The 223,654-nt window shown below is 64.1% G+C and carries 212 protein-coding genes and 10 pseudogenes (1 of these 222 only partly in view); 111 read left to right on the top strand and 111 right to left on the bottom strand.

Features of this window, described 5'->3' with window-relative positions:
* From ACWV14_RS33815 to ACWV14_RS33825, 3 genes are all read left to right on the top strand, one after another.
* Positions 1-294, top strand: partial view of an FMN-dependent NADH-azoreductase gene (locus tag ACWV14_RS33815; protein ID WP_454908181.1) — the 3' portion only. It extends 315 nt beyond the left edge of the window; the window shows 294 of its 609 coding nt (coding positions 316-609); its start codon lies off the left edge, out of view; it ends in the stop codon at positions 292-294.
* 34 nt (positions 295-328) lie between these two features.
* Positions 329-913: an NADPH-dependent F420 reductase gene (locus ACWV14_RS33820; protein ID WP_454908182.1), complete on the top strand. Its 585-nt coding sequence runs from the start codon at positions 329-331 to the stop codon at positions 911-913.
* An 83-nt stretch (positions 914-996) separates the two neighbouring features.
* Entirely contained in the window at positions 997-1,341 is a 345-nt protein-coding gene (locus ACWV14_RS33825; RefSeq protein ID WP_454908183.1) for a hypothetical protein, read from the top strand.
* Between the two features lie 6 nt (positions 1,342-1,347).
* Here the strand turns inward: ACWV14_RS33825 and ACWV14_RS33830 are convergent, their stop codons facing one another.
* The gene (locus ACWV14_RS33830; protein WP_454908184.1) at positions 1,348-2,208 is read right to left on the bottom strand and encodes a phosphosulfolactate synthase; all 861 of its coding nucleotides are present in this window, start codon (positions 2,206-2,208) and stop codon (positions 1,348-1,350) included.
* 5 nt (positions 2,209-2,213) lie between these two features.
* Positions 2,214-3,218 carry a tripartite tricarboxylate transporter substrate-binding protein gene (locus tag ACWV14_RS33835; RefSeq protein ID WP_454908185.1) on the bottom strand — a complete coding sequence of 335 codons (1,005 nt, stop codon included), beginning with the start codon at positions 3,216-3,218 and terminating at the stop codon, positions 2,214-2,216.
* Between the two features lie 147 nt (positions 3,219-3,365).
* Between ACWV14_RS33835 and ACWV14_RS33840 the strand changes: the two genes are divergently transcribed.
* The 5 genes from ACWV14_RS33840 (at position 3,366) to ACWV14_RS33860 (ending at position 9,278) form a co-directional block, all read left to right on the top strand.
* Positions 3,366-4,262 carry a LysR family transcriptional regulator gene (locus tag ACWV14_RS33840; protein WP_454908186.1) on the top strand — a complete coding sequence of 299 codons (897 nt, stop codon included), beginning with the start codon at positions 3,366-3,368 and terminating at the stop codon, positions 4,260-4,262.
* Between the two features lie 102 nt (positions 4,263-4,364).
* Positions 4,365-5,687, top strand: coding sequence for an arylsulfatase (locus ACWV14_RS33845; RefSeq protein WP_454908187.1), 1,323 nt, complete (start codon positions 4,365-4,367; stop codon positions 5,685-5,687).
* Positions 5,688-5,726: 39 nt separating this feature from the next.
* The gene (locus ACWV14_RS33850; RefSeq protein WP_454908188.1) at positions 5,727-6,677 is read left to right on the top strand and encodes a LysR family transcriptional regulator; all 951 of its coding nucleotides are present in this window, start codon (positions 5,727-5,729) and stop codon (positions 6,675-6,677) included.
* A 97-nt stretch (positions 6,678-6,774) separates the two neighbouring features.
* A complete protein-coding gene (locus ACWV14_RS33855; RefSeq protein WP_454908189.1) occupies positions 6,775-8,223 on the top strand; it encodes a sulfatase-like hydrolase/transferase in 1,449 nt (482 codons plus the stop codon).
* A 77-nt stretch (positions 8,224-8,300) separates the two neighbouring features.
* The gene (locus ACWV14_RS33860) at positions 8,301-9,278 is read left to right on the top strand and encodes a Bug family tripartite tricarboxylate transporter substrate binding protein (RefSeq protein WP_454908190.1); all 978 of its coding nucleotides are present in this window, start codon (positions 8,301-8,303) and stop codon (positions 9,276-9,278) included.
* Between the two features lie 106 nt (positions 9,279-9,384).
* Here the strand turns inward: ACWV14_RS33860 and ACWV14_RS33865 are convergent, their stop codons facing one another.
* The 10 genes from ACWV14_RS33865 to ACWV14_RS33910 all read right to left on the bottom strand — a co-directional run bounded on the left by ACWV14_RS33865 (position 9,385) and on the right by ACWV14_RS33910 (position 20,302).
* On the bottom strand, positions 9,385-9,852 hold the full coding sequence (locus ACWV14_RS33865) for an N-acetyltransferase family protein (RefSeq protein ID WP_454908191.1): 468 nt from the start codon (positions 9,850-9,852) through the stop codon (positions 9,385-9,387).
* 61 nt (positions 9,853-9,913) lie between these two features.
* Entirely contained in the window at positions 9,914-10,888 is a 975-nt protein-coding gene (locus ACWV14_RS33870; protein WP_454908192.1) for a CobW family GTP-binding protein, read from the bottom strand.
* A 7-nt stretch (positions 10,889-10,895) separates the two neighbouring features.
* On the bottom strand, positions 10,896-12,575 hold the full coding sequence (locus ACWV14_RS33875) for an amidohydrolase (RefSeq protein ID WP_454908193.1): 1,680 nt from the start codon (positions 12,573-12,575) through the stop codon (positions 10,896-10,898).
* Positions 12,572-13,609 carry an ABC transporter ATP-binding protein gene (locus tag ACWV14_RS33880; RefSeq protein WP_454908194.1) on the bottom strand — a complete coding sequence of 346 codons (1,038 nt, stop codon included), beginning with the start codon at positions 13,607-13,609 and terminating at the stop codon, positions 12,572-12,574. Before ACWV14_RS33880 ends, ACWV14_RS33875 begins: the two co-directional genes overlap by 4 nt.
* Entirely contained in the window at positions 13,606-14,655 is a 1,050-nt protein-coding gene (locus tag ACWV14_RS33885; RefSeq protein WP_454908195.1) for an ABC transporter ATP-binding protein, read from the bottom strand. Before ACWV14_RS33885 ends, ACWV14_RS33880 begins: the two co-directional genes overlap by 4 nt.
* On the bottom strand, positions 14,655-15,548 hold the full coding sequence (locus tag ACWV14_RS33890; RefSeq protein WP_454908817.1) for an ABC transporter permease: 894 nt from the start codon (positions 15,546-15,548) through the stop codon (positions 14,655-14,657). The genes ACWV14_RS33885 and ACWV14_RS33890 overlap by 1 nt, the downstream gene beginning before the upstream one ends.
* 14 nt (positions 15,549-15,562) lie before the next feature.
* The gene (locus ACWV14_RS33895) at positions 15,563-16,549 is read right to left on the bottom strand and encodes an ABC transporter permease (protein WP_454908196.1); all 987 of its coding nucleotides are present in this window, start codon (positions 16,547-16,549) and stop codon (positions 15,563-15,565) included.
* Positions 16,550-16,560: 11 nt separating this feature from the next.
* On the bottom strand, positions 16,561-18,174 hold the full coding sequence (locus ACWV14_RS33900; RefSeq protein WP_454908197.1) for an ABC transporter substrate-binding protein: 1,614 nt from the start codon (positions 18,172-18,174) through the stop codon (positions 16,561-16,563).
* A gap of 198 nt (positions 18,175-18,372) precedes the next feature.
* Complete coding sequence (locus tag ACWV14_RS33905) at positions 18,373-19,851, bottom strand: FAD-dependent oxidoreductase (RefSeq protein ID WP_454908198.1); 1,479 nt, start codon at positions 19,849-19,851, stop codon at positions 18,373-18,375.
* A gap of 34 nt (positions 19,852-19,885) precedes the next feature.
* A complete protein-coding gene (locus tag ACWV14_RS33910; protein WP_454908199.1) occupies positions 19,886-20,302 on the bottom strand; it encodes a nuclear transport factor 2 family protein in 417 nt (138 codons plus the stop codon).
* A gap of 139 nt (positions 20,303-20,441) precedes the next feature.
* On the opposite strand from ACWV14_RS33910, the gene pdxR reads away from it, so the two are divergent.
* The 4 genes from pdxR to ACWV14_RS33930 all read left to right on the top strand — a co-directional run bounded on the left by pdxR (position 20,442) and on the right by ACWV14_RS33930 (position 24,997).
* Entirely contained in the window at positions 20,442-21,977 is a 1,536-nt protein-coding gene (gene pdxR / locus ACWV14_RS33915) for a MocR-like pyridoxine biosynthesis transcription factor PdxR (protein WP_454908200.1), read from the top strand.
* Positions 21,978-22,145: 168 nt separating this feature from the next.
* Positions 22,146-23,156, top strand: a complete 1,011-nt coding sequence (gene tauA, locus ACWV14_RS33920; RefSeq protein WP_454908201.1) for a taurine ABC transporter substrate-binding protein — start codon at positions 22,146-22,148, stop codon at positions 23,154-23,156.
* 166 nt (positions 23,157-23,322) lie between these two features.
* Positions 23,323-24,111 (top strand): taurine ABC transporter ATP-binding protein, encoded by a 789-nt coding sequence (locus ACWV14_RS33925; protein WP_454908202.1) that lies wholly within the window; start codon positions 23,323-23,325, stop codon positions 24,109-24,111.
* A gap of 31 nt (positions 24,112-24,142) precedes the next feature.
* Positions 24,143-24,997 (top strand): ABC transporter permease subunit, encoded by an 855-nt coding sequence (locus ACWV14_RS33930; RefSeq protein WP_454908818.1) that lies wholly within the window; start codon positions 24,143-24,145, stop codon positions 24,995-24,997.
* On the opposite strand, the gene ACWV14_RS33935 is transcribed toward ACWV14_RS33930, so the two are convergent.
* Complete coding sequence (locus tag ACWV14_RS33935) at positions 24,915-25,931, bottom strand: LysR family transcriptional regulator (RefSeq protein ID WP_454908203.1); 1,017 nt, start codon at positions 25,929-25,931, stop codon at positions 24,915-24,917. The genes ACWV14_RS33930 and ACWV14_RS33935 overlap by 83 nt on opposite strands.
* Before the next feature lie 342 nt (positions 25,932-26,273).
* Here ACWV14_RS33935 and ACWV14_RS33940 point away from each other — a divergent pair, with 342 nt between their 5' ends.
* Together ACWV14_RS33940 and ACWV14_RS33945 are read left to right on the top strand one after the other, a co-directional pair.
* Positions 26,274-26,579: a hypothetical protein gene (locus ACWV14_RS33940; RefSeq protein WP_454908204.1), complete on the top strand. Its 306-nt coding sequence runs from the start codon at positions 26,274-26,276 to the stop codon at positions 26,577-26,579.
* Positions 26,580-26,700: 121 nt separating this feature from the next.
* The gene (locus ACWV14_RS33945; protein ID WP_454901848.1) at positions 26,701-27,861 is read left to right on the top strand and encodes an IS30 family transposase; all 1,161 of its coding nucleotides are present in this window, start codon (positions 26,701-26,703) and stop codon (positions 27,859-27,861) included.
* A gap of 111 nt (positions 27,862-27,972) precedes the next feature.
* On the opposite strand, the gene ACWV14_RS33950 is transcribed toward ACWV14_RS33945, so the two are convergent.
* The 3 genes from ACWV14_RS33950 to ACWV14_RS33960 form a co-directional block, all read right to left on the bottom strand.
* A complete protein-coding gene (locus ACWV14_RS33950; RefSeq protein WP_455240229.1) occupies positions 27,973-28,368 on the bottom strand; it encodes a hypothetical protein in 396 nt (131 codons plus the stop codon).
* A gap of 64 nt (positions 28,369-28,432) precedes the next feature.
* Positions 28,433-28,711, bottom strand: coding sequence for a hypothetical protein (locus ACWV14_RS33955; RefSeq protein ID WP_454908206.1), 279 nt, complete (start codon positions 28,709-28,711; stop codon positions 28,433-28,435).
* Between the two features lie 112 nt (positions 28,712-28,823).
* The gene (locus ACWV14_RS33960; RefSeq protein WP_454908207.1) at positions 28,824-29,201 is read right to left on the bottom strand and encodes a hypothetical protein; all 378 of its coding nucleotides are present in this window, start codon (positions 29,199-29,201) and stop codon (positions 28,824-28,826) included.
* Between the two features lie 92 nt (positions 29,202-29,293).
* Here ACWV14_RS33960 and istA (ACWV14_RS33965) point away from each other — a divergent pair, with 92 nt between their 5' ends.
* Both istA (ACWV14_RS33965) and istB (ACWV14_RS33970) read left to right on the top strand, forming a co-directional pair.
* The gene (gene istA / locus ACWV14_RS33965; protein WP_454901620.1) at positions 29,294-30,883 is read left to right on the top strand and encodes an IS21 family transposase; all 1,590 of its coding nucleotides are present in this window, start codon (positions 29,294-29,296) and stop codon (positions 30,881-30,883) included.
* Positions 30,873-31,676, top strand: a complete 804-nt coding sequence (gene istB, locus ACWV14_RS33970) for an IS21-like element helper ATPase IstB (protein ID WP_454901618.1) — start codon at positions 30,873-30,875, stop codon at positions 31,674-31,676. The genes istA (ACWV14_RS33965) and istB (ACWV14_RS33970) overlap by 11 nt, the downstream gene beginning before the upstream one ends.
* Positions 31,677-32,034: 358 nt before the next feature.
* On the opposite strand, the gene ACWV14_RS33975 is transcribed toward istB (ACWV14_RS33970), so the two are convergent.
* From ACWV14_RS33975 to ACWV14_RS34000, 6 genes are all read right to left on the bottom strand, one after another.
* Positions 32,035-32,439 carry a DUF5071 domain-containing protein gene (locus tag ACWV14_RS33975; RefSeq protein WP_454908208.1) on the bottom strand — a complete coding sequence of 135 codons (405 nt, stop codon included), beginning with the start codon at positions 32,437-32,439 and terminating at the stop codon, positions 32,035-32,037.
* 311 nt (positions 32,440-32,750) lie between these two features.
* Positions 32,751-33,074 (bottom strand): hypothetical protein, encoded by a 324-nt coding sequence (locus ACWV14_RS33980; RefSeq protein WP_454908209.1) that lies wholly within the window; start codon positions 33,072-33,074, stop codon positions 32,751-32,753.
* Between the two features lie 130 nt (positions 33,075-33,204).
* Positions 33,205-33,360 (bottom strand): hypothetical protein, encoded by a 156-nt coding sequence (locus tag ACWV14_RS33985; protein WP_454908210.1) that lies wholly within the window; start codon positions 33,358-33,360, stop codon positions 33,205-33,207.
* Between the two features lie 122 nt (positions 33,361-33,482).
* Positions 33,483-34,124, bottom strand: a complete 642-nt coding sequence (locus ACWV14_RS33990; RefSeq protein WP_454908211.1) for a hypothetical protein — start codon at positions 34,122-34,124, stop codon at positions 33,483-33,485.
* A gap of 103 nt (positions 34,125-34,227) precedes the next feature.
* A complete protein-coding gene (locus ACWV14_RS33995; protein ID WP_454908212.1) occupies positions 34,228-34,581 on the bottom strand; it encodes a hypothetical protein in 354 nt (117 codons plus the stop codon).
* A gap of 39 nt (positions 34,582-34,620) precedes the next feature.
* A complete protein-coding gene (locus tag ACWV14_RS34000) occupies positions 34,621-35,004 on the bottom strand; it encodes a DUF2267 domain-containing protein (RefSeq protein WP_455342526.1) in 384 nt (127 codons plus the stop codon).
* 156 nt (positions 35,005-35,160) lie between these two features.
* On the opposite strand from ACWV14_RS34000, the gene ACWV14_RS34005 reads away from it, so the two are divergent.
* A complete protein-coding gene (locus ACWV14_RS34005) occupies positions 35,161-35,388 on the top strand; it encodes a hypothetical protein (RefSeq protein ID WP_455342527.1) in 228 nt (75 codons plus the stop codon).
* Between the two features lie 113 nt (positions 35,389-35,501).
* Here the strand turns inward: ACWV14_RS34005 and ACWV14_RS34010 are convergent.
* Positions 35,502-35,705, bottom strand: a pseudogene (locus ACWV14_RS34010) (integrase); the annotation flags it as partial.
* Between the two features lie 73 nt (positions 35,706-35,778).
* On the opposite strand from ACWV14_RS34010, the gene ACWV14_RS34015 reads away from it, so the two are divergent.
* Positions 35,779-36,408, top strand: a complete 630-nt coding sequence (locus tag ACWV14_RS34015) for a carbonic anhydrase (protein WP_455342528.1) — start codon at positions 35,779-35,781, stop codon at positions 36,406-36,408.
* Positions 36,409-36,740: 332 nt separating this feature from the next.
* On the opposite strand, the gene ACWV14_RS34020 is transcribed toward ACWV14_RS34015, so the two are convergent.
* The gene (locus tag ACWV14_RS34020) at positions 36,741-36,977 is read right to left on the bottom strand and encodes a hypothetical protein (RefSeq protein WP_454914344.1); all 237 of its coding nucleotides are present in this window, start codon (positions 36,975-36,977) and stop codon (positions 36,741-36,743) included.
* Positions 36,978-37,304: 327 nt separating this feature from the next.
* Between ACWV14_RS34020 and ACWV14_RS34025 the strand changes: the two genes are divergently transcribed.
* On the top strand, positions 37,305-38,771 hold the full coding sequence (locus ACWV14_RS34025) for an aminotransferase-like domain-containing protein (protein WP_455342529.1): 1,467 nt from the start codon (positions 37,305-37,307) through the stop codon (positions 38,769-38,771).
* Positions 38,772-39,017: 246 nt separating this feature from the next.
* Here the strand turns inward: ACWV14_RS34025 and ACWV14_RS34030 are convergent, their stop codons facing one another.
* Complete coding sequence (locus tag ACWV14_RS34030) at positions 39,018-39,341, bottom strand: winged helix-turn-helix transcriptional regulator (protein ID WP_455240231.1); 324 nt, start codon at positions 39,339-39,341, stop codon at positions 39,018-39,020.
* A gap of 58 nt (positions 39,342-39,399) precedes the next feature.
* Here ACWV14_RS34030 and ACWV14_RS34035 point away from each other — a divergent pair, with 58 nt between their 5' ends.
* Positions 39,400-39,942, top strand: a complete 543-nt coding sequence (locus ACWV14_RS34035; protein ID WP_454908215.1) for a carboxymuconolactone decarboxylase family protein — start codon at positions 39,400-39,402, stop codon at positions 39,940-39,942.
* Positions 39,943-40,002: 60 nt separating this feature from the next.
* Positions 40,003-40,329, top strand: a complete 327-nt coding sequence (locus ACWV14_RS34040; RefSeq protein WP_454908216.1) for an EthD family reductase — start codon at positions 40,003-40,005, stop codon at positions 40,327-40,329.
* Positions 40,330-40,362: 33 nt separating this feature from the next.
* Here the strand turns inward: ACWV14_RS34040 and ACWV14_RS34045 are convergent.
* Positions 40,363-40,923: pseudogene (locus tag ACWV14_RS34045) on the bottom strand (substrate binding domain-containing protein); the annotation flags it as partial.
* Between the two features lie 927 nt (positions 40,924-41,850).
* Between ACWV14_RS34045 and istA (ACWV14_RS34050) the strand changes: the two are divergent.
* The 3 genes from istA (ACWV14_RS34050) to ACWV14_RS34060 are packed head-to-tail and all read left to right on the top strand — an operon-like array spanning position 41,851 to position 44,346.
* Positions 41,851-43,368, top strand: a complete 1,518-nt coding sequence (gene istA, locus ACWV14_RS34050; RefSeq protein ID WP_301505348.1) for an IS21 family transposase — start codon at positions 41,851-41,853, stop codon at positions 43,366-43,368.
* Positions 43,361-44,152 carry an IS21-like element helper ATPase IstB gene (gene istB, locus ACWV14_RS34055; RefSeq protein WP_301505346.1) on the top strand — a complete coding sequence of 264 codons (792 nt, stop codon included), beginning with the start codon at positions 43,361-43,363 and terminating at the stop codon, positions 44,150-44,152. Before istA (ACWV14_RS34050) ends, istB (ACWV14_RS34055) begins: the two co-directional genes overlap by 8 nt.
* Positions 44,149-44,346, top strand: coding sequence for a hypothetical protein (locus ACWV14_RS34060; protein ID WP_301512338.1), 198 nt, complete (start codon positions 44,149-44,151; stop codon positions 44,344-44,346). The genes istB (ACWV14_RS34055) and ACWV14_RS34060 overlap by 4 nt, the downstream gene beginning before the upstream one ends.
* A gap of 112 nt (positions 44,347-44,458) precedes the next feature.
* On the opposite strand, the pseudogene ACWV14_RS34065 reads toward ACWV14_RS34060, so the two are convergent.
* A pseudogene (locus ACWV14_RS34065) lies at positions 44,459-44,854 on the bottom strand (LysR family transcriptional regulator); the annotation flags it as partial.
* A gap of 120 nt (positions 44,855-44,974) precedes the next feature.
* On the opposite strand from ACWV14_RS34065, the gene ACWV14_RS34070 reads away from it, so the two are divergent.
* The 3 genes from ACWV14_RS34070 to ACWV14_RS34080 all read left to right on the top strand — a co-directional run bounded on the left by ACWV14_RS34070 (position 44,975) and on the right by ACWV14_RS34080 (position 47,206).
* Positions 44,975-45,922, top strand: coding sequence for an alpha/beta fold hydrolase (locus ACWV14_RS34070; protein ID WP_454908217.1), 948 nt, complete (start codon positions 44,975-44,977; stop codon positions 45,920-45,922).
* A 103-nt stretch (positions 45,923-46,025) separates the two neighbouring features.
* The gene (locus ACWV14_RS34075; protein WP_454908218.1) at positions 46,026-46,817 is read left to right on the top strand and encodes an SDR family NAD(P)-dependent oxidoreductase; all 792 of its coding nucleotides are present in this window, start codon (positions 46,026-46,028) and stop codon (positions 46,815-46,817) included.
* 32 nt (positions 46,818-46,849) lie between these two features.
* Positions 46,850-47,206, top strand: a complete 357-nt coding sequence (locus tag ACWV14_RS34080; protein WP_454908219.1) for a hypothetical protein — start codon at positions 46,850-46,852, stop codon at positions 47,204-47,206.
* A 10-nt stretch (positions 47,207-47,216) separates the two neighbouring features.
* Here ACWV14_RS34080 and ACWV14_RS34085 read toward each other — a convergent pair whose 3' ends face one another.
* Positions 47,217-47,792 (bottom strand): dihydrofolate reductase family protein, encoded by a 576-nt coding sequence (locus ACWV14_RS34085; RefSeq protein ID WP_454908220.1) that lies wholly within the window; start codon positions 47,790-47,792, stop codon positions 47,217-47,219.
* A gap of 62 nt (positions 47,793-47,854) precedes the next feature.
* Complete coding sequence (locus ACWV14_RS34090) at positions 47,855-48,745, bottom strand: LysR family transcriptional regulator (protein ID WP_454908221.1); 891 nt, start codon at positions 48,743-48,745, stop codon at positions 47,855-47,857.
* 82 nt (positions 48,746-48,827) lie between these two features.
* On the opposite strand from ACWV14_RS34090, the gene argC reads away from it, so the two are divergent.
* On the top strand, positions 48,828-49,754 hold the full coding sequence (gene argC / locus ACWV14_RS34095) for an N-acetyl-gamma-glutamyl-phosphate reductase (protein ID WP_454908222.1): 927 nt from the start codon (positions 48,828-48,830) through the stop codon (positions 49,752-49,754).
* Here the strand turns inward: argC and ACWV14_RS34100 are convergent.
* The 3 genes from ACWV14_RS34100 to ACWV14_RS34110 form a co-directional block, all read right to left on the bottom strand.
* A complete protein-coding gene (locus tag ACWV14_RS34100; protein WP_454908223.1) occupies positions 49,738-50,028 on the bottom strand; it encodes a DUF1330 domain-containing protein in 291 nt (96 codons plus the stop codon). The genes argC and ACWV14_RS34100 overlap by 17 nt on opposite strands.
* Before the next feature lie 71 nt (positions 50,029-50,099).
* Positions 50,100-51,104 carry a DUF2891 domain-containing protein gene (locus tag ACWV14_RS34105; protein WP_454908224.1) on the bottom strand — a complete coding sequence of 335 codons (1,005 nt, stop codon included), beginning with the start codon at positions 51,102-51,104 and terminating at the stop codon, positions 50,100-50,102.
* A 98-nt stretch (positions 51,105-51,202) separates the two neighbouring features.
* A complete protein-coding gene (locus ACWV14_RS34110) occupies positions 51,203-51,544 on the bottom strand; it encodes an HAD family hydrolase (RefSeq protein WP_454908225.1) in 342 nt (113 codons plus the stop codon).
* Between the two features lie 242 nt (positions 51,545-51,786).
* Here ACWV14_RS34110 and ACWV14_RS34115 point away from each other — a divergent pair, with 242 nt between their 5' ends.
* Together ACWV14_RS34115 and ACWV14_RS34120 are read left to right on the top strand one after the other, a co-directional pair.
* On the top strand, positions 51,787-52,953 hold the full coding sequence (locus tag ACWV14_RS34115) for an acyl-CoA dehydrogenase family protein (RefSeq protein WP_454908226.1): 1,167 nt from the start codon (positions 51,787-51,789) through the stop codon (positions 52,951-52,953).
* Between the two features lie 54 nt (positions 52,954-53,007).
* On the top strand, positions 53,008-54,201 hold the full coding sequence (locus tag ACWV14_RS34120; RefSeq protein WP_454908227.1) for a CaiB/BaiF CoA transferase family protein: 1,194 nt from the start codon (positions 53,008-53,010) through the stop codon (positions 54,199-54,201).
* Between the two features lie 27 nt (positions 54,202-54,228).
* Here the strand turns inward: ACWV14_RS34120 and ACWV14_RS34125 are convergent, their stop codons facing one another.
* Positions 54,229-55,191, bottom strand: a complete 963-nt coding sequence (locus ACWV14_RS34125; RefSeq protein ID WP_454908228.1) for a Bug family tripartite tricarboxylate transporter substrate binding protein — start codon at positions 55,189-55,191, stop codon at positions 54,229-54,231.
* A 138-nt stretch (positions 55,192-55,329) separates the two neighbouring features.
* Here ACWV14_RS34125 and ACWV14_RS34130 point away from each other — a divergent pair, with 138 nt between their 5' ends.
* Positions 55,330-56,211: an SMP-30/gluconolactonase/LRE family protein gene (locus ACWV14_RS34130; RefSeq protein WP_454908229.1), complete on the top strand. Its 882-nt coding sequence runs from the start codon at positions 55,330-55,332 to the stop codon at positions 56,209-56,211.
* On the opposite strand, the gene ACWV14_RS34135 is transcribed toward ACWV14_RS34130, so the two are convergent.
* Complete coding sequence (locus ACWV14_RS34135; RefSeq protein WP_454908230.1) at positions 56,208-57,116, bottom strand: LysR family transcriptional regulator; 909 nt, start codon at positions 57,114-57,116, stop codon at positions 56,208-56,210. The two genes, ACWV14_RS34130 and ACWV14_RS34135, sit on opposite strands and share 4 nt — an antisense overlap.
* A gap of 102 nt (positions 57,117-57,218) precedes the next feature.
* Here ACWV14_RS34135 and ACWV14_RS34140 point away from each other — a divergent pair, with 102 nt between their 5' ends.
* Genes ACWV14_RS34140 through ACWV14_RS34190 form a run of 11 tightly spaced genes read left to right on the top strand, consistent with a single transcriptional unit; the run spans position 57,219 to position 68,392 of the window.
* Positions 57,219-58,310, top strand: a complete 1,092-nt coding sequence (locus tag ACWV14_RS34140; RefSeq protein WP_454908231.1) for an LLM class flavin-dependent oxidoreductase — start codon at positions 57,219-57,221, stop codon at positions 58,308-58,310.
* Between the two features lie 21 nt (positions 58,311-58,331).
* Positions 58,332-59,267: a flavin reductase family protein gene (locus tag ACWV14_RS34145; protein ID WP_454908232.1), complete on the top strand. Its 936-nt coding sequence runs from the start codon at positions 58,332-58,334 to the stop codon at positions 59,265-59,267.
* 28 nt (positions 59,268-59,295) lie between these two features.
* Positions 59,296-60,456 (top strand): acyl-CoA dehydrogenase family protein, encoded by a 1,161-nt coding sequence (locus ACWV14_RS34150; protein WP_454908233.1) that lies wholly within the window; start codon positions 59,296-59,298, stop codon positions 60,454-60,456.
* Between the two features lie 3 nt (positions 60,457-60,459).
* Positions 60,460-61,572, top strand: a complete 1,113-nt coding sequence (locus tag ACWV14_RS34155; RefSeq protein WP_454908234.1) for an acyl-CoA dehydrogenase family protein — start codon at positions 60,460-60,462, stop codon at positions 61,570-61,572.
* Entirely contained in the window at positions 61,569-62,330 is a 762-nt protein-coding gene (locus ACWV14_RS34160) for an enoyl-CoA hydratase/isomerase family protein (RefSeq protein WP_454908235.1), read from the top strand. The genes ACWV14_RS34155 and ACWV14_RS34160 overlap by 4 nt, the downstream gene beginning before the upstream one ends.
* A 1-nt stretch (position 62,331) precedes the next feature.
* Positions 62,332-64,464, top strand: coding sequence for an acetate--CoA ligase family protein (locus ACWV14_RS34165; RefSeq protein ID WP_454908236.1), 2,133 nt, complete (start codon positions 62,332-62,334; stop codon positions 64,462-64,464).
* On the top strand, positions 64,461-65,219 hold the full coding sequence (locus tag ACWV14_RS34170) for an SDR family NAD(P)-dependent oxidoreductase (protein WP_454908237.1): 759 nt from the start codon (positions 64,461-64,463) through the stop codon (positions 65,217-65,219). Before ACWV14_RS34165 ends, ACWV14_RS34170 begins: the two co-directional genes overlap by 4 nt.
* On the top strand, positions 65,216-65,596 hold the full coding sequence (locus ACWV14_RS34175; protein WP_454908238.1) for a VOC family protein: 381 nt from the start codon (positions 65,216-65,218) through the stop codon (positions 65,594-65,596). The genes ACWV14_RS34170 and ACWV14_RS34175 overlap by 4 nt, the downstream gene beginning before the upstream one ends.
* Positions 65,593-66,138 (top strand): nuclear transport factor 2 family protein, encoded by a 546-nt coding sequence (locus tag ACWV14_RS34180; RefSeq protein ID WP_454908239.1) that lies wholly within the window; start codon positions 65,593-65,595, stop codon positions 66,136-66,138. Before ACWV14_RS34175 ends, ACWV14_RS34180 begins: the two co-directional genes overlap by 4 nt.
* Positions 66,138-67,406, top strand: coding sequence for an SDR family oxidoreductase (locus ACWV14_RS34185; protein ID WP_454908240.1), 1,269 nt, complete (start codon positions 66,138-66,140; stop codon positions 67,404-67,406). Before ACWV14_RS34180 ends, ACWV14_RS34185 begins: the two co-directional genes overlap by 1 nt.
* Positions 67,403-68,392 (top strand): Bug family tripartite tricarboxylate transporter substrate binding protein, encoded by a 990-nt coding sequence (locus tag ACWV14_RS34190; protein WP_454908241.1) that lies wholly within the window; start codon positions 67,403-67,405, stop codon positions 68,390-68,392. Before ACWV14_RS34185 ends, ACWV14_RS34190 begins: the two co-directional genes overlap by 4 nt.
* Before the next feature lie 11 nt (positions 68,393-68,403).
* Here the strand turns inward: ACWV14_RS34190 and ACWV14_RS34195 are convergent, their stop codons facing one another.
* The gene (locus ACWV14_RS34195) at positions 68,404-69,375 is read right to left on the bottom strand and encodes a LysR family transcriptional regulator (protein ID WP_454908242.1); all 972 of its coding nucleotides are present in this window, start codon (positions 69,373-69,375) and stop codon (positions 68,404-68,406) included.
* A gap of 75 nt (positions 69,376-69,450) precedes the next feature.
* On the opposite strand from ACWV14_RS34195, the gene ACWV14_RS34200 reads away from it, so the two are divergent.
* From ACWV14_RS34200 to ACWV14_RS34255, 12 genes are all read left to right on the top strand, one after another.
* Positions 69,451-70,008, top strand: a complete 558-nt coding sequence (locus ACWV14_RS34200; RefSeq protein ID WP_454908243.1) for a GAF domain-containing protein — start codon at positions 69,451-69,453, stop codon at positions 70,006-70,008.
* On the top strand, positions 69,999-70,424 hold the full coding sequence (locus tag ACWV14_RS34205; protein WP_454908244.1) for a VOC family protein: 426 nt from the start codon (positions 69,999-70,001) through the stop codon (positions 70,422-70,424). Before ACWV14_RS34200 ends, ACWV14_RS34205 begins: the two co-directional genes overlap by 10 nt.
* On the top strand, positions 70,421-71,212 hold the full coding sequence (locus ACWV14_RS34210) for an alpha/beta fold hydrolase (protein ID WP_454908245.1): 792 nt from the start codon (positions 70,421-70,423) through the stop codon (positions 71,210-71,212). The genes ACWV14_RS34205 and ACWV14_RS34210 overlap by 4 nt, the downstream gene beginning before the upstream one ends.
* Complete coding sequence (locus ACWV14_RS34215) at positions 71,209-72,018, top strand: ABC transporter ATP-binding protein (protein WP_454908246.1); 810 nt, start codon at positions 71,209-71,211, stop codon at positions 72,016-72,018. Before ACWV14_RS34210 ends, ACWV14_RS34215 begins: the two co-directional genes overlap by 4 nt.
* A 13-nt stretch (positions 72,019-72,031) precedes the next feature.
* Entirely contained in the window at positions 72,032-72,934 is a 903-nt protein-coding gene (locus ACWV14_RS34220) for an ABC transporter permease (protein ID WP_454908247.1), read from the top strand.
* A 43-nt stretch (positions 72,935-72,977) separates the two neighbouring features.
* Positions 72,978-74,075 (top strand): ABC transporter substrate-binding protein, encoded by a 1,098-nt coding sequence (locus tag ACWV14_RS34225; RefSeq protein WP_454908248.1) that lies wholly within the window; start codon positions 72,978-72,980, stop codon positions 74,073-74,075.
* Positions 74,076-74,094: 19 nt separating this feature from the next.
* Positions 74,095-75,249, top strand: a complete 1,155-nt coding sequence (locus ACWV14_RS34230) for an FAD-dependent monooxygenase (RefSeq protein ID WP_454908249.1) — start codon at positions 74,095-74,097, stop codon at positions 75,247-75,249.
* Positions 75,250-76,399: 1,150 nt separating this feature from the next.
* Positions 76,400-78,844, top strand: a complete 2,445-nt coding sequence (locus tag ACWV14_RS34235) for a phosphoesterase (protein WP_454908250.1) — start codon at positions 76,400-76,402, stop codon at positions 78,842-78,844.
* 103 nt (positions 78,845-78,947) lie between these two features.
* Positions 78,948-80,357 (top strand): cytochrome-c peroxidase, encoded by a 1,410-nt coding sequence (locus tag ACWV14_RS34240; RefSeq protein ID WP_454908819.1) that lies wholly within the window; start codon positions 78,948-78,950, stop codon positions 80,355-80,357.
* A gap of 18 nt (positions 80,358-80,375) precedes the next feature.
* Positions 80,376-81,026: a hypothetical protein gene (locus ACWV14_RS34245; protein ID WP_454908251.1), complete on the top strand. Its 651-nt coding sequence runs from the start codon at positions 80,376-80,378 to the stop codon at positions 81,024-81,026.
* Positions 81,027-81,067: 41 nt separating this feature from the next.
* Complete coding sequence (locus ACWV14_RS34250; protein WP_454908252.1) at positions 81,068-81,739, top strand: hypothetical protein; 672 nt, start codon at positions 81,068-81,070, stop codon at positions 81,737-81,739.
* A gap of 4 nt (positions 81,740-81,743) precedes the next feature.
* Positions 81,744-82,652, top strand: a complete 909-nt coding sequence (locus ACWV14_RS34255; RefSeq protein ID WP_454908253.1) for a 2OG-Fe(II) oxygenase — start codon at positions 81,744-81,746, stop codon at positions 82,650-82,652.
* On the opposite strand, the gene ACWV14_RS34260 is transcribed toward ACWV14_RS34255, so the two are convergent.
* From ACWV14_RS34260 to ACWV14_RS34270, 3 genes are read right to left on the bottom strand one after another with little or no spacing between them, the layout of a single operon-like run.
* Positions 82,645-84,369 carry an OPT/YSL family transporter gene (locus ACWV14_RS34260; protein ID WP_454908254.1) on the bottom strand — a complete coding sequence of 575 codons (1,725 nt, stop codon included), beginning with the start codon at positions 84,367-84,369 and terminating at the stop codon, positions 82,645-82,647. The two genes, ACWV14_RS34255 and ACWV14_RS34260, sit on opposite strands and share 8 nt — an antisense overlap.
* Positions 84,369-87,395 (bottom strand): bifunctional diguanylate cyclase/phosphodiesterase, encoded by a 3,027-nt coding sequence (locus ACWV14_RS34265; RefSeq protein WP_454908255.1) that lies wholly within the window; start codon positions 87,393-87,395, stop codon positions 84,369-84,371. Before ACWV14_RS34265 ends, ACWV14_RS34260 begins: the two co-directional genes overlap by 1 nt.
* Positions 87,392-88,438 (bottom strand): TRAP transporter substrate-binding protein, encoded by a 1,047-nt coding sequence (locus tag ACWV14_RS34270; RefSeq protein ID WP_454908256.1) that lies wholly within the window; start codon positions 88,436-88,438, stop codon positions 87,392-87,394. Before ACWV14_RS34270 ends, ACWV14_RS34265 begins: the two co-directional genes overlap by 4 nt.
* Positions 88,439-88,600: 162 nt before the next feature.
* Here ACWV14_RS34270 and ACWV14_RS34275 point away from each other — a divergent pair, with 162 nt between their 5' ends.
* The gene (locus tag ACWV14_RS34275) at positions 88,601-89,812 is read left to right on the top strand and encodes a serine hydrolase domain-containing protein (protein ID WP_454908257.1); all 1,212 of its coding nucleotides are present in this window, start codon (positions 88,601-88,603) and stop codon (positions 89,810-89,812) included.
* On the opposite strand, the gene ACWV14_RS34280 is transcribed toward ACWV14_RS34275, so the two are convergent.
* Positions 89,809-90,465 carry an O-methyltransferase gene (locus ACWV14_RS34280; RefSeq protein WP_454908258.1) on the bottom strand — a complete coding sequence of 219 codons (657 nt, stop codon included), beginning with the start codon at positions 90,463-90,465 and terminating at the stop codon, positions 89,809-89,811. The two genes, ACWV14_RS34275 and ACWV14_RS34280, sit on opposite strands and share 4 nt — an antisense overlap.
* 82 nt (positions 90,466-90,547) lie before the next feature.
* Between ACWV14_RS34280 and ACWV14_RS34285 the strand changes: the two genes are divergently transcribed.
* Both ACWV14_RS34285 and ACWV14_RS34290 read left to right on the top strand, forming a co-directional pair.
* On the top strand, positions 90,548-91,180 hold the full coding sequence (locus ACWV14_RS34285) for a TetR family transcriptional regulator (RefSeq protein ID WP_454908259.1): 633 nt from the start codon (positions 90,548-90,550) through the stop codon (positions 91,178-91,180).
* A 312-nt stretch (positions 91,181-91,492) separates the two neighbouring features.
* Positions 91,493-92,740, top strand: a complete 1,248-nt coding sequence (locus tag ACWV14_RS34290) for a lactonase family protein (RefSeq protein WP_454908260.1) — start codon at positions 91,493-91,495, stop codon at positions 92,738-92,740.
* 24 nt (positions 92,741-92,764) lie between these two features.
* Here ACWV14_RS34290 and ACWV14_RS34295 read toward each other — a convergent pair whose 3' ends face one another.
* Complete coding sequence (locus ACWV14_RS34295) at positions 92,765-93,748, bottom strand: GlxA family transcriptional regulator (protein ID WP_454908261.1); 984 nt, start codon at positions 93,746-93,748, stop codon at positions 92,765-92,767.
* Between the two features lie 83 nt (positions 93,749-93,831).
* On the opposite strand from ACWV14_RS34295, the gene ACWV14_RS34300 reads away from it, so the two are divergent.
* Positions 93,832-95,049 (top strand): MFS transporter, encoded by a 1,218-nt coding sequence (locus ACWV14_RS34300; protein ID WP_454908262.1) that lies wholly within the window; start codon positions 93,832-93,834, stop codon positions 95,047-95,049.
* A 31-nt stretch (positions 95,050-95,080) separates the two neighbouring features.
* Here the strand turns inward: ACWV14_RS34300 and ACWV14_RS34305 are convergent, their stop codons facing one another.
* The 9 genes from ACWV14_RS34305 to ACWV14_RS34345 form a co-directional block, all read right to left on the bottom strand.
* Positions 95,081-96,070, bottom strand: coding sequence for a succinylglutamate desuccinylase (locus ACWV14_RS34305; protein WP_454908263.1), 990 nt, complete (start codon positions 96,068-96,070; stop codon positions 95,081-95,083).
* Between the two features lie 18 nt (positions 96,071-96,088).
* Positions 96,089-96,766: a DUF1028 domain-containing protein gene (locus ACWV14_RS34310; RefSeq protein ID WP_454908264.1), complete on the bottom strand. Its 678-nt coding sequence runs from the start codon at positions 96,764-96,766 to the stop codon at positions 96,089-96,091.
* A gap of 13 nt (positions 96,767-96,779) precedes the next feature.
* The gene (locus ACWV14_RS34315) at positions 96,780-97,196 is read right to left on the bottom strand and encodes a RidA family protein (protein WP_454908265.1); all 417 of its coding nucleotides are present in this window, start codon (positions 97,194-97,196) and stop codon (positions 96,780-96,782) included.
* A gap of 41 nt (positions 97,197-97,237) precedes the next feature.
* Complete coding sequence (locus tag ACWV14_RS34320; RefSeq protein ID WP_454908266.1) at positions 97,238-98,557, bottom strand: flavin-containing monooxygenase; 1,320 nt, start codon at positions 98,555-98,557, stop codon at positions 97,238-97,240.
* 119 nt (positions 98,558-98,676) lie between these two features.
* Positions 98,677-99,408 (bottom strand): class II aldolase and adducin N-terminal domain-containing protein, encoded by a 732-nt coding sequence (locus tag ACWV14_RS34325; protein WP_454908267.1) that lies wholly within the window; start codon positions 99,406-99,408, stop codon positions 98,677-98,679.
* 19 nt (positions 99,409-99,427) lie between these two features.
* Positions 99,428-100,258 carry an ABC transporter substrate-binding protein gene (locus ACWV14_RS34330; RefSeq protein WP_454908268.1) on the bottom strand — a complete coding sequence of 277 codons (831 nt, stop codon included), beginning with the start codon at positions 100,256-100,258 and terminating at the stop codon, positions 99,428-99,430.
* Between the two features lie 30 nt (positions 100,259-100,288).
* Positions 100,289-101,161: a phytanoyl-CoA dioxygenase family protein gene (locus ACWV14_RS34335; RefSeq protein ID WP_454908269.1), complete on the bottom strand. Its 873-nt coding sequence runs from the start codon at positions 101,159-101,161 to the stop codon at positions 100,289-100,291.
* Positions 101,162-101,202: 41 nt separating this feature from the next.
* Entirely contained in the window at positions 101,203-102,723 is a 1,521-nt protein-coding gene (locus ACWV14_RS34340) for an amino acid ABC transporter permease/ATP-binding protein (protein ID WP_454908270.1), read from the bottom strand.
* Positions 102,724-103,202: 479 nt separating this feature from the next.
* Positions 103,203-104,171 carry a LysR family transcriptional regulator gene (locus ACWV14_RS34345; protein ID WP_454908271.1) on the bottom strand — a complete coding sequence of 323 codons (969 nt, stop codon included), beginning with the start codon at positions 104,169-104,171 and terminating at the stop codon, positions 103,203-103,205.
* Positions 104,172-104,530: 359 nt separating this feature from the next.
* Here ACWV14_RS34345 and ACWV14_RS34350 point away from each other — a divergent pair, with 359 nt between their 5' ends.
* The 3 genes from ACWV14_RS34350 to ACWV14_RS34360 are packed head-to-tail and all read left to right on the top strand — an operon-like array spanning position 104,531 to position 107,357.
* Positions 104,531-105,184, top strand: a complete 654-nt coding sequence (locus tag ACWV14_RS34350; RefSeq protein WP_454908272.1) for a TetR/AcrR family transcriptional regulator — start codon at positions 104,531-104,533, stop codon at positions 105,182-105,184.
* Positions 105,181-106,476: an MFS transporter gene (locus ACWV14_RS34355; protein ID WP_454908273.1), complete on the top strand. Its 1,296-nt coding sequence runs from the start codon at positions 105,181-105,183 to the stop codon at positions 106,474-106,476. The genes ACWV14_RS34350 and ACWV14_RS34355 overlap by 4 nt, the downstream gene beginning before the upstream one ends.
* On the top strand, positions 106,473-107,357 hold the full coding sequence (locus ACWV14_RS34360; RefSeq protein ID WP_454908274.1) for an SMP-30/gluconolactonase/LRE family protein: 885 nt from the start codon (positions 106,473-106,475) through the stop codon (positions 107,355-107,357). Before ACWV14_RS34355 ends, ACWV14_RS34360 begins: the two co-directional genes overlap by 4 nt.
* 59 nt (positions 107,358-107,416) lie before the next feature.
* Here ACWV14_RS34360 and ACWV14_RS34365 read toward each other — a convergent pair whose 3' ends face one another.
* The gene (locus ACWV14_RS34365) at positions 107,417-109,201 is read right to left on the bottom strand and encodes an ATP-binding response regulator (protein ID WP_454908275.1); all 1,785 of its coding nucleotides are present in this window, start codon (positions 109,199-109,201) and stop codon (positions 107,417-107,419) included.
* 109 nt (positions 109,202-109,310) lie between these two features.
* Between ACWV14_RS34365 and ACWV14_RS34370 the strand changes: the two genes are divergently transcribed.
* Positions 109,311-110,711: an FAD-containing oxidoreductase gene (locus tag ACWV14_RS34370; RefSeq protein ID WP_454908276.1), complete on the top strand. Its 1,401-nt coding sequence runs from the start codon at positions 109,311-109,313 to the stop codon at positions 110,709-110,711.
* 18 nt (positions 110,712-110,729) lie between these two features.
* Here ACWV14_RS34370 and ACWV14_RS34375 read toward each other — a convergent pair whose 3' ends face one another.
* From ACWV14_RS34375 to ACWV14_RS34385, 3 genes are read right to left on the bottom strand one after another with little or no spacing between them, the layout of a single operon-like run.
* Complete coding sequence (locus ACWV14_RS34375; protein ID WP_454908277.1) at positions 110,730-111,464, bottom strand: amino acid ABC transporter ATP-binding protein; 735 nt, start codon at positions 111,462-111,464, stop codon at positions 110,730-110,732.
* 19 nt (positions 111,465-111,483) lie between these two features.
* Positions 111,484-112,743: a M20/M25/M40 family metallo-hydrolase gene (locus tag ACWV14_RS34380; protein ID WP_454908820.1), complete on the bottom strand. Its 1,260-nt coding sequence runs from the start codon at positions 112,741-112,743 to the stop codon at positions 111,484-111,486.
* 14 nt (positions 112,744-112,757) lie between these two features.
* Positions 112,758-115,724, bottom strand: a complete 2,967-nt coding sequence (locus ACWV14_RS34385; protein ID WP_454908278.1) for an FAD-dependent oxidoreductase — start codon at positions 115,722-115,724, stop codon at positions 112,758-112,760.
* Positions 115,725-115,829: 105 nt separating this feature from the next.
* On the opposite strand from ACWV14_RS34385, the gene ACWV14_RS34390 reads away from it, so the two are divergent.
* The 5 genes from ACWV14_RS34390 (at position 115,830) to ACWV14_RS34410 (ending at position 120,666) form a co-directional block, all read left to right on the top strand.
* Positions 115,830-116,726 (top strand): dihydrodipicolinate synthase family protein, encoded by an 897-nt coding sequence (locus tag ACWV14_RS34390; RefSeq protein ID WP_454908279.1) that lies wholly within the window; start codon positions 115,830-115,832, stop codon positions 116,724-116,726.
* 75 nt (positions 116,727-116,801) lie between these two features.
* Positions 116,802-117,632, top strand: a complete 831-nt coding sequence (locus ACWV14_RS34395) for an ABC transporter substrate-binding protein (RefSeq protein WP_454908280.1) — start codon at positions 116,802-116,804, stop codon at positions 117,630-117,632.
* Positions 117,633-117,672: 40 nt separating this feature from the next.
* Positions 117,673-118,392 (top strand): amino acid ABC transporter permease, encoded by a 720-nt coding sequence (locus tag ACWV14_RS34400; RefSeq protein ID WP_454908281.1) that lies wholly within the window; start codon positions 117,673-117,675, stop codon positions 118,390-118,392.
* A gap of 25 nt (positions 118,393-118,417) precedes the next feature.
* Positions 118,418-119,872 (top strand): dihydropyrimidinase, encoded by a 1,455-nt coding sequence (gene hydA / locus ACWV14_RS34405; protein WP_454908282.1) that lies wholly within the window; start codon positions 118,418-118,420, stop codon positions 119,870-119,872.
* Between the two features lie 107 nt (positions 119,873-119,979).
* A complete protein-coding gene (locus tag ACWV14_RS34410) occupies positions 119,980-120,666 on the top strand; it encodes a GntR family transcriptional regulator (RefSeq protein WP_454908283.1) in 687 nt (228 codons plus the stop codon).
* Positions 120,667-120,689: 23 nt separating this feature from the next.
* Here the strand turns inward: ACWV14_RS34410 and ACWV14_RS34415 are convergent, their stop codons facing one another.
* The 6 genes from ACWV14_RS34415 to ACWV14_RS34440 all read right to left on the bottom strand — a co-directional run bounded on the left by ACWV14_RS34415 (position 120,690) and on the right by ACWV14_RS34440 (position 127,551).
* Entirely contained in the window at positions 120,690-121,106 is a 417-nt protein-coding gene (locus ACWV14_RS34415; RefSeq protein WP_454908284.1) for a hypothetical protein, read from the bottom strand.
* Entirely contained in the window at positions 121,091-121,255 is a 165-nt protein-coding gene (locus tag ACWV14_RS34420; protein WP_454908285.1) for a hypothetical protein, read from the bottom strand. The genes ACWV14_RS34415 and ACWV14_RS34420 overlap by 16 nt, the downstream gene beginning before the upstream one ends.
* Before the next feature lie 93 nt (positions 121,256-121,348).
* A complete protein-coding gene (gene tnpC / locus ACWV14_RS34425; protein ID WP_454902718.1) occupies positions 121,349-121,699 on the bottom strand; it encodes a Tn3 family transposase post-transcriptional regulator TnpC in 351 nt (116 codons plus the stop codon).
* Positions 121,696-124,722 carry a Tn3 family transposase gene (locus ACWV14_RS34430; RefSeq protein WP_454902717.1) on the bottom strand — a complete coding sequence of 1,009 codons (3,027 nt, stop codon included), beginning with the start codon at positions 124,720-124,722 and terminating at the stop codon, positions 121,696-121,698. The genes tnpC and ACWV14_RS34430 overlap by 4 nt, the downstream gene beginning before the upstream one ends.
* Before the next feature lie 123 nt (positions 124,723-124,845).
* On the bottom strand, positions 124,846-125,193 hold the full coding sequence (locus tag ACWV14_RS34435) for a YkvA family protein (RefSeq protein WP_454902716.1): 348 nt from the start codon (positions 125,191-125,193) through the stop codon (positions 124,846-124,848).
* 147 nt (positions 125,194-125,340) lie between these two features.
* Positions 125,341-127,551: a copper-transporting P-type ATPase gene (locus ACWV14_RS34440; RefSeq protein ID WP_454902715.1), complete on the bottom strand. Its 2,211-nt coding sequence runs from the start codon at positions 127,549-127,551 to the stop codon at positions 125,341-125,343.
* Between the two features lie 74 nt (positions 127,552-127,625).
* On the opposite strand from ACWV14_RS34440, the gene ACWV14_RS34445 reads away from it, so the two are divergent.
* On the top strand, positions 127,626-127,904 hold the full coding sequence (locus ACWV14_RS34445) for a hypothetical protein (protein WP_454914112.1): 279 nt from the start codon (positions 127,626-127,628) through the stop codon (positions 127,902-127,904).
* A 404-nt stretch (positions 127,905-128,308) separates the two neighbouring features.
* Here ACWV14_RS34445 and ACWV14_RS34450 read toward each other — a convergent pair whose 3' ends face one another.
* From ACWV14_RS34450 to ACWV14_RS34465, 4 genes are all read right to left on the bottom strand, one after another.
* Positions 128,309-128,614, bottom strand: coding sequence for a DUF2933 domain-containing protein (locus ACWV14_RS34450; RefSeq protein WP_454902713.1), 306 nt, complete (start codon positions 128,612-128,614; stop codon positions 128,309-128,311).
* 76 nt (positions 128,615-128,690) lie between these two features.
* Complete coding sequence (locus tag ACWV14_RS34455; RefSeq protein ID WP_454902712.1) at positions 128,691-128,996, bottom strand: cell envelope biogenesis protein TolA; 306 nt, start codon at positions 128,994-128,996, stop codon at positions 128,691-128,693.
* A gap of 475 nt (positions 128,997-129,471) precedes the next feature.
* Positions 129,472-130,884, bottom strand: coding sequence for a heavy metal sensor histidine kinase (locus ACWV14_RS34460; protein WP_454902711.1), 1,413 nt, complete (start codon positions 130,882-130,884; stop codon positions 129,472-129,474).
* Entirely contained in the window at positions 130,881-131,555 is a 675-nt protein-coding gene (locus ACWV14_RS34465; RefSeq protein ID WP_454902710.1) for a heavy metal response regulator transcription factor, read from the bottom strand. The genes ACWV14_RS34460 and ACWV14_RS34465 overlap by 4 nt, the downstream gene beginning before the upstream one ends.
* Positions 131,556-131,720: 165 nt before the next feature.
* Here ACWV14_RS34465 and ACWV14_RS34470 point away from each other — a divergent pair, with 165 nt between their 5' ends.
* Complete coding sequence (locus ACWV14_RS34470) at positions 131,721-132,059, top strand: hypothetical protein (RefSeq protein WP_454914111.1); 339 nt, start codon at positions 131,721-131,723, stop codon at positions 132,057-132,059.
* Positions 132,060-132,174: 115 nt separating this feature from the next.
* Here the strand turns inward: ACWV14_RS34470 and ACWV14_RS34475 are convergent, their stop codons facing one another.
* The 6 genes from ACWV14_RS34475 to ACWV14_RS34500 form a co-directional block, all read right to left on the bottom strand.
* Positions 132,175-132,543, bottom strand: coding sequence for a copper-binding protein (locus ACWV14_RS34475; RefSeq protein WP_454902708.1), 369 nt, complete (start codon positions 132,541-132,543; stop codon positions 132,175-132,177).
* 250 nt (positions 132,544-132,793) lie between these two features.
* Positions 132,794-133,249, bottom strand: a complete 456-nt coding sequence (locus tag ACWV14_RS34480) for a DUF411 domain-containing protein (protein WP_454902707.1) — start codon at positions 133,247-133,249, stop codon at positions 132,794-132,796.
* Entirely contained in the window at positions 133,246-133,560 is a 315-nt protein-coding gene (locus ACWV14_RS34485) for a hypothetical protein (protein ID WP_454902706.1), read from the bottom strand. The genes ACWV14_RS34480 and ACWV14_RS34485 overlap by 4 nt, the downstream gene beginning before the upstream one ends.
* 233 nt (positions 133,561-133,793) lie before the next feature.
* Positions 133,794-136,961, bottom strand: coding sequence for an efflux RND transporter permease subunit (locus ACWV14_RS34490; protein ID WP_454902705.1), 3,168 nt, complete (start codon positions 136,959-136,961; stop codon positions 133,794-133,796).
* Complete coding sequence (locus tag ACWV14_RS34495) at positions 136,958-138,571, bottom strand: efflux RND transporter periplasmic adaptor subunit (protein WP_454912774.1); 1,614 nt, start codon at positions 138,569-138,571, stop codon at positions 136,958-136,960. The genes ACWV14_RS34490 and ACWV14_RS34495 overlap by 4 nt, the downstream gene beginning before the upstream one ends.
* Positions 138,572-138,597: 26 nt before the next feature.
* Positions 138,598-139,512, bottom strand: a complete 915-nt coding sequence (locus tag ACWV14_RS34500) for a TolC family protein (protein WP_455342740.1) — start codon at positions 139,510-139,512, stop codon at positions 138,598-138,600.
* A 92-nt stretch (positions 139,513-139,604) separates the two neighbouring features.
* Here ACWV14_RS34500 and istA (ACWV14_RS34505) point away from each other — a divergent pair, with 92 nt between their 5' ends.
* Together istA (ACWV14_RS34505) and istB (ACWV14_RS34510) are read left to right on the top strand one after the other, a co-directional pair.
* Positions 139,605-141,194, top strand: coding sequence for an IS21 family transposase (istA, locus tag ACWV14_RS34505; protein WP_454901620.1), 1,590 nt, complete (start codon positions 139,605-139,607; stop codon positions 141,192-141,194).
* Positions 141,184-141,987, top strand: coding sequence for an IS21-like element helper ATPase IstB (gene istB, locus ACWV14_RS34510; RefSeq protein WP_454901618.1), 804 nt, complete (start codon positions 141,184-141,186; stop codon positions 141,985-141,987). The genes istA (ACWV14_RS34505) and istB (ACWV14_RS34510) overlap by 11 nt, the downstream gene beginning before the upstream one ends.
* On the opposite strand, the gene ACWV14_RS34515 is transcribed toward istB (ACWV14_RS34510), so the two are convergent.
* The 6 genes and pseudogenes from ACWV14_RS34515 to ACWV14_RS34540 form a co-directional block, all read right to left on the bottom strand.
* Positions 141,973-142,485, bottom strand: coding sequence for a hypothetical protein (locus ACWV14_RS34515; RefSeq protein ID WP_455342741.1), 513 nt, complete (start codon positions 142,483-142,485; stop codon positions 141,973-141,975). The genes istB (ACWV14_RS34510) and ACWV14_RS34515 overlap by 15 nt on opposite strands.
* A gap of 143 nt (positions 142,486-142,628) precedes the next feature.
* A complete protein-coding gene (locus ACWV14_RS34520) occupies positions 142,629-143,096 on the bottom strand; it encodes a hypothetical protein (RefSeq protein ID WP_454908288.1) in 468 nt (155 codons plus the stop codon).
* Complete coding sequence (locus tag ACWV14_RS34525) at positions 143,096-143,356, bottom strand: hypothetical protein (protein WP_454908289.1); 261 nt, start codon at positions 143,354-143,356, stop codon at positions 143,096-143,098. The genes ACWV14_RS34520 and ACWV14_RS34525 overlap by 1 nt, the downstream gene beginning before the upstream one ends.
* Positions 143,357-143,405: 49 nt before the next feature.
* On the bottom strand, positions 143,406-143,852 hold the full coding sequence (locus ACWV14_RS34530) for a copper-binding protein (protein WP_454912773.1): 447 nt from the start codon (positions 143,850-143,852) through the stop codon (positions 143,406-143,408).
* A gap of 225 nt (positions 143,853-144,077) precedes the next feature.
* Positions 144,078-144,536, bottom strand: coding sequence for a hypothetical protein (locus tag ACWV14_RS34535; protein WP_454908291.1), 459 nt, complete (start codon positions 144,534-144,536; stop codon positions 144,078-144,080).
* Between the two features lie 429 nt (positions 144,537-144,965).
* Positions 144,966-145,133, bottom strand: a pseudogene (locus tag ACWV14_RS34540) (tyrosine-type recombinase/integrase); the annotation flags it as partial.
* 133 nt (positions 145,134-145,266) lie between these two features.
* On the opposite strand from ACWV14_RS34540, the gene ACWV14_RS34545 reads away from it, so the two are divergent.
* The 3 genes and pseudogenes from ACWV14_RS34545 to ACWV14_RS34555 form a co-directional block, all read left to right on the top strand.
* Positions 145,267-148,182, top strand: a complete 2,916-nt coding sequence (locus tag ACWV14_RS34545) for a Tn3-like element IS1071 family transposase (protein WP_003158660.1) — start codon at positions 145,267-145,269, stop codon at positions 148,180-148,182.
* Between the two features lie 167 nt (positions 148,183-148,349).
* Positions 148,350-149,726: an IS30 family transposase gene (locus ACWV14_RS34550; RefSeq protein ID WP_423314211.1), complete on the top strand. Its 1,377-nt coding sequence runs from the start codon at positions 148,350-148,352 to the stop codon at positions 149,724-149,726.
* Between the two features lie 7 nt (positions 149,727-149,733).
* Positions 149,734-150,021, top strand: a pseudogene (locus ACWV14_RS34555) (IS3 family transposase); the annotation flags it as partial.
* Here ACWV14_RS34555 and ACWV14_RS34560 read toward each other — a convergent pair.
* Entirely contained in the window at positions 150,018-150,215 is a 198-nt protein-coding gene (locus tag ACWV14_RS34560; protein ID WP_423314186.1) for a response regulator, read from the bottom strand. The pseudogene ACWV14_RS34555 and the gene ACWV14_RS34560 sit on opposite strands and share 4 nt — an antisense overlap.
* 472 nt (positions 150,216-150,687) lie before the next feature.
* On the opposite strand from ACWV14_RS34560, the gene ACWV14_RS34565 reads away from it, so the two are divergent.
* Entirely contained in the window at positions 150,688-150,855 is a 168-nt protein-coding gene (locus tag ACWV14_RS34565; RefSeq protein WP_423314189.1) for a hypothetical protein, read from the top strand.
* 637 nt (positions 150,856-151,492) lie between these two features.
* Here the strand turns inward: ACWV14_RS34565 and ACWV14_RS34570 are convergent.
* The 4 genes from ACWV14_RS34570 to ACWV14_RS34585 form a co-directional block, all read right to left on the bottom strand.
* Positions 151,493-151,963, bottom strand: a complete 471-nt coding sequence (locus ACWV14_RS34570; protein ID WP_423314190.1) for a nuclear transport factor 2 family protein — start codon at positions 151,961-151,963, stop codon at positions 151,493-151,495.
* Entirely contained in the window at positions 151,960-153,171 is a 1,212-nt protein-coding gene (locus ACWV14_RS34575) for an aromatic ring-hydroxylating oxygenase subunit alpha (protein ID WP_423314192.1), read from the bottom strand. The genes ACWV14_RS34570 and ACWV14_RS34575 overlap by 4 nt, the downstream gene beginning before the upstream one ends.
* Before the next feature lie 5 nt (positions 153,172-153,176).
* Positions 153,177-154,160 carry a Bug family tripartite tricarboxylate transporter substrate binding protein gene (locus ACWV14_RS34580; protein ID WP_454912837.1) on the bottom strand — a complete coding sequence of 328 codons (984 nt, stop codon included), beginning with the start codon at positions 154,158-154,160 and terminating at the stop codon, positions 153,177-153,179.
* A gap of 81 nt (positions 154,161-154,241) precedes the next feature.
* Positions 154,242-155,015: an IclR family transcriptional regulator gene (locus ACWV14_RS34585; protein WP_423314196.1), complete on the bottom strand. Its 774-nt coding sequence runs from the start codon at positions 155,013-155,015 to the stop codon at positions 154,242-154,244.
* A gap of 251 nt (positions 155,016-155,266) precedes the next feature.
* On the opposite strand from ACWV14_RS34585, the gene ACWV14_RS34590 reads away from it, so the two are divergent.
* On the top strand, positions 155,267-156,238 hold the full coding sequence (locus tag ACWV14_RS34590; RefSeq protein WP_423314198.1) for a PDR/VanB family oxidoreductase: 972 nt from the start codon (positions 155,267-155,269) through the stop codon (positions 156,236-156,238).
* Between the two features lie 39 nt (positions 156,239-156,277).
* Here ACWV14_RS34590 and ACWV14_RS34595 read toward each other — a convergent pair whose 3' ends face one another.
* The gene (locus ACWV14_RS34595; protein WP_454912881.1) at positions 156,278-156,610 is read right to left on the bottom strand and encodes a LysR substrate-binding domain-containing protein; all 333 of its coding nucleotides are present in this window, start codon (positions 156,608-156,610) and stop codon (positions 156,278-156,280) included.
* A gap of 148 nt (positions 156,611-156,758) precedes the next feature.
* Here ACWV14_RS34595 and ACWV14_RS34600 point away from each other — a divergent pair, with 148 nt between their 5' ends.
* The gene (locus ACWV14_RS34600) at positions 156,759-159,674 is read left to right on the top strand and encodes a Tn3-like element IS1071 family transposase (protein WP_003158660.1); all 2,916 of its coding nucleotides are present in this window, start codon (positions 156,759-156,761) and stop codon (positions 159,672-159,674) included.
* 143 nt (positions 159,675-159,817) lie between these two features.
* Here the strand turns inward: ACWV14_RS34600 and ACWV14_RS34605 are convergent.
* The 7 genes and pseudogenes from ACWV14_RS34605 to ACWV14_RS34635 all read right to left on the bottom strand — a co-directional run.
* Positions 159,818-160,285 (bottom strand): annotated as a pseudogene (locus ACWV14_RS34605) (helix-turn-helix domain-containing protein); the annotation flags it as partial.
* A gap of 239 nt (positions 160,286-160,524) precedes the next feature.
* Complete coding sequence (locus ACWV14_RS34610) at positions 160,525-160,998, bottom strand: universal stress protein (protein ID WP_144196071.1); 474 nt, start codon at positions 160,996-160,998, stop codon at positions 160,525-160,527.
* 419 nt (positions 160,999-161,417) lie between these two features.
* Complete coding sequence (locus ACWV14_RS34615) at positions 161,418-161,849, bottom strand: bacteriohemerythrin (protein WP_125953066.1); 432 nt, start codon at positions 161,847-161,849, stop codon at positions 161,418-161,420.
* A gap of 237 nt (positions 161,850-162,086) precedes the next feature.
* Positions 162,087-163,241 (bottom strand): MFS transporter, encoded by a 1,155-nt coding sequence (locus ACWV14_RS34620; RefSeq protein WP_249938021.1) that lies wholly within the window; start codon positions 163,239-163,241, stop codon positions 162,087-162,089.
* A gap of 49 nt (positions 163,242-163,290) precedes the next feature.
* Positions 163,291-164,238 (bottom strand): PDR/VanB family oxidoreductase, encoded by a 948-nt coding sequence (locus ACWV14_RS34625; protein ID WP_125953034.1) that lies wholly within the window; start codon positions 164,236-164,238, stop codon positions 163,291-163,293.
* Entirely contained in the window at positions 164,238-165,503 is a 1,266-nt protein-coding gene (locus tag ACWV14_RS34630) for a Rieske 2Fe-2S domain-containing protein (RefSeq protein ID WP_454902703.1), read from the bottom strand. Before ACWV14_RS34630 ends, ACWV14_RS34625 begins: the two co-directional genes overlap by 1 nt.
* A complete protein-coding gene (locus ACWV14_RS34635; protein WP_454902702.1) occupies positions 165,500-166,159 on the bottom strand; it encodes a branched-chain amino acid ABC transporter permease in 660 nt (219 codons plus the stop codon). The genes ACWV14_RS34630 and ACWV14_RS34635 overlap by 4 nt, the downstream gene beginning before the upstream one ends.
* On the opposite strand from ACWV14_RS34635, the gene ACWV14_RS34640 reads away from it, so the two are divergent.
* Positions 166,053-166,301: a hypothetical protein gene (locus ACWV14_RS34640; protein WP_454902701.1), complete on the top strand. Its 249-nt coding sequence runs from the start codon at positions 166,053-166,055 to the stop codon at positions 166,299-166,301. The two genes, ACWV14_RS34635 and ACWV14_RS34640, sit on opposite strands and share 107 nt — an antisense overlap.
* Before the next feature lie 63 nt (positions 166,302-166,364).
* On the top strand, positions 166,365-166,826 hold the full coding sequence (locus ACWV14_RS34645) for a MarR family winged helix-turn-helix transcriptional regulator (protein ID WP_125953041.1): 462 nt from the start codon (positions 166,365-166,367) through the stop codon (positions 166,824-166,826).
* A gap of 4 nt (positions 166,827-166,830) precedes the next feature.
* On the opposite strand, the gene ACWV14_RS34650 is transcribed toward ACWV14_RS34645, so the two are convergent.
* The 5 genes from ACWV14_RS34650 to ACWV14_RS34670 form a co-directional block, all read right to left on the bottom strand.
* Positions 166,831-167,865: a Bug family tripartite tricarboxylate transporter substrate binding protein gene (locus tag ACWV14_RS34650; RefSeq protein WP_125953042.1), complete on the bottom strand. Its 1,035-nt coding sequence runs from the start codon at positions 167,863-167,865 to the stop codon at positions 166,831-166,833.
* A gap of 70 nt (positions 167,866-167,935) precedes the next feature.
* Complete coding sequence (locus tag ACWV14_RS34655; RefSeq protein WP_125953043.1) at positions 167,936-169,213, bottom strand: Rieske 2Fe-2S domain-containing protein; 1,278 nt, start codon at positions 169,211-169,213, stop codon at positions 167,936-167,938.
* A gap of 125 nt (positions 169,214-169,338) precedes the next feature.
* Complete coding sequence (locus tag ACWV14_RS34660) at positions 169,339-169,854, bottom strand: IclR family transcriptional regulator domain-containing protein (protein ID WP_455342743.1); 516 nt, start codon at positions 169,852-169,854, stop codon at positions 169,339-169,341.
* Positions 169,773-170,114 carry a helix-turn-helix domain-containing protein gene (locus ACWV14_RS34665; RefSeq protein WP_455342744.1) on the bottom strand — a complete coding sequence of 114 codons (342 nt, stop codon included), beginning with the start codon at positions 170,112-170,114 and terminating at the stop codon, positions 169,773-169,775. The genes ACWV14_RS34660 and ACWV14_RS34665 overlap by 82 nt, the downstream gene beginning before the upstream one ends.
* Positions 170,115-170,375: 261 nt before the next feature.
* Positions 170,376-171,134, bottom strand: coding sequence for an IclR family transcriptional regulator (locus tag ACWV14_RS34670; RefSeq protein WP_164546981.1), 759 nt, complete (start codon positions 171,132-171,134; stop codon positions 170,376-170,378).
* A gap of 211 nt (positions 171,135-171,345) precedes the next feature.
* Between ACWV14_RS34670 and ACWV14_RS34675 the strand changes: the two genes are divergently transcribed.
* The 3 genes from ACWV14_RS34675 (at position 171,346) to ACWV14_RS34685 (ending at position 175,410) form a co-directional block, all read left to right on the top strand.
* Positions 171,346-172,317 carry a Bug family tripartite tricarboxylate transporter substrate binding protein gene (locus ACWV14_RS34675; protein WP_164546982.1) on the top strand — a complete coding sequence of 324 codons (972 nt, stop codon included), beginning with the start codon at positions 171,346-171,348 and terminating at the stop codon, positions 172,315-172,317.
* 185 nt (positions 172,318-172,502) lie between these two features.
* Positions 172,503-173,477 carry a tripartite tricarboxylate transporter substrate binding protein gene (locus tag ACWV14_RS34680; protein WP_237677306.1) on the top strand — a complete coding sequence of 325 codons (975 nt, stop codon included), beginning with the start codon at positions 172,503-172,505 and terminating at the stop codon, positions 173,475-173,477.
* Between the two features lie 118 nt (positions 173,478-173,595).
* Positions 173,596-175,410, top strand: coding sequence for a glutamine--tRNA ligase/YqeY domain fusion protein (locus ACWV14_RS34685; protein ID WP_237677307.1), 1,815 nt, complete (start codon positions 173,596-173,598; stop codon positions 175,408-175,410).
* 5 nt (positions 175,411-175,415) lie between these two features.
* Here the strand turns inward: ACWV14_RS34685 and ACWV14_RS34690 are convergent, their stop codons facing one another.
* Complete coding sequence (locus ACWV14_RS34690; protein ID WP_144196309.1) at positions 175,416-176,378, bottom strand: LysR family transcriptional regulator; 963 nt, start codon at positions 176,376-176,378, stop codon at positions 175,416-175,418.
* Between the two features lie 345 nt (positions 176,379-176,723).
* Between ACWV14_RS34690 and ACWV14_RS34695 the strand changes: the two genes are divergently transcribed.
* Positions 176,724-177,371 carry a uracil-DNA glycosylase family protein gene (locus tag ACWV14_RS34695; protein ID WP_454902700.1) on the top strand — a complete coding sequence of 216 codons (648 nt, stop codon included), beginning with the start codon at positions 176,724-176,726 and terminating at the stop codon, positions 177,369-177,371.
* A gap of 353 nt (positions 177,372-177,724) precedes the next feature.
* Here ACWV14_RS34695 and ACWV14_RS34700 read toward each other — a convergent pair.
* Positions 177,725-178,594 (bottom strand): annotated as a pseudogene (locus ACWV14_RS34700) (SUMF1/EgtB/PvdO family nonheme iron enzyme); the annotation flags it as partial.
* A 146-nt stretch (positions 178,595-178,740) separates the two neighbouring features.
* On the opposite strand from ACWV14_RS34700, the gene ACWV14_RS34705 reads away from it, so the two are divergent.
* Positions 178,741-181,656, top strand: coding sequence for a Tn3-like element IS1071 family transposase (locus tag ACWV14_RS34705; RefSeq protein WP_003158660.1), 2,916 nt, complete (start codon positions 178,741-178,743; stop codon positions 181,654-181,656).
* 143 nt (positions 181,657-181,799) lie between these two features.
* Here the strand turns inward: ACWV14_RS34705 and ACWV14_RS34710 are convergent.
* From ACWV14_RS34710 to ACWV14_RS34740, 7 genes and pseudogenes are all read right to left on the bottom strand, one after another.
* Positions 181,800-182,267: pseudogene (locus ACWV14_RS34710) on the bottom strand (helix-turn-helix domain-containing protein); the annotation flags it as partial.
* Between the two features lie 239 nt (positions 182,268-182,506).
* Positions 182,507-182,980 carry a universal stress protein gene (locus ACWV14_RS34715; protein ID WP_144196071.1) on the bottom strand — a complete coding sequence of 158 codons (474 nt, stop codon included), beginning with the start codon at positions 182,978-182,980 and terminating at the stop codon, positions 182,507-182,509.
* Between the two features lie 419 nt (positions 182,981-183,399).
* On the bottom strand, positions 183,400-183,831 hold the full coding sequence (locus ACWV14_RS34720) for a bacteriohemerythrin (protein WP_125953066.1): 432 nt from the start codon (positions 183,829-183,831) through the stop codon (positions 183,400-183,402).
* A 237-nt stretch (positions 183,832-184,068) separates the two neighbouring features.
* On the bottom strand, positions 184,069-185,223 hold the full coding sequence (locus tag ACWV14_RS34725) for an MFS transporter (protein ID WP_249938021.1): 1,155 nt from the start codon (positions 185,221-185,223) through the stop codon (positions 184,069-184,071).
* A gap of 49 nt (positions 185,224-185,272) precedes the next feature.
* The gene (locus ACWV14_RS34730) at positions 185,273-186,220 is read right to left on the bottom strand and encodes a PDR/VanB family oxidoreductase (RefSeq protein ID WP_125953034.1); all 948 of its coding nucleotides are present in this window, start codon (positions 186,218-186,220) and stop codon (positions 185,273-185,275) included.
* Positions 186,220-187,485, bottom strand: coding sequence for a Rieske 2Fe-2S domain-containing protein (locus tag ACWV14_RS34735; RefSeq protein WP_454902703.1), 1,266 nt, complete (start codon positions 187,483-187,485; stop codon positions 186,220-186,222). Before ACWV14_RS34735 ends, ACWV14_RS34730 begins: the two co-directional genes overlap by 1 nt.
* Entirely contained in the window at positions 187,482-188,141 is a 660-nt protein-coding gene (locus ACWV14_RS34740) for a branched-chain amino acid ABC transporter permease (protein ID WP_454902702.1), read from the bottom strand. Before ACWV14_RS34740 ends, ACWV14_RS34735 begins: the two co-directional genes overlap by 4 nt.
* On the opposite strand from ACWV14_RS34740, the gene ACWV14_RS34745 reads away from it, so the two are divergent.
* Positions 188,035-188,283: a hypothetical protein gene (locus ACWV14_RS34745; protein ID WP_454902701.1), complete on the top strand. Its 249-nt coding sequence runs from the start codon at positions 188,035-188,037 to the stop codon at positions 188,281-188,283. The genes ACWV14_RS34740 and ACWV14_RS34745 overlap by 107 nt on opposite strands.
* Positions 188,284-188,346: 63 nt before the next feature.
* Positions 188,347-188,808, top strand: coding sequence for a MarR family winged helix-turn-helix transcriptional regulator (locus tag ACWV14_RS34750; protein WP_125953041.1), 462 nt, complete (start codon positions 188,347-188,349; stop codon positions 188,806-188,808).
* Positions 188,809-188,812: 4 nt separating this feature from the next.
* Here ACWV14_RS34750 and ACWV14_RS34755 read toward each other — a convergent pair whose 3' ends face one another.
* From ACWV14_RS34755 to ACWV14_RS34770, 4 genes are all read right to left on the bottom strand, one after another.
* Complete coding sequence (locus ACWV14_RS34755) at positions 188,813-189,847, bottom strand: Bug family tripartite tricarboxylate transporter substrate binding protein (RefSeq protein ID WP_125953042.1); 1,035 nt, start codon at positions 189,845-189,847, stop codon at positions 188,813-188,815.
* A 70-nt stretch (positions 189,848-189,917) separates the two neighbouring features.
* Positions 189,918-191,195: a Rieske 2Fe-2S domain-containing protein gene (locus tag ACWV14_RS34760; protein ID WP_125953043.1), complete on the bottom strand. Its 1,278-nt coding sequence runs from the start codon at positions 191,193-191,195 to the stop codon at positions 189,918-189,920.
* Between the two features lie 125 nt (positions 191,196-191,320).
* Positions 191,321-192,097 carry an IclR family transcriptional regulator domain-containing protein gene (locus ACWV14_RS34765; protein ID WP_125953044.1) on the bottom strand — a complete coding sequence of 259 codons (777 nt, stop codon included), beginning with the start codon at positions 192,095-192,097 and terminating at the stop codon, positions 191,321-191,323.
* A 261-nt stretch (positions 192,098-192,358) separates the two neighbouring features.
* Complete coding sequence (locus ACWV14_RS34770; protein ID WP_164546981.1) at positions 192,359-193,117, bottom strand: IclR family transcriptional regulator; 759 nt, start codon at positions 193,115-193,117, stop codon at positions 192,359-192,361.
* 211 nt (positions 193,118-193,328) lie between these two features.
* On the opposite strand from ACWV14_RS34770, the gene ACWV14_RS34775 reads away from it, so the two are divergent.
* From ACWV14_RS34775 to ACWV14_RS34785, 3 genes and pseudogenes are all read left to right on the top strand, one after another.
* The gene (locus ACWV14_RS34775; protein ID WP_164546982.1) at positions 193,329-194,300 is read left to right on the top strand and encodes a Bug family tripartite tricarboxylate transporter substrate binding protein; all 972 of its coding nucleotides are present in this window, start codon (positions 193,329-193,331) and stop codon (positions 194,298-194,300) included.
* A gap of 185 nt (positions 194,301-194,485) precedes the next feature.
* On the top strand, positions 194,486-195,460 hold the full coding sequence (locus ACWV14_RS34780) for a tripartite tricarboxylate transporter substrate binding protein (RefSeq protein WP_237677306.1): 975 nt from the start codon (positions 194,486-194,488) through the stop codon (positions 195,458-195,460).
* Positions 195,461-195,578: 118 nt separating this feature from the next.
* A pseudogene (locus ACWV14_RS34785) lies at positions 195,579-197,391 on the top strand (glutamine--tRNA ligase/YqeY domain fusion protein).
* A 431-nt stretch (positions 197,392-197,822) separates the two neighbouring features.
* On the opposite strand, the gene ACWV14_RS34790 reads toward ACWV14_RS34785, so the two are convergent.
* Together ACWV14_RS34790 and merR are read right to left on the bottom strand one after the other, a co-directional pair.
* Positions 197,823-198,029, bottom strand: coding sequence for an antitoxin VbhA family protein (locus ACWV14_RS34790; protein ID WP_454902699.1), 207 nt, complete (start codon positions 198,027-198,029; stop codon positions 197,823-197,825).
* A 295-nt stretch (positions 198,030-198,324) separates the two neighbouring features.
* Positions 198,325-198,738 carry an Hg(II)-responsive transcriptional regulator gene (gene merR, locus ACWV14_RS34795; RefSeq protein ID WP_454902698.1) on the bottom strand — a complete coding sequence of 138 codons (414 nt, stop codon included), beginning with the start codon at positions 198,736-198,738 and terminating at the stop codon, positions 198,325-198,327.
* A 73-nt stretch (positions 198,739-198,811) separates the two neighbouring features.
* Here merR and merT point away from each other — a divergent pair, with 73 nt between their 5' ends.
* From merT to ACWV14_RS34875, 16 genes and pseudogenes are all read left to right on the top strand, one after another.
* On the top strand, positions 198,812-199,171 hold the full coding sequence (merT, locus tag ACWV14_RS34800; RefSeq protein ID WP_454902697.1) for a mercuric ion transporter MerT: 360 nt from the start codon (positions 198,812-198,814) through the stop codon (positions 199,169-199,171).
* A gap of 12 nt (positions 199,172-199,183) precedes the next feature.
* Entirely contained in the window at positions 199,184-199,462 is a 279-nt protein-coding gene (gene merP / locus ACWV14_RS34805; protein WP_454902696.1) for a mercury resistance system periplasmic binding protein MerP, read from the top strand.
* Between the two features lie 9 nt (positions 199,463-199,471).
* A complete protein-coding gene (gene merC, locus ACWV14_RS34810; protein ID WP_454902695.1) occupies positions 199,472-199,891 on the top strand; it encodes an organomercurial transporter MerC in 420 nt (139 codons plus the stop codon).
* A 36-nt stretch (positions 199,892-199,927) separates the two neighbouring features.
* Positions 199,928-201,160 (top strand): annotated as a pseudogene (locus ACWV14_RS34815) (mercury(II) reductase); the annotation flags it as partial.
* Between the two features lie 164 nt (positions 201,161-201,324).
* On the top strand, positions 201,325-202,914 hold the full coding sequence (gene istA / locus ACWV14_RS34820; RefSeq protein WP_454901620.1) for an IS21 family transposase: 1,590 nt from the start codon (positions 201,325-201,327) through the stop codon (positions 202,912-202,914).
* The gene (gene istB / locus ACWV14_RS34825; protein ID WP_454901618.1) at positions 202,904-203,707 is read left to right on the top strand and encodes an IS21-like element helper ATPase IstB; all 804 of its coding nucleotides are present in this window, start codon (positions 202,904-202,906) and stop codon (positions 203,705-203,707) included. Before istA (ACWV14_RS34820) ends, istB (ACWV14_RS34825) begins: the two co-directional genes overlap by 11 nt.
* Positions 203,708-204,145: 438 nt before the next feature.
* On the top strand, positions 204,146-204,604 hold the full coding sequence (locus ACWV14_RS34830; protein WP_454902693.1) for a hypothetical protein: 459 nt from the start codon (positions 204,146-204,148) through the stop codon (positions 204,602-204,604).
* A 173-nt stretch (positions 204,605-204,777) separates the two neighbouring features.
* Complete coding sequence (locus ACWV14_RS34835) at positions 204,778-205,227, top strand: copper-binding protein (RefSeq protein ID WP_454902692.1); 450 nt, start codon at positions 204,778-204,780, stop codon at positions 205,225-205,227.
* A 233-nt stretch (positions 205,228-205,460) separates the two neighbouring features.
* Complete coding sequence (locus ACWV14_RS34840; protein ID WP_454902691.1) at positions 205,461-205,922, top strand: hypothetical protein; 462 nt, start codon at positions 205,461-205,463, stop codon at positions 205,920-205,922.
* 142 nt (positions 205,923-206,064) lie between these two features.
* Entirely contained in the window at positions 206,065-207,378 is a 1,314-nt protein-coding gene (locus ACWV14_RS34845) for a TolC family protein (protein ID WP_454902690.1), read from the top strand.
* Between the two features lie 17 nt (positions 207,379-207,395).
* Positions 207,396-208,994, top strand: coding sequence for an efflux RND transporter periplasmic adaptor subunit (locus ACWV14_RS34850; protein WP_454906003.1), 1,599 nt, complete (start codon positions 207,396-207,398; stop codon positions 208,992-208,994).
* Complete coding sequence (locus ACWV14_RS34855; protein ID WP_454902689.1) at positions 208,991-212,161, top strand: efflux RND transporter permease subunit; 3,171 nt, start codon at positions 208,991-208,993, stop codon at positions 212,159-212,161. The genes ACWV14_RS34850 and ACWV14_RS34855 overlap by 4 nt, the downstream gene beginning before the upstream one ends.
* Before the next feature lie 471 nt (positions 212,162-212,632).
* The gene (locus ACWV14_RS34860; RefSeq protein ID WP_454902688.1) at positions 212,633-212,896 is read left to right on the top strand and encodes a hypothetical protein; all 264 of its coding nucleotides are present in this window, start codon (positions 212,633-212,635) and stop codon (positions 212,894-212,896) included.
* Positions 212,893-213,351: a DUF411 domain-containing protein gene (locus tag ACWV14_RS34865; RefSeq protein ID WP_454902687.1), complete on the top strand. Its 459-nt coding sequence runs from the start codon at positions 212,893-212,895 to the stop codon at positions 213,349-213,351. The genes ACWV14_RS34860 and ACWV14_RS34865 overlap by 4 nt, the downstream gene beginning before the upstream one ends.
* 26 nt (positions 213,352-213,377) lie before the next feature.
* Positions 213,378-213,839, top strand: a complete 462-nt coding sequence (locus ACWV14_RS34870) for a copper-binding protein (RefSeq protein ID WP_455240232.1) — start codon at positions 213,378-213,380, stop codon at positions 213,837-213,839.
* 70 nt (positions 213,840-213,909) lie between these two features.
* A complete protein-coding gene (locus ACWV14_RS34875) occupies positions 213,910-214,278 on the top strand; it encodes a copper-binding protein (protein WP_454902685.1) in 369 nt (122 codons plus the stop codon).
* Positions 214,279-214,460: 182 nt separating this feature from the next.
* On the opposite strand, the gene ACWV14_RS34880 is transcribed toward ACWV14_RS34875, so the two are convergent.
* Positions 214,461-214,733 (bottom strand): hypothetical protein, encoded by a 273-nt coding sequence (locus ACWV14_RS34880; RefSeq protein ID WP_454902684.1) that lies wholly within the window; start codon positions 214,731-214,733, stop codon positions 214,461-214,463.
* Between the two features lie 195 nt (positions 214,734-214,928).
* Here ACWV14_RS34880 and ACWV14_RS34885 point away from each other — a divergent pair, with 195 nt between their 5' ends.
* From ACWV14_RS34885 to ACWV14_RS34910, 6 genes are all read left to right on the top strand, one after another.
* Positions 214,929-215,603, top strand: a complete 675-nt coding sequence (locus tag ACWV14_RS34885; RefSeq protein ID WP_454902683.1) for a heavy metal response regulator transcription factor — start codon at positions 214,929-214,931, stop codon at positions 215,601-215,603.
* Positions 215,600-217,003, top strand: a complete 1,404-nt coding sequence (locus tag ACWV14_RS34890) for a heavy metal sensor histidine kinase (RefSeq protein WP_454908365.1) — start codon at positions 215,600-215,602, stop codon at positions 217,001-217,003. The genes ACWV14_RS34885 and ACWV14_RS34890 overlap by 4 nt, the downstream gene beginning before the upstream one ends.
* Before the next feature lie 224 nt (positions 217,004-217,227).
* Entirely contained in the window at positions 217,228-219,486 is a 2,259-nt protein-coding gene (locus ACWV14_RS34895) for a copper-transporting P-type ATPase (RefSeq protein ID WP_454908366.1), read from the top strand.
* Between the two features lie 758 nt (positions 219,487-220,244).
* Positions 220,245-220,601 carry a cell envelope biogenesis protein TolA gene (locus tag ACWV14_RS34900; RefSeq protein ID WP_454908367.1) on the top strand — a complete coding sequence of 119 codons (357 nt, stop codon included), beginning with the start codon at positions 220,245-220,247 and terminating at the stop codon, positions 220,599-220,601.
* Between the two features lie 117 nt (positions 220,602-220,718).
* Positions 220,719-220,973: a DUF2933 domain-containing protein gene (locus ACWV14_RS34905; protein ID WP_455342659.1), complete on the top strand. Its 255-nt coding sequence runs from the start codon at positions 220,719-220,721 to the stop codon at positions 220,971-220,973.
* A 185-nt stretch (positions 220,974-221,158) separates the two neighbouring features.
* Positions 221,159-222,868: a phage integrase family protein gene (locus tag ACWV14_RS34910; RefSeq protein ID WP_454908368.1), complete on the top strand. Its 1,710-nt coding sequence runs from the start codon at positions 221,159-221,161 to the stop codon at positions 222,866-222,868.
* Here the strand turns inward: ACWV14_RS34910 and ACWV14_RS34915 are convergent.
* On the bottom strand, positions 222,863-223,144 hold the full coding sequence (locus tag ACWV14_RS34915; protein WP_454908369.1) for a hypothetical protein: 282 nt from the start codon (positions 223,142-223,144) through the stop codon (positions 222,863-222,865). The genes ACWV14_RS34910 and ACWV14_RS34915 overlap by 6 nt on opposite strands.
* Before the next feature lie 20 nt (positions 223,145-223,164).
* A complete protein-coding gene (locus ACWV14_RS34920; protein ID WP_454908370.1) occupies positions 223,165-223,488 on the bottom strand; it encodes a hypothetical protein in 324 nt (107 codons plus the stop codon).
* Positions 223,489-223,654: the final 166 nt, after the last annotated feature.

Below are 223,654 nucleotides of genomic sequence, written 5' to 3' on the forward strand. Positions count from 1 at the left end.
TGGATCGACCGCATCGCCGTGGCGGGCAAGACGTTTCGCTACACCGCCAACGGACCGGAAGGCCTGCTCAAGAACAAGAAGGCATTCATCGCGTCCTCGCGCGGTGGGGTGTATTCGGCGGGCAGCCCCGCGGCGGCTCTCGAGCACCAGGAAAGCTACCTCATCGGCCTCCTTGGCTTCCTGGGCGTGACCGACGTCACCGTGGTGCGCGCCGAGGGTCTTGCCATCAGTGCGCAAGCCAAGGAAGCCGCCATGCAAAAGGCGCTGCACGACATCGGCGCGATCTCCGCGTAATACGCATCCCTTCAATCATCACAAGGAAATCACCATGACCTATTCCATCATCGGCGCCGGCAACGTCGGCACGGCCCTCGCTCGTCAATTCGCCCGCAGCGGCATTGCTGTAAACATCGCGAACACCCGCGGTATCGACTCGCTTGCCGAGCTTGCCAAAGAACTGGGCAACCATGTCACTCCCATGGCGCTGGAGGACGCGCTGAAAGCAGAGGTCGTCATTCTTGCCGTGCCGTTTCGCTCGCATGCCAGCGTTGCGGCCGCTTTGCCAGATTGGTCCGGCAAGATCGTCGTCGACGCCATGAACACCTATGGTATTTCGCCCGATGAACTGAAAGGCCAGCCTTCCAGCCATGTCGTTGCAGCCGCCTTCGCGGGCGCGGATGTCGTCAAGACATTCAATCAGCTGCCGGCCAAGCTGCTCGCGATGAACCCGGCCGCTCAGGGGGGCCGGAGAGTCATGTTCGTTGCCGGCGACTCGCAAGCCGCCTCCGGCGCAATCGCAAAGCTGGTGGACGATCTCGGCTTTGCTGCAGTGGTGCTGGGAAAAATCGCCGAAGGCGGTTTGCTGCTGGGTATGGGCGGCCCGCTGATCCTGCAGAACCTGGTCAAGTACTGAGCAAAGTCCGCGCGAGTCCCGGCTGGTGCCCTTCCTTCCGTCCTACAGACCGGCCGCGAGCGATGGGCCAACATCCGCGAATGATGAGCAAACCGATACTTGCAGGTCTCGCCGTGGCCGTTTGCTGCGCGGCTGGCCTGGCCGTCGCAGAACCCGTGAAGCTGCCTGTGGACAACGACGACAAGGGCACCGTGTACGTGGCGCCCAACGTCAACCCCACCGAAACCTCCGCCTACACGACAGGTGCGACGGTGGGCGTCGAGCGGCGCGACGGCAGCGGCGCCTACGTCGGCACCGACACCTCCACGCCCCGGCCGACCTACTCGGTGGGCGCAAGCACCGGCGGCGATGTGTCGCTCACCGGCGGTGTGTCGTCGGACGGCAAGGCCAACAACGGGGTGAAGGCCGGCGTGACCATCAAGTACTGACCGGCGTCAGGCCAGCGTGCCGTTTCCCGTGAAATTCCGTGGTTCATCGTCAACATCAAAGCCCGCGAGCCTGTAAGCACCTTGCGGATGGGAAGTGTCGCCTGCAAAGCCGCGCCTCACCAATTCGGTGATGTACAACTCGTCCCATTCGATGTTGGCGAGGTTGACCTCTGTGCCCATCTCTTTCACGAGCCATGTCGTGATCTTGTGCTTGTAGTCGCGCGTGACGCCCGGGATGATGACCACGGGCAATTCGTAGATGAGCTTTTCCGCCGGAAAGCGCCCCTGCAGTTTCGCGATCAATGACGCGCGGATCTCGTTGCCTGCGAACAGCTCCGAGGCTTCGAGGAACACCCAGTCCGAGCCGGCGTCCAGGCAGTTGGCCACGTCGTCTATCAGCGCGTCGTCATCGAGCAGCCCTTCCTTTTTCCCGACTTCGCCGAACACCGTGAGGCCCAGCCGCTTCGCATGCGCAATGGCTCGCGCCTTGTCGTGTGCACTGAGGTCGAGCAGGTTGTCCGAAATCTCGATGCCGCTGAAGCCGGTCTCGATCACCTGATCGACGAAGCGCTCGTAGCGCCCGAGCTTCAGCGCCAGTTCCGAGAACAACCCGCCCGGCGAGGTCGAGATGCCGTTCGCCTTGTAGTGCAGGAGCTTGCGCACCAGCACCTCGCGAGGCATGAAGCGCGCGATGCCGGCTGCCACCTTGGCGAAGTCGATGTATGCGCCGGCCGACTCGACGGTGTCGGCTTGGCACCCGAAGCCCAAGCCCCAGTCGATCATCATCGACAGGCCGAGCGTGCGCGGCTTCTGTTGTCGCACGGGGATCGGAAAATCTCCGAAAGCAGTGGGCATCTCTGTGGTCATTGCTGTCAGTCCAGGGGCAGGTTGGCCTTGCGGGCGAGCTCGTTCCAGCGCTTGTCTTCGGCGGCGGCGAAGGCGTTTGTGTCGGATGCGGAGGCCGACGAAGGCGCGACGCCCACGGCGGCAAAGCCGGCCACGATGTCGGGCATCGCCAGGATCTCGGCGATGGCGCTGTTGACGACCTGGATGCGCGCGGGCGGCATGCCCGCTGGTGCAGCCACGAGGAACCATTGGCTGGCCTCGAAGCCGCTCACGCCGGCTTCGGCCATGGTGGGCACGTCGGGCAAGGCCGGCGAGCGCTGCGCGGTCGACACGGCATAGGCCTTGAGCTTGCCCGACCTGATGTGCGGCAGCACCGGCGTGATGCCCAGCATCCCCAAGGGCACCTGAGCGCCGATCACATCGGTCACGGCCTGGTTGCCGCCCTTGTACGGAATGTGCGTCATGCGGGTGCCTGCAAGCTGGTTGAACAGCTCCCCGCCCAAGTGCTGGCTGGTGCCGTTGCCCGACGACGCGAAGCTGTAAGCGCCCGGATTCGTCTTCATGTCGGCGACCAGTGCCTTGAGGTTCACCTGGCTGCCTTGGGCCGCGCCGACGAGCACCATCGGGCCCTTCGCGAGTTCGGCCACGCCGGTCAGCTCCTTGGGCAAGTGCGGCACGGGGATCTTCATGAGCACGGGCCCCGGAATGGTGACGAGCGTGTAGCCATCGGGCGCGGCCTTGGCAGCCGCGTTGAGCGCGATGCTGCCCGAGGCGCCGGGGCGGTTGTCGATGACCACGGGCTGGCCCAGCTTCGTTTCGAGCTTGCGTGCGACCAGCCGCGTCACTGTGTCGGCGCTGCCACCCGGCGGCCAGCCGACCAGCCACGTGATCTGCTTGGCGGGCCATGGATCGGGGCTTTGGGCCTGGGCGCCCGCAGCGGCAGCGACCAGCGCTGCGGCGCACATCGAGGCCAGAAGGCGCCGCCGCGGCGTGCCATCGTGCGAGCAGGAGAAGGGAGAGGTCTTGGGCATCGAAGGGCTCCGGCAGGTGGTGAAGAAACTATCTCTCACTCCAAGCCAGTTGGGTGCCTGAATCCATAGCCACGAGCATCGATTCGAATTCCCGATGGGAATGGCCCGGCGCGTGACACGGGTGGTGCGGGCTGCTAACTTTGGACCATGAGCTTCTCGCCCACCGACGTTTCCTATTTCCTGCAGGTGGTCCAGCAAGGCCATGTCGGCCGGGCCGCCGCGAGCGCAGGCGTCACGCAGCCCGCGATCTCCAAGGCCATCCACCGGCTCGAGGCCGCCATCGGTGTCACGCTGTTCGAGCGGGGCGCGCACGGGGTCCGGCTCACCAGCGATGGGCATCTTTTCCTGGAGTCGGCGCAGCGCTTCGACGCACAGCACGCCGAGCTCATGCGCTCGGCTGCCGAACTGCGCGCGCAGCACGCCGGCCTCCTGCGCGTGGGCCTGACCAACCCCGCGAGCGACAGCATTCCCGTGCAGGCGCTGTCCGAGATGGTGCGCCGCCGCCCCGGCCTGCGGCTGGTGCTGTCGATCGGCAAGTCCGACGCCTTGAACGACGCGGTCGGCAAGGGCGAACTCGATCTGGCCGTGGTGCCGGCCTATCCGGGATTTTCGTTCAGTTGCAGCCAGATCGAGATCGGTGAGGACCGCGCGCGCGTGGCGGCGCGCGCCGACCATCCGCTCGCCCGCATGCCCACGCTGGGGTTGGACGCCTTGGTCGGCTACACCTGGGCCTTGTCGAGCCGCAGCAGTGCGTCGCGCCGTCTGCTTGCGCAGGTGTTCGAGCGCGCGGGGCTGCCCGCGCCGCGCGTGGCGGTGGAGGCGGAATACACGTCAGACGCCATCATGGGACTGCTGGCCGGCACCGACATGCTGGGTCTTGTGCCGTCGTCCGTGTTGCGCGGGTGGACGGGCCGCGTCAACGCGCTGCCGATGCCCATGCTCGAGGTGCGCCGCTCGCTGGTGCTGCTCACGCGGCCGCAGGCCATCTGGTCGCCGCTGATGATGGCGCTGCGCGACCTGTTGCTGAGCTATCGCACGTCCTGACATTCCGCGCGGCTATGGATCTCTGCTGCACCGGGAATGCCCGATGCACAGGGGCGCCGATAGAGTGGCATGCATGTCCACCCACTCCGGAAGAAGCCGCTCGTGAACGCACCGAACATCGTCCTCATCGTCGCCGACAACCTGGGTTGGGGTGAATTGGGTTGCTACGGCGGCGGCGCACTGCGCGGCGCGCCTACACCGCGCATCGACGCGCTGGCGCGCCAGGGCGTGCTGCTGCAGAACTTCAACGTCGAGAGCGACTGCGTGCCCACGCGCTCCGCGCTCATGACCGGGCGCCATCCCATTCGTACGGGCTGCCTTCAATCGGTGCCGCCGGGACTGCCGCAGGGCCTCACGCGCTGGGAACACACGTTGGCCGAGGCACTTTCGGCGCAGGGCTACGCCACGGCGCATTTCGGCAAATGGCATCTGGGCGACGTGGAGGGGCGCTACCCTTCGGACCGTGGCTTCGACGAGTGGTACGGCATTCCGCGCACCACCGACGAGACGCAGTTCACCTCGAGCATCGGCTTCGATCCGACGGTCGCCGACATTCCGTACATCATGCGCGGACGCAAGGGCGAACCCTCCGAGAACGTGGAGATCTACGACCTCGAAAGCCGGCGCACCATCGACGAAGAACTCATTGCACACTCGCGCGCGTTCGTCCAACGGCAGCACGCGGCGGGGCGGCCGTTCTTTCTATACCTGCCGCTGACGCACCTGCACTTTCCTACGCTGCCGCACAAGGACTTTGCGGGGCGCACCGGCGCCGGCGACTTTGCCGATTCGATGGCCGAGATGGACCACCGCGTCGGCCAGATCGTCGACGAAATCGACGGCCTCGGCATAGCCGATTCGACCCTCTTCGTGTTCTGCAGCGACAACGGTCCGGAGTTTCGCGCGCCGTACCGCGGCACGGCGGGTCCCTGGCGCGGCACCTACCACACGGCGATGGAAGGCAGCCTGCGCGTGCCCTTCATCGCACGCTGGCCCGGACGCATCGAGCCAGGCCGCATCAGCAACGAGATGGTGCACGTGACGGATCTGTTCACCACGCTGGTGAAGGTGGCAGGCGCGGCCCTGCCCGAAGACCGGGCAATCGACGGTATCGACCAGAGCGCGTTCCTCTTCGGAGGCGAGCGCAAATCGGCGCGTGAAGGCTTTCTGTTCTACATCAAGAACGAGCTGCGGGCCGTCAAGTGGCGCGACTGGAAGCTGCACTTCTACTGGGAACCCGAGGTGAACGAGGGCAAGGGAAAACTGGAGTCGCCTTACCTGTTCAACATCACGCGCGACCCCAAGGAAGAAAGCGACGTGCTGGTCTACAACACGTGGGTGCTCGGCCCGATCCTGCGAATGGTGCAGGCATTCAACCAGAGCTGCCAGACGTGGCCCAACACACCGCCCGGCAAGGCGGATTGAGGCGCTCGGGGTGCTTACCATGCACCCAGGAGCTCCCGCATGAACATCACCCTTCGCCAGCTCAGGTATTTCGTCGAGATCGCGCGCAGCCGCAGTTTCTCGCGCGCGTCCGAGCACCTGAACATCGCGCAGCCCGCGCTGAGCCAGAACATCTCGGCGCTGGAGGAGGACCTGGGCGGCAGCCTGTTCGAGCGCCGCCCGCGCGGCGTCGAGCTCACGCCGGCGGGACAACGCCTGCTGGCCAGCGCCGTGGAACTGCTCGCGCGTGCCGATGGGCTTAAGGACGACATCGAAGGCGGTGACGCCCGCCCCGTTGGCGCAGTGCGGCTGTGGGTGGCCGGCTCGCTCGCCGGCACGCTGGTCGCGCCGCTGTTCAAGGCCGTGGCCGCGCAGTGCCCCGGTGTCGAGCTCACTGTGCGCGAAGGGCTGTCGTTCGAGGCGCCGGCACTGGTCGAATCCGGACAGGCGCACCTCGCGGTAATGCCCAGTCCGTCGGAGCTTCAGGGCATGGAATCGCTGCCCATTTTCGAAGAGCGCTTCACGCTCTTTGGCGCGTACGCGGCCATGCGCCGCAAGCCGCAAGAGATCGCTTTTTCCGATGTGGCGGGCCTGCCGCTGGCCGAACCCGACCGCGCGCACGACCTGCGCAAGATCATCGAGCGCGCGGCCAACGCCATCGGCCGGCGGCTCGACGTGCGCTATGAACTCAACAGCCCCGCCATGCTCGTGGGCGTGGTGAAAGAGGGGCTGGCTTACTCGATCATGCCGCCCAGCGCATGCCACGAGGCCATTGCGGCCAAGTCCATCGCCGGTCGACCGGTGGTCGGGCCCGAGCTGTCGCGCGTGCAGGCCGTGGTGTGGCCGAGCGACCGCCCGCTGAGCACCGCCGCTGCCACGGTACGCGACATGCTGGTGAAGCTGATCCGCGAGATGGTGCGCGACGGTCGGCTGGAGGGGCGCCTGATCGGCGCTAGCCATAAGAAAAAATGATCCCGCGCCATGCCGAGACAGTATTGGATTTGTCCGGCCCGCGCGATCACAGTCTTCTCGAAAGGCACGCTCACGTGCCCACGCAGGAGACAAATACATGGCACAGAAGAACGTGGTCGTCATCATGTCCGATGAACACGATCCACGAATGATGGGCTGCTCGGGTCACCCCTTCGTCCAGACCCCGAATCTCGACGCACTTGCAGCGCGCGGCGTGCGCTTCGCCAGTGCCTACACCCCCAGCCCCATCTGCGTGCCGGCCCGCGCCGCCTTTGCTACGGGCCAGCGCGTGCACCAGCTGCGCCTGTGGGACAACGCCATGCCCTATACAGGCCAGCAACGCGGCTGGGGCCACGTGCTGCAGCAGCACGGTGTGCGCGTGGAAAGCATCGGCAAGCTGCACTACCGCAATGAGGAGGACCCGGCCGGCTTCGACGCCGAGCATCTGCCGATGCACGTGGTCGGCGGCCACGGCATGGTGTGGGCCTCGATCCGCAACCCGTATCGCCCGCGCCCCGACGGCCCGCGCATGCTGGGCGAACGCATCGGACCCGGCGAGTCGTCTTACACGCAATACGACCGGGCGGTGACGCAGCGCGCGGTCGAATGGCTGCACAAGGCCGGCACGCGCGGCGAAGAGGGCTTCGTGCTTTACGTGGGCCTCGTTGCGCCGCACTTTCCGCTCGTGGTGCCCGAGGAGTTCTACAAGCTCTACCCCACCGACCAGATGCCCGAGCCCAAGCTCACGGCTGCCAGTGGCTATGAGCGCCACCCGTGGGTGCAGGCGTACTGCGATTTCATGGGATCGGACGAGAAGTTCGTCGACGAGGCCGAGCGCCTGCGCGCCTTCTCGGCCTACTTCGGGCTGTGCACCTGGCTCGACCACAACGTGGGACAGATCCTCGGCGCGCTGCGCGGCGCCGGGCTCGAGGACACCACGCAGGTCATCTACACCTCGGACCACGGCGACAACCTGGGCGCGCGCGGCGTGTGGGGCAAGTCCACGCTCTACGAAGAAAGCGCGAAGGTGCCGATGCTCATCGCGGGCCCCGGCATCGCGCCTTCGGTCTGCGAAACGCCTGTCGACCTGCTCGACTTGTTCCCCACCATCTTGCAAGGCGCGGGCATCGACCCGGCACCCGAGATGGGCGAACGCCCCGGCCGCGCGCTGACCGACGTGGCCACCTCGGCACCCGATCTCGAACGCTCGATCCTCAGCGAGTACCATGCGGCCGGCAGCAACTCCGGCGGCTTCATGGTGCGCAAGGGCCGCTGGAAATACCACTTCTACGTGGGCTTCGCGCCAGAGCTTTTCGACCTGCGGGACGATCCCGAAGAGCTGCGCGACCTGGCAGCCAGCCCCGCGCACGCCGACGTGCTCGCGAAGATGCATGCAGCCTTGTGCGAGATCTGCGACCCGGTAGCCGTCGACCGCCAGGCACACGCCGACCAGGCCGCGCTCATCGAACACTACGGTGGTATCGAGGCGGCGCACAAACTGGGCTCGTCCACCTCGACGCCCGTCAAGTTGCCGGCTGCGGCCTGAGCCATGGACGCGCGTTCGGGCACGGTGCGGGCCGCCTGAAGCCGGATTCCCGACGAAGACAAAAACGGAGACACACGATGCAACGCAGAACCGCACTCACCGCATTAGGCGCGTCGATGCTGGGCGCCATGGCGCCCGCATGGGCGCAGGGCTTTCCCAACGCGCCCATCAAGCTCATCGTGCCGTACTCGGCCGGCGGCGGCGCCGATGCCGTGGCGCGCCTGCTCGCGCTGGGCATGGGCGAGGAACTGAAGCAAGGCGTGATCGTCGACAACCGCGCGGGCGCTGGCGGCATGGTCGGCGCCGAGGCCACGGCCAAGTCCGCTCCAGACGGCTACACAGTGCTGTTCGCGGGCAACCCCGAGCTCACCATCGTGCCGTGGCTGCATCCGAAGCTCTCCTATGCGCCACTGACAGACTTCACCCCCGTGGTCCTTGTGTCGCAGTCGCCGAACGTGCTGGTGGCCAATGCCTCACTGTCGGCGAAGACTTTGCGCGCCGCGCTCGACGTCGCGCGCAAGGCGCCCGGTGGTATCACCATCGGCACGCCGGGCAACGGCACGCCGCAGCACATCGCGGTCGAACTGCTGAAGCAACAGACCGGCATGGACATCGTGCACGTGCCCTACAAAGGCGCGAGCCCGGCCACCGTGGCGGCGCTGGGCGGCGAGGTGTCGTTCGCGCTCGTGGGCGCGCCGCCGCTGCTGCCGCACCTGACCTCAGGCAAGCTGGTGCCGCTGGCCGTGACGCAGCCCAGGCGTTCGCCCTTGCTGCCCGATGTGCCCACGCTGGGAGAGGCCATCGGCCTGATGCGCGACGGCGACTTCGTGGCCTGGTATGGCGTGCTGGTGCCCTCACGCACGCCGCCGGAGGTCGTCCAGCAATTGGAAAAGGCGGCCTTCGCAGTGCTGAAACGCCCGGACAGCAAGGCCAGGCTCGCAGCGCTTGGCACCGATCTGGTGGCGCTGCCAGGCGATCAGTTCGCCAAGCGCATGCGCAGCGAAAGCAAAATCTACGGGGAAATCATCAACCGCTTTGGCATCAAAGCCACCTGAGGTTGCCTGGATCCCGGCTTGATGCTGACCGCGCCGGGCAGCTAAACGCCGATGAAGGCCAACAACTGCGTAAAGGCCGGCGTGACCATCAAGTACCAACTAGCCGTCAGACCATCGTGCCGTAGACGATGAAGCCATCGTGCGACGCCACCTTGTCGTACAGCGTGCGGCCGGCCGTGTTCGTCACATGCGTCTGCCAGTACACCCGGTGGCCGCCGGCCTGCTTCACGCGCTCGTACACGCCGTGAATCAACTGGCGCCCGACGCCCCGGCCGCGCTCCGATGGCAGCGTGAACAGGTCCTGCAGGTAGCAGGTCGGCTCGATGCGGTTGGTGCTGCGGTGGAACAGGTAGTGCGTCATGCCGACCAGCTGGCCCTCACGTTCCGCGACCAGTGCGTGCACCGGCTCGTAGGCGTCGAAGAAGCGTTGCCACGTCACCTGTGTGATCTCGTCGGCCAGGGCCGTGGGGCCCTCGCGTCCGTAGAAGGCGTTGTAGCCGTCCCACAGCGGCTTCCATGCCGAATAGTCTTCCGCCACAGGAGGACGGATCAGGAGAGAAGAAGAGGTGGTCATGCGTCGCTGCTGCCTGTGCTTTGATGAAAAGAACAAGCCTGCGATTGCAACACGGCTTGCCTCAGGGCGAGAAAAAAGCCTTCAGCGCTTCTTCAGGCAACTGGCCGCGCAGGCCGATGGCGACGACACCCGCGCGCGCCTCGCCGACCGGCGGCATGGCCTTGCGCAGCGTGCCGTGGCGGCCGGCGAACTGCACCTGCGACCATTCATCGCCCGCGGCGCCGTGTCCGGTGCGCAGCACGCCCTTCAGGCGCAGCACGCCGGGCGGCATGTCGCGCATCCAAGCGCGCAGCATGGCGACGGAAATCACCGCTTCGGGCTGCGCGTTCCATGTCTGGAACAGTTCGCCGTGATCGGGTGCGCCGTGCGCGTGATGATCGTCGTGGCAGCCAGGCCCGCAGGCATGTGGCTGCGCGGCCGCCGCATGGGGCAGCCCCGACAGCAGCGCCAGCGGCACGGCCGATTCCACGGCCTGGATGCACGGCGTGCCCGGCGCGGTCGCCGCGACCCAGGCATTGGCGCCCGCCAGCGCGTCGGCGGATGCGATGTCCGCCTTGTTCACCACCACCAGGTCGGCCGACTTGACCTGCCGTGCCAGCATGTCCGCCAGCAGCGGGTCGCGCGACTGCTGTGCCGCCGCGCTTGCATCGACCAGCACGATGACGCCTTCCAGGCTCAGCTCCGGCGCCGCCATGCCGATCTGCGCGATGCGCCACGGGTCAGACACGCCGCTGGCCTCGATCACCACCGCATCGAACGGCGTTTCTGCTTCGATCACGCTCACCAGCGCCCGCCCCAGGTCGTCGCCGATCTGGCAGCACACGCAGCCGTTGGTCAGCGCCGTGGTGTCGCCGTGCGTGGCGGCGATGAGATCGGCGTCGATGTTGAGCGCGCCGAAGTCGTTCACCAGCACTGCCATGCGCAGCCCGTTCGCCTCGCGCAGCCACCGGTTGAGCAGCGTGGTCTTGCCCGCGCCCAGGAAGCCGCCAATGACCGTGAGCGGCAGGCGCTTCTTGTCGGTTGTCGAAGTGGTCACGCGGTCTTCAGCCCCGCTGCGCCTCGAACACGCGGCCCGACAGCACGGTGCCCCACACCCGCGCGTCCTTCAGCGCCATCGGGTCCATCTCCAGCGGGTCGTCTTCCAGCACGCAGAAGTCGGCGCGCTTGCCGCATTCGATGCTGCCGATCTCGCCATCGAGCTTCAGCGTCCAGGCCGCACCGAGCGTGATGGCGCGCAGCGCCTGCGGCACGGTGATGCGTTCCGCCTCGCCCAGCAGGCGGCCCTTGGGTGTGATGCGGTTCACGGCGCACCAGGCGGTGAACAGCGGGCCCAGCGGCGTCACCGGCGCGTCGGAGTGGATGGCCAGCGGCACGCCCGCCGCGAGCGCGCTGCCGCAGGCGTCGAGGCGGTTGGCGCGGTCGGGGCCCATGGTCATTTCATAGTGCTGGTCGCCCCAGTACCAGATGTGGTTGGCGAACAGGTTGGCACACAGGCCCAGCGAGGCCATGCGGCGGAACAGCGGCGCGTCGATCATCTGGCCGTGCTGCAGCGTGTGGCGGTGGTCGGGGCGCGGCGCGCGGGTCAGCACGCGGCCGATGGCGTCGATGGCCACTTCGCTTGCCTCGTCGCCGTTGGTGTGCGTGTGGATCGTGAGGCCGGCACGGTGGTAGGTCTCGAAGTCGGCCTCGTACTGCGCGGGCGCCGTCACCCAGATGCCGTTGGGCGCGCCGTTGAAATGCCCCGGCCAGCGCAGCCGCGCGGAGAAGCCCTGGATAGAGCCGTCGAGCATCATCTTCACCAGGCCGTAGCGCAGGCGGTCGGTGTTGCGCGGCACCAGCGACTTCACGTGCTCCGCGCCCTGTGCGGCGCCGTGCGTGCCGTGGAAGGCCTGGAACGCGGGCAGGATGCGCACCGCGAAGCCCTCGTCCTGCGTCACTTTCTCGAGCACGCCGCAGTCTTCTTCGGTGAGCTTGTTGACCAGGTCGGTCGCGGTGGTCACGCCCTGCAGGCAGGCCAGCCTGGCGAACGAACGCACGCCGGCCTCGGTCATCGGCGCGAGCAGGCCGGCGTTGCCGATCTTGCGCAGCACCAGGAACATGGCGGCCGGCTCCTGCAGTTCGCCCGTGGGTTCGCCTTCGTCCGCGCCTTCGGCGAACTTGACCACGCCTTCGACCTCCTTGTCGCGCGTGATCTCGGCAATGCGCAGCATGGCGCTGTTGACGTTCATCAGGTGCCCGTTGGCATGGCCGATGACGATGGGCCGCGTGGCGCTCGCGCGGTCGACGTGGTGCACCGTCATGCGCTCGCCGCCGAAGTAGATGGGGTCGAAGCCCCAGGCGACGAGCGGCTCGGTGTCGGGCACGCCATCCGCCGTCATCTTCGCGGCGACTTCCGCCAGGCGCGAGACCACCTCGTCCATCGAGCGCAGCCCGCTCCAGACCTTGCCTTCGGGGTCGCGGCGGTCGAACCAGCCCAGATACGTCCAGTCCCACATGCTGCCTTCCTTGAGGTGGCAGTGGCCCTCGACGAGGCCGGGCATCAGCACCTTGTCGGCGAAGCGCTCGTCCAGCGTGAAGGCGCCCCATGCCTGCATGTCGGCGAGCGAGCCGACGGCCAGCACGCGGCCGTCGCGCACCGCCACGTGGGTGGCGTGCGGCTGCATGGGGTTCATGGTGATGATCTTGCGGGCGGGGTAGACGGTGGTTGTTGTTGCTTGGCTCATGGCGACTCTGGAATCGAAAGAGGAGGGTGCGGCAGCCCGTCGACGACGTCGACACGCCGGCAGCGTACCCAGTGATCGGGCGCGACTTCGCGCAATGGCGGTAGCTCGGCCGCGCAGGCCGGCTCCGCCACCGGGCAGCGCCCGGCGAAGCGGCAGCCGGCGGGCGGGTTGATGGGGCTCGGCGGATCGCCGCTCAGCTTGATGCGGTGGGCCGCGCGCCGGCGCCCGCCGCTCACCGTGGGCACCGCCGACATTAGCGCCACGCTGTACGGATGCAACGGCCGCGCGAAGAAGCTGCGCCGCGGTGCGCGTTCGACGATCTGGCCGAGGTACATCACGGCGATGTCGTCGCAGATGTGCTCCACCACCGCCATGTCGTGAGAGATGAAGAGGTAGGTCAGCCCCAGTTCGCGCTGCAGCCGCGACAGCAGGTTCAGTATCTGCGCGCGTATCGCGATGTCCAGCGCCGATACCGGCTCGTCGCACACCACCAGCTCGGGGTTGGTGGCCAGCGCCCGCGCGATGTTGATGCGCTGGCGCTGCCCGCCCGAGAACTGGTGCGGAAACAGGTGCTGCTGCTCGGGCCGCAGGCCGACCGCCTCGAACAGCTCGGCCACGCGGCGCGTGCGTTCGTCGGGCGTGCCGACCCGCATGAGGTCCAGCGGTGCGCGCACCGCGGCACCCGCGCGCTCGCGCGGATTCAGCGAGGAGAACGGGTCCTGGAAGATGATCTGCATGCGCGTGCGTGCCTGCCGCAGCGCCTCGCCGCGCAGCGTGGCCAGGTCGGTGTCGCCGAGCCGCATGCGGCCCGAAGTGACGGGCGAAAGCCGCATCACCGCGAGCGCGGTCGTGGTCTTGCCCGAACCCGATTCGCCCACCACCGCGAGCGTGCTGCCGCGCCGGATCTCGAAGGACACGCCGTCCACCGCCTTCACCACCTCGGGCGCGCGGCCCCAGCCGGCCTTGCCGCGCGGAAAGTGCACCTTCAGGTCATCGACCGAAAGCAGCACGTCGGTCTTGCCGATGAATGTCATGCGGCCTCCCGTTGGCGCTGGTCGAGGGTCTGCGCATGCAGCCAGCAGGCAGCGCCGTGCGGGATGCCGGGTGCGATTTCGCCATGCACCACGAACATGGGCGGCACTTCCGTCGCGCAGCGCGCCAGCGCGCGCGGGCAGCGTTCGCGGAATGCGCAGCCCGTGCCCAGCTCCCAGATCGAGGGCACCACGCCCGCGATCTCGGCAAGGTCCTCGCGCGCGCCGTCGCCATATGCCGCGCTGCTGCCCAGCTCCGGCAGGCAGTCGATCAGCCCGCGCGTGTAGGGATGGCCGGGCTCCGACAGCACCTGCTCCGTCGTGCCCTGTTCGATGACGCGGCCGGCGTACATCACCATCACGCGGTCGGCCATCTCGGCCACCGCGCCCATGTCGTGGGTGATGAGCATGATGGCCGTGCCCTTGTCGCGCTGCAGCTCGCGCAGCAGGTCGAAGATCTGCGCCTGCACCGTCACGTCGAGCGCAGTGGTGGGCTCGTCGGCAATCAGGATGTCGGGCCGGCAGGCCAGCGCCATCGCGATCATCACGCGCTGGCGCATGCCACCGGAGAGCTGATGCGGGTACTCGTCCACGCGCCGCTCCGGAGCCGGAATGCCGACCTGCCGCAGCATCTCGATGGCACGCCCGCGCGCCGCGTGCGCGTTCATGCCGGCGTGCAGCCGCAGCGATTCGCCGATCTGGTCGCCAACGCTGAACACCGGGTTCAGCGAGGTCATGGGCTCCTGGAAGATCATCGAGATGCGGTTGCCGCGCACTTCGCGCATGCGGGCATCGCTGGCCTGCACCAGGTCTTCGCCCTGGAACATCACCTGCCCGCTGCGGATTCGCCCGGGCGGCGAGGGAATGAGCCGCAGCAGTGCCAGCGCCGTCATGCTCTTGCCGCAGCCCGACTCGCCGACCACGCACAGCGTTTCGCCGGCGCGGATCTCGAAGTCGACCCCGTTGAGCACCAGTGCCTGGCCGCGGCGGGTCTTGAACTCGACGTGCAGGTCCTGCACGCGCAGCATTGCGTCGTTTTGCGCGGCCATCAGCGCTCTCTCAGCTTCGGGTTGAGTGCATCGTTCAGTCCGTCGCCGATGAGGCTGACGGCCAGCACGGTGATGAAGATCGCCGCGCCGGGGAAGGCCACGGCCCACCAGCAAGACAAAACGTATTGCCGGCTGGAGCCGATCATCAGGCCCCAGCTCATCTGGTTGGGGTCGCCCAGGCCGAGAAAGGAAAGGCCCGCCTCGAACAGGATGGCGGCGCCGATCGCCAGCGTGGCCGACACCACCAGCGGCGGCAGCGCGTTGGGAAGAATCACCTTCCAGATGATGCGTGCGTCGCCCGCGCCGATGGCCCGTTCGGCCCGCACGAACTCCAGCCCGCGGTACTTCATGAACTCGGCGCGCGTGAGCCGTGCGGTGCCGGTCCAGCTCACGATGCCGATGGCCAGCGTCACCGTCACCAGCGTGGGCGAGAACAGCGTGACCACCACCATCGCGAACAGCAGCGCGGGCAGCACCTGGAAGAACTCGGTGAGCTTCATCAGCGCGGCATCGATCTTGCCGCCGTAGTAGCCGGCGAAGGCGCCGAGCGTGATGCCGATCAGCACCGACAGCAGCGCGGCCACCGCGCCCACCAGCAGCGTGGCGCGCCCGCCGTAGATCAGCGCGGTGAGCACGTCGCGGCCCAGGTAGTCGCTGCCGAGCCAGGCGTCCTCGCTGAAGGGTGGGGTGAGCGGCGCGGCCTTGATCTCGAACGGGTCGGCCGGGTAGAGCCACGGCCCGGCGATGGCCACCACCAGCACGATCAGCAGCATGGCCATGCCGGCGATGGCGGCGGGGTTGCGCAGGAACATGCGCATCGCCTCCATGCCGGGGTGTTCCACGCGCACCGGCGGCCTGGTGGCGGGTTTGGAAGCGGAAGCAACAGGAGGCATCGCGATGACCTTGCTCATGAGGCCTTGATCCGTGGGTCGATGAAGCGGTAGCACAGGTCGGTGAGCTGGTTCATCACCACCACCACGACGGAAGAGAACAGCAGCACGCCGAGGATGGTCGGGTAGTCGCGCCGCAGCACCGACTCGAAGGCCAGCCGGCCGAGGCCCGGCCAGTTGAACACCGTCTCCACCAGGATGGCGCCCGCCAGCACGTTGCCGAACTGCAGCCCCAGCACCGTGACCACCGGCAGCAGCGCATTGCGCAGCGCATGCTTGTAGAGCACCACGCGGTCGGCCAGCCCCTTGGCGCGCGCCGTGCGGATGAAGTCCGAGCCCAGCACGTCGAGCATCGACGAGCGCGCGAGCCGGCTGTATTGCGCGAGGTACACCAGGCTCAGCGTGAGCGTGGGCAGTACCAGGTGCTGCGCCACGTCGAGCATGTCCGCGAAGCCGCCGGCGCCCGTCGAGTCGATGGAGCGCATGCCCGCGACAGGAAGAATCGGAAACACCGAGGCCAGCAGGATCACCAGCATGATCCCCAGCCAGAACACCGGCGCCGCAAAGCCCACCAGCGACAGCACGGTGATGAACTGCGAGAGCCACCCGTTGGGCTTGCGCGACGACAGCACGCCCAGCGCCGTGCCCGCGAAGAACGCCAGCAGCACGGAACTCAAGACCAGCAGAAGGGTGGCCGGCACGCGTTCGGCAATCATCTGCGTTACCGGCAGGTTGAAGAAGTACGAGTAGCCCAGGTCGCCGCGCGCCACCTTGCCCAGGTACACGGCCAGCTGCACCGGCAGCGACTTGTCGAGCCCGTACTGCGTGCGCAGCTGCGCCATCAGCTCGGGCGACATGCCGCCGCTGGCGCCGGCAATGGTTTCCACCGGGTCGCCCGGCGCGGCGTGCACCAGCACGAAGTTGAGCACCACCACCGCGATCACCAGGCCCAGGGCCTGGAGAAGTCGCGAGGCGGCATGGCGCAGAAGTGGCAGCATGCCCATGACCGCCCGCCTTACTTGAAGTACACCTCGTCCAGCGGCGACAACGGCCCCCAGATGGTGACCGGCACGTTGACCACCTTCTTGCTGGCTACGGTGTGGTAGGGCACCTGGTTGATGAATTCGATCGGCAGCTCGTCGGTCACGATTTTCTGGAAGGTGGCGTAGTAGGCCTTGCGCTGCGTCGCGTCGATCAGGCCGCCGGCGGTGTTGAGCAGCTCATCGACCTTCGGGTTGGCATACGACTGCGTGTTGGTCCAGACGATGGGCTTGATGTTGGTCGACAGGTAGGTGCGGTGCACGCCGATGATCGGGTCGCCCCAGTTGAAGACCGTGTCCATCGACATGTCGAAGTCGTGCGAGGCGAGCCGCTTGGCCCAGGCCGGAAAGTCGGCCGAGGCGCGCACCTCCACCGTGATGCCCACTTTCTTGAGCTGGCCGCGGATGTACTCGGCCACGTTCTTCTGCTGGTCGTCCACGCCGGGCAGGTAGTCGATGGTGAGCTTGAAGCGCTCGCCGCCCGCGCCTGCCTTGTAGCCCGCGGCGTCGAGCATCTCGCCGGCCTTCTTCAGGTCGAGCGGGTAGCGCACCAGGTCGGGCACGGCGAACGGGCTGCTGGCCACCAGCGGGCCGTCGGACACGGTAGCGAAGCCGCCCATCAGCGCCTTGGTGATGAAGTTCTTGTCGATGGCAGTGGCGATGGCCTTGCGCACCTGCACGTCTGACAGCGGCTTCTTCGCCGTGTTGAATGCCAGCCAGTTGAGCGCGCCGATGCCGTCGTAGCCCTTGGGCGTGAGCGACATCTTCGGGTCGTTGGCCAGGCGCTTCAGGTCGGTGGGCAGCGTGGCGAAGGGCACCATCTGGATGTCGCCGCGCTCCAGGCCGAGCATCAGGCTCGCCGAGTCAGGGGTGATGTTGATGATGACCTTGTCGAGGTAGGGCCGCCCCGGAATGAAGAACTTGTCGAAGCGCTCCAGCACCACGCGCTGCGCGGGCTTGAACTCGGTCACGCGGAATGGTCCCGAGCCGATCACGTCGGTGGTGTTGCGCGGGTGGTTCTTCAGGTCTTGTCCGTCGCCGTAGATGTGCTTCGGAAGAATCGGGCACAGCGCAGGCGACATCGCCAGCACGATGGCGGGGTGCGGCACGCTCATGCGCACGACGGCGGTGTAGGGGTCGGGCGTGTCCACTTTCTCGACCGGGCCCATCATGGTGGTGAAGGGGTGGTTGGCCTTGATGGCCAGGATGGAGAAGGCCACGTCGGCTGATGTAACGGGCTTGCCGTCGTGGAACAGCGCGTCCTTGCGCAGCTTGAGCGTGAGCGACTTGCCGTCGTCCGCCAGCTTCCATGACTCGGCCAGGTAGGGCTGCGGGTTCCACTTGTCGTCGAAGCGCAGCGGGCTCGCGAAGATCTGCGTCGACGGCATGGCGGTGGCGATGCCCGACTGCACCGCGCCGTTCAGGTGCCGGGGCGTCTGCGTGCTGCCGATCACCAGCGTGCCGCCGCGCCTGGGCTCGTCGGCCGCGAAGACGGACAGCGGCAGCAGGGTGCCTGCCGCCGCAATGCTGGCGGACAGCAGGGTGGCTCGGCGCGAGAAGACTGGAAGCTCGGGAACGGGGATCGGCATGACAGGACCTCAGGGGAGTTCGACACAGGCAATCGGATTCGGCCCCGCTGAAGCAAAGGCCTTGGTGTCGAAGATAGGCGCTCGCCGCATGGCGGCGAAGAGCCAACGCGGCGCGACTCGCAGGGCCAGAAGGGGCGGGTTTGCCCCGTTGTGCGGCAGGCTGGTGCACTGGCCTGCGCCACTTCGGGGAATGCGTGCCTACTTCTCGTCGCGCAGCCAGTACCACTTGTAGAGCATGCGCTGCCCGATGCGCCGGAACGGCGCGAACGCGCGCGACTCGACCAGCCCCAGCACATTGGGGAAGGGCAGCGGCGAGCGGTAGATGGGCAACTCGAAAACCTCCCGGCCCGCGTCCTTGCCCGCGATACGTTCGGCGAGCCGCTTGCCGGCCCAGGTCGAGAAGGAAACGCCGTTGCCGCCGTAGCCCACCGCGTACCAGATCTTCTCGCCGGCGTCGGGCTGCGTGATGCGCGGCATCATGTCGTGGCTCATGTCGACCCAGCCCCACCACGAGTAGTCGATGCGGATGCCCGCCAGCGGCGGGAACTTGCGGGCGATGGCGTCGGTGAGCAGCTTCAGGTGCACCGGGTGCTCGGCGTCGGCGCCGCTCACCGAGCTGCGGCTGCCGATCTGCAGCCGGTTGCCCTTGAGCAGGCGGTAGTAGAAGCGCAGCGTGCGCGTGTCGGTCAGGAAGGTCTGCGACCTGAAGTTGGTGGCCTGCAGTTCGGCGTCGGTGAGCGGGCGCGTGACCACCGAGTTCGACAGGATCGGCATGATCCGGTTCTTCAGCATCGGGTTCAGCGCCTGCCCTGTGTAGCCGCCGGTGCACACCGCCACGCGGCGCGCGCGCACCGTGCCGGCGGGCGTGCGCAGGTGGTGCACGCCGTCGACGGTGTGCCAGCCTTGCACCGGGCTCGAGGTATGCACCGTCACGCCCAGCGCGCGGGCCCGTTGCATCAGTCCGAAGGTGAACTTCAACGGGTGGATGCCGATGCCCTCGGCCTCATACATTGCGCCCACCGTCTCGCGCTCGTCGCAGTAGTCGCGGCGCACCTCTTCGGCGCTCATCATGCGGGTGGCATAGCCGAACTGTTCGCGCATCAGGCGCGCCTCGGCATCGAGGATCGGCAACTTCTCTGGCCGGTGCGCCAGGTAGAGGTGGCCGCCGTCGAAGGCGTCGCAGTCGATCTGCGTTGTGAGGTGGCGGAAGTTCTCGAAGCCGCCGCGGATTTCGGCGTCCAGCCGCCTGGCGGTGTCGATGCCCCAGCGCGCGATCCACTGCGAACGCTTGAGGCGGCCGCTTGCGTTCTGTCCCTGGCCGCCGCTGCGGCTGGAGCAGCCCCACGCGGCCTGGTTGGCCTCGAGCACCGTGGCGCGAATGCCGTGCTCCTGCGCCAGGTAGAGCGCGGTCGACATGCCGGTGGCGCCCGAGCCGATGATGGCCACGTCGACATCGATGTCGCGCACCAGCGGGCCGTCGTCGTCGGGCGGCGTGCCTGCGCTGGCCACCCACCAGGTCGGCGCGTAGGCGCGGCCGGCGCCGGGGTCGGGGGCGTGCAGCGGGTCGTACTGCGGGTCGTAGGGGCGAAACGGTGCCTGTGTCGGCTGCTGCTCGAACGATGCGCCGTCGATGGCGGCGCTGGCGGTGGCGAACTGCGCGGTGCCTGTCATGGTCATGAAGGGCTCCAGGAAGAGAGGGAAGAAGGCCGGCTTACTTCGCGGCGGGCAGGTTGGGGCGGGCCTTGCGGAACACGTTCTTCAGGTGGATCTTTCCGTCCCTGAATGTGAAGACGTCGATGCCGTCGGTCTCGATGCGGCTGCCGTCGGCGGCGGTGCCGGTGAAGGTCCACTGCGAGGTGCCGAAGTCGCCGTGCACGAAGTGCTGGCCGTTGATCCATTGCGCGTCTGGCACCGTTGCCCAGGCGGCGGCGAAGGCATTGCGCACCGCCTCGGTGCCGGTATGGCGCGTGCCGCAGGCGTCGGGGCCGGCGGCGGTCTGGAAGATGCAGTCGGGCGTCATGAAGCTCATCAGCGCGTCGATGTCGTGGCGGTTCCAGGCGTCGCTGAAGGCGGCGAGGGTGCCGGTGGTCACGGGGGAAGAAGAGGAGGAAGAAGGCTGGGCGGTCACGCGGGAACTCCGGAAATTGATGCGGCAAGCGTAGGCAGCCGCCCCCCGCCGCGATAGGGCCAGTTGCGGGGATTCGACCGAGCCAGAACGCCGCCGGGGTGCCGCAAATCGCACCGGCTGCCCTAAACTGCGGCGCACCATGCCCAACCCGCGAGCCACCCAGTGGGCGCAGCTATTCGCGCTGCCCGACCAGCCGGCATTGCCCCTGCAGGCCCGCTTGCGGGCCGCGGTGGTGCAGGCCATTCTTGAAGAGCACCTGAGCCCCGGCGCGCCGCTGCCGTCGTCGCGCGAACTGGCGGCGCTGCTTGGGCTGAGCCGCAACACCGTCACGTCGGCGTACCTGCAGCTGATCGACGAAGGCTTTCTGGAAGCGCGTCCGCGCAGCGGCGTGTTCGTGGCGCGCAATGCGCGGCCGCTGTCCGCCGCGCATGCGGAGCCGCTGGTGGGACGCAGCGGCCAGGCCAGCCAGCCGCCGGACTGGCAGGGGCGCGTGCTGCGCTCGCTGGTCGACAAGCCCACGCTGTCGAAGCCCGACCGCTGGCGCGACTACCCGTACCCCTTCGTCTACGGCAACTACGACCCGCAGCTCTTTCCTACCGAGGACTTCCGCGAATGCTGCGCGCGCAGCCTGGCGCGTTCGCAGCTGCCGCACTGGACACCGGACTTCGAGACCGACGACGTGCCCGACCTCATCGAGCAGATCCGCACGCGCCTTTTGCCCAAGCGCGGCGTGTTCGCGCTGAAGGAAGAGATCCTGGTCACCATGGGTGCCCAGCATGCCTACTACCTGCTGGCCGAGGCGCTGTTCGACGAGCAGACGCGCGTGGGGCTCGAGGAGCCGGGGCATCCGCACGCGCGCAACAGCTTCTCGCTGCGGCAGCCGAAATGGGTCGAGGTCGATGTCGACGAGGAGGGGCTGGTCGTCGATGCGCTGCCCGCGGCCGACTACCTGTTCGTCACGCCCTCGCACCAGAGCCCGACGACCGCGACGCTGAGCCTGGAGCGGCGCCAGTGGCTGCTGCGCAAGGCGGAGCTGCAGGACTTCGTGATCATCGAGGACGACTACGAGGCGGAGAACCTGTACGAAGGCACGCCGATGCCCGCGCTCAAGAGCCTGGACAAGACGGGACGCGTGATCTACGTGGGGTCGGTGTCGAAGAGCCTGTCGCCCGCATTGCGGCTGGGCTTCATCGTGGCGCCGAGGGCACTCATCAAGGAACTGCGGGTGATACGGCATGCGATGGTGCGGCACCCGAGCGCGTTCCTGCAGCATGCGTATGCGCTGTTTCTTTCGCTGGGCCACCATGAGTCGCATGCGCGGCGGGTGAACCACGCAATGCAGGAGCGGCTTTCGCTGGCTGCGCAGGCACTGCGTGACCATTTGCCCGACTTCGAGTTCCGGCTGCCTTCCGGTGGCGCTTCGATCTGGGTGCAGGCGCCCACGTGGGTGGATGCCACTGAGCTGTCCCTGATGGCGCGCAACCACGGCGTGCTGATCGAGGCTGGCGATGTGTTCTTCGCGCGGCCGCCGTATCCCTGTCCATTCTTCCGGCTGCGGCTGTCTTCCATTGCGGCTTCGCAGATTCCCGCGGGCATTCGGGCTTTAGGCATGGCAGTTGAAGAGTTGGCTTTGGCGCGAGGCGAGAAGAGACCTGCCGGCGGGCGGACGCACTGAGTCTTTCTCTATGGTGCGCAGGCTCGGGCGCACCGCTGGCGTGCGCGGCGCACCAGAACGAGGGTAAGTCCCGATCCACTGGCTCTATGCCGACAGCGGCGCTGGTACTTCCTGGCTGCGGGCGATAGGTGCAAAGTCCGCTTCGATTCACCTTCAGGAGAAACAGAGATGACCTTGTCCCGACGTCTTTCCCTCCAGTGCGCAGCGGCCATCGCGACCGCGTTCACGCTCAGCGGCGCGGTGTTCGCGCAAACCAAGGAAGTCACTTTCGCTCACCAGGACATGCTGGTGCCGCTGCGGCTGGTGATGGAATCCGGCGAGGTCGAGAAGGCCACGGGCTACAAGATCAACTGGCGCATGTTCTCGGGCGGCGGCGACGTGATCCGCGCGATGGCTTCGGGCGACGTGCAGATGGGCGAAACCGGCTCCAGCCCACTCACGGCGGCGGCGAGCCAGGGGCAGGACATCAAGCTGTTCTGGATCTCCGCAGACATCGCCGACGCGGAGGCACTGGTGGCGCGCAACGGCACCAATATCAACAGCATCAAGGACCTGGCCGGCAAGAAGGTGGCCACTCCCTTCGTGTCGACCGCGCACTACCAGCTCATGGCCGGCATGAAGATGGACGGCGTCGATGCCAAGAGCGTGAACGTGATGAACATGCGCCCGCCCGAGATCGCTGCAGCCTGGGAGCGCGGCGACATCGACGCGACCTTCATCTGGGACCCGGTGCTGTCGAAGATCAAGGCCAACGGCAAGACCATTGCCACGTCGGGAAGCATCGGCAAGCGCGGCGCACCGACCTTCGAGGGCATCGTGGTCAACGCCAAGTGGGCGGCGGCCAACGAGCCTTTCATGGTGGCCTTCGTGAAGGCGCTGAACCGCGCGAATGAAGAGTACAAGGCCACCGGCAAGAGCTGGACGCCCGATTCACCGCAGACCAAGGCCATGGCCAAGTGGACCAAGGCCGACCCGAAGGATGTGGGGGCTGCGATGGCTCTGTACACGTTCCCGACGATGGCCGAGCAGGTTTCGCCGACCTGGCTGGGGGGCGGTGCTGCGAAGGCGATGGCCAATACGGCGGCCTTCCTTAAGGAGCAGGGGCGGGTGCAGGAGGTGAAGCCGGACTACAGCGCGTTCGTTACCACTGCTTATGTCGACAAGGCTATGGGGAAGTAGTTTTTTGGGGCGTGATCACGACGACGGGTGCTCCCCGCAGCGAAATAAAGGAGGAGTCCGAAGGGCGGGGGACATTCGCGGAGGGGAGTACCCGGTGGCCTGTGCACATGCCCCGAATGAACAACGACAGCAAGCAATCAGACAGCAACCCGCATTGGAGAACTGAATGCCCACGCTAGACATCCGCGACCTCACGGTCAACTACGCCGTCAAGGGCGGCACGCTTCAGGCGCTGGCCCCCGTCAACCTCACGATGCAAGACGGTGACTTCGTCGTCGCACTCGGTGCCTCGGGCTGCGGCAAGACGACACTGCTCAACAGCATCGCGGGCTTTCTGCCGCCTTCCACCGGCGAGATCCTGCTCGACGGCAAGCCCGTGGTCGGCCCCGGTGCCGACCGTGGCGTGGTGTTCCAGAAGCATGCGCTGATGCCCTGGCTCAACGTGCGTGACAACGTGGCGCTCGGCCTTCGCCTGGGCGGTGTGGGAAAGGCCGAACGCGACCGCATCGCGGAAGAAAAACTCGGCCTCGTCGGCCTGCAGAAGTACGCTGACCGCGCGGTGTACGAACTGTCCGGCGGCATGCAGCAACGTGTGGGCATCGCACGCGCCCTGGCCAGCGACCCCGCCGTGCTGCTCATGGACGAGCCCATGGGTGCGCTCGATGCGTTCACACGCGAGCAGGTTCAGGAAATTCTTCTGCAGGCCTGGTCCAAGTCGAACAAGATGGTGTTCTTCATCACACACTCAGTGGAAGAGGCGCTGTTCCTGGCCACGCGGCTCATCGTGATGAGCCCTAGCCCGGGGCGCATCTCGCACGTCTACGACAACGTGCCGTTCTCACGCCAGTACCTGTCGCATGGTGACTCGCGCAAGGTGAAATCGGAGCCCGAGTTCATCCGCATGCGCGAAGAAGTGCTGTCCATCATTCATCACCGCGAGGCCGCCCATGCATGAGGTCGTCACCGTTGCATCGCCCAGCGCCGTCATGACGCAACCGCCACCGTCCAAGCCCGCCGCACCGCCTGTTCCCGCGGCCGGCGCCAAGCTCAAGACCAGCGCCTTCAAGGTACCGGGCGAGGGCTCGAGCGTGACCATCAGCGTGGTCACGGTCGTGGCGTTGGTCGCGCTGTGGTTCATCGTCACCAACATGGGTTGGGTCAAGCCGCTCTTCCTGCCGACGCCGCAGGCCGTGTTCCAGCAGTTCTACGAATACCTCACCGGACAGGCCAACGACAAGCCGCTGTGGCAGCACTTCCTGGCGAGCATGTTCCGCGTGTTCTCGGCCTTTTTCCTGGCCTGCGCCACGGCCATTCCGGTGGGCATCGCGATGGGCATGAGCCGCTTCTGGCGCGGCATCTTCGATCCGCCACTGGAGTTCTACCGGCCGTTGCCGCCGCTGGCCTACCTGCCGCTCATCATCATCTGGTTCGGCATCGACGAGCTGCCGAAGATGCTGCTGATCTTCCTGAGCTGCTTCGCGCCGCTCGCGCTGGCCGCGCGCTCGGGCATGCGCAGCGCCTCGCAGGAACAGATCAACGCCGCGTACTCGATGGGCGCGAGCTACATGCAGGTGATCCGCCACGTCATCTTGCCCTCGGCGCTGCCCGACATTCTGGTGGGCATGCGCATTGCCATCGGCTTCGGCTGGACCACGCTGGTGGCGGCCGAGATGGTGGCCGCCAACATGGGGCTGGGTCAAATGGTGCTGAATGCGTCGAACTTCCTGCGCACCGACATCGTCATCATGGGCATCATCGTCATTGGCGTGGTGGCTTACCTGTTCGACTTGCTGATGCGGTGGCTCGAGCGACGCCTTGTGCCCTGGAAAGGGCGCATGTAGGCGGCATCACGCGTGGCGGCGCCGGCATGGGCGGCAGCACCGGGTTCTCGCCGTCGGTGCCCATCGACTGTTCGAGGAAATCGAGCATCGCCCGCATCGCCGCGCTGTTGTGGCGGCGCTGCGAATACGCCGCATACAGCCAATGATCGCGCGGCATGTGCTCGCGCAGCACCGGCACCAGCGCTCCGCGCTCCAGGTGCGACTGCGCCAGCGGCTCCGGCACGTAGGCCACGCCAACGCCGCGCAGCGCCAGTTCGATCAGTGCAATCGCATCGTTGGCCTCCATGCGGCTGTGCACCGGCACGTCGTGCGCCTTGCCGTCGGTCTCGAAGGGCAGGTGGGTCGTCGGCATAGACGAATAGCTCAGCACGTCGTGCCGGCTCAGGTCTTCGGGCACCTGCGGAATACCGCGCTGCGCCCAGTACGCCGCAGAGGCACAGACCACCATGTCGAATTGCACCAGCCGGCGCACGATGAGGTTCATGTCATCGATGCGTCCACCCGTCAGGTGAATGTCGATGCCTTCCTCGATCAGGTCGAGGTCGTCGTTGGTGAACACCAGGCTCACGTAGACGTCGGGATACAGCTTGATGAATTCGGCAATCACGTCCGACAGCCAGCCCGCGATCAGCCCGTGCGGCGCGCTCATGCGCAGACGTCCGCGCGGATGCGAGCCGTGCGCCTGCAGGTCGTTGAGCGTGTTCTCGGCCATCGCCACCAGTTCGGTGCTGCGGTCGAGCAATACCTGGCCGGCGTCGGTGAGGCTCAGGGAGCGGGTGGAGCGGTTCAGCAGGCGCACGCCACTGCGGGTTTCAAGTTCAGCAACGTAGCGGCTGACCGTGGCTTTCGACATGCCCAGCGAAATCGCCGCGCGGGAAAAGCTGCGCCTGAACGCAACTTCGCGAAATGTTTTGATGAGATCGAGACCGTCCATGGTGGGCGGATTGTTCCAGCTTCCTGATCTGGGGTTTTTCGCGGGGGCATCGCTGGTCCGCCTCTCGCGGTGATGTGCATCCGCGTGGCTATACTGCGGCCGTCACGAAAAAAACGTGACCGGGCTTGGACTCCCGAATCACCTCTGCGACGCAAGCCGCAGTCACTCCCGCAGGGTCTGCGGCTTCGTCGTTCGTGCCCCCAGTTTTTGGCGGCTCGACGGGCGGGCGCGAGCCCGGCCGGTTCTCGCAAGAGGTGCCCGGTAGTCCAACCCGTCGAGTCGCCGCCCTCGTTTGGACTCGAGAGCGGCGGTTTCAGCAAACCGCACCTCTGGAGGCCATTCATGGCTGCATCTGTTCGCGCGCCCGCGCACGTCACCTCGATTTCCGAACCGTCTGAAGCCGTCTGCGTTGAATCGCTTGTGCTGCAGGCATGCGATGGCATCGACAGCTTTCGCGCCGTGCACCTTGCCTACGCGTGCCTCGAAAAACTCATCGTCCCGCAACGCATGAACGACACGGAAGAGATTTATCCGACGCGCACTGAACTGGGTGCGCTGATGCGGCTGGTCAATGAAGAACTGGAGCGGCGTATCGAGACGGTCGAAGCGACGGTTCAGTCGTGGCGTGTTGCTGTGGAAGAGGGGTAGACGATGACATGCCCACGGTTAATAGTTGAGCACCGTCGGATGCGGGAGTCGCCTTCGGGCGGCGGATTCAACCGGTCGATGCAACACACTTATAACTGCTTAGGCAGAAGGAGTGTTGCAGATGAAGTACCGGACACGGACCTACTACACGAGTACCCAGAAGGCATTGATGTGGGAGCGGTGGAGGGAAGGTTGGACCCTTCACCAGATCGGCCAACTGTTTGACCGACCTCACACATCCATCCAGAACATCTTGTCCAAGACCGGTGGCATTCGACCTCCGGAACGACGGCGTGGCGCCAATGCGCTAACCCTGGCAGAGAGGGAAGAGATCTCTCGCGCTCTGATGGTTGGTGAATCGATGCGTTCGGTGGCCGCCCGACTTGGCAGGGCACCGTCGACCATCAGCCGAGAGATCGGGCGCAACGTAGGGCAAGGCGGCTATCGGGCGAGCGTCGCCGACGAAGCTGCCTGGAACCGTGCCCTGCGGCCGAAGCGATGCAAGCTGGTCAAGAACCGGGCGCTGGCTGGCGTCGTGGCGGACCTGCTTCGAATGCTGTGGTCGCCGGAGCAGATCGCCGGCTGGCTCAAGCATACTTATCCGAACGACCAGAGCCTTCATGTGTCACACGAGACCATCTATCGCAGCCTGTTCATTCAAGCGCGCGGCGCATTGAAGAAGGAGCTGCTGGAGCACCTCAGACGCACGCGCGGCATGCGACGCTCTCGTTCCTATACGCAGAAGACTGCGATCCATGGGCAGATTGCCGATGCCGTGTCGATCAGCGAGCGCCCCGCATCCGTCGAGGATCGGGCAGTGCCTGGTCATTGGGAAGGGGACTTGGTGTTCGGCAGCGGCAACAGCCAGATCGCCACGTTGGTCGAGCGGCAAACGCGATATGTGATGTTGGTGAAGCTCGAAGGCAAGGACTCGCAATCGGTGGTCAACGCGCTGATAAAGAACGCGCGCAAGTTGCCGCAGGAGCTCTACAAGTCATTGACCTGGGATCGAGGCACGGAGATGCACGGTCACAAGCGATTCACGATGGCCACCGACATCCAGGTCTACTTCTGTGATCCCCAGAGCCCCTGGCAGCGCGGCAGCAACGAGAACACCAATGGGTTGCTCAGGCAGTACATGCCGAAGGGCATGGACGTCTCAGGGTTCTCACAGCTTCAACTCAACGCGATCGCGAGACAATTGAACGAGAGGCCGCGCAAGACGCTCGGCTTCCATACACCTGCTGAAATGTTCAGCGAATGTGTTGCATCGACCGGTTGAATCCGCCGCCGACTGTAGCCGAAGCGATGTCGGTGGTGCTGGTGTCGGCGGGGCACACTCGTTCGTTTTCGAAGGTGGCGTTCAGGCAAATGAAACAGCGCTACCTGTTACTCAAGAGGGCTTGTGTGCGCCGGCCGTTTTCGCGATTTCTTGCGCGGCCGTCCAACTCGACTCTGCCTGAAGCCAAGTAACGAACGACATTGATAGTCCTAGACCGTTGAGAGCGGCCGAAACCACATCATTGACATCTCGGCCAGCGAGAGCAGAAGCGTCAACATGGACAGTCGTGCCAGGCTGCGGCGACGACAAAAATTCATCAAGAAAGACGATCATTCCGTTAGGAAGGTGGCAGCCAAAACCACGCGCCTCCCCAATGCCCAACTCATGCCAGTTCTCAAATGGTATTTTCAGTTGCGCAGAGATCTGTGCAATCGGCACGCTGAAGGTGCAGATCGGAAACTGCATCTGCAAGGATTCGCTTTCAAGTAAAGGTCGAAGATGGCTCATTTGTCTGAATGAAAGGTCCTGGCCGGATTCCGCCGACGCACGGCATGCGCTGGTGTAAGAAGCATCATTGACCTGCAATGTCGTAGAAGCCCTCGGAGTCAAATCGGCAGCACCATTTGACGTGAGACCAAGTGCCCGTTGAGTTGGCCTCAACGACTCCCCGCGCAAACAGCACTTCGTGCGTGCCGTCGTCATAGAGGTTGTTTTCTTGGACCTCAATGGGTAGACCTTCAACGAGCAGGACGGACCAGCCGTTGATGTCCTTCCGGAGATCGGTCTGCGACAGCATGATGAGATCGCGCTCAAGCAATTCGTTGAAATCGACTGAAAAACGAGGTGTCATATCGAATGTCTGGCTTTGGCCGGATGCCGTCAGCGTATGAGAGGCTCCATCGGCACAAAGCCGAAGTCAGTACCCCGCAAAGTCGTCGTCGGTCAGATGATCCGAGAGGCGTTCATAAGCTACCCCATAGATACAGCGACTTCTGTTCAGCAATCGCCTTTTTAGCGAGTCTTTGGAGATCCAGCACCACAGGTCGCAGTTCCTCCACATCCACTTGAAGTTCCTCGGTGTCGGCCCATCGGGGCAGTGCAGCATCAAGCGCCGAGTGTTCGACGCGAGCAAGAAGTTGGACTAGCCGATCTGGGAACCGGAAGAGCCAGGAGTTCCCTTCATCGCCGCCCTCGTCACTTTCCAACTCGTGCAGGTTAGCATCCCATTCCTTCCCTTCTAGGATTGCCCACAGAGTGCCTACTTCAAGGTCGGTGAGGCCTTTGTACTCAGCCGGACGCAATTGCAATGCAATGGCCTTGCCCTGATTGTTGATTTCCATCCAGAAGTGACCCACTTGGCCCGGTGATTTCCATCTAAATCTGACCCACGTGATAACCCTAACCTGCTGCTTTTAGCAGCAGGAGCACAGGAGTGATTGACGTGGCGACACTGAGTGTCATCAGGCGTTGGGCACTGCGAGAGCAACTGTCCATCCGAGAGATAGCCCGGCGCACGGGCTTGTCTCGCAACACCATCCGCAAGTACCTTCGCGAGGGCGAGGCGGCGCCCAGCTACGCGAAGCGCATCAGCCCGAGCAAGCTCGACGCGTTCGCCGAGAAGCTCGGCGGCTGGCTCAAGAGCGAGGCGTCTAAGTCACGCAAGCAGCGGCGCACGCTCAAGCAGATGCACGCCGATCTGGTGGCGCTGGGCTACCAGGGCTCCTACAACCGCGTGGCGGCCTTTGCACGAGCGTGGCATGCGCATCTCCACGAGGTCCAGCAGACGACCGGGCGCGGCACCTTCGTGCCTCTGGCCTTCGGTCCCGGCGAGGCATTCCAGTTCGACTGGAGCGAGGACTGGGCCGTCATCGCTGGTGAACGCACCAAGCTGCAGGTGGCGCACTTCAAGCTCAGCCACAGCCGTGCGTTCATCGTGCGCGCCTACCTGTTGCAGACCCACGAGATGCTGTTCGATGCGCACAACCGGGCCTTCGAGGTACTCGGGGGCGTGCCTCGGCGCGGCATCTACGACAACATGAAGACCGCCGTGGACAAGGTACGCCGCGGCAAGGAGCGCGACATCAACGCGCGCTTCAGCGCCATGGTCAGTCACTACCTGTTCGAGGCCGAGTTCTGCAACCCGGCCTCGGGCTGGGAGAAGGGCCAGGTCGAGAAGAACGTGCGTGATGCGCGCCACCGGTTGTGGCAACCTGTGCCGGCGTTCGCCACGCTGGCGCTGCTCAACGACTGGCTGGAGGACCGCTGCAAGGCGCTGTGGGGCGAGATCGTCCACGGCAAGCTGCCAGGGACCGTAGCCGATGTCTGGGCGCAGGAACGGCCACTACTGTTGCAGATCCCCAGACCCTTCGATGGTTTCGTGGAACACACCAAGCGCGTCTCGCCCACCTGCCTGGTGCACTTCGAGCGCAACCGTTACAGCGTTCCGGCCTCCTACGCGAACCGGCCAGTGAGCCTGCGCGTGTACGCCGAACGCCTCGTCGTGGCGGCCGAGGGCCAGATCGTGTGCGAGCACACGCGCATCATTGACCGTCGCCACGACACCGCAGGTCAGACCGTCTACGACTGGAGGCACTACCTGGCAGTGCTGCAACGCAAGCCAGGAGCGCTCAGGAACGGAGCGCCCTTCAGCGAGCTGCCGCAGGGCTTCCGGCGGCTGCAGGCCGCGCTGCTGAAGCAGCCAGGCGGAGACCGCGAGATGGTGGAGATCCTGGCGCTGGTGCTGCACCACGACGAGCAGGCAGTGCTGACCGCGGTCGAACTGGCGCTGGAAGCCGGCGTGGCCAGCAAGACTCATGTGCTGAATGTGCTGCACCGACTGCTCGATGCCAAGCCCATTGCGCCGGCGCCTGTCACGGCACCGCAGGCACTGCGCCTGATGAACGAGCCGAAGGCCGATGTGCTGCGCTACGACACGCTCCGGGGGCGTGCCAGCGCTGCTGGCGGCCTGCGCGGGCCGCTGAACTCCAAGTCGAGTAGCCAGGAGGTGCGCCATGCGACATGACCCTGCCAGCGGCGCCATCGTGATCATGCTGCGCGAACTCAAGATGCACGGCATGGCCCAGGCCGTCGCGGAGCTGGCCGAGCAGGGATCGCCGGCCTTCGAGGCGGCCCAACCGATGCTCTCGCAGTTGCTAAAGGCAGAGACAGCCGAGCGGGAGGTACGCTCGGTGGCCTACCAGTTGAAGCTCGCTCGCTTCCCAGCCTATCGCGATCTCGCTGGCTTCGACTTCGCCAACAGCGAGGTCAACGAGGCGCTGGTGCGTCAGCTACACCGATGCGAGTTCATGGACGATGCGCAGAACGTGGTGCTCGTGGGCGGTCCGGGCACCGGCAAGACCCACATCGCCACGGCGCTGGGCGTGCAGGCCATCGAGCACCAACACCGCCGGGTGCGCTTCTTCTCGACGGTAGAACTGGTCAACGCACTCGAGCAAGAGAAGGCCAGTGGCAATCCCGGCCACATCGCGCACCGACTGATGTACGCGGACATGGTGGTGCTCGATGAACTGGGCTACCTGCCGTTCAGCGCATCAGGTGGCGCGCTGTTGTTCCATCTGCTGTCCAAACTCTACGAACGCACGAGCGTGGTGATCACAACCAACTTGAGCTTCAGCGAGTGGGCCAGCGTCTTCGGCGACGCGAAGATGACGACGGCGTTGCTGGACCGGCTCACGCATCACTGCCATATTCTGGAGACCGGAAACGACAGCTTCCGCTTCAAGCACAGCTCGGCTCAACCCGTTCAAGCAGTCCAACCTAAAAAGGAGAAAGCCAAGAACTTATCCACACCGTGAGCCGGCTGGCTCGCAAAGAGGGTGGGTCAATATTCGATGGAAATCGCGGGTCAGGATTCCATGGAACTCAACACCCTGATCATCTTCGCTCATCCGGTCCGCGTAGCGCGTGGCTTCTCCTTCATTCGCGACGAAGAAGTCAGAAAGTAATCCCATTGCATTCCTCCTATGTTTTTATGCTGCCACTGAGCGGCGCAACGCGGATCTAGATGACTAGACCGCTTCCGAGGGTGTCTGGCTCCGACGCCAAGTGACCGGTCCTGGCCGAATGTAGCTGGGCAGGTCGCCTGTGCAGAGGGCCCATAAGAGACGTCCCCGGTCCTAGATAGCAGACATCCGAGAGGTTGCCATTGCCTACTCAGGCTGCTTTCTTCGCCAAGATGCTTCGAGCGATCTCATCGACCCCTTCGTCGCCTTCACCCGGGCTCGGTTCCAAAGCCATGCGCAAAAGGGATGGCTCGAGGGCCACTGTGAGCTTGGGAGACGGAGCAACAAGTTTGTCGAGCACCCAGTACTTCCAGACGTGGTCCTCAGACTCAAAGATCACCCGCAGATGAGGTGCCAGTGGTTCACCGATGCCAGCCAGAAAGGGGGTGAAGACCTTTGCGACAGGCCAGTTGATGTCTTGCATCCAGGCGATCAACTCAGGAAGAAGCGCGTCGACGGCCGGATAGCCCAGAGCAATGATCGCTTCTGCCTTCGACAGGTCGTGCTTGTCGACGGGCAAAAGGTGCTTCATTTCAGGCAAAGATTTCTCCTTCATGTTCAACGGCCATTACTGACCCACTGTAGCTGGTCACTCAGCCATCGCCAAGGTTCAAAGGGGCCCTGCAAGTGCCTCGCTATGTCCTCGGTTCTAGGGCTCGGTTGACCGCGTACCAGAATGCGGCCGCCTCTGCATCGCCAGCGTCCTTGGTTTGCTGAGACAGGCGCAGTGCATATCTGTGTGCATCCCGCCCGTGGCGAAGCGCCAGCTCGTGCGACTCACGACCGACTTTGACGTAGTCCACTGTTGCAGGTGCCTGGAAATTTTCTGGCTTCATGGCGAAGGTCTGGTTTTGGTCGCAATGAGCCCTAATCGTTCACCTCGACGATCTCAGGGCCCAATCGACCGAGCTCGTTCCGCTGCCTCTCGGTCAAGTCGCCTCGTGCGAGCACAAGTGACCGCAACCCCGGGATGCCAGCCAACGCTGCGAGGGTCGCAATAGAGACCCTAGACGCGTCTAGCGCAATTTGCTGGATGCCTCGCAGGCCGCAAAGCGGGATGACATCATCGTCCTCTAAAGGTACACCCATGAGAGTGACCGAAAAGACTTCCGCGTCCCACACGTAACCGCCACCGGCTGCTTCGAAGCCATCGAGAATGGATTGATTGATTTGGCTTTCTTCGGGCGTCATTTTCGGTCCACTGTATTGAAAGCGACGTGAGGCAGGCGCACCCGATTGGGAAACTGAGAGGCGCGGCGAACTTTCCGTTCTCGGCCAATGCTGCACGGCGCTGCAAACGACTGGTAGTGGCCGCGAACTATCATCTTTTCGTGAGGGCGAATTCCAAAGCCACTCGCCATTCTTGCGAGACGCCAGGGTCCGCCGGTTTGCCATCTGCTAGCAACGACATCGAGCCAATGAGCGCGCCAAGTTCCTCGACCGCAGAACGATATTGCGCTTCAAGAAACGCAAGCATGGCTAGATATGCTTGGTGCTCAGAGAGTTGTGGCATTCGTTCTAATCTTTCGGCGTCGGTCCGCTTCTGGTTAATTTTGCCCGACGTTGCGAACGACCGGTTATGGCCGACTTCAGCCTTGTCTAGTTCTGAACCGTGATCCACACCGCCCGGGGATCGCATTGCTGCGCGCACGCAAACACGTAGACCTCATTGCCCAGAAAGAGCACGTAGCTCTTTGCAGAGGAACTGTCCGGCTGCTCCGGTGCACCGGGTAGCTTTGGGAATTCGAAGCCATCGCTGACCTGGCACACAAACTCCATTGCCGAGCCGCAGGCGCAGGTGAAGGTTTCGGCATCCTGTACCCAGTCGGGCGCACCGCCGACTGCGATGCGGTAGTTCTTGTCCGCGGGTTTATCGGCAAGTACGAGCTCAGTCGGTTGAAGGATCGGGGTGCCCGTCACGCGATGCATGGCTCGAGGCTTTTCCAGCGATGCGTACCAGTGACCTTCACCTTGCTCCCAATAGTCCGGAGGGAGCGCATCGAACGATTCGAAGCTTGGAATCTCGTTGTGCTCCGGGCACATGAGTACCGACAGCCTGCTGCCTTCGATAAAAGGGAGTTCGGCCGCAACGGGAAGCGTGAACTGCAGGAAGGGAATCATCTGCCGGTCGCACTGGGTACAACACGGCAAACCTTGACCCTCCGGTGTCAGATAGGCTCCACCTACGGAATCTTGAGAGGACTCGCTCTCAAAGCGCAAGTTGAAGAATTTTCTCGGCACGTGTCATCTCCCTGGTCTGTCACGACTGACTGCGTCGCGCGCAGCCCGAATCCTAACCAGCGTCTGGTTCCGCCTGCAACAGCGAATGTCAGGCTCTGGCCGACTAGAGCCGCTCGATGGAGCGGGCCAGCACCTCGGCAGGGAACGCCGAAAAATGGCCGCACCCTCCGAGCGTTTCATCGGGACCGAGCAAGGTGCCAAGCACCGTGACTCGCTCGCCATGCCATCGGCGAAGCTGCTCCTCGTTGAATTGCAAAGCACCTGAACCAACGCTCAGCCACACGCTCGATGCCTCAAGCGGACCATCATCTTGCGCGTTGCGGCGCTCTGCCTTAGGAAAGTGGTCCAAAGCCGTTCCTTCAAATTCGAAGCGTAGGGTGCCCTCCAAGGCGACGTCCTGACCTACCAGGGTCGCTAGTTCATCAAGTGCGGCGTTGACGGAAAGCGCAGGTTTCATCGAATTCAGAGGCTTGGGGCGAATGTCTGGTTCTGACCGTCAGCTACCCTCCCGCGTCAACCCCCAGAACTCGGCAGCACCTGCCGGCAAGTCGCAAAGTACCTTGGTGAACGCCTCGGTGTCCACGTTTCGACGCAACGCATGCGCGACAGCTTGAATCGCCGAGTCCGGCGAGAAGTTGTGTTCTCTGCGAACAGAGCGGACCTCTTCAACAAGAGATTCACGCCGGTCAAATGGAAGTGGCGATTCATGAAAATCCCAGTCGGCCACGAAAATGGCCCGTACTACTGCAGGTAAGACGTCTGCGAAACGTATCGCCTCTTGCACGGATAGCCTTCGCCTGAACGCGCGAAAGACGCCCACCACCATGTTCCAAGCCATATTCGTGGTGGCAAGACCCGCTTCATCGCGGGCGTCGACCATGAACCGCTCGAACTCTACGGTTGCGCGCTGGTACTCAGATGGAATAGTCATACGAGGTAAAAAGAGGTTCGATTTCTCTAGCGACCTGGCCGGCGTGCTGAGTGACCTGTTTTCTGGCCGACTGTAGCCAATCAGGCTATACGCGCCACAGCGGCCATGAATCCGGATGCTGACGCAGAGATCTTAGATCGTTTCGCGAGTGACAAATTCTGGGGCGTACGAATGGAAGTGGTGCGCAATGCCAACGTCAGCCAGGTCACCCTGCGCAGGCTGTTGGAGTCTGACACGCGCAAACGCGGAGTGGTGCACCACGCAGCGCGCGCGAAGCTGGAAGAGCGCGGTGTGAAATTTGGTGTTGATGGCATGCCGGAAGATGCGGTGTAGAAAATAACGCAGCGTTCCCGAGCCCCTCTCGTTGTGAATGCGCCGCGAACGTCGGCTTCCACGCGAATTTGGTCACCTCGGCGAGTTGCTGCTGGCCCGGGCGGCCGGCCGCGTCAGGCGTCGGTGTGCTTCGCCAGCTCCAGCGCGCCCTTCACTTCGATACCCATGTACCGCACCGTTCTCTCAAGCTTCGCATTGCCGAGCAGCAACTGCACCGCCCTCAGGTTCTTCGTCCGGCTGTAGATGAGCGAGGCCTTCGTTCGCCGGATCGAATGCGTTCCAAATGCGTCGATGTATAAGCCGATGTCCGACGCCCAAATGAGGGGACGCGCCTCGTGTTTGAACGCCGCACCCGCTCCTTGGTAAAATTCACCATCAGTTGGAGACTCGATGCGTGACGTTGTAGACGGATTCCTGCGGTTCCAGCGAGAGGTGTTTCCCACTCGCAGGGAACTCTTCCAGAAGCTCGCAACCAAGCAGGAGCCGACGACGCTGTTCATTTCCTGCTCGGACAGTCGCATGGTCCCTGAGCTAGTGACGCAGCGCGAGCCCGGCGATTTGTTCGTCATCCGCAATGCCGGAAACATCGTTCCCTCCTTCGGTCCGGAACCTGGTGGCGTGTCGGCAACGGTGGAATACGCGGTCGCCGCCTTGAAGGTCACGGACATCGTCATATGCGGCCACTCTGACTGCGGTGCAATGACTGCCGTTGCCACCTGCGCGTGCCTGGAGCACATGCCGGCGGTGAAGAACTGGCTTCGCTATGCGGACGCGGCCCGCATGATCAACGAGTCGAAGCACCACAACAGCGAGCGAGCGCGCATCGACAGCATGGTGCGTGAGAACGTCATCGCACAGTTGAACAACCTGCGCACCCATCCTTCCGTGGCGCTCGCGCTGGCGCAAGGAAAGCTAACGCTACACGGATGGGTGTACGACATCGAGTCCGGCTCCATCGTGGCGCTGGCACCCTCCGGCAATTCCTTCGTGCCGCTCGAGGACCACCCAGCGGCGCTCTAAGTCGAAAGCCCCGCGCCATATCACGATAGCGATTTCGAGTCACTAGCTCCCGGACATGGAAAGATAAAAGAGAACTGGTGGATGCGGATTAACGTGGGATGCAGGCTGGCTCTCTTCGAAGCGCTTTGAGATCGACCAAACCCGGCCAAGCCGTCGAAAAGGTTGTCGCGTTATTCGAAGACGCAGGGCGCAGGATGCGGGCAATGAAATGCCAAATTGCGCTTCGCGCAAACGGGCTTGGCCAGCCTGTCAGGGCATGCGATGAAGATGGTCTTGTGCTCCTGCGAGCCCTGCGTTCCCGACCGGCTACAAGGCTCACCGACTTCCACTATTCACCGCATGGTCAGGTCTAGACCAAGCCTACTGCAGATTTCAAAGGTGAGGAACAGCACGAGGAACGAAGAGGCGACGAACGCCGCGCCCACCTTGATAGAGGTCAGTACCACTGCAGCTGTCTTTTGATTCTTGTCCTTCTGTCCCCGGTCGTAATGCCACTTAACGGCCAAATACATGCCTACGCTGAGTACTACAAGCTTGAAGATGACGAAGGAAATAGGGATTGAATTCATGATTTAAAGGATATGAATGGGTGACAGACGGCTAAAACGGAAAAGCAATCTAACGAAACGGTTGCGGTGAGCTGAATGCGCGTCCGCAAGGCGTGTCGAAAGTCACCCAGGACAGGGATCGGCAGCGGAGCAGTACGCCTGCACCACAGAAGCACTCTCGTCGTGCTGTCGAGTGTTCATCTTCCAGGCTGATACGTACAGAACCAGATCAGCGGAGAATTTCCATATCAGATGCAACGAGGCCGGTGGTCGCTATGGGGCACGCCGACGATCTGATACGAAAATCTCAGACGCTGTGCAGAACGACCGTATCAGAAGGAGATGCCCATGAACCGTTACGAGAAGCTTGCCGAGAACATCGCTCAGCGTATTCGCGCGGGTAGCCTGAAGGCGAACGATCGTCTGCCCTCCGTGCGCGAACTGAAGTCGCAGATGGGCATCAGTGCGTCCACCGTGTTCTCTGCTTACTACCTGCTGGAGGCGCAAGGGCTTGTCGAAGCGCGGCAGCGGTCGGGATACTTCGTCCGGGCGCGCGCGGAAGTGCCGGCCAACGAACTCGACGCCAGCGAACCTGTGCTCCGGTCCATGTCGGTCGACGTCTCGTCGCTAGTCTTTCAGGTCCTTGCACAGGCTCGCGAGCGCGACATGGTCCCGCTCGGCTCGGCCTTTCCGTCGCCAGAGCTGTTTCCCTTGCAGCAACTTGCCGCCGGGCTGACGCGAGCGCTCAAGCGGATGGACCCTTGGCAGACCGTCGAGGATTTGTCACCAGGAAACGCTCTTTTACGCCATCAGATCTCCCTGCGTTACGGCAGCGTCGGGATGGATGTTCCTGCGTCAGAACTGGTCATCACCAGCGGGGCCATGGAAGCACTCAATCTTGCGCTCGAATCGGTGACGCAGCCAGGCGACGTTGTGGCGATCGAAACGCCAACCTTCTATGCTGCTTTGCAGGCACTGGAGCGTCGCGGTCTTCGCGCGGTCGAGGTTGAGACCCACCCACGAACAGGCGTGGATCTCGGCTCTCTTGCTCGCGTGATCGACCAGCATCCGGTGAAGGCGTGCTGGTTCATGCCGACCTTCCAGAACCCAATGGGCTGCACCATGAGCGATGCAGCCAAAGAGCAACTGGTCAGCATGCTCGCCAACCGCGGCATACCGCTGATCGAAGACGACGTCTATGGCGAGCTCGCGCATGGACCTCGGAGACCGCCACCGGCCAAGGCCTGGGACCGGGCTGGCTGGGTGCTGCACTGCAGTTCTTTCTCGAAATCCCTGGCACCCGGATATCGCATCGGTTGGGTAGCGGGAGGTCGCTTCGCAGCCACTTTGGCTCGGAACAAGCTGATGAGCTCGCTGGCGACGGCACTCCCCTCGCAACTGGCGTTGCAGGAGTACCTGCAACACAAGAGTTTCGATCGCCACCTGCGCGCCCTGCGGCATTCGCTCAGCCGTCAGCAGGCTGCCTGCTTGCGACTTATCGATCGATACTTTCCAACTGGAACGCGGGTCACGCGCCCCGAGGGCGGCTATTTCCTGTGGCTCGCGCTGCCAGAAGGTGTCGACGCGCTTGCACTGCACCAGGACGCTCTTCGGCTTGGCATAGGCGTAGCGCCCGGTCATTTGTTTTCAGCCGACCGTCGATACACCCGGCACCTGCGCGTCAACTACGGGTATCTCGGCGACCCGCGCTTGGAAGGGGCTATCAGGAGTCTTGGAGACCTCGCCAGCGCGCAGCTTGAATCTGCAACTGGAAAATCGGGGACAAGCTTCGAAGAGCGTTCGTTGAGGCCCTAGTTGGCATCAATGCAGCTCGAGGTTCACCGCCTTCGACTGGCTATCAAAGCACGCGCTGCTTCTATCCAGTCTTTGACAATTTGCCGCAAGCCACACGGTGTCCACACGGATCACTTGAGGACCTCGCGAGTCCAGAGAACGAAGTCGGCGGCAGCGCCGGTCTTGGCCCTTGCAAAAGCTGTCATTGCAGACCGGCGCCGTGGGCACTCCTATGGTGCGCCAACGCGTATGGTGCGAGCCTCCTTCTCATCGCTTTCGATTCCCCCACTGGTCCGCCCAAGCTGACAACGGCCTCAGCGCCTTCGCAAGCCGTTGCCCTTCGTCCGTGAGTCGATAGCCTCCCTCGGCATGGTCGACAAGGCCGGCTTCTCTCAGTTCAGTGAGTCGCGTGTTGAGCAATCGCGTGTTGGTTTCGCAAGCGTCCTGCAGCGCCCTGAAGGTCAGCGAGTCCGCCCGAAGTTCCCAAAGCACGCGCAGCGCAGTGCGCCGTCCCAGCAGGTCCAGAGCGACCATGATGGGGCGGCCGGTGGTGGAACCGCGAACTGGTCGGCCGATACGAGGCGTCGTCATGCTTTACTTTATACAGCAAGAAGCCTACGATGGCTCGGCAATCGAATCAGGAGTTCGCATGCCCGCACGCATAGAGCCAGCAACACCGCCATTTGGTGAAGACATTTCCAGGCCGCTCGACAGGCTGATGAAGGGCAAGCCCCCCTTGCGGCTGTTCACAACGTTGGCACGCGACTCTCGTCTGTTTCAGAAATTCTTTGCAGGTGGGTTGCTGGACAAAGGCAACTTGAACATCCGGCAGCGCGAGATCGTGATTCATCGCACAACGGCATTGTGCAGATCCGAATATGAATGGGGCATCCACGTCACGACTTTCTCAAGGCTCGCCGGCCTGACGCCAGTGCAGGTTCAAGCGACCGTCACGGGTGCGGCGAACGAAGCCTGCTGGTCATCCGAGGACCAGGTCCTTCTGCGCCTGTGCGACTCCCTGCACGCGCACTCCGACATCGACGATGGACTGTGGAACGAGTTGCGAAAGTACTTTTCCGAAGAAGCCGTCATTGAACTGCTGATGCTGGCTGGCTTCTATCGCACCGTCAGCTATCTCACGAACGGGCTGCGCATGCCCGTGGAAGAGGCGGGCGCACGGTTCCCGGCGTGAGGCGGCTTCCGGCCCAGTCGTCGGCGTATTGACTACCGTGCAACAAAAGGAGAGATCTCGATGATCAAAGTCAGTGTCATGTACCCGTACGCAGCAGGTGCGCGATTCGATCATGATTACTACCGCGAGCGGCATATGCCGATGATGAAACGGCTGCTCGGCACTGCATGTCTGTACTACACGGTGGAGAGGGGTATCTCAGGACGTGCTCCCGGCACTGACCCTGTTTACGTGGCCAAGTGCGAATTCGTCTGCACTTCTGTCGAAGCTTACCGGGCAGCCTCTGGAGAGCACCAGCAGGAGATCAGGGGCGATATCGCCAACTACACGGATATTCCACCCGTGGTGCAGATCAGTGAAGTGATAGTGGAGCGTTCGGAAGTCTGACCAAGGCGCGACTGTCTCGGATCGGCAGCCGGGTCACTTGCCAATCGCCGCCAATTCGCCTTCCTCCCGCGGCGAATCTTTAAATGCGTCGACCAGAAAGTCGACCATCACTCGCACCTTTGCACTGAGATGGCGACGGCTTGCGTAGATCGCCAGGATGTCGATGGGGGGCATGCGATAGCCGGGCATGACCTCGACCAAGAGACCGGCCTGCACATCCTGGCCCACTACGAAGCTCGGCTGCCAGATGACGCCGACGCCTGCGAGTGCAGCGGCTCGAGCGGTATGGCCGTTGTTGGACCGCAGGGCCCAGCGCACGCGCACGGACTCCAGTGTCCCGCCGGGGCCGGCGAACTGCCACTCATCGGATGTTGCGCCATACGTGTAGCCCAGGCACAGGTGCCGCGAAAGGTCCGCCGGGACCGTGGGCATGCCATGGGTCGCAAGGTATTCGGGCGAGGCGCAGACCAGGTTCTGCGAGCGGCCCAGGCGGCGCGCGATATGGTTTCCCGACGTGGTGCGCGAGATGCGGATGGCCAGGTCGTAGCCCTCTTCGACGATGTCGACCACCTGTGAACGGCGGTCAGGAAGCGCGCTTATTCGGCGGTGAGAAGGCGCTTTTGTTCATCGGCGGTGAGAAGGCGCTTTTGTTCATCGGCGGTGAGGTGCCGTTTCCGTGACCGGCGGCGAGGCGGCGGTTTTGCAGTGATCGTTCGTGTGGGATGGGTCGCGCAGCAGGCCGCCCTGCAGGGCGGCCTGCTGCGCGGCGGCGCGTCGTGACGGCCACGGTCCTCTGGGAGGGTGGGCTGCGAGTGCGGTAGAACTCGGGGCATGCCCGAGTCGTAGGCGGGCACGGCGGCGGCCGTTGGCCTGGCAGCTTCATTCCGCACGCCGTGCCCTACAACACGCCGAAGCGGATGCAGCGCCAGTGTATTGCGAACGGGCCGGGCCCGCTCGCAGCAGCGGGGCGCCGCTCTGAGCGGCGAGGTCCTCGGGAGTGACCCCGAGGAGCCTGGCAACTGGTCGACCATCCCGCCCGCCTGTTCGTGTGCGCGCGCTGCCGTGCACAGGTGCTGCTGTGCAGTCGCTGCGATCGCGGCCAGCGCTATTGCGGCCCGGCGTGCTCTCGCGCAGCACGCCAGGACTCGCAGCGCGAGGCCGCACGGCGCTACCAGGCAGGCCGCGCCGGACGCATGGCGCATGCCGAGCGCGCACGCCGCTGGCGCCAGCGACGCCGCGAACGCGAGCGGCCGTGCCACTCAGTGGCCGCGTTGGACACTGCCGCCACCAACATCGTGACGCATCAGGGTTCCCCGATCCCGGCCCTCGGTGCTCCACTGGCCGCGCCTGAGCAAGCCCACGTGCGCGCGCCCTCCGTGTCCGATGCGACGCCGATCGCCTGGCGCTGCCGGCGCTGTGCCGCGGCGCTGTCGCCCTGGACTCGCCAGGGCTTCCTGCGTCACGCCCGCGCTTCACGCTGGCCTGCTCGCCTCATCGATCCCTGTCCGTGAAGGAGACACCTTGGTTATCCATGCCGATCTGAGTGCGCAGATCCTGCGTCTGTACCGCGCCGAGCGCTGGCGCGTAGGCACCATCGCCCGCCAGTTGCATGTGCATCGCGATACCGTGCGGCGCGTGCTCGCGCAGGCCGGCGATCCCGCGCCGGCTTCGCCGCTGCGGCCCAGTCGCATCGATCCGTACCGCGACTTCGTCCTCGCGACCTTGGTCAAGTTCCCCACGCTCACCGCCGCGCGGCTGTTCACGATGGTCCACGAACGCGGCTACCGCGGCAGCCCTGAGCACTTCCGCCATGTCATTGCCGGCATGCGCCCGCGCCCAGCGGCCGAGGCCTTCCTGCGGCTGCGCACCCTTGCGGGTGAGGCCGCCCAAGTTGACTGGGCTCATTTCGGTCACCTGCAGATCGGCCGTGCACGCCGACCGCTGATGGCCTTCGTGATGGTGCTGAGCTACTCGCGGCGTATCTTCCTGAGGTTCTTCCTCGATGCCCGGATGGACAGCTTCCTGCGCGGCCATGCCGAGGCCTTTATCGCCTATGGCGGGTGCGCGAGGGTCCTGCTCTACGACAACCTCAAGAGCGCCGTACTCGAGCGCGTAGGCGACGCCGTGCGCTTCAACCCCGAGCTGCTCAAGTTCGCCGCCCATCATTGCTTCGAGCCGCGCCCGGTGGCCATCGCGCGCGGGAACGAGAAGGGCCGGGTCGAGCGCGCCATACGCTACGTTCGCGACAGCTTCTTCGCCGCCCGTGCCTTCATCGACCTGGACGATCTGAACGCTCAGGCGCGCGCCTGGTGCGAGGGCCAGGCGTCGCAGCGGCGCTGGCCGGAGGATTCACGCCTGAGCGTGAACGATGCCTTCGAGGTCGAGCGATCGAGCCTGCTGGCGTTGCCCGAGCGCGAGTACCCGCTGGGCGAGCGCGTGGCCGTGCAGGTGGGCAAGACACCCTACGTGCGGTTCGACCTGAACGACTACACGGTGCCGCACACCCATGTGCGGCGCACGCTGTCGGTGCTTGCCGATGACCGGCGCATGCGCGTCTTCGACGGGGCACAGGAAGTCGCCTCGCACCCGCGCAGCTATGACAGCGGCCAACAGATCGAGGATCTGGCCCATATCCAGGCGCTGGTGGAGCGCAAGCGCGCCGCCCATGCGCATCGCGGCACCGATCGGCTCGCCCATGCTGCGCCGGGGGCGCTCGCGTTGCTCAAGGCGGCGGCCGCGCGCGGCCACAACCTGGGCACCATCACGGCCGCGCTGCTGCGCTTGCTCGATCGCTATGGCGCCGCGCCCCTGCAGGCGGCCATCGGCGAAGCGCTCAAACGCGATGTGCCACACCCCAACGCCGTGCGCCTGGCACTGGAGCGCGCCCGCGAGGAGCAGGGCCTGCCGCCGCCCACCGAGCTGCGCCTGAGCGAGGAGGTCGCCCGGCGCGACGCGCCGGTGCGCTCGCACGCGCTGGCGTCGTACGACCAGATCGTGCAGGCCTCACAGCCCGACCAAGGAGATCGCCGCGATGAGTGAGACACCGATGAACGCCGCCGAGTTGCGCGAACAGGCCCAGGGCCTCCGTCTGCATGGGCTTCTGGCCCATTGGTCCGAGGTGATGGCCGACGCCGATGCGGCGCAGCGCATCGCGCAGTGGCTGCGCTGGGAGCTCCAGGAACGCGGCCGACGAAGCCTGGAGCGGCGCCTTCGCGATGCGCACATCGGGCAATTCAAGCCCGTCGCCGACTTCGACTGGAGCTGGCCCACGCAGATCGATCGCGCAGCCATCGAGGAGCTCATGACGCTGCAGTTCCTCGCCGATGCCACCAACGTCGTGTTCGCCGGCCCCAACGGCGTGGGCAAGACGATGTGCGCCTGCAACCTGGGCTACCAGGCCGTGCTGGCAGGACATACGGTGCTGTTCGTCACCGCCGGGCAGTTGCTCGGCGACCTCGCGGCGCTGGACAGCGACTCGGCCCTGCGCAGCAGGCTGCGCCGCTATGCCGCGCCCGATCTGCTGCTCATCGACGAGGTCGGCTACCTGTCCTACTCCAACCGCCACGCCGACTTGCTCTTCGAGCTGGTCAGCCGCCGCTACCAGCACAAGAGCACCGTGGTCACAACGAACAAGGCGTTTGCCGACTGGGGCGAGGTCTTCCCCAACGCAGGGTGCGTCGTCTCGCTCGTGGACCGCCTCATGCACCGCGCCGAGGTCGTGCGCATCGAGGGCCAGTCCTATCGCGCCAAGGAAGCTCAGGAGCGCCTGGCTGCGCGTTCCAGGCAGCGCGCAGGCAAACCTGTCAGGAGCAAGAAGTCATGATGTCCGAGCGCGAACAACCACCAACGCTTCCCACCAACTGGACTGCCGAGCAGGCCCTGGCCGTCTTCGAGTGCCTGCGCGTGCTGCGCGAGCAGCTGTGGAGAATCTACGGCCGCGACGTCCAGCAGGCCTGGTACGACCAGCTCGTGCACGACGAGCCGCCTGCGTCCTTCGATCCGGACGAGCCGTTCTGAACCCCGCTCACCCAACCAGGGCCCCGCAAGGGGCCCTCTTCCATTGCGCCTCAACCACCTGCAAAACCGCATCCTCACCGCCGAATAGCAGCGGATTTACACCGCCGCCAACAACCACCCGGTCGATGAGCGCGATGTCCAGCTCGACATCGGGATACTTCGCCATGAACTGGGGCCACAGAGGCGCCAGCACGAGGCTGCCGAAACTCAGCGGCGCGTTGATGCGCAGGCGCCCGCGCGGCTGGAGCGACGCGGTGGTGGCCAGCGCCTCGGTCTCCGCCACTTCTTCAAGAATCGACTTCGCCCGGTCGAACATTGCTTCACCCCCTTCGGTGAGCGACAAGCGGCGCGATGTGCGGTTGATCAGCCGCGTGCGCAAGTGGGCTTCCAACTCGTTGACGTAGCGCGTCACGTTGGCCGGGGAGGTGTCCAGCGCGTCAGCCGCCTTGGTGAAACTGCCCCGCGCGACCACCGTGACGAACACCTCGTAAGCACGCAATCGATCCATGGACCTCGGCTCCAATCATTCATGAAAGCTGAATGAGTAAACCACTTTTGAGGCCTTTGTGGAAGTGAAGCTGAACCATAAATTCTCCTCACCCCAGACACCGACAGAAAGGATCCCCGCATGACCGATACCCATCCCACCCCCACCCGCCGCGCGCTGATCGCCGGTGCAGTCGCGGTTGGTACCGCGCTGACCATGGGCACCGCGGCGCACGCCGCACCTGTTGTCGACGCGGTGCCAGGCTTCCGCGCAGGCACCGCGGAGGTGAACGGCACCCGCATCCACTACCGCATTGGCGGCACCGGGCCGGCCGTTGTGCTGCTGCACGGCTACGCCGAGACCGGACACATGTGGAACCCGCTGATGCCCCTGCTGGCGAAAACGCATACCGTGCTCGCGCCCGACCTTCGGGGCGCCGGCAGTTCGTCGAAGCCCGAGACGGGCTACGGCAAGAAGAACATGGCCGTCGACATCCACGAGCTCGCCCGGTCGCTCGGCATCCGCAGCGCCAGCATCGTCGGCCACGACATCGGCCTGATGGTGGCCTACGCGTATGCCGCCCAGTTCCCCTCCGAGACCGACAAGTTGGTGCTCATGGACGCCTTCCTGCCCGGCATCGGGGAATGGCAAAACGTCTGGCTCCTGCGCGACCTTTGGCATTTCCATTTCCACGGCAAGACGCCGCTGGCGCTCGTGAGCGGGCGAGAACGCATCTACTTCGAGCATTTCTGGAATGACTTTGCGGCCGACCCGAAGCACTCGGTGCCCGAAGCCGATCGCCGGTTCTACGCCAAGGCCTACGCACAGCCCGGCGGCATGCGTGCCGGATTCGAATACTTCAAGGCCTTCGAGCAGGACGCGGCCGAGTTCGCGGAAATGGGAAAGACGCCGCTGCCCATGCCGATGCTGGTCCTCTCCGGTGAAAAGGCCGGCGGGACTTTCCTGATCGAACAGGGCAAGATGGTTGCGACCAACGTGCAGGGCGTGATCGTCAAAGGGTCCGGGCACTGGCTCATGGAAGAAGCGCCGGACCAGGTCATACCGGCGTTGATCACCTTCCTCGGCTAGCGGCCAAGCGGCTAATCTAGTGGCAAATGGGGCCCGTCATCCTGACGGCGCGAATAGCAGAATTCAACGGGCACAAACGTCGAATCGACCAAGGAGAATCAACATGGACCTTCAACTCAACGGCAAGCTGGCACTGGTGAGCGGCAGCACCGCCGGGATCGGGTATGCCATTGCGCGCACGCTGGCCCAGGAGGGCGCAAGCGTGATCGTGAACGGCAGATCGCAGGCTGCTGTCGACGAGGCGGTGGATCGCATCCGCTCGGAGACGAACGGCGCGGTGCTCGGCTATGCCGCAGACCTCAGCCGGGCCGACGCCGCCGAGGAAGCCGTGCGTCGCCACCCCGGCATCGGCATCCTCGTGAACAACCTGGGCATTTTCGAGGCCAAGGCTTTCGAAGATATTCCAGATGAAGATTGGCAGCGCTTCTTCGACGTCAACGTCCTGAGCGGCGTGCGCCTTGCACGCCTGGTGTTGCCGGAAATGAAGCGGGCCAATTGGGGAAGGATCATCTTCATTTCGAGCGAGAGCGCAGTGCAGATACCGACCGAGATGATTCACTACGGCATGACGAAGACCGCGCAGCTTGCAGTTTCGCGCGGGCTTGCGGAATCGGTCGCCGGTACGAACATCACGGTGAACAGCGTGCTTCCAGGCCCGACGAAATCGCGCGGCGTCGGCGACTTCGTGGAAGGCATGGCGCGATCGAGCGACAAGAGCTTCGAGCAGGTCGAGGCAGAGTTCTTCGATCACGTCCGCCCGACATCGCTGATCAAGCGCTTCGCTTCGCCGCAGGAGGTGGCCTCGCTGGTGGCGTACGTGGCAAGTCCGCTCGCGTCGGCGACCACGGGCGCAGCCCTTCGCGTCGACGGCGGCGTTGTCAAGAGTGCTTTCTGACGCAGAACATCAGTCATGGCGCAACCGAAGAAATGCGACACCTCATCTACTACTCGCTGCTGCTTCTGCTGGCCGTCTTCTGGTACCGGTATGGGCAGAAGCTTCTTCGCAAGGGACCACGCGACGAGAACGACGAACTCGTCAAGGGACCATTGGGTCCGGTGGGCCTCCTCATGTCCGCCGGCATCGCCTGCACTCTGTTGTTCTTCATGTTGCGCGCATTGATTCGCCGCGAGGTCCCGTGCGTTGGAAAAGGCTGCCAAGCTCAGCTCTACACCCTGGCTGCGAATGCCGCCGATTACTGGGCCAACATGTTCTTCCTGCTTTGGATGGTGCTCGGCCTCGGCTATGCGGTGTACGTGACGCTCAGGATCTGGTTCCGGTCGTGATGCCCTTCGATCAAGACTTCAGAGGTCCGGCGAGCGTGTAGGTATTGAGGATGACGCCGGACTGCAGTGCTTTCGTGCCGACGAGTTCGAAAGCGCGCGGTGGTGTTCCTTCAGCAAAGAGGCGCTTCCCGGTGCCCAGCAGAACCGGATAGACGATCAGCGTTACTTCATCTGCAAGCCCATGCTCGAACAGTGTCGACGTCAGCGTGGAACTGCCCCAGAGGATCAGGTTCGGGCCAGCCTGCGACTTGATGCGGCGAATGTCCTCGACGATGTCCGGCCCAAGCCCTTCGAAGGGGCCCCACGCCAGGCTTTCCGGGCGATGGGTAACGACATATTTGGTGGCCGCATTGAGGCTGTCCGCCATGGGACTGGCCGGTGCCTGCGGCCAGAAGCCCGACCACATGTCGTAGGTGCGACGACCCAGCAGCAGGTCGAATCGCCCGCCGTGCGCGGCAAAGACTTCGTCCCTGCCCGCGGGTGACCGATAGGACACGGTCCAGTCGCCGTAAGGGAAATCGTCATCGCCGGATGTCTGGATCACGCCGTCCAGCGACATGTGCTCCATGATCTTGAGCTTTCTCATTCGGGTCTCCTTGAGAGCAAGCGTAGCTATCGGCCCCGTATCGCGCAACGGCATGGTACGCGTCAGGCGGTCGAACTTCTCGCAGGCAGCAGTGCCTCCAGGACGAAACGCGTCGGGCCACTGGTATCTCTGTCGCTGACCGCCAAGCCCAGTTGCCGCCATAGCGCCGGGCTGAGCGGGCGAACGGCGATGCGCGGATCACGCGCAGGCTCGTGCGATTCCTCGGGGAGCAAGGCCGCCCCGTAGCCAGCGGCGACCAGTGTCCTGATCGCGTCGTTGTAGTTGAGCTCGATGCGCGGGCGGCAGTGGACGCCGGCCGCGGAGAACCATTCCGCTGTCAGGCGGTAGAGGCGGGTGGAGGCGTCGTTCATGATCAGCGGTCGCTGGGCCAGCCACTGCGGGGTGAGCCGCTTGGGGGCTTTCCAGTCCGCCGGCAGAAACGCGACGACAGCCTCGCGCCGCAGGGGCGTGACATGAACGCCACGCACGGGCGCCTGGGGCAGGGCCACGACCGCAAGGTCCAGGCTGCCTGCGGCGAGCCGGGCCATGCTGTCGTTGGAAGTCAGCACCTGCACGTTCACTTCGATGCCGGGATGGTTGCGCGCGAGACGTTCGAGCGCGGGTGGCAGCAGGTGCGCGATGGCCCCGGTCGATGCGCCCACCCGCACGCGGCCCGTCTGGCCGGCGAGCTGTCGTCGAACGTCTTCCACCGCGTCGTCCGCGTCCGTCAGCAGTCTTCGGGCCCGCGCGATGAACCGCTCCCCCAATGCGGTCGCTTGCGCAGGCCCGCGTCCGCGAACGAGCAATTGGCCGCCCAGGCGCGACTCCAGTTCCGCGATCTGGACAGTGACCGTGGGGGCCGCCAGGTGCAGGGCGCGTGCGGCATTGGCCAGGGAGCCGAGATCGGCAATGGCGACCAGGGTGCGCAGATGGTCAAGGCTCAGTTCCCGCATATCGATGATTCAACTTTTCTTAATCCGGGGTTGCATATATTTAGCTGGAGCTATCTTGAACGCATATCTACGATCGCGCTCCATGGACCTCAATATTTTCATCGACGGCGACCAGGGCACCACCGGCCTTGATCTGCAGAACCGGCTCCGGGGTGGGGAATTTCGCATCCGCACACTGCCTGCAAACCTGCGCAAGGATGCGGTTGCGCGTCGGGCCGCGCTCAACGAGTGCGACATTGCGATCCTCTGCCTGCCCGATGCCGCGGCCCGGGATGCGGTGGCGATGATCGACAACCCGGCAGTGCGCGTCATCGACGCCAGCTCGGCGCACCGCACCAGCCCCGGTTGGGTCTACGGCCTGCCGGAGCTCGATGCACGGCAAGGCGAACGCATCGCTTCGGCATTGCGGGTCACGAATCCGGGCTGCTATCCGACCGCTGCGGTCGCGCTTCTGCGGCCGTTGACGGATGCGGGCCTGCTGCCGGCCGACTATCCGCTCGTCATCCATGCCGTTTCAGGCTATTCGGGCCAGGGCAGGGCGGGGGCGGAAGCGTACGAGGCCAGGACGGGCGCGCATTCGTTGAAGGTCTATGGCCTCGCGTTGGAGCACAAGCACGTGCCGGAGATCGAGGCCTACGCCGGCCTGGCACAGAGGCCCATCTTCGTGCCGGCCTATGGCAGCTACCGGCAGGGCATCGTGCTCACCATCGGACTGCACGCTCGGATGCTTCCCGCCGATGTTTCTGGTGCGCGCATCCACGAATGCCTCAGCGAGAGATATCGCGATGCCGCGCATGTGCGTGTGGTGCCGATGTCTCCGGACGCACCGATGACGGAGCTGGACCCGCAAGTCCACAACGGCACGAACGACATGAGTCTGGCCGTTGCCTGCAATGAACGCACGGGTCAGATTGTCTTGAGCGCGGTTCTCGACAACCTGGGCAAGGGCGCCGCCGGCGCGGCCGTGCAGAACCTGCGCCTGATGGCCGGCGTCAGACCCCTTCGATAATCCGCAGATCGCGTTCGGCACCGTCGCCCAGCGCAGCAAGCGCAGCCTTGTATTCGGGGCTGTCGTGCGTTGCTGTCGCCTGTTCCAGGCTGTCGAACTCGATCAGCACGGTGCGTTGGGACAACCCGTATTCGTAGACTTTTGCGGGCAGGCCGCGCGCCAGAAATCGGCCGCCGCCGGCTGTGATCGCCGGACCAGCCAGTTTCGCGTAGGCCGCGAGCTTGTCGGCGTCCTTGACGGCACGGTATGCGCTGACCCAATAGGCTTTTGCCATGATGATTTCTCTCTGGTTGATCAACTGGAAATATAGCTTGGCGACGCGGGCGATGTAGGCGGAGCCAGTGCTCAGGCCTCCAGCGCCAGCACGGCGAAACTGGCCAGCCAGTGTTCGCCCATGTAGTCTCCGGCGATATGGGGCAGGCCCAGCGCGAGATGTTCGTCGGCGGCCTGCCACGCCGCACTGCGGCGCGCATCGCCCTCGGGCAACGCCGAGGCGATGCTGCGCCAGCACCAGGCGCGGCTGAGGTTCAGGCCGTCGAGGTGTGCGATCTTGCCGTCGGTGCGGTCCGATACCGACGCCGGGCGAAACAGCGTGGCCGGCTCGCGCGATGCAATGCGCGGCAAAAAACGGTCGAGCCAGGACACGAACTCGCCGGGCGGCAGCAGGCGCCGCATGCATTCGGCTTCGATCAGCGCGGACGACTGGAAGTCGTCGCCGCTGGGTTCGCCCCAGGCCGGGCAGTCGGTGTCGTCGCCGTACCAGCGCCGGCCGGTGGACAGCAGCAGTTCGGCCAGCGCGGTGTCCGATGTCGCCTGCGCGTAGTCGGCCGCCATCCGGAGCCCGAAAGCCGTATTGAAATGGGTGCCGACGCGCACGGGGTAGGTGGCCAGCGGCAGGAAGTCGCGGTAGCGCTGCGCGAAGGCTTCGGCCAGCGGTGCCAGCGCGTTCGACCATCGCGCGTCGCGGTGCTGCGCGAGCTCCGACGCCAGCTTGAGCAGCCAGCCCCAGCCATACGGTCGCTTGAAGCCCCGGGCGGTGGGCTGGGCGAGGTAGGCGCATTCGGCGGCGATCTTCGCCGGCACGTAGTGTTCGTCGAAGAGCTGTTCGATCCTCGCGGCCGGCGCGATGCCGGGAAAGCGCCGCAGCAGATAGGCCAGCATCCAGTGGCTGTGCACGCAGGAGTGCCAGTCGTAGCTGCCGTAGAACACCGGATGCAGCTCGCTCGGCGTGCGCGCGTCCTGCGGGCCGGCCAGCACGTGGTCGGGCTTGTTGGGATATTCGCGCGTGACATGGCCCAGGGCGATGTCGGCAAAGCGCGCGGCCAGATCTTCGGTGAGGGTCGGTTGCATCTTCCGGATGTTGGCACATGGCCTTGCTTCCGGAACGAATAAGCAACGACGGAGGCGCTCTCCGTCGGCAAAGCCTGGGGTGTCGGTGCCGCCGAAGCTCAGCGCACGCCACTCGTCCGTGCGATGTGATTTCCGACTTCCGCCAAGGACGATGCGGCGGGGACGGTCGCGGCCAGGCGGTCCGGCCAGCAGTGGAAGCCTTGGAGCCAGATGGCGCGCATTCCGGACAGCAGCGCACCTTCGACATCATTGAGAGGGTGGTCACCCACGAACACGCTCTGGCTGTTGGCCAGCCCCAGTTCGGTCGCAGCCTTCGTGAATACGCGCGGGTCCGGCTTCTTGACGCCGGCTCGCTCGGAACTCAGGACGGTGGTGATGCGCCGCCGGAAGGAGAGCTGGGCAACCGTCTCCCTGCGTGATCTCTCGGCGCCATTCGACACGAGTCGAGATCGAACAGGACACCCTTGAGCTGCGTTTCGGTCTGCAAGACAGCATTTCTCCTCTGAAACTACAAAGCACCTTTTCATGCCTTGATGCATGCCGCGAATCGCGCGCTCCTAAACTGGAAAAAGCATTCTGCACCCCATTCAGGAGACATCGCCATGCCAATCCGCAAGCGCCCCGGCGGCGTTCTGCTCGGTCTCTTCCTCGCCGCCGGTATGGCGCAGACCGGGAAGAACAAATGATCCGAGATCCCTCTGCATTCGATGAAACGCTGAGCGCTCTTCGGCGCTACGTACGCCAGCAGCTGATTCCGCGCGAGGCGGAGGTCGAACAGCTCGACGAGGTGCCTGCCGACCTCGTCGACGACATGGCGAGGCAAGGCTTTTTCGGCTGGTCCATTCCGCAGGAGTGGAATGGGGCCGGAATGACGACCGAAGAACTGGTGCTTGCCGCAATGGAACTGTCCCAGGCCTCGGTCGCGTTCCGGGCGCGGGTGGGCACGAACACCGGCATCGGCTCCGAGGCGCTGGTGGCCGACGGCACCCCGCAGCAGAAGGCCCGGTACCTGCCGCTGCTGTCCAGCGGCGCGTTGACCGGCGCGTTCGCGCTGACGGAACCCGATGCCGGTTCGGATGCGACCGCACTGAAGACGAGCGCCGTACGCGACGGCGAGCACTACGTGCTGAACGGAACCAAGTGCTTCATCACCAATGCGCCGATCGCAGGGCTGTTCACCGTGATGGCGCGCACCGATCCTCAGGACCGCTCCGCCCATGGCATCTCGGCCTTCCTGGTCGAGCGCGGAACGCCCGGCCTTTCGACGGGCGAGGCCTATCGGAAGATGGGGCAGGCCGGTTCCCCGGTGTCCGAGGTGCTTCTGGCCGACTGCCGCGTGCCGGCCGACAGCATCATCGGCGGTGTGGAGGGCATGGGCTTCAAGACGGCGATGAAGGTGCTCAACAAGCAGCGCATCCACCTTGCGGCGCTCTGCACGGGCCCGGCCATCCGCATGCTGGATGAAGCCGTGGCGTGGACTTGCCAGCGCCGGCAATTCGGCCAGCCGGTGGCCGGTTTCCAGCTGGTGCAGGCCCTGATCGCCGACTGCCAGACAGAAATCCAGGCGGCGCGGGCACTGATCCTGCAGACCGCGCGTCAGCGCGACGCCGGCGAGGACGTGACCATGCAGGCGTCGATCTGCAAGTACTTCGCTTCGGAGATGTGCGGGCGCGTGGCGGACCGTTGCGTGCAGATGCTGGGCGGCATGGGTTTCATCCAGGGCCATCCCATCGAGCGCTTCTACCGCGACGTCCGGCTGTTCCGCCTCTACGAAGGCACGAGCCAGATCCATCAACTCAACATCGCCAGGCGCACTATCGCGGCGGCGGGCTATCGCCTGGGCGACTGAGCGAACGCCACCAAAAGCAAGATCCGGGAATATCGAATGAACCACTCTTCTCCCATGCAACCTCTCGCCGGCGTGCGTGTGCTGGACCTCTCAAGGGTCATGGCGGGCCCGCTGTGCGGCATGGCGCTGGCCGACCTGGGCGCGGACGTGATCAAGGTCGAGCACCCGGAGCGCGGCGACGACACGCGAGACTGGGGCGTGCGCATCGGCAGCCACAACACGTCGTACTTCAACAGCTGCAATCGCAACAAGCGTTCGATCTGCGTGGACCTGCAGGACAAGGACGGGCAGGAACTCGTGCGCAAGCTCGCGGCGCAGTGCGACGTGGTCATTCAGAACTTCAAGTACGGCGGCGCTCAGAAGATGGGCCTGGGCTACGAAGACCTGCGCGGCATCAACCCGAAGATCATCTACTGCTCGATCTCGGGCTATTCGGTGCTGACCGAGGAGAAGGCGCGGCCGGGCTACGACCTCGTGATCCAGGGCGAGACCGGCTTGATGGCCATGAACGGCGAAGAAGGCCAGGGGCCGCTGAAGTTCGGCATTGCCGCGGTCGACATGTTCACCGGCATGTACTCGGCCCAGGCGATCCTGGCCGTGCTGTACGAGCGCACGCGTACCGGCGAGGGCCGCCACATCCAGATGTCGCTGTACGACAGCGGGATGATGATCACGTCCTACTACGGGCTGACCGCCTGGCTCAACCAGGGAGATCCTGCCAAGTTCGGCAACTCGCATCCCTCGATCGTGCCCTACGGCGTGTTCGAGGCCGCTGACGGGCCGCTGGTGATAGCCGTCGGAAACAACGGCCAGTTCAAAAGGTTCTGCGACGAAGTGATCTTCTGCCCGGAACTGCCTGTCGATCCCAGGTTCGCCACCAACACCGGGCGCTCGAAGCACCGGCACGAACTGTTGCCCATCCTGCTCGGCAAGATCGGGCAGTTCTCGCGCGCCGAGCTCGTCGACCGCATGAACAAGGCCGGCATTCCCTGCGGGGAGGTGCTCGGCCTCTACGAGGCACTGCAGTCGGACCGCACGGCGCAGACGCAGGTCTGGCACCGCTTCGAAGACGCGCAGGCGGGCCCGCAGGCCGTCCACGCACCGCCCTACATCATCGATGGCGCGCGCTCCGGCGTGCGCCACCATCCGCCGCACCTGGGGGAGCACACGGCCGAAGTGCTGCGTGAGTTGCTCGACATGGGCGAGGCGCAGTTCGAAGCCCTGAGCAGCAGGAGCGTCATCAAGTGAGTGAGCAGGGCCCGCGGGCCCGGCCGCTTACTGCGACTGCTTGGGCAGATCGAGACTGCGCAGCAGCGGAACCCAGCGGTCCGCCTCGGCCTTGATGAACTTGCCCAGTTCTTCGGGCGTGCCGCCCTGAGGCTCCATGCCGATCGCATGGGCGCGGGCCACGAAGTCGGGGTCGGCGATCACTTTGTTCACGGCCTTGTTCAAGCGGTCGATCGCCGGCTTGGGCGTGCCGGCGGGCACCGAAAGGGAATACCAGAGCCTGGCTTCCATGTCGAAGCCCTGCTCCTTGAAGGTGGGCGCATCGGGCACCTGCGGCAGGCGCTGTGTGTCCATCACGCCCAGCACACGCAACTTGCCCGACTTCACATAGGGCAGTGAACCGGTGATGGATGTGCCGTGGATGTCGATCTGGTTGCCCAGCAGGGCCTGCAGCGCGGGGGCGTCTCCGTTGAAAGGAATGTGCAGCGTGCTGAAGCCCTGTTCCTTCTCGAAGGCGAGGGGCGCCAGGTTCGTCAGGATCGCGGCCCCCGGCGAACCCCGGTTGATCTTGCCCGGGTTCTGCTTGGCGTAGGCCACCATTTCCTTGATGTTCTTGTACGGAAGATCGGTACGGCCCACGACGATGGCGGGTTGGTAGGCAATTTGCGTGACCGGGGAGAAATCCTTCACCGGGTCGTAGGGCAGCTTCTCGTAGAGAACGCTGTTGTTCGCGAGCGTGCCCAGCGAGGACACGAGCACCGTCTGTCCGTCCGGCTTCGCGCGGGCGACGTAGTCGGCGGCGAGGATGCCGCTGGCGCCGGGCTTGTTCTCGATGATGACGTTCAGCCCCTGCTTGTTGAGCTCCTGGGCCAGGATGCGGCAGTACTGATCGGTGCCGCCGCCGGCCGCGAAGGGCACGACGATGCGGGTCACCTGCTGTGCGAGGGCGAGGGTAGGGGCGATGGCGCAGGCACACAGTGCCAGCCCCATGACGAGTTTGCGATAGCTCATTTTGTCTCCAGCGTTGGTCCGGATTCGGACTCTCTGTTCAGTCTAGATGGCCGCCCACCGTGTGGATCGGCAGGTAATGAAAAGCAGCTTTGCGCGATCCGCAGCCGGGAGCCGCCGGCCTGGCCACACACTTGGCCGATGACCGTGAAGATCACCAGAGTCGGGACGACGAAAGACCAATTGGGCGAGAGCCCCTGCTGGGATGCCGACGCCCAGGCCCTGAACTGGATCGACTCGCTCTCCGGCACCCTCTGGAGGCTGCCCCTGGAGGCCGCGCAGCCCGAGCGCCACCAACTGCCCGCGCCCGTGGGTTCGATCGCGCCTTGCCGCAGCGCGGCCATCGTGGTGGCCCTGCGCAACACCTTCGCGCGCTATGACTTCGCCACGCGCACGCTGGAGCATCTGGCCCGCATTCCCGTGGACCATCCGAAGGTGCGCTTCAACGACGGCAAATGCGACCCGGCGGGCAACTTCCTGGCGGGCACCATGCACATCGATCGCCAGGCCGGCGAGGCCGTGATGGGCGGGCTCTACAGGTTGCGCACCGACTGCAGCGTGGAGCATCTGGCGGACGATATCGGTTTTGCCAACGGACCCTGCTTCAGCGCCGACGGCTCGGTGCTCTACCTGGCCGACAGCCTGGAGCGGATCATCTGGGCCTACGACTACGACCCGGACGGTCCCTTGCGCAAAAAGCGCGTCTTCGCTCGCACGCAGGCCTTCGACTCCGGCCCCGACGGCGCGACGGTCGATTCGCAAGGGTTTCTCTGGACCGTGCTGACCCGTGCCGCCAAGCTTGCGCGCTACGCGCCGGATGGCGAGCTGGACCGTGTGATCGAACTGCCTGTGAGCTATCCGACGAGCATCTGCTTTGGCGGGCCGCGCCTGGAAAACCTCTACCTCACGACCATTTCCCGCAGCACGCGGCTGGAAGGAACGATGGCGCAGGACGGCGGGCTGTTCCAGGTGGCGGGCCTTCCCGCACCGGGACGACTGCCCCATCACTTCGGGGACTCCTAGCCGGTCTCGCTTCTCATCGCGTCCGCCACGTAGTCCACGAAGGCCCGCACCTTCAGGGGGAGCACGCGGCTTTGCCGGAAGACGGCGAAGATGCCGTTCGAGAAGGCCCGCACCGCAAACCGGTACTCGGGCAGCAGCCGCACCAGGGCGCCGTCGCGCAAGTCGTCGCGAACGGTGGCCTCGGACAGCAGCGCAACACCCATGCCGCCGATGGCGGCCAGCCGCAGCAGCTCGCCGTTGTTGGCGCTCAGCACGCCCTGGATGACCAGCTCCTGCTGCTCTCCGGCCTGGTCGATGTATTTCCAGGTGGTGACCTCGCGGTCGCGCCGATAAGTGAGGCAGCGCACTTGCGGCAGGTCGGAGGGATGCCGGATGCGGGAGTAGGTCTTCACGAAGGCCGGGCTGGCCACCAGCACCTCGTCGCTCGACAGCAGCCGCTTGATGACGAAGCCCGAGTCGTTGGACTCCCCGGTGCGGATATCGATATCGAAGTCCTGGTCCACCAGGTTGATCGGATGTTCCGAGAGTTCCAGCTCGACGCGGATGTCCGGATACAGCTCCGCGAAACGCGGCAGCAGCGGTGCCAGCACCCGCAGGGCGATGTGCGTTCGCGAGTGCACGCGCAGGCGGCCTTCCGGCCGCTCGCGTGCGTTGTGCACGGCCTGCTCGGCCTCGTTCATGAGCTCCAGCATCGCCTCGGCCCGCTCCAGGAAGGCCTGGCCTGCTTCAGTCACCTTGAGGTTGCGGCTGGTGCGGTCCACCAGCTGCACGCCCAGTTCTTCTTCCATGGCACTGATGCGCCGCGAGATGGTCGCCGGCGAAAGACTGAGGCTGCGGGCCGCGGCCGAGAGGCTTCCCTTCCTCTGGGTGGCGACAAAGATGCGCAGCGAATCGAGCGCTTTCATTTCGAAAGACGCAAAGAAGCTGTGCATCCGCTGGTGATCCAGCGAGGGCTCGAGTTCCTACGATTGGCCTCGATCAAAACCAGCCAACCAGGAGCAACAGCGATGGATTTCGGAATCTTCATTTTGATGCAGCAACGGAACAAGCATAAGACGTCCCACCAGATTCTGCGCGACGCTGTCGAGCAGACGCGCCTGGCGGACGAACTGGGCTTCGGTGCCGCCTGGTATGCCGAACACCACTTCAGCAACTACGGCATGTGCTCGTCGCCGCTGACCATGATCGCGCACTGCGCCGCGGTCACGCGCAACATCCGCCTGGGGACCGGCATTGTCGTCGCTCCGCTGTACACGCCGGCCCGCCTGATCGCGGACGTGGCGATGGTCGACCAGCTGTCCAACGGCCGCCTGAACCTGGGCATCGGCTCGGGCTACCAGCACTTCGAGTTCGAGCGCTTCGGCGTGTCGCTGGAGTCGGCCAAGGGCCGCACCTTCGAGATGCTCGACATGCTCGAGGCCGGCCTGCGGCAGCCCAAGTTCAGCTATGACGGCGAGTACTACCAGCAGCCCATGAGCGCGATCAGCCAGCGGGCGGTGCAGCGGCCGATGCCGCCGATGTGGATCACCAGCGTCGACCCGGCCTTCCTGTCGCGCGCCGTGAAGTCCGATCACCATGTGTTCGTCTCCGGCGGCGATGGCGGGCTGGAGAAGCTGGCGAGCACCCGGGCCCTGATCGACAAGGTGGCCGCGGCCGAGGGCAAGGACGCCGCCGGCGTGCAGGTCGGCCTGTTGCGCGCGGCCTTTGCGAGCAACAACAAGGACGAGGTGGAAAGCTACCTCGAGTGCGCCCGCTACCAGCGCCGCATCGCCGTCAGCCTGAAGCGCCGCACGGCGCAGATCGCCGACGACTACCAGGTCGAGGAAGGCATCGTCGAAGGCGAACCCTCGCTGGACGAGATGCGCGCACTGCTGCCCGTGGGCGACATCGACACGGTGATCGAACGCGTGGTCAACGAGATCCGCACGCTCAAGCCGGTGCACTACTGCTTCCAGACGCAGATGGGCGACTTCGATCACCCGACCATGCTGCGCCAGCTCGAAGTCTGGGGCAAGGTCATCATCCCGGCGGTGCAGCAGGAGATCGCCAACGATCCGCCGCACCGCCCGGCGGCCAAAGCCGAACTCGCCGCGGCCTGAGCCCGCGCGCCAGGAGACGCCATGTCCGAAGCCGCCGAAGGCATCCGCTCCCTCATCGAGCCTGCCCAGTTCCGCCAGTTGCTCGGTTGCTTTCCGACCGGCGTGGCCGTCATCACCACATGCACACCCGACGGCAAACCTGCGGGCCTGACCTGCAACTCGTTCAGTTCGGTGTCGCTGGACCCGCCGCTGGTGCTGTTCAGCCTGCGCAATGCCAGCCGCCTGCTGCCCACCTTCCAGGCAGCGGAGGGTTTTGCCATCAACATCCTCTCCGAGCAGCAGGACGCGCTGTCGGGCCGGTTCGCGTCGAGCAAGATCGAGGACAAGTTCGAGGGCGTGCCCTGGCGCGCCGGCTCGCTGGGCATGCCGTTGATCGACGACTGCCTGGTGGGCTTCGAGTGCAGCGTGCATGCCGCGCACGAGGCGGGCGACCACACCATCTTCATCGGCGAGGTCCGGCACCTGAACGCCGGGGCGTCCGAGCAGGCGCTGGTGTTCTACAAGGGCGCTTACATGAAGCTGGCCGAGTCGCTGCGCAAGCTGGTCGTGGAAGGGCGGCTGGGAGACGCCGACATCGACGAGGCCTACCGCACGCTCTACGGCACGCTGCTGCGCCTGGCCAGCGAACGCGCCACCGAGGCCGAACTGGACGCGGTGCACAAGGCCGCCGACACCATCGAGGCGCATCCCGATGACGCACCGCTGAAGGAACGCATTGCCTCCGCCAGCGCTTTCTTCGCCTCGATCGCGGCCGCCGGCCACAACGAGGCGTTGACGCTGATGGCGCAGACCATGACCAGCGTGCTGCGCGAGCGCATGACGCATGTGCTCTCGGTGCGCCCGCGCCCCGACCTCTTTCCGCTGCGCCGCAAGGTGGCGCACAACCTGCGCCGGCGCGATGCCGCCGGCGCCGCGGCCGCCCTGGACGAACTGATCACGCAGTTGCGCAGGGGCTGAGCCTTTCCGTCATTCCAAAGGAGACAAGATGTCCATCGACTACGCCGGCTTCCGGCGCGAACTCGAATCGTTCGTGCGCGACGCCTGCCCACACGAGATCCGCGCCGTCGTCGCGGCCGGGCAGAAGATCACCAAGCGCGAGTACCAGGCCTGGCAGAAGATTCTCGCCACCCGTGGCTGGGGCGCGCCGAGCTGGCCGGTCGAAGCCGGCGGCACCGGATGGGACATCCGCCAGCGCCTCATCTTCGAGGAGGTGATGGCCGAGAACGACTGTCCGCCTCTCTATCACCACGGCCTGGGCCACATCGGCCCGGTGATCATCCGTTTCGGCACGCCCGAGCAGAAAGCCCGGTTCCTGCCGCGCATCCTCGACGGCTCGGACTGGTGGTGCCAGGGCTATTCGGAGCCGGGCTCGGGCTCCGACCTGGCCTCGCTGTCGACCAGTGCGCGGCTCGATGGCGGGGAATGGGTCGTCAACGGCCAGAAGATCTGGACCTCGCATGCCCATGAGGCCAGCATGATCTACATGCTGGTTCGCACCTCGAAGGAGGCGAAGAAGCAGGAAGGCATCTCGCTGCTGCTGGTGCCCATGGACAGCCCGGGCATCACCGTGCGTCCCATCAGGACCATCGACGGCTGGCACCACCTGAACGAGGTGTTCTTCGACGAGGTGCGCGTGCGCGCCGACAACCTCGTGGGCGAGGTCGGCAAGGGCTGGACCTGCGCGAAGTTCCTGCTCGAGCGCGAACGCCTGCCGCCGGCCAACGTGGCACGGCTGGAGCTCATGCGCCGCCAGGTCACGCAACTGGTCGAGGAGGCGAGCCGCGCCGCCGCGGGCCGGCGCGACTTCAGCGGGCTGCACCACAAGCTCTTGCTGTGCGAGGCCGACGTGAAGGGCGCCCGCGTGATGATGGCGCAGGCCACCGACGACCTGATCCACCAGCGCCCGCTGGGCGTGCAGCCCTCCGTCATCAAGATGACCTGCGCCGACGTCGCGCAGCGCCTGACGACCATCGCGCTGGATGCGGTCGGCCCCGATGCCGCCCACCGCTTCCTTGCCGACGCGGGGGACGACGTGCCCGACGCCACCTGGATACAGAACTACATGTTCACGCGCGCCCGCACCATCGCCGGCGGCACCTCCGAGGTGCAGCGCAACGTCGTCGCCAACGAACTGCTGGGAGCCTGAGCCATGTCCACATCTTTTCCGTCGCTCTTTCCCGGCATGCTGCTGGATTCGGCGAGCCGCTATGCCCAGGACCACGCGGACCGGGAGCTCCAGGGCGACCCCGTGCGCGAACTGGGCTGGACGGCCACCCTCGTGCCCGAGGAGGCCGGCGGCGTCGGCGGCAGCCTGAGCGATCTCGCGTCCATCGTCGAGGGGCTGGCCACGCATGGCCTGCAGCTTCCGGTGGTAGAGACCTGCGCCGTCGTGCCGCTGCTGCTGCAGGCGGCGGGCGCCGAGACGGCCGGGCGCTGGCTCGAGGCCGTGGCCGAGGGCAGCGCGCGATTGGCCCCTCTGACCGCACTGTCCGCCACGCCCGACCACAGCGCGTTGACGGCCACGCACCTGGACATCGGCTACGAACTGAGCGGTGATGTGCAGGGCGTCGACGTGACTCTGCCCGCCACGCATTACCTCGTGCCCGTGCTGATCGATGGCGATGACGCCATCTTCCTGGTCGACGCCGAGCGCATCGGCGCACCGAAGGCCCGCTACAGGACCATGGAGGGCCGCCTGGGTGCCGACTTTGCGCTGCAGCGGCTCGCCGTACCCGAAGGCGCATGCATCGCGCGTGGCACCGCCGCGCGCGATGCGCGGGAGAAGGCCACGGATGCCGCCTTGCTGCTGACCGCCGCCGATACGGTGGCCGCGATGGCCACGCTCATCCGCCAGACCGTCGACCACCTGAAGGAGCGGCGCCAGTTCGGCGTGGCGCTTTCCACCTTCCAGGTGCTGCGCCACCGCGTGGCCGACATGTACGTGAAGTACCTGGGCGCCAAGGGCCTGGTGATCCACTGCTTCCACGAATACGAGCAGGACGCGGCAGGCCTGCGCCGCACGCTGCGCCTGGCCAAGGTGTCGCTGGCCGAGTCGGCCCGCGCCTGCGCGGAATCGGCCATCCAGATGCACGGGGGCATGGGCGTAAGCGAGGAGGTTTTGGCCACTCGCACGGCGCAGCGCCTCATCGCCTCCGAGTTCCGCTACGGCGACCGGCTCCTGCATGTCGCCCTGTTGCTGGCGCCGCAGGCGTGCGCCGCGCCGATTTCTTCTCTTTCCAACCAAACCGGGAGTGTGCGATGAGCATCAATCTGGAAATTTCCGACCACATCGCCGTCATCCGGCTGGACAAGCCGCCGGTCAACGCGCTCGACCGCGCCACCCGCCGGCGCCTGATCGAGATCTTCGACGAAGTGTCGGAGCGGGCCGACGTGCGCGTGGCGATCCTCACGGGCACTGGCAAGTTCTTCTGCTCCGGCGCGGATCTCAAGGACCGACCCAACGCCGAGAAGGCGGGCGACTTTCTCGACCACAACCGCTGGACGCGCGAGACCGGCAATGCCATCCGCGAATGCGCCAAGCCCGTGATCGCCGCGGTCAACGGTCCCGCGCTGGGGGCGGGTTTCGGCCTCATGGCCGCCTGCGACATCTTCCTGGCGAGCGAAGACGCCACTTTCGCCATGCCGGAGATCAACGTGGGGCTCGCGGGCGGTGTCTCGATGCTGAGGACCATGTTCGGGCGTTCGTTCACGCGCCGCATGTTCTTCACCGGCATGAAGGTGTCCGCCGCCGAGCTGTACCGCCGCGGCGTGCTCGACGAGGTGGTGCCCGCCGGGGAGCTGATGCCGCTGGCCATGGAGATCGCGCAGGAGATCGCTTCCAAGGCACCGCTGGCCATGGCCTATGCCAAGCAGGCCGCCAACATGATGGACCTGATGCCGCAGCGCGACGGCTACCGCTTCGAGCAGAACATCACCATGGCCCTGTCGCGGACCGAGGATGCGCAGGAGGCTCGCAAGGCCTTCCTGGAGAAGCGCAAACCTGTCTACAAGGGTCGCTGAGATGCAGGCCGTGGAAGTGGGGCGCGGCATGGACGCGCTGTTCAGCCCGCGCTCGATCGCCATCTTCGGTGCGTCGGACGACGTCACCAAGATCGGCGGCCGGCCGCTGCAGTTCCTGCTGAAGTATGGCTATGCGGGCGGCATCTACCCGATCAACCGCAAGGGCGGCCTGGTGCAGTCCCTGCCGGCCTATGCGAGCGTGGACGACGTGCCTGAAGTGCCGGAACTGGCCGTGGTCGCCGTGCCGCCCGCGGGTGTGCTCGACGCGGTGAGCGGCTGCGCCCGGCGCGGCGTGAAGGCAGCGGTGATCCTGTCCGCCGGATTCTCCGAGATGGGCGAAGAGGGCCGCCTCCTGCAGGAACAGATCGGCGAGGTGGCGCGCGCCACCGGCATGCGCGTGGTCGGCCCGAACTGCCTGGGCGCGATCGGCGTACCCGACAAGAGCATCGCCACCTTCTCCGTGGCACTGGAGTCGTCGTTTCCCGTGGCCGGTTCCGTGGGCATCGTCTCGCAGAGCGGCAACCTGGGCAGCTTCACGCTGCGCCTGGCCGGCGAGCGCGACCTGGGCGTCAGCCGCATGCTGACCACCGGCAACGAATGCGACGTGGACATCGCCGACGCCATTGCGTCGCTGGCGAACGACCCCGGCACCCGCGTGATCCTGTGCTGCATGGAAACCTGCCGCGACGGCGCCAAGCTGATCCGGGCCATGGCCTTGGCCCGCGAGGCAGGCAAGCCGCTGGTGGTGCTGAAGGTCGGTGTCTCGGAGGCCGGCAGCGAGGCCGCGGCCTCGCACACCGGCGCATTGGCCTGCTCCGACGCCGTGTTCGACGCCGTGCTGCGCAACGGCGGCGCCATTCGCGTGCCCAGCATCGAGCAGTTGCTCGAAGTGGGCCATGCGCTGTCCGTCGTCGGCCCGGCGCATGTGCCTGGCGGCAACCGCGTGGCCGTGCTCACTGCCTCCGGTGGCTTCGGCGTGCTCCTGGCCGATGCGGCCAGCACGCAGGGCCTGGCATTGCCCAAACTGGCCGCGCACACGCAGGAGCGCATCCTGTCGGTGGTGCCCTTTGCCGCGCCGTCCAATCCGGTGGACATGACGGCGCAGGTGTCGAGCCGGCCCGAAGTCCTGGCGCAGATGCTCGATGCCGTGGCGCGGGACGCCAGTTGCGACGCGCTGATCCTGCAGTCGGCCAACGCCTTCCACTTGCCCCGCCTGCGCGATGTGTTTCTTTCCGCGCTGGAGCAGGTGCGCAAGGACCATCCGTCGCGCCTGATCCTCCTGTGTGCCCGCGCGCCCCAGGAGGTGCGGGCCACGCTCAACGGCATGGGCTTCCCCGTGGTGGAGGGCATCGATGCCGCCTGCGCGACCCTGGCCGCGCTGTTGCGCTTCGGCGCGCGCGGCGCTGCAGAGACTGCCGCTGCGGCCATCGAGCGCACGCCGTTGGCGGTGGAGGCCTTCGCCACCGAGGCGAGCGCCAAGGCCGTTCTGGCGGAAGCCGGCCTGCCTGTGCCGCGGGAGGCGATCGCCGCCAACCGGGACGAGGCGCTGGCAGCGGCTCGTGCGCTGGGCTTTCCATTGGTGCTGAAGATCGTCTCGCCCGACATCGCCCACAAGACCGAGGTCGGCGGCGTGTTCGTCGGCGTGCAGTCCGAGGCGCAGCTGCTCGAGGAATACGCGAACCTGCTGGCGCGCGTCGCGTTGAAGGCACCCGAAGCCCGCATCGCCGGCGTGCTGGTCGCGCAGATGGTGCACAGCGGTGTCGAGCTGATCCTGGGCACCAAGAAAGACCCGGTGTTCGGCCCGATGGTGATGGTCGGGCTGGGCGGCATCTTTGCCGAGATCTTCAAGGACGTGGCGCTGCAGCCGGCGCCCGTCGACGATGCGCAGGCCACCGCCATGCTGCGCTCGCTCAAGGCCTTCGCGCTGCTCGACGGCGCGCGCGGCCGGCCCAGGGCCGACGTTCAGGCGGCCGCGAAAGCCGTCGCGGCGTTGTCGCGATTCGCCACGCGCCATGCCCAGAACGTGTCGGAGATCGATATCAACCCCTTGATGGTGCTGGAGCAGGGGCGCGGCGCCCATGCGCTGGATGCGCTGCTCGTGCCCGAGGAACAAACCATGAAAGCAAAGCCATGAACATGTCTCTTTCAGGCCGGGCGGCCTTCATCAGCGGCGCCGGCCACGGCATCGGCCGCGCCACCGCACGCGCCATGGCCCGCCTGGGTGCGACCGTCGGCATCAACGACCTGAAGCCGGAATTCGTGGAAGAGGCCGTGGCCGAGATCCGCGCCCTGGGAGGCCAGGCCATCGGGCTGCCTTGCGACGTGTCGACGCGCGAAGGGATGCGCGAGGCGGTGGCGCAGTTCGCCCGCGAGGCGGGGCGGCTGGACATCATGGTCAACAACGCCGCCTGGGTGCGCTACCAGCCGCTCGCCGAGATCACCCCGGAGGTGATGGACCGCATGGTGGAGATCGGCTTCAAGTCGGTGATCTGGGGCATCCAGGCCGCGGCGGAGGCGATGGATCCGCAGCGCGGCGGCGCCATCGTCAACGTGGCATCCATCGCGGCCTTCAAGTCGCCCATGCGCTCGGTGGTCTACAGCGGCATCAAGGCCGGCGTCCTGGGCATTACCCGTGCGTCGGCCGCCGATCTGGGCGCCCGCAACATCCGCGTGAACGCGGTGGCGCCCGGCGCCATCCCCACGGAGGGCACGGCCAAGCATCGCAATGCGGAGCTCGACGCCAAGCGCATCGGCCGCACCCCGCTGGGCCGCCTGGGGACGGTGGAAGACATTGCGGACGCCATCTGCTTCCTGGCCGGCGACGGATCGCGCTTCTTCAATGCGGACGTGCTGCGCCTGGACGGCGGCGCCTCGGAGACCTCGCTGTGAGCAGCGCGGCTCGACCGCCCAAACGGGTGCAGAACGTGTTCGTCGCGGCAAGGGATCCAGCGAGCCTGCACGGCTTCTACGAAGGCGCGCTCGGCCTGCCGGTGAAGTTCCGCGATGGCGACCGCTGGATCCAGTACGGCGCGGGCAATACCAACGTGGCGCTGGCCTGTCTCGAGGAAGCCGCGCCCGCCACCAGCGGCCTGGTGATGGTGCTGGAGGTGGAAGACTTCGAAGGCGCGCCGGAACGCATTGCGGCCGCCGGCGGACAGCTGCTGGGCCTGCGCGACATGGGCGCCCACGGGGCCGTGCTGTCGCTGCGCGATCCGGAAGGCAACCTGGTGCAACTGTTCCGGCGCGCCGCGCCCGCCGCCGCATGAGCGAGCCGCAGACCATGCCGGCAGCCTTGCAGTCGCTGCTGGACCGCGAAGCGATTCGCGACTGCCTGCTGCGCTACTGCCGGGGCATCGACCGATGCGACGAGGAGGCCTTGCGTTCGGCCTACTGGGAGGACGCCACCGATTGCCACGGGGCCTGGAACGGCAGCGCCGCCGGCTTCATCGCGCAGGCGCTGCCCAGGCTGCGACAGGGCGGGCGCCGCGTCCACCAGATCACCAATGTGCTGATCGAATTGCACGGCGACGTGGCCGCGGTGGAAAGCAGCTTCCTTGCATTGCAGTCCACCGCCGCGCAGCCGGATCGCGAGACCTTTCTTTGCGGCCGCTACGCGGACCGTTTCGAGCGTCGCGGCGGCGAGTGGCGCGTGGCTGCGCGAACCGTGGTCTATGACTGGATCGAGGAGCGCACGCGCCTCGAACTGGCGCAGGACGACGCGGCCCTGTTCGGCGCGCGCCAGCCCGTCGGCAGCCGGGCACCGCACGACGCGGTGTATGCGCTGCTGCAGAACGTGCGAGGCGGCTGATGGCTGAATCTCGCAGCGTGCTGATCACCGGCGCTGGCGCCGGCATCGGCCGCGCCGCGGCGCTGCGCCTGGCGCGCGCGGGATGGCGTTGCGTGCTGGTCGACGCAGACGCGGCTGCTTTGGAACGCATCGAAGCGCTCTGGCCGGCCGGAGCCGAGAAGCCGCTGGGCCTGGTGGCGGACCTGACAGATGCGGCCCGCATCGAACGCCTGCGCCAGGAGCTTCCACCGCTCGATGCGCTGATCAACAACGCGGGCATGTCGGCCGGCGGTGCCGAGGCGACGTCCGGCCATGACGACGGCTCCGCGGCGCGCCTTCTGGCGCTGAACCTGGCAGCGCCGGCGCGCCTGGTGCAGGCGTGCGCCCCGCATCTGCGGCCAGGCGCGCGCATCGTCAACGTGGCTTCCGGGGCAGGCCTGCGAGCCATCCCGTGGCGCGGCCTCTACAGCCCGAGCAAGGCCGGGTTGATCGGGCAGAGCCGGGCGCTGGCGCACGCCCGGCCCGACTGGACGGTGATCACGCTCGCACCGGGTTTCGTGCGAACCGAACTCGTGCAACGCCTGATCGACGGTGGGCGGTTGGACCCCGCGCAGGCGGTGTCGAAGATTCCCATGGGCCGGATGGCCGAGCCCGAGGAGATGGCCGAAGCCTTGTGCTTCCTGGCCAGTCCGGGCGCGCGCGTGCTCACAGGACAACTGCTGGTGCTGGACGGCGGCTCGTCCGTTTGCGGAGGAAGCCAGCCATTGCCGCCCTGCGAACGTCCGCCCCTTGCGTTCGATGCACCCTTGCGCCCGACCTGCGAGGCGGTGCGCGAGCCGCTGTGGCACACCGCCCTGCACAGGTGGGTTCGCTCGCATGCGAGCCATCCGGGTTCCATGGGCTATGCGGGCGTTGTCGATGCTCGCGCGCTGGACGCGCAGCCCGGCTTGCGGCTCGATGCGGTGCTCGACGCGGCGCGCTGCTTCCGCTCGCGTCATGCGGCGCTGGCCAGCCTCACGCTGCTGATGCCTGCGCCCGAACCGGGGCTCGACTGGCCAATGGCCGGCGATGCCGATGCGGCCCGGATGCTGGTGGCCACGCTGGCCGCCGAATGGGGCATGCACGGGCTGCGCATCAACGCACTGGAGCTGCCGCGCGATCTCGCGCCCGATGCCTGCCTGCCGCTGCTCGACTACATGGCCGGCCCCCGGGCGCAATTCCTGACCGGCCAGGTGCTTCGCCTCGGCGCCGCCGCGGCCCGAGATCACAACAAGGAGACTCTTGCATGATTCCACTGACCATTTCGCGCCGCCGCCTTCTGGCGGGCGCGGGGCTGCTCGCTCTTCAGGGCCGACCATGGGCCAGCGAAGCCGGCGCCTGGCCGGCGCGCGCCATCCGCCTGGTGGTGCCCGGCCCCCCGGGTGCCGGCTCGGACATCTTCGCGCGCCTGCTGTCCGTGCCGCTGCAACAGGCCCTCAAGCAGCCGGTCATCGTGGACAACAAGCCCGGCGCGAATGGCCTGATCGGCAATGACACCGTCGCCAAGGCGGCGCCCGACGGCTACACCATCCTGCTGTCGCCGTCCTCGGCGATTGCGATCAACCCGGTCATCCAGCCGAAGATGCCCTACGACACGCAGAAAGACCTTCTGCCCATCGCGCAGGTAGGCGCCGCCGGCATCCTGCTGGTGGCGAACCCGGCGACGGGTATCCGCTCGCTGGCAGACCTGGTTCGCCAGGCCAGGGCCAACCCCGACAAGCTGGCCTGCGGCTCCTGGGGCAACGGCTCGACCGGCCACTTGGTGCTGGAGGGCATCAAGGCCCAGTACGGAATCAGCATGGCGCACGTGCCCTACAAGGGCGTCTCGCCGCTGGTGAGCGACCTGCTGGGCAACATCATCGGCGTGGGCTTCGTCGATATCGCTTCGCCGGTTCCCCACATCCGCAGCGGCAGGCTGCTCGGATTGGGCAGCACCGGCTCCGCCCGCGGACCCGCACTGCCGGAGGTGCCAACGCTGACCGAGCAGGGCTACCGCTCCGACGTGGACGGCTGGTACGGCATCTTTGCGCCGGCGGGCACGCCGCACGAGGTGGTCGTGCGCCTGAACCAGGAGATCAACCGCATCCTGTCGACCGACGAGATCATCCAGAAGTTCGCCGCGCAGAACATGCCGCGCCCGCCGATCAAGAACGCGGAGCAGTTTGCCGCCACCGTTCACCGGGACCTCGCGGTCTGGCAGTCCCTGGCGAAAGTCGCCAGGTTGCGCGTGGACTGACCTCCACCGGCTCAGCCCGCCGGGCGCTTCATCCGCAGCGCGGTCTCGACCACCGCACCGCGCAGCGATTGCACCGTGGGGTGCGCTTCGAGTTCCTTCAGCGTGAAGAAGCTCACCGGCGGCAGGTTCCAGCTCAGCCGGTATGGGAGCGCGGCGCAGTGGCCCGCATCCTCCATGCCGGCCAGCACGTCGCGCGCGAAGATGGTGATGGCGTTGGGCTCCTGGCGCAGCACCGTCTCGATGCTCCGGATCGCGGTGGTCTCCAGGATGGGCAGCGGCGGCTGGACGCCGGCGCCGACGAAGATCGCGTTGTAGGTCCTGCGCATGGGTGTGTTGGGCGGCGGCAGGATCCAGTCGAGCTGCGCGAGCCGCGCCCAGTCCAGCGGCCCGCGCGAGAGCCGCTTGACGTTCTTCGCACCCACCACGAGGCAGGGCTCCTGCTCGTGGATGGCCTCCTGCACCAGCCCGCTCGCGTCGCCATCGTAGGAGCGGCCGATGGCGCAGTCGAGTTCGCGCGCGACGAGGCCGGCGACCAGTTCGTCCGTGGTGCCTTCGCGCACCATCACCGAAATGCGCGGCGAGCGGTCGAGCAGATGCGTCAACGCGGCCGACATGAGCTGCTGCGGCACCTGCTGCGTGAAGCCCAGCCGCAGGCGGCCGCCGCGGCCCGCTTCGAGCGAGGTGAGCACGCGCGTGGTCGCCTCGAGCTCGGCAAGCCAGCGCCGCGCGTAGTGCAGCACCGCGTCACCCGCGGCGGTAGGCACGAGCCCCCTGCTGGAGCGCTCGAAAAGCGTGCTGCCGAAGATGTCCTCGACCTCGTGCAGCGCCTTGGTGATCGCCGGCTGGCTGAGCTGCATTTCGGCGGCGACGCGGCTGAGCGTGCGATGCCGGTCGATGGCCTGCAGCAACGAGAGCTGACGCAGCTTGAGGCGGGAGAGCAGTGTGCGGTGCAGCTCGGCGGCGGGGTCTCGGGCGGTGGGCAAGGCCATAACTCCTGGGTTATCGGGCTATCAGAAATTATTTCACTTTGGTGAATTGCGAGTCCTAGACTTTTCCCCATGGACACGCTCAATGCACCGACGACGACCACCGCCATCACCGCCGGGTTTCTGGACTCGCTGGCCGAGGCAGCGGACGCTGTCGAGGCGCTGCGCCGGATCGACAGCCGCCGCTTGCTGATGGCCCCGGGCAGCATCTTCAGCATCCAGCAGAACGTGACGACCGGGCTCGATGCGGCCGGCCAGGTCCTGCTGCGCCGCTTCTATTCGTCGGAGGCTTCGAGCTTCCCCGTGAACGGCACCAAGCGCAAGACAATGACGCGCTGGACCGAATGCCTCTTCGTGCAGGGGCGTGTGTTCGTCGGCGAGGGCGAGCACGTGCTCGCGCAGACCTTCGACGATTTCGACCAGATGCGCGCCTACGCGCTGCGCAGCGTGATCAACGTGCCGCTGATGCATGGGGAGCTCTGCTACGCGACCTTCAACGTCTTCGGCACCCGCACCCGCTGGCAGCCGGAGGAGGTGCTTGGCATCCGCTTGCTGGCGCTGGCCGCCGCGCGCTGGGTGCCTTCCGTGCCCGGGCTCGCCTACAGCTTCGAGGAAACGCCATGCCTGTGACTGCCTTGCACCACTTCACCATCCGCTGCACGCCGGACGAACTGCCGCCGCTGGTGGACTTCTACACACGCGTGATGCGCCTCACGGTCGGGGCACGGCCGGAGATTCCTGCACCCGGCGCATGGCTGTATGCCGACGGCCAGCCCATCGTGCACCTTTACGCGCACCTGTCGGCGCCGGACCGGCCGGGCGGGCAGGGCAGCCCCGTCACGGGCCATCTCGACCACATCTCGTTCCGCTCACGCGGTCTGGCTGAAATGCGCGCGCACCTTCGCGCAATTGACGTTCCGTTCGTGGAGGCGCCGATCCCGGGCTGGGCGATTCACCAGCTCTTTCTGCAGGACCCGCGCGGTCTCAAGATCGAGATGACTTTCTGGATGGACCAGGAAGATCAGGAAGAAGGAGGCGCGGCATGACGCACTTCGTCAAGGTCGGCGACCTGCGCATCGCCTTCGATCGCGAGGGCGATGGCCCGCCGCTGGTGCTGATGCACGGCGCGGAGGCCTCGCGGCAGATGTTCGCGGCGCTGGTGCCGCAGCTGTCCGGCCACTTCACGGTGATCGCCTACGACCAGCGCGACTGTGGCGAGACCGAAGGGCCCGAGCGTGCCTCGACGCTCGCGGACCTGGCGGACGATGCGCAGCAATTCATCAAGGCCCTCGGGTTCAAGCGCGCCCATGTGTTCGGCTCGTCCTTCGGCGGCCGGGTCGCGCAGGCGCTGGCGGTGCAGCACCCGCGCTCGGTCGACCAGCTTGTGCTGGGCAGCACCTGGCCGCTGCCCAGACCCTACGAGGAGCTGTGTCCGGATGCGCGGCGCCTGGGTGAATTGCGAAGCGGCCTGCCCGCCACCGCGCAGGAGCTGGCGACCTGGTTCTTCCCCGAGGTCTTCCTGCGGCAGCGCCCTGAACTGCGGCACTTGTTCGCGAATGCGCGGCCCGAATCGCCGCGGTCCACGCGACGCGCGGCGACCGTGCAGACCACGCTCGAGCGCGGCGTGGCCGACATCGTCGCGCCCACGCTGGTGCTGGCCGGCGAACTCGACCGTGTGGTGCCGCCGAGCGTGACGCTCTCGATGGCCGGCCGCATCCGCGGCGCCGATGCCGTGCTGCTGCCCGGCATCGGCCATGTCACCGCGATGCAGGCGCCGGAGTTCCTGGCGCACCACATCGTCCGCTTCCTGAGCCCCGAAGGAGCCAAGCCATGAGCACGAGCAGCACGAACCATGAGCGCACACGCGGGCGCTCCGACTACATCCGCATCGAAGGGCTGTCGAAGCACTTCGGCGATGGCGGCGAAGGCGTGCTCGCGCTGAAGGACATCGACTGCTGCATCGAGGAGGGCAGCTTCGTGACCATCGTGGGCCCGAGCGGCTGCGGCAAGAGCACGCTGCTGCGCATCCTCGCGGGGCTGCTCGACTACGGCACAGGCCGCGTGGTGCTCGACGGCCAGCCGATCCAGGGCACGCGGCGCGATGTGGGCGTGGTGTTCCAGAGCTCGATCCTGCTGCCCTGGCGCACCATCCTCGAGAACGTGATGCTGCCGGCCGAGGTGCTGGGCATTCCGGCGAAGCAGGCGCGCGAGCGCGCCATGCAGCTGCTGCACATGGTCCGGCTCGACGGCTTCGAGCACAAGCTGCCGCGCCAGCTGAGCGGCGGCATGCAGCAGCGCGCATCGATCGCGCGGGCGCTGCTGCACGACCCGAAGATCCTGCTGATGGATGAGCCTTTCGGTGCGCTCGATGCGATGACGCGCGAGCGCATGAACCTGGAACTTCAGCGCATCTGGATGGAAAGCGGCAAGACGGTGGTGCTGATCACGCACTCGATTCCGGAGGCGGTGTTCCTCGGCGACAGGGTGTTCGTGATGTCGCCACGCCCCGGCACGCTCGAACGCGTGCTGCCCATCGACCTGCCGCGTCCGCGGGCCATGGACGTGATGTCGCATCCCGCCTTCGCCGCCGCGTCGCTCTCGATCCGCGAACGCTTCTCGCACGCCGCTTCGTTCGACTGACAGGAAGTTCCAGATGACCACCGCCATGCTCGCCAAGACCGACTCCGTTGCATTGCCTGACGACCGCGCGCCGCTTGCCACCACAGCGGCGATCAAGGCGAAGCCGAGGCGCCGCGCGAACCCGCTCGCATCGACGCGGGTGCAGTCGATCCTTCTGCTCGCCGCGCTGCTCGGCGCGTGGGAGGCGGGCGTGCGGCTCTTCAAGGTGCCGCAACACCTTGTGCCGCCGGTGAGCGACATCGCGGTCGCACTATGGCGCGGCCTGGCGACCGGGCCGCTCGCGAAGGACGGCTTCTGGTACCACGGCGGCGTGACGGTGACCGAGATCCTGCTGGGGTTCGTCATCGGCAGCGGCGTCGGCCTCGCGATCGGCATCGTGGTGTCGCAGATGCCGAAGGTCGAAGCGCTGCTGGCGCCCTACGTCGCCGCGTTGCAGAGCGTGCCCAAGGTGGCGGTCGCGCCGATCATCGTGGTGTGGCTGGGCTTCGGCATCGGCTCGAAGGTGATGATCATCTGCCTGCTGACCTTCTTCCCGGTGCTGGTGACCAGCATCGCGGGCTTCAAGGCGGTGGACCCGGACCGTATCGATCTGCTGCGCTCGCTCTCGGCAACGCAGTGGCAGATCTTCCGCAAGGCCAAGTTCCCGAGCGCGCTGCCCTACATCTTCGCGGGGCTGAACATGGCCGCGGCCTTCAGCGTGGTCGGCGCGGTGGTCGGGGAGTTCGTCGGCGCGCAGGCCGGGTTGGGCGTGCTCATCCTGCAGATGGAAGCGCAGGCCGACACCGGCGGCAGCTTCGCGGTGTGCGTGGTGCTGTCTGTGATCGGCATCGTGCTGAGCGACCTGCTGCGCCGCATTCAGCGCCGCGTGCTGCACTGGATGCCAGCCGATGCTTCGCAGCGGACGGTGAACGCCTGAGCTTCCTGCATCCCCGCATTTTTTCCGTGTGAAGGAGTGAGCGATGTTGACGCGACGTGATTTCGGGTTGGGCCTCGGTGCCCTGGGTTTTGCCGCCAGCCTGCCGGCGCTGGCGCAGGGCGTGCGGGTCATGAAGGTGGCGAACACCGCGGCGGTGAACGATCCGCAGCAGTGCTTCACCACCGCGGGCCAGCATCCCAGGCTCGACTTCTACAAGCCCAAGGGCGTGGATATCGAGTACGTCAACATGTCGAGCATGACGCAGGCGCTGCAGAGCCTGCGCGCCGGGCATGTGGACTTCGGGCCGGCGGTGCCGGCCATCCTGCTGCCTGCGATGGCGAAGGATCCGTCGCTCGACCTGGTGAGCGTCTACAAGTGGCTGCCTCGCAATGCCAACGTGATCGTGGTCAAGCCCGGCAGCCCGATCAAGTCGGCCGCGGACCTTGCAGGCAAGCGCATCGGCGTGCGCAGCCAGGGCGACACCGGCATCGTCATCACCAGGATCATGCTGACCGAACTGGGCCTGAAGGACGACGGCTGCGAGTACATCGCGATCGGCGACGGCGCGCCGGCCGGCGCGGCGATCGACAACGATCGGGTGGACGCGATGGTGGCCTTCGACACCGCCGCCGCGCGTATCGAGCTGGTGGGGACCAGGCTGCGCTACGTGCCGCTCACGCCCAAGTTCGCGCAGGTGGGCTCGGGCTGGCTGTGCGTGCCGCGCAAGCTGCTGAAGGAGGAGCGCAAGGCGCTGGTGGCGCTGTTCCAGGGCATCGCGAAGTCGACCATCTTCTCGAACACGAACCTCGATGCGGCCATCGACCTGCACTGGGCGACGTATCCCGAGAGCCGGCCCAAGGGCCGCAGCGAGGACGAGGCCCGCAAGGAACTGGCCTTCATCCTCAAGGACCGCAAGAACAGCTGGATGCGCCGGAGCGACGATCCGGACCAGCGCATGGGCGCGTCGTCGCCGGCCGAGTGGCAGGCGAACATCGAGATGAGCGCGCAGAGCAGCAAGAACCCGAAGCTGGCTGCCGAACTCGGCGACCCGAACCGTCTTTTCACCAACGAACTGATCGACGACATCAACGCCTTCGACAAGCAGGCGGTGGTGCGGATGGCCAAGGAATTCAAGCTGTAGCCGGCGAAGGAGAAGCCCCATGAACGTACTCATTTCCGGCGCCAGCATGGCCGGCCTTTCGGCGGCCTACTGGTTCGCCCGTCTCGGCCACCGGGTGACCGTCGTCGAGCGCGCCGACGGCCTGCGGCCCGGTGGCGCGCCCATCGACGTGCGCGGGCGCGCGCTTGCAACCGCGCAGCGCATGGGCATCCTGCAGAGGATCAATGCCGAGAAGGTCGGCATCCTCGGTCCGGCAAAGGTGCTCGACGGCACGGGAGCGCAGGTCGCGACGCTTGACCTGCGCTGGTTTGCCAACGAGACCGACGACGACGTCGAGATCACACGCGACCGGCTCAACCGTATCCTGCTGAGCGCCATACCCGATGGTGTCGAGTTTCGCTTCAAGGCTTCCATCGCATCGATCGTCGACGGGGCAGGCGGCGTGGAGGTCAGCTTCTCGGACGGCTTGCAGGGCCGCTACGACCTGGTGGTCGGCGCCGACGGTCTTCATTCCAACGTGCGCAAGCTCGCCTTCGGATCCGAGAAGGAATATGTGCGTCACTTCGGCCACTACGTTGCGCTCGTCGATCTTCCTGCCGACCGGCACTGGCACCGGGCCATGCTCAGTGTGCCGGGCCTGATGATCGCCGTACGTGACGCGGGCGACGGCCCGCAGGGTCTGATGCTCGCCGCCAGCCCCGAGATCGACTATGACTACCGCGATCTCGACGCGCAGCGCGAACTCATCGACCGGCTGCTGTCGCGCGTCGATGCGTGGCAGGTGCCCGCGATGCGCGCGGCGTTCGCCGACCCCGCCGCCAAGGGCTTCTACTTCGATTCGGTGAGCCAGACCCACATGCCGAGCTGGATCCGCGGCAACGTCGCGGTGATCGGCGACGCGGGCCATTGCGCGGCCCTGTTGTCAGGCATGGGGACCACGCTGGCGATGGTGTCCGCGGAGCTCCTGGCGAACACATGGACCGAGCACGGCGGCCGCATGGAGGAGGCGTCCACGGCCTACCACGAGCAACTGCGACCCTATGTGTCGCAATGCCAGGCTTTCGCCGGGGAGGGCGCACCGATCATGGTGCCGCCGACGCAGGAGGCGCTCGACGAGCGCAACGCGATGTTCCGCGCATATGCGGCCAGGTTTGCGGAAACGGCGTCTAGTGAAAGAACTGGGCGATCGGGATGATGACCGGGATCGGAACGCCGAGAAACAAGAGCAGAAGCGAACGCATGATGAGGATCTCCTTGGAAGTGTGTTCGGACAGCCGGGTCGTTCAGAGGTCGTGCCGGCGGCCGCCGTAGGTCGCGGCGAAGCTGGCGACGAAGGCGCCGATCAGCAGCGAGACCACCAGCCTGCCCGGTACCCGCGTCGCCGGTCACAGCGGCAGGAGCGCTTGCGTCGCGACGGAACAGTGAATCGATGAAGTAGTTCATCGGGCTCGCGCCGCCGTCCTGCGCCGGCTGCGATGCGGCAGCGCCCGCGCCTGCCCCCGCCATGCCCGCAGCCGTGGCCGCACCACTCGCGACGGTCGCACCAGCCTGCGCACCCGCGCCAACGATCGAGCCCACCACGGAGCTGAGCAGCGCGGCGGTCAGCAGCGTTGCGACAGACCAGGCCAGGAAACCGTGTGCCGTGTCGCGGAAGTAGACCTCGTCCGTATGCACGCCTGCCCATTTGGTGCGCAGCCGGCCCGCCAGATTTTTGGCTGGCGCAGCGGTGCTTCAGTCGGTCTCTGGCGATAGCGGGGGTAGCAATGGCCCCGAGCGATCCACCTTTTCGCCGAGCTGATTTATTTCGCCAATGCGCGGTTCGCGAGAGGTCTCAACCGCGTGGCTATCAATTGAATGGTCAATTGATTTGCAACTGATTTGAATGCATTGGGCTTCTTCGTGCGAAATCCGAGTGCGCGATCGACTTCGTAATTGGACCAAAAGAGAGTAACTGGGAGTTTGAGAGTTTGTCGGAATTAAATTCCTGGAGATTAACTCTTCGCCTGTTTGAATTAATTCATTCGGGGCTAGAGAAGACCGGTTTGGAAGCCACGGAGTACGACCCCGGGCGTCCTCGGTGCAGCACACTTGTAATCCCAGTCTAATTATTCGCTAACTCTCATCTAATTATCGAGTCAGCTTGTGGTCAGTAGATGTCCCTGCTCCAAATCCAAGGACCGTAAATGCACGTGCGAATTGAGCATCCATCGCGCTTTGACACACAAATGTCACCCGCAATTTCTACATTTCTCCCCGATGTGGCATTTGTTAAGGAAAAAGCAGATGCCTCTGACGCCACTTGCAGGCCGGAAAGACCATCCATAACTCACTGCCCCAAGATACATATGAACATTCTCAATAAAAAAGCCCTGTTCACGTCCTTGACGACGGTCGCGGCTTGCGTGCTCGCCGCTTGCGGGGGGGGCAACGACGGGGGCGGCAGCTTCTTCCCGTTCACCACGCCGTCCGCCAGCAACGGCACGACCTTCAGCGGCGTGGTTGCCGCCAGCGGCTTCGTGCCGGGCAGCGCCACGGGCGACCCGACCCTCAAGGCCGGCTACTACCAGAAGGCCACGGTCTTCGTCGACACCAATGGCAATGGCGTGCTCGACAGCGGCGAAGTGTCGGCAGTCACGGACGCCAGCGGCAAGTTCACGCTGACCACCACCCAGACCGGCCCGCTGGTGGCCGACATCAGCACGAGCGCGATCAACACCTCCACCGGCACCCCGGTGGCCAGCCACCTGATCCTGCGCGCTTCGACCGCCCAGATTGCCGACCAGGGCGCGGGCAAGGTCGTCATCAGCCCGCTGTCGAGCGAAGCGCAACGCCTGGTGGAAGCCAACGGCAGCAGCTATGCGGCCGAAAGAGCCAATCTCCTCACGCGGCTGAACGGGCCAACCTTCAACCAGGGCACGGCCGCGATCACCGACCCGCTCGCGGACGTCAACACCCTGAGCGGCGCCAGCCAATACGCGGTGCTGTACGAAGACAACCAACTGACCAACCGCTACACCTATGCGACGACCAAGCTCGACCGCAAGGACATGTTCCCCGACAACCTGGCCGTCGCGGGTGGCGACCCCCGCCTGGCCGGGCTGTCGAACGTGACCCTCACCAACAACGTCGCGCCTTCGGTGCCGACGCAAAAGCAGACGCCCATCACCTTCGCGCAGGCGCAGCAGGCGGCCTTCAACGTGGAAGGCGTGCCGGCTTACGACAACATCTTCGTCATCGTCGAGGAAAACAAGTCGACCGATGTGATCGTCGGCAACCCGCGCGCGGCCAACATCAACTACATCCTCAACAACTACAACCAGCTGAAGACGTATTACTCGACCGGCAACCCGTCCGAGCCGAACTACACCGCGCTGGGCGGCGGCGACGACTTCGGCATCCACGACGACAACTGGTTCGGTTGCGGCGCCGTTCCCGGCGGCCCCTACGAAACCAAGGACGTCGCATTTGCCGGTGGTACGGCCTCCGATGGCCAGACCCTGCCCAAGCAGGACAAGCTCCCGCCAGCGAACGTCAACGCCCGTGCCCAGTACCAACCGACCGATACCACTTGCGGCGACGCCCCCACCGGCGGCACGACGCACAACATCCCGGGCAGCAACCTGTTCACGGCGATGTCCAAGGCGGGCCTGACCATCCGCACCTACAGCGAGTCGATGAACCCGGGCCAGGACGTGCGCGCCGACAGCATCATGGACACCGCCGTGACCGCGACCTACGACTCGAGCAAGCTCAAGGGCGCGACCAGCCTCGACGGCTCGGCACCGCCCACCCTGGTCGGTTCGCCCAACTTCGTCGCGCAAGGCGGCCTCTACAAGGTCAAGCACGGCCCGTCGATCGCCTTCCAGGGCGCGCGCAGCCTGCCTGATTTCGTGGCCAACAACCGCACCATCTTCGGCACCCAGTACCAGGAATCGGACTGGCTCAAGTCGTCGATCTACCCGGTGCCGAGCGGCTGGATCTACGACCAGTTCGGCAAGGACCTGGACACGGGCGACGTGGGCAACATCAACTTCATCGTTCCGGACCAGTGCGACGACATGCACGGCGTCGGCTCCGACTCGAGCTGCGCGAACGCCAAGAGCAACGACGCCCAGGAGGCGGGCGCCATTCGCGCCGACATCTACCTGGCCATGGTGGTCAACAAGATCCGTAGCTCGGCGCTGTGGAAGAACCCGCAAAAACGCGTGGCGATCGTCGTGATGTACGACGAAGGCGAGGGCGGCGGCAGCGGTTCCTGCTGCGGCTGGAACGCGGGCGGCACGAATTCCGGCGCGGCGCCGGTGACCGTGGACGCGAACGGCAAGGCGACCGCCACCACGCCGCCGCCCAACTACGCGGCCGGCAACTTCGGCCACGGCAACTCGATCTTCGGCATCATCACCAACCAGCAGGACGTGGGCACGGCGAAGAAGCAGGTTGCGGACAGCGATGCCTACAGCCACTTCTCGTTCCTGCGCACGCTGCAGGACATGTTCCAGATCGCCGACCCGGCCGTGGATGCGTCGTACCTGAACCGCACCAAATACACGGAAGCGTTCATCACGGCCAACATCCTTGCGCTGCCTGAATACCAGAACAGCGCGGACACGCACTTCGACTCGGTGCGGCCGATCAACCATGCGTACGTGATCCCTGCGAGCTACACCCAGAAGCTGTACGCGAACGACATCGTCGGTGTGCAGGATGCCGCCACGGGCAAGCTGGAAGGCCAGATCACCCCGCAAGTGGGCCCTGATGCAAGCCAGGCCAACGTCTGGGCAATCAAGTAAGCCGAAGGCCGCCCCCAACGCAGACGGGGGGCGGTGTTCCAGGCGGAATCCCTTGCGGGGCCGCCTGGAACAGCTTTTTCCGGCCTTCGAGCAACGGTGAATGATGAATCTGGTAACGGAAAAGACGGCTTCCCTTGTCATGGCGCTCTCGGTGGCGCTCCTCGCTTTGGCGGGCTGTGGCGGCAAGGGCCCGGCAATGGCGGCAAGCACGGGCTCGCATGCGCCGGCCCTGAGCCCGGGCGCGCAGGTCGGGCAGATGTTGTTCTTCGACAAGAACCTGTCCAGCGGCAAGAACATGTCGTGCGCGAGCTGCCATGACCCGCAATACGCCTACGGGCCGCCGAACAGCATTTCGGTGCAGCTGGGCTCCGACATCACGCAGACCGGCGCGCGTGCCGTGCCCTCGCTGCGCTACAAGGAATCGACACCGGCTTTCGACGACGATGCGCCGAACCCCGACGGCGTGACCTCCAACTCGCCGGGGGGCGGCTTCATGGCGGATGGCCGTGCGGCGACGCTGGCGGCGCAGGCCGCGCTGCCGCTGCTCAATCCGCTCGAGATGAACAATCCCTCGAAGGAAGCGGTCGTGAAGGCGGTCCGGAACGCCACCTATGCCGGCTTGTTCAAGCAGGCCTTCGGCGCCGACGTGTTCAACGACACCGACAAGGCCTTCGACGCCATCGGCACCGCGATCCAGGCGCTGGAGACGGAAGACCTGAGCTTTCACCCGTACAGCAGCAAGTACGACCTCTATGTCTTCAACAAGGCCGGCGGCACGCTGACGCCGGCCGAACGGCGCGGCGAGGTCGTGTTTCACAGCACCGGCGTTGCCAACTGCTCGGGCTGCCACTACACGGGCGCCAACTTCAACGGCAACACCGGCCTGATGACGGACTTCACCTACCAGGCCCTGGGCGCGCCGCGCAACGACAGGTCGATCCCGAACAACCCCGACCCGATTCCCGCCAACGACGATCCGAAGTACTTCGACATGGGGCTGTGCGGCCCCTACCGTACCGACCACATGCCCGCCACGCCGGAGACCCCCAACCCCTACTGCGGCATGTTCAAGGTTCCGGTGCTGCGCAACGTGGCGACGCGAGGCGCCTTCTTCCACAACGGCGTGCTCCATTCGCTGGAGCAGGTCGTCAACTTCTACAACACGCGCGACACCAACCCGGAGTACTGGTATCCGGCCGACAAGGACGGCACCGGCACGCCGCAGGCCAACCCGGCCTGGGCGCTGCAACCCACCCATGTACCGGGTGCTACGGTCCGCAAATACAACGACCTGCCGCATGCGCAACAGGGCAGCATCGACGAGGAAGTGCCGATGGGCACGGGCGAGGGCGGCGACAAGACGCTGGCCAGCGGCACGAAGCCGCGCGCGCCCGGCTCCCCGCCGGCCATGACGCCGCAGCAGATCGCCGACCTGGTCTGTTTCCTGGGTGTCTTGAGCGACGGCTACCAGCCTGCCGCCAAGCCACCGGCGACCGGCAAATGCGTGAACTGAAGACGGCTTGTTGATTCGATGACGCATACAACCTCAGTCCTTGCGCGCCGCGTCTGCGGCGTTGCGTTCCTTGTGGCGCTGCTGGCCTCGCTGGCCGGCTGCGACAACGAACAGGCGCGCTTTCCGGAGCGCGACAACTTCATGGCGACGGTCAACGACTATCTCGCGCAGCGCGGCCACGTGTGCCTGGCCAAGTACACATGGCCGATCACGGTGGCAGCCGGATCGCACGAACCCGATGCGCAGCAGATGCCGGTGCTCGAGAAGCTGGGCCTGGTGACGGGCAGGGATGTCGCGGCCAGCCAAGCGAACGCGCCGGCTCGCGAATACGCACTGACCGATGCGGGGCGCAAGTACTACCTGCAGGTGCCCGTGGTGATTCGCACCACGGCGCAGACGGTGACACACCCGGCCGACCTCTGCGCGGCCACCCTGAGCCTGGACCGCCTGGTCGGCTGGGACCCGCCGCAGACGCGCGACGGCCGCACCGCGACCTCCTTGCTATTCACCTACCGCATCGCGCCCGACCAGTGGGCCAGCACGCCCGAAGTGCAGCAGGTCTTCCCGCTGCTGTCGCGCGCCATCCAGCGCGAGGGAACCATGCAGGTGCGCCTGGGCGTGCACCTCACGCGGCGCGGCTGGGTCGCGGACGAGCTGGACATGCACTGAGTCCGCAATCGCCATTGCTCCTGAAAACAACCACAGACCCCATGAATCTCTCTTTCATCTGCCCGAGCCGGAGCCCCCTGGCTTCGATCAAGACTCTGACGGGCATCGCCATGATCTGCGCACTGGCCGCATGCAGCGTGAGCCACGATCCCAAGGCCCCCACCGCGGAGAACCTCGCGCCCGCACTGGATGAACATCTGGCTCAGCGCGGCGACATCTGCCTGGCCATGTCCGACTGGCCGATCGATCTGACCGAAGCCGAGGCCGGCTCCGGTGCACGCCATGCCATCCAGTTCCCGGTGATGGAACAGCTGGGCCTGGTGCACAGCACCATCGTGGCCGTGCCGAAGAGCAGCGAGAACCCCGACGGCGCCGTCAAGCGGTTCGAGCTGACGGACGCCGGCCGCAAGTTCTACAAGCCGCATCCTTACGCTGTCCGCGGCGCCGAGCACGCCAACGACTTCTGCGTGGCGCATCTCAAGCGCGAGAAGATCGTCGACGTCAAGGTCGACACATCCGATGCACAGCATCCGCTGGCGGTGGTGAGCTACACCTACCGGATCGACACGGCCCCGTGGATGCAGAACGCCGACGCGCAGCGGGTGTTCCCGATGGTCACGCGCATCGCGAACGGCGCCGGCGGGCAACTGCAACTGCGCCAGGGCTTCACGCTCGGAGACAAGGGCTGGGTCGCGCGGCTGGGGCCGGTGTGAGTCCATGGGCACCGTCGTCCGCTTCTCGCCCGACCTGGGCCGCTGGCTCACGCACAACCTGAACGCCGGGCGGGCGCCTCAGGCACTGGTCTCCACCATGCTCGGCCGGGGCATGAACGAGCGCGCGGCGCGGGCCATCGTGTCGGCCTACGTCGATGCGCGCCAGCGCGGTGCCGCGATGCCGGCCGATGCCATCGAAATACCGGACGACTCTCCCGCCAGGCCCGTGGCGCGACTCGCACCGGGCACGCGGATTCCGACCACCGATCGCGAGATCGTCGTGCACTCGCGCGGCGAAGACCCGGTCTTCGCCGCGCTCGGCAATGTCGTGGATGCGGACGAGTGCAAGGCCGTGATCGAGATGGCGCGTCCGCGCCTGAAGCCTTCCACGCTGGTCGATCCGATGAGCGGCCACGACGTGGTGAGCGACAAGCGCACCAGCTGGGGCATGTTCTTTCGCCTGGGCGAGAACGAGCTGATCGCGCGTCTCGACCGGCGCCTGTCGGCGCTGATGAACCTGCCGCTCGAAAACGGCGAGGGGCTGCAGGTGCTGTACTACCCCACCGGCGCAGGCAGCGAGCCGCACCACGACTACCTGGCGCCCACCAACGCCGCCAACCGCGAATCCATCGCGCGAAGCGGTCAGCGCGTGAGCACCCTGGTGACCTATCTCAACGACGTGCCGGACGGCGGCCAGACCGTCTTCCCGCACCTCGGCCTGGCGTTCTCGCCGATTCGCGGCAACGCCTGCTACTTCGAATATGGCGACGACAACGGGCGCGTCGATGCGCGCTCCCTGCATGCCAGCGCGACGGTGGACCGTGGCGACAAGTGGGTCATGACCAAGTGGATGCGCGAGCGCCGCTTCGTGGCGGCCGGCGAAGTCGCTGGCGTAGTCCCCGCGGCTAGGTGACTGCAGCGAGCAGGCTGGCCACGCCCAGTCCCACCGCGGCCAGCGCGTCGCCGGCGATCAGGCCGCCGCCGAACAGCGAGCCGCTGCTCATGTCTTGCGGCGCATCTCCGCGCGCGGGTGCGCGGGCGGCCCACAGGCTGCCCGCCACGCCGCCCGCTCCGAACCACAGCGACACCGACAGCGGCACGAAGCCCCCGAACGACAGCGCATACGGCGACGGCAGCACGATCGCGTCGAGCACGAAGCCGCGCGGGCGGATCCACTTGCGCAGGCCCTCGATCAAGAGGCCCGCGGCAATCCCGATGCCGATCGCCGTGCGCTGGTAAGGCACGTCGTCGGTCAGGCCGCGCAGCACGCCGACGAACTTGTAGGTCATGGCCGAGGTCCAGCCGCTCGGCTGCTGATCGGCCTTCAGCACCGTCTGGTCCTGCAGCAGCACCGGGTAGGCCGCCATGAACAGGCGCGCGAACACCACCGCGAGCACGGCGCCCACCACGATGCCCATCACCTGGTAGCGGAACTGCAGCGCACGCGAGCTGCCGAGCCTCCAGCCCGTGGAGCGGTCCTGCTGCATGTCGCAGGCCACGCCCGTGGCCATGAGCAGCACCGCACCGGCCATCAGCCCCACCGTGGGGTCGCGCAGTCCTAGCGCGGCAAGGATGACGACGGTCACGACGAAGGCCGAGGAGATCGGGTTCGAATCGCTCACACCCACCGAGATCCCGTTGACCAGCGCGAAGACGAACACCAGCGCCACGGCCACCACCAGATAGAACACCGGCTGCGCCAGCAGCCAATGCCCGCAGGCCACGGTGGCAGCGCCCCAGAACAGCACCCAGAGCGCGAGACCGCGCGTGACCCCGGGCTTGGGCATCTCGTCGGGTGCTGCTGCCTGCCGCCGCGCGCCCGGCAATGCACGCCAGAAGATCAGCGCCATGTCCAGGATCGCCGCGCCCATGATCGTGCCCAGCGCGATGAGGAACATGACCTTGCGTGGCGCGTCGTCCGCCTGCAGCCAGCCGGCCGAGACGAACCACGGCTTGAGCGCCAGTCCGATGAGGCCTCCGGTCACCGCCGGAACGCCGATGCGCGCGCCCACCACCAGCCCCGCGCCCAGGGGCGAGGCCGACATGCCGATGGCGCCCAGCACCGCCAGCCGCGTCGTGGCCAGCCCTGCCACCAGCCCGATGCCCATGCCGCCGCCGAGCTGCTTCACCGAGCGCCGCAACAGCACCGGATCGGTCAGCGCGCGCAGGATGTTGGCCACCGCCAGCCCCGACGGGTAGGTCAGCCGCATGCGGTCCACCAGCACCGGCGTGTAGAGCATGCCCACGCCCGCGCCGAGCATGCCGATGCAGGCCAGGTACAGCATCAGGCGCCATGCCGGCGGCTGCGGCATGCCCATCCACGCCATTGCCTGCAGCAGCACGCCCAGTCCGCTCATGGCGGCCACCGAGGCGGCCGCCGTCTGGATGTAGTTGGCGCCGTGCCGTCCGCTCGCGCCGTAGCCCGCCGTCACGGCCGAGCCCAGCAGGCCCGCGAACACCTGGCCGCCGACGAAGAAGCCGAGCGAGAAGTTCATGTAGGCCGCCGTCACGCCGGCCAGCGGCCCGAGCACGAGGGCGCCCGCGGCCACCAGCAGCAGGTGGTAGCGCCAGCCGCCCTCGGCCGGCAACCAGCGCCGGAGGGCTTGCGGGGATGCTTGCGAGGGCGGCATCAGGCGGCCGTGTCGAAGTCGAGTTCGCGTTCGTAGAGCTGCAGCGGCTGGGGCCGGCCGAACAGGTAGCCCTGGCACACGCGGCAGCCGTGGCGCTCGAGGAAGTCGCGCTGCGCCTGCGTTTCCACGCCCTCGGCCACGATCTGCAGCTCGAGGTTGCGCGCCATGCCGATGATCGTCTGGATGATCAACTCCACCTTCGGATTCAGCCCGATGCTGTGCACGAAGAACTTGTCGATCTTGATCTGGCTCAGCGGCAGCTGCGTCATGTAAGAGAGCGACGAATAGCCCGTGCCGAAATCGTCCATCGAGAACTGGATGCCGCGCGCGGCCAGCGCGTCCATCTTGCCGATGGCGTCGACCACTTTTTCGTGCAGCAGGCTTTCGGTGAGCTCCAGCTTGAGCTTGCGCGGGTCCGCGCCGGTGCGCTGCAGCACCAGGCTCACCTGGTCGACGAAGTCCGCCTCGCGAAACTGCCGCGCGCTCACGTTCACCGACAACTGCAGATGGCGGCGGCGCGGATCGTCGCGCCAGGCCACCAGCTGCATGCACGCGGTCTCCAGCACCCAGAGGCCGAGCGGGATGATGAGTCCCGTGTCTTCCGCCACGTCGATGAACTCGTGTGGCAGCAGCAGGCCGCGTGCCGGATGGCGCCAGCGGACCAGCACCTCCGCGCCCGTCACCACGTTCTCGTCCGTGACCTGGCTCTGGTAATACAGCACGAACTGCCGGGCGGCGATGGCCGCGTGCAGCTCGCTTTCCAGCGTGGCGCGCGCGGTGATGGCGGTCTGCATCCCGGCCTCGAAGAAGCGCAGCGCGTTGCCGCCGGCGGTCTTGGCGTAGTACATCGCGATGTCGGCCTGCTTGAGCACCTCCTCCATGGATGCGTTCCTCGCATCGAAGAGCGCGGCGCCGATGCTGCAGGTGCTGTGGTGCTGCTGCAGGCCGAGCTGGTAGGGCTGGTTCAGCCGCGCGAGGATGGCCGCGCCCATGGTCTCGGTCTGCGAGGTGGCGACGACGTTCTGCGTGCCCAGGTCTTCAAGGATCACGACGAACTCGTCGCCGCCCAGGCGCGCCACCATGTCGCCTTCGCGCAGGCATTCCTTCAGCCGCTGCGCAACCTGCTTGAGCATCACATCGCCGATGTCGTGGCCGAGCGCGTCGTTCAGCGTCTTGAAGTTGTCGAGATCGAGAAACAGCAGCGCGCATTGGCGCGAGCCGCGCGCGGTGGAGCCCATGGCCCGCTTGAGCCGGTCGAGCAGCAGCCGGCGGTTGGGCAGGCCGGTGAGCGTGTCGTAGAAGGCAAGGTGCTCGATCTCGCGCGCGGCGCGTTTGCTCTCCGTGATGTTGCGCAGGATGACGATGAAGCGCGCGTCCTGGCCGGCGCCTGTCGATTTGCGCGAGGCGGAGATTTCGAACCAGTCCTTGTCCCGCGCGTGGCGCAGCTCGAACTGCCGCCCGGCCGAATGGCCGTTGGCGTCGGCGTCGTACAGCGCGCCCATGACTTCGGAGGCGGCCTCGGCCGGCAGCAGTTCGGACAGCAGGTGCCCGACCGGGTTCTCGATGTCGATGGCCGGGAAGGGCACGCGCGGCGAGTGATAGCCGCGGCATCGGCCGTCCAGGCCGACTTCGAGCAGCAGGTCGGGCAGCGCATCCAGCGTGGCCTGCAACTGCGCCTTGCTTTCGATGATCGCCGCCATGTGGCGGCGCTTCTCGGTGATGTCCTGGTAGACGCAGACGATGCCGCCGTCGGGTGTGCGGCTGCGCGCGGCACGGATCACCCGGCCGTCCTGCAGCAGCGCCTCCTGCTCGGAGTACGACTGACTCATCTGCGGCATGTTCAGGGCCGTCCAGTCGGCCGGGCCCTGGTCATGCACCACATGAAGGGCGGTCTCGTCCATGATGCGGCGAAACGGCAGCTGCGGCGCGATCATCGGCTCGACCCAAGGGAACATCGCGACGAAGCCGCGGTTCCAGGTGAGCACACGGTCGTCCGAGTCGAGCAGGATGAAGCCGTCGATCATCGATTCCAGGGCCTGGTCGAGGGTGAACTTGGACCGCAGCAGCTCCATTTGCGCGAGCCACTGCCGCCGCAGCTGGATGTGCGTGAAGCAGGCCACCGCCAGGATCATCAGCCCGATGGCGACGGCCGTCCATGCGATCAGGTCGCGCTCGCGGCGCCACTCGCGCAGTGCCGAGGTCAGGGGAATGCTCGCGACGATCAGCAGATTGCGGTGCAGTGTCGGGCGGGCCACGACGATGGCCGGCAGGCCGCTCAGGCGCGCTGCCATCCGCGTAGGCTTGCCGTCGCTGGTCCTCTCGTGCAGGGCGGGCTCGATCTGTCGGCCGTTGAGATCGTCGCGCGGCGGCAGGCTTGCCAGAAGCGTGCCGCCGTCGCGCTCCAGCGTGACTTCCAGGCCGTAGATGCCGGCGCCCTGGGTCATGATGGTGGCCAGCAGCGAGAGCTGCACCTCGGCCACCGCCATCATGCGAGAGCCGTCGGCCAGCGTGGTGGCGCGCGCCAGGAACAATACCTTCTGCGAAGTGACGAGGCTGGTGGCCGGCTCGCTGATGGCCAGGGTGGAGACGGGGTTGGCCAGCACCTTGTCGAGGAAGCCTTCGGGCAGCGCCAGCGGCAGTTGTGCGCCGCGCCGGTCGGAAGAGGCGACCACCACGCCGCGCGCGTCGACGAAGGCGATGTGGCGCACCAGCAGGTTCTGTCGCACCACGTTGTCCAGCAGCCGGTGGTCCTCGAAACGGCTCATGTCGGCGCCGGCGCTGCCGACGGTGGAGCTGCGCAGCAATTCGTTGGAGCCCGCCAGCAGCATGTCGACGCTCAGCAGCGAGCGGTTGAGTGCCGCCTCGGAGCCGCTGACGAAGCGCACCGCCAGGTTCTCGTGGTCGCTGATCGCCTTCTGGCGCACATCCCAGACGATGAGGCTGGCCACGGTCGCCACTGTGGCGAGAAAAAGCACGGCCACGCCAAAGACGATGGCTGTGACGCGGCGCGGGAATTTCGACTTCACTGAACTGCAGGAGCGCGCAGCCCCATCACCGGTGCCAGCGTCTGGTTCCAGGCCTTGGCGCACTCGGGGCCGCAACGCTGCACCCAGCCCGGCAGCACGCGGGTCGCGAAGATCTCGCGGCGGCGCGCTTCGTCCTGTGGCGACGGCCGAACGGCCGTCATGCGGCCCTTGGTGGGCTTGCCGCAACCGGCGGCCCCGGTGTTGCAGGCGATGCCCTCGTCGGTTTCCCGCTCCGACTGGGTCCATACCGCGGCTTCCAGCTTGGGCAGTTCCTTGCGCAGCAGCGCCTGCAGATCGGCCGGCAGCGCGTTGAGGCTTTCGCGGTTGGCGGCGAACACCGCGACGCCCCAACTCAGCGGCATCGTGTAGATGGCGCTGGTCACCTCATGCAGGCCCAGCGTGTGGCCCGACATGGTGCCGGTGACCGCGCAGTCGGTATTGCCGGATTTCATGTTCGTCATGATCTGCGAGAACTCGGTATAGACCGGCGTGCCACCCACCGCGGAGATGAAATCCGCCTGCGTCGAGCTCGACACCCGCGTGCGCCGGCCCGCAAGGTCGGACAGCTGCTGCAGCGGCCTGTTGCAGAACACCTCCTGCGCCGGGTAGATGTACACGGCCAGCAGCTCGGCGCCATAGCGTTCGCGCAATGCGGTGGCAAGGTAGGGGCGAAATGCGCCGACCGTGCGGCGCAGCGTGGGCACGTCGGGGTTCAGCCCGGCCATGTCGGGCGCGCCGAGTTCCGGATACTGCGTCGAGATCTGGCTCAGGAGCGCCGTGCCGAAAGGCACAACGCCCAGCTGCATGAGGTTGAGCATCTCTTGCCCCGGCACGCCTGCACGGTCGAAGGGCACGATGCTGGCGGTGTAGCGGCCGCCCGACAGCGTTGCCAGATCGCGGGTCCAGAACTGCTCTTCGTGGCCCGTGTACTGCGTGACTCCTCCCAGACCGCCGACGATGCGAAGCCGTTGCTCGGGCGCCGTCTGCGCGTGGCAGAGCAGCGAGGCGAAGAACATCAGGAGTCCGGCGAGGTAGACCAACATAACGCCTGTGCAAGAGGGGTTTCAAATCATTACACAGGTTTTACGGACGGCGATGCGTGAACGCCATCGGATGTTGTAACGCGGCGAGCGTTGGTAACGACAGGTTGGTGTCCAATGCGCGGCACATCGTCATTCACTACCGTCACGGATGGAATTCGCAGCATGAAGCTAGGCAAGATCGTTCTCGGAGGGCTCGCTGTGCTGGCCATCGCCGGTGCCGCGGGCTGGTTCAGCCTGGACAAGGAAACGCGCGGACTGCTCTCCACGCTGCCCACCAACAGCGATGTGCTGTTCTGGAGCCAGCGCCAGCGCGATGCGGGCTTCCGCGCCCTCGACCGCCTGCCGGTGCTGGCCAAGGCGCATGTCGTGGCCGCCGGTGCCGCGCCCTCGGCCTTGCCGCCGGGGCCGCCGCTGGCGCTGCCCGTGGACGTCGATGCATACATGGCGCAGCAACGCAGCGCCGCGCTCGTGATCCTGCACGACGGGAAACTGCGCCTGGAGCGCTACGGCCTGGGCTTCGACCGCGAAGGGCGCTGGACCAGCTTCTCGGTGGCGAAATCCATCACTTCCACGCTGCTGGGTGCCGCCGTGCGGGACGGCCACATTCGCAGCCTCGACGACAAGGTAAGCGACTACATCCTGGAGATGAAGGGCTCTGCCTATGACGCTGTCAGCATCCGCCAGCTGCTGACGATGACCTCCGGCGTGCGCTGGAACGAAAACTACGGCGATCCGCAGTCGGACGTTGCGCGCTTCAACAACCATCGGCCGGAGCCGGGTGCCGACGCGCTGGTGAGCTACCTGCGCCAGCTGCCCCGGGTGGCACCGGCGGGCACCCGCTGGAACTACAGCACGGGCGAGACCAATCTGGTGGGGGTGCTGGTGGCGCGGGCGACGGGCAAGCCACTGGCCACTTATCTCTCGGAGAAGATCTGGCGGCCGGCCGGCATGGAGCAGCAGGCCACGTGGATCCTGAACCGCACGGGCCAGGAAATCAGCGGTTGCTGCATCCAGGCGGCCACGCGCGACTTTGCCCGCTTCGGGCAGTTCGTCCTCGACGGCGCGCGCGTCGGCGGCCAGCCGATCGTGCCGGACGGCTGGCTGGCCGAGGCCACCACGCGGCGCACGGACATCGGCCAGCCGGGCCGCGGCTACGGCTATCAGTGGTGGACCTACGACGACGGCAGCTTCGCGGCGCGCGGCATCTTCGGCCAGGGCATCTTCATCGATCCGAAGCGCAGGCTGGTCATCGCCTCGAATGGCAACTGGGCGGGTGGGGCATCGAGCCGCGTCGACAGCGCGGCGCGGGAGGACTTCTACAGGGCGGTGCAAAAGGCCATCGACGACGAAAGCGTGGGAAAGCCGGGTGGCTAGCCCACCCGCATTGACAGTTCCACGTCGGCGGCGAAGGGTACCGACAGGTATCCGCCGTCGGAAGCGCGCACGCGTGCCAGGTACTCCGGGCTGTGGTCGGCGTTGTCCGCCACGATCAGCGCACCCGGCCGCAGGCGGCTCTCGACCAGCGCCAGGACGTCGGGGTAGAGCGCCTTTGCGCCGTCGAGCAGCACCAGGTCGATGGTCTGGGGCAGGTCGACGGCCAGTGTCTTCAATGCATCGCCTTCGCGGATTTCGACCAGGTCGCTCACACCCCCCTCGGTCAGGTGCTCGCGGGCCTTGGCGATCTTCGATGGCTCGAACTCGCTGCTGATGAGCCTGCCGCCACCGTTGTCGCGCAGCGCGCCAGCCATGTACAGGGTCGACAGGCCGAAGGAGGTGCCGAACTCCACGATGTTGCGCGCGTTCATGCTGCGCGCCAACTGGTAGAGCAGCACGCCGGTCTCGCGCGACACGGGCAGCCAAAGATCCTTCATTCGGCCATAGAGGTCGAGGTACTCGGTCTTGCTGTGCATCAGCCGTTCGCGTTCCTCGCGGCTGATGTTGGCGATGGCAGGGCTGGTTGCCGCGGCGGCCTGCAGGAACAGGCGGTCCAGCAAAGGGGCGAGGGGAGGGGAGGTCAGGGTCGTCATTGGGTTCTTCCGTGTGAAAAAGCAGATGCGAAATAATATGAAGAACCCTTCATGTTTTCTATTCGCGTTACGGATCCTGCCCATGCCCGACCGCCCAAGTGCCTCCATCTCCTCTCGCAGAAAGCCCAAGCAGGCGCGCTCGGCCGACCTTCTCCAAGCTATTCTTCAGGCAGCTATTCAGGTTTTGGCGAAAGAAGGGGTGAGCCGTTTCACCACCACCCGCGTTGCCGAGAGGGCCGGGGTGAGCGTGGGTTCGGTCTATCAATACTTTCCGAACAAGGCGTCGATCCTGTTTCGTTTGCAGAGCGACGAATGGCGGCAGACCACGGAGATGATGCGCGGCATTCTGGGAGACATGCAGCGGCCCGTGCTGGAACGCCTGCGCATGCTCACGCACGCCTTCATTCGCTCCGAGTGCGATGAGGCGGAGGTGCGAACGGCCCTCGGCGACGCCGCACCGTTCTACCGGGACGCGCCGGAGGCGCAGGAAGTGCGCGCCGCCGGTGGCGAGATCGTGAGGGTGTTCATGAAGCAAGCACTGCCCGCGGCCTCAGATGCCACGCGCGAAATGGCGGGCGACCTGATCGTGAGGACGCTCAGCACGGTGGGCAAGGATTTTTCGGAGAGCCCCCGAACCACCGACGAGATCGAGGCCTGGGCGGACGCCATGGCCGACATGCTCTGCGCTTACATGGAAAGCCTCGCATCGCGTTGAGCCGCGGGTGCTTGGAGCCCGCACCGTTCTACCTGTTCTCGGGGATGGCTTTGGAAAGCGTCCTTCGATAGTCTGCGCGCTCGTAAAAAAACGTTTCGCTCGCCGACCATCCCGATGACCCTGCATATCGCTTTTTCGCGCCGCGCTGGCTACGCCCTTGCCGCGACCCTTACCCTTGCGCTTGGTGCCTGCGGAGGAGGCGGCGGCGGTGGAGAGGGCGGTGGCTTCTTGCCGGTTATCCCCGCAACCTCCGCGCCTACACCTGCATCGTCCCCTGAGACCTCGCCGCCCCCGGCGACACCAACTTATTCCTTGAGCGGCACGGTCACCGGCCTGCTGGGCACGGGCCTGGTGCTGCAGAACAACGCAGGCGACGACCTGCCCATCGCCGCCAATGGCCACTTCAGTTTTGCGACACCGCTTGCCGGCGGCGCGAGTTACGCGGTGTCGATCAAGTCACAGTCGAAGATCCTGACGCGCGTCTGCACCGTCGGCAACGGCAGCGGAACCATCGCGTCGGCCGCGGTGGACGACGTGCAGGTCGTCTGCGCCGAGCCTCCTTCACGCTTTGCCTATGTGTCGAACGGCGGCAGCAACAGCGTGTCGGCCTACACCGTCGATGCGACGTCCGGAGCGCTGAGTCCGGCGACGACGCTATCGGTGCCGGGTCCGTACGCATTGACCGTCGATCCCTCGGGCCGCTTCGTCTATGTGTCGAGCACGTCGGGCAAGGGCGTGTCGGCGTACACCATCGATCGCACGACAGGTGACTTGAGTCACATCGACGCGCCATCCGTGGCACTCGGGGGCACCTCGGCAGGGATGGCGGTGGACCCCACCGGCCGCTTTGCCTACTTCGTGAATCTGGTGGGCAACAGCGTGCTGGCTTTCAACATCGATGCTGATACGGGGGCACTGAGCTCCATGCCGGTGTCGTCCGTAGAGACCGGCGGATCGCCTTACGGTATAGCCGTGGACCCTACGGGCCGCTTCGCCTACGTGGCGAACACCGGCGACGGTAGCGTGTCGGCCTTCAACATCGATGGCACGTCCGGTGCGCTGAGCCCGATGACGATTCCCACCGTGACGGCCGGTTCCGGGGCCCGCGACATTGCCGTGGATCCCTCCGGCCGCTTCGCCTATGTGTTGAACCAGGGCGACAGGACCGTCATGGCTTACGCCATCGATCCCGTGTCGGGCGCGCTCGCGCCGCTCGCGGCAACGCCGCCTGCGACGGGTGGCGGTGCATTCAGCATCACCGTGGACCCGAAGGGGCGCTTTGCCTATGTGGCGAACCTGGACGGCCCCAATGTGTCGGCCTACACCCTGAACGCCTCGACCGGTGCGCCGACATCCGCGGTGAAGCCGACGATTTCCACGGGCAATCGTCCCGCCTCCGTGGCGATAGACGCGGCCGGCAAGTTCGCCTATGTGGCTGACAACGCGGACGGCGAGGTGTCGATCTACACCATCGATGCGGTGTCGGGTGTACTGAATCCGCAAGCGGCGCCGACCGTCAATGCCGGACAGGCGCCGAACAAGATTGCCTTGTCGAGGTGAACTCGGGTCCGGGCCCGATGAGGCTCAGGCACTAGGCGCCCCGGCGGGCGCCGCCGCTCGCGCCATGCGCCGCAAGGCCTGCGGCGGTTGGCCATATACGCGCACGAACGCGCGCCGCATGCGCTCCGTGTCCTCGAAACCGGTGAGCCGCGCAACTGCCTCGATGCTGCTGTCGCCGCCCTCGATGTGCGTGCGTGCAACTTCGGCACGGATGCGCTCCACGGCCTTGGCCGGCGTCTGCCCGGTCTCGGCCTTGAAGGTGCGCATGAACTGGCGCGGGCTCACACAAGCCACCTCGGCGAGCCGCTCTATGTCGAGGTCGGCCGCGAGGTTCTCGCCGATGTGTGCCAGCACGGCGCGCATGCGTTCGCTCTGCGGCGCGAGGTCTTGCAGCGCGGAGAACTGCGACTGCCCGCCCGTGCGCCGGTGGTAGACGACCATCTCGCGCGCCACCGCGCCCGCGATGTCCGCGCCAAGATCTGCCTCGACCAGGGCCAGCGCGAGGTCGATGCCGGCCGCGATGCCCGCCGAACTCCACACATGGCCGTCGCGCACGAAGATCCGATCGGCGTCGACAGTGATGGCGGGGTAGCTGCGTTGCAGCAGCGCGGCCTGGCGCCAGTGCGTGGTGGCACGGCGCCCGTCCAGAAGGCCCGCCTCGGCCAGAAGGAACGCACCGGTGCACACACTGGCCACGCGCCGCTTCGCTGCCAGTGCGCCGCGCAGGTGTTGCACCAGCGCCGGCGTGGCCGCGCCGGGCTTTCGTGCGCCCAGTCCGCCAGGAACGATGACAGTGCCGGCCTGCGAATCGCGCCACGAGCGCGTCTGCATTTCGAGTCCGGCCGAACATGCCACGCGACCCCCGCGTTCGGAAAGCACCGCGATTTCGTAGGCGGGGCCACGCCGGCTGCGTCCGATCTCGGCGGCCACCTGGAACACCGACAGCGGGCCCGCCATGTCGAACAACTGGAACTCGGGAACGAGCAAAAAGGAGACAGAGCGGGTCATGTCATTTAACGAGGGAAGTATGTCATTCTTGCCTGAGTGTCGTTGCCTAGAGTGCAGGCTGTCAAACCCGTTCCTTCGCTTTCATGACCGACACCGCCTCCATCTCCACCGGCCGCCGCGACGCGCGGGTGCTCGCGATCTGCCAGGGTCTCTACACGGCGGCCGTGTCGATCGACCTGACGCTCACCGCGCTCACGGGCCACATGCTCGCGCCGGACAAGTCGCTGGCCACGCTGCCCTTTGCACTCATCACGGTGGCTGGGGCGGTGGTGACGTGGTTCGCGTCCTTGCTGATGCAGCGCATCGGGCGGCGCGGCGGATTCACACTGGGCGCGCTCGCGGGCACTGCGGGCGGCCTCGTGTCGGTGTGGGCCGTCTTCCACGACAACTTCTGGGTTTTCTGCGCCGGCACGGCACTGGTGGGCGTCTACCAGGCTTTCGCGCAGTTCTACCGGCTGGCAGCGGCCGACGGCGTGGCGGCTGCTGACAAGAGCCGCGCGGTGTCGACTGTGCTGGCCGGTGGCGTGATTGCGGCTGTTGCGGGGCCGGCGCTCGCGGCGTGGAGCAAGGACCTGTTTCCGCCAGTGCTGTTCGCGGGGGCCTACCTGATGGTGGCCGTGCTGGGTGCAATCTCGGTCGTGCTGATCGTGGCCCTCTACCGCGACACGCAGATGCAGGCCACGGCGGGCGGGCCGGTCGACACTCGGCCGGCCCGCCCGCTGGGCGAGATCGCCAGGCAGCCCATCTTCATCGCCGCGCTGGCCAACAACGTGGTGGGTTCAGTGTCGATGATGTTCGTGATGACGGCCGCGCCGCTCGCGGCCGTGGCCTGCAACCACTCCATCGACGACGGCGCGGGGATCATGCAGTGGCACCTCGTGGGCATGTATGCGCCAGCGCTGTTCGCGGGTGCGCTCATCCAGCGCTGGGGCTTGCCGCGCGTGGTGAGCCTGGGCATGGTGCTGAATGTCGTGTGTTCGGTCGTCGCGATGAGCTCGACCACGCTGCCTGCTTTCTACGCGGCGCTGTTCTGCCTGGGCGTGGGCTGGAACTTCATGTTCGTAGGCGGCACCACATTGCTGGCGCAGTCATATCGTCCGCAGGAGCGCGGCCGTGCGCAGGGCGCCGCGGAGTTGCTGCGCAACGTGTGCACCGCCTGTGCGACGCTCGCTGCCGGCCCCGCGCTCGATCACTTCGGCTGGGCGCCGCTCAATGCAGCGATGCTGCCGGTGGTGCTGCTCGCTGCGGCCATGACGTTCATCTGGGCGCGTTCCATTCGCCGTGCGACGGCTGCTGTGTGAGTCGAGTTGCCGTGTATCACACGGCCCGATTTCAATTCAGTGCAGGACTGATGCGCCGTGCGAAACGCACGATGGTTACGCCAGGCAATGCCTGGCGCAGCGACGGCATCACCAGCACGCAGTCGTCATGCGGCGTGACGATGGGCGCCACGCCGTCGTGACCGATGACCGTGCCGGCCTCCTCGATCGTCTCCAGCCCCTGGAAGGGCGCGGTGAATGACGCGCCGGTGGCCTGCGCCACTGCGGCGCCGGTGACCCGCAGGACATGCTGCTCGTCCGCATCCGGCTGCAGCCAGCCGGGGAGCGCCGCATCGAATTCGGCGCCGCCGATCACGCCGCTGGCCACCATGAAACGCCGGCACTGGTCGCGCGCCACGTCGACGCTGGCCGGATCGCCATGGAACCCGCATTCGACCAACAGCGATCGCGCACCGGCGGCCATGCCTTCGGCGGTGCCGAAGCGGCCGTAGTCCCGCATCCTCATTCCGTCCTTGTGGCCGGCGTCCACCACGATGTGGGCCGGTGTCTTGAGCGCCAACGCCAGCGCCACGTTTTCATCGAAGAGCCCGGTCAGGCACAACGGCAGCGAGGGTTCGTGCATAGAGTGCAGATCGAGCAACCAGTCAGCCCCGGCGACCCAGGGTGCCAGCTCGCGGGCCCGGGCGCGTTCCAGCGATCCGCCTTCGGCCAGCCGCTCGGGTGTCCACTGTCGGTTGAGGTCTTGTTCGACGAAGCGCGAGGCATCGCCGTTGCCCGGATCGAAGCGATCGAATGCCGCGAGGTTGCAGAAGGCGAGTGTCAGGCGTCCCTGCGTGGGCCGCAGGCCTGCCTGCAGCAGGCCCGAGACGGCAACGGCGCCGCTGAGTTCGTTGCCGTGGACCAGGGCCGAGATCATGGTGTGCCGACCTGGCCGGCCCGAGTCGAAATGCCAGACGCCCTCGACGCCTGTATTGCCGGCGCGCCAGGCACCGAGTTCAGGTTTCGCGAGGCGGAAACGGCCGGCTGCGGCATCGTGGGTCATTGCTTTTTTCCTTGCAGCCTACTTATCGTCCCCGGGCACGCCATATCCGGGAGCCTGGGCTGGATCCACGGCTCGGTCGATGTAGTCCTGCATCTGCGGTTTGTAGGCTTGCCAGAGCCTTTCAAGCTTTCCGATGGGATCTTCATCCGCCCAATCGATTCGCAGGTTGACGATCGGCCACACGAAATCATCGATCACCATCAGCGCCGACGAATGCAGCGGGCCCGCTTCGCCGCCTTCCGCGAGACCCGCCTGCATGGCTGCGACCAGGCGATCAGCCAAGTGTCCTGATGAAGCAGCAAAGGCCTTGACCATCGCGCCGATCACCGAGGGGCTGGCCAGCATGTTGCCGGCGGCCGCGCACTGCTCGCCGGACATCGCCTCGTGAACACCCAGTGTCTTGCCTCCGCTGAAATGCGCCGTGCGACCTCGGGAGTCGATAGCGACCAGTTGGCGGTATTGGCTGTGACTGTCCGTCGAGAGCGCTTCATTCAGCGCATCGGCTGGCGACAGTCCGTTCTCCAACAGACCCAAGGTTTCCGGGCCCAAGGCCGGCAACGTGATGTTCTGTGAAGACACCGCGCCAACACTGCTTCGCAGCCAAGGGCAGCGCGCGCCTACCGCGATGCTGGAGGAACTGATGGCGACTCCCAGCTGACCCGTTTCGGTACAGCGCCCAACGATGGATAGCGTCATTTGGGTGCTCCCTTCATTCCGGAATGACTGCGATCACATCGATCTCCATCAGCCACTGGGGCTGACCGAGGGCAACGACGACGAGTCCCGTGGAGATTGGAAACACGCCCTTGAGCCACTTGCCGACTTCCTGGTAGACGGCCTCTCGATAGCGCGGGTCGGTGAGGTAGGTCGTGGTCTTGACGATGTGCGACATGTCGCTGCCGGCCTCTTCCAGCAGTTGCTTCACGTTTTTCATTGCCTGCTCTGCTTGTGCGCGCGGATCGCCCAGGCCCACAAGGCGGCCCTCGAAATCGGTGCCGACCTGTCCTCGCACGTAGACGGTGTTGCCGGCACGAACCGCCTGGCACAGATCGTTGTCCAAGTTCTGATTGGGGTAGGTCTCCCGCGTGTTGAACATGCGGATTCGGGTGTGCGTTGGCGTAGTCATTCTGGGTTGCGGTTGGAGGTTGGCGTATGTGAGTTGGAGCGTCAGGCAACGACTTCGCGAGTCTCGGCTGCGCTGTTTGCGTGCGCGGTGGCACCCGCGTTCTGTGGGCGGCTGGCGTGATGTGCCTGGTACTGACGCTGGATCGCGATGTGGTCCGCCACGTGTTTGGCGTCGTGCCAGACCCCCCAGATGAATGCCGACCCGCGGCGCGACAACCACGGCAGACCGACGAAATAGATGCCCGGTTCCGCGCCGACGCCGCGCTGGTGGCGTGGCTTGCCGTTGGCATGCAGCGTGTCAACCTGAAGCCAGCTGTAGTCCGCCGCATAGCCTGTGGCCCAGATGATCGACGTGATGTTGGCTGCTCGCAGATCCAGCGCTTGCAGAGGTTCGGTGATGCACGGCGAGTCCGCCACACGCTCCCTTGCCTGCGGTTCCAACGGCAGCACAAGCCCGTTGCGCTCGACGTAGTCGTCGGCGGCGTCCAGAAGAGAGAGGTAGCTGTCGTCACCTCGCTGCAGGTTCTCGGTCAGATCCTGTCTGAACGTGACCATTCCGTCCATGAACGCCTCGGTCTGTCCAACCAAAGTGATGCCGGACTGTGCCAGGCGCCTGAAATCGATCGTGTGGCCACCATGGGCGCCGCTCACGGCGATGGTGACGTGCTCGCGACCAGGCTGCACGGCCTCCGAGTCCCAAAGGCCGAGCACGCCCAGCCACCAGCAGAAATCGCGCTCGCGGTAGGTGCGAGGAGGGCGCTCGTGGGGACCTACCGAGAGATAAACCTTCTTGCCGGAGGAATGCAGTTCTTCCGCAATCTGCACACCGGACGAGCCGGCGCCCACAACCAGCACGTCGCCGGCGGGCAATTGGTCGGGACTGAAGTATTTGGCCGAGTGAATCTGGTGGAGCGCAGGATCGACGGGCGCGATGGACGGTATGACAGGCTTCTGGAAAGGACCCGTCGCAACGACAACCCGATTGGCCAACAAGGCCCCTTGCGAGGTTTCGACGACGAACCCCGTACGGCCCGGATTGCGAGTCACGCGCTGGACATCGACCCCGGTACGGATCGGCGCGTCGAATTTCTTGGCATAGCGTTCGAAGTACTCTGCAACTTGATCCTTGCTCGCAAAGGAGTCGGGAGGCACATCGAACTCAAGGCCGGGAAAACGGTCATGCCACGCCGGGCCGTTGGCAACCAGCGAATTCCATCGCCCCGTGCGCCACGCTTCGGCGATGCGGTTCTTCTCCAGCACCAAATGGGGAATGCCGTGTTGGCTCAAATGCTCGCTCATTGCCACGCCAGCTTGACCGGCGCCGATCACGAGCGTGTCGATTTCATTCAAAATTTCGGTCATTGCTTATCTTTCAGTCGAATTCCTTCCGACCACAAATTTCCAGATACGATGTGTTAAGCCCGGCCTCGCCAGATTGAATGGCAACAGGCACTTCGATCAAGAACCATCGAGATGGCAGTTCAATCGGCCAGCGATGGATCGTCCTTGAGCATCAGGTACTTCATTTCTTCGAAATGCCGCTCGGAAAAGTCGGTAATCTTTTCCCAGCTCCGCGCCGTTTTCTCCGCAACCTCGTTTGAGAGGATTCGCAACGGCCGCCCTGTGGACCACGCGGTTACCAGGATCTGGCACGATCGTTCAAGAGTCCATATGTCGTCGAAAGCCTCGCCGATGGTCTTGCCAACAACCATCACGCCGTGGTTACCCATCAGAAGACGAGTCTTGTCTTCCAGCAAACTCGCCAAGCGAGCCCCTTCAGCGATCGTGTCGGCCATTCCTCCGTACATCTCATCCACCGCGACCCTGTTGAAGTAGCGCGCGGTGTTCTGATCGATGGGTGGGATTTGCGGGTTCTGCAAGCACGCGACACTCGTTGTGAACACCGGATGCAGATGAAGCACTACCCGTGCTGCCGGCAGCATTTGATGAATCTGTCCGTGGATGGCCCATGCCGTGGCGTCGACGTCTTCGCGATTGGCGGACGACTCATCGTCCGCATCGAGAAGCAGCAGATCGCTTGCACGGATGCGAGAAAAGTGCATCCACTTCGGATTGAGCAGAAATTGCTTGCCATCGTCCGAAACCGCAGCGCTGAAGTGATTGGCCACGGCCTCATGCATCCCGAGGTGCGCGATGATTCGAAACGTGGCAGCGAGATCGACGCGCAGCTTTTCTTCGTGATTGAGAGCCATGGCTTTTCCCAGGAATCGATCAGGGCTTAGGCATCAGGTCCTGCAGGTCTTTTTCCGCAGGCGGCTCGAACTTGTATTTCTTCAGCAGCGCCGCGTATTCCGGCGTCGCCTTGTATTTGTTCAAAGCTTCCACCAGCGCCCGCTTGACTTCGTCGTTGCTCTTCTTCACCCCGAAGCCATTCAGTACCGGGTAAATAAGCGTGTCGGAAGAAATCGCGATTCGATCACCCAGCTTCTCGATCACTCCACGGGCGACAGCGGCATCTGTGATCTGTGCTTCCACGGCCCGTGACAGCAGGGCCTGGGTTGTTTGGGGATCGGTGCCGTACTCGCTGATCTCGATGGGCTTCTTGCCGTTCTTGACGCAGTATTCGGCGGAGAGCTTGCGCATCTGCTGGAGCCAGGACGTGGCACCCATCGAGCCAATCTTGTGGCCGCAGAAGTCTTCAGGCTTTTTCGGTTGGTAGTCGCTGCCCTTGAGCGCCAGGATCGACTCGCCGCTTTTCAGGTAGGGAATCATGTCCATCACCTTGATGCGCTCGGCGGTGATGTACATCGACGAGTTGATGATGTCGAAACGGCCGCCTTGCAGCCCGGTAATCAGGTTCGGGAATCGGGTGTCGATGTGCTCGGCCTTGCGGCCCATCACCTTTGCAAGACCGTCGAGGAATTCGACATCGAAACCTGCGGGTTGGTTGTTGTCCATGTACTCATATGGAAAAAACGTGAGGTCGGAACCCGCACTGATCTTGCCGGGCTGTTGGAAGGCTGCAGCATGAGACGAAGCCATTGCGAGAACGGCTGCGCCGAGGAGCAGGGGAATGCTTTTGCGGATAGAGCGGTAGTTCATGAGGGTGGGTCTTTCGAGTTGGGTGATCGATCAGGCGGCTGCGGTGTCAGCGCCGGCTTGTTGCACAAAGAACGAGGCGCCGCGCGGCTTCTCCGGCAAGCGCAGTTCGTTCACCGTGCTTCGTACCAGCCCGCTTTCCCGGCCTGCAACCATGAGCCCTGCATGCGCGCTGGGCAGGGGGTTTTCGCAGAAGGGCAGAGCGTCCTCGGCCGCGTAGACGCTGATGAACAGCGTGCGGGGAAGCTCGGTGTTGTTCGGGCTCGAAGCGTGCAGCAGACGCGTGTGCATGAAACACACAGATCCCGACGGTGCGTAGCACGACACCGGGTCCTGGCAGTGTTCATCCACCACCGAATTTGCGACCGCTCCCGTGAATCGGTTGTTTTGCCAGTGCGGCCACAGCGGGCCTTTGTGGCTGCCAATAGCGACCTGCAAGGGGCCGTTTTCGGGCGTCACCTCGGTCACCATCAGCAGCGCCGTGACCATGTCGTCGTTGCTGTGAGGCGTGAAAGGGAAGTCCTGATGCCACTTCACCACTGTCTTGGTATGAGGCAGTTTCGAGTTGATCTTGCTGTGGTGAAAACGTGCGCCCGATCCGCCGATCAATTGGGCGGCAATTGCAGCCATGCGCGACTCGAGGGCAACCTTCTTGTAGGCTGGCGAGATCTCGGTAGGCGAACTGACGCGGCGCAACGAAGGATGGCCCGCACGGTGGTCATCCTCAATGTCGAAGCGCGGTCGCCCGTCCTGCGTTTCACCCCAGGGCTCGGTCTTCGCACGGCTTTCTTCGACCCATTTCTCGAAATCCTCGTTGAGTGCCTTGACCTCATCGGGAGACAAAACGCCTTCGACCACAAGGACCCCTTCTTCACGGTACTTGTCGATTTGCCATTGTTCGATCATTTCAATTCCTCTAGAAAATCTGAGTCAGTACTTGGAAATGCTCACGCCAATGAAACATCTTTGAGAAATGCTTCAACCCGGGCGTTTTGTCCGCTTCTGAAAAATTCGGGCGTGTCATTGCAAACCACACGTCCTTTTTCCATGAACACGATTCGGTCGGAAACCTTGAAAGCGAAGTTCATTTCATGCGTGACAATCACCATGGTGATTCCTTCGCTGGCAAGCTTTTCAATCACTTGGAGTACTTCAGTGACCTTCTCCGGATCCAGCGCCGAGGTCGGCTCGTCGAACAGCATGATTTGCGGTCGCATCATCAATGCGCGGGCAATTGCCACTCTTTGCTGTTGGCCACCGGACAATTGGTGCGGATATTTGAAAACGTGTTCAAGCATGCCGACCTTCAGAAGCAATTCATAAGCTTGCTCTTTCAATTCCGAGTGCGGTGCGCTGCCGTGATAGCGAGGAGCCAGAAGCAGGTTATTCAGGACCGTGAGGTGCGGGAACAGGTTGAAGCTTTGAAAGACCATTCCGATGTCCAGTCGGTGCCTGGGGTCTTCAATCAGTACGGGTTTTTGGGCGCCCTGCCTGCTCAAATGAATGAACTGCTCTCCATTGATCTTGATTTCACCGTTGTCGAGCTTTTCCAGTCCATTGAGAAGCCGAATCAGCGTTGTTTTTCCCGAGCCTGACGGGCCGATAACCGAGACCACCTCGCCCTGCTCGATTTTCAGATCAACCGCTCCAAGAACCTCGACATTGTTGTAGGCCTTATGCAATCTGGATGCTTCCAGTGCTGGACCATTTGAAATGGTCTGTGGCCGACGAGATTTTGCGTCGCCATTTTTTGCCTTTTCAAAGACGCCTGCATCGGGAGTTTTTGCCACTTTCCGCTTCGTCACGTCCAGAAAATGCTCAAGCCGTTTCAATGCAAAATCAAAAGCGGTCACGATCAAAACGTAGTAGATCGCAACTGCTGTCATGGTTTCCATGACCAGGAAGTTTTGAGAATAAAGGCGCTGGCCGACCATCAAAATCTCTGTCAATGAAATTACCGACACCAGAGAACTCAGTTTGACGATCGAGATGAACTCGTTGGTCAAAGAGGGAAGAGCAATACGTACAGCTTGTGGCACCACTACCCGGTATTGAATGCCCAGGAATCTCAGCCCTAGTGCAACGGCGGCTTCATACTGGCCCTTGGGAATCGAAAGCAGGCCGCCGCGATGAATTTCGGCGATGTATGCGCTTTCACAGATCACCAAAGCAATGAGGCCAGCCCAGAATGGATCATTCAAAATCATTCCACTGGATGGCAGCGCCTGAGGCAGGTTGTACGTAAAAATCAACAGAACCAGCAAAGGCAGACTGCGGAACAGCCAGATGTAGCAGCGCGCCGGCAGACTGATCAGCGGCTTGGTCGACTGCTTTGCGAGCGCCAGGATGAATCCGAAAACGACACTCAAGACCCATGTGCAGATACTGAGCTTGATAACGGTGAACGCCGCCAGCCAGAAGTCTTTCAGGCTGAGCAGGCCGATCATGTATTGCCAATCAAATGTCATATTTAATTTTCACAACAATTAAAACCGGGGGGATCTGAAAGATTGAATGACATGACTTGGCGGGACTGCTTTTAGTATCTGGCCGCGCCTTGCATTGGGTCAACTAGCAAATACGTAATCCGTATATAGGCTCATCCTATACAGGAGTAAAACCGTTGAGCTCAAGGATTCGGATGCTGTTTTTGCATCATTTTGGTTTTAAAAAAATCCATAATGGTGCAATGTTGCGTTATTGGTGCGACTTGGTTGCATTGGCGGCCAGCCAAGTGAGCCGATCTAGCTAGCCGCTGATATGGGGAGTTATCGCGCAGGCGCTCGCGGCGCGGTGTAGATGCGCTACCTGCGCTCGTGCTTGGCTGCAGCCTTAGTCAAGCTCGATGAGATGCAATGGGTTGATTGACGACACTCAGACGCGTCAGTGTTATCGGGGTGGCGAGTACCTGCCGAAATCTCTTGCCAAGAAGCAAGCGGTCTAAGTGCTAAAACAATGGCTGCTCGATGCTTGAGCGCTCGCGTTGCGAGAGTTGAGACGGAGGTGTCAAATCTACGCTGCGGCAATAGTCCATGAAGAGCCTTGTGGCTGGTGAGGGCTGATTGTTTTTCAGGTAGGCCATGATCAGCGTCGATGCGGGCATCTCGTCCTGGATGTCCAGTTGTACCAGTTGCTTTCCGTCGTACGTGCTTTCAGTACAAGGGCGGGTTACCAATACCGAAAATCCGAGGCCTTGGCCAACCATGCAACGCACCATTTCAATCGAGGGTGAGCTGTAGGCGACGGTGGGGTGAAATCCCCTGTTCTTGAAAATATCAATAAAATAATTTCGACTTGGCACGACGTCCAGCAGGATCATCGGCTCCGTGCTTAATTCTTTTAGCGTTACCGACTCGTTCTGAGCCAGTCGATGGTCTGCCGGAAGCAACGCATAAGGTTTATGTGGGGCATTTAACTCTTCTTTATTTATCGAGTTGCCCAACTCCAAATCGTACAGAAGCGCAAGATCAAACCGGCCTCTGTGCAACCCTTGCATAAGTTCATGTTGCTCGCCATCGTGAAGCTGGATGTCGATCTGCGGATGAATGCTTTTGAAGCCGGCAATCAATTTCGGCATGTACAGCGGTGCTGCTGATTCAAAACACCCTAATGCAATGGTCCCGGATACCAGATTCCACTCGGCATTGGAGTTTTGCTCCAGATCGTGCGACAGCTGCAAAAGATGCTTGGCTTTTTCATAAACCCTGCGCCCGTTGGAGGTCAGCGATACCCCCTGTGCATGGTGTCTGATCAACAACTGTTGATCCAATATCTCTTCCAATGTCTTGATGGCAACGGAAATGGAAGGTTGAGAGATATGAAGCTTTCGCGCAGCTTCGACGATGCTGTCTTCCTCGACCACCGCAACGAAGTACTTGATTTGCCTCAAGGTAAATCTTGCATTCAACTCGCTCATAGAAGCGACCCTTTCCAGCGGCGTCCTTGCATAGTTTTTTATGACGCAAGCTTCATGCCTGAGGGCCTCATAGGCTCTGGCGGTCGTTGTCGATTGCCGCGAACACCAGATGCTTGAGTTGACGTCGACCCGAGCCCAGCCGCATGGAGGGTAGTGGCCATGCAGGATTTCTACCTGGCCGTAGCATCGTTTTATGCACAATTTATCTTATGTTAAATATAGGTGATCGAGGTTCACTGTTGCCGATGCAATCTTGACCAGCTGGCGAGACGAGTCCCGCTTCGCGGCCCGGTAGATACCCTGATTGGCCGTTGATGTACTAATTAGTACATTGTTGTGTACCAAACAGTACATAGCAAATGCCCAACCCCCGCATCGTCAATCCCGAAGCCAATCGCCAGAACATCATCGACGTGGCAACGGCCGAGTTTTCCGCCCACGGCCTGGCCGGCGCGCGCGTCGATGAAATCGCCAGCAAGACCGACTGCAGCAAGCGCCTCATCTACTACTACTTCGGGGACAAGGAAGGCCTGTACCTGGCCGTGCTCGAAAGCGTCTACCGCCGCGTGCGCAGCGTCGAGAGCGAACTCGACTTCGACCACGTCGACCCCGAAGAAGCCATGCGCCGCATGGTCGGCTTCCGCTTCGACCATCATTTCGAGAACCGCGATTTCGTCCGGCTCGTGACCATAGAGAACATCCACAACGCGCGCTTCCTGCAGCAGTCGTCGGTCATCCGCGAACTGAGCGCGGCCGCTGTGGAGCGCGTGGCGTGCATCTATCACCGTGGCGTGGAAGCGGGCGTGTTCCGCAGCGGGCTCGAGCCGGTCGACATCCACTGGCAGATCAGCGCGATGAGCTTCTACAACGTGTCCAACCGCGACACCTTCTCGGCGCTGTTCGACATCCAGCTCGATGCGCCCCACGTGGTGGCGCGCCTGCGCCGCAACGTCATCGACACCGTGCTGCGCTTCTTGGCCCGCCACCCTTCTTCGACGAAAACCGAGACATGAATTCCACCATTGCCACTACCACCGAGGCGCCGACGCGTGCGCGATTCGGCATCCTCGCGCTGCTGGCCACCGGCACGATGATCAACTACCTCGACCGCACCGTGCTCGGCATCGCCGCGCCCACGCTGTCGAAGGATCTGGGGTTGTCGCCCGCCGTCATGGGCTTCGTGTTCTCGGCCTTCGCTTGGACCTATGCGGCCGCGCAGATTCCGGGCGGCGTGTTCCTCGACCGTTTCGGCAACAAGCTCACCTACTTCCTGTCGCTGACCTTCTGGTCGCTGTTCACGCTGCTGCAGGGTTTTGCAACCGGGCTCTACAGCCTTGTTGCGATGCGGCTGGGCCTGGGCGTTTCCGAGGCGCCCTGCTTCCCTGCCAACAGCCGCATCGTGAGCACGTGGTTCCCGCAGAAAGAGCGGGCGCGCGCCACCAGCATCTACACGGTGGGCGAGTATGTGGGGCTCGCGTTCTTCAGCCCGCTGCTGTTCTACATCATGGGCATGTACGGCTGGCAGGCGCTTTTCATCATCGTGGGTGCCGTGGGCCTCGCCTTCGGCATCGTGTGGTGGGCCTGTTATCGCGAGCCGGGCGACAGCCGCTGGGCCAACCGCGCCGAGCTCGATCACATCGAAGCCGGCGGCGGGCTGGCCGCGCGGCGCGAGCAGACCGTGCCCTTCTCGTGGGCCAACGTGCGCCTGCTGCTGTCGTACCGCCAGATCTGGGGCGCGAGCATCGGCCAGTTCGCGGGCAACGCGACGCTGGTGTTCTTCGTCACCTGGTTCCCCACCTACCTGGCCACCGAGCGCCACATGGGTTGGGTGAAGGTGGGCTTCTTCGCGGTGCTGCCCTTCATCGCGGCCGGCGTGGGCGTGATGTTCGGCGGCTGGCTGTCGGACAAGCTGCTCACGCGCACCGGCTCGGCCAACCTCGCGCGCAAGCTGCCCATCGTGGCGGGCCTGCTGCTGGCCTCGACCATCGTGGCCGCCAATTACGTGGACCGCGACGAAGTGGTCATCGCCATCCTGTCGCTCGCCTTCTTCGGGCAGGGCATGGTCGGCCTGGGCTGGGTGGTGATCGCCGACATCGCGCCCACGAAGCTCATGGGCCTCACGGGCGGCATCTACAACTTCATGACCAACCTGTCTGGTATCACCACGCCGCTGGTGATCGGCTTCATCGTCGGCGCGACGGGCTCATTCGTCTGGGCACTGGCCTTCATGGCGGTGCTGGCGCTGCTGGGCGCGCTGTCGTACATCTTCCTGCTCGGCGACATCCGCCGCATCGAGCTGCCATGACCGGCGACGTGCGTTGCCTCGTCAACGCCCGCGACCAGCTCGGCGAAACGCCGATCTGGTGCCCGCGTACCCAACGCATCTGGTGGATCGACATCGAGCGTCCGAAGCTGCAGTCCTTCGACGAGCGCACGGGCGAACACCAGGTGTTCGAGTTCCCGCAGTGCACCTACCTCGGCAGCCTGGCGCTGCACAGGCAAGGCGGCTTCGTGCTGGCGCTGGACAACACGCTGCACCGCTTCGACCCGGCCACGCGGGCGCTCGAACGCATCGCCGAGATCGAGCCCATGGACAAGGGCACGCGCCTGAACGACGGCCGCTGCGACAGCCGGGGCCGCCTCTGGATCGGCACCATGGACGCCGCCATCGAAAAGCCGCTCGGCAGCTTCTACCGCGTCGAGCCCGACGGCACGGCGCACTGGCTGTTCGACGACATCATCGTGACCAACTCCGTGTGCGTGTCGCCCGACGGCCGCACGCTCTACATGTCGGACACGCGGCGCTTCAAGCTGTTCGCGTTCGACGTCGACGCGCACAGCGGCGCGCTGTCGAACAAGCGCGTGTTCGTCGACTATGCCGACCAGCGCGGCCGCCCCGACGGCGCCTGCGTCGACAGCGAAGGCTTCGTGTGGAACGCCGTGTTCGCGGGGCACCGCGTGGTGCGCTATGCGCCCTCGGGCGCGGTCGACCGCGTGATCGAGCTGCCCGTGACGCACCCGACCTGCGTATGCCTGGGCGGGCCCGACCTGAAGACGCTCTACATCAGCACGGCCACCAAGATGATCACGCCCGAGGTGCTCGCGCGTGAGCCGATGGCCGGCGCCCTGCTGGCCGAGGAGGTCGATGTGCCAGGGCTGCCCGAAGCGATGTTCGGCATGACCTGAGGCGGCGGCGCGCGCCCGAACTGGCCGTAGCCGGCTTTCAACGACCGGCCGTGACGCGGCTACGAAGCCGAAGACAGCGCCGCGTCGATGGCACGCAGGAGCCGGCCCGCTTCGACGGGTTTGAAAAGCACGGCGACGCCCGATTCCCGAACACGCCGGAGGCGCTCGGGCGCAGTCTCTCCGGTGATCAGGAGCAGCGGAATCCGCGAGCCGTCGCGCCTGCTCAGTCGCAGGCCGGCGTCGAGCCCGCTGCCACCGTTGGCCAATCGGTAGTCGCACAGCAGCAGTTCGAAGGGTCGCCCTTCCATCTCGGCACTGGACAGTGCGAGCGCCGCCGTGCCCTCATCGGCGACAGCTTGCACATCGAAAGCGTATGGGCGCAATGCCTCGATCATTGCCTGGCGAATCTCGGCTTCGTCGTCTATGAGCAGTACGCGTCGCGGCGTTGCCGCCGCAAGGGCCCCGGTCGGCATCCGCGGCAGCTGATCGAGCCGCAGGCGCGCCGGCAAGTACGGATCGACCGGTGCATGCACCGCAGGTAGTCGCACGCGAAACCGCGTACCCCGACCGATGCGCGATTGCACATGGATCGGATGATCGAGAAGTCGAGACAACCGCCGCACGATCGACAGACCGATGCCGAGGCCGCGTGCACGATCCCGTTGCGAATTGTCGACCTGGTAGAACTCTTCGAAGATGCGTTCCAGCTGCTCGGCAGCAATGCCTATGCCCGTGTCTCGCACCTCGATCCAGACCTCGTCTCCACGCGCACGCACGCGAACGATCAAACCGCCTCGCACCGTGTACTTGAGCGCGTTGTCCACGAGGTTGGAGAGCATTCGCTGCAACAACTGCGGGTCGCTGCGCACCCAAACGCCGCTGACCTTCACGCGCAATTGCAGGCCTGCCTCCTCCGCGCGCGCCAGGAAGACATGGTTGAGCGACAGCAGAAGTGCGTCGAGTGCGACAGGTTGGATGTCAGGCGTGATGACACCCGCGTCGAGGCGGGAGACATCGAGCATGGTGTCCAGCGAATTGCCCAGTGCATTCACTGCGCGCATGAGCCGATCGGCATTCTGTTGTTGCGGATGGCTGTGCAGCGCGTTCTGGAGTGCTGCGCCGAACAGCGCGATGGCGTGCAAGGGTTGGCGCAAATCGTGACTGGCAGCCGCCAGAAAACGGGTCTTCTCGACACTGGCGCGCTCTGTCGCGGCGATCTGCTCACCCAGGCGACCGGCCAGTGATTCGTTCTCGAACCGCAAGATCAGGGCATCGGTCAGCTGCCTGTTCTGAAGGACGCCGCGGCGCAGCGCGAACACCAGGTAGGCGATGCCAATCGCCGCCAGGAACAGGTTCACGCCGTCGCTGTGCCAGAGCAATGCACCGATCAATCCCCCCATCATCGGAATGCCGTAGCCGAACAACGATGCCTTCATGGGCCACAGCGATTGCATCGCCAGGCCACAGCCGACCATGATCAGAATGGCCATCAGGGCCGTGACCTCGGGATCGTGCGTCGAGACGAAGAACCAGGGCACGGGGGCCGTGGCCATGCCGATCAGGATCATCTGCAGCGTGTGATCGCGAGCCCATCGGTGCTCTTCCGAAGGGGGCACGCCCGCATGCCAGCGAGGGGATAGCAGCACATACAGGTTCACGCAGACGAGCATCGACACGAAGGGCAGCACGAAGGGCAAGTGCAGGTAGAAGTACCCCATCGCTCCGCCGATGAAGGTGAAGCACAGATGCCCGCAGACGCCGGCCGTGCGCGATGCATAGACCGATGACAAGTGCTCGCGCAGCACGCGCTGACTGCTGGAAGTCTCGGTCTCGGAATGGTTCAATGGGGGGTCAACGAGAAATGCACGTTCTGCAGATTGTGCCCCCGAGACTCAGGCGCGACGCGAACGGAGAGGGGCAACTCAAATTTTCAGACGACGAAGGAGAGTCATGATGGCCGAACGTACGGTGGACGCAATCATCATTGGTGCTGGCCAAGCGGGCCCTTCGCTCGCCGGGCGCCTGAACGCGGCGGGACAAAAGGCGGTGCTGATCGAGCGCCATCTCGTTGGCGGCACTTGCGTCAATACGGGTTGCAAGCCGACCAAGACGCTCATTGCCAGCGCTTATTCGGCCCACACGGCACGCCGCGGGAGCGACTATGGTTTCTCGATCGCGGTGCCTGTCACGATGGACATGCCGGCAGTGGCGGCGCGCGCGCGAAAGGTGATCCTCGATTCGCGCAAAGGCAACGAAGATTGGCTGGCGAGCATGAGCAATGTCGAACTGGTCCGAGGCCACGCCCGGTTCGTCGACAAGCACGTTGTCGAGGTCAATGGCGTGAGGTTTGCAGCGCCGAAGATCTTCATCAATGTCGGCGGACGCGCGGCAATACCCGACCTGCCGGGCGTCGACGAGGTGCCCTTTCTGACCAACACCGAAATGGTCGCACTGGAAACGCTGCCGCGCCACCTGGTCATCGTGGGCGGGAGCTACATCGGTCTCGAGTTTGCGCAGATGTATCGCCGGTTCGGAGCCGAAGTCACGGTGGTGGAGCGCGCAGACCGCCTCATCGCGCGCGAGGACCCTGATGTGTCAGAAGCGGTTCGCGAGATTCTCGAGGCCGAGGGCATCGCAATACGCACCAGCGCAGATTGCATCAGCTTCAAGGCGCACGAAACCGGCGTCGCTGTTCGCGTCGACTGCAGGCAGGGCGAGCCTTCGGTGATTGGCACCCACGTCCTTCTTGCGATGGGACGGCGCCCCAACACGGACGACCTCGGCCTGGCGCAAGCGGGGATCGCGGTCGACGCTCGTGGATACATCACGGTGGACGACCATCTGCAGACGAACGTGCCAGGCATCTGGGCATTGGGCGATTGCAACGGACGCGGGGCCTTCACCCACACCGCATACAACGACTTCGAGATCGTCGCGGCCAACCTCCTGGACGGCGCCGACCGGCGTTTGAGCCAGCGGCTGCCTGGCTACGCGCTGTACATCGATCCTCCGCTGGCGCGGGTCGGCATGACCGACGCCGAGGCGGCGAAAAGCGGCCGGCAACTCCTGTACTCGAAGCTTCCCATGAACAGGGTCGGACGCGCGGTCGAAAAAGGCGAAAGCAAGGGATTCATGAAAGTTGTTGCGGATGCCGACTCCCGGCAAATCCTCGGTGCAGCCATTCTGGGAACGGGCGGGGACGAAGCCATCCACGGCATCCTCGACATGATGAACGCGGGCCAGACGATCGACACGCTGCGCTGGGCGGTGCCGATTCACCCGACGGTGTCAGAGCTGATTCCCACACTCCTGCTGGACCTGAGCGCGAAACCATTGGCGCACGAATATCGGTGAGCGCCCTGCCCCGTGGGGTCAGTGCTGCAGGATCTTCGAGAGAAACTGCTGCGCACGGTCGGAGCGGGCCGACGGATTGCCGAAGAAATCCTCCTTGGCGCAGTCTTCGACGATGCGGCCGCGGTCCATGAAGATCACCCGGTTAGCCACCTTGCGCGCGAACCCCATCTCGTGCGTGACGCACATCATCGTCATGCCCTCGCGCGCCAGGCCGACCATCACGTCGAGGACCTCGTTGACCATCTCGGGGTCGAGCGCCGAGGTGGGCTCGTCGAACAGCATCGCGACGGGGTCCATGGCCAGCGCGCGTGCAATGGCCACGCGCTGCTGCTGGCCACCCGACAACTGGCTCGGGAACTTGTGCGCATGCGCGCGCATGCCCACGCGCTGCAGCAGCGCCATGGAGGCGGTGCGGGCTTCGGAAGCCGAGCGCTTGAGCACCTTGATCTGCGCGATCGACAGGTTGTCCTCGATCGACAGATGGGGAAACAGCTCGAAGTGCTGGAACACCATGCCGACGCGCGCGCGAAGCTTGTTCAGGTCGGTCTTGGGATCGCCGACGGACACGCCGTCGACGGTGATTCGCCCTTGCTGGAATGGCTCCAGCGCGTTGACGCACTTGATGAGCGTGGACTTGCCCGAGCCCGAGGGCCCACACACCACCACCACTTCGCCCTTTCGGATGTCGGCGGTGCAGTCGGTCAGCACTTGGAAGGCACCGTAGCTTTTGTTGACGTGGCTGATTTCGATCATGGCTTGGCTCCTGCGCGGTTCAGCGCGTCAACAAGTGGTGCAGCGTGTTGGCGACCACGCGGGTGGCCTTGCGCAGTGCGTCCAGCGGCACACGCTCGTCGGCACGGTGGCCGTTGGCTTCGAGCAGCGATTCCGGCCCGGCGCCATACATCACGGTGGGAATGCCCGCTTCGCTGTACAGGCGCGCGTCGGTGTAAAGCGGCACGCCGATGGGCGTGACCGGCTTGCCCATCACGTCACTGGCCTCGCGGCACACCAGGGCGGCCAGCTCGTCCGCCCCCGGCGCCGGCGCGAACGGCCGTGCGAGCAGGATCTGGCGGATTTGCACCGAGATGCCGGGCAGCGCGCTGCAGGCCGACTCGATTACCTCGCGCAGTTCGGCCTCCACGGCCTCGGGCGATTCTTCGGGCACGATGCGCCGGTCGATTCGCAGGCTCAGTGCATCGGCCACCACGTTGGTGTTGATGCCGCCGGCAATGAGCCCGACAACCATGGTCGGGTGCGTGATGCCTGGCGTGCGCGAGGGCCGGTCGGCCAGGCCGTCGCGGTAGCGGTACAGCGCAGGCAGCAACGTCGCGGCGGCCTCGATCGCGTCGTGGCCGGTGTCGGGCCGCGCCGCGTGTGCCGAGGTGCCGCGCACCGACACCTCCAGGTGCAGGCAGCCGTTGTGCGCAACCACCACGTGGTGCGAGAAGGCGGCGGAGAGCACGAAGTCGGGCCGGCTCAAGCCCTTCGACAGAATCCATCCTGGGCCGGTCACGCCGCCGGTTTCCTCGTCGTAGGTCAGGTGCAGCTCGACCGTGCCGGCCAGCGGCGTGCCCGATGCGGCGAGCTGCTTGAGCGCGCGCATCGCGAAAGCGTAGGTCGTGAAGTCGGATTTCGACACCGCGGCGCCGCGGCCGTACAGCCAGCCGTCGCGCACCTCACCGCCATAGGGGTCGACGCTCCAGCCGGCACCCGGGGGCACCACGTCGCCGTGGGCGTTGAGCGCGACGACGGGGCCCTCGCCGAAGCGTTCGCGAACGATCAGGTTGGTCACGCTGCGCATGCCGTGCGCGGCCGCGTACTCAGGGGGCACTGCATGGCGTTCGACCTCGAAGCCCATGGCTTCGAGCAGGCGGGCGGTGAGCTCGGCGTGCGGCGCACAGTCGCCGGGCGGGTTGTCGGAGGGGCAGCGCACCAGTTCGGCGAGCGTGCTCACCTGCTCGTCGAAGTGGGCGTCGATGAACTGGCGCAGCGAATCGCGCGCAAGGGTGAAGGCGGGGGCGTTGTCGGTCATGTCGATCATGGCGGTCAGAGAAAGCGTTCGATGCGAAAAGGCGTGATGTCGAAGTCGGTGCGCCCGCGCACGATCAGCTCGGTGACGAGTTGTGCGGTGACGGGTGCAAGCGTGTAGCCGTTGGAAGTCACGGCGTTGTAGAAACCAGGGCAGCCCGGCACCTCGCCGAGGATGGGAGCGCCGTCGATGTTGACGTTCATGCCGGCCCAGCAGCGCAGCATGTGCAGGCCGCGTACCGCGGGCAGCACGCGGTGCGCCACCCACAGGTTGCCTTCGATGCTGTCGCGCACGGCGCGGTTCAGGCGCATGTCTTCGTTGAAGGCGGCGGTCCAGCCGCCGCCGACGATAAGCCCGCCGCTGGCCGCCTGCTTGAGGCTCAGGTGCCGGTCGGCATGCGCGACCAGGTGATTGACCAGCGGCGGCGCGGGTTCGGTCACGATCATCTGCAGCGGCGCGCCCTTGACCGGAATGGCGACGCCCAGCATGCGGCCGATGGCGCTCGACCAGGCGCCGCTCGCGTTGACGACGCGCCCCGCATGAATGACGCCGCGCGACGTGCGCACGACGTAGCCGGCACCGTCGCCCGGCAGCCGCTCGATGGCCTGCACGTCGCAACCGCGCAGCACGCGGGCGCCCTGCTGCTGCGCGCGCCGTGCCACCGCGTAGGTCGCGCGCAGCGGGTTGATCTTGCCTTCCATGGGGCACAGCTCGGCGCCGAGCAGCTCGCCCGACAGCGCGGGCGACAGGCGGCGCAGATCGGCGCCGCCGATCACCTGCGCGTCGATGCCGTGGCGCCGCTCCAGGGCAGCCTTGGCTTCGAGGAAGCGCATGCCGGCTTCGCTGTCGGCGACCATGAGGCCGCCGGTGATCCTGATCTCGAGGTCTTCGCCGCAGTCGGCCTCGATCTCCTGCCACAGGCGCACCGACAGCGGCCCCAGCGGCAGCGTGGCCGCGGCGGGGCCGCCGCCCTCCTGCGCCTTGGCACCGAAGTCGAAGGACAGCAACTGCACGTGCAGGCTGCCCGCATTGGCGCCCGAGGCCTGCAGGTTGAGGTCGTCGCGGTCCACCACCGTGACGTCCCGGCCTGCCTTCGACAGGAAGTAGCCCAGGCAGGCGCCGAGCACGCCCGCGCCGATGACCAGCACGTCGGTGCGCAACGGCTCGAAGGGCGCGTGCTCGACCGGCCGTGCGAGATTGGGCGTGATGGCGGGCTTGTGGCCGCCCCATTCGGGCTTTTCGAAGCCGAGCGCGCCGGCGGGCACCGGCTTGGCGGGCGGGCGCGGCGCGAAGTACTGCTCGACCTCCGGCGGCCGGCCCGTGAGCTCGGCCACCAGCCGCCCTGCGGTCACGGCGCAATAGCGTGCCTGGCAGCGCCCCATGCCAAGGCGCGTGTTTCGCTTGATGGCGGCCAGGGTGTCGGCACCAGCACGGATCTGCTCGCGCACCGAGCCGAAGCTGACTTCTTCGCAGCGGCACAGCAGGGTGTCGTCAGGCACAGCAGCCAGCGTGACGGGCGGCGGCGTGTAGATCGACCACAGGGCCTGCTGGAAGCACTCGGCGCGGTGCAGGCGGGTCGGCGCGTCGGCAAGGCCTGCCGGCGTCCTTGCCTGCAGGCCCAGGTTGCGCGCTGCCGCGGCACCGGCCAGTGTTCCGCGCGCCAGCGCGACCCGCGAGCCGCCCAGGTCGGCACCGTCGCCCACCACATATACACCGGGCACGCTGGTGGCGCCGTCTTCCTGTGTGACGGTGGCCAGATGCCCCAAGTGTCTGTCGGCGAGACGGTGCGCGCAGCCGAGCATGCGCGCGAGCTCGGTGGAGGGGATGAAGCCATAGCCCAGGCAGAGCGTGTCGGCCTCCAGCGCGCGCTGGGTTGCCGGCACCGCGCGGCCCTGGGCGTCCACGCGCGCGATCTCCACCCGGCGCAGGCCGCTCGTGGCGTCGGCATCGCCCTGCGCCTCGACCACGGCGTGCCCCCATAGCACCGGTACGCCGGCGGCACGCAGCCGCCGCAGATAGCGCCAGCCGTCGACCATCAGGTCGGGCGCGGTGCGCGCAGCGGCAAGCAGCTGGCGCCAGTGGCGCAGCGACGGGTGCGGGGCCGACTCCAGCACGGCAACCACTTCAGCGCGGCCAGCCAGCAACTCCGCGGCCAGCTGCAGGTTGAGCGGGCCGTTGCCCGCGATGACCACCCGGCGGCCCGGCGAGACGCGGTAGGCGCGAGCCAGCGTCTGGCCCGCGCCGGTCGTCATCACGCCGGGCAACGTCCAGCCGGGGAACGGCACAGGCCGCTCGTAGGCGCCGGGCGCGATCACAAGCTGGCGGCATTCGATGACCGTGGCATGGCCGTCGACAAGCGCCGCGACCTCCGTCGGCGAGAAGGCAGCCCAGACCTGGGCGCGCTGGATGACCGTGACGCCGGCGGCGCGGACTTCCTGCGCCAGCGCCAGCCCCTGCGCGAACTGGCGGTCCGCCGGCGTGGCTGCGCGATGAGACGGAGCGAGCGGTTTGTAGAACTGCCCACCCGATTCCAGGCGCTCGTCGAGCACGAGGACCTCGGCGCCGGCCTGGCGCGCCGCCAGCGCCGCCGAAAGCCCGGCCGGGCCGGCCCCGACGACCAGTACGTCGACCTGCCGCCGGGCGGGCTCGGCACCGGCATCGGGCGTGAGCGGCTGCAACGGGTCGTCAGGCGTACCGGCCGGCAAGGTGGAGCGCACCTTCTGGCCTTCGGCCACCTTGGTCAGGCAGGCGCGCTGGCTGGCCTGGCCGTCCACCGTGACCAGGCAATCGAAACACGCGCCCATGCCGCAGTAAAGGCCGCGGCGCTCGCCGCCGCGGGTATGCCGCATTGCCTTGATGCCACTGGCCGCGAGCGAGGCCGCGATGGTCTCGCCTTCGAGGCCGTCCACCGGCTGGCCGTCGTACCAGAAGCGGACGGGACGTCCGGCCGTGGCGATCGAGGGGTGGTTCAGTCTGGCGCTCATGGGCAGGTGCGAGGAAAAAACGGAATCAGCGTTGACGCGTTTGAATGTATACGTATACTACACGTATACGTATACTTCGTCATCCGATTTTCCAAGGACTGCCCCATGACAGCGTTCCGCGGCACCTATACGGTGCTCATCACCCCCATGACCGACGACGGCCTGCACGTGGACGTGCCGGCACTGAAGAAGCTGGTCAATTGGCAAATCGAGGAAGGAATCCACGGGCTGATCCCTTTGGGCAGCACGGGAGAGTTCCTGTCGCTGACGCCCGATGAGCGCCAGCTGGTGATCGAAACCTGCGTGAGCACTGCAGCAAAACGCGTGCCGGTGCTGATCGGCACCGGCGCGGAGTGGACCGACGAATGCGTGCGGCTGAGCCGCGAGGCGCAGAGCATGGGTGCCGACGGCGTCATGATCATTCCGCCCTTCTACAGCACGCCCACCGACGACGAGTTGTTCGCGCACTACCGCAAGGTGGGCGAGTCGATCGACATTCCGATCATGGTCTACAACAACCCGGCCACCGCCAACGTCGACCTCAAGCCGGAACTGGTGGCCCGCCTCTCGCGCATCGACAACTGCAAATACATCAAGGAGTCGACGCTGGAGGTGACCCGCGTGCGCGACATCATCGAGCTGTGCGGCGACCGCATGACCGTGTTCGCCGGCATCCTCGGCTACGAGTCGTTCTGGCTCGGCGCGCAGGGCTGGGTGGCCGTGTGCTCCAACCTGATCCCGAAGATGTCGGCGCGCCTGTTCGAGCTGGTGGCCGACGAACGCGACATGCCCGCCGCACTCGCCCTCTACAAGCAGATGCTGCCCATCGTGCGCTGGGTGGGCGGCCACCGGTACGTCGCCGCCTCCAAGGACGGGCTCACGATGATGGGCCTGCCGGTCGGCAAGCCGCGCGCGCCCCGCCTGCCGCTGCCCGACGCCGACGCCGCCGACTTGCGCAGCGCCCTCGCGCGCCTCGACCTGCTGGACTCGATCCACGCCTGAGCGCCGCTCCCGCCTGCCCGCCCTCTTCCCGGTTCACCTCGTCGCCTCGTTCGTTCATTCCTCAAGGACACTCCCATGAAACTGCTCTCCGCTCTCGCGTCGGCAACGGCACTCTTCGTCTTCTGCGCGGGCGCCGCGAACGCGCAGGCCTGCAAGTCGCCCGTGCCCGACTCGGCGCTCGTCAAGAAGGGCACGCTGACCATGTCGGTCAACCCCACGCTGCCGCCGATGCAGTTCGTCGACCAGACAGGCGCACTCAAGGGCATGCGCGTGGAACTCGGCGAGGCCATCGCCAAGCGCCTGTGCCTCACGCCCGAATACGTTCGCATCGAGTTCTCCGCCATGATCCCGGGCCTGCAGGCGGGCCGTTGGGACGTCATCAACACTGGCATCTTCTATACGGAAGAGCGTGCCAAGCTGATGCAGATGCTCATCTACGAAGACCAGGCCATCAGCATCAGCACCGCCAAGGGCAACCCGCTGAAGATCGCCAAGCCGGACGACCTGTCGGGCAAGAGCATCGGCGTGGAGCTCGGGGGCTTCGAGGAGCGCAAGGCGCGCGAGCTCGACAAGCAGCTCACCGACAAGGGCATGAAGGGCATGACTATCCGCACCTTCGAGAACTTCGCGATGGCGTTCCAGGCGCTGCGCGCGGGGCAGGTCGAGGTGGCCCTGTCGATCGACTCGACGGGCGCCGAGTACCAGAAGCGCGGCGACTTCGAACGTGTGCTGCATGGCCTGTTCCCCACGCCGGTCGCGCTGGCCGCGCGCAACAAGGACTTGGCCGCCGCGATGGCCAAGGCCATGAACGACATGAAGGCCGACGGCAGCTTCCAGAAGCTGTTCGACCAGTACGGCGTCAAGGCCGTCGACGGCGCGGTGAGCGTCAAGGGTCCGGCGGGCTGAGCCCCGCCGCCATCGCCATCGAGCACACCAAGGAACACTCATGGGACAAGGCTGGAGCTGGTCGGGGTTCGTCGACTACCTGTTCAATCCGTACATTCTCAGCGGCGCGGTAACCACGCTGTGGCTCACGCTCGCGGCCATCGCGGGCGGGCTGATCGTTGGCTGCGCGCTCGCGCTGGCCCGACTGTCGAGCCATCGCTGGATCGCGGGGCCGGCGCACTTCTACATCTGGGTGTTCCGCGGCACGCCCCTGCTGGTGCAACTGATCATCATCTACACCGGCTTGCCCCAGCTGGGTCTGAAACTGTCGGTGATCGAGTCGGCGCTGCTGGGGCTGATCCTCAACGAGGCGGCCTACCTGGCGGAGATCGTGCGCGGCGGCATCCAGTCGATTTCAGCCGGCCAGACCAACGCCGCGCGCGCGGTCGGCTTCAGCAGCGCGCAGACCATGCGCTACATCGTGATGCCGCAGGCCATGCGACTGATCGTGCCGACTCTGGGCAACAGCATCAACGGCCTGCTCAAGACCACCTCGATCACCTCAGTGATTTCCATGGAAGAGCTGCTGCGCCGCACCCAGGTGCTGATTCAGGAGAAGTTCATGGTGCTGGAGCTATTCGTGGTCGCGGCCATCTACTACCTGCTGATGACCACCGCGTGGGACTTCATACAGCGGCGCATCGAGCGCCACTACGGCCGTGCCTACGGCAACGCGAGCGCACCGGTGATGCCCGCCGAACCGGCGCTCGAGCAGCGCTAGAAAGAAAGCCCCCGGAGCACGCCTCATGAGCACCTACGACCTGATCCTGCGCAACGCCGACATCGCCACCGCGGGTGACCGCTACACCGCCGACATCGGCGTGCGCGACGGGCGCATCTGCGCCATTGCGCAAGGCCTCGACGCGAGCGCCGACCGCGAGATCGACGCGCGCGGCCGGCTGGTGACGCCCGGCGGCGTGGACGGCCACTGCCACTTCGACCAGCCAACCAGCGACGGCTCGCGCTTTGCGGACAACTTTCTCACCGGCACGCGCTCCGCGGCCTGCGGCGGCACCACCACCGTGCTGCCCTTCGCCGCGCAGCAGAAGGGCCACAGCATCCAGGAGGCGGTGGACGACTACCACCGCCGCGCCGAAGGCAAGGCCGTGATCGACTACGCCTTCCACCTGATCGTGGCCGACGCCACGCGCGACGTGACGCAGCGCGAACTGCCCGCATTGATCGAGAAGGGCTACACCTCCTTCAAGATCTACATGACCTACGACGACCTCAAGCTGGACGACCGCCAGATCATCGAAGTGCTGGCCACCGCGCGAAGGCACGGCGCCATGACGATGATCCATGCGGAGAACAGCGACTGCATCGCCTGGCTCACCGAGCAGTTGCTCGACGCGGGGCTCACCGCGCCGCGCTACCACGGCAGCTCGCGCCCCATGGCGGTGGAGCGCGAGGCCACGCACCGTGCCATCGCACTGGCCGAACTCGTCGACACGCCGATCCTGATCGTGCACGTCTCTGGCCGCGAAGCGGTCGAGCAGATTCACTGGGCGCGCGGGCGCGGCCTGCCGATCCATGCGGAGACCTGTCCGCAGTACCTGTTCCTGAGCGCCGAGGACCTGGGCATCGACCCCGACGACCCGATGCATGGCGCGCGCTGCATCTGCAGCCCGCCGCCGCGCGACAAGGCCAACCAGCAGTTCATCTGGAACGGGTTGTCGAGCGGGCTCTTCACCATCTTCTCGTCCGACCATGCGCCCTTCAACATGGGCGGCAGGGACGGCAAGCGCGTGGCCGGCGACGACGCGTCCTTCGACCGCATCCCCAATGGCATTCCAGGCGTGGAAACCCGCTTGCCGCTGCTGATGAGCGAGGGCGTGCTCAAAGGGCGCATCGACATCCACCGCTTCGTCGAACTCACGGCCACCAACCCGGCGCGGCTGTACGGGCTGTATCCCCGCAAGGGGACCATCGCCGTCGGCAGCGACGCCGATTTCGTCGTGTGGGACGTGTTCGCCCAGGGGAATGAAAAGCTGCTCACCAACAGCATGCTCCACCACGCGGTCGACTACACGCCCTATGAAGGCATGCAGCTTCGGGCGTGGCCTGGCGTCACCGTCTCGCGTGGGCGCGTGGTGTGGCAAGACGGTGAGTTCCTGGCCGAACCCGGGTCGGGCCAGTTCCTGCCCTGCCTGCGGCCGCGTGCCCCCAACGAGGGCAATCCCCTGGACAAATGGCTTTGATGCAGCAGGGCCGCACCGCAATGCGGCCCTGCTAAGCTCTCCCGCCCCATTCGGCCGCGCTTTGCGGCCTTGTTTGCGGCCTCCTTCGTGGCCTTCGCCCTTTCCGCATGCCCAGCCTTCCAAGCCCTACGCAGCCCGCCACCATCACGATCGCGCCCCTGGAGGTGCGGTCTGCCAGCCTTGCCGAGCAGGCCTACGAAAGGCTGCGCACGCTCATCCTCGACCGGCAGATCTCTGCCGGCAGTCCCTTGCAGGAGGCCCGGCTTGCGGACGACCTGCGCATCTCGCGCACACCGATGCGCGAGGCGCTGGTGCGGCTGGCGGGCGAGGGCTTGCTGGTGCGGCGCGATGCACGCTCCTATGCGGTGCGCGCGCTGGGCACCAAGGAATACTTCGACTGCATGCGCGCTCGCGAAGTCATCGAATGCGAAGCGATCTCGCTGGCGGTCGGCAAGATCACCGACGCGGAGGTCGACGCGCTGGAAGCAGACATCCAGTCGCTCAATGCCGGCGAGCACAGCGAGACCGAGCACTGGCATTTCGACGACCGGTTCCACCTGCTCATTGCCAGAGCCAGCGGCAACGTGGTGTTTCCGCGCCTGGTGGAAGAGCTGCGCGTCAACGCCCGGCTGTTCCGCCTGCACAGTCCGCTACACCGGCAGCCGGAAAACCACGACGAGCATGGCGCGATCATCCGCGCCCTGCGTGCAAGGGATGCGGAAAGCGCCCGCGTGGCCATGCGCGATCACTTGCGAAGCCTGCAGGAAGACGTCAAGCGCGCGCTGACCGAGTAGCACGGCGTGCGGACGGCTGAGCGTCAGTCCTGGCGCAAGCGCAGCTTGGAGGCCTGGGCCCCTTCGGGGCAAGGGCCGTCGGAGTATTCGGCCTCGCCCGAGGGCGTGAGGCACTTGCTCACCTCCACGGTCTTTACCTGCTTCACGACCGCTGGCTGCTGCGGGGCATCGGCAATGGCCAGCGCATAGGTCCGCACGGGCCGCGCCGGCTGCACCGGCGCTTGGCGGGCGGGCTCGGCCATCGCGGGCGGCGGCCGCACCTCCACGCGCGCCGGCATCACGGCAACAGGCACCGGGGCGCGCGCGGCACTCTCGCGGACCAAATCCTGCAGCGTCACGTAGAACAGGAACATGGCGAGCAGCGCCACCGCCAGGCACGGCGCCCAGTAGCGTTCGGGCCCGGCGACCGAGCCAGCGCGAGGGGTCAGCGACGCGGCCATGCCCAGCCTCCTGCCTGCAATGCGCCCGCCAGCTTGGCGATGCCCCCGGTTCCGCTGGCTGCGCGCCCGATCAGCGCGCCGCCCGCCGCGCCGACCACGAGGCGCGCCAGGAACGAGCGGCTGCGGCCCGCCGCCAGCAGCAGCAACACGCCCGCACCCAGAGGGCAAGCCAGGATAAGGCCAGTTTTGGCTCATAAGCCCTCAGGTTGTTTGGACCAAACCTTTTATGCGATTTTCGCCGCTCAATCGCGAGACTGAAGGCTCTCCAACGGTTCGATCAGTTTCACCCACCCTTGCAGCGTAGAGATCGTTTGCAGAATCTCTGCAGTTGCATCGAAGGCCAGCTCCGGCAGACTTTCCTGGCTCGTGGAGACCGACAGCCCTGCGCCATTGATCACAGCGTGGGCCATGCCGTGCAGCCGCAGCAGGATGTCTCGAAGGCCATCCTGCCCTCGCGCACGCCCAACAATCTTGTCCAGTTCCTCGACCGCACTCAGCAGTGCTGTCGTGTCGTAGCTAGTCTGCGCACGCGTCAGCGCAGCCCGGTCCAGCCGGCCGTAGGCCGTGACGATGGTGAGGTCCAGATCGCTCATGCGCCAGCTCCTTTCTGGTTGGCGCGCTGCGCCTCCGCGGCCGCAGCTCGCGCGCGCTTGGCCGCCTCCCGAAACTGCGACTCCTTGACCCAAGGCTCCGGCGGCCGTTTCAGGTCGAGGTGGTAGTTGCCGAAACGCTTGATGCCCGAAGTCATGTACGGACTCAGGTATTCGACGTCAGCGGCGGAAACCGGCTCCCCGTCGGCGTACATCTCCTGCAGCACCCGCATCATGTCGACCGTGTTCTGCAAGATCACCGACGACGCTACCAGGTCGATGAAGCGAACCCGCTTCTGCTGCTCGTTGGGGTCGTTCTCGTTGATCACGTCACCGCCGAAGTCCAGCCATTTTGTGAATGCGTGGTACGACTCGATCTTGTTCGTCGTGGCGCTCACCTCCTGGCGCATCTCCTTGCTGGAAATCCAGCGCAACAAATAGACGGTGCGCAGCACGCGGCCGAGTTCGCGCGCCGCGGCAAAGAGCCGGTTATGCCGTCCTTCCTGGCTGAGCTTGCGTAGCAGCATCGGCGAGGCGATCCGTCCGGCCTGGATCGAGATGGACACCTGCATGAGATCTCGCCAGTGGTCCCGGATCAGCTTCCAGTCCACCACGTCAGTGAACAAGCGATCGACATGACGGTAGCGTGTGCCCTTCTCGGGTCGGTAGAAGCGCAGGTCCTTCCAGTTCCGGATGCGGGGCATTAGTTGGATGCCCGCCAGGTGTGTGAAGGCGAAAACAGTTTCCGATTGCCCATGGGTGTCCGAATACACCGTATCGGCCTGCACGCTCAGACCGGCCTTCATCAGGCCCTCAATGACATAGACCGCTTCGAGTACCCCTGGTGGTATGAAATGGCGAAACACCGCGATGTAGTTGTCGGCCACATGCCGATAAGCCACCGCACCCATGCGCCGGTACCGGAAATGCATGCCCACCAGCAGGTTCTGGTCGTAGAAATCGTGCTGTGTGCCGTCGGCCGCCACCTTCTTGCCCTCACCCCACAGCTTGGGCAATTCGAGCCGCAAGTACAACTCGGTCAGATCGCGGCAGGCGTTGTCCAACTGGTCCAGGCTCATGTGCCGCTGGTTGGCATAGGACAGCTGATGCGGCGTCACACCGTTTGACAGGTGGCGCGCGGCCTGGTTGGGTCCGAGGTTGCAGCCCATCGCGAACACGGTCAGCAAGTAGCGCTCGCGTGCGTTGCGCAGTTTGGGATCGTCGCCTGACTGGGGACCGAAATTGCGAGTGAATCCGGTCCAGTGCTCGATGTTGGCCAGAACATCCAGCAGGTTGCGCGGCACCGTGCGATTCTCGATGGCTGCATGCAAAGCGATGGCCGACGCCGGCACTTCGCGTGCGGCGACACGCCGCAGGGTCGGCTCGCCAGTGCTGCCGATCACCACGTCGCCCGCATGCTGTGGGAACTCTTCGTCGACTTTTTCGGCGGTCTGGGTGAGCAGTTGCTTGAGACCGTCGACGAAATCATCCGCCGCGGTCGGTATGCCGATCCGGTCGCAGTACGTCGGCAGGAGCGCTTCGCACTCCTTCCAGGGCAACAGCTGCGCGCGATAGTCGGCAAAGGATTCCGAGCCTTCAATGCACACATCGCCTGAGCGAAGATCACCGCTCAGATAGCTGAACACGCACACCTCCAGGTAACGCCGGTTCGTCGGATGGCCCAGGCCATGCGAACGGCGCACCAGCTTGCGCCAGCGCTCGGAGGCAAACGACAGCGTCAGGTCGTCTGCGATCCACTCGACCTTGCGGTGTTCGTTGGCCAGCACAACCTCCAGGGCATCGAGCAGATTGCGGTCCTGGGTGGCGGCTTGGAAGCGCAGCGCCTTCGCCATGCGGAACATCGCCGCGCGCCAACTGCTGAAGGCCTTCCAGATCAACGGCAGGTGGTTGCCGCCGCTCCACACGCGGATGGCCTCGCAGTCCGTCCTCAACTGGTCCAGGTTACCGTGCGGAGCGAGCAGATCGCGCACGCGCTGGCCGGTACTCGCGTCGTCCAGGTTTTCGGCGAGGATCTCCAGCACCTGCTCCAGCGTGGCGACCAACTCCTCGCTCAGTTCGCGCTGGCGCGCCTGGATCACCTGCAGTTCCTCCTTGGCGCACTTGTGGATGGCTCCAATGCGGCGAATGAACATTTCGGCCACGTCATCGCGAGCCCTCACGCGCATCTGACGGATCAATGCCAGGATCAGTGTGTAGCGCTTGGCTGGCAGCAAATCCTTCATGTCGCCCGCATCGAGCGCCGATGCCATGTCGGCCATGTGCTTGAGCTTGGTCGCTGGCACGCCGTCGAGCAGCGCATCGCTGTCGGGCAAGGACTCGAGCCAGGTCAACTGGTCCAGCAGCAGATCGAGATGCTTGCGCGAGGCCTTTTTCGCGGACCTCTTGATCTGGTTGTACAGCGTGCGTCGGGCAGGCAGTTCGGCGGCCAGCAACCGATCCAGCCAGTTTCGCTGGGCCAGGGTCAGGCGCTGGTTGATTCGCTTGTGCAAGGCAGCCTCGGCAGCCGAATGCGCCTGCTCGGCGATTTCGTCGAGTGTGCGAAACACCGGTAGTTCGTAGCCCAGCCGCACCAACTCCTCGATCGTGATGTTGATGATGTCGACGCGGGTTTCCACGATGCTGGCGGCCTGTTGGGCAGCCTGGATCGTCAGCTTCCGTGTCTGCCCATCGGTATAGGGCCTGACACCGAGCAGTTCGCGAATCGCCTTGTGATGACGATACAGCGTGGCCAGCGACGCGAACTCGATCCTCTCGGTCGGCGCCGTGCCCAAGGTGGCTGAAACATGCTCGACGAGCTCGACAGGAACGGTTTCGAGCGCCGGAAAGTGACGCAGGAACTCAAAGCATTTGAGCAGCACGAGCAAAGCCAGGCGACGTTCCGCGGTTCGCGAATGCCGCTGCGCCCATTCAATTTCCTCGGGCCTCGGAGTGAACGACGCCTGCAAATCTTTGAGCGTCAACGTCCGAGGAAATCGAGGGTAAGCCGTACGTTCAATGCTCGCCATGGCACAAAACCTCCGCTGGTCAGGGTCGACCTGGACACGCAGCGTAGCCGATGACAGCTCGTGTGCGCAGCGCGTCAGAGAGGGATGCCATCTCCGGCGACGTCGATTAGATCGGGCGGCACCTCATTGACCAGACCATGCCACGAACCACAACCAGAGCCACGCCGCGATCACCGACAGCACGAAAGCGAGCATCAAAGCCGCGGATGCGCGGCCAGCCCGCTGCGCGAAGACCCAGATCGCAACAACCAATGCGATGCCCCGCCAGGTGCGTGGCTTGCCTTCGCCGCGCCGCATCCAGTCGTCCGCCTTGACACGGCATTCAGCCAGCAGGTCATTGGGAAGCAGCCGGATCGTCAGCCAGATCAAACCGGGCGGCACGAGCGCATCGTCGATATACCCCAGCACCGGGATGAAGTCCGGAATCAGGTCGATCGGACTGAGCGCATAAGCGACGACAAAGGCCGCCATCAGCTTGGGCAGCCACGACGTGCCCGGGTGACGGCGCGCGGGACCACGGGGGCATGGCATCGCGCTTGACGCGACGGGCCCACAGGCGAACGTCTTGCGGGATCGACAAAAGAGGACTTCTTGCCTGTGACGGCTGTTCGAAGGTGATTATTGCTGTGCGCGGGCCGCCCCAGCGTCGGCGTTTCGATCGGCCACCGTGCTCGTGCGCAGGCGCAACGAATTGGCAATGACGCTGACCGACGACAACGCCATCGCTGCTGCTGCGATCACCGGTGACAAAAGGATGCCGAAAAACGGGTAGAGCACGCCAGCGGCCAACGGGATCCCAGCCGCGTTGTAGACAAAGGCAAAGAACAGGTTGGCCCTGATGTTCTTCATCGTCGCCTGCGAGAGTCGACGGGCGCGCACGATGCCCAGGAGGTCACCGTGCAAGAGCGTCACGCCCGCACTTTCCATGGCCACGTCCGTGCCAGTTCCCATCGCAATACCGACGTCCGCTGCAGCCAGTGCAGGCGCATCGTTGACGCCGTCGCCTGCCATGGCCACGACGCCGCCTTGCGCCTTCAGCCGTTGAACCACCGAGGCCTTGTCCTGCGGCAGCACGTTCGCGATGACTTCGTCAATCCCGAGCTGCCGACCCACGGCCTGCGCCGTGGTCTTGCCATCACCGGTGAGCATGACGACGCGAATGCCTTCGCTGCGCAACGCCGAGATCGCCTGCTGCGTATTTACCTTGATCGGGTCGGCAATGGCAACGAGACCTGCCATCCGGCCGTCGATGCCCACAAAGATGACCGTTGCTGCCTGGGCGCGAAATCCTTCCGCCGCCGCACTCAAGGCGGCGGCGTCGATGCCGTTTTCGTTCAGGAACTGCTCGTTTCCCGACACCACCCGCATCCCGTCCACCGTTCCCACCACGCCCCTGCCGGCAGGAGAGTCGAATTCGGTGACTGGCGCCAGCTGCAACTGACGCGCCTGCGCATCGGCCACGATGGCAGCGGCCAGCGGGTGTTCGCTGGCACGCTCCACACTGGCGAGCTTCTGGAGCACAGTGGCGGCATCGAAGCCCGGCGCCGGCTCGATGTGCACCACCTTTGGCCGCCCCTCGGTCAGGGTGCCGGTCTTGTCGAGCACCAGTGTGTCCACCTTTTCCATACGCTCCAGCGCCTCGGCATCGCGGATCAGGACGCCATGCTGGGCGCCTTTTCCGACGCCGACCATGATGGACATCGGGGTAGCCAATCCCAAGGCACAGGGGCACGCGATGATGAGGACGGCGACCGCTGAAACGAGCGCATACGACAAGGCCGGGCTGGGGCCCCAGATGAGCCAGGCAACGAAGGCCGCGAGCGCGACGGCGATGACGAGCGGCACGAACCAACCAGCGACCTGGTCGGCCATGCGTTGGATCGGCGCGCGACTGCGCTGCGCCGACGCGACCATGTGGACGATCTGCGCGAGCAAGGTGTCCGCTCCCACTTTCTCGGCACGCATGACGAAGCCGCCGGTCTGGTTCATGGTTCCCGCTGTGACCTTGGCGCCCGGCGCCTTGACGACGGGGATGGGTTCACCAGTGACCATCGATTCGTCGACCGTCGCCTTGCCTTCCACCACTTCGCCGTCCACAGGTACTTTTTCGCCGGGACGAACCCGCAGGTGCTCGCCCACGCCAATGGCGTCGAGGTCGACGGTCTCGTCGGAGCCATCGCTCTTGACGCGCAGGGCCGTCTTCGGTGCCAGATCGAGCAGCGCGCGTATCGCGCCGGATGTTTTTTCCCGCGCGCGCAACTCCAGGACCTGTCCCAGGAGAACCAGCACCGTGATCACCGCGGCCGCTTCGAAATAGATCGCGACGGCCCCGCCTGCGGCACGCAGCTGCGCCGGGAACAAATTCGGCGCCACCGTCCCGACAACACTGTAGGCCCATGCGACGCCGACGCCCAGGGCGATGAGGCTGAACATGTTGAGGCTGCGGTTCTTCACCGAAGCCCAGCCTCGCACGAAGAGCGGCCAGCCGGCCCACACAACCACGGGTGTGCCGAAGAGCAATTGCAGCCAGTTGGATGCTTGCGGGCTCAGCAGGCGGTGCAGGTCGACGAGGTGCCCGCCCATCTCGAGCACCACCACCGGCAGACTGAGCGCCAGGCCGATCCAGAACCTGCGGCTCATGTCCTGCAACTCTGCACTGTCTCCGGGTGCCGCCGTCGCAACAACCGGCTCCAGGGACATGCCACAAATCGGGCAGCTCCCGGGCCCTACCTGCCGCACCTGCGGATGCATGGGGCATGTGTACTCGACGCTCGCATCGACGCCGGACTTCATTGCAACATCGGCGGATGCGTGGGAATGCGGCTTCATGGCAGGACAGCTCCTTCTTTCTTCGGGCAGTTTGAACCCTCCCATCATGTAAAGGTCAAGCAATCCCCACACGCTTGACCTTGGCACCGTGGCAAGGTTTACGGTATGTGCCGTGGCAACAAGCTTTCATGAAGGCTGCGATGGTGCGCAACAAATTCGAGATCTGCCGCTGCTCTCTGGAGCAGGAAGTGCTGCGGCTCTACCAACGGGCCGTGGCCGAACGGCGCTGGGAAATTGCCGAGCCGCTGATGTGCGCGCTGGAACAGTTGGCCCAGGCCGACCCGGCCTGTGAAGCGGCGCTCGACCAGGCGTACCTGTGCGTGAACCCGTCCAATATGGACCGAGTGCGTTGAAATTGACATCATGGCCCGGCCAAGGACTCGATCCGCCTTCGCCAGCCGATGGACCTTTTTCAGCGTAGCCATAGATCAAGGTGTCGCAAACCTTTGATGAGCAGGATTTAGCGCTTGAAGCGCCAGTTTTTTCTCTTTCCATTTGTGCGACGGGGCCTTTTTCGCTTGCCGGCGACGGTTCGTCGCCGGCTATGCCAGAACACAACCAACACCAACACCACAACGGAAAGACCCCAGAGGATAAAGATGGTGTTCACCACTTCCAAGGGAACCCAGCGCCCGAGCATATACATGATCGATTCCCCGGCTACCGCATGTCCATTCGTCCTGTCGCATTCGGTTCTTTAACTTCATGCGAGGACTGCGCCACCGATCGCGCGTGAATGCATGATCGGAATTCGTGGTTAGGTCTTGTCCGACCTGGGCTCGTCCAGGGGGGAATTTGCTGCTTTGCCTTTGACGTCCTTGGCACGCTCTTCCCCGGTCGTGCAATTCATGCTCTTCATCATGAAAATCATTGCAATCGGGCAGACGAGAAACAACAAGAATGGGGCGGCGGCCAGAATGAACGCATGGGATGTGGGCAGCACGACGTACACCGCGGCCAGCGCAATTCCTAGCCCAACGGCAATCTTGATCAATGTTTTCGAATCGCAGTTCATAACCAAATCCTTTGAATTGAAGTGCCGCAGCGAGATGGATCCTGCCATCTCGCTGATTGGCGGTCGCCTACGTTGGTCAAACCGGCAAGCTGCCGGTTCCGAAGAGATAGCCCCTTGGGACGACTCACCGAGATTCCTGGGGAGTGCCGCCTTGCGTCGAATCCCGATGAGGGCGTGCCTCGCGCGCCGCTTTCCGGCTTTCGCCGGCCATTTCGGACTTGCTCGTCACTCTCACGCCGGAGCCTTGCCCAACGGCCGTGCTGCCATCTTTGATTCGAACAACTCCTGCAGGCTTGGCGTTCTTCCTGGCCTCGGCCACGGCTTGCGGCTTGGTGTTGGTCGGTGGGACTGCTTCCTGCGACTGGCTTTGCGCATAGGCGCCGGACAGCAGCAGCGTCGTTGCCCCGAGGGCGAACAGGATTTTTTTCATTTCAGGCTCCTCAAGAGTTATGAGACGTGACGCCTAGGGCGGTTGGCTTCATCGCGTGCCTTTGGCTTGATCACGGTTCAAACTTTAGAAAGCAAGGCGCGTCAACACTCTGACCATCGCATGACGATCTCGTCATCTGCAGGTGGCGTTGAACGGGGCGCTTCGTTTCGATTCATCGCGCCTTGCGCGGGCAGGTTTGCAAGTCCCTGCGGATCTTCCGTGCGCGCTGTGGACACGCGATCTGCAAAGCTCGGATTCTGTCGCCCAGCGCCAGCCATCCGGTTGTGGGCGATGTCACGGCAGAACCGCCACAGCACTACGCTCGGCCTGACCAGCCCGCTACTTAATCGGCCATACGCTGGGCATGCTGCGCTGGGCAGACGCGAGCATCCGGGACAAACCTGGGACACGCATGGTGTCGGCCCCCACCTTCTGGGCCCGCATTACAAAGTTGCCGGTCTAATCAGGCCTTGAGTCATCGTCCCAGTACTCCCTTGCCCGAACGGGGAAAGTAGAGTGTGAAGCGCGTTTCACCTTGGATATTGCTGGCGGCCGCGACCTGCCCGCCATGGAGGCTCATGATTGCTTTGACGATGGCTAACCCGAGCCCAGTGCCGCCCAGATCTCTGGCGCGGGAGCTGTCCACGCGGTAAAAGCGATCGAAGAGTCGTTCCAGGTGCTGAGGCGCGATCGGATCTCCCTGATTGACCACCTCCAGCGCCGCATGACGTTCGTCGGTGTATGACAGTGTCACTTTCACCGGCGTTCCCTTCGCGCCGTGACGCACCGCATTCGAAAGCAAGTTGGTGATGGCTCTTTGCACAAGGCCTCCGTCCGCGGGAACGACGGCGCTGCCCTCCACCGAAATCTTGATGTCACGTTCGTCGGCCATCAACTGCAGAAATTCGGCCACGGTGCGCGCTTGGTCTGCCAGATCGATATCGCGCTGCTCCACGGCGGCTTGCGCATGGTCGGCCTGCGCCAGAAACATCATGTCGGACACTAGTCGACTGAGGCGCTGCAGTTCGTCGACATTGCTTTCAAGCAGGTCGGTCAATTGCTCGGCTGTACGCGGCTGCGAGAGCCCGACCTGCGTGCGCCCCAACAGCGTCGCCAACGGGGTGCGCAGCTCATGGGCCAGATCTTCCGAGAACTCCGACAACCGGCGCACGCCGTCATCCAAACGCTCCAGCATCGCGTTGAAGGCCACACCAAGGTCTTGCAGTTCGCTTGGCAGACCCTTCGAGTCGATTCGCGCCGAGAGGTTGCGCGCGGTGATGTCGGCAGTGGCCTTCTGGAATCGCCGCAACGGCTGCAAACCCCAAACGGCGATCGCCAACGCGCTGACGATCACCAGCGCAAGGCCGAATGGCGCCGCCGTCGCCGAGGTGAGCAGAAGGCTGCGCAGCAATCTCTGGTCGTCGCTGCGATCGACAGTGGCGACGATCTCGTAGGCTTCGCCGTTCTGGAGTTGTACAGCCCCTGCCTGCGACAGCATCAGGGCACCGCTGGCGTTCGCGCGCCATTCCAGGAAGGCGTCCGTCCCCCACGTGTCGTCCTTCAGTCGGCTCAGGGATTCGTTGGCTTCGCGGCTGAACGCGACGATGGGCGCCGTCGCCCCTTGCCGAGCGATCGCCAGATGCAATTCGGCGTGCCCGGTCACGAGATCGACGAGCTCGAAGGCCTTGGCGCGAATGGCGGCCTCATCCGGCATGTCGCCGATCAATTGGCGCGCTTGATCCACCTTGTCGCGCAGCACAGCACGGCGTTGTGCCGCGAATTCCTGCTGCATCGTGAGATAGGAAAACCACAGAACACCCGCACCTTGCAGCAGGCCCAGGAGACCGACCCAGAGTGCCAGCCGTATGGACAAGCTCTTCAGCTTCATGACCGGAGCTCGAACACGTACCCCACGCCCCGCACGGTGTGGATCAGCTTGGTCTCGAACGGGTCGTCAATCTTGAGACGCAACCGACGCACCGCCACGTCCACGACGTTGGTGTCGGAATCGAAATTGATATCCCATACCAGCGAGGCGATCTGTGTTCTGGACAGCACTTCGCCGCTCCTGCGCACGAACAACACCAGCAACGCGAATTCCTTGGCCGAAAGATCGATGCGCTGGCCGGCCCGGGTTGCGCGATGCTTGACCGAATCGACCTCGAGATCGGCGATGCGCAGCACATCGTCGGAGGCGACCTTGGCACCGCGCTTGAGCAGCGCGCGGATCCGCGCAAGCAACTCCGGGAACTGGAACGGCTTGACCAGGTAGTCGTCGGCGCCGAGCTCGAACCCCTTGACCTTGTCGTCGACCTTGGATCGGGCCGTGAGCATCAGCACGGGCGTCTGCTTCGACGTTCGCAGCGCGGACAACACCGCAAAGCCGTCGATACCGGGCAACATCACGTCCAAGACCACCAAGTCGTGGTCGCCGTTCATGGCGGCATGCAGTCCGTCGCTTCCGTTGGTCGCGATCTCCGCCGTGAAGCCGCTCTCTGTCAGGCCCTGCTTCAGGTACGCAGCCGCACTCGCTTCGTCTTCGATCAACAGGATTTTCATTTCCTTGAACCTTTTGCAGCCCCCAGAGGTTGCTTGCTCGCATTACAAAAACGTCATCAACTCATCAGATTCTGGTGCCTGGCCGGTTTTCACAATCTCCCCATCACGACGCACCCCTATATCTTGCGGAACGCGTGAGGCCGTCAGTCTCCGCTGACGATTTGAATGACCAATGACGAGGGCACGAACATGTCAAACCAACTTTTTGCTTCTATTCTGGCTGCAGCGCTGTCGCTGGGAGCTGCCGTTTCCTTTGCAGCACCTCCTGCCGTGGCCCCTGATACTGGAGCGCCGAATCAGGCCACGCCAGCCAACGCCGAAGGCGGCAAAACTCATTATTGGATGCATCCGAGGCTCGGTTTGGTGAAGGTCGATGCCACCGGCCGTATGCTGAGCGGACGCTCGGCTGCGAGTGACGCAGCACAAGCAGCCGCTCAATCCGGGCATCCTTCGACCCGTGTGCGTCGCGTCGAAACGCCTGCGAATCCCGAAAAGAGCCTGTAGGTCTACGCTTCGGCGCATGGCTTGATCGCTTGGCGCCTCGTAGTTGAGTGGCTGACTGGTGGCGCGCGCCCGCAAGGAAGAAATGGGCGGCGCGCCGCTGACTCGATCGTCTTGCCTATTTCACGGCCGTGACGACATACTTGCCGTCCTCCTGCACGAATTCGAGCTGGACCTTCTTGCCGACGACCAGCTTGTCCATCAGCATCTTGTCCTTGACCACGAATCCCATCGTCATCGCCGGCCAGTTCAACGATTTGATCGGCTCATGCGCCACGTTGACCACCTGGCCCTTGGGATCGACGCTCTTCACCTCCCCCATGGCCATGTGGGTGACTTGAGCGGTGCTTGCCGACTTCTTGGGCATGTTCATGTCTTTCATGTTGGACATGTCCATGCCTTTCATGTCGTCCATCTTCTGCTGCGCCAAAACGGTTGCGGGCAGCAGCGCTGCGACGATGAGGGAAGCGAATGCGATTTTCTTCATAGGAACTCCTGGGTAATCGATTGATGGGTAAATTGGGTAATGCGTGCAGGTGTGGCCGCCATTCGGCGGCATTTGGATAGAGATGGGGCGTTCTCCTTATTTGTGATTCATCATCATTTCGTGGCACTTGGCCATCATTTCCTTGTCCATCCAGCTCGTGTTCATGTCGGGCAGGCCAGCACAGGCAGTGTGAGTGCTACGCAAAGCATGGCGGCAAGCGCTGTGCGTGAGGTGTTCATTGGGTTTCCTTTCATTGATAGGACTGGTAGATCGTGGCGCTCTCGTCTCGATGAACGAGCAGCACCTTGAACGGATCTCGCCGTCCGCGGTACGCCGGACCGTCCATGCCCGGCGATCCGCGCGGCATGCCGACAACCGCCAAGCCGATGGCGTCGGGGCGCTCCAGCAACAGCCGCTGGATTTCCCTGAAGGGAACATGCCCTTCCAACACATAGCCGTCGGTGCTGGCGGTGTGGCATGCGCGATATTTCAGAGGTATCCCAAGGCGCGCATGCGCCTCCTTGTTGCCAACGTCGTGCACCGTCACGTTAAAACCCGCGCTCTCCAGGTGCTTGACCCAAGCCTCACAACAAAGACAGCCACGTCCTTTCCAGACGTCGACAACCCGCGAAGCTGCCCTGGCCCATGTCGGGACGGCCAGGGCGATCGCGGTCGCCGCCAAGAAGCGTCGGCGAGGCGGGCTCATTGCACGGGTCCCTTGGAGGTTGCGGCCAGGCAGTCCTTCACTTCGGCTGCAAAGCGCTGCTTGCGAAGCTTGTTTTCGTACGGCGTTGTTTGCGGGCGCGGGCCGTGATCGAGCGGCAATACGAGGCGTTTCTCGGCGCACTGCTCGGCCGTCGCTGGTGCCGCAGCCTTGGTGTCGCCTTGCACCCCCGCGCTGGTGCATGCGCCCAGAACCGTGCCCAGCGCGACAGCGCCGGCAGAAAACATGAGTAGCTTCGGCGCAATCCGACCACCCGCATTCCAGCGGTGACGCAAAGATGAAATCGTCTTCATGTTTGACTCCTTTTGATAAATCGAATGGTGTCGTTCGATACCTCGTCGTTCATCGCATACGCCTGCCACGACGCCTTCTCCAGCGGCTCGGAGCTGGCGCGGAACCCGTCGCCGGCGTCTTCACCGGCCGCGCTTCGCCCGCGTGCGCCATGGCTAGCTGACCTGCGCCTGAGAAAAACGCCAAGAGCAGGAACTTGCAGGTGCCGCCGACGACGCGCCAATGACCGTGAGACTCATTCGGCATCGCGTCGCCTCCCAAAGCGCGATCTCCCTGCGCGTTTCTCACGCGTCTTTCGCATCAGCAGGTAGGCCGCCGGAATCACGAACATGGACAGCAACGGCGCAGTCACCATGCCGCCGACCATCGGGGCGGCGATGCGCCGCATCACCTCCGAGCCCGTGCCCGAACCCCACATGATCGGAAACAGGCCCGCCAGGATCACTGCAACGGTCATCGCCTTCGGGCGCACGCGCAGCACCGCACCTTCGCGAATTGCATCCAGCAGGTCGTCGTTGCTGATCGTGCCGTGGATGACCCGTTCATCCCAGGCGTGCTTGAGGTACAACAGCATGATCACGCCGAACTCGGCGGAGACGCCGGCCAAGGCGATGAAGCCGACCGCGCCGGCCACCGACAGGTTGTAGCTGAGCAGATACAGCAGCCAGATGCCGCCCACCAGCGCAAACGGCAGCGTGGCCATGATCAGGAGCGCTTCATCGAAGCGCTTGAAGGTTAGGTACAGCAACACGAAAATGATGAGCAGCGTGAACGGCACGACCACCTTCAGCTTGGCGGTGGCGCGCTCGAGGAACTCGAACTGTCCCGACCATGAAACCGAATACCCCGGAGGCACCTTGACCTGCTCGGCGACGGCACGCTGCATGTCTTTCACCGCGGACCGCAGGTCGCGGCCGCGGATGTCTACGTAGATCCAGCCCGACAGGCGCGAGTTTTCGCTCTTGAGCATCGGCGGGCCGTCGACAACCTCGACCTTAGCGATATCGGACAGCACGATGCGGGCGCCGCGGTCGGTCACGATGGGAAGCTGACGTACCCGCTCGACCGAGTCGCGAACCTCGCGCGGGTAGCGCACGTTGATCGGGAAGCGGGACAAGCCCTCGACCGTCTCGCCGACGTTCTCGCCGCCGATCGCCGATGCCACGATCGACTGCACGTCGGCGACATTCATACCGAAGCGCGCCGCAGCGTCGCGATCGATCTTGATGTCGACATAGCGGCCGCCGGACAGGCGCTCGGCCAGCGCGGACGACACCCCGGGCACGTTCTTGACCACGCGTTCGATCTCTGCGGTCACCCGGTCGATCTCGGCCAGGTCGGTGCCCGCGACCTTGACGCCCACCGGGCTCTTGATGCCGGTGGCGAGCATGTCGATACGGTTGCGGATCGGCGGCACCCAGATGTTGGACAGGCCCGGCACCTTGACGATGCGGTCGAGCTCCTCGACCAACTTGTCCTGGGTCATGCCCGCGCGCCACTGATCGCGCGGCTTGAACTGGATGGTGGTCTCGAACATCTCCAGCGGCGCGGGGTCGGTGGCCGACTCGGCACGGCCGGCCTTGCCAAACACGGTGGCGACTTCCGGCACAGTTTTGATCAGGCGGTCGGTCTGTTGTAACAACTGGGAGGCCTTGCCCGCCGAGAGTCCCGGCAGCGCCGAGGGCATGTACAGGAGATCGCCTTCGTCCAACGGCGGCATGAATTCGCCGCCGATGTGCTGCAAGGGCCACAGGCTGGCCACCAAAAGCACAGCGGCCACGCCAATTGTGAGCTTCGGCACTTTCAGCGCCGCATTCAAGAGCGGGCGGTAAACAGCAATCAGGAAGCGATTGAGCGGGTTCCTGTTCTCGTCCGGAATCTTGCCGCGGATCAGGTAGCCCATGAGGACGGGGATCAGTGTTGCGGATAGCCCTGCAGCCGCAGCCATCGCGTATGTCTTCGTGAATGCCAGCGGCGAGAACAAGCGGCCTTCTTGCGCCTCCAGCGTGAACACCGGAATGAACGACAGCGTGATGATCAGCAGCGAGAAGAACAGGGCCGGGCCGACTTCGGCCGCCGAGTCGCCGATCACCCGCCAGTGCTCCTCCCCCTTGAGGGCCTCATCGGGATGGGCGTGATTCCATTTCTCGATGTGCTTGTGCGCGTTCTCGATCATCACCACCGCCGCGTCGACCATCGCGCCGATCGCGATCGCGATGCCCCCCAGGGACATGATGTTCGCGTTCACCCCCTGGTACCGCATCACGATGAAGGCGGCCAAGATGCCAATGGGCAGCGAGACAATGGCGACGAAGGCCGAGCGCAAGTGAAACAGGAAAATGAAGCACACCACCGCGACAACGATGAACTCTTCGATCAATTTGTGCGAGAGGTTTTCGATGGCACGCTCGATCAGATTCGATCGATCGTAGGTCGGCACGATTTGCACGCCCTTGGGCAGGCTAGACTGCAGGCTATTGAGCTTGGCCTTCACCGCTTCGATCGTTTCCATCGCGTTCTTGCCCGAGCGCATGACGATGACGCCCCCGGCAACTTCGCCATCGCCGTCGAGCTCGGCAATGCCGCGTCGCATCTCGGGACCCATCTGGATGCGGGCTACGTCGCCCAGGCGCACGGAGACGCCTGCGTCGGTGGTCATGAGTGGGATCTTGCGAAAGTCCTCGAGAGTTTTCAGATACCCGGAGGACCGGACCATGTACTCGGCCTCGCCCATCTCGAGCACCGAGCCTCCGCTTTCCTGGTTGGCCTTCTGGATCGCCTCCACCACCTTGCTGTGCGTCAGGTTATAGCCGCGCAACCTGTCTGGGTCGAGCACGACCTGGTACTGCTTGACCATGCCCCCGATCGAGGCAACCTCGGCCACGTTGGCAACAGTCTTCAGTTCGTATTTCAGGAACCAATCCTGCAGCGCCCGCAGCTGCGCCAGGTCGTGGTTGCCGCTGCGATCCACCAGCGCATAGGAGTAAACCCAGCCCACTCCGGTGGCATCAGGCCCGAGGGCTGCCTTTGCGCTCGGCGGCAGGCGCGATTGCACCTGGTTCAGATACTCCAAGACCCTGGAGCGCGCCCAGTAGAGGTCGGTGCCATCCTCGAACAGCACATAGACGAACGAGTCGCCGAAGAACGAAAAGCCACGGACCGTCTTCGCCCCCGGGACCGACAGCATCGTCGTGGTCAGGGGATAGGTGATCTGGTTCTCGACAATTTGCGGAGCCTGCCCGGGATAGCTCGTGCGAATGATGACCTGCACGTCCGAGAGGTCGGGCAGCGCATCGAGCGGCGTGCGCATCACGGAATACACGCCCCAGGCGCTGACCATCACGGTGGCCAGCAGCACCAGGAACCGGTTGACGATCGACCAGCGAATCAGCTTGGCGATCATTGCTTCTTCTCCATCGATCCCATCGGCACCGTGTCCTTCACGCCGGGCACGGGCGCCGGCGCGGACATCGCTTGTGCGCCGGCAGGTTCGATCCGCGTCAGCACCGGCAGGCCTTCCTTGTTCATCTTGAACGCGAAATTCACGGTCTGCCCCGGTTTAAGGCTCTCCGGAAGGCCACCGGCCGGCTTGCCGAAGTCCATCGTCATCGCATTCCACTGCATCGAGGGGATGGGTTCATGCGACAGGGAAACGGCGTCCTTGCCGATCGATTCGATCCTGGCTTTGCCGGTGTGCTCGCCACCTGCTGGGGGCGCGCCGCCTCCGGCGGGGGCAGCCCCAGCGGGCTGGCGCGCATCTTCCATGCGTGTGGCGGTACCCCTGAGGCTTGCCTCGGAGTCAATCAGGAACTGGCCGGAGATGACCACCTTTTGACCGACTTCGAGGCCCCGCTTGATTTCAGTCTGGCCGTTGAACTCATTGCCGATATCGACGTCCACCGGTCTGAATTTCCCATCGCCCTCGGCCACCATCACCACCATGCGTCGGCCGGTCTGAATGATCGCTTCTGTCGGAACCATGAGCCCCTGTTCAACATTGGCGTTCAGCGCAACGCTCACGAACATGCCCGGCGAAAGTTGACCCTGTGGGTTGCCCAGTTCGACGCGGGCTTTGATGGTGCGGGTGGCTTGGTTGACCTCCGGCAGGATCGCCTGCACCCGCCCCCTGAACACCTTCCCGGGGATCGCAGGAGAACGCGCTTCCACGGTGGTTCCCGGGCGCAGCAGGGCCGACTGGCCTTCCGGCACGTCGGCGTTCGCCCACACTGTCGAAAGACCGTTGATCCGGAAGAGCGTGGCGCCTGGCATGACGGTCATGCCTTCGCGTGCGGTCAATTCGACGAGCACCCCGCTGGTGGGCGCGACGAGCGTGATGCGGGGTTGAACTCGGCCAGCGCGCTCGATGAGGCGTATCTGGTCCTCGGTCATGCCCACTTGGCGCATGCGCTGACGCGCGCCGTCGACGAGCACGGCCAGATCGGTCCCCTGCATGCGGCGTACAGAGAGGAATTCTTCCTGCGCAGCAATCCAGTCCGGCACGTAGAGTTCAGCAAGCGGCTGACCTTTGCTCACAGGATCCAGCGTGGCGCGAACGAACAATTTCTCGACGTAGCCCGTGGAGCGCGCTTGAACAAAGGCTTGGTCTCGTTCGTTGAATGCGATGCTTCCGGCGGCTTCCACGCGCGGCGTCATTTCGCCGCGCGCAACCTCGGCGGTTCGAATGCCAAGATTCTGTTGCACGCGAGGACTCACAGCGACGCTGCCCGAATCGCCGGACTCATCGGCATAGACAGGCACCAGCTGCATGTCCATGAAGGGCGACTTGCCCGGCTTGTCGAACTTCTGGCCCGGCACCATCGGGTCGTGCCAATACAGCACTTTCCGCCCAGTGGCTGGGTCCACCTTGTCGCCTGGAGCGCTCGACGCAGCCGCTACCGGCGCTGCCGACCCGTTGTTGCCGCCGTGGCGCTTGCCGAGCGTGTAGAGCCCATAGCCACTGAGGGCAAGCGCACTCGTGGCGATCAGTCCGAGTACAAGAGGGTTGAGTTTCATAAGGCTTTTCTCCGGTATTCTGGGCTTCAAGGACGCGTGGCAGCCTGCGCGTGGCCTTTAGGAATCAGGTAGTTCAATTGCGCCCACAGGCGCCCAGCATCCATCTCGAGACGAATGCGTTCCATGCGGACGTCGATCTCGTTGCGTCGCGCTTCAAGGACCCCATAGAGGGGCGCGGCGCTGCCTCGGTAGGCGGCGATCGCCGCCCGCGTACGTTCTGCGGCCAGGGGAATGAGCGAGTTGTCGTACCGGGCCAGCCGGTCGTGATCGCTTTGCCACTCCTGCAGCATCGCCAGCGCCTCGGACACATGGCTGCGCGTCGCCTCTTCGCGTTCAGCACGCATGCGCTCGACCATGGCCAGCTTGGATGCCAGTTCGCGGTCTTGCCGGTTTGCCTGGTCCCACTGCAAGGGCACCGACAGGTTCACGGACAGCATGTTGGAATACGCCGAGCCGCGCTGGCTGTACATGAGCTCCACCGTCCAGTCCGCTTTCTTGTTGGCGCGGGCAATCTCAGCCTCGGCCTGTGCCGTTTCCTCCTGCTTGAGCATCAGCTGGATCTGCGGATGGTGCGCCAGGCGCGTCTCCAGGTCCTGAGGGGCAAGAGGAACTTGATCGATCCTCGGCATGCCCCCCAAGGGCAATGCAGCCGGCGCACCGACCCAGCGCGCGAGCGCGGTGGTGGCCGTCGCGATCTGGCGCTCGGCCTGGACGATCCGGTCTTCGATCTGCGCCACTGCCGTGCGGGCCGCAAAGACGTCCGCCTGATTCCCCTTGCCTCCGCGGTACGCGGCATCGGCGGCCTCGATCTGCAGCCTGGCTTCGTCGCGCTGTTGCACCAACACCTCGCGCATGCGTTCCTGGAAATAGCGGTCCAACCAGGCGGCAGCTGTTCCAGCTTGCAATTTCGTCACTGCCAGGCTCCGACTGTTGATTTCCATCCAGAAGTGACCCACTTGGCCCGGTGATTTCCATCTAAATCTGACCCACGTGATAACCCTAACCTGCTGCTTTTAGCAGCAGGAGCACAGGAGTGATTGACGTGGCGACACTGAGTGTCATCAGGCGTTGGGCACTGCGAGAGCAACTGTCCATCCGAGAGATAGCCCGGCGCACGGGCTTGTCTCGCAACACCATCCGCAAGTACCTTCGCGAGGGCGAGGCGGCGCCCAGCTACGCGAAGCGCATCAGCCCGAGCAAGCTCGACGCGTTCGCCGAGAAGCTCGGCGGCTGGCTCAAGAGCGAGGCGTCTAAGTCACGCAAGCAGCGGCGCACGCTCAAGCAGATGCACGCCGATCTGGTGGCGCTGGGCTACCAGGGCTCCTACAACCGCGTGGCGGCCTTTGCACGAGCGTGGCATGCGCATCTCCACGAGGTCCAGCAGACGACCGGGCGCGGCACCTTCGTGCCTCTGGCCTTCGGTCCCGGCGAGGCATTCCAGTTCGACTGGAGCGAGGACTGGGCCGTCATCGCTGGTGAACGCACCAAGCTGCAGGTGGCGCACTTCAAGCTCAGCCACAGCCGTGCGTTCATCGTGCGCGCCTACCTGTTGCAGACCCACGAGATGCTGTTCGATGCGCACAACCGGGCCTTCGAGGTACTCGGGGGCGTGCCTCGGCGCGGCATCTACGACAACATGAAGACCGCCGTGGACAAGGTACGCCGCGGCAAGGAGCGCGACATCAACGCGCGCTTCAGCGCCATGGTCAGTCACTACCTGTTCGAGGCCGAGTTCTGCAACCCGGCCTCGGGCTGGGAGAAGGGCCAGGTCGAGAAGAACGTGCGTGATGCGCGCCACCGGTTGTGGCAACCTGTGCCGGCGTTCGCCACGCTGGCGCTGCTCAACGACTGGCTGGAGGACCGCTGCAAGGCGCTGTGGGGCGAGATCGTCCACGGCAAGCTGCCAGGGACCGTAGCCGATGTCTGGGCGCAGGAACGGCCACTACTGTTGCAGATCCCCAGACCCTTCGATGGTTTCGTGGAACACACCAAGCGCGTCTCGCCCACCTGCCTGGTGCACTTCGAGCGCAACCGTTACAGCGTTCCGGCCTCCTACGCGAACCGGCCAGTGAGCCTGCGCGTGTACGCCGAACGCCTCGTCGTGGCGGCCGAGGGCCAGATCGTGTGCGAGCACACGCGCATCATTGACCGTCGCCACGACACCGCAGGTCAGACCGTCTACGACTGGAGGCACTACCTGGCAGTGCTGCAACGCAAGCCAGGAGCGCTCAGGAACGGAGCGCCCTTCAGCGAGCTGCCGCAGGGCTTCCGGCGGCTGCAGGCCGCGCTGCTGAAGCAGCCAGGCGGAGACCGCGAGATGGTGGAGATCCTGGCGCTGGTGCTGCACCACGACGAGCAGGCAGTGCTGACCGCGGTCGAACTGGCGCTGGAAGCCGGCGTGGCCAGCAAGACTCATGTGCTGAATGTGCTGCACCGACTGCTCGATGCCAAGCCCATTGCGCCGGCGCCTGTCACGGCACCGCAGGCACTGCGCCTGATGAACGAGCCGAAGGCCGATGTGCTGCGCTACGACACGCTCCGGGGGCGTGCCAGCGCTGCTGGCGGCCTGCGCGGGCCGCTGAACTCCAAGTCGAGTAGCCAGGAGGTGCGCCATGCGACATGACCCTGCCAGCGGCGCCATCGTGATCATGCTGCGCGAACTCAAGATGCACGGCATGGCCCAGGCCGTCGCGGAGCTGGCCGAGCAGGGATCGCCGGCCTTCGAGGCGGCCCAACCGATGCTCTCGCAGTTGCTAAAGGCAGAGACAGCCGAGCGGGAGGTACGCTCGGTGGCCTACCAGTTGAAGCTCGCTCGCTTCCCAGCCTATCGCGATCTCGCTGGCTTCGACTTCGCCAACAGCGAGGTCAACGAGGCGCTGGTGCGTCAGCTACACCGATGCGAGTTCATGGACGATGCGCAGAACGTGGTGCTCGTGGGCGGTCCGGGCACCGGCAAGACCCACATCGCCACGGCGCTGGGCGTGCAGGCCATCGAGCACCAACACCGCCGGGTGCGCTTCTTCTCGACGGTAGAACTGGTCAACGCACTCGAGCAAGAGAAGGCCAGTGGCAATCCCGGCCACATCGCGCACCGACTGATGTACGCGGACATGGTGGTGCTCGATGAACTGGGCTACCTGCCGTTCAGCGCATCAGGTGGCGCGCTGTTGTTCCATCTGCTGTCCAAACTCTACGAACGCACGAGCGTGGTGATCACAACCAACTTGAGCTTCAGCGAGTGGGCCAGCGTCTTCGGCGACGCGAAGATGACGACGGCGTTGCTGGACCGGCTCACGCATCACTGCCATATTCTGGAGACCGGAAACGACAGCTTCCGCTTCAAGCACAGCTCGGCTCAACCCGTTCAAGCAGTCCAACCTAAAAAGGAGAAAGCCAAGAACTTATCCACACCGTGAGCCGGCTGGCTCGCAAAGAGGGTGGGTCAATATTCGATGGAAATCGCGGGTCAGGATTCCATGGAACTCAACACTCCGACCTGCTTCGGCCACATCGGCTTCCTTTTCGTAGCGCGCGGAGCGTGCGCTCAGCTTCTCGCTGCGCGTGATTTCCTGCATTACCCCGACGGTGCGCATCGTCATGAAATCGCGGGTCAGGCTGAAACGGTCCTCTCCGTTCAGCGGCAGGTTGCTAATGCCCAGACGCAGCGTGGGATCGGGGCGCTGGCCCGCGGCGACTGCCATTTCGCGAGAAGCCGTGGCGAGGGCATCCTGGGCGACGAGTTGCTGCGACCGGTCCTGCGACAGGCGCAAGGCATCCGGAAGTCCCAGTACGCCAATGCCGGTCGTCTGAGCCAGAGCGCCAGCGCTGAGGCCGCTGATCAACAGCACACAGGCAAGAGAGCGACGCATCAATGCCGTGGCCGGCATAGCGTACATAGCTGGATAAAAACGCATTAAAAATCTCCCAACGAGGACGGTGCGTCCGATCTTGGGCCATCGTCTTCGCTGCGCCAAGAGGCGAGCGCCGAGAGAAAGGAGCCCAAGCGGCCACGACGAACTCAGGCCCGATGCCTAAGTACAACGTTTCTCGCGAGAAATCAGGTTCGCAGGCAGCAGTGCGCTATCGCATGCGGCGGGGCCGCAGCCCGCAAGAGCAAGCCGGGCGCGTAGTAGGCGTCCTCGGCGACAGGTGACGCGGTGGAGAGCGTCACGCGGTACAACTCCGTGAGAAGAGCCGGCGCAACGGCAGGAGCCGGGGTATGGTCAGCGCTTTGCTGACCTTGCTTGCAATGTTCAGCGCAGAGATTCGGCGCCTCAGGGTCGACTTGTCCGCAATCCGCTGGCATCTTCTGCGCTGCGTCAGCCACCATGGCTTGGCTGTCGTGTTCCGAGCGAGATGATTCGGCGAGAACTCCTGCTTGCACTTGAGTGCGAACGCTCGCGCCCGCAGGCATGGAGTTGAACAGGCCCGGACACGCATATGCCGCGATCGCCAGTTGGGCAAACACCAAAATGCCAATCATCGCGCGGATGACAGAACGCCGGAGCGAGCGCAGTCTTCTCATCACCGCGTCCCGATGCAGTGGCCACGAAAATCGTCGTATCGGCTGGCCATGCCGCTCGCAACGCTGGAGCAGAACCCCGGTGCCAGTGCTGCAATACCGTTGTCCACGTCAACGCGAGAGGGGTTGGTAAATTTCAGAGTGACGGTGGAGGTGCAAGCGGACACGATGGAACTTTGATTGAAACGCTCTTGCTCGTCAAGATCAACATTATCGCTGGCATCCACGTGTGCAAATCCGCCCTGTCGCTCAAAGGTGTTCATTTGCACCCAATTTTGGGATGCCAAAAGGCATTCGGTTTGCCATCGGGCTTTATTGTCGCACGATCTCCACGACGAACAGTGTGCCGTTGGCTTTTTCCGCCTTGAATTGAATCCTATCGCCGTTGTTCAGGTTTCTGAGGAGAGAGCGCTCCGACACGCGAAAGAGCATCGTCATCCCTGGCATGCCGAGGTTTTCGATGGGGCCATGCGAAATCAATACCTTGCCTTGATCCCAGTCGACTCTCTTGACCTGGCCAGTTGAATACGCGGGGTCTGGCGCTTTGCCCTGCGGGCTTGTAGCTGGCGATAGTTCCATCCTGGCCTCGATTGGTGTAGCGCTGACTTCTTGCAGGCCAATCGCACAGACGGCCGCCAGAATCGAGGCGCAGGCTGCATTTTTCATACGCATAGACGGTGATGGTGAGCATTGTTCAAACTGCCGGCGGTGGTCGATGACCAAGAAATTTCGAATCTCGGGGAAAGCCAATGCAGCCATGACCCATCTCTTCCATTGAAGTTTTCTTGTCAGATCCCGCCGGGTCATCGGCGCAGCGCGCTCATTGGCAAACGCATGTCGCCTCCTTGGCGAAAGCCACACCACGTATCGTTGCGCGCTCGGCTGGGCATCTGATACGACCATGGTGGGCCCGCTGGTGGCCATCGCAGCACGACGACTTCCTAGACCAGAGGCAAGCGCCTCGGATCAAGCTCTTCATTGCGCCTATTGCGCGGCCGTCGCATTGCGGAACGCCTTGTTGGCTGCTGCCATGTCCTTGCGCTCGATATCTTGCGCCAGCGCTGTGAATTCGGGGCTGTTGCGGCGACGCGCATATTCGGCCGCGGCGCGTTGATAGACAGGCCGGGAAAGATCGGCGCCGGCTTCACCAAGCTGCGCTGCAGCCAACCCAGATCGCACCCAAATCAACGTGTCGGCCTGCACCGCCGCACGGGTATTGCTCGAGACATTGACGACTGCCCGCGGATTCCCCTGGGGATACCCTAGATCCGGTGCATCCTGGAGCCAACGCTGGGTATCCGCGATGACGGCGGCGCGGCTCATGGAGGCGGTCGCCGGCGCAGGGCGTGGATCGCCCTCGGCGTAGTTCCCCGCGAAAGCGGAGCCTGCGAATGCAGTCAAAAAGATCGCGATTGCGAAAGGGGTCTTGAAAGAGCGCTTCATTGAGAGTCCTTGGTTGAAGAGTACGGTCGAGGTTGTCGGTCGAGGCGTTTTCTTAAGTGGTGCCTCATCTCGTTCGGTGCGATGACTGTATGAACGCGGCTCAATCCCAGGTCTGACCAAACCATGACAGTTTTGTAATCTGCAATCTGAGCACCATGGCAAGGTCACCATGGCTTGCAATCTCACCTTTCCAGCGGCAGTTGGACAACGCCTGCACCTGGCTCCCGCGAGTGAAACTTCTCGGATCTGTCCTTCCTGGCAAACCTTGTTGCTCAGGTGGCTGTTGGGGTCATTGCCGCTGGAGATCTCGTTGCCCATTTGGCAATGGGCATCATGATGTTCGCGATGAAGGGGAGAGCACCAAATTCAAGCAGGACGGATCGGCACCGCCCATAGGACGCGAATCCAAACAGGACAAATCGTGACCCGCTACGGCGTGCGCCAGCCCACCCGATGCCCGACCGCTGTCGCGTCGTGGCGGGCATCGTCCTCGGTGTGCAAATAGATGCTGGTCGTGCTGATGTTGGCGTGGCCCAGGTTGTCGCGGACCACTTTCAGGTCGACCTTTTCGCTCAGATGGCTTCCGGGGTCTCCTCGTTTTCAGTGCAATAAGTGACGGTACGCAAAGCTAGCACTGGCGCGGGGGTGGTCTGGGTAGACCGTTGATTTCATTGACTTTCCTGTTCGCTTTGTAAACGGGTATGGTGGCCTCCCACTTTTGAGGTTCACGATGCAGGGTTGGCACACAACGTTTTTGGGGATGCGTGGGCTCCCCCGCGATATCAGCGACTTCGAGATGAAGGCATTTTTCACCTTCGATGGTGCCGAGCGCGACGCAATCAATGCACGCCGAGGTGATTCCCACAAGCTTGGTCTGGCGCTCCATATTGGTTTCCTGCGCATGAGTGGGCGTTTGCTCGGTGCCTTTCGGGTAATTCCAGTAGCCTTGTGGCGCCACCTTGGCAACGAGCTTGGCATTGCAGCACCAGAAGTCGCCTCGCTGAGAGCCATGTATGAACGCGGGCGCACGCTATTCGATCACCAACAAGTAGCCTGCACGGTCCTTGGATTCCAGTGGATGAGCGAGCACCAGCGCCGCTCACTGGTACGTGAACTGCGCGACGAAGTGGCGCGCTGCGCCGACCGCGATCAGCTACTCGTGCGGGCGCGTCAATGGCTGTACAAGAACAAGCTGGTGATCGTGCACGAGCGGGCAATTCGGACACTGATTGCGGCGGCACTTGCCCAGCTTGAAGTTGAAACAGGCACCGCCATCGCCGCCAGCGTTGATCCAGCAACACTTGATCGCTGGCGAGCCTCAGTTTCAGAGCTGCGCCCAGATGGACAAACCCAGCAGAGTTGGCTATGGGCTGCACCGGCGAAACACTCAACCCGCCAAATCAGCGAGGTACTGGAGCGCATCGACCTGCTTTACACGCTGGACGTTCATAAGCACCTGGCAGACATCCCCGATCTCATCTTGCGCCGCTACGCGCGCCGACTTGTCTCCAGGCCGCCCTCAGCCGGAGCCAAGATCAAAGAGCCAGCGCGCACCGTGGAGGTCGCATGCTTTCTTCGGTATTGCCTGTTCACCACCACAGACCAGTTGATCCTTATGGTGCAGCGCCGGATCGCCGATCTGTGGCGTCAGGCTGCCGCCGATGTCCCCGCTACCGTCAATTGGGCCGCAATGTACAAAACGCTGCTCGGCGAACTTGTTGCCTTGAGCGCGCAAGGTGCGGTGCCAGATGCTGAGTTGCGTGCCCGTCTTGAAGCCTTGATCACCGAAACCCAGAAACGCAAACCACCGAGCAGGGCCTCCCTGGTCCGCGAGGGATTGATTGATGGAATTCGCCCCGTGCGGTCGTTGCTCGTCGCCATTGCAAAGCTGCCCTGGCAGGCCACCGGCGAGCATCCTGCCATCGAGTACCTTGCCAAGCTGCAAGCTTTATATCTCAAAGGATCCAGAAAGCTGCCAGTTGAAGTGGTGGCACCAAGTCTGGGAATGATCTGGCAGGTTTCGATCTCCAGCCCAGACCGGGAACGGGCGTTTCAGGCGTTGGAGGTGGCCACCCTGTTTGCCCTGCGCCGCGCGGTGCGCAATGGCTCGGTCTGGATTGAGCACAGCCTGAGCTTTCGGGGTCGTGCGCGCTTGTTCTTCACGGACGAGCGTTGGCAGGCAGAGTCCAAGAAACACTATGCCCGTCTATCGTTACCCAGCAAGGCTGCCACTTTCTTGAAGCCTTTGCTGGCCAGAGTAACTGCCGGTGTCGATGCGGTGGCCGCTGCAGCCCGCAGTGGCGTACTGCGCGTGGATGATGAACTCCATTTGTCGCCATTGCCCGCAGAGGACGAAGACCCAGAAGTGACCAAGCTGCGCGCGGCTTTGGATCACCGCATCGGTGAGGTTCAATTGCCGGAAGTGATTCTGGCCGTTGACGCCCAGGTGCGCTTTAGCTGGATCATGCTCGGACGTGAGCCGCGCTCTACCGACGAGCTGCTGATGGTCTATGCCGGCATCATGGCCCACGGCACCAGTCTGACTGCGGTCGAATGCGCGCGCATGATTCCGCAATTGTCTGCCACCAGCATTCGCCAGGCCATGCGCTGGGCGCGGGACGAACGGCGTCTGAGCCAGGCCTGCCAGGCTGTGCTGGAATTCATGCAGCGACACCCGATTGCCGCCACCTGGGGGCGGTCCGATTTGGCATCTTCTGACATGATGACCATGGAGACCACCAAACGGGTGTGGCAAGCCCGGCTTGATCCTCGGCGCAACACACCTTCCATTGGAATCTACTCCCATGTAAAAGACCGGTGGGGCATCTTCCATGCGCAGCCCTTTGTGCTCAATGAGCGCCAGGCGGGCGTGGCCATTGAAGGTGTCATCCGCCAAGAAAAGCTGGAGACCAGCCAGCTTGCTGTGGATACCCATGGCTACACCGACTTTGCCATGTCACATGCCCGTTTGCTTGGTTTTGATCTTTGCCCGCGGTTGAAGGAACTCAAACAGCGCCACCTCTTTGTGCCACGCGGCACCAAAGTGCCCGCAGAAATCGCTGCGGTGTGCGAAGCCAATGTCGACGTCGCTTTGATCGAAAAGCATTGGGATAGTCTGGTGCACCTGGCAGCCTCGGTCATGAGCGGACATGCCAGTGCGGTGGCAGCTCTTGCGCGGTTCGGTTCTGCCGCCCAGGGCGATCCAATCTATGAGGCTGGCGTGCAATTGGGGCGGTTGCTGCGTACGGCGTTTTTGGCTGACTACTTTGTCAAGGACGCTTTCAGGAACGAGTTGCGCCGGGTGCTCAATCGGGGCGAGGCTGTTAACGCCCTCAAGCGCGCCATTTATACCGGCCGGATCAGCCCGGCGCAGGCCAAACGTGTCGATGAAATGCAGGCTGTGGCCGATGCGTTGAGCCTGATGGCCAACATCGTGATGGCGTGGAATACCTCACAGATGCAGGCGGTCCTGGATCGCTGGTCGAACCGCCGCCAGGTCATTCCACCGGAACTGATCGGGAAGATTGCGCCCACCAGGCTGGAGAGCATCAACTTGCGGGGTGTGTTTCGCTTCCCGGTTGACCGCTATGCTGACCAAATCCTGCCTTCGCGGCCAAATGCATCGATAACTGGCACCAATGGATGAAACCGACCACGGTTTGACGCCACGAATCGCAGATTTGAAAGTGAACAGGAAAGTCAATGAAATCAACGATCTACCAACACCACCTCCGCGCCAGTGCTAGCTTTTCGTACCGTCACTTATTGCACTGAAAACGAGGAGACCCCTTTATGGGACGACCTGCAGGGTGGATGTTGAAGCTGACGGGGCGAGGGGCGATGCGCTCGCCAGGTGCACCGTCGCTTCGGCGTGAGATGGAGCGGCGGTTCTGGAAGCAGATCGCAACCGGGTGCACAAGCGAGAGGGCTGCCGAAGCGGTGGGCGTATCGTCAGCTGTCGGCTCGCGCTGGTTCCGGCATCGTGGCGGCATGCCATTGTTCATGTACAAACCTGTTTCCGGAAGATATTTATCATTTGCGGAGCGCGAAGAGATTGGACTTCTGCGAGCCCAGGACGTTGGTGTGCGGGAGATCGCCCGCCGCATTGGGAGAAGCCCTTCTACAGTCTCACGAGAGCTGAAACGCAATGCTGCAACTCGCGGAGGCAAGCTCGAATATCGGCCGTCTGTTGCGCAGTGGAAGTCAGAGCTGGTTGCCAGAAGGCCGAAGCCGGCGAAGCTAGTGACGAACCAGCAACTGCACCACTACGTCCAAGACCGCTTGGAAGGCAAGATTCATGATGCTGCTGGCCGTGAGGTTGCCGGCCCTCGACAGGCACCGTTCCAGGGTCGCAACAAACCTCATCGAGGCGACCGAAAATGGGTCAATGGCTGGTCGCCCGAACAGATTGCCAACCGGCTGCACGTCGACTTCCCGGATGACAACTCCATGCGTATCTCTCATGAAGCCATCTACCAAGCGCTCTATATCCAGGGTCGTGGCGCTCTCAAGCGCGAGTTGGTGCACTGCCTGCGTACCGGGCGAGCGTTGCGCGTACCTCGAGGCAGGGCACAAGCCAAGTCATGGGCACACGTGAGCGAGGATGTGATGATCTCCAGTCGCTCCGCAGAGGCGGATGATCGCGCCGTTCCAGGACATTGGGAGGGTGATCTGATCATTGGCTTGAACCGCTCCGCGATCGGCACGCTGGTCGAGCGATCAAGCCGGTTCACAATGCTCGTGCACCTCCCTCGAGAGAGCGGCTATGGACTAGTGCCGCGAACGAAAAATGGCCCCGCGCTGGGAGGCTATGGAGCCGTGACCATGGCCAATGCGCTTAAGAAGACCGTGACGACCCTACCGGCCCATCTGAAGCAATCGTTGACTTGGGACCGAGGCAAAGAGCTATCGGACCATGCCCGGTTCACGATTGAGTCGGGAGTGAAAGTCTTCTTCGCTGATCCCCGTAGCCCATGGCAGCGCGGCACGAACGAAAACACGAATGGCCTCCTGCGGCAGTACTTCGCCAAAGGCACCGACCTGTCCCGATGGAGCGACCAGGAGATCCATGCCGTTGCCAATGCGCTGAACACCAGGCCCCGAAAAACACTAGGCTGGAGGACGCCAGCCGAAGCTTTGAATGAGTACCTAAAATCCAGTCAACAACCCAGTGTTGCGACGACCGGTTGAATCCGCCCAATTCGCCAGCTACGACTGGCAGGACTTCCTGAAGGAGCATGCCTTGGTGCCCAGCATGAGCCGGCGGGGCAACTGCCATGACAACGCCGTGGCCGAGAGCTTCTTCCAGCTCTTGAAGCGCGAAAGGATCCGGAGAAAGATCTACACGACCCGCGAAGACGCTCGCCGGGACGTGTTCGACTACATCGAGATGTTCTATAACCCCAAACGCCGCCACGGCAACAACAACCGGCTCTCGCCGGTGGAGTTCGAGCGGCGGTACTTCAACACGCTCGCGAGTGTCTAGAGAAGTGGGGGCGATTCAACATCGAGCAGGAGCACGTCGATCTGGCCCGAGCTGGCCAACTCCACCGCTTCTTCTCCGTTCTCGACCGCGGCAACAACGCGAACTTGTGCGGACTTTCCGAGCGCCCCCGTTAGAAGGATGCGGACGAACTCGTCGTCGTCGGCGATCCCAACGCGTATGCACTTCGGCGACATAGCCGCAATGTATGTGAGTTAGCGCGAGCCGTCTGTGCACACATCGATGTGTCCGCATAACGTTGAAGCTCCTTTACACGTAGGAGCCGAAACGACACCGAGCGACCTAGGGAGACTCGTTTAACACCGGCGTGTTAAGCGGGGTCTCCGCCGTTGTCCACTGAGAGCATTCGAGTTTGCGCGTGCTATCCTTGAGACTCGTTTGACGCTTGCGTCATCCGCAGTCCTCGTGACTGCATTGAACAACACGCAACCTTTGTAGGCCGTCCACCCTCGTGTGGCGGCCGACCTGGCGAAGCAGCGCTGTCCACATCCAAGCTCCCTCGGGAGCTTCGTAGGACTCTCCAACGCGCCGCGCTGCCAGCCTTGGCTGCTGGGGCCTTCCTTGCGGGCCGGAACACATCGTCCTGTGTGCGCTTTCCAAAGAGAGCGCAGACAGGGCGATGTGCCCGGTTTCAGATAGGAGAGTCCCATGCATGCTATCAATTGCCCCAAGGGCCCTGCCCTTCTGGCGAAAGCGGGCGTCTCGTTGTCCGACGCGCAGTGGTTCTACCGGAACCAGCGTGGCGGTGCGACGATGAGCGACACGGCCCGCCTGGATTCGATCCGCCGCAAGGTGTCCTCGTTCCTGGCGCAGTGATCCTCAACCCGCGTGCGTGGTCTTCCATTTCTGGACGTGCTGCGGATCAACCTACTCAACGAGAAAAGGGGCAGCACCTGTCGGCGCTGCCCCTCTTCCACTTTCTGGCTCCCGCTTTTCAGCGTTCGTCTTCCGGCCTGTCGTCCGGGCCAACGTGTGCGGCACCAGCACGTGCGTCTGGATCGTGTGCGCATAGGTACCGCCGCCGCATTTCTGAAACGTGCCGTTTTCCCAGCCGTCCGACTGTTGGGTGGCGGGCACGCCGCGCTCAAAGGACGCGCATGTTCACTCCTTCGGGGCAGTTCGCCCCCGTTGATTATGTTGGTCCGCAGCCGTCGCCGTAGGCGCCCTGCGGGAGCACCCAGTCGTCGATGAAGACGGGATGGTTCCACTCGCGGCTATTCGCGATCGCGACCCACTTCGGATCGAACTCGTACGGGGTGCCGGCGTTGGCCAATTCCTCGACGGTTTTACTGCGATGTATCGTGATCGTGAACCGGCGCTCGTAGTTCGCGATCTGCCCGAATTGCGCGGGCGCGATCGCACGGACCGATGCCCACTGGTTCTTGCCTCCGAAGATGCAAGCGATCCTCTATGTAGCTTGTACGCCAAGAATACAACTTGGCCTGACTGGCGCTCAGACGGGCAAGTGCGTGAACGCGTCCAGCATGCGCGTGTGGGCGCGAGCGCAGTGCCGGACGTAACGCCACGAGCCGTCCCCGAAGCGCCGCAGGTCGTCGTGATACGTCCCGACCATGTACAGGCTGCTCTCACCGGTCGGCAGCGTACGGTAGAGCGCGAAGGGCGTTTCGCTTCGCGCTGCATCGCCGCTCACCTCGACCATTGGGAGGGAGAGCACGTGGAGGCGTTTGGCCGGGTCGCGTACGTGGCGGGGGACCTCACTCACCGTCTTGCGCAGAAGTTCCAACGGCTGCGACCACCAAGGTGTCCAGCGTTGCAGTTCAGGGCTATAAGAGGTGATCTCATAAGCGCCATCGGCATCGAAGAGCGCGATCCAGTCCGCAAGCTTTTCGTCATCGAGGAGCCACGCGGTCTGCAGGACGATACGCTGCACGGCCGCAATGTCGTGGTCGAGAGCCCCCGTCATGCCGTGACCTCCGCCGTGGGACTTGCGGACGAGCCGTAGGGTGCGCTTGCGGGCCGGCCCATCAGGCGCTCCCACTCCTGATAGTAGGCGCGCAAGTTGGCGTCGTCTGTCGGATTCAAGTTTTCTTCGCGCGCGAGGATGCTGTAGCGCACGGCATCGGCCTTCATCGAGCGGTACTGCGATTCGACAGCGAGCAGATCCTCCGGCAAGTTCCGCCCCGCCGGGCCCCAGAACATGTTGTGGTGGCGCTGGCGCACTTCGCGCGTTGCCTCGTCGTCGCCTTTTAATCCGATGCCGCGCCATTCGATGAGCACGCTCTGCTCATCCAGCGGAATCATGCGATCCACGCGGACGACGTTAGAGCGGATGTTCACCATCAAATCGGGGAAAAAGTTGACCACCCGCATTTCGTTGTCCTGCAGCCCGGGGAGCGTGCCGCCCGTGATGTTGTCGTAGCCGCCGCGTTCGTAGGCGACAGTGGCCTGTCCGTCAGACCAGTAGCCACTGTGGCCGTGCGGAAAGAGCCGCAGCCGCATCGGGCTCGTCTTCCCCAGCACCCACGGCTGCGTTTGCCGGTTAATGGCGTGCAGCATGCTGTGGTATCGCTCGCTGTTGTTGTCCTGCCAAAGCTTCCAGTTGGTCTTGACGATGGCCTTGTGAAAGTGGAAGACCTCCAGTGGCGCATCGCCGAGTGGCTGTCGTAGCGGCTCAAGGACGTCCCCGAGGAATTGGACGAGCGGCTCGGCCTGGTCGTCCAGGTTGACGAACACGAAGCCGAACACCAACTCGGCGCGAACTGGGACGAGACCGAGCTTCGTCTTGTCCAGACCAACTGCTTCATAGCCTTCGGGCTTGGCCACGGCACGCAGTTGACCGTCTAGCCCATAGTTCCAGTGATGATAGAAGCACGTGAACGAGCGCGCATTGCCCGATTCCGTACGCACGACTTCGGCGGCGCGGTGGCGGCATACGTTGTAGAACGAGCGCACGGCGCCCGCTTCGTCGCGCACCACGACGATGGGCTTACCGGCTACCTGTGTGCAACGGAAGTCGCCGGCTTTCGCGAGCTCGCTTTCATGGCAGACGAACTGCCAGGTCTTCGCGAAGATGTTCTCCTGCTCCGCGCGGAAGATCGCGGGGTCCGTGAAGATGCGATTGTCGAGATAGTGCGTGGGCGGCAGAGACGGCGGGATGTGGCCAGGATTCATGGGGGTTACTCCGGTTTCACGTCGGCTTGCTGCGCCACGCGGGCCCATGTCGTGGCCTCACGCTGGAGAAAGCGGCCGAAGTCTTCAGGCGTGTTCGCGACGATGTCGAACTCGGCGGCGGCGATGCTGCCTTGTGCGCTGGGCGAGCGCAGCGCCTTCGCGATATCTTCCTGGATCTTGCGGACGATGGGCGCCGGTGTCGTCGCCGGCGCGAGGAAGCCGATCCAGACCGGCGCTTCCAAATTCGGGAAACCCGCTTCGGCCATGGACGGAACACCGGGCAGGGACTTGAGGCGCTTCCCGCCGGTGATCGCCAGCGCTTTCAGCTTGCCGTCCTTCACATAGGGAAGCACGTTGGCCGAGGCAAACACGCCGGCGCTCGTCTGCGTGCCGAGCAGGTCGGTCAGCGCCGGACCCGCGCCCTTGTATGGGATGTGCCTGACGTCGATGCCCGCGCGTGACTTAAAAAGCTCCATGGTCAGGTGTGAGGCACTGCCAGTGCCGATCGAGCCGTAGTTGAGACGCGAGTCCGGCTTTTTCGCAAGTGCCACGAATTCGCCAAGCGTGTTGACGGGCAGGTCGGGATTCACCACCAGCACCTGTTCGGAGGTGACTCCGAGGGTGACTGGCGCGAGCTCCTTGATGTCGTATTGCAGGTTCTTGGAAAGGAACGTACTAATGACGAGCGGGTTGAATCCGACCAGCAATGTGTGGCCATCTCCCGGCGCCTTCGCGACGAGCGCCGCGGCAATATTGCCTGACGCGCCCGGCCGGGGCTCGGCGATGACGGGTTGCCCCCACATCTCCTGGAGCCGTGGCGCAACGAGGCGTGCGACGAGATCCACTGTGCCGCCTGAGGCGGGAACGACGATGCGGACCGTCTTGGTAGGGGTCCAACGTTGCGCGAAGGCGGGTGCCCCAATCAGAGAGGCGGCAAATCCGAGCCCCATCGCGCGGCGCACACGGTTGGGTGATGAGGAGGTAGTCATGATCCGATCTTAGTGCGCACACCGAGCGGACCAGTCGAGGATTTCCCGGTAAGTGTCCGCTCTATGGACGCCAATCAGAGTTCAAAGAAACATTGAAATCTCTCGCGCCGTACGGATAGCTTCGCGCTGGCACTCGCGCAGCAGGGGACCGCGCAGGCGCAGCCCGGAACCGAAGATGCACACGGCCGCCACAGCCTCCCCGGTGCGGGCGATGACAGGGGTAGCCACGGCCACCGACCCCGCGATCAATTCGCTGTGAGTTACAAGCACCCCATCGGCGAGCACGGCTGCGATTTCCTTCAGCGCAAGTTCACGGTCGCGCCGCGAAGCGAGCGCGAGCGCGGCGCGGCGTTGCTCGGGCTGCATGTGGGCGAGCAAGACCTTTCCACTCGCGCCCCGGTAGAGAGGTTCGGAATAGCCCATGCCGCGGCTGAGAGAGAGGGGTTGCGGGCTCTTGTGCTCGAAGACGCACATGCGATGGGTGGGCGAAATTGGCATCATCAGTCCCACCGTCTCCTGCGTCTCCTGCCAAAGCCGTTCGAGCGGCCCGGTCGCCAACGCCACCAGCGCAGGTGCCGGTGTCCACGACTGGGCCAGGAGACCGAACCTGGGACCGAGTTGGAAGCGCAGCGGCGAACCGAACGAATAGATAAGCCCTTTCGCCTCGAGCGTTCGAAGGAGGCGGTATAGGGTCGGTCGCGACAATCCCGTGCGCTCCTGCAGGGCGGGCAGGTCGAGCACAGGCTGGTCTTGATTAAAGCTGAATAGCACGTCGACCGCGCGCTCGACGGAGCGCACGGATTCGCTTTCGCGACCTTTCGTCTTGCCGGGTGCTGCCTTGTTGGTTGCGCTCATTAGCCGGTGTTCATTCTGTGGACAGTGTAGGCAGTACCGCGGATACGCTCCGGGCGCGTAATGCGTACGCTGTCGGGGATCGGCAGTGTAGTGGGATGCGGGCATCCGGCCCGGGTTTGTCCATACTGCGGACCATCTAAAGCAAGACCGACAACTGTGACGACGCATCACGACTACGCGCCCCCAGCGACAATTGCGCGGCCACCGTTCGCCTGCGCTACGAGGCGGCATTTTGACTCGCGCGAGACAGCATGAGCACATCATCCGGTGAGTTGACCGTCCGTATCACGGCGAAAACCCAGGAGGCGCTTGACATCTGCGCCTTCGAACTGAGGGCGGTTCACGCGCCGTCGCTGCCGGCGTTCTCCGCCGGCTCGCACATCGACGTGCACATCGGCGGTTTTACGAGACAGTATTCCCTGTGCAACGACCCGTCAGAGAATCATCGCTACCTGATCGCCGTCCTGAAGGACGCGAAGGGCCGCGGCGGCTCAGCGGCGATGCACGAGCAGCTGCATCCAGGCGACACGATCCACATCAGCGTGCCGCGCAACCACTTCCATCTGGCCAGCGGTGCCCGTCGCCACCTGCTGGTTGCGGGCGGGATCGGTGTGACACCGGTCCTCTGCATGGCGGAGCGGCTTGCCAGCCTGGGCGCCGATTTCGAGATGCATTACTGCGCCCGCTCTCCGGAGCGCGCGGCGTTCCGCTCGCGCATCGAGCAATCAGGGTTTGCTTCGCGCGTGTGCTTCCATTTCGATGACGGCTCGCAGGAGCAGAAGCTCGACATCCCAGCGCTGCTGCAGACGCCAGAACCGGGGGTGCATGTGTATGTCTGCGGGCCAAAGGGTTTCATGGACGCCGTCCTGCGCAGTGCGCGTGAGCGCGGTTGGCCCGAGGACCAATTGCACTACGAGTTCTTCGCGTCAGATGCAGCCGCCCCGCGGCAGGACGATGGCAGCTTCAGCGTCAAGCTCGCCAGCTCGGGCCGGGTGATCCCCGTGCGGGCCGACCAGAGCGTCTCGCAGGCCCTGAACGCAGCAGGTGTGGGGGTGGTGACCTCATGCGAGCAGGGTGTCTGCGGCACCTGCGTCACGCGCGTGCTGGAGGGTATTCCAGATCACCGCGACATGTACTTCACACCCCAGGAACAGGCTGCGAATGACCAGTTCACCCCTTGCTGCTCGCGTGCCAGGACGCCGCTGCTGGTACTCGACCTGTAAGGTCGGTCCAGCCCGGTGGCCCGGGCGGGCCGGCAAGGGCTAGGCCGTGCCGCTGGCGAGGCAATGTTCCAGGAAGGTGCGGGAGGCGGTCCCGAGATGCCTGGCCCTGTGCACTACCACGGAGAGCGTGCGGCGCTTCGGCGGCAGCGTAGTGGCGAGTTCCACCAGCCAGCCGCGATCCACGGCGCCCGCGACTGCGTGCCGCGACAGGCAGCCCAGGCCCAGGCCCGAGGCGACCGCGCGCTTGACTGCCTCGTTGCTGCCGAGTTCCATCCCGACGTCCACGTCGGACAGGTGCGGGATCAGCCAGCGGTCGGAAGCCTCACGGGTCCCGGAGCCAGGCTCGCGCAGGATCCAGCTGGCTTCCGACAGCTTGGGGTCTCCTCGTTTTCAGTGCAATAAGTGACGGTACGCAAAGCTAGCACTGGCGCGGGGGTGGTCTGGGTAGACCGTTGATTTCATTGACTTTCCTGTTCGCTTTGTAAACGGGTATGGTGGCCTCCCACTTTTGAGGTTCACGATGCAGGGTTGGCACACAACGTTTTTGGGGATGCGTGGGCTCCCCCGCGATATCAGCGACTTCGAGATGAAGGCATTTTTCACCTTCGATGGTGCCGAGCGCGACGCAATCAATGCACGCCGAGGTGATTCCCACAAGCTTGGTCTGGCGCTCCATATTGGTTTCCTGCGCATGAGTGGGCGTTTGCTCGGTGCCTTTCGGGTAATTCCAGTAGCCTTGTGGCGCCACCTTGGCAACGAGCTTGGCATTGCAGCACCAGAAGTCGCCTCGCTGAGAGCCATGTATGAACGCGGGCGCACGCTATTCGATCACCAACAAGTAGCCTGCACGGTCCTTGGATTCCAGTGGATGAGCGAGCACCAGCGCCGCTCACTGGTACGTGAACTGCGCGACGAAGTGGCGCGCTGCGCCGACCGCGATCAGCTACTCGTGCGGGCGCGTCAATGGCTGTACAAGAACAAGCTGGTGATCGTGCACGAGCGGGCAATTCGGACACTGATTGCGGCGGCACTTGCCCAGCTTGAAGTTGAAACAGGCACCGCCATCGCCGCCAGCGTTGATCCAGCAACACTTGATCGCTGGCGAGCCTCAGTTTCAGAGCTGCGCCCAGATGGACAAACCCAGCAGAGTTGGCTATGGGCTGCACCGGCGAAACACTCAACCCGCCAAATCAGCGAGGTACTGGAGCGCATCGACCTGCTTTACACGCTGGACGTTCATAAGCACCTGGCAGACATCCCCGATCTCATCTTGCGCCGCTACGCGCGCCGACTTGTCTCCAGGCCGCCCTCAGCCGGAGCCAAGATCAAAGAGCCAGCGCGCACCGTGGAGGTCGCATGCTTTCTTCGGTATTGCCTGTTCACCACCACAGACCAGTTGATCCTTATGGTGCAGCGCCGGATCGCCGATCTGTGGCGTCAGGCTGCCGCCGATGTCCCCGCTACCGTCAATTGGGCCGCAATGTACAAAACGCTGCTCGGCGAACTTGTTGCCTTGAGCGCGCAAGGTGCGGTGCCAGATGCTGAGTTGCGTGCCCGTCTTGAAGCCTTGATCACCGAAACCCAGAAACGCAAACCACCGAGCAGGGCCTCCCTGGTCCGCGAGGGATTGATTGATGGAATTCGCCCCGTGCGGTCGTTGCTCGTCGCCATTGCAAAGCTGCCCTGGCAGGCCACCGGCGAGCATCCTGCCATCGAGTACCTTGCCAAGCTGCAAGCTTTATATCTCAAAGGATCCAGAAAGCTGCCAGTTGAAGTGGTGGCACCAAGTCTGGGAATGATCTGGCAGGTTTCGATCTCCAGCCCAGACCGGGAACGGGCGTTTCAGGCGTTGGAGGTGGCCACCCTGTTTGCCCTGCGCCGCGCGGTGCGCAATGGCTCGGTCTGGATTGAGCACAGCCTGAGCTTTCGGGGTCGTGCGCGCTTGTTCTTCACGGACGAGCGTTGGCAGGCAGAGTCCAAGAAACACTATGCCCGTCTATCGTTACCCAGCAAGGCTGCCACTTTCTTGAAGCCTTTGCTGGCCAGAGTAACTGCCGGTGTCGATGCGGTGGCCGCTGCAGCCCGCAGTGGCGTACTGCGCGTGGATGATGAACTCCATTTGTCGCCATTGCCCGCAGAGGACGAAGACCCAGAAGTGACCAAGCTGCGCGCGGCTTTGGATCACCGCATCGGTGAGGTTCAATTGCCGGAAGTGATTCTGGCCGTTGACGCCCAGGTGCGCTTTAGCTGGATCATGCTCGGACGTGAGCCGCGCTCTACCGACGAGCTGCTGATGGTCTATGCCGGCATCATGGCCCACGGCACCAGTCTGACTGCGGTCGAATGCGCGCGCATGATTCCGCAATTGTCTGCCACCAGCATTCGCCAGGCCATGCGCTGGGCGCGGGACGAACGGCGTCTGAGCCAGGCCTGCCAGGCTGTGCTGGAATTCATGCAGCGACACCCGATTGCCGCCACCTGGGGGCGGTCCGATTTGGCATCTTCTGACATGATGACCATGGAGACCACCAAACGGGTGTGGCAAGCCCGGCTTGATCCTCGGCGCAACACACCTTCCATTGGAATCTACTCCCATGTAAAAGACCGGTGGGGCATCTTCCATGCGCAGCCCTTTGTGCTCAATGAGCGCCAGGCGGGCGTGGCCATTGAAGGTGTCATCCGCCAAGAAAAGCTGGAGACCAGCCAGCTTGCTGTGGATACCCATGGCTACACCGACTTTGCCATGTCACATGCCCGTTTGCTTGGTTTTGATCTTTGCCCGCGGTTGAAGGAACTCAAACAGCGCCACCTCTTTGTGCCACGCGGCACCAAAGTGCCCGCAGAAATCGCTGCGGTGTGCGAAGCCAATGTCGACGTCGCTTTGATCGAAAAGCATTGGGATAGTCTGGTGCACCTGGCAGCCTCGGTCATGAGCGGACATGCCAGTGCGGTGGCAGCTCTTGCGCGGTTCGGTTCTGCCGCCCAGGGCGATCCAATCTATGAGGCTGGCGTGCAATTGGGGCGGTTGCTGCGTACGGCGTTTTTGGCTGACTACTTTGTCAAGGACGCTTTCAGGAACGAGTTGCGCCGGGTGCTCAATCGGGGCGAGGCTGTTAACGCCCTCAAGCGCGCCATTTATACCGGCCGGATCAGCCCGGCGCAGGCCAAACGTGTCGATGAAATGCAGGCTGTGGCCGATGCGTTGAGCCTGATGGCCAACATCGTGATGGCGTGGAATACCTCACAGATGCAGGCGGTCCTGGATCGCTGGTCGAACCGCCGCCAGGTCATTCCACCGGAACTGATCGGGAAGATTGCGCCCACCAGGCTGGAGAGCATCAACTTGCGGGGTGTGTTTCGCTTCCCGGTTGACCGCTATGCTGACCAAATCCTGCCTTCGCGGCCAAATGCATCGATAACTGGCACCAATGGATGAAACCGACCACGGTTTGACGCCACGAATCGCAGATTTGAAAGTGAACAGGAAAGTCAATGAAATCAACGATCTACCAACACCACCTCCGCGCCAGTGCTAGCTTTTCGTACCGTCACTTATTGCACTGAAAACGAGGAGACCCCAATGAAGAAGGGGTCATTGGACAGCTTGAAACTCTCCACGCGGTGCGGCTTGAGCTGAAAGGCTTGAAGATAGCGCGCGACCGTGCTCTTGCTGATGCCGGTTTCGGCTGCCAGCGTGCGCGTGCTCCAGTGGGTACCTCCATCCGCAGGCTTGGTGTGCAGCGTCTTGTGGATCAATTCAGCTACGCGCTCGTCATCGACCGTGCGCGGCCGCCCCGGGCGTAGTTCGTCGTACAAGCCCGCCAGGCGCTGACGCGCATATCGCCCCCGCCACTTCACAACAGTGCTGCGCGCTACTCTCAAGTTCTGCGCGACCACGATGTTCTCCTCGCCCCCTTCGCACGCCAGAACGATGCGTGCACGCAGAGCCAGTCCTGCGGGCAGCGAGCGCGAGCGCGCCATCGAGCTCAGCTCCTCGCGCTCTGCTTCGCTAAGTTTGATTTCCGTTCGGGCGTATCGGTTGGCCATTGCAGCACCTCCAAGGATGCCGCAACTCATGCACTTTCTGTGCCTACGAATTAAAGGGACAACACACTAGCTGATCGAAGATTTCCACAAACTGCCTATGCATCAGATTAGCGTGGCCCAGCGGCGAGGCCGGCGTCTCGCTCCTGCTCGCGCTGCTCGAGGGACTGATCGCTTGGTGCGACAGGTGCCCTGATGCCAGACCGCACTTGTACGTACACCTTCAAAGTGTCTCTGATCATTCAGCGGCCTTCAAATAGATCGGTTTGCGAGCGCTCGCGCACAACCAAGACTGGCACTGGAGATAGCCGAATGATCTGCTCCGCACCACTACCCAGCAGGAGACGGCTTGGACCGCTGCGTCCGTGCGTCCCGAGCACGATGAGTTCCTCCCCAAACTGAAGGGCGACCCTTGCGACGAGGTCACCTAGCCGACCGGTGGCATCGTCCAGCAATAAGTGGTCGACCTCCAACCCTTCCGAGATCGCCGCTGTCGCTGCGTCTCTGAGTATCCGGTACCCACTGTCCCTTAGAGTGGCGAACATATCGGCCGAGACGCCCCCACTGGGGTCGTAGCCGGCCAAGTACACAGCGCGGTCCACCACATGCAACAGGCGAATTCGTGCACCCATCTCTTTTGATAGCGATATCGCTGTGCGCAGCGCGCCATTTGATGGCTCACTACCATCGACGGGAACCAGGATGTGCTTGTACATTGCGCACTCATTGATACGGTGAGGCCAGTGTCGCAACACACGGGAAAGTGAGGTGCTGCCGATGCGCGATTTGGACGAAATGAAACATCAACCGGATTCTGCGCACACGGGACCTACGTGATGTGGCGTGTCGAACAAGTCGCGACGGCGGAAGCTCGGAAGGTTTAGGAGTGCAGCTCGCTCGGATTGTGCTTAAGGCGCAACGTACTAATCGCGGACCACAGCTACTGAACGTTCGAATTGCTTCACGGCCTTCCGGACGGGGACATCATGGGCGCGGCCGCACCTTCGTTTATGGAGCAACCCTGCGCGATACGCGGACGCGGTGATTCAACGCCTGGGTGATGAAGAGGACGCGTCGTCACATGGGCTGGAAGCTACCGAAGCCCGAAGCTCCAGCGATCAGCGTGGGAAGTGGGCTAAGTGCCCGGCCTCCGCGCGATCTTCACTGGCGCGCCGCCGAAACGCTGCTTAGACCGATGCGACGCCACACCGGCGTCCATTTCATGAACATGCCCCGGCAGCCACACGAGCAATTCGGTCGCGAGGCGATTGATGAGCAGTGCCTTCTTCTCTGCCGCGACATCGACCTGAGTCAGCACCACCATCACCTCGTCAAGTGAGTTCAACACCGCCGCATGTTCGTCCAAGTGGCACTTGGCGTTGCCATCCGCCATGGCCCTTAGCTCAATGTCTTCCAGAGCGAAATGCCTTGAGGCGTGCTCGCGCACCGCTTCGAGACGGCGAGACACTTCATCTAAGGGTGCATCGCGGAGTTGGAGAACAAGGTCCTCAAGTCTCAGATGGTCCTCATCGAGCACGGAGTCGCCAAGCGTCAGCGGATGATTCATAGCGAATGTCTGTTAGGTAGTCGGAATCAATTGTCGCCCAGCCTCGGGGACGTATTTGCGGACGCACTAGGTCTCACCCGGCCGCTCAGATGTTTCCTGGACGATCCCGCCTGAGTCATTTTGGATCTGCCGAATTTCCATGCATCGGGGTTCCACCGCCAGTGACTCGCAAGGCTGGCATCTTCTCGTCCCTCGTGCGACAAGGCAGTCGCGAATCGTCGAAACTGAACCCCATTTTCATTCATAGCGCGACGACTTCGGCCAGCGCAACTTCGTCGATCCTCGCAGGAACATCGCCACCAATCCCAAGGCAGGACCAAGCGCAAGCCAGGTCACGGCCGCTTCTCCTTTTGAGCCGAACAGCTCAGTGACCAGGCTGATCGACATGATGCTGATGGCAAAGCCGATCGCGTTTTGCACCGCCAGCGCGCTGCCTATCAGATCTGCGGAGCAGGCCTGGCTCGAGAGACTGGAGAACTGCGCCGAGTCCGCCACAACTGTGGCGCCCCAGAACACAAGCACTGCTAGCCGCAGGAAGTCTGGCCAAGCCGCGGTGAAAGGATAGATCACGCAAATCGTTCCGGAAGCGGACAGTGCGACTGCGGCGACGGGCGCGCTGCCAAAGCGACGCGCCAACCTGCCTGCGACCAAGCTGCCGACGAAACCAGCTGCGATCACGCCAAAGTTGGCGGCGGGGCCTAGAGAGGCTGGCATCAGTGGCGCGACCAAAAAAGGAACAAGCGTCCAAAAGGCGTACAACTCCCACATATGTCCGAAGTATCCGAACGCGGCCGAGCGGAAGGCGGGCACTCGGAATGCCTGCAGCACACTGCCCAATCTGGGATGAACGCCGACGGTGTTTAATCTGGCATCGGGACCATCCCCGGTGACCAAAACGAGGATGGCTCCGACGACAGACAGCAGCGAGGCAGCCGCGACGGTGGAGTGCCAGTCTAGTCCGGGGGCCCAGGCACGTAGCCCGTACGGAAAGGCTGTTCCTAGCACCAGCATGCCTACCAGCACTGCGAGCGTGTCCGCAGTCCGGCCCCGATTCCACCCGACCACCAGCTTCATGCCCAGGGGGTAAATTCCCGCAAGCGCCACACCATCCGCGAAGCGCAGCGCGAGCGACGGAGCGAAGCCGAAGCCGCCGAATGCGAACAGTGCGTTAGCGAGGGCGCCAAGCAACCCGGAAACGAAGAAGATGCGGCTGGCAGGCACCCTGTCGGCCAGATTCGAGAGCGCGAAGGCTAGGGTCCCGAAGATGAAGCCGCCCTGCACAGCCGACGTCAGGGCCCCGACGGAAGAAGGGGGCAGCCCCCAACCCCGCAGAAGTTCGGCTGCGGCGCCATTGGCACTGAACCAGAGCGATGTACAGAACAACTCGGCCACGGCAATGATTCCGATGGCAGCCGCAGCAGGGATGGACACAGGCGAGGGTTCAGAGGTCCAGAGTCAAGCGGTCGTCGCGAGCCCGTGAAACGCAGACCATCATGGTGTCACCCCGCTCCTTCTCCGCCTCGGACAGAATGGAATCCCGGTGGTCGATTCGGCCGGCGCATACCCGCGTTTCACAAGAGCCGCACACCCCTTGCCGGCACGAGGTCGGTACGAATACCCCGCGCGCGTCGAGCACATCGGCGATGCTTTGGCCCGGACCGATCTCGAGCGTAACGCCGCTTCTGGCCAGCACCACAGAGAATCGTCTGTTCTCACCTTGAAGAGCCGCAGGTGCAGCTGAGAAGCGTTCGAAATGCGGCGCCGGGCGCCCTAGCCGTTCACTTTCCGCTTGGACGGCGGCAATGAGTCCCTCGGGCCCACAGCAGTACACCTCCGCGGCGGCCGCTGTCTCCGCGAGGAGCTTGCCCACGGGAAGTCGGCAAGCTTCGTCCGCCGGGAACACACGGACTCGGCCGGCGCGATCTTCGAGCTCGTCCATGAACGCCATACCGGCGCGGCTCCTTCCGCAGTAGGCAAGCTGCCAAGGCGTACCTATGGAGTCCGCAGCTTCGATCATGGCCCGGATAGGCGTGATGCCGATACCGCCAGCGACGAACAGGTAGCCCGGAGCGGGTTGAAGCGGGAAGTGATTGCGCGGAAGACCGACACGGACGCGGTCACCGGGCCGCAGTGCACGATGAACGTGGCGTGAAACGCCTCGCCCCTCTGGCCGATGCAGCACGGCAACTTGCCACCTTCGGGCCCCGAGCGGACCGCACAGCGAGTACTGCGCAGTACCAATACCTTCGAAGACCAGGTCCACGTGCGCGCCTGCGCTCCACGGCGGTAGATCACCGCCGTCCGGGTGTTCGAGTGTGAGGGACAGGATCCCATCCGCCAGGCGCTCCATCGCGCGGACCCGCAGGTCGATTCCAGCTTCGACTGGCATCAAGCAGCCTTCTCGGTGGCGCCTCGCTCGGATCGAGCAGCATCAAGGCTCTCGTGTTCAAGCAGTTGTCGGTACTCGTCCTCCGAGACGATCGTCTCGGCTACTTCGACGTGGATCACCCCGTCCGGAGGTGGCGTGCGGAAGACATCGCGCGGGTCATCTCCCCGGGCAACAGCGTCGATACACTCCTTGATGATGCGGCGGAGCTTGATTACGCCACGGTCGGACGTCGCCAGATGCTCATGTTCCCGGGGCTGAATCACACCTTGACTGGACTGAATCTGCGTATCTTGTCGAAGGATCACCGTCGCGCCGCGCGCTCCTCCCTTGGCATAGTCGGGATACGCATCTGCGCCCGGCCTGATGTATTCCGCGTAGGGCACGGGGCGCGGCATGTCGTAGAGCGCCGGGTCAGCGTCGTACTTGAATTGCGTGGGACGACCGTCGTCGTCGAAAGGGGCGAACAGCACTTCCCACTCGACGGTGTTCAAGTCGTCCATCGGTACCACCCACACATGGCGCAGTGTCGATGGCTGGTTGAATGCTGATTCGTCAGGATCGGGGATCGGCACTTTCATGCCGTTGGGCGCGATGAAGTGCACTTCGCGGACGTAGCGGGTCTCGTCGCGCGGGCCGCGCCGGACGGCAACCGCGATTGAGCCGATGGCAGAGTCGAAGTAGTGGCACTCTGGCGTTTCCTGCCAAGGCTGCATCTGCTTGTGCAACCAAGTGGTGTGGGCCGGATCCTGGTGGTTATCCACCAGCTGCAGCCAGTTCGAAGGAACAAAGCGCGCAAACGCCGCGCGGCGCGTGCCGTCCTCCCGCACCAACACATCCCAACGCGGCAGCTCAGGCGCCGGCGAAGGGCCCAAATACGCGAACACCAAGCCGCCGAGCTCCTGCACCGGGTAATTCACTTGCTGGATGCGTTCCTTGAAACGGCTGTCCGCCGGCTCACAGGGCTGCTGCAAACATGCGCCGCTCACCGAAAACAGCCAGCCGTGGTACGGGCAGCGAAGCCCTTCTGCTTCCACGTACCCAGTGGCGAGGTTGGCGCCCCGGTGCGGGCAGCGGGAGTCGAGCAGGCCGCACTGCCCGTCAGGCTTGCGGAACAGGACCAGCTCCTCGCCCAGAATCTTCACAAGCTTGGGCGTGTCCTTCAGGTCGGCAGACACCCCGACAGGGTGCCAATAGCGGCGCAGCATGCGACCTGCGGGAGTGTGGGCTCCGACTCGCGTCAGCTCGTAGTTGTCTTCCGATTTCATTCTGAACCTCCAGGAGTGCGTCGAATGGAGGCCGGCATCAGGGACACAAGGCCCTTTGGCGCCCACAGGACAATTGCGATAAAGACGAGCCCCAACAGCAGCGGATACCACGTCGTGGCACTCAGGAGCTGTTTGAGCGTCATGAATGCGGCCGCGCCAACAATCGGCCCGAAGAGGGTCTGCACGCCGCCGAGGAGCACCCAGATCACCACCTCGGTCGAGAGTGCGGGTCCGACGAGTTCGGCAGACAGCGTGCGTGTGAGAAGCACGTAGAGCATGCCCGCCGTGCCCGCGATGAAAGCGGACACGAGCGTTACGAGCAACTTGGCGGAGTCAACGTTGTAGCCGAGAGCTTGCACGCGTTGCTCGTTCCCTTTGATCGCAAGCAGCAGGTGACCGACGCTGGAGCGAACCAGCATTCTGGCCAACAGGTACATGGTGAGCGTGACCACGGCGACGATGGCGTAGGCCTCGCGTGGCGAGAGCGCGCTGAAAGATTTCACCCGTGGGATCGATAAGCCGTCTTCGCCTCCGGTCACGCCGGTGACCGTGAGTGCAGTCCCGCAACTGAAGATCGTCGAAGACTTGCTGGCGCGAGGCGTGGCCGAAGGGCATTTCCGCCGCGACGTGACGGTAATGGAACTGCACCTCACCATTGTCTCGCTCTGCTATTACTACCTGTCCAACGCAGCGACGATGTCCAACTTCTTGGATTTCGACATGAAGCAGCAAGACGCGCGCGATGCCTGGCTGACGCATATAACCCGTGTCGTATCGGATTTTCTTGTGCAAAGATAAGCGCCGACCTTGCAGTGGGTCGATAGTGGATTCCGGGCCTTGTTCGATACGTACAATCCATGCATGTCCAAGGCTGCTCGTGTCTCTCTTGAAAACCGGATCTCCTATCGATGCCTTTCGATTGCCGCCCGGATTACCCGCCATCTTTCGCCTGCGTGGAAGGCGGAATTCGGCCTGACCGTGATCAGTTGGCGAGTCATGGCGGTCATTGGCCGGTTCGCGCCTGTCTCGGCCAAGCAGGTCGCAGCGCGCACAAGCACGGACGCATTCTTCGTGGCCCGCGCCATTGATAAGTTGGTCGAGCAAGGTTATGTGCAGAAGGACGTGGACCACGAAGACAGGAGGCGCTTGCGACTCAGCCTTACACCCTCAGGAAAAAAGGTTCACCGGCAGGTGGAGGACATGATCAATGCTGTGGAAGCAGAGCTCTTGGCCGGGATACCCTCAGACGAATCAGCGATCTTCTTTCGCGTGATGTCGGTGCTGGAGGATCGGACCGGAGCTCTGGCATCCATACCGTCATGATTTCTCAGTTGCCCAGCGTGATGCCTGCCTTCTGAATCACGGAACCCCAGCGCTTGAACTCCGACTTCAGGTAGGAGTCGAACTGCTCGGGACTTGATCCGCGGCTTTCTACGCCCAGCTCAGTGAGCTTCTCCTGCACATCGCGTTGCGCGAGCACGTGACGCATTTCTTCCGACAGCTTTCTGCGGAATTCAAGCTTTGTTCCTGCCGGAGCGAGAACTGCAAACCAGGGTCCTGAAACGATCTCCGGGTAGCCTGCCTCGGCAAATGTCGGAACTTCCGGCAATACCGAACTTCGCTTGGCGGACGCCACTGCAATCGGCCGCAGCTGACCTGAACGGATTCGCGGCAACAGATTGATGGTGTCCGCGATCATCATCCCCACCCGCCCGGCAAGAACGTCCGTAAGAGCCGGTGGAAAGCCCTGGTACGCGACGTGCGTCAGGTTGATTCCGGTTTGCTGGTTGATTAGCTCGCCGGTAACATGGCCGGTCGTTCCGACGCCTTGGGTACCGAAGGTCATCTTGTCCGGATTCGCTTTGGCGAATCCGCGCAGCTCCGAGAAGTTGGCGACGGGAAACGCCTGGTTCGTGACCAACACGTTCGGCGCCTCGGCCACCACCGTTACGGGCGCGAAAGCGGCTTCCGCGTTGTACGGGAGCCGCTTCATGAGGAATGGATTGAGGACCAATGGCCCCTGTGCGGTGAACAAGAACGTGTATCCGTCAGCGGGAGCCCTTGCGACAAAATCGGCACCGACCGTGCCTCCGGCGCCCGTGCGGTTTTCGACCACGATCGACTGCCCTAGTCTCGTTTCGAGATGCCGCCCCATCAAGCGCGCGAGAACATCGATGGAGCCACCCGCTGCGAAGGGCACGACAAAGCGAATGGGCTTCGAGGGCCAGACGTCCTTGCCTTGGGCTTGGGCGTCCATGGCGCCGCAGGTTGCCATCAATACGGCCGCGATGCTGATGATCGTTCCGAACTTCGTAATCACTTTCACTGTAATGTCCTTCAGGGTTGGATTGATCTGTCCCACTCACCGCCGGCGAGTCGCCCGACACCATGCTCGTCTGAGACGCAGGGGTCAGAGTGCTCGCTGAAGGGCGTCAGGCAGACGGTACGGTGGCCGGGTGACTGCCCGCCTGTTCCGCGGTCACGTCCTTCGGGAGCAGCATGGCCACGGCCCTGCGTCTGTAGAGGTCGCCACGGGCAGCCGCCACGGGAACGATTCCTTCACTGGCGAACTTCTTTGCCGACTCGATCAGACGACGCCTGCATCTGACGATTGCGGTGTCCGAGGTACCGAGGTGCTCTTTCGTGCGATCAGCGATAGCGCCCTGACTCTCCTGCACGGCGAGGTCCTGCAGCTGCGCGCTCGGAATACCGGTAAATGAGCCACTCCTCTGCAGGGTTCGGTCCATCAGGTAGTCATTCGCACGGTTGCCCTCCGGGATGTAGGTTCCCGGCAGCAGCTTCGCGTAGTCAAGTGTTCCGTGCCTGTACTCGGCAAGTTCCTCGCTGCTGAGAGGACGACCGGCGTGGTATCGCACGCGATACCACCAGCAGTTCTCGTCGTCGATGGGAATGAACAGATTTGCCCTGCAGACCAGGTCGTCTCCGGTGGGTACCAGGACGCTCGTGGGCATCAGCCACTGCGTGATGCGCCAATAGTAGGCGTCCGGTGATCCCTCGCGGCGTGCCGAGATTCTCATTCCGTACTCGGTGTCTTCGCAAAAGAACCTGGGCGCACCGTCTGCATCGCCGAATTCCTGCAGCTCGCCCACCCCGAACACATCCTTTTCCATCGGCCCGATCGACCGGTGGAGAAAGGTCAAATGGGCCGTATCGATGCTGCCTTCCAGTGCCTGCTGGTAGTTGCATTTCATCAGACACTTGGAGGCATACACGTTCGCTGCGGGCAGGCCCATGAACTCCATCTGTGGAAGGGGAGGAATCGATTCCACGGGCCCGAGATATGCCCAGACGATCCCACCAGCCTCATGCACTGAGTAGGCCTTGGCTCGGACGTTCGGGTTGCATCGCATCGGGCTTTCGGAGGGCTCGCTGGGCATGTCCAGCACCTCCCCCGTCACGCTGAATTTCCAGCCGTGGTAGACGCATCGGAGTCCCCCCTCCTCATTTCGTCCGAAGTAGAGGTCGGCCAGACGATGCGGGCAGTGTGAGTCCAGCAGCCCCACCCGCCCGGCCGAATCACGGAAGGCCACAAAGTCCTCTCCCATCAAACGCACACGCACGGGGGGGCAATCGGGTCCGGACAGTTCTTCGGACAGAAGAGCCGGTTGCCAAAAGTGTCGGAAGAGCCCTCCCATGGCGGTACCAGGGCCGACGCGGGTGAGGATCTGATTGTTCTCGGAAGTCAACATGCTCTATCTCCGTCGAGTAATACTAGCTATTCGCTATTATTAATGCGACGAACAGGAGCTGTCAACGCCAGCGAGCGAAAATATGCGCCGCGTGGCGCATGGTTTCACTTGCCACCGGGCTAGTACTAAGAGCAGGCTCCGAACAGGCTACGCTGCAGCGTGTCACGAGCTTGCATGAGCACGGGAAGCAGGGTGCGCGTGAACTCGGTCATGGACATCCGCTCTGCCCCGACCGATATGCTCAGCCCGGCGATGAACTTGCCGTCCTGGCCGCATACAGGCACAGCAATGGATCGAACGCCCAGTTCGAGTTCCCCATCGGCACCCGTCCAGCCGTCGCGGCGGCACCGATCAACTTTCTCAAGCACTGCGGCAAGTTCGTAGATCGTCTTTGGCGTCAGAGGCCCGCGCCGCATGTCGCCTATTCGCCGTGCGGCCTCGGTCTGCGGAAGGTTTGCCAAGGCCACGCGCCCGAGGGAGGAACAGTAGGCGGGCAAGCGAGAACCTATCCCCAGGCCCGTGGAGAGGCTGCGGCGCGCAGTGGAGCGCGCGATGATGATCACGTCATCATCCTGCAGCTTGCCCAAGGACGCCGACTGCCGCGTGCGCTCCGAGAGCGCATCGAGCAGCGGTTGGGCCAACTGGGGGTGGGGCGGGATGCGAGGTAGGCATGCGCCACCAGCAAAACCCGGGGCCCCAGCCAGAACCGCCGCCCATCACTCTCCAAAAAGTCCAAAGCGTGCAGCGTAAGCAGTGAACGACGAGCGGATGCTGGCGAGCTTCCAGTCAACCGCGCCACCTCGGACAAAGTGAGCTTGGCGTTCTGTCTGTTGAAGCAGGTCAGCACGTCCAATCCCTTCTCCAGGGATGCCACGAAATCTTTGCTCTGTCTGAAGGCCATGCGCCAATTATTGTGCGAGGAGTAAGTAGCTGCTACCCGGCTTCACCGTCGAACCCAATCAGGAAGACGGGAGACGCACGGGCGCTCTCTCTCAGAATTCACGGCCGCACAGTCGCCGCCGTTCGGCATCTCGTCGCGGACCTGGCATGCCACAGGTTTAGTGCGGCGGTTCACCCGCGGTGGTGTTCCCCGTGGGCAGGGCGGCTAGCGCCACAGTGCTTCGTCAGCGACGTGTTCGTACCTGGTCCGGCAGCCACTTACTCATTCGGAAGCCGCACGCTGGGTCATCTGGGCGAAGTTTTCGCATGCGTGCGTCAGGGCCGTCACGAGTGCCTGCCTTTCGCGGTGCATGATCGCGGTGCTGCTGCCGATGCACAGGGCGAGCAGCGGCTGGCGAGGAATGACCGGGAGCGCCGCGGCGATCGAGCAGTGCCCGGGCGACGGAAACTCGTGCGACTCGGCCCACCCCCGCGCCTCGGAGACGCGTATCTGCTCCAGCAACGATTGCGGGTGCACGCGGTTCCTCGAGACCGGATCGACCGCATTGGCATGCCGCGCGATGCGCAGGATCATTGCGTCGCTTTCACGTGAGAGGAGGACTTTCCCCATCGACGACAGACACACGGCCGCGAGGGTGCCGGTGCGAACCGGCAGGGCGTCAGCCCTCGTGCCGCGCAGCGCGATGATGGAGCGCACGTGGATGCCTTGACGCAGTCCGACCATCACGGTCTGGCCGGTCGAGCGCCGCAGTGCGTCCAGGGCCGAGACCAGGCTGCCCTCGCCGAAAAGCTCGTCCTGGATCCAGCTCCCAAGTAGCATCACGCGCACAGTGGGCCGGAAGGTGCGGTCGTCCGCGTCGTAGGTCAGGTACCCGAGCGTCTCAAGGGAACTCAGAAGCATCGACGTGCTCGATTGCGGAAAGGCGAGCTGACGACTCACTTCGGCAACGGTGGCGGGATCGCGGGTGGCGGCGAAGTATTCGAGCACCTCCAGCACGCGCTGGGCTGATTTGACCGTCACAAGCACACCCTCCTTCACTGCAAAGCATCACATTCATGATTACATGGGCCGCGCCGCGGCACCTACGATCCGTTCGTGAAGGCCGACAACAAAAAAGGGGATATTCGATGCTCTTGAACTGCCATCGACCCGCGCACCGGATGGCGCCAACTGACGAGAACCATATGGCGGAAATCACATGCTTGATGGCGCTGCAACCTGCACCCCGCCTATGCTGGCCAGCATGAAACGTAGGCATTTCTTGAGCGCCGGTGCCGCCAGCATGGTGGGCGTCGGAGCATGGGCCGACGCCCAGCCGCCCATTCGCCTCCTCGCGGGATTCCAGGCAGGTGGCTCCACGGACATGCTGGCACGGATCGTCGCGGCCGCGCTGCAGGACGTTCTAGGGCGCTCGGTCATCGTGGACAACAGGCCCGGCGCGGGCGGACGACTGGCGATGGAGCTTGTCCGTGCCTCAAAGCCCGGTGAAGACATTTTCGTGGTGGCGCCGCAAGGCTCACTCACGCTATTCCCGTATGTCTACAAGAACCTGCGATACGACCCTGTCGACGATTTCACTCCCATTTCCCGCCTGATCACCTTCGACTACGCGCTCACCGTCGGACCCGGCACACCGGCACGCAACCTTGCCGAATATGTGAGCTGGGTCGCTGCGCATCCAGCGAACGCGATCTATTCGTCCGCGGGCGCCGGCACTACGCCCCACTTCGTCGGCGTCGCTTTCCATCGAGCGGCCGGTGCACCCGGAGCACACGTTCCCTACAAGGGTTCGGCCCAGGCTCTGCCCGACCTGATCGCGGGCCGTGTTCCCGCGATGGTCGCGACCATGGCCGATTCCCTGCAGCAGCACCGCACGGGGCAACTGCGCATCATCGGCACGGCCGGCGCGGAACGCAGCACGCTCGTGCCGGAGGTACAGACCTTCCAGGAGGCAGGGATTCCCGTGGTTGTCCCGGGGTGGAACGGCCTTTATGGCCCCAAGGGCATCCCTGCGGCCCGGCTCGCTGATCTGAACGCCGCAGTTCAGAAGGCGTTGATGACTCCCCAGGTGATCACGAAACTGCTCGGTCTCGGCATGGTTTCAGCGCCGAGCACATCCTCAGAGCTCGCGGCATTGCAGAAGCAGGAGTTTCTTTTTTGGAACCCCATCGTCAGGAGTTCCGGCTTCAAGCCGGAAGAGTGAGCCGCTTCGGCTCGGGTCTGGTCAAAGGCAGCAACAAGACCGGGTTCCTGCGCAAATGTCCGCTTCGGACATAAAGAGCACGTCTGTTGGTGGCCGGCGCGGCCGGCGGCTGCAGTAAGGCAACGCGGTTCGCTCACAGGACAAGCAGGCCGAACCACCTCACGCAATTCCAGGAGATCACACGGATGCTCACTCGCCGCCAGTTTTCCTCGCTCGTCGTATCGGCCTCGGCCGGTGCGGTTCCTTCTGTATTCGGCGCCGCAGACGCCTTTCCCAGCCGGCCAATCGAATTGATCGTCGGCTACGGCGCAGGTGGCGTGGTCGACATGGTGGGCCGTGCCATTGCACTCCCGCTCGCCAAACTGCTCGGGCAACCTGTCGTCATCACGAATAGACCGGGTGCCGGCGGGACGCTCGGTCCGGCCACGATGGCGGCGAAGGACAAGCCCGACGGCTATACATTGGCCTTCATCGCGATGTCGATTGGGCGGCAGCCCCTGATGCAGAAGACGTCATGGGATCCGCTGAAGGACTTCACGTACATCTCGATGTTGACGGATTTCACGATGGGGATCGCAGTCCCTGCGGACTCACCGTTCAAATCGCTTGCGGACTTGCTTGCGTATGCGAAGGCTCATCCCGGCGAGGTCACTTACGCGGCGCTGGGACCTGGCACGGGTATGCACCTGAGTATGGAGCGCATCGCCCAGCAGGCGCGAGTCTCGCTGAGTTTCGTGCCATTCGCCCGGCCAGCCGACGTGCTGCAGGCCGTCCTCGGCCACCACGTGATGGTGCAGGTTGATGCGAGCTCTTGGGCGCAGCACGTCGACTCGGGCAAGATGCGCCTGCTCGCAATGGGTACCGACGAGCGCTCCAAAAAATGGCCCACGGTTCCGACGCTGCGTGAACTCGGGTTCCACTTCAATATCGACGGGCCTTTCGGGATCGCCGGGCCGGCGGGAATGGACCCGGCCATCGTGCGGAAACTGGACGCAGCCTTCGCCGCTTGCATGCAGGACCAGGGCGTGCTTCGCGCGCTCGACTTCTACGACATGCGCGTCAACTACCTAGGTCCGACGGCTTACCACAGGTACATGGAAGACAAGATCAAGAGTGAGGGCGAGCTGCTGGAGTTTCTGGGCCTTCGCCGGAAAGCGTGATCGGACCCGGCCCAACCCCCCGATCTCGCAGAGCAGGGATAGGACCATCCACCGGCCTGCGCATGCGACTTGACGGTGTCATCATTCTTAGATACCACCCGATGAACCCGCGGAAAGGATGGTGTCTCTGAAGCAGCGCTCACGAACCTCGACTCAGGCAGGTCCACCCGGCAACTTCCTTCGTCAAGCCATCAACCAGGACCTCGAACGTCAAACGTACTCGGCGCGTCGCTGGGGCGGCAGCCCCGGCGACGCCCGCCATCATTCCCTCGGGACCCAGGACTGGGCTCGAATTCGCACGCGCTTTCCGCCGGAACCCAACGGCTACCTGCACATCGGCCATGCGAAGAGCATCAGCGTGAACTTCGGCTTGGCACGGGAATACCAAGGCGCTTGCCACCTCCGGTTCGATGACACGAACCCGGAGAACGAAAACCTCGAGTATGTCGCCGGCATCAAGGACGCCGTACGGTGGCTTGGCTTCGACTGGGAGACGTCAGGCGGCAACCATGTCTACCAGGCCAGCGACTATTTCGATTTCATGTACCGCGCGGCCGAATACCTCATTGACGCAGGCCTCGCCTACGTCGATGAGCAGAGTGTGGAGCAGCTGCGCGCCCATCGCGGGGACTTCGCCAGGCCAGGCGTAGACAGCCCCTTTCGAGACCGCAGTCCCGGCGAAAACCTTCTGCGCTTTCAGGAGATGCGCGCCGGAAAACTGGCCGAAGGGGTTGCGATCCTGCGGGCAAAAATTGACATGGCGAGCCCGAACATAAACCTGCGGGATCCCACCCTCTACCGCATCAAGTACGCGCACCACCATAGCAGCGGCGACAAGTGGTGCATCTATCCGATGTACACCTTCGCGCACCCCATCGAAGATGCCCTGGAGAACATCACGCACAGCATTGCCACGCTGGAATTCGAGGACCAGCGGCCGTTCTACGAGTGGCTGCTCCTGCACTTGGCGCAAGGCGGACTGATCAACACTCCGCCGCCGCGCCAATATGAATTCGCTCGGCTGAACCTAACGCATGTGGTCACCAGCAAACGCAAGCTCAAGCAACTGGTGGACGAGGGACACGTGGACGGCTGGGACGATCCACGGATGCCCACGATCGTCGGGTTGCGGCGCCGCGGCTTCACGCCAAGTGCTCTCCGGCTCTTTGCGGACCGCATCGGGGTGAGCAAGGACTACAGCTGGATCGACTACTCCGTCCTTGAAGGCGCCTTGCGGGACGACCTGGAACCGAAGGCCGCTCGTGCCATGGCGGTGCTGGACCCCGTTCGCCTCATCATCACCAACTGGGACGAGATCATGGGGACAGGGCATCTTGAATCCTGCTCCGCACCCGTCCATCCCCGAGAACCGGAGCGCGGCCAGCGCTCCTTTGCATTCGGCCGTGACCTGTGGATTGAGCGTGGGGATTACTCCGACTCGCCCGGCTCGGATTTTTTTCGCCTGTTTCCCGGGAATACCGTGCGGTTGAAGTTCGGGTACGCCGTGCGATGCACGGGTGCCGTCAGGACGAATGCAGGCGAGGTGGTCGAGGTCCACGCCGAGGTATTGCCGGAGACAAAAAGCGGCTCGGTGGGCGCGGCGGCCATCAAGATCAAAGGCACCATCACCTGGGTGGGTGCATCCGACGGCGTAAAAGCAGAAGTGCGCCTTTATGACCATCTGTTCACCGTTCCCCAACCTGGCGCCGACAGCCATTCCTTCCTGACCGAACTCAATCCCGCTAGTGCCCGTTCCGTTACGGCCTACGTCGAGCCGTCACTTAGCGAGGTCGCGTGTGAGGAGAGTTTCCAATTCGAGCGTCTGGGCTACTTCGTGGCCGACATGGTGGACCACGAGCCAAGCCAAGGCAGATTGGTGTTCAACCGAGTCACGACGCTGAAGGAGACGTTCGGTTTCATCGAGAAGACTTGAACAGTTCAGTCTGGCGGCGCGCTGCCGGGGTTGCCAAACGCCACCGCGGAAGACCCCGCTTTTCCGAGCCGCGGCTGATGCCGCGGGAGTCGTGCGAGTTCAGCCAGCAAAAACTCGGTGAAGGCGCGTGCGGCAGGCTTGGCTTGGCGTCCCACCGCGTAGACCGCATGGAGATCGACTTGGCCTAGATCCCATTCTTCCAGGACCCGCACCAGCACGCCGTCGGCGATCTCCTGGGCGCAACTCCCGGACGTGGAGATCACGATGCCCATCCCCGCCACGGCGGCCGCAATGCGCCCCTCATTCGTCGATACGTTCGCGCGGCAATCAACCTTCACGGACGCGACTTGGCTGCCCTTGCGAAGGGTCAATCCCGCGCCATTGTTCGCAGGGCTGGCGAACACCTGGCAGCTGGCAAGGTCCGCCGGATTTTGCGGAACGCCGGCCTTGGCCAAGTAGCCGGGCGACGCGGCTGCGATCCTGGGCCAGGAGCGCATCTTGCGGGCGACCGCGGAAGAATCCTCCAGCGCGCCGAAGCGCAGGGCCACGTCGATCCCCTGCGAAATCAGGTCCTGCCGGTGATCTTCTAGTTGCAGGGTCACCCGCAACTGCGGATGCGCCGCCATGAAGCCCGGAAGCCTTGGGATTACCACTCGCTGGCCGAAGCTCGAGGACGTCGCGATCCGCAAGGTCCCACTCAACACCCCCGAGCCGCGCACCGCGTCAGCGGCCTCGTCGAGGGCGTTCAGCGCAATCTCGAGGCGTGAGAAGTAGGCGGCTCCCGCCTCGGTTAGGTTCACAGAACGAGGCGTACGGGCGAGTAGCGCAACGCCGAGCTCCCGTTCCAGGCTCGCTATCGCGCGGGACACTGTCGGCTGCGAAACGCCGCATTCCCGCGCGGCCACCGAGAAGCTGCGCGTTCTGGCCACCCGGATGAACAGGTTCATCGCATCAACACGGTCAGTCATCTACATCCGTGGGCCCGAGGGCTTCCATTGCCGAGTCTCTCAGTCCGTACGGCGCCTTGCAGCACTGAGCAGCTCTGGTTGTTCTTCCCTATGCGCGGTTCTCTCCGCCAAGAGCGTGAAAATCCCGTCGATTGTCCTGTGTGCCGCCAGACAAGTCGTACGGTTCTTGCGCATATCGCAATGCGTCCCGCCAGATTCTCGCGAGGGCGTCCGTTCGGGCGTCCGGCAAAGGTGTCGGGGCGTCCTTGACCGTCGTCGAGGCGCTGCCGGTCGTGCGCGATGAGCGTAGGCTTGGGATGCCGCCTCGCCGCGCAGCGACAAAGATCCTTTCGCAACCAGACCGCCATGTCCAGTCAACGCCGCTGCAGCAACGACCCTCGTTCTCTTTCGAAACCGCTGCCCCGGCCGCCGGCAAGCCGCGTTGAGGCACTTCTGAGCGAAATCCTGGCTTGCCGCGTCTGCGAGGCGCATCTTCCGCTGGGTCCTCGACCCATTCTGAGAATGTCACCGTCCGCTCGCATACTGATGGTTGGCCAAGCACCAGGCCTCAAAGTTCACGAAAGCGGCATTCCGTGGCAGGACGCGAGCGGCAGAAAGCTGAGGGAGTGGTTGGAGGTCGACGAATCCGTGTTCTATGACGCGCGGCGGTTCGCGATCCTGCCGATGGGCCTTTGCTATCCGGGCCGGGGCCGCAGCGGAGATCTGCCGCCACGCCCCGAGTGCGCGCCTCTTTGGCATGAACGCATCCTCTCGTCGATGCCGCAGATTCGACTGACCATCCTCATCGGACAGTACGCCCTGGCGAAGTACCTCGGCGGAAGCGGAAATGCCACTGTTACCGAGACTGTCGCCGCATGGAAGTCACATGCGCCGGAGTTCATCACGCTGCCGCATCCTTCGCCGCGCAATCAGAATTGGCTGAAGCAGAATCCCTGGTTCGACACGGAGATCGTTCCGATGCTTCGCCAGCGCGTGGCAGATGCGCTGGCTTAAGCCGGGACGCGCAAGCGTTCACATGCCGCCCGGCGCGTCCGATCTGGTGGGGCCGTTCGCATGAGCTTCAGTGACAGATGCTGGTACACACTGCGCTGCGGAGCATGCGGCTCGGACGAAACGCTTCCTGTTTCGGACCAAGCAGTCTGCTGGAGCGGCGCGGATTGGGATGCCGGTGTGACCTTTTTGCACTTCGACACTGCATGGACTGGGCGGCCGGCTGGAGCCCGAGCTGGCACGCGCCATTTGCAAGGGTTGCGGCGAGCCTGCCCACGTCGTCCAGCGCTACCCCTTGTGAGGAGCAGGGCGTACTCGGTGCTCCAGGGCGTCCTCTCCTCTGATTCAGCCGGGTGTCAACACGCGATGTCTCGCGCGAGGCGCAGCCCGCTGAATTGCCACCGGCTCGCGGGAGGGAAGAAGTTGCGATAGGTCATGCGGGTGTGGCCAGGTGGGGTGGCCACGCTGGCCCCGCGGAGAACAACCTGGCCGATCATGAACTTCCCGTTGTACTCACCGACAGCTCCGGGCCAGGGCTTAAAGCCTGGGTACGGATCGAAGGAGGATCGGGTCCACTGCCAGACATGGCCGGTGAGCTGTCGAATCTCTGGCAGCGTGGCCGCCGACTCCCACTCAGCCTCTGTCGGCAGCCGGGCACCGCTCCATTGCGCAAAGGCAGCGGCCTCGTAGAAACTCAACTGGCTGACCGGAGATGCGGGATCCATCTGCCGGACTCCGGACAGGCCGAATACCTGCCACGCGTCGGTCGGCGCACTGGAGTCTCCAGGCGCAATCCAGTAGGCGGGCGCTTTCCATCCATGCGCCTGAACCATCGCCCAGCCTTCCGACAGCCACAAAGCGGGAGTCCCATAGCCCCCGTCGGCAATGAAGTCGGCGTACTCTGAACATGTCACAAGGCGGTCCGCAATGTGGAACGGCGCCAGCCAACAACGATGTCGCGGAGATTCGTTGTCGAACGCAAAGCCTCCGCCGGTGTGGCCGATCTCCACCAAACCGCTGGGTCCGTCCAGCCAACTGACCCGTGAAGGAGCCTGCGGACGCACCACTTCCTCGCCAGATGCCCGAAACGCCGGGAGCTGCGGGTTGCATGACAGCAGGTGCAAAGCGTCCGTAACAATGAGCTCTTGGTGCTGCTGCTCATGATGTAGGCCCAGAACAATCAGCGGTGCTACGCACTTGAGGGTGTCCTTGTCAGCGCTGTCGATGGGGGTCTCCTCGTTTTCAGTGCAATAAGTGACGGTACGCAAAGCTAGCACTGGCGCGGGGGTGGTCTGGGTAGACCGTTGATTTCATTGACTTTCCTGTTCGCTTTGTAAACGGGTATGGTGGCCTCCCACTTTTGAGGTTCACGATGCAGGGTTGGCACACAACGTTTTTGGGGATGCGTGGGCTCCCCCGCGATATCAGCGACTTCGAGATGAAGGCATTTTTCACCTTCGATGGTGCCGAGCGCGACGCAATCAATGCACGCCGAGGTGATTCCCACAAGCTTGGTCTGGCGCTCCATATTGGTTTCCTGCGCATGAGTGGGCGTTTGCTCGGTGCCTTTCGGGTAATTCCAGTAGCCTTGTGGCGCCACCTTGGCAACGAGCTTGGCATTGCAGCACCAGAAGTCGCCTCGCTGAGAGCCATGTATGAACGCGGGCGCACGCTATTCGATCACCAACAAGTAGCCTGCACGGTCCTTGGATTCCAGTGGATGAGCGAGCACCAGCGCCGCTCACTGGTACGTGAACTGCGCGACGAAGTGGCGCGCTGCGCCGACCGCGATCAGCTACTCGTGCGGGCGCGTCAATGGCTGTACAAGAACAAGCTGGTGATCGTGCACGAGCGGGCAATTCGGACACTGATTGCGGCGGCACTTGCCCAGCTTGAAGTTGAAACAGGCACCGCCATCGCCGCCAGCGTTGATCCAGCAACACTTGATCGCTGGCGAGCCTCAGTTTCAGAGCTGCGCCCAGATGGACAAACCCAGCAGAGTTGGCTATGGGCTGCACCGGCGAAACACTCAACCCGCCAAATCAGCGAGGTACTGGAGCGCATCGACCTGCTTTACACGCTGGACGTTCATAAGCACCTGGCAGACATCCCCGATCTCATCTTGCGCCGCTACGCGCGCCGACTTGTCTCCAGGCCGCCCTCAGCCGGAGCCAAGATCAAAGAGCCAGCGCGCACCGTGGAGGTCGCATGCTTTCTTCGGTATTGCCTGTTCACCACCACAGACCAGTTGATCCTTATGGTGCAGCGCCGGATCGCCGATCTGTGGCGTCAGGCTGCCGCCGATGTCCCCGCTACCGTCAATTGGGCCGCAATGTACAAAACGCTGCTCGGCGAACTTGTTGCCTTGAGCGCGCAAGGTGCGGTGCCAGATGCTGAGTTGCGTGCCCGTCTTGAAGCCTTGATCACCGAAACCCAGAAACGCAAACCACCGAGCAGGGCCTCCCTGGTCCGCGAGGGATTGATTGATGGAATTCGCCCCGTGCGGTCGTTGCTCGTCGCCATTGCAAAGCTGCCCTGGCAGGCCACCGGCGAGCATCCTGCCATCGAGTACCTTGCCAAGCTGCAAGCTTTATATCTCAAAGGATCCAGAAAGCTGCCAGTTGAAGTGGTGGCACCAAGTCTGGGAATGATCTGGCAGGTTTCGATCTCCAGCCCAGACCGGGAACGGGCGTTTCAGGCGTTGGAGGTGGCCACCCTGTTTGCCCTGCGCCGCGCGGTGCGCAATGGCTCGGTCTGGATTGAGCACAGCCTGAGCTTTCGGGGTCGTGCGCGCTTGTTCTTCACGGACGAGCGTTGGCAGGCAGAGTCCAAGAAACACTATGCCCGTCTATCGTTACCCAGCAAGGCTGCCACTTTCTTGAAGCCTTTGCTGGCCAGAGTAACTGCCGGTGTCGATGCGGTGGCCGCTGCAGCCCGCAGTGGCGTACTGCGCGTGGATGATGAACTCCATTTGTCGCCATTGCCCGCAGAGGACGAAGACCCAGAAGTGACCAAGCTGCGCGCGGCTTTGGATCACCGCATCGGTGAGGTTCAATTGCCGGAAGTGATTCTGGCCGTTGACGCCCAGGTGCGCTTTAGCTGGATCATGCTCGGACGTGAGCCGCGCTCTACCGACGAGCTGCTGATGGTCTATGCCGGCATCATGGCCCACGGCACCAGTCTGACTGCGGTCGAATGCGCGCGCATGATTCCGCAATTGTCTGCCACCAGCATTCGCCAGGCCATGCGCTGGGCGCGGGACGAACGGCGTCTGAGCCAGGCCTGCCAGGCTGTGCTGGAATTCATGCAGCGACACCCGATTGCCGCCACCTGGGGGCGGTCCGATTTGGCATCTTCTGACATGATGACCATGGAGACCACCAAACGGGTGTGGCAAGCCCGGCTTGATCCTCGGCGCAACACACCTTCCATTGGAATCTACTCCCATGTAAAAGACCGGTGGGGCATCTTCCATGCGCAGCCCTTTGTGCTCAATGAGCGCCAGGCGGGCGTGGCCATTGAAGGTGTCATCCGCCAAGAAAAGCTGGAGACCAGCCAGCTTGCTGTGGATACCCATGGCTACACCGACTTTGCCATGTCACATGCCCGTTTGCTTGGTTTTGATCTTTGCCCGCGGTTGAAGGAACTCAAACAGCGCCACCTCTTTGTGCCACGCGGCACCAAAGTGCCCGCAGAAATCGCTGCGGTGTGCGAAGCCAATGTCGACGTCGCTTTGATCGAAAAGCATTGGGATAGTCTGGTGCACCTGGCAGCCTCGGTCATGAGCGGACATGCCAGTGCGGTGGCAGCTCTTGCGCGGTTCGGTTCTGCCGCCCAGGGCGATCCAATCTATGAGGCTGGCGTGCAATTGGGGCGGTTGCTGCGTACGGCGTTTTTGGCTGACTACTTTGTCAAGGACGCTTTCAGGAACGAGTTGCGCCGGGTGCTCAATCGGGGCGAGGCTGTTAACGCCCTCAAGCGCGCCATTTATACCGGCCGGATCAGCCCGGCGCAGGCCAAACGTGTCGATGAAATGCAGGCTGTGGCCGATGCGTTGAGCCTGATGGCCAACATCGTGATGGCGTGGAATACCTCACAGATGCAGGCGGTCCTGGATCGCTGGTCGAACCGCCGCCAGGTCATTCCACCGGAACTGATCGGGAAGATTGCGCCCACCAGGCTGGAGAGCATCAACTTGCGGGGTGTGTTTCGCTTCCCGGTTGACCGCTATGCTGACCAAATCCTGCCTTCGCGGCCAAATGCATCGATAACTGGCACCAATGGATGAAACCGACCACGGTTTGACGCCACGAATCGCAGATTTGAAAGTGAACAGGAAAGTCAATGAAATCAACGATCTACCAACACCACCTCCGCGCCAGTGCTAGCTTTTCGTACCGTCACTTATTGCACTGAAAACGAGGAGACCCCAATGAAGAAGGGGTCATTGGACAGCTTGAAACTCTCCACGCGGTGCGGCTTGAGCTGAAAGGCTTGAAGATAGCGCGCGACCGTGCTCTTGCTGATGCCGGTTTCGGCTGCCAGCGTGCGCGTGCTCCAGTGGGTACCTCCATCCGCAGGCTTGGTGTGCAGCGTCTTGTGGATCAATTCAGCTACGCGCTCGTCATCGACCGTGCGCGGCCGCCCCGGGCGTAGTTCGTCGTACAAGCCCGCCAGGCGCTGACGCGCATATCGCCCCCGCCACTTCACAACAGTGCTGCGCGCTACTCTCAAGTTCTGCGCGACCACGATGTTCTCCTCGCCCCCTTCGCACGCCAGAACGATGCGTGCACGCAGAGCCAGTCCTGCGGGCAGCGAGCGCGAGCGCGCCATCGAGCTCAGCTCCTCGCGCTCTGCTTCGCTAAGTTTGATTTCCGTTCGGGCGTATCGGTTGGCCATTGCAGCACCTCCAAGGATGCCGCAACTCATGCACTTTCTGTGCCTACGAATTAAAGGGACAACACACTAGCTGATCGAAGATTTCCACAAACTGCCTATGCATCAGATTAGCGTGGCCCAGCGGCGAGGCCGGCGTCTCGCTCCTGCTCGCGCTGCTCGAGGGACTGATCGCTTGGTGCGACAGGTGCCCTGATGCCAGACCGCACTTGTACGTACACCTTCAAAGTGTCTCTGATCATTCAGCGGCCTTCAAATAGATCGGTTTGCGAGCGCTCGCGCACAACCAAGACTGGCACTGGAGATAGCCGAATGATCTGCTCCGCACCACTACCCAGCAGGAGACGGCTTGGACCGCTGCGTCCGTGCGTCCCGAGCACGATGAGTTCCTCCCCAAACTGAAGGGCGACCCTTGCGACGAGGTCACCTAGCCGACCGGTGGCATCGTCCAGCAATAAGTGGTCGACCTCCAACCCTTCCGAGATCGCCGCTGTCGCTGCGTCTCTGAGTATCCGGTACCCACTGTCCCTTAGAGTGGCGAACATATCGGCCGAGACGCCCCCACTGGGGTCGTAGCCGGCCAAGTACACAGCGCGGTCCACCACATGCAACAGGCGAATTCGTGCACCCATCTCTTTTGATAGCGATATCGCTGTGCGCAGCGCGCCATTTGATGGCTCACTACCATCGACGGGAACCAGGATGTGCTTGTACATTGCGCACTCATTGATACGGTGAGGCCAGTGTCGCAACACACGGGAAAGTGAGGTGCTGCCGATGCGCGATTTGGACGAAATGAAACATCAACCGGATTCTGCGCACACGGGACCTACGTGATGTGGCGTGTCGAACAAGTCGCGACGGCGGAAGCTCGGAAGGTTTAGGAGTGCAGCTCGCTCGGATTGTGCTTAAGGCGCAACGTACTAATCGCGGACCACAGCTACTGAACGTTCGAATTGCTTCACGGCCTTCCGGACGGGGACATCATGGGCGCGGCCGCACCTTCGTTTATGGAGCAACCCTGCGCGATACGCGGACGCGGTGATTCAACGCCTGGGTGATGAAGAGGACGCGTCGTCACATGGGCTGGAAGCTACCGAAGCCCGAAGCTCCAGCGATCAGCGTGGGAAGTGGGCTAAGTGCCCGGCCTCCGCGCGATCTTCACTGGCGCGCCGCCGAAACGCTGCTTAGACCGATGCGACGCCACACCGGCGTCCATTTCATGAACATGCCCCGGCAGCCACACGAGCAATTCGGTCGCGAGGCGATTGATGAGCAGTGCCTTCTTCTCTGCCGCGACATCGACCTGAGTCAGCACCACCATCACCTCGTCAAGTGAGTTCAACACCGCCGCATGTTCGTCCAAGTGGCACTTGGCGTTGCCATCCGCCATGGCCCTTAGCTCAATGTCTTCCAGAGCGAAATGCCTTGAGGCGTGCTCGCGCACCGCTTCGAGACGGCGAGACACTTCATCTAAGGGTGCATCGCGGAGTTGGAGAACAAGGTCCTCAAGTCTCAGATGGTCCTCATCGAGCACGGAGTCGCCAAGCGTCAGCGGATGATTCATAGCGAATGTCTGTTAGGTAGTCGGAATCAATTGTCGCCCAGCCTCGGGGACGTATTTGCGGACGCACTAGGTCTCACCCGGCCGCTCAGATGTTTCCTGGACGATCCCGCCTGAGTCATTTTGGATCTGCCGAATTTCCATGCATCGGGGTTCCACCGCCAGTGACTCGCAAGGCTGGCATCTTCTCGTCCCTCGTGCGACAAGGCAGTCGCGAATCGTCGAAACTGAACCCCATTTTCATTCATAGCGCGACGACTTCGGCCAGCGCAACTTCGTCGATCCTCGCAGGAACATCGCCACCAATCCCAAGGCAGGACCAAGCGCAAGCCAGGTCACGGCCGCTTCTCCTTTTGAGCCGAACAGCTCAGTGACCAGGCTGATCGACATGATGCTGATGGCAAAGCCGATCGCGTTTTGCACCGCCAGCGCGCTGCCTATCAGATCTGCGGAGCAGGCCTGGCTCGAGAGACTGGAGAACTGCGCCGAGTCCGCCACAACTGTGGCGCCCCAGAACACAAGCACTGCTAGCCGCAGGAAGTCTGGCCAAGCCGCGGTGAAAGGATAGATCACGCAAATCGTTCCGGAAGCGGACAGTGCGACTGCGGCGACGGGCGCGCTGCCAAAGCGACGCGCCAACCTGCCTGCGACCAAGCTGCCGACGAAACCAGCTGCGATCACGCCAAAGTTGGCGGCGGGGCCTAGAGAGGCTGGCATCAGTGGCGCGACCAAAAAAGGAACAAGCGTCCAAAAGGCGTACAACTCCCACATATGTCCGAAGTATCCGAACGCGGCCGAGCGGAAGGCGGGCACTCGGAATGCCTGCAGCACACTGCCCAATCTGGGATGAACGCCGACGGTGTTTAATCTGGCATCGGGACCATCCCCGGTGACCAAAACGAGGATGGCTCCGACGACAGACAGCAGCGAGGCAGCCGCGACGGTGGAGTGCCAGTCTAGTCCGGGGGCCCAGGCACGTAGCCCGTACGGAAAGGCTGTTCCTAGCACCAGCATGCCTACCAGCACTGCGAGCGTGTCCGCAGTCCGGCCCCGATTCCACCCGACCACCAGCTTCATGCCCAGGGGGTAAATTCCCGCAAGCGCCACACCATCCGCGAAGCGCAGCGCGAGCGACGGAGCGAAGCCGAAGCCGCCGAATGCGAACAGTGCGTTAGCGAGGGCGCCAAGCAACCCGGAAACGAAGAAGATGCGGCTGGCAGGCACCCTGTCGGCCAGATTCGAGAGCGCGAAGGCTAGGGTCCCGAAGATGAAGCCGCCCTGCACAGCCGACGTCAGGGCCCCGACGGAAGAAGGGGGCAGCCCCCAACCCCGCAGAAGTTCGGCTGCGGCGCCATTGGCACTGAACCAGAGCGATGTACAGAACAACTCGGCCACGGCAATGATTCCGATGGCAGCCGCAGCAGGGATGGACACAGGCGAGGGTTCAGAGGTCCAGAGTCAAGCGGTCGTCGCGAGCCCGTGAAACGCAGACCATCATGGTGTCACCCCGCTCCTTCTCCGCCTCGGACAGAATGGAATCCCGGTGGTCGATTCGGCCGGCGCATACCCGCGTTTCACAAGAGCCGCACACCCCTTGCCGGCACGAGGTCGGTACGAATACCCCGCGCGCGTCGAGCACATCGGCGATGCTTTGGCCCGGACCGATCTCGAGCGTAACGCCGCTTCTGGCCAGCACCACAGAGAATCGTCTGTTCTCACCTTGAAGAGCCGCAGGTGCAGCTGAGAAGCGTTCGAAATGCGGCGCCGGGCGCCCTAGCCGTTCACTTTCCGCTTGGACGGCGGCAATGAGTCCCTCGGGCCCACAGCAGTACACCTCCGCGGCGGCCGCTGTCTCCGCGAGGAGCTTGCCCACGGGAAGTCGGCAAGCTTCGTCCGCCGGGAACACACGGACTCGGCCGGCGCGATCTTCGAGCTCGTCCATGAACGCCATACCGGCGCGGCTCCTTCCGCAGTAGGCAAGCTGCCAAGGCGTACCTATGGAGTCCGCAGCTTCGATCATGGCCCGGATAGGCGTGATGCCGATACCGCCAGCGACGAACAGGTAGCCCGGAGCGGGTTGAAGCGGGAAGTGATTGCGCGGAAGACCGACACGGACGCGGTCACCGGGCCGCAGTGCACGATGAACGTGGCGTGAAACGCCTCGCCCCTCTGGCCGATGCAGCACGGCAACTTGCCACCTTCGGGCCCCGAGCGGACCGCACAGCGAGTACTGCGCAGTACCAATACCTTCGAAGACCAGGTCCACGTGCGCGCCTGCGCTCCACGGCGGTAGATCACCGCCGTCCGGGTGTTCGAGTGTGAGGGACAGGATCCCATCCGCCAGGCGCTCCATCGCGCGGACCCGCAGGTCGATTCCAGCTTCGACTGGCATCAAGCAGCCTTCTCGGTGGCGCCTCGCTCGGATCGAGCAGCATCAAGGCTCTCGTGTTCAAGCAGTTGTCGGTACTCGTCCTCCGAGACGATCGTCTCGGCTACTTCGACGTGGATCACCCCGTCCGGAGGTGGCGTGCGGAAGACATCGCGCGGGTCATCTCCCCGGGCAACAGCGTCGATACACTCCTTGATGATGCGGCGGAGCTTGATTACGCCACGGTCGGACGTCGCCAGATGCTCATGTTCCCGGGGCTGAATCACACCTTGACTGGACTGAATCTGCGTATCTTGTCGAAGGATCACCGTCGCGCCGCGCGCTCCTCCCTTGGCATAGTCGGGATACGCATCTGCGCCCGGCCTGATGTATTCCGCGTAGGGCACGGGGCGCGGCATGTCGTAGAGCGCCGGGTCAGCGTCGTACTTGAATTGCGTGGGACGACCGTCGTCGTCGAAAGGGGCGAACAGCACTTCCCACTCGACGGTGTTCAAGTCGTCCATCGGTACCACCCACACATGGCGCAGTGTCGATGGCTGGTTGAATGCTGATTCGTCAGGATCGGGGATCGGCACTTTCATGCCGTTGGGCGCGATGAAGTGCACTTCGCGGACGTAGCGGGTCTCGTCGCGCGGGCCGCGCCGGACGGCAACCGCGATTGAGCCGATGGCAGAGTCGAAGTAGTGGCACTCTGGCGTTTCCTGCCAAGGCTGCATCTGCTTGTGCAACCAAGTGGTGTGGGCCGGATCCTGGTGGTTATCCACCAGCTGCAGCCAGTTCGAAGGAACAAAGCGCGCAAACGCCGCGCGGCGCGTGCCGTCCTCCCGCACCAACACATCCCAACGCGGCAGCTCAGGCGCCGGCGAAGGGCCCAAATACGCGAACACCAAGCCGCCGAGCTCCTGCACCGGGTAATTCACTTGCTGGATGCGTTCCTTGAAACGGCTGTCCGCCGGCTCACAGGGCTGCTGCAAACATGCGCCGCTCACCGAAAACAGCCAGCCGTGGTACGGGCAGCGAAGCCCTTCTGCTTCCACGTACCCAGTGGCGAGGTTGGCGCCCCGGTGCGGGCAGCGGGAGTCGAGCAGGCCGCACTGCCCGTCAGGCTTGCGGAACAGGACCAGCTCCTCGCCCAGAATCTTCACAAGCTTGGGCGTGTCCTTCAGGTCGGCAGACACCCCGACAGGGTGCCAATAGCGGCGCAGCATGCGACCTGCGGGAGTGTGGGCTCCGACTCGCGTCAGCTCGTAGTTGTCTTCCGATTTCATTCTGAACCTCCAGGAGTGCGTCGAATGGAGGCCGGCATCAGGGACACAAGGCCCTTTGGCGCCCACAGGACAATTGCGATAAAGACGAGCCCCAACAGCAGCGGATACCACGTCGTGGCACTCAGGAGCTGTTTGAGCGTCATGAATGCGGCCGCGCCAACAATCGGCCCGAAGAGGGTCTGCACGCCGCCGAGGAGCACCCAGATCACCACCTCGGTCGAGAGTGCGGGTCCGACGAGTTCGGCAGACAGCGTGCGTGTGAGAAGCACGTAGAGCATGCCCGCCGTGCCCGCGATGAAAGCGGACACGAGCGTTACGAGCAACTTGGCGGAGTCAACGTTGTAGCCGAGAGCTTGCACGCGTTGCTCGTTCCCTTTGATCGCAAGCAGCAGGTGACCGACGCTGGAGCGAACCAGCATTCTGGCCAACAGGTACATGGTGAGCGTGACCACGGCGACGATGGCGTAGGCCTCGCGTGGCGAGAGCGCGCTGAAAGATTTCACCCGTGGGATCGATAAGCCGTCTTCGCCTCCGGTCACGCCGGTGACCGTGAGTGCAGTCCCGCAACTGAAGATCGTCGAAGACTTGCTGGCGCGAGGCGTGGCCGAAGGGCATTTCCGCCGCGACGTGACGGTAATGGAACTGCACCTCACCATTGTCTCGCTCTGCTATTACTACCTGTCCAACGCAGCGACGATGTCCAACTTCTTGGATTTCGACATGAAGCAGCAAGACGCGCGCGATGCCTGGCTGACGCATATAACCCGTGTCGTATCGGATTTTCTTGTGCAAAGATAAGCGCCGACCTTGCAGTGGGTCGATAGTGGATTCCGGGCCTTGTTCGATACGTACAATCCATGCATGTCCAAGGCTGCTCGTGTCTCTCTTGAAAACCGGATCTCCTATCGATGCCTTTCGATTGCCGCCCGGATTACCCGCCATCTTTCGCCTGCGTGGAAGGCGGAATTCGGCCTGACCGTGATCAGTTGGCGAGTCATGGCGGTCATTGGCCGGTTCGCGCCTGTCTCGGCCAAGCAGGTCGCAGCGCGCACAAGCACGGACGCATTCTTCGTGGCCCGCGCCATTGATAAGTTGGTCGAGCAAGGTTATGTGCAGAAGGACGTGGACCACGAAGACAGGAGGCGCTTGCGACTCAGCCTTACACCCTCAGGAAAAAAGGTTCACCGGCAGGTGGAGGACATGATCAATGCTGTGGAAGCAGAGCTCTTGGCCGGGATACCCTCAGACGAATCAGCGATCTTCTTTCGCGTGATGTCGGTGCTGGAGGATCGGACCGGAGCTCTGGCATCCATACCGTCATGATTTCTCAGTTGCCCAGCGTGATGCCTGCCTTCTGAATCACGGAACCCCAGCGCTTGAACTCCGACTTCAGGTAGGAGTCGAACTGCTCGGGACTTGATCCGCGGCTTTCTACGCCCAGCTCAGTGAGCTTCTCCTGCACATCGCGTTGCGCGAGCACGTGACGCATTTCTTCCGACAGCTTTCTGCGGAATTCAAGCTTTGTTCCTGCCGGAGCGAGAACTGCAAACCAGGGTCCTGAAACGATCTCCGGGTAGCCTGCCTCGGCAAATGTCGGAACTTCCGGCAATACCGAACTTCGCTTGGCGGACGCCACTGCAATCGGCCGCAGCTGACCTGAACGGATTCGCGGCAACAGATTGATGGTGTCCGCGATCATCATCCCCACCCGCCCGGCAAGAACGTCCGTAAGAGCCGGTGGAAAGCCCTGGTACGCGACGTGCGTCAGGTTGATTCCGGTTTGCTGGTTGATTAGCTCGCCGGTAACATGGCCGGTCGTTCCGACGCCTTGGGTACCGAAGGTCATCTTGTCCGGATTCGCTTTGGCGAATCCGCGCAGCTCCGAGAAGTTGGCGACGGGAAACGCCTGGTTCGTGACCAACACGTTCGGCGCCTCGGCCACCACCGTTACGGGCGCGAAAGCGGCTTCCGCGTTGTACGGGAGCCGCTTCATGAGGAATGGATTGAGGACCAATGGCCCCTGTGCGGTGAACAAGAACGTGTATCCGTCAGCGGGAGCCCTTGCGACAAAATCGGCACCGACCGTGCCTCCGGCGCCCGTGCGGTTTTCGACCACGATCGACTGCCCTAGTCTCGTTTCGAGATGCCGCCCCATCAAGCGCGCGAGAACATCGATGGAGCCACCCGCTGCGAAGGGCACGACAAAGCGAATGGGCTTCGAGGGCCAGACGTCCTTGCCTTGGGCTTGGGCGTCCATGGCGCCGCAGGTTGCCATCAATACGGCCGCGATGCTGATGATCGTTCCGAACTTCGTAATCACTTTCACTGTAATGTCCTTCAGGGTTGGATTGATCTGTCCCACTCACCGCCGGCGAGTCGCCCGACACCATGCTCGTCTGAGACGCAGGGGTCAGAGTGCTCGCTGAAGGGCGTCAGGCAGACGGTACGGTGGCCGGGTGACTGCCCGCCTGTTCCGCGGTCACGTCCTTCGGGAGCAGCATGGCCACGGCCCTGCGTCTGTAGAGGTCGCCACGGGCAGCCGCCACGGGAACGATTCCTTCACTGGCGAACTTCTTTGCCGACTCGATCAGACGACGCCTGCATCTGACGATTGCGGTGTCCGAGGTACCGAGGTGCTCTTTCGTGCGATCAGCGATAGCGCCCTGACTCTCCTGCACGGCGAGGTCCTGCAGCTGCGCGCTCGGAATACCGGTAAATGAGCCACTCCTCTGCAGGGTTCGGTCCATCAGGTAGTCATTCGCACGGTTGCCCTCCGGGATGTAGGTTCCCGGCAGCAGCTTCGCGTAGTCAAGTGTTCCGTGCCTGTACTCGGCAAGTTCCTCGCTGCTGAGAGGACGACCGGCGTGGTATCGCACGCGATACCACCAGCAGTTCTCGTCGTCGATGGGAATGAACAGATTTGCCCTGCAGACCAGGTCGTCTCCGGTGGGTACCAGGACGCTCGTGGGCATCAGCCACTGCGTGATGCGCCAATAGTAGGCGTCCGGTGATCCCTCGCGGCGTGCCGAGATTCTCATTCCGTACTCGGTGTCTTCGCAAAAGAACCTGGGCGCACCGTCTGCATCGCCGAATTCCTGCAGCTCGCCCACCCCGAACACATCCTTTTCCATCGGCCCGATCGACCGGTGGAGAAAGGTCAAATGGGCCGTATCGATGCTGCCTTCCAGTGCCTGCTGGTAGTTGCATTTCATCAGACACTTGGAGGCATACACGTTCGCTGCGGGCAGGCCCATGAACTCCATCTGTGGAAGGGGAGGAATCGATTCCACGGGCCCGAGATATGCCCAGACGATCCCACCAGCCTCATGCACTGAGTAGGCCTTGGCTCGGACGTTCGGGTTGCATCGCATCGGGCTTTCGGAGGGCTCGCTGGGCATGTCCAGCACCTCCCCCGTCACGCTGAATTTCCAGCCGTGGTAGACGCATCGGAGTCCCCCCTCCTCATTTCGTCCGAAGTAGAGGTCGGCCAGACGATGCGGGCAGTGTGAGTCCAGCAGCCCCACCCGCCCGGCCGAATCACGGAAGGCCACAAAGTCCTCTCCCATCAAACGCACACGCACGGGGGGGCAATCGGGTCCGGACAGTTCTTCGGACAGAAGAGCCGGTTGCCAAAAGTGTCGGAAGAGCCCTCCCATGGCGGTACCAGGGCCGACGCGGGTGAGGATCTGATTGTTCTCGGAAGTCAACATGCTCTATCTCCGTCGAGTAATACTAGCTATTCGCTATTATTAATGCGACGAACAGGAGCTGTCAACGCCAGCGAGCGAAAATATGCGCCGCGTGGCGCATGGTTTCACTTGCCACCGGGCTAGTACTAAGAGCAGGCTCCGAACAGGCTACGCTGCAGCGTGTCACGAGCTTGCATGAGCACGGGAAGCAGGGTGCGCGTGAACTCGGTCATGGACATCCGCTCTGCCCCGACCGATATGCTCAGCCCGGCGATGAACTTGCCGTCCTGGCCGCATACAGGCACAGCAATGGATCGAACGCCCAGTTCGAGTTCCCCATCGGCACCCGTCCAGCCGTCGCGGCGGCACCGATCAACTTTCTCAAGCACTGCGGCAAGTTCGTAGATCGTCTTTGGCGTCAGAGGCCCGCGCCGCATGTCGCCTATTCGCCGTGCGGCCTCGGTCTGCGGAAGGTTTGCCAAGGCCACGCGCCCGAGGGAGGAACAGTAGGCGGGCAAGCGAGAACCTATCCCCAGGCCCGTGGAGAGGCTGCGGCGCGCAGTGGAGCGCGCGATGATGATCACGTCATCATCCTGCAGCTTGCCCAAGGACGCCGACTGCCGCGTGCGCTCCGAGAGCGCATCGAGCAGCGGTTGGGCCAACTGGGGGGTGGGGCGGGATGCGAGGTAGGCATGCGCCACCAGCAAAACCCGGGGCCCCAGCCAGAACCGCCGCCCATCACTCTCCAAAAAGTCCAAAGCGTGCAGCGTAAGCAGTGAACGACGAGCGGATGCTGGCGAGCTTCCAGTCAACCGCGCCACCTCGGACAAAGTGAGCTTGGCGTTCTGTCTGTTGAAGCAGGTCAGCACGTCCAATCCCTTCTCCAGGGATGCCACGAAATCTTTGCTCTGTCTGAAGGCCATGCGCCAATTATTGTGCGAGGAGTAAGTAGCTGCTACCCGGCTTCACCGTCGAACCCAATCAGGAAGACGGGAGACGCACGGGCGCTCTCTCTCAGAATTCACGGCCGCACAGTCGCCGCCGTTCGGCATCTCGTCGCGGACCTGGCATGCCACAGGTTTAGTGCGGCGGTTCACCCGCGGTGGTGTTCCCCGTGGGCAGGGCGGCTAGCGCCACAGTGCTTCGTCAGCGACGTGTTCGTACCTGGTCCGGCAGCCACTTACTCATTCGGAAGCCGCACGCTGGGTCATCTGGGCGAAGTTTTCGCATGCGTGCGTCAGGGCCGTCACGAGTGCCTGCCTTTCGCGGTGCATGATCGCGGTGCTGCTGCCGATGCACAGGGCGAGCAGCGGCTGGCGAGGAATGACCGGGAGCGCCGCGGCGATCGAGCAGTGCCCGGGCGACGGAAACTCGTGCGACTCGGCCCACCCCCGCGCCTCGGAGACGCGTATCTGCTCCAGCAACGATTGCGGGTGCACGCGGTTCCTCGAGACCGGATCGACCGCATTGGCATGCCGCGCGATGCGCAGGATCATTGCGTCGCTTTCACGTGAGAGGAGGACTTTCCCCATCGACGACAGACACACGGCCGCGAGGGTGCCGGTGCGAACCGGCAGGGCGTCAGCCCTCGTGCCGCGCAGCGCGATGATGGAGCGCACGTGGATGCCTTGACGCAGTCCGACCATCACGGTCTGGCCGGTCGAGCGCCGCAGTGCGTCCAGGGCCGAGACCAGGCTGCCCTCGCCGAAAAGCTCGTCCTGGATCCAGCTCCCAAGTAGCATCACGCGCACAGTGGGCCGGAAGGTGCGGTCGTCCGCGTCGTAGGTCAGGTACCCGAGCGTCTCAAGGGAACTCAGAAGCATCGACGTGCTCGATTGCGGAAAGGCGAGCTGACGACTCACTTCGGCAACGGTGGCGGGATCGCGGGTGGCGGCGAAGTATTCGAGCACCTCCAGCACGCGCTGGGCTGATTTGACCGTCACAAGCACACCCTCCTTCACTGCAAAGCATCACATTCATGATTACATGGGCCGCGCCGCGGCACCTACGATCCGTTCGTGAAGGCCGACAACAAAAAAGGGGATATTCGATGCTCTTGAACTGCCATCGACCCGCGCACCGGATGGCGCCAACTGACGAGAACCATATGGCGGAAATCACATGCTTGATGGCGCTGCAACCTGCACCCCGCCTATGCTGGCCAGCATGAAACGTAGGCATTTCTTGAGCGCCGGTGCCGCCAGCATGGTGGGCGTCGGAGCATGGGCCGACGCCCAGCCGCCCATTCGCCTCCTCGCGGGATTCCAGGCAGGTGGCTCCACGGACATGCTGGCACGGATCGTCGCGGCCGCGCTGCAGGACGTTCTAGGGCGCTCGGTCATCGTGGACAACAGGCCCGGCGCGGGCGGACGACTGGCGATGGAGCTTGTCCGTGCCTCAAAGCCCGGTGAAGACATTTTCGTGGTGGCGCCGCAAGGCTCACTCACGCTATTCCCGTATGTCTACAAGAACCTGCGATACGACCCTGTCGACGATTTCACTCCCATTTCCCGCCTGATCACCTTCGACTACGCGCTCACCGTCGGACCCGGCACACCGGCACGCAACCTTGCCGAATATGTGAGCTGGGTCGCTGCGCATCCAGCGAACGCGATCTATTCGTCCGCGGGCGCCGGCACTACGCCCCACTTCGTCGGCGTCGCTTTCCATCGAGCGGCCGGTGCACCCGGAGCACACGTTCCCTACAAGGGTTCGGCCCAGGCTCTGCCCGACCTGATCGCGGGCCGTGTTCCCGCGATGGTCGCGACCATGGCCGATTCCCTGCAGCAGCACCGCACGGGGCAACTGCGCATCATCGGCACGGCCGGCGCGGAACGCAGCACGCTCGTGCCGGAGGTACAGACCTTCCAGGAGGCAGGGATTCCCGTGGTTGTCCCGGGGTGGAACGGCCTTTATGGCCCCAAGGGCATCCCTGCGGCCCGGCTCGCTGATCTGAACGCCGCAGTTCAGAAGGCGTTGATGACTCCCCAGGTGATCACGAAACTGCTCGGTCTCGGCATGGTTTCAGCGCCGAGCACATCCTCAGAGCTCGCGGCATTGCAGAAGCAGGAGTTTCTTTTTTGGAACCCCATCGTCAGGAGTTCCGGCTTCAAGCCGGAAGAGTGAGCCGCTTCGGCTCGGGTCTGGTCAAAGGCAGCAACAAGACCGGGTTCCTGCGCAAATGTCCGCTTCGGACATAAAGAGCACGTCTGTTGGTGGCCGGCGCGGCCGGCGGCTGCAGTAAGGCAACGCGGTTCGCTCACAGGACAAGCAGGCCGAACCACCTCACGCAATTCCAGGAGATCACACGGATGCTCACTCGCCGCCAGTTTTCCTCGCTCGTCGTATCGGCCTCGGCCGGTGCGGTTCCTTCTGTATTCGGCGCCGCAGACGCCTTTCCCAGCCGGCCAATCGAATTGATCGTCGGCTACGGCGCAGGTGGCGTGGTCGACATGGTGGGCCGTGCCATTGCACTCCCGCTCGCCAAACTGCTCGGGCAACCTGTCGTCATCACGAATAGACCGGGTGCCGGCGGGACGCTCGGTCCGGCCACGATGGCGGCGAAGGACAAGCCCGACGGCTATACATTGGCCTTCATCGCGATGTCGATTGGGCGGCAGCCCCTGATGCAGAAGACGTCATGGGATCCGCTGAAGGACTTCACGTACATCTCGATGTTGACGGATTTCACGATGGGGATCGCAGTCCCTGCGGACTCACCGTTCAAATCGCTTGCGGACTTGCTTGCGTATGCGAAGGCTCATCCCGGCGAGGTCACTTACGCGGCGCTGGGACCTGGCACGGGTATGCACCTGAGTATGGAGCGCATCGCCCAGCAGGCGCGAGTCTCGCTGAGTTTCGTGCCATTCGCCCGGCCAGCCGACGTGCTGCAGGCCGTCCTCGGCCACCACGTGATGGTGCAGGTTGATGCGAGCTCTTGGGCGCAGCACGTCGACTCGGGCAAGATGCGCCTGCTCGCAATGGGTACCGACGAGCGCTCCAAAAAATGGCCCACGGTTCCGACGCTGCGTGAACTCGGGTTCCACTTCAATATCGACGGGCCTTTCGGGATCGCCGGGCCGGCGGGAATGGACCCGGCCATCGTGCGGAAACTGGACGCAGCCTTCGCCGCTTGCATGCAGGACCAGGGCGTGCTTCGCGCGCTCGACTTCTACGACATGCGCGTCAACTACCTAGGTCCGACGGCTTACCACAGGTACATGGAAGACAAGATCAAGAGTGAGGGCGAGCTGCTGGAGTTTCTGGGCCTTCGCCGGAAAGCGTGATCGGACCCGGCCCAACCCCCCGATCTCGCAGAGCAGGGATAGGACCATCCACCGGCCTGCGCATGCGACTTGACGGTGTCATCATTCTTAGATACCACCCGATGAACCCGCGGAAAGGATGGTGTCTCTGAAGCAGCGCTCACGAACCTCGACTCAGGCAGGTCCACCCGGCAACTTCCTTCGTCAAGCCATCAACCAGGACCTCGAACGTCAAACGTACTCGGCGCGTCGCTGGGGCGGCAGCCCCGGCGACGCCCGCCATCATTCCCTCGGGACCCAGGACTGGGCTCGAATTCGCACGCGCTTTCCGCCGGAACCCAACGGCTACCTGCACATCGGCCATGCGAAGAGCATCAGCGTGAACTTCGGCTTGGCACGGGAATACCAAGGCGCTTGCCACCTCCGGTTCGATGACACGAACCCGGAGAACGAAAACCTCGAGTATGTCGCCGGCATCAAGGACGCCGTACGGTGGCTTGGCTTCGACTGGGAGACGTCAGGCGGCAACCATGTCTACCAGGCCAGCGACTATTTCGATTTCATGTACCGCGCGGCCGAATACCTCATTGACGCAGGCCTCGCCTACGTCGATGAGCAGAGTGTGGAGCAGCTGCGCGCCCATCGCGGGGACTTCGCCAGGCCAGGCGTAGACAGCCCCTTTCGAGACCGCAGTCCCGGCGAAAACCTTCTGCGCTTTCAGGAGATGCGCGCCGGAAAACTGGCCGAAGGGGTTGCGATCCTGCGGGCAAAAATTGACATGGCGAGCCCGAACATAAACCTGCGGGATCCCACCCTCTACCGCATCAAGTACGCGCACCACCATAGCAGCGGCGACAAGTGGTGCATCTATCCGATGTACACCTTCGCGCACCCCATCGAAGATGCCCTGGAGAACATCACGCACAGCATTGCCACGCTGGAATTCGAGGACCAGCGGCCGTTCTACGAGTGGCTGCTCCTGCACTTGGCGCAAGGCGGACTGATCAACACTCCGCCGCCGCGCCAATATGAATTCGCTCGGCTGAACCTAACGCATGTGGTCACCAGCAAACGCAAGCTCAAGCAACTGGTGGACGAGGGACACGTGGACGGCTGGGACGATCCACGGATGCCCACGATCGTCGGGTTGCGGCGCCGCGGCTTCACGCCAAGTGCTCTCCGGCTCTTTGCGGACCGCATCGGGGTGAGCAAGGACTACAGCTGGATCGACTACTCCGTCCTTGAAGGCGCCTTGCGGGACGACCTGGAACCGAAGGCCGCTCGTGCCATGGCGGTGCTGGACCCCGTTCGCCTCATCATCACCAACTGGGACGAGATCATGGGGACAGGCACTTGAATCCTGCTCCGCACCCGTCCATCCCCGAGAACCGGAGCGCGGCCAGCGCTCCTTTGCATTCGGCCGTGACCTGTGGATTGAGCGTGGGGATTACTCCGACTCGCCCGGCTCGGATTTTTTTCGCCTGTTTCCCGGGAATACCGTGCGGTTGAAGTTCGGGTACGCCGTGCGATGCACGGGTGCCGTCAGGACGAATGCAGGCGAGGTGGTCGAGGTCCACGCCGAGGTATTGCCGGAGACAAAAAGCGGCTCGGTGGGCGCGGCGGCCATCAAGATCAAAGGCACCATCACCTGGGTGGGTGCATCCGACGGCGTAAAAGCAGAAGTGCGCCTTTATGACCATCTGTTCACCGTTCCCCAACCTGGCGCCGACAGCCATTCCTTCCTGACCGAACTCAATCCCGCTAGTGCCCGTTCCGTTACGGCCTACGTCGAGCCGTCACTTAGCGAGGTCGCGTGTGAGGAGAGTTTCCAATTCGAGCGTCTGGGCTACTTCGTGGCCGACATGGTGGACCACGAGCCAAGCCAAGGCAGATTGGTGTTCAACCGAGTCACGACGCTGAAGGAGACGTTCGGTTTCATCGAGAAGACTTGAACAGTTCAGTCTGGCGGCGCGCTGCCGGGGTTGCCAAACGCCACCGCGGAAGACCCCGCTTTTCCGAGCCGCGGCTGATCTCGGGTTCCGTGCCAATCGCAGCGGTTTGAGATTGGGGTAAACCCCTTAATCCGCTAGCGAGTCTCGTCGGGACGACGCGTGACTTCCCGCCCTCAACAACAAGGTCGAGGCGAGTTTGTACCGTCATTGCTGCCTGATCGTTTGCCAGCCAACTCGTGCATGCCCTCGATCAATCCGCATGACCGTGGGGAACCCGCCGTCCGAACACGCCCCCATGGAGAGCAAGCCGGGATACGGCCAGTTTTAGCTCATAAGCGCTTAAGTCACTAAGAATGACTTGCTTACGCAGATACACATAAGCATGCGGAATTGGCCCCTTTTTCCTTTTGATAGCTGGCGCGATCGGCCGTCTATGTCTTGGAAAAACCGCGCAGATCGGATTCATTGCGGCCGTGAGCTCTGTCCGCGCAGCCGCGAATGGCTTGGCCATGCGTCATCGCGCCCTCAACCACCGCCGCGACGTCCGCCAGAAATCGAGGTGCTGGTTCGTGGCCTGCAATCCGCGCGTTTGCAAGAGCCTGGGCCAGTGCATCGCGGTGCTCCTCTTGCGTGATCATCGCAACCCCTCAACCTCAACGGGACACCAAGCCATCAACTCTCCACCATGCAGCCCTGGTCGAACCGTTTAAGCTCTCCAGCGCGTGCTCCTCGATCCGTGGTCCGGTTGAAACGCCGCGAATCGGGCGAGGCACCTTCTGACGGGGCTTCTCGGTGATGCTCACGATTTTCCTCCTGAAACCAAACAACCGCTGCGTCGACGCTTGATGAGCCCCCCGCAAAAAGGAATGGACACGAAGGCCCCCTGTATTCACTTCGGTGGCTGCACGACCTCAGCATGGTCAAGGGGCATTGCTATGGCAGCTCCTGCAGCGCGGAAATCAACGGACATGACACCGTGCCGTGACTCGCACAACAGTCGTCAACCAGCGTAGCCAGGACGGACTCGATGCGGTGGAGATCGGCCAGTTTGGCGCGCACATTGGCGAGCTTCTCTTCCGCAACCTGGCGCGCTTCGTCGCAATGGGTGCCGTCATCCAATGCAAGCAAGCTGGATACCTCGTCGAGGCTGAAACCCAGGCTCTGTGCGGACTTGACGAACCGAACACGCGCCACATCGGCTTCCCCGTAGCGCCGAATACTACCGTAGGGCCTGTCCGGCTGCAGCAGCAGGCCCTTGCGTTGGTAGAACCTGATGGTTTCTACGTTGACCCCGGCCGACTCGGCGAATACGCCGATGCTCAGGGTGTTGTTCACCTGATTTTCCATACCGCTTGACTCCGTACTTAACTACGGAAGTAAGGTTACTCCGGTTCAAGAACAACCGGAAAGGATGGCGGCGATGCCAGAGGAGCCAGAAGAAAAAAGCGGTCGCAGCGTCCTGATTGCGGAAGGACTTGCTGCACTGCTCGCCTCGACCTGCTGCCTCGGTCCCCTGGTTCTGGTGACGCTTGGTGTCAACGGCGCATGGATCGGAAACCTGTCCGCGCTTGAGCCATACCGGCCGCTCTTCATCGGAGCGGCGCTGGTCGCGCTGTTCTTCGCTTATCGCCGCATCTTTCGGCCGGTGCAGGCCTGTCAGCCCGGGGAAGTTTGTGACGTGCCCCAGGTACGGCTCGGCTACCAGGTCCTGTTCTGGATCGTGGCGACGTTGGTCGTCATGGCGCTCGCGTTTCCCTATGTGCTGCCTTTGTTCTACTGAAAGGACCTCGTCGTGAAAAAACTGCTTTCTGTTCTCGCGCTGCTCGCTGCGTTCACTGCTCCCGCGTGGGCCGCCCCGCAAACCGTCACCCTCTCCGTACCGGGCATGACCTGCGCGGCGTGCCCGTTCACGGTCAAGCAGGTGCTGAGCAAGGTCAATGGCGTGACCAAGGCCGATGTGAGCTACGAAAGGAAGCAGGCCGTCGTGTCCTTCGATGACGCCAAGACCAGCATCCAAGCGTTGATCAAGGCCACGGCGGACGCGGGTTACCCGTCGACCGCCAAGCAATAGGTCTTCACCATGGGGCTGATAACGCGCATTGGGGACAAGGCGGGGGCGCTGGGCACCGTCGTCTCCGCGATGGGCTGCGCGGGGTGCTTTCCGGCGCTGGGCAGCCTGGGGGTGGCGCTCGGACTGGGCTTCCTGAGCCAGTACGAGGAACTCGTCATCACCCGGCTGCTGCCGCTGTTCGCGGTGGTTGCACTTCTCGCCAACGGGTTGGGCTGGTTCAGTCACCGGCAATGGCATCGCAGCCTGCTGGGCATGGTGGGCCCGGCGGTCGTGCTGGCGGCGCTCTATCCGTTCTTCGGCTATGGGTGGACCGAGCGGCTGCTCTACACGGGCCTGGCCATCATGGTCGGCGTGTCTGTCTGGGATCTGCTCGCGCCGGCGCATCGCAAGTGCGCTCCGGACTCGAGCGCGCTGCCGAAGCGACAGTGAATCACCTTTTATCAACCCGAACGAACAGGCCGTTGAATGACCAGTTTGCGAATTGAAGGCATGACCTGCGCGTCGTGCGCCGAGCACGTGCGCAACGCGCTGCAGAAGGTGCCAGGCGTGCGCTCGGTGTCGGTGTCCTATCCGGACTGCCTGGCCAAGCTCACGCTCGACGAAGGCACGTCGCCGGCTGCGCTGACGACGGCTGTGGCAGCGGCCGGCTACCGAGTCCTGCGTGCCGACGCTTCGGCGGCGGCACCCACCGGGCTCCTCGGCAAGGCGCGTCAATGGCTCGGTGGCGACGCACTGCCGGGTGCTGTCGACCAGCCGCTCCACGTAGCTGTCATTGGCAGCGGCGGCGCCGCTATGGCCGCGGCGCTCAAGGCGGTGGAGAACGGCGCCCGCGTCACGCTGATCGAACGCGGCACGATCGGTGGCACCTGCGTCAATGTCGGCTGCGTGCCGTCCAAGATCATGATCCGCGCCGCACACGTCGCGCACATGCGTCGCGAAAGTCCGTTCGACGCCGGCCTGTCCGCAGCGGCGCCGACCGTGTTGCGCGACCGGCTGCTTGCCCAGCAACAGGCTCGCGTGGACGAACTGCGCCACGGCAAGTACGAGAGCATCCTGAGCGGCACGCCGGCCATCTCGGTCGTGCACGGCGCCGCGCGCTTCAAGGACAGCCGTACGCTGATGGTGACGCTGCGCAAAGGCGGCGAGCAGGAGGTGTCCTTCGAGCGCTGCCTGGTGGCCACCGGCGCAAGCGCCGCTGTGCCGCCAATCCCGGGCCTGAAGGAGACGCCGTACTGGACGTCGATCGAAGCCTTGGCCTGCCAGGCGATCCCCCAGCGCCTGGCGGTGATCGGTGCATCGGTGGTGGCGGTGGAGCTTGCCCAGGCGTTCGCCCGATTGGGCAGCCAGGTCACGATCCTGGCGCGCAGCAGGCTTTTCTCCCAAGAAGATCCGGCCATCGGCGCGGCGGTCACCACGGCGTTTCGTGATGAAGGCATTGTGGTGCTGGAGCAGACCGGGGCGAGCCAGGTGGCGTACGCCGGCGGCGAGTTCATCCTGACGACGAATCACGGCGTGCTGCGCGCGGAGCGGCTGCTGGTGGCCACCGGACGCTCGCCGAACACTGACGGGCTGGACCTCGAAGCTGCAGGTGTGAAGCTCGGCGCGCGCGGTGCCATCGTCATCGACCGCAGCATGCGAACCAACGTCGCCGGCATCTATGCGGCGGGCGACTGCACCAACCAACCGCAGTTCGTCTACGGCCCCGCGCGGCCGTCAAGCGGGCGAACGTTGTTCCCGCCGCTTCCGCACGTGCAGGATGTTGATTTCCATCCAGAAGTGACCCACTTGGCCCGGTGATTTCCATCTAAATCTGACCCACGTGATAACCCTAACCTGCTGCTTTTAGCAGCAGGAGCACAGGAGTGATTGACGTGGCGACACTGAGTGTCATCAGGCGTTGGGCACTGCGAGAGCAACTGTCCATCCGAGAGATAGCCCGGCGCACGGGCTTGTCTCGCAACACCATCCGCAAGTACCTTCGCGAGGGCGAGGCGGCGCCCAGCTACGCGAAGCGCATCAGCCCGAGCAAGCTCGACGCGTTCGCCGAGAAGCTCGGCGGCTGGCTCAAGAGCGAGGCGTCTAAGTCACGCAAGCAGCGGCGCACGCTCAAGCAGATGCACGCCGATCTGGTGGCGCTGGGCTACCAGGGCTCCTACAACCGCGTGGCGGCCTTTGCACGAGCGTGGCATGCGCATCTCCACGAGGTCCAGCAGACGACCGGGCGCGGCACCTTCGTGCCTCTGGCCTTCGGTCCCGGCGAGGCATTCCAGTTCGACTGGAGCGAGGACTGGGCCGTCATCGCTGGTGAACGCACCAAGCTGCAGGTGGCGCACTTCAAGCTCAGCCACAGCCGTGCGTTCATCGTGCGCGCCTACCTGTTGCAGACCCACGAGATGCTGTTCGATGCGCACAACCGGGCCTTCGAGGTACTCGGGGGCGTGCCTCGGCGCGGCATCTACGACAACATGAAGACCGCCGTGGACAAGGTACGCCGCGGCAAGGAGCGCGACATCAACGCGCGCTTCAGCGCCATGGTCAGTCACTACCTGTTCGAGGCCGAGTTCTGCAACCCGGCCTCGGGCTGGGAGAAGGGCCAGGTCGAGAAGAACGTGCGTGATGCGCGCCACCGGTTGTGGCAACCTGTGCCGGCGTTCGCCACGCTGGCGCTGCTCAACGACTGGCTGGAGGACCGCTGCAAGGCGCTGTGGGGCGAGATCGTCCACGGCAAGCTGCCAGGGACCGTAGCCGATGTCTGGGCGCAGGAACGGCCACTACTGTTGCAGATCCCCAGACCCTTCGATGGTTTCGTGGAACACACCAAGCGCGTCTCGCCCACCTGCCTGGTGCACTTCGAGCGCAACCGTTACAGCGTTCCGGCCTCCTACGCGAACCGGCCAGTGAGCCTGCGCGTGTACGCCGAACGCCTCGTCGTGGCGGCCGAGGGCCAGATCGTGTGCGAGCACACGCGCATCATTGACCGTCGCCACGACACCGCAGGTCAGACCGTCTACGACTGGAGGCACTACCTGGCAGTGCTGCAACGCAAGCCAGGAGCGCTCAGGAACGGAGCGCCCTTCAGCGAGCTGCCGCAGGGCTTCCGGCGGCTGCAGGCCGCGCTGCTGAAGCAGCCAGGCGGAGACCGCGAGATGGTGGAGATCCTGGCGCTGGTGCTGCACCACGACGAGCAGGCAGTGCTGACCGCGGTCGAACTGGCGCTGGAAGCCGGCGTGGCCAGCAAGACTCATGTGCTGAATGTGCTGCACCGACTGCTCGATGCCAAGCCCATTGCGCCGGCGCCTGTCACGGCACCGCAGGCACTGCGCCTGATGAACGAGCCGAAGGCCGATGTGCTGCGCTACGACACGCTCCGGGGGCGTGCCAGCGCTGCTGGCGGCCTGCGCGGGCCGCTGAACTCCAAGTCGAGTAGCCAGGAGGTGCGCCATGCGACATGACCCTGCCAGCGGCGCCATCGTGATCATGCTGCGCGAACTCAAGATGCACGGCATGGCCCAGGCCGTCGCGGAGCTGGCCGAGCAGGGATCGCCGGCCTTCGAGGCGGCCCAACCGATGCTCTCGCAGTTGCTAAAGGCAGAGACAGCCGAGCGGGAGGTACGCTCGGTGGCCTACCAGTTGAAGCTCGCTCGCTTCCCAGCCTATCGCGATCTCGCTGGCTTCGACTTCGCCAACAGCGAGGTCAACGAGGCGCTGGTGCGTCAGCTACACCGATGCGAGTTCATGGACGATGCGCAGAACGTGGTGCTCGTGGGCGGTCCGGGCACCGGCAAGACCCACATCGCCACGGCGCTGGGCGTGCAGGCCATCGAGCACCAACACCGCCGGGTGCGCTTCTTCTCGACGGTAGAACTGGTCAACGCACTCGAGCAAGAGAAGGCCAGTGGCAATCCCGGCCACATCGCGCACCGACTGATGTACGCGGACATGGTGGTGCTCGATGAACTGGGCTACCTGCCGTTCAGCGCATCAGGTGGCGCGCTGTTGTTCCATCTGCTGTCCAAACTCTACGAACGCACGAGCGTGGTGATCACAACCAACTTGAGCTTCAGCGAGTGGGCCAGCGTCTTCGGCGACGCGAAGATGACGACGGCGTTGCTGGACCGGCTCACGCATCACTGCCATATTCTGGAGACCGGAAACGACAGCTTCCGCTTCAAGCACAGCTCGGCTCAACCCGTTCAAGCAGTCCAACCTAAAAAGGAGAAAGCCAAGAACTTATCCACACCGTGAGCCGGCTGGCTCGCAAAGAGGGTGGGTCAATATTCGATGGAAATCGCGGGTCAGGATTCCATGGAACTCAACAAGTCCAGGACCTGGCCGACCAACTGTTCCCCTATCTGACGATGGTGGAAGGCTTGAAGCTCGCGGCCCAGACTTTCACCAAGGATGTGACGCAGCTTTCTTGCTGCGCTGGCTGAGGAACTTCCATGCTGGACTGCGGGGTGGCAATGACTGACAAGAGCGTCCACGCGGCGCTCCAGACATCTCGCGCAAGCGCGCCATCCGTCGCCATAGGTCCTGCTTTGATTGCAGAACTGTCATCGTTCGGTCAGAGCTTCGTTCGTCCCACATTCATACAGTTCACCATACCGGAAGAGATGAACCGCGACGACGTTGGACTCATTTCGGACGGGGAACTCGACCGAAATCTTACCCAAAGGACACGAAATGAAGCGCTCTCTCAAGACCCCTCTCGCAATGGCCATCTTTTTGACTGCGATCGCAGGCCCCGCTTTCGCCGGAAACTATGCGGAGGGTGACCCCCGGCCCGCGCCACTGACCGCCTCCACGAGCCGTGCAGCCGTCGTCGCCGATACGCAGCGCTGGCTCCAGAGCGCACCGGATCAAGGGTATCCCCAAGGCAATCCGCGGGCAGTCATCAGTGTCTCAAGCAACAGCCGCGCGGCGGTGCAGGCGGACACAACGATCTGGATGCGATCTGGCTTGGCTGCCGCACAACTTGGTGAGGCCGGTGCCGATCTGTCTCGGCCCGTCTACCAACGAGCCGCGGCAGAATACGCACGCCGGCGCACCAGTCCCGAGTTTGCCGGGCTGATGGAAGACATCGCACGCAAGGGCGTGACGGCTGCGGCCGGGACCGGCCGTAACGCAACGACTGGCCGGTAGGCCCGGCTGAGAACTTGATCTGAGGTCGCCACCGGCGAAGGGAGACCGTGTTGCCGCCGCCAACTAAAACTGCATGACACGCGCGCCTGTGAACGCGCTCTGACGGCGGCACGCAAGAGCTGACGAAAAATGAAAAATCTGCGATCGGCACGTCAGCCTCTGAGAGATCGTTCATGGCTGCATCGGCTTTTCTTGAAATTAGAGTTCCCCCTCGTCACAGTGCACTGTCGACAGATAACAAGCCTCGCCGTCGCCGCAAAGAACATATGAAACATGCTGTCTGCTCTTCAATACTGATGATCGCCCTTGCAGTCGGCGTGCAAGAAATTGACGCTGCTCCGGTCGATGCCAGGATGGCAACACCGCCGACTGCAAGTCCGCAGGTCAAAACGCCAGGTAGCGGAACTTATTCGTCGGGTCAGGTCAAGAGCATCGATTGGGATCAAGGCAAGGTATTGATCGCACATGGCCCCATTGAGAATCTCGGCATGCCAAGCATGACGATGCTTTTCCGCGTGTCAGAGCGCTCGCTTCTCAAGAATCTGAACACGGGGGACAAGGTTCAGTTCAAGGCGGAAAAAAACCATGGCACGCTGTTCATCGTGGAGATGGTGCGGCAATAGCAAATCTGGCCGCATAACGCATAACGCATAATGACGCGGCAATCGAACAGCAACGTTTCAACCAAGAGTTCCATCGTGCCACCTTGTGCCTCCGCCATCCGTAAAGTCGCTGACGCCTCTGGCGTTGGCGCGGACGGTGCAGCGCCCGCAGCTGACCTTGCGTCGTGCGCAGGCGACTCAGGGGGTCGACATTTTTACCTGCGCGGCCACTGCGCCGATATACGGTGATAGGAATGTTGCGCTCGCTCCGACGTCCGGTCATCCGCGCGATGATTGGCGTTGTGCTGTTCGCTCAACTGGCGGTCGCCGCGTACGCTTGCCCGAAGCTGTTCAACACCATGCCCACAGGCACCAGCATGCACTCGCAAGTGCAGGCAGCAGCTCCCGCCGACTCCGATCGTTCGGAACAAGCCGGCCAGATCATGGTGAGCGACGCAGCGCAAAAGATGCCGGCGGACTGCGGCCAGGTCGATCCCCAGGCTCCGAACCTCTGCGCTGAACATTGCAAACAGGGTCAGCAGAGCGCCGACCATACCCCGAGTCCAGTCGTTGCGCCGGCTCTTCTGACCGCGCTGTATCGCGTGACGCTGTCCACTGCGACACCCACTGCCGAGGCCGCCTACTACGCGCCCGGCTTGCTCTTGCAGGCTGCGGCCCCGCCGCATGCGATAGAGCACTGCTGCCTCCGAACCTGACGTCTCCCGAATAGCGTGCTGTGCTTTGGCCGTCGGCCTGAGCTTGACGCGCCGTCTTGGCCCCCCCGTAACGCGCGCCGGATTGGCATGCCGATGACGATGGTCCAAGATCGGACGCACCGTTATCGTTTGGAGATGTTTCATGTTCTCGTATCCAGTTGCCTTCGCCCCGCGGACTCTGGCCCTCATTCGCCGTTCCTCGGTTTGCGCGCTGTTGAGCAGCGTCCTCAGCGCCGGTGCGTTCGCCCAGACGTCAGGCATCGGTGTTTTGGCGCTCCAGGACGCCCTGCGCCTGGCGCAAGACCGCTCGCAACAGCTGGTCGCTCAAGATGCCCTCGCGACGGCCTCTCGCGAAATGGCGGTCGCCGCGGGCCAGCGACCCGATCCCACGCTGCGTGCGGGCATCAACAACCTGCCGGTGAACGGTGAAGACCGCTTCAGCCTGACGCGCGATTTCATGACGATGCGGTCCGTGAGCGTGATGCAGGAACTCACGCGAAGCGACAAATTGAGCGCACGTTCGGCACGCTACGAGAAGGAAGCTGAAGTGGCCGAGGCCGGCCGGTCGCTGGCGCTGACAAAACTGCGAGGCGGCACCGCTGCCGCCTGGCTGGATCGCTATTTCCAGGAACGTATGCGCGAGGTGCTGCTGCAGCAGCGCGACGAAGCGAGGCTGCAGATCGAGGCGGCAGACGCCGCTTACCGCGGGGGCAAAGGCAATCAGGCCGACGTATTCGCGGCCCGCTCGGCGGTGGCGCAGATCGAAGACCGCATCGTTCAGGTCGAGCGCCAGATCGCCACAGCCACTACCGCGCTCGCGCGCTGGGTCGGTGCGCCGGCCGCCTCGTCGCTAGGTTCACTGCCGAAGATCGATCAGGTTCCCCTTGTCCAGCAGGATCTGGAGACGCGCCTGGCGCACCACCCGCAGATCCAGTTGATGCTCATGCAGGAGGAGACGGCAAAGGCCGAGGCGGAGATTGCGCGCGCCAACAAGAAATCAGACTGGTCGGTGGAGGTCATGTACAGCCAGCGCGGTGCCGCTTATTCCAACATGCTGTCCGTGAACCTGTCGGTGCCTTTGCAGTGGGACCAGAAGAACCGGCAAGACCGTGAACTGGCATCCAAGCTGGCCATGGTCGAGCGCATGCGGGCTGAACGCGAAGAGGCGACGCGCAGCCATGTGTCCGAGGCGATGGCGATGCTGCAGGAGTGGCAAAGCGATCGCGACCGGCTGGCTCGGTACGACAACTCGCTCATTCCCCTTGCTGCAGAGCGCACGCGGGCGGCGATCGCCGCCTACCGAGGCGGCGCGGCCCCTCTCTATGGGGTCCTGGAGGCGCGCCGCAATGAGATCGACATCCGTATGGAGCGCATCCGGCTCGAGATGGATGCTGGGCGCCTGTGGGCGCAGCTGAACTACCTGATCCCCGAAGGCCACGCGTCCTCGAAGTCCTGAACACCGGAGAAACCCTTATGAAACTCAAACCCCTCGTGCTCGGACTGGTCGCCGCCAGTGTGCTCATCCTCGGCGGCTATGGGATTTACGCGCTCGGCAAACGCCACGGCAGCGACGGCTCGGCAGCGACGGTGGCTGCCGCCTCAGGCGCCCCAGGCGCCCCAGGCGACAAGGTGGACCCGGCCACCGGGCGGAAGGTGCTGTACTGGCACGACCCCATGGTGCCGGGCCAGAAATTCGACAAGCCGGGCAAATCGCCCTTCATGGACATGCAGCTGGTGCCCGTCTACGCCGGCGAGTCCGGCGACGAGGGGACCGTCGCCGTCAGTCCACGCGTGCAACAAAACCTGGGCATCCGAACCGCCGAGGTAGCGCGCGGCGAAATGACGCCGCGCGTGGAAGCCGCCGGCAGCATCGCGTTCAACGAGCGAGACCAAGCCTTCGTGCAAGCACGGTCCACGGGCTTTGTCGAGAAGTTGTTTGTTCGCGCCACGCTGGACCCTGTGGTCAAGGGTCAGCCGCTCGCCGAGCTGTACGTGCCGGACTGGATTGCTGCACAGGAAGAATTCCTCTCGGTGCGCCGCATGCAGGGGACCGATCTGGCGGTGCTCGTCGACGGGGCGCGCCAGCGCATGCGCCAGGTTGGCATGACTGACGACCAAATCCGCCTGGTCGAACGCGCTGGCCGGGTTCAACCACGCATCACGCTCGTAGCCCCGACCAGTGGGGTGCTTGTCGAGCTGACCGCGCGCGAAGGTATGACGGTCATGCCAGGCGCAACGCTCTTCCGGATCAACGGCCTGTCGACCGTATGGGCCAATGCCGATGTACCGGAAGGCCAGTCGGCCCTGCTTCGCGCCGGATCGATCGTGCAGGCGCGTTCCCCTGCAGTTCCGGGAAAAGTGTTCAAGGGCAAGGTCCAGGCCATCTTGCCGGAAGTCAATCAAGCCACGCGCACGATCAAGGCCCGCATCGAACTGGCCAACCCGCAAGGTCAGCTCTCACCGGGCATGTTCGTGAGCGTCGCGCTGAACGCGGACATCGAGCAAGGGCTGATGGTTCCGACCGAGGCGATCATCCAGACCGGCCGGCGCATGGTGGTCATGGTGGCCGAAGGCGACGGCAAGTTCAGGCCGGTGGACGTCGAGATCGGCAACGAATCCAACGGCCAGACCGAGATCAAGCGCGGCCTTCAAGCCGGTCAAAAGGTCGTGACCTCCGGCCAGTTCCTGATCGACTCCGAGGCCAGCCTCAGAGGCACGACCACGCGCATGGAGGATGGCGGCAAGGCTGCAGGTGCCACCGCCGGCGGTGGTATGGCCGCGGCGGCAGAGCACACCGGCAAAGCCAAGGTCGAGGCCATCGGCAAGGACACGGTTTCCCTGTCGCACGAGCCGATCCCTTCGATGCAGTGGGGGGCCATGACGATGGACTTCGGCATGCCGGCCGCCGGTCTGCCGCAAGGCCTGAAGCCGGGTCAGACCGTGAACTTCGCGTTCCATATGAACAAGGAAGGCCTGCCAGTGCTGACGCGGATCGACCCCGCCGGCGCAGCAATGCCCGCGCCCGCTGCCAAGGATGCGATGCCGATGGGATCTTCGGAGAAGAAGCAATGATCGCCAAGCTGATTCGCTGGTCGATCGTCAACCGCTTCCTGGTGCTGCTGGCTACCGTGATGGTCAGCGCCTGGGGCGTCTACTCCTTGATGCGCACACCGCTCGATGCGCTGCCGGACCTCTCCGACGTGCAGGTCATCATCCGCACCACTTATCCGGGGCAGGCGCCACAGATCGTCGAGAACCAGATCACCTATCCCCTCACGACGACGATGCTGTCGGTTCCGGGCGCAAAGACGGTCCGAGGGTTCTCATTCTTCGGTGACTCGTTTGTCTATGTGCTGTTCGAGGACGGCACCGACCTCTACTGGGCCCGCTCCCGCGTGTTGGAGTACCTGAACCAGGTGCAATCGCGCTTGCCGGCGAGCGCAAAGGCCTCCCTCGGGCCCGATGCCACCGGAGTGGGCTGGGTCTACTCGTATTCGCTGTTGGATCGCAGCGGCAACCATGACCTCTCGCAATTGCGCGCGCTGCAGGACTGGTTCCTGAAATACGAGCTCAAGACCGTCGCCAACGTGGCCGAGGTCGCCTCGATCGGTGGCATGGTCAAGCAGTACCAGGTCGTTCTTGATCCGGACCGGTTGCGCGGCTACAACTTGACGCACAGCAAGGTGGTCGAAGCCATCCAAAAGGCCAACCAGGAAAGCGGCGGCTCGGTACTCGAACTGGGCGAGGCCGAGTACATGGTCCGTGCCTCCGGCTACCTGAAAACCCTCGACGACTTCCGCAAGATCCCTCTGATGACCACCGAGGCGGGCGTCTCCGTGCGGCTGGGCGACGTGGCCCGGATCCAAACGGGTCCCGAGATGCGGCGCGGCATCGGTGAACTCGACGGCGAAGGCGAAGTTGCGGGCGGCGTCATCGTGATGCGCTCCGGCAAGAATGCCCTGGAGACGATCGACGCCGTGAAGGAAAAGCTCAAGAGCCTGCAGGCGAGTCTGCCCAAGGGCGTGGAGATCGTGCCGACCTACGATCGCTCGAACCTGATCGAGCGCGCAGTGGAGAACCTCACGCACAAGCTGATCGAGGAGTTCATTGTCGTCGCGGTGGTGTGCTTCATCTTTCTGTTTCACCTGCGCTCGGCCTTCGTCGCCATCGTTTCGCTGCCTCTTGGCATCCTGGCTGCCTTCATTGTGATGCGGTACCAGGGCGTCAACGCCAACATCATGTCCTTGGGTGGCATTGCGATCGCGATCGGCGCCATGGTCGACGCCGCGGTGGTGATGATCGAGAACGCGCACAAGCACATCGAAAAATGGCGTCACACCCATCCCGATGAAGAACTCAAGGGCGAAACGCACTGGCAGGTGATCGGCGAATCGGCCGCCGAAGTGGGTCCGGCGCTGTTCTTCTCGCTGCTGATCATCACGCTGTCATTCATCCCGGTGTTCACGCTGGAGGCGCAGGAAGGTCGCTTGTTCTCGCCGCTGGCGTTCACCAAGACCTATGCGATGGCGGCGGCCGCAGGGCTGTCTGCCACACTGATTCCGGTCCTCATGGGCTACCTGATCCGGGGCAAGATTCCCGATGAAAACAAGAACCCGCTGAATCGATTCTTGATCGCCATCTACCGGCCGCTCTTGAACGCGGTGCTGCGCGCACCCAAGCTGACGATCGGCGCGGCCGCTGTGCTCCTGGTGGCCAGCCTGTGGCCGTTGCAGCATATCGGTGGCGAGTTCATGCCGCCGCTGGACGAAGGCGATCTGTTGTACATGCCCTCGGCCTTGCCGGGACTCTCGGCGGGCAAAGCGTCCCAGTTGCTGCAGCAGACCGACCGCCTGATCAAGACGGTTCCGGAAGTGGCGACCGTGTTCGGAAAGGCCGGCCGCGCCGAGTCGGCCACCGATCCCGCGCCGCTGGAGATGTTCGAGACCACCATCCAGTTCAAGCCGAAGGATCAATGGCGCGCCGGCATGACCCAGGACAAGCTGGTCGAAGAACTCGACCGCATCGTCAAGGTGCCGGGCTTGTCCAACATCTGGGTGCCACCGATCCGCAACCGCATCGACATGCTGGCCACGGGCATCAAGAGTCCTGTTGGCGTCAAGGTGGCCGGCACCGACCTGGCGGAGATCGATCGGGTGACCGCACAGATCGAACGCGTCGTCAAAACCGTACCCGGGGTCTCCTCGGCGTTGGCAGAGCGTTTGTCGGGTGGGCGGTATGTCGACGTCAAGATCGACCGTGACGCCGCAGCGCGCTTTGGCATGAACGTCGCCGATGTGCAGTCCATCATCGCTTCCGTGATCGGGGGAGAGAACGTCGGCGAGACGGTCGAGGGCCTGTCTCGCTTCCCGATCAACGTGCGCTACCCACGTGAGTTCCGGGACTCGGTCGAGCGGGTGCGGCAGTTGCCGATCGTGACCGACCGCGGCGCCCGCATCGTGTTGTCCGACATCGCAAAGGTCGAGGTGGTCGATGGACCCCCGATGCTCAAGAGCGAAAACTCGCGCCTGTCCGGCTGGATCTATGTGGACATCCGCGGCCGCGACCTGCGTTCCGCAGTGCACGACATGCAGCGCGCTGTCAGCGAGCAGGTCAAGGTGCCACCGGGCTACTCCGTTTCATGGTCCGGGCAGTTCGAATTCCTCGAGCGCGCCACCGCCAAGCTGAAGATCGTTGTGCCGTTCACGCTGCTGATCATCCTGGTGCTTCTGTACCTGACTTTCAAGCGCTTCGACGAGGCACTTCTGATCATGGCCACCCTGCCTTTTGCGTTGGTCGGCGGGATCTGGCTGCTGTACCTGCTCAACTACAACCTCTCGGTTGCCGGGGCGGTCGGGTTCATTGCCTTGTCAGGCGTTGCCGCCGAGTTTGGCGTGATCATGCTGCTGTACCTCAAGCACGCTTGGGATGAGCGTATCGCGAGCGGCGCGACGAGCAACGATGACCTGCTGGATGCGATCCGCGAAGGCGCAGTCCTGCGCGTGCGCCCGAAGGCAATGACCGTTGCAGTGATTCTGGCGGGCCTGGTGCCGATCATGTGGGGCTCCGGCACGGGCTCGGAGGTGATGCAGCGCATCGCTGCGCCGATGGTGGGAGGCATGGTCACAGCGCCCTTGCTTTCCATGTTCGTGATCCCGGCTGTCTACTTCTTGATCCGCAAGAAGCGCGAGCGGCGTGCCGCAAGGCCCGGATTCTGGAGACGAGGCCATGTCGCCGAGTGAGTCCCGTCGTCATCGGCTCGCTTGCGTCGGCGCCGTCGCCTGTCTGCTTCTCGTGCTGTTCTGTGGCGCGAGCCGGGCATCCACGGGACGCGTTGTCGGCGAGCGGCCAATGGTGGCGTCGGCACCGGTATTGGAGGAGGCACTGCGCCCGATGCCGAAGGCATTGGACGACATGCCTTGTGCGCAGTGCTATGCGGCTCCCGAGCCGGGGGCCGGCGTCGGCGCAGAGAGCGAGCCACGGGGAGCCGTGCCGCAGCAGCACCACGCAACCTCGGTTGCCGACACCACTTTGCCCAAGGATGCCGGAGGCTGGCCGCCGCGAATGCCCGTGCGCATCGCGTTTTGCCGGTGGCTTGATTGATCAACGACGTTGTCCCGAATAACAGTTCCATATCAGTTGATCAATCAAAGGAGTCAATCATGGAGACGATTTCATCTTTGCGTCGCCGCGGGAATGCAGGGGCCCCCATCATGAAGAAGCTGCTCGTGTTTCCGGCCGGCATCGTGGCGCTGGGCGCTGTCTTGACCGCATGTGCCGGTCCTGGCTGGCAAGAGGACACCAAGGCCGCGGAGCTCAGTCCCGCGCAGCAGTGCGCCGCGGAGCGCTTGGTGTTACCGCTCGATCATGGGCCACGCCCGCAGACGACGCCGTACGAGAACAAGCTTCGCAAGCAGCGCTTTGAGGCCGAAATGAAGGCCTGCAAGGCAGCGGCCGCCAAGGGGGTGGCCCAATGAACCCGCTTCGCCGCCGCTTCAGCGCGACGACCGCGATCGCCCTGGCCGTCCAACCGATGTGGGCCAGGGCGGCTGCGCCGGTTGTCGATGTCTGGAAAGGCCGTGGCTGCCTGTGCTGCGAGGCTTGGGTCAAGCACCTGGAGCGCGGCGGCTTCAGCGTCACGGTCCACGACGTCGGCAACACCGAGGCGCGAGCGCGCCTGGGCATGCCGCTGAAGTACCGCGCGTGCCACACCGCCAGCGCCGCTGGTTATGTGCTGGAAGGGCATGTTCCGCTCCGGGAGATTCAGCGGCTGCTGCGGGAGCGTCCCGACGCGATCGGGCTCGCCGTTGCCGGCATGCCGCGCGGCTCGCCGGGAATGGATGGCCCGGCGTACCGCGGGCGGCGAGATCCGTTCAATGTGCTGCTCGTTCATCAAGACGCGAGCACCACGATCTACCAGTCCTACCAATGAAAGGAAACACAATGAACATCCCACGTATGGCGCTTGCCGCCGCGCTTTGCGCTGCGCTCACACTGCCCGCGCTGGCACAGACCGCCATGCCGATGCCCTCCGGCGGAAGCGTCGCAGCTTCGAGCGCGCTCGCCGTTGGCACGATCAGGCACATCGACGCCGCGCAGCACGTCCTGACGATCGAGCACCAAGCCATTGCCCGCATGAACATGCCGGGCATGACGATGCAGTTTCGTCTGGACAAGGGCTTGTCTACCGACGGATTGAGCGTCGGTCAGCCGATCGCCTTCACCCTCACTCAATCGAGCGACGGACTGGCCATCAGCGAGGTGCAGCCCATCCGCGTCTCGGCCGCCGCCGCCCCCTCTGCGGGCGCATCGAGGCCTCACCACGGCATGCAAGGCCAGGACACTTCCCGCATGAACATGAGCAGAATGGACAAGGAGGCGATGGCCAAGTGCCACGACATGATGATGAAGCCCCAGTGAGCACCACGCCCGCTTTGCTCAGCACGCCGCCGAACGGTGGCTCCCAATCAATCGTTAGCCAGGAGTTCTTATGAAAAAAGTAGTATTCGCCTCTCTCGTCGCCGCAGCCCTGCTGCCCGCAGCCGCTTTGGCACAGCAGAAGATGGACGACATGAAAGGCATGGACATGTCCAACATGAAAGACATGAACATGCCCAAGAAATCGGGGGCCTCGGCCCAATCCACCCACATGGCCATGGGCGAAGTGAAGAACGTCGACCCCAAGGGCCAGGTCGTCACGGTCGCTCACGAACCGATCACGTCGTTGAACTGGCCGGCGATGACCATGGGCTTCGTGGTCAAGGACAAGATGCTGATGGACAAGCTGGTCGTCGGCAAGAAGGTCCAGCTCGAGTTCGTGCAGGAGGGCGGCAAATACGTCGTCACTTCGGTGAAGTAAGCACGACGATCGAGCCGCGACGCGTTCCGGTCGTCCTCCCGGACTGGGGCGCGCCGCACATCGAACGGACAGGCGCCATGTCTGGTTGCCAAGCTGGCTGCGGCAGTTGCGGATGCGATCGCGGCGGCTGTGACGCATGCCAAGCGGCCCCGGGGAGCGAGCCGGGGCGTCGAACGAGCGGCTCAAGGGGTGCGGGTCGACGGATGCCCGGAGGGCGCCCTTGGTCGCGCAGCGTCATCTGCGGCAGAGCGTGCCGTCAGCATCCGGCCGGCCGCATCGACCTTGACCAAGCCGAGCCGCGGGTGGCTCCAGTAGCGTGTTTTGCCGTCCTCGGTCTGGACCTTGGCCGGCGTGGCCTGATCACGCGCTTGGTTCTCGGCGGGTGCTGCGAAGGAGGCTGCGGAAGCGAGCGACAGTGTCGCGGCCAGAATGGACGCAAAAAGTTTGTTGGACATGGTCGTAAACCCTCATCATTGGTCATTTGAAAACGTCAGCGACGGCTGACGGCCTCACGCGTTCCGAACGAGGTCGCAGGGGCGTCGTGATGAGGGAGAGTTTGAAAGCGGACGAGGCACCAGAGGCTGATGCTTTGATTACGTTTTTGCAATGCGGACAGGATCCACTGGGATGCCCGCAAACCGTTCAAAGAAATGAAAATCCTGTTGATCGAAGACGAAGCGAGCGCCGCTGCCTACTTGAAGCAAGGTCTGACCGAGAGCGGCTTCACGGCGGAAGTCGCGACCAATGGCAGCGACGGCCTGCACGCAGCCATGAACGGAGATCATGACCTGGTGGTCTTGGACGTGATGCTGCCCGGCATCGACGGCTTTGCGGTGTTGTCCGCCCTTCGAACTTCGAAGCAGACGCCGGTGCTGATGCTCACGGCGCGCTCCAAGGTCGACGACAAGGTCAAGGGTTTCGACCTCGGCGCCGACGACTACCTGGTCAAGCCTTTCCAGTTTCCCGAGCTGCTTGCTCGAATCCGCGCGCTCCTCAAGCGCGGTGCCAAAGCAGCGTCCGACGACGTGCTGCGCGTCGCGGACCTCGAGGTGGATTCCGTCAAGCATCGCGCCATCCGAACCGGCCAGCGCATCGATTTGTCAGCCAAGGAGTTCGCGTTGCTGGTCTTGTTCATGCGCAGGAGCGGCGAAGTGCTGTCCAGGACGCAGATTGCTTCGCTGGTCTGGGACATCAATTTTGATTCCGATACCAACGTCGTGGACGTGGCCGTGCGCCGCTTGCGCGTCAAGATCGACGACCCCTTCGAGACGAAGCTGATCCACACCGTGCGGGGGGTGGGCTACGTGTTCGAGCACCGGCCATGAGGCCGAAAAGCCTGTCGGTGCGGCTGGCGCTGTTGGTCGGCCTGTTGGGCCTTTTGCAGGGTGCCGGCGTCCTGTGGTTTTCCTATCACACGATGCAGCAGGAACTGGGGGCACAACGGCGGTCCGTCCTGCGTGACAAGGTCGACTACGCTCGACAACTGATCGGTGAATTGCCGGACGAAGTGGCTATTCGCGCCAGTGCCTTCGAGCTCGTGGACCTCATCACCGGACACGCCGAGTTGCATCTGGCGATCGCGCGACGGGGGTCCACGAATCCCACCGTCGCGTTCAGCCGCGAAGCCATTGAATCCTTAAGCCGATTGAAGGACGACACCTGGGGAACAGACGCATTCCTGCAGTGGCGTGCGCAGACCAGCAACGCGCCGATGCTTTCACAGGCCGGGGCCGTGCAACTCAAAAACGGCGAGGCCTACGAGATTGTCGCCACCGTCGACCGCAGCGAAGACCAGCGGCTGCTGCGCAGTCTGCTGGTCACCGCACTGACCGGGGCACCATTCGGCTTGGCGCTCGTGATCGTCAGCGCACTGGCTATTGTCATGTTTGGTCTGCGGCCGTTGCGGCGTTTCCAGAAAGCCGCCACCGGCATCACGGCTCGCAACCTCTCGGCCCGGATCGACTCGAAGGGCCTGCCCACCGAACTGCAAGGCCTTTGCCACGCTTTCAATGCCATGCTGGAGCGCCTGGACGACGGGGTGCGCCGGTTGTCGGAGTTTTCGGAGGATTTGGCTCATGAACTGCGTACGCCTCTGGCGACGCTGCTGGGCCGCACGCAGGTCGTGCTGTCGCAGCCGCGCACAGTCGAGCAACTGACGGACCTGCTCGAAAACAACGTCGACGAACTGGAGCGACTGAGCCGTCTGGTGTCCGACATTCTGTTCTTGGCGCAAGCCGATCATGCGCAAATGGCCGTAGAGCGGCGCGAACTCGATCTGGCGGACCAGGCGCGCACCGTCGCTGAATTCTTGCAGTTGCTGGCCGACGAGCGCGGCATCAAGATCTCGGTGGAAGGCAGCGCGCGCGTGGCAGCAGACGGCGGCCTGGTGCAAAGGGCGATCACCAACCTGCTGTCCAATGCCGTGCGTCATGGAGCACAGGGAATGCCGGTGACGGTGGCCGTGTCGTATGCCGATGAACTGAGTGCCAAGTTGGAGGTGGTCAATCAGGGTGAACCGATCGCGCCCCAGCACTTGGAACGGCTCTTTGACCGCTTTTACCGCGTCGACAGTTCGCGCGCGCGCGATTTGGGCGGCACCGGCCTCGGATTGGCGATCGTCAAAGCGATCATGGGACTTCATGGCGGGCGGGTCGCGGCCACCAGCAGCGCAAGCGGCGAGACGCGCTTCGCGCTTTACTTTCCGCGTGCGGACAAGGGCCGCTGACCGATTCTCCGGCCTCTGGACGTCGCATTGTTCAGCCGGCACCCCATCAGCGCGCTAAACAGGACACCGGCACCGCCTGCGGTGATCGAGATTGAGCGTCTCGCCGGCCCATGCGCACACGTACCGCCTCATCATGAGGTCGGTGCCGTCTCATTCCAACCCGCGAAATCCCTTGACCTTTACACGGTGGGAAGGTGGAGACTGTTCTGGAATAGGAGCCCATCATGCAACTGCACCCTCACAGTCCAGGCGCAACGGAGGCCGACAAACGTTCTCATCGGCATCCCGTTGGTGCGAATACTCAGCTTGCCGCGGGTGAGCATGCCGGTCAGCGCGACGCTTTGAGCAAGCGGGCCGCAGTTGCAGGTGTCGAATACACCTGTCCCATGCACCCGCAGGTGCGGCAGATGGGGCCCGGAAACTGTCCGATTTGCGGGATGGCTCTGGAGCCGGTTGTCGCTACGGTGGAAACAGGGGAGAACCCGGAACTGAGGGACATGAACCGTCGGTTCTGGGGTGGGTTGGCGCTCACCGTGCCTGTGGTCGCGCTCGAGATGGGCGGCCACCTCGCCAATCTGCAGAGCTTGATGAGTCAGCAAACATCGAACTGGCTTCAACTGTTGTTCGGCACACCGGTGGTGCTGTGGGCCGGCTGGCCGTTCTTCGTTCGGGGGTGGGCCTCTGTGACGAACCGCAACCTCAACATGTTCAGCCTCATTGCGCTGGGCGTTGGTGTTGCCTGGGTGTACAGCATGATCGGCGCGATGGCACCACGGTTGTTCCCGTTGGACCTGCGCACGGGGGACGGGGCGGTTCCGATCTACTTCGAGGCGGCTGCGGTCATCACCGTCCTGGTGCTTTTGGGGCAGGTGCTGGAATTGCGGGCGCGCGAAAGGACGTCCGGTGCGATACGCGCCTTGCTCGACCTCGCACCGAAGACGGCCGTGCGCGTGAGAAGCGACGGGTCCGACGAGACGGTGGAACTCGACGCTGTGCTCGTGGGCGAGCGGCTACGGGTGCGCCCGGGGGAAAAAATACCGGTAGACGGCGAGATCGTGGAAGGCAAGGCGACGGTCGACGAGTCGATGGTCACCGGTGAACCGATTCCGGTCGTCAAGACGCCCGGTTCCAAGGTCACTGCCGGCACTCTCAACCAGACGGGTGGCTTCGTCATGCAAGCCGAAAAGGTGGGCGCTGATACCCTACTTGCCCAGATCGTCCAGATGGTTGCGTCCGCTCAACGCAGCCGCGCCCCGATTCAGCGGATGGCCGACCGGGTGGCGGGCTGGTTCGTGCCGGTTGTGATTGCCGTCGCGCTTCTGGCCTTCGGCGCCTGGCTTGTCTGGGGACCCAGCCCGGCCGTCGCGTACGCACTTGTCTCTTCCGTCGCCGTCCTCATCATCGCCTGTCCCTGCGCTCTTGGCCTGGCCACACCGATGTCCATCATGGTGGGCGTTGGGAAGGGCGCGCAGCACGGCGTGCTCATCCGAGATGCACAGGCGCTGGAGCGCATGGAGAAGGTCGATACGCTCGTGGTGGACAAGACAGGCACGTTGACGCAGGGGCGGCCGAAGGTGGTGCGCGTCGAATCGGCGCCTGGCTTTGACGTCGCCACGGTGCTTCAGAAGCTCGCCAGCGTCGAGCGGGCGAGCGAACATCCACTGGCCGCCGCCATCGTCGCCGACGCACTGGAGCGCCAGTTGCCCCTGTCGCCCGTTCTGGACTTTGACTCACCCGTCGGCAAGGGCGTGATCGGCATGGTCGAGGGCGCGCGGGTGATCTGCGGAAGCGCGAAATTTCTGGCTGAGAACGATGTCGACGTCAGTGGCATGGCTGCAGCGGCAGACGCTGTGCGGGCGCAAGCTGCGACGGTCATCTTCGTGAGCATCGACGCCCGCCTGGCTGGTTTCGTCGGCATTGCCGACCCCATCAAGCCCAGCACACCGGAAGCCATCGCCGTGCTGCGCCGCGAGAACATCCGCGTGGTCATGCTCACCGGCGACGGCAAGACCACCGCGGAGGTTGTAGGTCGCCAGCTCGGCATAGACGAAGTCATTGCAGACGTTCTGCCGCAAGACAAGACATCAGTGGTGCAACGGCTGAAGGCCGAGGGCCGGGTGGTGGCCATGGCAGGCGATGGCGTCAATGACGCCCCGGCGCTGGCTGCAGCAGACGTTGGCATTGCCATGGGAACCGGCACCGACGTTGCCATGGAGAGTTCAGGGGTGACGCTGCTGCAGGGTGATCTCATGGGGATTGCGCGTGCGCGTCGCCTTTCGCAGGCCACGATGAAGAACATCCGAACCAACCTCTTTTTCGCCTTCTTCTACAACGTCGTTGGGATTCCGATAGCAGCTGGCATGCTGTACCCGTTCTTCGGCATCCTCCTGTCGCCGGTGGTGGCGGCCGCCGCGATGGCGCTGTCGTCGGTGAGTGTGATTGCCAATTCGCTGCGTCTACGCGCGAGCAAACTGGTCGATTAGTTGTTGGTCGTAAAGGATCGCCGGAGAATAAACATTCGCCCCACGGCGAAGGTCAACCGGTCCCCCTCTTGACCTTGCCACAGCGGTAAGGTGTTGGCTGAAGGTATCGACAACAGGGTCGTTTGGAGGCATTGCGATGGCGCACAGATCTGACGTTTCCCAGGGCCTGGGGCAGGAGGTGCTACGGCTATATAAGCAGGCGGTGGCCGAGCGGCGATGGGAGGTCGCCGAGTTCCTGATGTGCGCTCTGGAGCAGTTGGCAAAATCCGACTTGGAAAGTGAGGCTGCAGTTGAGCAAGGTTACTTGTACATCGGCCGCGGTCGGCAGTCTTTCAATGCGTGAGACGTGACGCCGATTGCCATGGCGGTTGCAACCCGCAGGCCCCTCGTCCAGAAGCGTCGCGGCGTTGTTCCAAATCAACATGGCTCAGACACCGAGGCCGGTCCCCAAGGGGATCTTGAAGTGACACCGCACACCCCGCACAAAGCGGGCGCCGTCGACACGCGACCACATCCAAGATCTGCATAGTCTTCGCAGCGGCTTTTTATCGGGTTGTGCCCCACTGGACGGGGGACCAGTCACGACGACGAGGCCGCTTAGCCTTGCCGACCAACTGCCGCGCATGCCGCGGTGCACGCGCTCCGTGTTGCACTGTTCGCGGCTGCCTGCAGGTGACGAAATCGTCATGCGGCGGTCAGGCGGTTGTTGTACCCCAGCTTCTAAAGTTTGAACCGTGACGCAAGCGAGACGGTCGACCTTGAAGCCGATCACCGAGGCGTCATTTCTCTTAACTTTCAAGGAGCCTGAGATGAAGAAGATTCTGCTCGCGATTGGGACCACAACACTGCTGCTGTCCGGCGCCTACGCGCAGAGCCAGACGCAGGAAGCGGCTCCGCCGACCAACACCAAATCGCAAATCTTGGCCGAGGCCAGGAAGAATGCGAAGCCGACAGGCGTCAAACAGATCAAGGATGGCGGCACCGCCGTTGGACAAGGCTCGGGCGTGATGGGGACGAGCAAGTCCGAGATGGTTGGCGAGAGCCGGAAAGCGGCGCGTGAGGCGCGTCCCCACCGGGATTCGACGCAAGGCGGCACCCCCAAAGAATCGCGGTGACGACAAGTTCCTTCATCGTCGTACCGGACCGGCGCCTTGCCAGTCCGGTCGACGTGAACGACCCGTCGAACGTCAAGTGTCCCATCCTGCCGCGCCCCTATTTCAAGGAATTTGATTATGAACTGCAATTTGAAAACGATCATCAAGATTGGTATCGGGCTAGGAATTGCCCTGACCGCTGTGTACTTCGCATTGCCCTCATCCCACGCGTTCATTCTGGCCAGTGCACCCTTCTTGCTGTTCCTCGCCTGCCCGATCGCGATGATTTTCATGATGAAGGGCATGAACGGCGCCACGAAAGATGAGAGCGCCAAGGTTGAAGAGGGCAAAGTGAATTCCGTGGTGGGCGAGACCAAGCCAGACAAGACCTAACGCGAATCTCGACCACGCATTCACGCACGTTCGGCTGCGCGGCTGCGCCAACGCCGGAGCCAAGCGAAGCCCTTGCCGGAGTAAGGTGGGATCAGCACCCTCGTGACAGATTGCTGTTCTACGGATGAACTATTGTGATAACTCTTCTTATCGCAATAGCCATCTCATCTGGCTAAACTCCGAAGATGAAAAGTACCCTGAGCACCCGGATCCTGGAAGAGGCGTCGCAGGACTTCCCCGGTGCCGCGGCGCTCGCGGCCCTGCGCGCCTGGTACGCCGGCATGGGCACCACCGAGGCTGTCGCTCAGTTCCTGCCGCACAGCACTGGCGCAGGCAGGTCATCCCGCGCCGTCCTGGGCGACATCCGGCGCCAGTTGGCGGACCGCGCCCGCCGGTGCCGCCGCGACGATCTGGCGCAACTGATCCTGCACCCGTCCTCCGAGCGGCCGAAGCGGGTCTGTGCCGTCATGGCGGCGATCGACCTGTTGCGCGGGCTCGCCGTGCCGCGGCCGCTGGTGACGGACGCCGTCGAGCGCTGGCTGCCCGCGCGCATCGCCAAGCCCATCCAGGCCCACGGCCTGCGCACGCTGGCCGATCTGACGGTGCGCGTGCCGCGCCGGCGGCGCTGGTGGGCGGACATTCCCGGCTTGGGCGCCACCGGCGCCAGGCAGGTGGAAGCTTTTTTTGCGGCGCATCCGTCTCTGACCGCCGCCGCCCGTGCGCTGGTGCCGGTCGGCATGCCGCAGGACGTGGTGCCCTGGGAGCGGCTGTACGTGCCCCACGAGGTCGACGGCTCGCGCGGTGCCTTCCGGGCGCCGCTGGAGACCTGCATCCTGGGCGCGCGCAACGACTACGAGGCGGTGCAGGCTTGGCTGTCGCTGCACGAGTCGGCGGCCACCCAGCGGGCCTACCGCAAGGAGGCCGAGCGGTTGATCCTCTGGGCCATCCTGGAGCGCGGCAAGGCGCTGTCGTCGCTGACGACAGAAGATGCCGTGGCGTACCGGGCGTTTCTGCGTCACCCCGCACCACGCGGGCGTTGGGTCGGACCGGCCGCGCCGCGTTCCTCGCCCGAGTGGCGGCCATTCACCGGTGCCCTGTCAGCCCGCTCCGTGGCCTACGCGCTGTCGGTGGCCGGAGCCTTGTTCCGCTGGCTGATCCAGCAGCGCTATGCGCTGGCCAATCCCTTCGCCGGCATCAAAGTCCGGGGTGCCTCGAGGTCAGAGCCGCTGGCGGTGACGCGGGTCTTTGGCGAAGGGGAATGGGCGATCCTGCAGGCGGTGGCCGAGGGCCTGGAATGGGTGCATGGCTGGGAAGCACCGGCGGCGCAGCGGCTGCGGTTCGTGCTGGATTTTGCCTACGCGACCGGGCTGCGCATTGGTGAGTTGGTCGGCGCAACGCTCGGCCAGATCGAGGCGGACATTCATGGCGATCACTGGCTGCGCCTGGTGGGCAAAGGCGGCAAGGCCGGCAAGGTGGCGCTGCCGCCGCTGGCCCGGTCTGCGCTGGACCGGTACCTGATGCAGCGTCAACTGCCGATCACGCCGGCCCGATGGAATCCGAAGACGCCGCTGCTCGGCAGCCTGGAGTTGGAGAGTGTTGCCGGCATCACGGCCACGCGGCTGTGGAGCATCATGCGGCGCTTCTTTCTGAAGGTGGCCGAGGCCGTCGAGGCGGACAGCCCGGCGCTTGCGGACAAACTGCGCCGTGCCAGTCCCCACTGGATGCGCCACACCCATGCCACGCATGCGCTGGCGCGCGGCGCGGAACTCACGACGGTGCGCGACAACCTGCGCCACGCCTCTATCACGACGACCTCGATCTACCTGCACGGCGACGAGGTTAAGCGGGCGCGGCAGATGGATACCGCGTTCGCAGCACGCGGCCCGAACTCATGAGCCGGCCGCGGCGGCTGCCTTGCGCAGGGCGCGCAGTTCCAAGCGCGCGGACTCGCGGATGTCGTCGCGGTCCAGTTCGACGGCGGTGTCGTCGGCCCAGGTTTGCCAGAGGCTTTCGAGCCAGGCTTGGCGGGTGCTGAAGGATTCGACCGCGTAGTCGAGCCAACTGGCGTATCCGGCGGGCGGTGGTAACGGCTTTTGAATGGTGAAGAGGAATTCTCCTTGGTGAGTCGAAACAGGGCCGAGATCATCCAATGCGACAGCGATGGCCGGCAAGTCCAATTTGCATCTGTTGCTTATTGATCCTGCCGGGTGATCAGCGCTCGAACCGCGGTGCCGTATTGCTGCTGGATCTGGGCCCACTGGGTAGCCCGCTGCTCGTAGGCCGTTGTTTCCTCGGTCGTCATCGCCTGACTTGCCTGCGCCCAGCGCGCAAAGGTAGCCACGGTCGAGACGCCGCGGTCGTGGCCGGCGCGCAAACGCCGAGGAACGGCGCTCGTCCAGGCTAATGCGCGTTCGCCGTTGACCCGCTCGAAGATCGAGTCAACGATTCGGACTCCGGCGCTTTTCGACGTTGCATTGCTGTATTTGCCGCCGACAACGATGTCAGAGAATTTCATGTGCCGTTCAGATTTCTTTTTAAATCAATAGCTTAGATGCTTTGTGTCTTGCTGAGCCACGGCAGTCCAGTCCCCAACCTCAATTCCGCCGCCCTCGGATCGCTCGGGCATCAGGAACATCGAACCAAGCACACCAATCTGCACGGAAAGGACGATCACCCCGAGC

It is taken from the genome of Variovorax durovernensis, from assembly GCF_977011995.1.

What these genes read in the sequence shown, in the direction of transcription:
- ACWV14_RS33820 (WP_454908182.1), top strand. Translation starts at nt 329, where the DNA reads ATGACCTATTCCATCATCGGCGCCGGCAACGTCGGCACGGCCCTCGCT.
- ACWV14_RS33825 (WP_454908183.1), top strand. Translation starts at nt 997, where the DNA reads ATGAGCAAACCGATACTTGCAGGTCTCGCCGTGGCCGTTTGCTGCGCG.
- ACWV14_RS33830 (WP_454908184.1), bottom strand. Translation starts at nt 2,208, where the DNA reads ATGACCACAGAGATGCCCACTGCTTTCGGAGATTTTCCGATCCCCGTG.
- ACWV14_RS33835 (WP_454908185.1), bottom strand. Translation starts at nt 3,218, where the DNA reads ATGCCCAAGACCTCTCCCTTCTCCTGCTCGCACGATGGCACGCCGCGG.
- ACWV14_RS33840 (WP_454908186.1), top strand. Translation starts at nt 3,366, where the DNA reads ATGAGCTTCTCGCCCACCGACGTTTCCTATTTCCTGCAGGTGGTCCAG.
- ACWV14_RS33850 (WP_454908188.1), top strand. Translation starts at nt 5,727, where the DNA reads ATGAACATCACCCTTCGCCAGCTCAGGTATTTCGTCGAGATCGCGCGC.
- ACWV14_RS33855 (WP_454908189.1), top strand. Translation starts at nt 6,775, where the DNA reads ATGGCACAGAAGAACGTGGTCGTCATCATGTCCGATGAACACGATCCA.
- ACWV14_RS33860 (WP_454908190.1), top strand. Translation starts at nt 8,301, where the DNA reads ATGCAACGCAGAACCGCACTCACCGCATTAGGCGCGTCGATGCTGGGC.
- ACWV14_RS33865 (WP_454908191.1), bottom strand. Translation starts at nt 9,852, where the DNA reads ATGACCACCTCTTCTTCTCTCCTGATCCGTCCTCCTGTGGCGGAAGAC.
- ACWV14_RS33875 (WP_454908193.1), bottom strand. Translation starts at nt 12,575, where the DNA reads ATGAGCCAAGCAACAACAACCACCGTCTACCCCGCCCGCAAGATCATC.
- ACWV14_RS33880 (WP_454908194.1), bottom strand. Translation starts at nt 13,609, where the DNA reads ATGACATTCATCGGCAAGACCGACGTGCTGCTTTCGGTCGATGACCTG.
- ACWV14_RS33885 (WP_454908195.1), bottom strand. Translation starts at nt 14,655, where the DNA reads ATGGCCGCGCAAAACGACGCAATGCTGCGCGTGCAGGACCTGCACGTC.
- ACWV14_RS33890 (WP_454908817.1), bottom strand. Translation starts at nt 15,548, where the DNA reads ATGCCTCCTGTTGCTTCCGCTTCCAAACCCGCCACCAGGCCGCCGGTG.
- ACWV14_RS33895 (WP_454908196.1), bottom strand. Translation starts at nt 16,549, where the DNA reads ATGGGCATGCTGCCACTTCTGCGCCATGCCGCCTCGCGACTTCTCCAG.
- ACWV14_RS33900 (WP_454908197.1), bottom strand. Translation starts at nt 18,174, where the DNA reads ATGCCGATCCCCGTTCCCGAGCTTCCAGTCTTCTCGCGCCGAGCCACC.
- ACWV14_RS33905 (WP_454908198.1), bottom strand. Translation starts at nt 19,851, where the DNA reads ATGACCATGACAGGCACCGCGCAGTTCGCCACCGCCAGCGCCGCCATC.
- pdxR (WP_454908200.1), top strand. Translation starts at nt 20,442, where the DNA reads ATGCCCAACCCGCGAGCCACCCAGTGGGCGCAGCTATTCGCGCTGCCC.
- tauA (WP_454908201.1), top strand. Translation starts at nt 22,146, where the DNA reads ATGACCTTGTCCCGACGTCTTTCCCTCCAGTGCGCAGCGGCCATCGCG.
- ACWV14_RS33925 (WP_454908202.1), top strand. Translation starts at nt 23,323, where the DNA reads ATGCCCACGCTAGACATCCGCGACCTCACGGTCAACTACGCCGTCAAG.
- ACWV14_RS33930 (WP_454908818.1), top strand. Translation starts at nt 24,143, where the DNA reads ATGACGCAACCGCCACCGTCCAAGCCCGCCGCACCGCCTGTTCCCGCG.
- ACWV14_RS33935 (WP_454908203.1), bottom strand. Translation starts at nt 25,931, where the DNA reads ATGGACGGTCTCGATCTCATCAAAACATTTCGCGAAGTTGCGTTCAGG.
- ACWV14_RS33940 (WP_454908204.1), top strand. Translation starts at nt 26,274, where the DNA reads ATGGCTGCATCTGTTCGCGCGCCCGCGCACGTCACCTCGATTTCCGAA.
- ACWV14_RS33945 (WP_454901848.1), top strand. Translation starts at nt 26,701, where the DNA reads ATGAAGTACCGGACACGGACCTACTACACGAGTACCCAGAAGGCATTG.
- ACWV14_RS33950 (WP_455240229.1), bottom strand. Translation starts at nt 28,368, where the DNA reads ATGAGCCATCTTCGACCTTTACTTGAAAGCGAATCCTTGCAGATGCAG.
- ACWV14_RS33955 (WP_454908206.1), bottom strand. Translation starts at nt 28,711, where the DNA reads ATGACACCTCGTTTTTCAGTCGATTTCAACGAATTGCTTGAGCGCGAT.
- ACWV14_RS33960 (WP_454908207.1), bottom strand. Translation starts at nt 29,201, where the DNA reads ATGGAAATCAACAATCAGGGCAAGGCCATTGCATTGCAATTGCGTCCG.
- istB (WP_454901618.1), top strand. Translation starts at nt 30,873, where the DNA reads ATGCGACATGACCCTGCCAGCGGCGCCATCGTGATCATGCTGCGCGAA.
- ACWV14_RS33975 (WP_454908208.1), bottom strand. Translation starts at nt 32,439, where the DNA reads ATGAAGGAGAAATCTTTGCCTGAAATGAAGCACCTTTTGCCCGTCGAC.
- ACWV14_RS33980 (WP_454908209.1), bottom strand. Translation starts at nt 33,074, where the DNA reads ATGACGCCCGAAGAAAGCCAAATCAATCAATCCATTCTCGATGGCTTC.
- ACWV14_RS33985 (WP_454908210.1), bottom strand. Translation starts at nt 33,360, where the DNA reads ATGCTTGCGTTTCTTGAAGCGCAATATCGTTCTGCGGTCGAGGAACTT.
- ACWV14_RS33995 (WP_454908212.1), bottom strand. Translation starts at nt 34,581, where the DNA reads ATGAAACCTGCGCTTTCCGTCAACGCCGCACTTGATGAACTAGCGACC.
- ACWV14_RS34000 (WP_455342526.1), bottom strand. Translation starts at nt 35,004, where the DNA reads ATGGTCGACGCCCGCGATGAAGCGGGTCTTGCCACCACGAATATGGCT.
- ACWV14_RS34005 (WP_455342527.1), top strand. Translation starts at nt 35,161, where the DNA reads ATGAATCCGGATGCTGACGCAGAGATCTTAGATCGTTTCGCGAGTGAC.
- ACWV14_RS34015 (WP_455342528.1), top strand. Translation starts at nt 35,779, where the DNA reads ATGCGTGACGTTGTAGACGGATTCCTGCGGTTCCAGCGAGAGGTGTTT.
- ACWV14_RS34020 (WP_454914344.1), bottom strand. Translation starts at nt 36,977, where the DNA reads ATGAATTCAATCCCTATTTCCTTCGTCATCTTCAAGCTTGTAGTACTC.
- ACWV14_RS34025 (WP_455342529.1), top strand. Translation starts at nt 37,305, where the DNA reads ATGAACCGTTACGAGAAGCTTGCCGAGAACATCGCTCAGCGTATTCGC.
- ACWV14_RS34030 (WP_455240231.1), bottom strand. Translation starts at nt 39,341, where the DNA reads ATGACGACGCCTCGTATCGGCCGACCAGTTCGCGGTTCCACCACCGGC.
- ACWV14_RS34035 (WP_454908215.1), top strand. Translation starts at nt 39,400, where the DNA reads ATGCCCGCACGCATAGAGCCAGCAACACCGCCATTTGGTGAAGACATT.
- ACWV14_RS34040 (WP_454908216.1), top strand. Translation starts at nt 40,003, where the DNA reads ATGATCAAAGTCAGTGTCATGTACCCGTACGCAGCAGGTGCGCGATTC.
- istB (WP_301505346.1), top strand. Translation starts at nt 43,361, where the DNA reads ATGAGTGAGACACCGATGAACGCCGCCGAGTTGCGCGAACAGGCCCAG.
- ACWV14_RS34060 (WP_301512338.1), top strand. Translation starts at nt 44,149, where the DNA reads ATGATGTCCGAGCGCGAACAACCACCAACGCTTCCCACCAACTGGACT.
- ACWV14_RS34070 (WP_454908217.1), top strand. Translation starts at nt 44,975, where the DNA reads ATGACCGATACCCATCCCACCCCCACCCGCCGCGCGCTGATCGCCGGT.
- ACWV14_RS34075 (WP_454908218.1), top strand. Translation starts at nt 46,026, where the DNA reads ATGGACCTTCAACTCAACGGCAAGCTGGCACTGGTGAGCGGCAGCACC.
- ACWV14_RS34080 (WP_454908219.1), top strand. Translation starts at nt 46,850, where the DNA reads ATGCGACACCTCATCTACTACTCGCTGCTGCTTCTGCTGGCCGTCTTC.
- ACWV14_RS34085 (WP_454908220.1), bottom strand. Translation starts at nt 47,792, where the DNA reads ATGAGAAAGCTCAAGATCATGGAGCACATGTCGCTGGACGGCGTGATC.
- ACWV14_RS34090 (WP_454908221.1), bottom strand. Translation starts at nt 48,745, where the DNA reads ATGCGGGAACTGAGCCTTGACCATCTGCGCACCCTGGTCGCCATTGCC.
- argC (WP_454908222.1), top strand. Translation starts at nt 48,828, where the DNA reads ATGGACCTCAATATTTTCATCGACGGCGACCAGGGCACCACCGGCCTT.
- ACWV14_RS34100 (WP_454908223.1), bottom strand. Translation starts at nt 50,028, where the DNA reads ATGGCAAAAGCCTATTGGGTCAGCGCATACCGTGCCGTCAAGGACGCC.
- ACWV14_RS34105 (WP_454908224.1), bottom strand. Translation starts at nt 51,104, where the DNA reads ATGCAACCGACCCTCACCGAAGATCTGGCCGCGCGCTTTGCCGACATC.
- ACWV14_RS34115 (WP_454908226.1), top strand. Translation starts at nt 51,787, where the DNA reads ATGATCCGAGATCCCTCTGCATTCGATGAAACGCTGAGCGCTCTTCGG.
- ACWV14_RS34120 (WP_454908227.1), top strand. Translation starts at nt 53,008, where the DNA reads ATGCAACCTCTCGCCGGCGTGCGTGTGCTGGACCTCTCAAGGGTCATG.
- ACWV14_RS34125 (WP_454908228.1), bottom strand. Translation starts at nt 55,191, where the DNA reads ATGAGCTATCGCAAACTCGTCATGGGGCTGGCACTGTGTGCCTGCGCC.
- ACWV14_RS34130 (WP_454908229.1), top strand. Translation starts at nt 55,330, where the DNA reads ATGACCGTGAAGATCACCAGAGTCGGGACGACGAAAGACCAATTGGGC.
- ACWV14_RS34135 (WP_454908230.1), bottom strand. Translation starts at nt 57,116, where the DNA reads ATGAAAGCGCTCGATTCGCTGCGCATCTTTGTCGCCACCCAGAGGAAG.
- ACWV14_RS34140 (WP_454908231.1), top strand. Translation starts at nt 57,219, where the DNA reads ATGGATTTCGGAATCTTCATTTTGATGCAGCAACGGAACAAGCATAAG.
- ACWV14_RS34145 (WP_454908232.1), top strand. Translation starts at nt 58,332, where the DNA reads ATGTCCGAAGCCGCCGAAGGCATCCGCTCCCTCATCGAGCCTGCCCAG.
- ACWV14_RS34150 (WP_454908233.1), top strand. Translation starts at nt 59,296, where the DNA reads ATGTCCATCGACTACGCCGGCTTCCGGCGCGAACTCGAATCGTTCGTG.
- ACWV14_RS34155 (WP_454908234.1), top strand. Translation starts at nt 60,460, where the DNA reads ATGTCCACATCTTTTCCGTCGCTCTTTCCCGGCATGCTGCTGGATTCG.
- ACWV14_RS34160 (WP_454908235.1), top strand. Translation starts at nt 61,569, where the DNA reads ATGAGCATCAATCTGGAAATTTCCGACCACATCGCCGTCATCCGGCTG.
- ACWV14_RS34165 (WP_454908236.1), top strand. Translation starts at nt 62,332, where the DNA reads ATGCAGGCCGTGGAAGTGGGGCGCGGCATGGACGCGCTGTTCAGCCCG.
- ACWV14_RS34170 (WP_454908237.1), top strand. Translation starts at nt 64,461, where the DNA reads ATGAACATGTCTCTTTCAGGCCGGGCGGCCTTCATCAGCGGCGCCGGC.
- ACWV14_RS34180 (WP_454908239.1), top strand. Translation starts at nt 65,593, where the DNA reads ATGAGCGAGCCGCAGACCATGCCGGCAGCCTTGCAGTCGCTGCTGGAC.
- ACWV14_RS34185 (WP_454908240.1), top strand. Translation starts at nt 66,138, where the DNA reads ATGGCTGAATCTCGCAGCGTGCTGATCACCGGCGCTGGCGCCGGCATC.
- ACWV14_RS34190 (WP_454908241.1), top strand. Translation starts at nt 67,403, where the DNA reads ATGATTCCACTGACCATTTCGCGCCGCCGCCTTCTGGCGGGCGCGGGG.
- ACWV14_RS34200 (WP_454908243.1), top strand. Translation starts at nt 69,451, where the DNA reads ATGGACACGCTCAATGCACCGACGACGACCACCGCCATCACCGCCGGG.
- ACWV14_RS34205 (WP_454908244.1), top strand. Translation starts at nt 69,999, where the DNA reads ATGCCTGTGACTGCCTTGCACCACTTCACCATCCGCTGCACGCCGGAC.
- ACWV14_RS34210 (WP_454908245.1), top strand. Translation starts at nt 70,421, where the DNA reads ATGACGCACTTCGTCAAGGTCGGCGACCTGCGCATCGCCTTCGATCGC.
- ACWV14_RS34215 (WP_454908246.1), top strand. Translation starts at nt 71,209, where the DNA reads ATGAGCACGAGCAGCACGAACCATGAGCGCACACGCGGGCGCTCCGAC.
- ACWV14_RS34220 (WP_454908247.1), top strand. Translation starts at nt 72,032, where the DNA reads ATGACCACCGCCATGCTCGCCAAGACCGACTCCGTTGCATTGCCTGAC.
- ACWV14_RS34225 (WP_454908248.1), top strand. Translation starts at nt 72,978, where the DNA reads ATGTTGACGCGACGTGATTTCGGGTTGGGCCTCGGTGCCCTGGGTTTT.
- ACWV14_RS34230 (WP_454908249.1), top strand. Translation starts at nt 74,095, where the DNA reads ATGAACGTACTCATTTCCGGCGCCAGCATGGCCGGCCTTTCGGCGGCC.
- ACWV14_RS34235 (WP_454908250.1), top strand. Translation starts at nt 76,400, where the DNA reads ATGAACATTCTCAATAAAAAAGCCCTGTTCACGTCCTTGACGACGGTC.
- ACWV14_RS34240 (WP_454908819.1), top strand. Translation starts at nt 78,948, where the DNA reads ATGAATCTGGTAACGGAAAAGACGGCTTCCCTTGTCATGGCGCTCTCG.
- ACWV14_RS34245 (WP_454908251.1), top strand. Translation starts at nt 80,376, where the DNA reads ATGACGCATACAACCTCAGTCCTTGCGCGCCGCGTCTGCGGCGTTGCG.
- ACWV14_RS34250 (WP_454908252.1), top strand. Translation starts at nt 81,068, where the DNA reads ATGAATCTCTCTTTCATCTGCCCGAGCCGGAGCCCCCTGGCTTCGATC.
- ACWV14_RS34255 (WP_454908253.1), top strand. Translation starts at nt 81,744, where the DNA reads ATGGGCACCGTCGTCCGCTTCTCGCCCGACCTGGGCCGCTGGCTCACG.
- ACWV14_RS34260 (WP_454908254.1), bottom strand. Translation starts at nt 84,369, where the DNA reads ATGCCGCCCTCGCAAGCATCCCCGCAAGCCCTCCGGCGCTGGTTGCCG.
- ACWV14_RS34270 (WP_454908256.1), bottom strand. Translation starts at nt 88,438, where the DNA reads ATGTTGGTCTACCTCGCCGGACTCCTGATGTTCTTCGCCTCGCTGCTC.
- ACWV14_RS34275 (WP_454908257.1), top strand. Translation starts at nt 88,601, where the DNA reads ATGAAGCTAGGCAAGATCGTTCTCGGAGGGCTCGCTGTGCTGGCCATC.
- ACWV14_RS34280 (WP_454908258.1), bottom strand. Translation starts at nt 90,465, where the DNA reads ATGACGACCCTGACCTCCCCTCCCCTCGCCCCTTTGCTGGACCGCCTG.
- ACWV14_RS34285 (WP_454908259.1), top strand. Translation starts at nt 90,548, where the DNA reads ATGCCCGACCGCCCAAGTGCCTCCATCTCCTCTCGCAGAAAGCCCAAG.
- ACWV14_RS34295 (WP_454908261.1), bottom strand. Translation starts at nt 93,748, where the DNA reads ATGACCCGCTCTGTCTCCTTTTTGCTCGTTCCCGAGTTCCAGTTGTTC.
- ACWV14_RS34300 (WP_454908262.1), top strand. Translation starts at nt 93,832, where the DNA reads ATGACCGACACCGCCTCCATCTCCACCGGCCGCCGCGACGCGCGGGTG.
- ACWV14_RS34305 (WP_454908263.1), bottom strand. Translation starts at nt 96,070, where the DNA reads ATGACCCACGATGCCGCAGCCGGCCGTTTCCGCCTCGCGAAACCTGAA.
- ACWV14_RS34310 (WP_454908264.1), bottom strand. Translation starts at nt 96,766, where the DNA reads ATGACGCTATCCATCGTTGGGCGCTGTACCGAAACGGGTCAGCTGGGA.
- ACWV14_RS34315 (WP_454908265.1), bottom strand. Translation starts at nt 97,196, where the DNA reads ATGACTACGCCAACGCACACCCGAATCCGCATGTTCAACACGCGGGAG.
- ACWV14_RS34320 (WP_454908266.1), bottom strand. Translation starts at nt 98,557, where the DNA reads ATGACCGAAATTTTGAATGAAATCGACACGCTCGTGATCGGCGCCGGT.
- ACWV14_RS34325 (WP_454908267.1), bottom strand. Translation starts at nt 99,408, where the DNA reads ATGGCTCTCAATCACGAAGAAAAGCTGCGCGTCGATCTCGCTGCCACG.
- ACWV14_RS34330 (WP_454908268.1), bottom strand. Translation starts at nt 100,258, where the DNA reads ATGAACTACCGCTCTATCCGCAAAAGCATTCCCCTGCTCCTCGGCGCA.
- ACWV14_RS34335 (WP_454908269.1), bottom strand. Translation starts at nt 101,161, where the DNA reads ATGATCGAACAATGGCAAATCGACAAGTACCGTGAAGAAGGGGTCCTT.
- ACWV14_RS34340 (WP_454908270.1), bottom strand. Translation starts at nt 102,723, where the DNA reads ATGACATTTGATTGGCAATACATGATCGGCCTGCTCAGCCTGAAAGAC.
- ACWV14_RS34345 (WP_454908271.1), bottom strand. Translation starts at nt 104,171, where the DNA reads ATGAGCGAGTTGAATGCAAGATTTACCTTGAGGCAAATCAAGTACTTC.
- ACWV14_RS34350 (WP_454908272.1), top strand. Translation starts at nt 104,531, where the DNA reads ATGCCCAACCCCCGCATCGTCAATCCCGAAGCCAATCGCCAGAACATC.
- ACWV14_RS34355 (WP_454908273.1), top strand. Translation starts at nt 105,181, where the DNA reads ATGAATTCCACCATTGCCACTACCACCGAGGCGCCGACGCGTGCGCGA.
- ACWV14_RS34360 (WP_454908274.1), top strand. Translation starts at nt 106,473, where the DNA reads ATGACCGGCGACGTGCGTTGCCTCGTCAACGCCCGCGACCAGCTCGGC.
- ACWV14_RS34370 (WP_454908276.1), top strand. Translation starts at nt 109,311, where the DNA reads ATGGCCGAACGTACGGTGGACGCAATCATCATTGGTGCTGGCCAAGCG.
- ACWV14_RS34375 (WP_454908277.1), bottom strand. Translation starts at nt 111,464, where the DNA reads ATGATCGAAATCAGCCACGTCAACAAAAGCTACGGTGCCTTCCAAGTG.
- ACWV14_RS34380 (WP_454908820.1), bottom strand. Translation starts at nt 112,743, where the DNA reads ATGACCGACAACGCCCCCGCCTTCACCCTTGCGCGCGATTCGCTGCGC.
- ACWV14_RS34385 (WP_454908278.1), bottom strand. Translation starts at nt 115,724, where the DNA reads ATGAGCGCCAGACTGAACCACCCCTCGATCGCCACGGCCGGACGTCCC.
- ACWV14_RS34390 (WP_454908279.1), top strand. Translation starts at nt 115,830, where the DNA reads ATGACAGCGTTCCGCGGCACCTATACGGTGCTCATCACCCCCATGACC.
- ACWV14_RS34395 (WP_454908280.1), top strand. Translation starts at nt 116,802, where the DNA reads ATGAAACTGCTCTCCGCTCTCGCGTCGGCAACGGCACTCTTCGTCTTC.
- ACWV14_RS34400 (WP_454908281.1), top strand. Translation starts at nt 117,673, where the DNA reads ATGGGACAAGGCTGGAGCTGGTCGGGGTTCGTCGACTACCTGTTCAAT.
- hydA (WP_454908282.1), top strand. Translation starts at nt 118,418, where the DNA reads ATGAGCACCTACGACCTGATCCTGCGCAACGCCGACATCGCCACCGCG.
- ACWV14_RS34410 (WP_454908283.1), top strand. Translation starts at nt 119,980, where the DNA reads ATGCCCAGCCTTCCAAGCCCTACGCAGCCCGCCACCATCACGATCGCG.
- ACWV14_RS34415 (WP_454908284.1), bottom strand. Translation starts at nt 121,106, where the DNA reads ATGGCCGCGTCGCTGACCCCTCGCGCTGGCTCGGTCGCCGGGCCCGAA.
- tnpC (WP_454902718.1), bottom strand. Translation starts at nt 121,699, where the DNA reads ATGAGCGATCTGGACCTCACCATCGTCACGGCCTACGGCCGGCTGGAC.
- ACWV14_RS34430 (WP_454902717.1), bottom strand. Translation starts at nt 124,722, where the DNA reads ATGGCGAGCATTGAACGTACGGCTTACCCTCGATTTCCTCGGACGTTG.
- ACWV14_RS34435 (WP_454902716.1), bottom strand. Translation starts at nt 125,193, where the DNA reads ATGGCGGCCTTTGTCGTCGCTTATGCGCTCAGTCCGATCGACCTGATT.
- ACWV14_RS34440 (WP_454902715.1), bottom strand. Translation starts at nt 127,551, where the DNA reads ATGAAGCCGCATTCCCACGCATCCGCCGATGTTGCAATGAAGTCCGGC.
- ACWV14_RS34450 (WP_454902713.1), bottom strand. Translation starts at nt 128,614, where the DNA reads ATGGCAGGATCCATCTCGCTGCGGCACTTCAATTCAAAGGATTTGGTT.
- ACWV14_RS34455 (WP_454902712.1), bottom strand. Translation starts at nt 128,996, where the DNA reads ATGAAAAAAATCCTGTTCGCCCTCGGGGCAACGACGCTGCTGCTGTCC.
- ACWV14_RS34460 (WP_454902711.1), bottom strand. Translation starts at nt 130,884, where the DNA reads ATGAAGCTGAAGAGCTTGTCCATACGGCTGGCACTCTGGGTCGGTCTC.
- ACWV14_RS34465 (WP_454902710.1), bottom strand. Translation starts at nt 131,555, where the DNA reads ATGAAAATCCTGTTGATCGAAGACGAAGCGAGTGCGGCTGCGTACCTG.
- ACWV14_RS34470 (WP_454914111.1), top strand. Translation starts at nt 131,721, where the DNA reads ATGACCAATGACGAGGGCACGAACATGTCAAACCAACTTTTTGCTTCT.
- ACWV14_RS34475 (WP_454902708.1), bottom strand. Translation starts at nt 132,543, where the DNA reads ATGAAGAAAATCGCATTCGCTTCCCTCATCGTCGCAGCGCTGCTGCCC.
- ACWV14_RS34480 (WP_454902707.1), bottom strand. Translation starts at nt 133,249, where the DNA reads ATGAGCCCGCCTCGCCGACGCTTCTTGGCGGCGACCGCGATCGCCCTG.
- ACWV14_RS34485 (WP_454902706.1), bottom strand. Translation starts at nt 133,560, where the DNA reads ATGAAGACGATTTCATCTTTGCGTCACCGCTGGAATGCGGGTGGTCGG.
- ACWV14_RS34490 (WP_454902705.1), bottom strand. Translation starts at nt 136,961, where the DNA reads ATGATCGCCAAGCTGATTCGCTGGTCGATCGTCAACCGGTTCCTGGTG.
- ACWV14_RS34495 (WP_454912774.1), bottom strand. Translation starts at nt 138,571, where the DNA reads ATGAAACTCAACCCTCTTGTACTCGGACTGATCGCCACGAGTGCGCTT.
- ACWV14_RS34500 (WP_455342740.1), bottom strand. Translation starts at nt 139,512, where the DNA reads ATGGAAATCAACAGTCGGAGCCTGGCAGTGACGAAATTGCAAGCTGGA.
- istB (WP_454901618.1), top strand. Translation starts at nt 141,184, where the DNA reads ATGCGACATGACCCTGCCAGCGGCGCCATCGTGATCATGCTGCGCGAA.
- ACWV14_RS34515 (WP_455342741.1), bottom strand. Translation starts at nt 142,485, where the DNA reads ATGCGTTTTTATCCAGCTATGTACGCTATGCCGGCCACGGCATTGATG.
- ACWV14_RS34520 (WP_454908288.1), bottom strand. Translation starts at nt 143,096, where the DNA reads ATGAGAAGACTGCGCTCGCTCCGGCGTTCTGTCATCCGCGCGATGATT.
- ACWV14_RS34525 (WP_454908289.1), bottom strand. Translation starts at nt 143,356, where the DNA reads ATGAACACCTTTGAGCGACAGGGCGGATTTGCACACGTGGATGCCAGC.
- ACWV14_RS34530 (WP_454912773.1), bottom strand. Translation starts at nt 143,852, where the DNA reads ATGGCTGCATTGGCTTTCCCCGAGATTCGAAATTTCTTGGTCATCGAC.
- ACWV14_RS34535 (WP_454908291.1), bottom strand. Translation starts at nt 144,536, where the DNA reads ATGAAGCGCTCTTTCAAGACCCCTTTCGCAATCGCGATCTTTTTGACT.
- ACWV14_RS34545 (WP_003158660.1), top strand. Translation starts at nt 145,267, where the DNA reads ATGCAGGGTTGGCACACAACGTTTTTGGGGATGCGTGGGCTCCCCCGC.
- ACWV14_RS34550 (WP_423314211.1), top strand. Translation starts at nt 148,350, where the DNA reads ATGTTGAAGCTGACGGGGCGAGGGGCGATGCGCTCGCCAGGTGCACCG.
- ACWV14_RS34560 (WP_423314186.1), bottom strand. Translation starts at nt 150,215, where the DNA reads ATGTCGCCGAAGTGCATACGCGTTGGGATCGCCGACGACGACGAGTTC.
- ACWV14_RS34565 (WP_423314189.1), top strand. Translation starts at nt 150,688, where the DNA reads ATGCATGCTATCAATTGCCCCAAGGGCCCTGCCCTTCTGGCGAAAGCG.
- ACWV14_RS34570 (WP_423314190.1), bottom strand. Translation starts at nt 151,963, where the DNA reads ATGACGGGGGCTCTCGACCACGACATTGCGGCCGTGCAGCGTATCGTC.
- ACWV14_RS34575 (WP_423314192.1), bottom strand. Translation starts at nt 153,171, where the DNA reads ATGAATCCTGGCCACATCCCGCCGTCTCTGCCGCCCACGCACTATCTC.
- ACWV14_RS34580 (WP_454912837.1), bottom strand. Translation starts at nt 154,160, where the DNA reads ATGACTACCTCCTCATCACCCAACCGTGTGCGCCGCGCGATGGGGCTC.
- ACWV14_RS34585 (WP_423314196.1), bottom strand. Translation starts at nt 155,015, where the DNA reads ATGAGCGCAACCAACAAGGCAGCACCCGGCAAGACGAAAGGTCGCGAA.
- ACWV14_RS34590 (WP_423314198.1), top strand. Translation starts at nt 155,267, where the DNA reads ATGAGCACATCATCCGGTGAGTTGACCGTCCGTATCACGGCGAAAACC.
- ACWV14_RS34600 (WP_003158660.1), top strand. Translation starts at nt 156,759, where the DNA reads ATGCAGGGTTGGCACACAACGTTTTTGGGGATGCGTGGGCTCCCCCGC.
- ACWV14_RS34610 (WP_144196071.1), bottom strand. Translation starts at nt 160,998, where the DNA reads ATGTACAAGCACATCCTGGTTCCCGTCGATGGTAGTGAGCCATCAAAT.
- ACWV14_RS34615 (WP_125953066.1), bottom strand. Translation starts at nt 161,849, where the DNA reads ATGAATCATCCGCTGACGCTTGGCGACTCCGTGCTCGATGAGGACCAT.
- ACWV14_RS34625 (WP_125953034.1), bottom strand. Translation starts at nt 164,238, where the DNA reads ATGCCAGTCGAAGCTGGAATCGACCTGCGGGTCCGCGCGATGGAGCGC.
- ACWV14_RS34630 (WP_454902703.1), bottom strand. Translation starts at nt 165,503, where the DNA reads ATGAAATCGGAAGACAACTACGAGCTGACGCGAGTCGGAGCCCACACT.
- ACWV14_RS34635 (WP_454902702.1), bottom strand. Translation starts at nt 166,159, where the DNA reads ATGGTGAGGTGCAGTTCCATTACCGTCACGTCGCGGCGGAAATGCCCT.
- ACWV14_RS34645 (WP_125953041.1), top strand. Translation starts at nt 166,365, where the DNA reads ATGTCCAAGGCTGCTCGTGTCTCTCTTGAAAACCGGATCTCCTATCGA.
- ACWV14_RS34655 (WP_125953043.1), bottom strand. Translation starts at nt 169,213, where the DNA reads ATGTTGACTTCCGAGAACAATCAGATCCTCACCCGCGTCGGCCCTGGT.
- ACWV14_RS34665 (WP_455342744.1), bottom strand. Translation starts at nt 170,114, where the DNA reads ATGGCCTTCAGACAGAGCAAAGATTTCGTGGCATCCCTGGAGAAGGGA.
- ACWV14_RS34675 (WP_164546982.1), top strand. Translation starts at nt 171,346, where the DNA reads ATGCTGGCCAGCATGAAACGTAGGCATTTCTTGAGCGCCGGTGCCGCC.
- ACWV14_RS34680 (WP_237677306.1), top strand. Translation starts at nt 172,503, where the DNA reads ATGCTCACTCGCCGCCAGTTTTCCTCGCTCGTCGTATCGGCCTCGGCC.
- ACWV14_RS34685 (WP_237677307.1), top strand. Translation starts at nt 173,596, where the DNA reads ATGGTGTCTCTGAAGCAGCGCTCACGAACCTCGACTCAGGCAGGTCCA.
- ACWV14_RS34690 (WP_144196309.1), bottom strand. Translation starts at nt 176,378, where the DNA reads ATGACTGACCGTGTTGATGCGATGAACCTGTTCATCCGGGTGGCCAGA.
- ACWV14_RS34695 (WP_454902700.1), top strand. Translation starts at nt 176,724, where the DNA reads ATGTCCAGTCAACGCCGCTGCAGCAACGACCCTCGTTCTCTTTCGAAA.
- ACWV14_RS34705 (WP_003158660.1), top strand. Translation starts at nt 178,741, where the DNA reads ATGCAGGGTTGGCACACAACGTTTTTGGGGATGCGTGGGCTCCCCCGC.
- ACWV14_RS34715 (WP_144196071.1), bottom strand. Translation starts at nt 182,980, where the DNA reads ATGTACAAGCACATCCTGGTTCCCGTCGATGGTAGTGAGCCATCAAAT.
- ACWV14_RS34720 (WP_125953066.1), bottom strand. Translation starts at nt 183,831, where the DNA reads ATGAATCATCCGCTGACGCTTGGCGACTCCGTGCTCGATGAGGACCAT.
- ACWV14_RS34730 (WP_125953034.1), bottom strand. Translation starts at nt 186,220, where the DNA reads ATGCCAGTCGAAGCTGGAATCGACCTGCGGGTCCGCGCGATGGAGCGC.
- ACWV14_RS34735 (WP_454902703.1), bottom strand. Translation starts at nt 187,485, where the DNA reads ATGAAATCGGAAGACAACTACGAGCTGACGCGAGTCGGAGCCCACACT.
- ACWV14_RS34740 (WP_454902702.1), bottom strand. Translation starts at nt 188,141, where the DNA reads ATGGTGAGGTGCAGTTCCATTACCGTCACGTCGCGGCGGAAATGCCCT.
- ACWV14_RS34750 (WP_125953041.1), top strand. Translation starts at nt 188,347, where the DNA reads ATGTCCAAGGCTGCTCGTGTCTCTCTTGAAAACCGGATCTCCTATCGA.
- ACWV14_RS34760 (WP_125953043.1), bottom strand. Translation starts at nt 191,195, where the DNA reads ATGTTGACTTCCGAGAACAATCAGATCCTCACCCGCGTCGGCCCTGGT.
- ACWV14_RS34765 (WP_125953044.1), bottom strand. Translation starts at nt 192,097, where the DNA reads ATGGCCTTCAGACAGAGCAAAGATTTCGTGGCATCCCTGGAGAAGGGA.
- ACWV14_RS34775 (WP_164546982.1), top strand. Translation starts at nt 193,329, where the DNA reads ATGCTGGCCAGCATGAAACGTAGGCATTTCTTGAGCGCCGGTGCCGCC.
- ACWV14_RS34780 (WP_237677306.1), top strand. Translation starts at nt 194,486, where the DNA reads ATGCTCACTCGCCGCCAGTTTTCCTCGCTCGTCGTATCGGCCTCGGCC.
- ACWV14_RS34790 (WP_454902699.1), bottom strand. Translation starts at nt 198,029, where the DNA reads ATGATCACGCAAGAGGAGCACCGCGATGCACTGGCCCAGGCTCTTGCA.
- merR (WP_454902698.1), bottom strand. Translation starts at nt 198,738, where the DNA reads ATGGAAAATCAGGTGAACAACACCCTGAGCATCGGCGTATTCGCCGAG.
- merT (WP_454902697.1), top strand. Translation starts at nt 198,812, where the DNA reads ATGCCAGAGGAGCCAGAAGAAAAAAGCGGTCGCAGCGTCCTGATTGCG.
- merC (WP_454902695.1), top strand. Translation starts at nt 199,472, where the DNA reads ATGGGGCTGATAACGCGCATTGGGGACAAGGCGGGGGCGCTGGGCACC.
- istB (WP_454901618.1), top strand. Translation starts at nt 202,904, where the DNA reads ATGCGACATGACCCTGCCAGCGGCGCCATCGTGATCATGCTGCGCGAA.
- ACWV14_RS34830 (WP_454902693.1), top strand. Translation starts at nt 204,146, where the DNA reads ATGAAGCGCTCTCTCAAGACCCCTCTCGCAATGGCCATCTTTTTGACT.
- ACWV14_RS34835 (WP_454902692.1), top strand. Translation starts at nt 204,778, where the DNA reads ATGGCTGCATCGGCTTTTCTTGAAATTAGAGTTCCCCCTCGTCACAGT.
- ACWV14_RS34840 (WP_454902691.1), top strand. Translation starts at nt 205,461, where the DNA reads ATGTTGCGCTCGCTCCGACGTCCGGTCATCCGCGCGATGATTGGCGTT.
- ACWV14_RS34845 (WP_454902690.1), top strand. Translation starts at nt 206,065, where the DNA reads ATGTTCTCGTATCCAGTTGCCTTCGCCCCGCGGACTCTGGCCCTCATT.
- ACWV14_RS34850 (WP_454906003.1), top strand. Translation starts at nt 207,396, where the DNA reads ATGAAACTCAAACCCCTCGTGCTCGGACTGGTCGCCGCCAGTGTGCTC.
- ACWV14_RS34855 (WP_454902689.1), top strand. Translation starts at nt 208,991, where the DNA reads ATGATCGCCAAGCTGATTCGCTGGTCGATCGTCAACCGCTTCCTGGTG.
- ACWV14_RS34860 (WP_454902688.1), top strand. Translation starts at nt 212,633, where the DNA reads ATGAAGAAGCTGCTCGTGTTTCCGGCCGGCATCGTGGCGCTGGGCGCT.
- ACWV14_RS34865 (WP_454902687.1), top strand. Translation starts at nt 212,893, where the DNA reads ATGAACCCGCTTCGCCGCCGCTTCAGCGCGACGACCGCGATCGCCCTG.
- ACWV14_RS34870 (WP_455240232.1), top strand. Translation starts at nt 213,378, where the DNA reads ATGGCGCTTGCCGCCGCGCTTTGCGCTGCGCTCACACTGCCCGCGCTG.
- ACWV14_RS34875 (WP_454902685.1), top strand. Translation starts at nt 213,910, where the DNA reads ATGAAAAAAGTAGTATTCGCCTCTCTCGTCGCCGCAGCCCTGCTGCCC.
- ACWV14_RS34880 (WP_454902684.1), bottom strand. Translation starts at nt 214,733, where the DNA reads ATGTCCAACAAACTTTTTGCGTCCATTCTGGCCGCGACACTGTCGCTC.
- ACWV14_RS34885 (WP_454902683.1), top strand. Translation starts at nt 214,929, where the DNA reads ATGAAAATCCTGTTGATCGAAGACGAAGCGAGCGCCGCTGCCTACTTG.
- ACWV14_RS34890 (WP_454908365.1), top strand. Translation starts at nt 215,600, where the DNA reads ATGAGGCCGAAAAGCCTGTCGGTGCGGCTGGCGCTGTTGGTCGGCCTG.
- ACWV14_RS34895 (WP_454908366.1), top strand. Translation starts at nt 217,228, where the DNA reads ATGCAACTGCACCCTCACAGTCCAGGCGCAACGGAGGCCGACAAACGT.
- ACWV14_RS34905 (WP_455342659.1), top strand. Translation starts at nt 220,719, where the DNA reads ATGAACTGCAATTTGAAAACGATCATCAAGATTGGTATCGGGCTAGGA.
- ACWV14_RS34910 (WP_454908368.1), top strand. Translation starts at nt 221,159, where the DNA reads ATGAAAAGTACCCTGAGCACCCGGATCCTGGAAGAGGCGTCGCAGGAC.
- ACWV14_RS34920 (WP_454908370.1), bottom strand. Translation starts at nt 223,488, where the DNA reads ATGAAATTCTCTGACATCGTTGTCGGCGGCAAATACAGCAATGCAACG.